The sequence below is a fragment of the Bacillus sp. LNXM65 genome, from assembly GCF_002998575.1.
Taxonomy (GTDB): Bacteria; Bacillota; Bacilli; order Bacillales; family Bacillaceae; genus Bacillus.
On the sequence record NZ_PVRB01000001.1, the window covers coordinates 518036 to 721172 of the forward strand.

Genomic DNA, 203137 nt, shown 5'->3' on the forward strand with positions numbered 1-203137 from the left:
GAAGCGATCGCATAACCGCAACGACATTCTAAAAATTGTGTCTTTACCTATTTATTATGTACCACAAAATCGTTGTTTTTAAACGCTGTCCTACTTCCTCTACAATCTTTGATCTGACAGTGCATCTTTTTTTGAGCTTGACCCAAGCTATGATAAAATATGATCAGCTAAAGAATACAGGAGGCATAATATGAGTGAAATGCGTTTTAGAGATGAAGATTTTGAGACATTTACAGTTGACGGTTTAGATGAACGAATGACCGTATTAAAAGAAAGAGTCCGTCCAAAGCTCGAGGCACTTGGTGAACACTTTGCACCACTTCTTTCTTCTATTACAGGAGACGAAATGTTTGTACATGTCGCAAAGCATGCTAGAAGATCAGTCAATCCGCCAAATGATACGTGGGTTGCTTTTGCAAACAGCAAGCGTGGGTATAAAAAACTCCCTCATTTTCAAATTGGGCTTTGGAAAACACATGTCTTTGTATGGTTTGCGCTCATTTATGAATCTCCTGTGAAAGGCGAGTATGGTCAGCTGTTCGAAAAAGAACTAGATACCATTCAGAAGAAAATACCACAAGATTTTGTTTGGTCTAAAGATCATATGAAACCAGATGTCATGCGTCACAGCGAGCTTGATGCAGAACAGCTGAAAACGCTGTTTGAACGTGTCCAAACGGTGAAAAAAGCTGAACTCCTTTGCGGCATTCAGCTGCCTAGAGAAGAAGTCGTTCAAATGAATAATGAAGAATACTTATCAAAAATCGAAGATGCCTTCCGCACGTTGACTTATCTATACCGCTTTACACAAAAAGAATCTGTATAAAAAAAACGAGCCCATGCAGGCTCGTTTCTGATTGTTGACAAAAGGCTAAAATGATCTTCATTTTAGCCTTTTGTCTTCTTTTCAGCGTGATAGAAAACCTTTGCAGTCTAGGAAGGACGAGTACCGGAGCGGAGCGAATTTGACATTCGGGAGCACCGGCACGCAGGACTGACACCGAATGCGAGGGTTTGTCTACACGCTGAAACGAGCCCATGCAGGCTCGTTTTTTCTTACATACGTATAACGGCTGTCTCTTCTGCCTCTCTTGCAGATTTCACTGTACGATAAGGAGAATACCCGCTTTCCTTTTCAAACGCTGCACAATGCGTCTTTTCCTCTGCTTTTGATGGCACAACCTCTTTAAATCGTTTATAAGTATCTAATAACTCCTGCTTCGCAATTCCTTTTTCATAGGCTTTTTCAACAGCTTGAAAAAACGAAATAACGGCAATCTTTTCCTCTGTCGTCCAGTCGACATCCATTGGATATTGATATTCCATTTACTTGTCCCTCACTTTAACACTCATTTCTTATTTGAACTTTTATTATAGCATCTGTTCGATCAGAAACCGATTGATTTTATGCTTTACATTCCGATCAGTTCATAATATAATTCTTTTGTTTTATGCAATGAAATCTGCCATTATTGGCACAATAATAGCAGGTATTTCGATGAAGGTGGGAAAGCAATTGTCACAACATGATACACCCTTATACACTGGACTAAAAAAGCATGCTGCAACCAATCCAGTCCAATTTCACATTCCAGGCCATAAAAAAGGAGCCGGGATGGACCCTGAATTCAGAGCATTCATTGGCGACAATGCATTAAGCATTGATCTCATTAATATAGAACCTCTCGATGATTTACATTCACCTCGAGGGATGATAAAAGAAGCACAGGAGCTCGCTGCTGAAGCATTCGGTGCTGACCATACATTTTTCTCTATTCAAGGAACAAGCGGCGCCATCATGACAATGGTGATGACCGTATGCGGACCTGGAGATAAAATCATCATTCCGCGCAATGTCCATAAATCGATTATGTCCGCCATTGTATTTTCTGGCGCAGTTCCTGTTTTTATTCACCCAGAAATAGACAAAGAACTTGGCATCTCTCACGGCATTACACCAGAATCAGCGAAAAAGGCGCTCACGGAGCACCCAGATGCAAAAGGTCTGCTTGTGATTAATCCGACGTATTTTGGGGTTTCAGCAGACTTAAAATCGATTGTAGACATTGCCCATTCATTTCATGTGCCTGTCCTTGTCGATGAAGCACACGGCGTGCATATTCATTTTCACGATGAGCTTCCACTATCTGCGATGCAGGCAGGTGCCGACATGGCAGCAACGAGTGTCCATAAACTCGGCGGTTCCCTTACCCAGAGCTCTATTTTAAATATGAAGGAAGGGCTTGTCTCAAAAGATCGCGTACAATCGATTTTGAGCATGCTGACGACAACGTCTACTTCTTATTTGCTCTTGGCGTCACTTGATGTCGCTCGAAAGCGATTAGCCACTGAAGGAAAGGCACTTGCAGATGAAGCCATCCGTTTGGCTGAATCAGCGAGAAACCGTTTGAACCAAATTGATGGCATTACGTGTATTGGCAAGGAAATACTCGGTTCAGCTTCTACGTACGATTATGACCCAACGAAATTAATTATCTCAATTAAAGACCTTGGGCTAAATGGCCATGATGTCGAAAAATGGCTGAGAGAAAGCTACCGGATTGAAGTGGAGCTCTCTGACCTTTACAACATTTTATGTATTGTGACCCCTGGTGATTCTGATGAAACAATCGATACGCTTATAACGGCTATGAAGGAAATTGCCGCAACCTCTACAAGTGAGAGCGGCACACAAGCGGTCACAGAAGTCCTGCTGCCTGAGATTCCATCGCTTGCCATGACGCCCCGTGACGCCTTTTACGCCACAACAGAAGTGGTTCCGTTTAAAGAAGCAGCGGGCCGCATCATCGCAGAGTTTGTTATGGTGTACCCGCCAGGCATTCCTATTTTTATACCAGGAGAAATTATCACAGAAGAAAATATCTCATATATCTTTAAAAACATTGAAATTGGTCTCCCTGTCCAAGGACCAGAAGATTCAACGCTTGAAATGATCCGCGTGATTAAAGAACAAAAACCAATTTTATAAAAAAGAAACATGCAGCCCCAAATGGAGCTGCATGCTTTTTTATTTATTCAGAGGCTTCATCACAGCAATGACAGTGACCACACGTTCCGTATAGCGTTGTCACTTTTTCATTTTCAAATTGATCAATGGTTTCATTGCAATCTTGACAAATAATTGTACCCACGTACATTCCCCTTTTCTTCATTCATAATTTGAAAGCGTTTAATCTATTTCATATCTCTATAATATGATGTCACATTTAAGTTGTCAACGGTTAATTGTATGACACATTTAAATATTTTTTATGAATATGTGCTTTTTTCTCATCATATTGAGGGAACGTTTCAATTGTATTTTGCTTCATATCAATTCTGTAACAATTGAGTAACAATCGAAAATTGTCAAAAAGGACATGATACACTAGAGTGACTAACAGGTAACCAGCTCCTAAAAATGTTGGGACAACCCCAAAGGATTTTGAGGTGAATAGATTGAATTTTATGAGGTCACTTCTCATTATATTCCCCATGCTCTTTGTACTTAGTTCATGCTCATTTGCGTATATCATACCGAATCAGACCGACCAAGTCAGTCATATTCAGAAACCAAGAATTCTCTTTTTTACAGATGCAGAAAATCTTGATAAAGAAAGTCCTTATTATGATGCAGTCCTCGATTTAAAGAATGAATATCCGAAGGAAATGTCAAAGATGATTGTGAAAGAAGATCGTAAAGGCTGGAAAAATGAAGTAGACGAATTGCCGGCTATTTTACTTGTAAATAATGAAAAAGTCATTGTGAAGATTGAAGGAAATGTCAGCAGCAAAGAGGATATTTTATCGCCCTTATGCCACGCTTTAGACCGCGTGAATACAAATTAATGGCCTACCCTTGCACTTATATATCCATATGAAAAAGCCCCTCATCTCATGAGGGGTTTTTCATATGGGAGCGCTCAAAAAAACCCTCTCCATCAAGAGAGGGTTTTAATAGGTTCATTATTTTACGATATGAATTGGGCTTCCAATTGCTACTTCAGCCGTTTCCATTGTAATTTCACCTAAAGTTGGATGAGCGTGAATTGTCATTGCGATATCTTCAGCAGTCACTCCAGCTTCGATTGCAAGGCTAAGCTCTGAAATCATATCAGAAGCGCCAACACCTGCGATTTGTGCACCGATAACAAGACCATCCTCTTTACGAGTGATCATTTTCATGAAGCCATCAGTTGCATCAAGAGAAAGTGCACGTCCGTTCGCTGCGAATGGGAATTTCGCTGCAACGATTTCGATTCCTTCTTCTTTTGCTTCTGCTTCAGTGTACCCAACAGTTGCAAGTTCTGGCTCAGAGAATACAACAGCAGGAATACCAAGGTAATCAATTTCAGCTGGCTCTCCAGCGATTGCTTCAGCTGCAATTTTACCTTCGTAAGAAGCTTTGTGTGCAAGTGGTGGTCCATCAACGATGTCACCAATTGCATAGATGTTAGATACGCTTGTACGGCATTGTTTGTCTGTTTTGACAACTCCGCGATCAGTCAATTCAACACCAACTTGCTCAAGACCAAGCTCATCCGTGTTTGGACGACGACCAACTGTAACAAGTACGTAATCAGCATCAACTGTTTTTTCTTCACCTTTTACTTCGAAAGTAACAGTGACACCATCAGATTTTTCTTCAACGCCTTTTGCAAGAGCGTTTGTATGAATTTCAACGTTTCCTTTTTTCTTCAAGTTACGTTTAACCAATGAGCTCATTTGCTTTTCGAAACCTGGAAGGATTTCGTCTCCACCTTCAAGGATGACAACTTCTGTTCCAAAGTTTGCATAAGCAGTTCCAAGCTCAGTACCGATATATCCACCACCGATAACAACTAACTTTTTAGGTACTTCTTTAAGCGCCAAAGCACCAGTTGAGTTGATCACGCGGTCTGTGTATTTAAAAGTAGGCAATTCAATTGGACGAGATCCAGTTGCAAGAATTGCATTTTTGAAAGTGTAAGTCTGTGCTGAATTTTCATCCATTACACGTACAGAGTTGCTGTCTACGAAATAAGCTTCACCTTTAACGATGTCTACTTTATTTCCTTTAAGAAGACCTTGAACTCCACCTGTTAATTTGTTAACAACAGAAGCTTTCCACTCTTGAACTTTTGTGAAATCAACTGTTACGTTTTCAGCTTTGATACCCATGTCTTCAGAATGCTTAGCATTTTCGAAACGATGGCCAGCATTGATTAATGCTTTTGAAGGAATACAGCCAACGTTTAGACATACGCCGCCAAGTGTTCCTTTTTCAACGATTGTTACTTTTTGTCCAAGCTGTGCAGCACGAATAGCAGCTACATATCCACCAGGACCTGCACCGATGACAAGAGTATCTGTTTCGATTGGGAAATCTCCTACTACCATGACATTACGCCTCCATTAAAATTAATTGTGGATCATTCAATAAACGCTTGATGTGGTTAAGGGCATTTTGCGCAGTAGCTCCGTCGATCATACGGTGGTCAAAGCTTAGGGAAAGAGCTAAGACTGGAGCTGCAACGATTTCGCCATCACGAACAACCGCTTTTTCAGCGATACGGCCAATACCAAGGATCGCTACTTCTGGGTGGTTGATGACTGGAGTAAACCATTGTCCACCAGCAGAACCGATGTTTGTGATTGTGCAAGATGCACCTTTCATTTCAGCTGGAGCCAGTTTACCATCACGTGCTTTTGTTGCAAGCTCATTGATTTCGTTAGACACTTCGAAAATTGCTTTGCGATCTGCATTTTTCACAACTGGAACGAGCAGGCCTTTTTCAGTGTCAGCTGCAATTCCGATGTTGTAGTAATGCTTTTGAACAACTTCATCTGTTTTATCATCGATAGAAGTGTTAAGTACTGGGTACTTTTTCAAAGCAGAAGTTAGAGCTTTTACAACGTAAGGCAAGTAAGTTAACTTGATTCCTTGATCAGCTGCAACTTGTTTGAATTGTTTACGATGTGCAACAAGGTTCGTTACATCAACTTCATCCATTAATGTTACGTGAGGAGCTGTATGCTTAGAGTTCACCATTGCTTTCGCGATCGCTTTGCGGATGCCGCTCATTTTCTCGCGAGTTTCTGGGAATTCTCCTTCAAGAACTGGAGCTGCTGCCGCTTTTGGAGCTGCTTCTTCTTTCGCACTTTCAGCTGCTTGAGGTGCTGCTTCTTGAGCTGCAGAACCACCATTAACGAAGCTGTCGATATCTTCTTTTAACACACGGCCGTTTTTACCAGAACCTGCAACTTTGTAAATTTCAACGCCTTTTTCGCGAGCATATTTACGTACAGATGGCATAGCGATGACGCGTTTGTTTGGATCAGCATCTACTTGCTCTTGTGCGCCTGCACCAGTTGCTGCTGCCGCTTCTTCTTGTGCCACTTCTTTCTTCTCTGGCTCGTTACCAGCTTCAGCAGTACCTTGTACTTGAGCTTCAGTTTTTGCTTCGCCTTCTTCTTCGCTGCCTTTAAATTGAAGATTTTCGTAACCAGGTGCATCAAACGTAATGATTGTTTGTCCTACAGTTGCAACTGTTCCCTCTTCAACTTTTAATTCTAATACTTTTCCTTTAACAGGTGAAGGAATTTCTACAACTGCTTTATCGTTTTGTACCTCTGCTAAAACGTCATCTTCATTAATTTCGTCGTTTGGTTTAACAAACCACTTAACGATCTCACCTTCGTGGATACCTTCTCCGATGTCCGGAAGTTTAAATTCAAATGCCACTGTTTTTCGCCTCCTAGATTTTGTTGAATCCTTGTTGTGTATGTTTACACGGTCTTGTAATTGATAAAGGGGAAGAGAAATAAATTCTTTTCCCCTCTGTCATTTAATTAAAATTCAAGAACTTTCTTAGCTGTTTCAAGCACGTCTTTATGGTTTGGAAGCCATACGCTCTCAGCTTGAGAGAAAGCAAATACAGTATCAGGTGCAGCTACACGAAGTACTGGTGCTTCTAGGCTAAGGATTGCTCTGTCATTGATTTCAGCTACTACGTTTGCAGCAATACCAGCTTGTTTTTGTGCTTCTTGAACAACGATCGCACGACCTGTTTTTTCAACAGAAGCGATGATTGTTTCAATATCAAGCGGGCTTACTGTACGAAGGTCGATCACTTCAGCAGAAACGCCTTCTTTTTCAAGTTCTTCAGCAGCTTTAAGTGATTCGTGAACCATTGCACCATAAGTGATGATTGAAAGGTCAGAACCTTCACGTTTCACGTCAGCTTTACCGATTTCAATTGTGTACTCTTCTTCAGGAACTTCCTGACGGAAAGAGCGATAAAGTTTCATATGCTCAAGAAACACAACCGGATCGTTGTCGCGGATTGCAGAAATTAATAGTCCTTTTGCATCGTAAGGTGTTGAAGGAATGACAACCTTGATACCAGGCTGTTGTGCGATAAGACCTTCTAAGCTGTCAGCATGAAGCTCAGGAGTATGAACCCCTCCACCGAATGGAGAACGGATTGTCACTGGAGAATGCCAGCGTCCGCCAGAACGGTAACGCATACGAGCCATTTGTCCAGAAACAGAATCTAATACTTCGTAAACGAATCCGAAGAATTGAATTTCCATTACTGGGCGGAATTCTTGTAGTCCAAGGCCAATTGCAAGACCGCCAATACCAGATTCAGCAAGTGGAGTATCGAATACACGATCCTCACCAAACTCTTTTTGCAATCCTTCAGTCGCACGGAATACGCCGCCGTTTTTACCAACGTCTTCTCCGAAAACGAGAACGTTTTCGTCATTTTTCAGTTCTGTGCGTAACGCATCAGTGATCGCTTGAATCATTGTCATTTGCGCCATGGCTTACTTCGACTCCTTCTGTTTGTAAATTTCAAGCTGTTCAACTAAGTTGAATGGTTTCACATCGTACATGTTTTCAATCAAGTCAGTGACTTTTTGCTTAGGCTGTTCGTCAGCTTCTTTGATCGCTTGTTTGATTTGTTCTTTTGCATCTTCGATGACTTTATTCTCTTCTTCTTCAGACCATAGGCCTTTGTTTTCCAAGAATCTGCGGTAGCGTACCAATGGATCTTTTTGCTCCCACTCATTTTCATCTTCTTTTGTACGATATCTTGTTGGATCGTCACCAGCCATTGTATGTGGACCGTAACGGAATGTAAGAGTTTCGATTAATGTTGGACCTTCGCCATTTACAGCACGCTCACGAGCTTCAGCAGTTGCTGCATATACAGCTAATGCATCCATACCGTCAACTTGTACGCCTACGATACCAGCTGCAGCTGCTTTTTGTGCAATTGTTTGTGCAGCAGATTGCTTTTCAACAGGTGTAGAGATTGCATATCTGTTGTTTTGGACAACAAAAATCGCTGGCGCTTTGTAAGCCCCTGCAAAGTTGATACCTTCGTAGAAATCACCTTGTGAAGCTCCGCCATCACCAGTGTAAGTGATTGCAACAGCATTTTTACCGCGCTTTTTCAAACCAAGAGCTACACCAGCAGCTTGAATGATTTGTGCACCGATAATGATTTGTGGAGAAAGTGCATTCACATCTTCAGGCATTTGGTTACCAACAAAGTGTCCACGAGAGAACAAGAACGCTTTTGTTAATGGAAGGCCATGCCAGATTAATTGTGGTACATCACGATATCCTGGAAGAATGAAATCTTCTTTCTCAAGTGCAAAGTGAGTTGCAAGCTGAGAAGCCTCTTGTCCAGCTGTAGGCGCATAGAAGCCAAGACGTCCTTGACGGTTCAATGAAATTGAACGTTGATCTAATACACGTGTAAACACCATACGGCGCATTAATTCTTTTAATTGGTCATCTGAGAGATCCGGCATTGCCGCTTCGTTTACGACTTCGCCTTTTTCGTTTAAAATTTGAAACGTTTCAAACTGCTTTTTGATGGCATCAAATTGCTTTTTGCTATCAACAATTGCTTTTTTTGTTTTTGCAGCCATTCTAAAGTCACCTCTTCCTTTCTTTTAACAGTCAATTTGTCGTGAATCCATTTATACATACAGATATAGGATAACCCAAAATACTCATATGACTCCTGTATTTAATAGCCACTAGGATCGTTGTCGAAACATTAGATGATCGCTCGTTTTTGAGTTCTTCTAACTGTATTAACGATAGTTCACAAAAAACTAATACAACTTCTGTTAACAAGGACTAGTTTACAACAAGAAAAATAGTCCGTCAATTGATTTAACGGCTTTATTTAAATAAATGTATTCGCTTTACTTTTTATAGTGAGCTGTATCAATCTGTTTAACAAACACCTCGAACTGTACTAGTATAGATTGTACTACTGTACTACAATAGAAAATGTTTGTTTTTGTCGAAAAATAAAAAAAGAGCTGTTTTTTCAGCTCTTTTGGGACTCTTGATCTGCCGCTTTATACAAAGCCTGTTTATGCTCATTCAATTGCTTTGTATATTGATTGAACTTCTTACCTTCTTTTCTGACTTTGCTATAAGAACGGTTCACCGTCTTCAGCTTGGATTTCAACTCTTCATATCCTAAGTCCTTCTTCTTTAAAGATTGATACAAATGCTGATCTTGTTTCAGCGCCTTTTGATATTCCTTGTAAAGCTGGTCATACGACGCATATCTTTTCTCAAGCGATTTGACCGTTTCATCTGCTTTTTCTTTTAAATCCGTATCTTTTATACGTCCGGCAGATTCCTTTACCGTTTTCAATTCTTTTTTCGATTCATCCATGCTGTCTTTTTCTGTTTTTAAATGTTCTTTTCGTTTCGCTGCAGATGCTAACGCCTGATCAGAAAGGCTTGACACTGTTTTTGTATGATCTTTTGTGGTTTGAATCATTTTTGTATAGAGCTGCTGCTCTTTTTTCTCATAGCTTTGCAGTGTACCTTGCTCTTTTTCAAAGGATGCCTCTTTTTCGCTCATTTTCGTCATCGCATCTTGCATGTCATGAAATGGACTTTGACCCCCGCATCCCGCCAGCAAAAGGGTACATATCCCCGCTAAAGCAGCACATGCTTTCATGCTTCTTCTCATCTGTCTCATCACAAGGTTCCCCCTTTACATCTCCACATACCACTATAATTTTTATAGGCGCTTGTGACAAGGAAAGAGGTCATCCTGATGAGCCGGAGAAGATTTTTTTCAAGTGATAGGCGCATGACTATACAAATAGTGCATTCATACATAGTTTATATTACACGCTTCGCCTTCACTTATGAGAGGCCGAGTGTATTTCCAAAGGAGGTCAAAAGTATGTCTAATTATAGTCATGGAAGTATGTATGGTGGATACGGCGGTCACGGGTATGGATACGGTGGTGGATATGGCGGTGGCTGTTGTTACCCAAGTTATGGCGGTGGCTACGGATACGGCGGAGGACGGACATTCGCTTTAATCGTTGTCCTTTTCATCCTATTAATCATCGTTGGCGCAGCATTCTTAGGCGGCGGCGGTGGCGGCTGCTGCTAATGGCTGTTTAAGCCTCTGACCGGTCTCATAGGACCGGTCTTCTTTATTTCATTGCATATGTTGTGTATCATTTTATATACTTTACATACAAAGGAAATAGGAGTGAAGATTTGTGATTACCATGGAAGATATCGTACGGGACGGACATCCCGTATTAAGACAAACAGCTGAAGCGGTCGAGCTCCCGCCGACAGAAGAGGAAAAACAGCAATTAGCTGACATGATTGAATTCGTCAAAAATAGTCAGGATGCTGACATGGCTGAAAAGTATGGACTCAGACCCGGCGTTGGACTAGCAGCTCCGCAAATTAATATCAGTAAACGGATGATCGCTGTTCACTGTGAGGACGAAGATGGAGAGGAATACAGCTATGCCCTTTTCAACCCGCGCATTGTCAGTCACTCGGTCAAAAGAGCTTATTTAGCAACTGGTGAAGGCTGCTTATCTGTTGATGAAGCCATTCCTGGATTTGTCCCTCGATATCAAAAGATCAGGGTGAAGGCCACAACGCTTGAAGGAGAAGACATTGATATTCGCCTAAAAGGGTTCCCGGCCATTGTTTTTCAGCATGAAATCGACCATTTAAACGGCATTATGTTTTATGATCATATTCAAAAGGATCAGCCCTTCGCTGAGCCAGACAACTCTGTTGCGATCGGCAGATCATAAAATAAAAAGAAGACCCATTAGCCTAAGGGTCTTCTTTTTTTACTCTTCAATGAGGCCTAGATGAGTCACTGCATGGAATATGCCGTCTTCATCTACTGGCTTTGTCACAAAATCAGCCAAATCTTTTAATTCATTCACAGCATTACCCATGGCAACGCCAGTTCCAGCAAATGAAATCATCTCTCGATCGTTCAGACCGTCTCCAAAGGCAACTGTATCCTTTTGATCATAAGGCAGCCTTTCGATGACTCGTTTAATGCCTTCAGCCTTCGACCCGCCTTTTGGCAGGACATCTGTTGACAGCTCGTGCCATCTGACAAGATCAATTTCTTCGCGGAACGCCTCGTATTGGACTTCCTCTTCAGCCTTACAGAATAACAGCATTTGAAAAATCTCGTTTTCTTTAAAGTAAGACAAATCATGCTCAGGATGCTCTGTTTTTAAAGTCCCAATCCCCTCATGGATAAACGGATGATTTGGCACAGAAGCCTTCATCGTTTTTTCCCCCATAAAAACAAGCGGATGATCATGACGATCCGCCGTTTCATAAATTTGATCCATCAGCTCCAGTTTCAGCGGATTGCCGTAAATGACCTCTCCCTCATACATGACATACTGACCGTTATAAGCAATAAAGGAGTCAAGCCCTAATTCCTCTAAAATAGGCTGAATCAAAAAAGGCGAACGCCCAGATGCAATAAAGAGATGATGACCTTTTTCTTTTAATAAGCGAACCGCTCGCTTCGTTGATTCAGGTATTTTTTTATCATGATCATATAAAGTACCGTCGATATCAAAGAAGATGACTTTTTTATTCATATCCCGTCTCCTGTCTCTTGTTATGTATACCCACTCCCTTTCATCATACAGAAAGATTTCCTCTTTCGAAACCACTTCCTATGAAAACGCCTATTTCCCACATATAACCATGTAACATTCAATGGAATCGTCATATAATACAAGTATAAAGAGAGAACGGAATACATGGTCTAATCTGACTTCAAACCGAAAGGAGGCGACCTGTGATGCTTCGTCGTCTGCGCAAGAAAATTAGAAGACAATGGAAGGACATGCTTCGTAAAAAATCGATCGCTTAAAAGGATCTTCCGCACATTTGCCGAAGGTCCTTTTTTCTCAGAGACTTTTCTTATGCGCGTTTTTTTAATATAATAGAATTAGCGAGTGTAACATACGGTATTTAAGGAGAGATTTGGATGATATATAAGGTATTTTTTCAGGCAAGTACTACTGAGGTACCTGTAAGAGAACACACAGATTCACTATACGTTGAAGCGGTTTCTGAAAGAGACGTACGCGATAAGTTGAAAAAACATAGCTACAACATTGAATTCATTCAGCCTGTAGACGGTGCTTTTTTAGACTATGAACGAGAAAGTGAAAATTTTAAAGTATTGGAGCTATGAGAGGAATGAAATTTGTTAAAAACGATCAGGCGGCAGTTTTTGCGCTCGGCGGTTTAGGCGAGATCGGTAAAAACACGTATGGCGTTCAATTTCAAGATGAAATCATTTTAATTGATGCTGGTATTAAGTTCCCTGAAGATGAGCTTCTTGGAATTGACTACGTCATCCCTGACTATACGTACTTAGTTAAAAACGAAGATAAAATCAAAGGTCTTTTCATCACTCACGGACATGAAGACCACATCGGCGGTATCCCTTACCTTCTCAAGCAAGTGAATATTCCAGTTTACGGCGGCAAACTCGCAATCGGCCTACTTCGTAATAAATTGGAAGAGCACGGTCTCTTGAGACAAACAAAACTTCACATTTTTGAAGAAGAAGATACCATTAAATTTAGAAAAACAGCTGTGTCTTTCTTTAGAACAACACACAGTATTCCAGATTCTTATGGAATTGTCGTGAAGACACCTCCTGGTAACATCGTACATACAGGTGATTTCAAGTTTGACTTTACGCCTGTTGGCGAGCCTGCCAACTTAACAAAAATGGCTGAAATCGGGAAAGAAGGCGTTCTATGTCTTTTATCCGATAGTACAAACAGTGAAATTCCAGAATTTACAATGTCTGAAAGACGCGTAGGCGAAAGCATTGATGACATCTTTAGAAAAGTCGACGGACGTATCATCTTTGCTACGTTTGCTTCAAACATTCACAGACTTCAGCAAGTCATTGAGTCCGCTGTTGCCAACGGCCGAAAAGTTGCTGTGTTTGGACGCAGTATGGAGTCTGCCATTGATATTGGACAAGATCTTGGCTACATTAAATGTCCGAAAAACACGTTTATTGAACATAATGAAATCAACCGTCTACCAGCAAACAAAGTGACCATTCTTTGTACTGGGAGCCAAGGTGAACCGATGGCTGCTCTTTCACGTATTGCAAACGGCACTCACCGCCAGATTTCGATTAATCCTGGAGACACTGTTGTCTTCTCATCTTCACCGATTCCGGGTAACAATATTAGCGTAAGCCGCACCATTAACCAGCTTTATCGTGCTGGCGCTGAGGTCATTCATGGCTCACTCAATAATATTCATACATCTGGTCACGGCGGACAAGAAGAACAAAAGCTGATGCTCCGTTTAATTAAACCAAAATTCTTTATGCCGATTCACGGTGAATACCGCATGCAAAAAACGCATATTAAACTTGCGAATGATTGCGGAATTCCTGAGGAAAACTGCTTTATCATGGATAACGGTGAAGTTCTTGCACTAAAAGGTGACGAAGCAAGTGTCGCTGGCAAAATTCCATCAGGTAACGTGTATATCGACGGTAGCGGAATTGGCGATATCGGGAATATCGTCTTAAGAGACCGCCGCATTCTTTCAGAAGAAGGTCTTGTCATTGTGGTCGTCAGCATGGACATGAAAGAATTCAAAATCTCTGCTGGTCCTGATCTCATCTCAAGAGGCTTTGTCTACATGAGAGAATCTGGAGACCTCATCAACGACGCACAAGATTTGATTTCAAAGCATCTTGAAAAAGTAATGGAACGTAAGACAACTCAGTGGTCGGAAATTAAGAACGAAATTACGGACACACTTGCACCTTTCCTTTATGAAAAAACAAGGCGCCGCCCAATGATCTTACCGATTATTATGGAAGTGTAATAACAAAAAGAGACACGAGCCGACTGGCTGTGTCTCTTTTTTTCATCAAGCATTGAAAAAAACCGCACATATACAAGGTATACATGCAGTTTCTCATTCTTTTATGATTGAATTGGGAGGTGCTGAAAGCTTCTGACATCAAACAAGCCCTTTGTCGTCATTTTCACATCAGGAATGACTGGAAGTGCCAAGAAGGACAGCGTCAAAAACGGATTAAAGTCTAAGGAAAAACCAGTTTCTTTTAGTGCTTCATGGAGTTCATGGAGGCTTTCATTGACGAGATGTGCCGGCTGATCTGACAATAAACCGGAGATCGGTAGTGGCAGCGTATGAAGAGACTGGCCTTCTTTGACAACGGTCAAACCGCCGCCTGCTTCTTTTAACGCCTCAATCGCTTTAATAATATCGGCATCATTTGTGCCAACTGCAATTAAGTTATGTGAATCATGTGCAACCGTTGTTGCAATCGCACCCTGTTTGATGCCGAAGCCGCTGACAATCCCTACCCCCATTTCAGATAAACCTTGATGACGTTCGACAAGCACCATTTTTAATACATCTCTGTCTGTATCACTTGTAAATTGTCCGTTCGTTTCTGAAGGAGAGACTTGTTCTAATTTTGTTTCAAGCTGATTCGGAATAATACGGATGACATTCATTTTTTGATCGTCTGTGATAGGCAGTGCAATATCTTGCTCTTGAACGTCTACTGCATGAACAGATTGTAATAATGCTGGGCTCGGTGCGATCTTTTCGACACTCGGTTTGTACTCTCCATGCTGCGCAACCAATTCTCCCGCAATAAATACGCTTGAGATGTCTACATGATGAAGGTCTGAAACGAGCATAAAATCAGCATCATAGCCTGGTGCAATGGCTCCCTTTGTATTAAGACCAAAACACTCTGCGGCATTTAAGCTTCCCATTTGATAGGCTAAAAATGGATCTAAGCCTGCTTTTATGGACATCCGTACTTGCTCATCAATACTTCCCTGCGCCATTAAATCATCTAAATGTTTATCATCTGTACAAAAGAAAAAACGTCTCGCATTCTTCTCATTCACAGCAGGTAAAACGTTTTTCACGTTTTTGGCAACAGATCCCTCTCTCAGCATGACATACATGCCCCTTTTCACACGTTCAAGGGCTTCCTCTGCTGTTGTCACCTCATGGTCTGTTTGGACATTGGCCGTCCGGTAGACGTTTATTAATCGGTCTGTTAAGCCTGCTAGATGGCCATCAATTAATTTATTCTCGTTTTGAGCATCAAGCAGCTTTTGAAGCATATCTTCTTCTGCCTGCTCCACACCGACATAGTCCATCACCTCAGCAAGACCAAGCACTTCCTTCTCTTGATAAAGGGGCTTTAAATCTTTCGCTTTTAATATAGCACCTGATCGTTCAAAACTGACTGCCGGTACACAGGATGGCAGCATGAAATAAATATGTAAGGCAGCTTTTCTCGCTTCTTCCAGCATAAAACGTATGCCTGTTATACCTGACACATTGGCAATTTCATGCGGGTCTGTTACGACAGTTGTCACACCGCGCGGAACGACAGCTTTGGAGAATTCAGCAGGGGTAACCATAGAAGACTCGATATGAACGTGGCCATCAATAAAACCAGGTACAAGCATTTGACCTGCTGCATCCAGCTCCTGTTCTCCCTCGTACTCCCCTATCCCGACTATTTGTCCATTTTCAACAGCGACATCAGCGTCTATCCATTCCTGGTTAAACACATCCATGACTTTCGCATGTTTAATCACGAGGGCTGCTTTTTTTCTCTTTGCTGCTACCTCAATTTGATGTCTGAAAAGCTCCTTATCCAACGACACTGCCTCCTCCAAGTAAACAATATAATGTTTCTTATCGTAAACGAATCTGTTTGCCCAGTCAATGACATTTAGAGAAAATCAACCATATCAAAACACTGTTTTTTATTTCTGAATAGTGATAATTGCACGAAAAATATGATGACTCATTTTTGAGGTTATACATGAACAAAGCAACCCTTTTCAGTGTCGATTTCCGTCTCAATGTCCACCTGTCATGTACACATTCATATAAAAAAACACCCCGTCATCGGAGTGTTTAATAATCGTTCTGCATTTCTCGTTTTTCAAAGCGTCCTATATCGGCTACTGCCCCTATGACAATAAGAATATCTTCTTTTTGAATCATTTCATCTGCCAGAGGGGAAACGATGACTTCTTTTCCGCGCTTAATCGCCACAATGTTGATGCCGTATCTTGCCCGAATATCAAGATCTAAAAGAGAATGCCCCGCAAGCCTGTTGTTTGCAACAATCTCAATCAGGCTGTACTCATCTGACAGCTCGAGGTAATCGAGCACGTTATTTGAAATAATTTTATGTGCAATCCGTCTGCCCATATCTCGCTCTGGATGAACGATGCGATCCGCTCCAATTTTGTTGAGCACCTTTTCATGGTAGTCATTTTGCGCTTTCACGGTGACCATTTTGACGCCAAGCTCTTTCAGCATAATCGTTGTTAAAATACTTGCCTGAATGTTTTCGCCAATTGCAACGATGACATGATCAAAATTACGAATACCAAGATTTTTTAAAACGGATTCGTCGGTCGAATCGCCAATGACCGCGTGTGAGGCAATTTTCGCGTATTCGTTCACTCGATCTTCATTCATATCCATGGCCATGACTTCAAGTCCTTCTTCGCTCAGCGCCTTGCAAATACTTCCGCCAAAGCGTCCAAGACCAATGACTGCATATTCCTTTTTCATGTTCAGACTCCTTTTATCTCACTTAACATGCATTTTACTACGGTTTGATTAATGAATCCATATGCGAACGAATTTTTTTACGGAACGCTTCACTTAAGTAAAGGTCTGCTCCTTTTTCAATTTCACTGCGATAATGAGCTGGCGGAGCGATTTCTTCGCTCTTTTGAAGCACAAGAAAGGTTAAACAGTTCTCATAAATTTGATCACCTATTTTGACATCGACAAAAGCTGGACGATATGTACCTTCATATACTCCTTCTCGTTTATACAAATAACGAATGGCATCAAAAGGAACTTCATATAAAACACCCTCTGTTTCGCCGCCGTCTTCTACCATATCAGCTCTTGATCCATCTGGCCTCACCAATGTAAATCTCGTGGTAAAACCGCTTAGTACTCCTCCGCCGATGATTTGTTTGAAGTGATGATCGACTTCTGCCAGCTTAAATCTTGCATCATCCATACAGGAGCCATAGGCAAAATAATAGAAGGATGACGGCTTCTGCTGCCACAGTCTATAAGCTTTCCAGCTCCCTCTCTTTATTGCTTTCAGCGCTGATGCCTTCTGCTCTGGCAAAGTGTATGTCATGGCTGCTACCTGACCTTGATCCATCATGACATTGATTTCCTGCTTGTCATACCCTTCCTCTAGTACGTCTATCTTATTCAACGTGTCAGCGGTCACCTCGTACAATTCCCCGTATACAGTGCCTTTTTCTGAGTGGACGCACGCTGGATATCCTTGACCTGTATCGTAGATCCTTCCACTCATCCAAGCTGATTTAGCTAATAGCCTGCTTTCCTTCATGTACGCTTCGTGGTGCTCTTCATGCTGCAATAACGTCCCATATACAAATAAAGCTTTCATCGTCATGACTTCACGTCCTCTCAACTTGCTGCTGTCTGCTTTTTTGACACACAGGCAAATAGATTTGAAAAGCTGTGCCTTTTCCAAGCTCACTGGATACGTCCATTCTTCCTTGATGATCTTTTAAAATCGTCGCACAGATGGTCAAACCAAGCCCTGTCCCTTCTTTTTTCGTTGAAAAGAAAGGATCATATATTTTTTGAATATCCTCTTCAGACATCCCATTTCCTTCATCTTGAATGGTAATCTTCCATTCATTCAATACTTTTTCTGTAGATATGTATATGCTGCCACCTTCTGGCATTGCCTCAATCGCATTTTTAATTAAATTAATGAACAGCTGCTTCATTTGGTTAGCGTCTGCTAGGATTGCACCGGCATCCTGCTTTTTAAATGGCTGTTTGAGATCAATATTTGAAAGAACGGCATTTGTTTTTAATAAGGTAATCACCTGTTCTAGGAGCTCATGAAGCTGGACTTCTTGAAAATGGACCGCTTGAGGCTTAGCCAATACAAGCAGCTCACTTAAAACAAAATCAATCCGTTTAATTTCGGAAAAGATAATGTCAAAATAATCGGTTCTTTCAGGATATTGTGTTTTCATCAGCTGCAAAAAGCCATTTACTGATGTCAGTGGATTTCTGACTTCATGCGCGATTCCAGCGGCTATTTGTCCTGCAACAGCCAGCTTTTGCGCCTGCATTTGCAATTGCTGATTGGATCTTTCAAGCTCAAGCTTTGCCTGCTTTTGTTTCGTAATATCAGCAACCGTTCCAATCCCTCCAGTAAACTGGTGATGCTCATCAAAATAGAGCTTGTAATGAACGTCTCCCCATACCTTCTTTCCCTCTTTATGGAGAAGCTGCAGTTCTACCCGCCCCGCATCCTTATGTTCCTTGATCACAGATAACAAATGCTGGACCACGCGCTCCTCTTGATCAAAGTACTGATTGTACATCGTGCCTAGACATTCCTCTATGTCATAGCCTGTCATTTGTGTCCATGCTTGATTTAAGAAAATAATTTCACCTTTTTCGTTTGTTTCAAAGACGATTTCTTGCAAGTTATCTGTGATTCGATTCAGCCGCTCTGTCAGTTCGTGTGCTTCTTTCTCTCTCGTATTTAAGTCTGACACAAGTAGGTTTAAGCGGTCTACATAGCCTGAGACAACCCAGATCCCTGTTAAAACCAAGACTGTAAAGGCTAGATCGAGCGGCCAATTAATTTGATAGCCGCCTAGATAATAAAAGAAATCCCAGCTTAAGATTAAAATAAATGCAAGAACAGATAACACGATCCGCACTTGATATGTTTTGTTCAAATGATTCCACCTGCCGCCCTGAGATTCTTTGTCAATTGTACCATTTTCCACTTATTTTTTGAGGGAGATGGGGCATTTTTAAGGAACTTTTTCAGAAAAAAAGCCTGTTCTCAGCACAAAGGAAGAGAGCAGGCTATTTTAATTACTGCTGAAGAGCTTCTTGCAGCTCTTTTAACAGTAGTTCTGCGCCTTCAGCGCTTAATGTAATTTGACCATTTCCATAATCATGGTTCTCCGATGTAATCTCACCAGTCATGAGGCAAACGCCCTCTGGCTGGTATTTTTTCAAGACGATTTTCTCCCCATCTATAAAAAATTCCATACTGTCTTTAATAGCAATATCAAGTGCTCTTCTTAATTCGATTGGCATCACAATACGCCCTAGTTCGTCTACTTTTCTTACGACTCCGATAGATTTCAATTTCGTTCCCTCTTTCTTTCATTAGCTCAAGATCAATTTGCACCAATTGATATATCGTAGACGTAAGAGATTCTCAAAAGGTTTCTCCTCTATAAAAATTTTTTTCATAAAAGAAAAAACAAAGGGAAAATTTATTGTGATTGTCAAAATGATACTTGAATTTTACAAGTTCATTTCAAGGTCATCACAAACCCCCACAAATGACATCAACCCTCTGAACTTTTAAATGTAAAATTGTTTAAAACAGCAAAAATAGAGATTGGGTGAAAACATGTTTCAAAATGCCGAAATTGGAATTGATTTAGGAACAGCTAACATATTGGTTTATAGTAAAAATAAGGGAATTATTTTAAATGAACCGTCCGTCGTGGCAGTCGATACAGAAACAAAAACTGTACTTGCCGTCGGAACAGAAGCAAAAGAAATGATTGGGAAAACACCTGGTAAAATTGTGGCGATCCGTCCGATGAAAGACGGTGTCATCGCTGATTATGATATGACAACAGATTTACTCAAACAAATCATGAAAAAAGCAGGGAAAAATATCGGGTTTACCTTCAGAAAACCAACGGTCGTGGTATGTACACCTTCTGGTTCAACAGCTGTTGAACGTCGTGCCATCAGCGATGCTGTGAAAAACTGCGGAGCAAAGCACGTGCATTTAATAGAAGAACCTGTTGCAGCCGCAATCGGCGCTGATCTCCCGGTAGATGAGCCTGTTGCAAACGTCGTGGTCGATATTGGCGGAGGAACAACGGAAGTTGCCATCATTTCGTTTGGCGGCGTTGTCTCTTGTCATTCCATTCGAATTGGCGGAGATCAGCTGGATGAAGATATCATTACGTTTGTCCGAAAGAAATATAATCTATTAATCGGCGAGCGGACAGCCGAGCAGGTTAAAATGGAAATTGGTTATGGTCTCATTGAGCATGAGCCGGAATCATTAGAAGTACGTGGACGTGATCTGGTGACAGGTCTTCCAAAAACGATCACACTTGAATCTCATGAAATTCAAGGTGCCATGCGAGAATCACTTCTTCATATTTTAGAGGCGATTCGTGCCACATTAGAGGACAGCCCTCCAGAGCTTAGTGGTGACATTGTAGACCGCGGCGTGATCTTAACTGGCGGCGGCGCTTTGTTAAATGGGATTCAAGAATGGCTCTCACAGGAGATTGTCGTTCCAGTTCATATTGCAGCAAATCCACTTGAATCTGTCGCAATCGGAACAGGTCGTTCACTAGAAGTCATTCATAAATTGCAAAAAACATTAAAATAATCTTCTTGTTCTACTTCTTTTTTTATCATTTCGATCATATCTTGAGAAATGGATAAACGTGAAGGAGGAAGAACATGTTGCTTGATTTAGGTAAACGGGTCGTTGTCACAGTCATTTTAACGGGTATTATTTTAGGAGGAATGAGCCTGTCGTTTTCACATATGCCCCCTTCTAATGCACAGCCTGTGAAACAACTGAACCGCTAAAAAAGCCGCATGAAAGCGGCTTTTTTATTTTGGCTTGAAACGTGCTCCCCATTTTCCTTTTCGGTCTTAAATCTGATATGATGAACATGACTAAAGGAGGGTTTTTTATGAGTTCATTTGAAAAACAACTAGATCAATATGCTAAGACCATCGTTGAAGTCGGTGTGAATGTTCAAAAAGGACAAGAAGTCGTCGTATCTGCATCTACTGAATCTGCAGACCTTGTTCGTCTTGTCGCGAAACATGCGTATGAGCGCGGGGCGAAAAACGTACATATCCGCTGGAGTGATGGTGTTCTTGCCCGTTTAAAATATGAACATGCACCGCAGGATGTGTTTGACCAATTCCCAGAATGGGAAGCTCAGATGATGGAAACCATCGCAAAACGCGGCGGCGCTTTTATCACGATCTTGTCAGAAAGCCCTGACCTTCTGCGAGGCATTGATTCGAAAAAAATCGCTGCACAGCAAAAGGCCGCTGGATCAGCCCTTCATACATATCGCCAATACGTTCAATCAGACAAAGTTGCTTGGACGGTCGTAGGCGCTGCATCAAAAGAATGGGCGAAAAAGATTTTCCCTGACCATACAGATGAAGAAGCTGTCGCGTTATTATGGGATCAAATCTTTAAAGTCGCTCGCGCTGATCAAGCAGATCCTGTTGAGGCTTGGAAAAAGCACGATGAGTCACTAAATGAAAAGGTCAAAATACTAAATGAGCGCCACTACCACAAGCTTCATTATGATGCTCCTGGCACAAATTTAACGATTGAGCTCCCAGAACAGCACATTTGGGTAGGTGCCGGCAGCGTGAGTGAGCGCGGCGTCTCTTTCATGGCCAACATGCCGACAGAAGAAGTATTTACCGTACCTAAAAAAGACGGTGTAAATGGGACTGTCTCAAGCACAAAACCGCTCAGTTATGCAGGAAATATCATTGATGAATTTACATTAACATTTGAAAATGGACGAATTGTCAATGTGAAAGCGAAGGAAGGCGAAGACATTTTAACTTCGCTCGTTGAAACAGATGAAGGCTCCCATTATCTAGGTGAGGTTGCTCTCGTACCAGACGATTCACCAATCTCAAACTCGAATATTCTCTATTACAATACCCTTTATGATGAAAATGCATCGAACCACCTTGCCATCGGCAGCGGGTATGCGTTCAATATCGAAGGCGGAAAAGAGATGAATCGTGAAGAATTGGATGCAGCTGGTGTGAACAACAGTATTACACACGTCGATTTCATGATTGGTTCAAAGGAAATGAATATTGACGGGATTACAAAAGACGGGAAACGCGAACCGATCTTCCGTAATGGAAACTGGGCGATTTAATCGAAAAAAAGACATCCACTTATGGATGTCTCAGATTGTTGACAAAGGGCTAAAATGATCTTCATTTTAGCCTTTTGTCTTCTTTTCAGCGTGATAGAAAACCTTTGCAGTCTAGGAAGGACGAGTACCGGAGCGGAGCGAATTTGACATTCGTGAGCACCGGCACGCAGGACTGACAACGAATGCGAGGGTTTGTCTACACGCTGAGACATCCACTTTTGGATGTCTTTGCTTATTTATGCATAAAGCTCATCGAGTCTCTTTTGAATGTCTTGATCTGATAAGAACTCATCATATGTTGTTTGTTTATCGACGATGCCATTTGGCGTCACTTCGATGATACGGTTTGCCACTGTTTCAACAAACTGATGGTCATGAGATGAGAAGAGCATAGCTCCTTTAAAGCTCATTAAACCGTTATTCAGCGCTGTAATGGATTCTAGATCCAAGTGGTTCGTCGGCTCATCCAGCAGCAGAACATTCGCTCCTGACAGCATCATTTTCGATAACATACAACGAACCTTCTCTCCTCCTGATAAGACGCTTGCTTTTTTCTTTACTTCTTCCCCAGAGAAAAGCATACGTCCTAAGAACCCGCGTAAGAAGCTTTCACTTTGATCATTAGGAGAATATTGACGAAGCCAATCCACTAGATCGACATCGTTTCCTTCAAAGTATTCACTATTGTCTTTCGGGAAAAAGGCTTGAGATGTTGTAACGCCCCATTTAAACGTCCCGCTGTCTGGCTCCATCTCACCAGCAAGAATTTTAAATAAAGTGGATACAGCAAGCTCATTACGGCTTAAGAACGCAATTTTATCCTCGCGATTCATGATAAAGCTGACGTTATCAAGTACTTTCACACCATCAATTGTTTTCGATAGACCTTCTACTTGAAGGACATCATTTCCAATTTCGCGCTCTGGCGCAAAATGAACGTACGGATATTTACGTGAAGATGGCTTAATGTCGTCTAAAGAGATTTTATCAAGCAATTTCTTTCTTGAGGTCGCTTGCTTCGATTTAGAAGCGTTCGCACTGAACCGGGCAACGAACTCTTGAAGCTGCTTAATTTGTTCTTCTTTTTTCTTATTCGCATCTTGGCTGAGCTTTAGCGCTAGCTGGCTGGACTCATACCAGAAATCATAGTTACCGACATATACTTGAATTTTTCCAAAGTCTAGGTCCGCAATATGTGTACATACTTTGTTTAAGAAATGACGGTCATGCGAAACGACAATCACGGTATTTTCAAAATTAATGAGGAACTCTTCCAGCCACTGGATTGCTTGTAAGTCCAAGTGGTTCGTTGGCTCATCAAGAAGAAGAACGTCAGGCTTACCAAATAAAGCTTGGGCTAGTAGTACTTTTACCTTTTCAGAACCACCAAGCTCAGACATTTTCTTCGATTGAAGGCTCTCTGGAATGCCAAGACCTTTTAATAAGATCGCTGCTTCACTTTCTGCTTCCCAGCCGTTTAACTCAGCGAACTCACCTTCAAGCTCTGCTGCACGAATCCCGTCTTCATCTGAGAAATCAGGTTTCATATAGATCGCATCTTTCTCCTGCATCACATCATATAGACGTTTGTGACCCATCATGACGACTTTTAATACTTCAAATTCTTCGTATTCAAAATGGTTCTGTTTTAAAATCGCTAAACGCTCACCAGGGCTCATATGAACATCGCCCGTCTGAGCTTCAATTTCACCTGAAAGAATCTTTAGAAACGTTGATTTACCAGCTCCATTGGCACCAATTAGACCGTAGCAGTTGCCAGGAGTGAATTTAATATTTACTTCTTCAAATAGTTTACGATCAGCAAAACGCAAACTAACATTATTTACTGCAATCATTTATTAATCCTCCATCACTCATTCATCATTATGAAGTATAACATGAATAACGTTTGATAGAAACGTCTCTCGCTAAGAACGAAGGCAATTTGTCCATTATGGTATAATAAATGGGAATGATTTATTGAAGGAGTTCGTGCGATTTGAGATTACTTACACTTATGGAATACTGTTTATTGATTTTCTTTATGGGTATTTATTTATCTGCAACAGGCTTTAATGCGAGGGATTTTGGCCTTTATATTGGGCTTGTGCTTATTTACACACTGGTACACATCTTTTCGAAACGCTTTTTACAAAAGCGAGGGAAAGAAAATCAAAAGGTCGGATTGTTTCGGTCCGTTTTAGCCATTACTGGGTCTGTCTTCGCTTCTGTGTTGGCGATTGTGATCATTGTTACGGTGCTCACGCCAAATTAAAACGACCCTTCTTTTAAAGGGTCGTCCATTCAAGCACTTTTCTCACACACCTGAGAAGGGTGCTTTTATTTTGTTTGCCGAATGTCGCCAAATGGGAAGAAAACAAATTCTGATGTCCCGACAACCCGATCCTTTTCAATGAGTCCAAGTCCATTTCTGCTGTCCATGGAATTGAGTCTGTTGTCCCCCATCACAAAGTAATCGTTTTTCGGTACTTTCACTGGACCAAAATCCCCTGTTAAATGCACTTCATACTCTTTCGCATGTGCCTTGTTCTCTTTTAAATAAGGCTCATCAACTTTTTTACCATTAATGTAAAGCGTATCATCCTTCATTTCAATCGTGTCTCCCGGAAGGCCGATCAATCGTTTTACATAATGAATCTTCTGGCCATCTTTTCCATTAATAATCACGATGTCACCTCGTTTGACACCACCTAGATAGTTAATGGTTTTGTTGACAAACAGCTTTTCCCCATCATGAAGAGTCGGTTCCATTGACTCTCCTTCCACCACATACGGCTCAAATATAAACGTACGGATGAGCAGGACGAGCGCAAGTGCAATTAAAATGGCTTTGATCCATTCAAACAGTGAACTTTTCTTCTCTGTTTTGTCTTGCTTTGCATCAGATTGAATATCATTTTCGTTTTGTTTGTTTTCTTCGTTCAAAATACTGCTTCCTCCTAAGACTTTCTGCTAAAAGACTTGAAACGTGAATTGAATAACTTTACTTTATCACATGTCATTTAAAAATTCACAAGACAACCATTCAATTAGATATTTTTTCCTAATTTGTTCATGATTAAACAAAAAGAAGCACCGCTCTTCACGATGCTTCTCTTCTGAATTACGCTTCTAGTTTGACTGGTTTTTTCAAAATACCCAGTAAAATCGCTGTTACAACGGCACCGATTAAGATGCTGATGATATAAAGAACCGGATGATTTGTTACCCAGAAAACGAATAGTCCGCCGTGCGGCGCAGGAAGCGTGACTCTAAAGAATTCCGTTAATCCGCCAGCCACTGCTGCTCCAATAACAGCTGAAGGAATTACGCGCAGAGGGTCAGCCGCTGCAAACGGGATCGCCCCTTCAGTGATGAAGGCAGCTCCCATGAAGTAGCATGTAATCCCTGCTTCTCGGTCACGTTTTGAGAATTTATTTCTAAAGATTGTTGTAGCAAGTGCAATACCTAATGGTGGTACCATTCCGCCTGCCATAATGGCAGCATGCGGTGCATAGTTTCCAGCAGCAATCATCGCAAGACCGAATGTGTAAGCCGCTTTGTTAATTGGGCCCCCCATATCAATCGCCATCATACCTGCCAAAATAATGCCCATTAAGACAAGGTTTCCAGTACCTAAAGTTTCAAGCCAGTGAGTTAATCCATCCATCACCATTTTTACCGGTGTGTTAACAATGTAATGCATGATGATGCCTGTGAAGAAAATACCGAACAATGGATACAGCAGAACCGGTTTAATCCCGTCGAGTGACTGCGGTACGAATGTGAATACTTTTTTAAGTAGCACAACGACATAACCTGCAAGGAAACCGGCAATTAGTCCGCCTAAGAATCCTGCACCTGCTGCCGACGCCATAAATCCACCGACCATACCTGGCGCAAAACCTGGACGATCTGCAATACTCATTGCAATAAATCCGGCTAAAACAGCAACGATTAAGGCAAGCGCATTATCTCCGCCAATTCCTTTTAATACAGCTGCAAATGAATTAAATGAAGGGTCCTTAGGATCTGCTGAGTTAATTCCCCAGAAAAATGAAATTGCAACAAGGATACCGCCCCCGACAACAAATGGAAGCATGTTGCTTACACCACTCATTAAGTGCTTGTAGAAACCACTTCTACCTTTGCCAGATGACTCATTTTCGTCTTTTGAAGAACTGCCGCCTGAGCCTTTATAAATCGGCGCATCTTGATTGACTGCTTTTTCAATTAATTCCTGAGGACGGCGGATTCCAGCTGTCACAGGTACTTCAATGACATGTTTGCCTTTAAAGCGTTCCATTTCAACTTGCTTGTCCGCTGCCACAATGATGGCTGGTGCTTCTTCGATTTCTTTTGCCGTAAGGGCGTGTTTAATACCGCCAGAGCCGTTTGTTTCGACTTTAATGTCAATGCCCATTTCTTTTGCTTTTTCTTTCAAAGCATCTGCTGCCATAAATGTATGCGCAATACCTGTTGGGCAAGCTGTTACTGCTAAAATCTTAGCTGGTTTACCTGATACAGCCGGCTCTTCTTGAACTTCCTCTTCTTCTTCATCATCGTCCTTGTCATGCGTATTGATGATATCGATGATTTCATCTTCAGTAGCCGCTTCAAGAAGCTGCTTTCGGATTTCTTCACGCATGAGAAGTGTTGATAAACGAGAAAGTGCTTCTAAGTGCGTGTTGTTTGCGCCTTCAGTTGCGGCAATCATAAAGACAAGATGACTCGGCTGCGCGTCCAGTGATTCATAATCTACACCAGCTGTCGAGCGGCCAAATGCAATGGCAGGCTCTTTTACACTTGCTGTTTTAGCGTGAGGGATAGCAATTCCTTCGCCAATACCAGTAGAGCTCTGTTTTTCACGGTTGATCACTGCTTCTTTGTAGCCCTCTTTATCATTTAGCTTGCCTGCTGTATCTAAAACAGTGACTAGTTCTTCAATGACTGCTTCTTTCTGCTGGCTGTCTAATTGAAGCTTAATTGTCTGCTTTGTGAGTAGTTCTGTAATTTTCATGATGACTCCTCCTTTAAATGCGTGTGACTTTTACTTGTGGTAATAGTGTGTCGACAAGCTCTTTTGTTCCAAGCTCCTCAGAAAATGCTGTAGCGCTGCCTGATGTGACGCCAAGCTTAAATGATTCTTCAATCGAAAGGCCTTTCGAAACGCCGGCTAAAAATCCTGCAACGACTGAATCCCCTGCACCAACTGAATTAACAAGCGTGCCCTTTGGAACATTGGACTGATAAACCCCTTCCTTACTGAATAAGAGAGCTCCATCTCCAGCCATTGATACGATGACATGTTCAGCACCTTGTTCTAACAGCTTCTTCCCATAAGGAATGGCTTCTTCCGCAGATGAGATGCTCGTCTCAAACATTTCACCTAGCTCATGATGGTTTGGCTTCATTAAGAACGGTTTCAAGCCTGCTGCTTTTTTTAGTGCTTCCCCGGAAATATCAAGGACAACTCTGACACCTTGCTTTTCGCACACCTCAGCAATACGTTCATACGTGTTATGAGGCAATGAAGAAGGAATGCTACCAGCTAAGACAACGACATCTCCTTCAGTCAATGAAGAAAATTGAGACAGAAACGACTCAAATTGCGCTTCAGTAATAGATGGGCCGAGTCCGTTGATTTCGGTTTCTTCACCTGTTTTTAGTTTCACATTAATTCGTGTATCTTCTGACACCTCGTGAAAGGCTGTTTGTAATTGTTCGTTTTGTAAAAAGTCTTGAATATATTTTCCTGTAAATCCGCCTATGAATCCAAGCGCTTTTGATTCAACACCGTGACGTTTTAAAAGCCTTGAGACATTGATCCCTTTTCCACCTGGATATTTTTTGTCATAGGTTGAACGATTCAAACCGCCGACTGCGAAATCCTCCACGTGTACGATGTAATCAACTGATGGGTTTAAAGTAACTGTATAAATCATGTTTTCACTACCTTTATAACCGTTTTTTCATGGTAATTATCGAATGAATCCTCTTTTGCGTCGTTTGTGATAATGGTGGCTTCCTGTAAACTAGCAAAGGCTGAAAACGATATTTCGCCAAACTTAGAGGCATCTGATAAGATATAGGTTTTTTTCGCCTGCTTCATGGCTCTTTTTTTCATGAGCGCTTCCTCTGGATCAGGTGTTGTAAACCCCGCCTCGGGATGAATGCCGTTCGTCCCAACAAAGCTTTTGTCAAAACGGTAATTTTCCATCGCTGTCAAAGCTGCGGCTCCCACCATGGCTCCTGTTCGATGTTTCACTGATCCGCCTATCAGGTAAAAAGAAATGCCTTTTCTCATGAGTGCTTCAATGTGCATAACACCGTTTGTCACCACAACAATATCTTGATCGGGATCGATATATTCAATCATTTGCTGTGTGGTCGTACCAGCATCTAAATAAATACAATCGCCTTGTTTTAAAAGTGAAGCAGCTGCCTCTGCAACCAATGACTTTTCTTGAAGGTTTTTGGCAGATTTCTCAAATACATCTGGTTCAAGACGGATACTTGATATCTTGGCTGCTCCCCCATGGACTCTTTTAAGAAATCCTTTTTCTTCAAGGGCTGATAGATCTCTTCTAATTGTAGATTCAGACGCATCTGTCATAATCGTTAAGTCCTGTATTTTGATGACATCATTTTCTTCTAAACAGTCGATAATGAGTTGATGTCTTTCCGGTGTCAACAAGAAAACACCCCCTTTTGAAAACGTATTCATTTTGCGCGCACCTTTATTGTAATCGCTTTTTTCAACATTATCAATACAAAACAATCAAATACATTCAATAACTATCAAAATCTTTCACCATGGTCATCTTACCTTTATATGTACCATTTGTAAACTGAAAAATATGTGACATTAAGATGAAAGTCATGATCTTAGCATTTCTATCATTTTTCATTTCATTCAATGGAACTAAAAAAAGCTTTTATGCGATGTGCATAAAAGCTTTTGATGGTGGATTACAGGCGAATTCACTCTGTTTGTATGCTTTTGTTCTTCTCCAAATTATTCATATCTAAGAGAATCAATAGGATCTAGTCTTGCTGCTTTATTCGCAGGAATTAACCCAAAAACAATCCCAATAAGCATACTAAACAGCACACCGCCACAGATGACTTGCCAAGATACTAAGGACGGCCAGCCGGCAACTAGTGATACTAGCGCGGCGCCACCTAAGCCAAGTGCGATCCCCATCAACCCGCCGATCAATGTTAAGACGACAGATTCAATTAAAAATTGAACGAGTATTTGAGCCCTTGTTGCCCCAATCGCCTTTCGGATACCGATTTCCCTTGTCCTCTCTGTCACAGAAACAAGCATGATATTCATCACACCGATACCGCCGACAAGCAAAGAAATCCCAGCTATTGAGCCAATGATTGTTGTCATAACAGATGTGATTTGACCAATGCCTTCTGCGATTTCTTCCATATTGATCATTTCATAAGCATCTTCTGTATGATGATTTTCATTTAATAATGCAGCCGCATTCTTTCCTACTTCCTTCATTTGATCAGCATGTGCGACTTGAATTGACAACTTATCATATTCATTGATCCCAAATGTGGAGGTGAGCATAGCAAACGGGACAAATATTTCGTTCATATCAAATGAAAACATCCCTTTCTGTTTTGCTAAAACACCGATGACTTCAACAGGCTGTCCGTTCATCCAAATCATTTCGCCTAATGCCTTCTGTCCATTAAATAATTCTTTTTGTAAGCCTTCAGAGATGAGAGCGGCTCTTCTGCCGCTTCTAAAGTCAATATCTCTTAAATTCTGTCCTTCTGCTATTTGTAATGAATGTACATTCGTATACCCTTCATTTATACCGTTAACTGTCGCATCCACTGTCGTATCTTGAAATCTCAGCTGCATTCCTTGTGCAGTCGAAGAGGCAACCTGATTCACCCCGTTGATTGTCTTAACGCTTTTTATGTCTTCCTCAGTAAATGTGGCGTCGAATAAAGCGTTTGGATTTGTATTTAACTCTTCGTCAGAAGGCGTATATGTCATATCAATGGTATTGTTTGGACCTGAAATCGACCCTTTTAACATTTGCTCGCCGCCTTGACCGATAGCCACGACCGCAATGACTGATCCAACACCAATAATAATCCCAAGCATCGTTAAAATAGAACGTAATTTATGAGCTAAAACAGAATTCATCGCTATTTTGATATTTTCAAAGAGTTTCATTCATAGCGTCCCCTTGTGTCAATCTATCTTCAACGAGCCGTCCATCTCTTACAACGACCGTCCGATTTGTATACGCAGCTATTTCTTCTTCATGGGTGACAAGCACAATCGTTGTCCCTTCCTCATTCAGCTTAGTAAATTGTTCCATGATTGAGAAGCTTGTTTTTGAGTCAAGAGCGCCTGTCGGTTCATCTGCTAAGATAAGCTGCGGCTTATTGACAATAGCACGGGCTATTGCCACCCTTTGCTTTTGCCCTCCCGACAACTCACTTGGCATATGTTTCATTCGGTCTGACAAACCAACCTTTTCAAGTGCCATTTCTGCGCGTTCTTTTCTTTCCTTTTGACTGATACCAGCGTAAATCATCGGAAGCTCAACATTACGCCTCGCATTTAACCTCGGCAGCAGGTGAAATTGCTGAAAGACAAATCCAATGAATTGATTTCGAATCACTGCAAGCTCTTGATCCTTTGCAGCTGACAGCTCTCTTCCTTGAAAATGATATTGTCCTGTGGTTGGCCGGTCTAAACAGCCAATGATATTCATTAACGTCGATTTTCCAGAGCCTGACGGGCCCATAATGGACATATACTCGCCTTTTTCAATGACAAGATCGATCTCACTTAATACATCAAATGCTTCTTGGGCGACCTCATAGCTTTTTATCACGTTTGAAAGCTGAATCATTCAGCATTCACTTCCATTCCGTCATACATGTCATCTGATGGATGAGCAATGATTTGATCCTCTGCCTTGACACCTTTTGTCACTTCAAGGTCATGACCTGACGTTTCCCCTAGCACCACTTTTACTTTTTTAAGTACATTCTTTTTGACAACATAAACGTATTGTCCATCATCCTCTTTTTTTACAGCTGATTCAGGAATCGTTTGGGCTTGACGCTTATCTGTTTCAATTTCCATGATCATTTTAAAACCAGGTTTCGCTTCAGGTTTTTTTCCCTTTATTTCGATTTCAACAGGATATTGTACCGTTTGATCACCTGCAGTTGTTTCGGATGCTGCCTGAGCAGGTACAGCCCCCACTTTTTTCACGACCCCTTGCCAGCTCTTTCCGCGAATGACATCAGATGTAACCTTTACTTTTTGTTTCTTTTTCACTTTTATGGCGTCATACTCAGAAATCAATCCTCGCACAATCATTTTTTTCTCATTGCCAATATGAATGATCGGCTGTCTTTCTTCCGGCTTTCCTGCCCCTTCTTCTTGCTCAATGGAAATCACTGTACCGTCAATTTTACTATGTACGGTTAAATCTTCTATTTGTGCTTTTACTTTTTCTTGGCTGATCTCTGCTTGTTTTTGTTCTAATTCAGCCGCTTTCAGCTCTAATTCGAGCTGGTCTCGCTCGTTTTTAGGATGGGCGACTGAGTCGCCTGCTTGTTTTTCATCTAATTCGCTCAGTCTATTTTGTAATTGTTCGCGTTTTAGCGTACTTGATTCAGCCGCAAGAGCTTGCTGCTGCTCTTCAAGCTCCAGCTCCCTATTTTCATATGTAAGAAGCGGCGTTCCAGCCTTTACCTTTTCTCCTTCTTTCACAGAAATCCCCTTCAAGTGTCCTTTTTCCTCTTCTGCATAAATGAATTGCTCTTCAGAGAATGAAAGTGTCCCTGGCGTCATTACCGTAGTGGTGATTTCTTTTTGTGTGGGTTTTACTGTTTTAATAGCTGCTGTCGAAGCAGGCTTTGATTGATTTTTCGCAATGTTAAAGCCAATAAATAGACCGATGACAATAATAAAAATGGATCCGATGATGATTTTCTTTCTCATAAAGACATTCTACCCCCAGCTTACTGATATGTTGATTGCGGTTCCTACATATTGAAGAATGAAAGAAATGACATAAAAGACTCCTATCATGATCCAAGATATTCTTGGAGATATATGACCGACTTTGATCAATAAAAAGCCTGTTAAAACAAGATTCCAGATCACAAAGAGATCAATATTAGCAAACACACCGAGCCATGGACCAGAAGTTTGAATGAGTGCATTTAATGAGGTGATTGTGATGTTTTTTGGCACATGGAACAGGATGACGGACAGATGAGAAATGATCGTAACTGGTGTAATAAACAGGACCGCTGAAAACAGCTGCTGAAACGATGCATCACCCTTTGCTAAAAATACGATGAACTTATATATAGCAGCATTAATCACAAGTCCGAGAATTAGACCAATTAGCGTCACCACATAAACGACCGATACCGGCAAGCTTAAATCTGCCCACATTCCTTCATTCACTAGCTCTGACAAATAAGTCACAATCACTGTTAAAAGAAGCACACAGGATAAAGGCTACCAAACCACCGGGTTTTCCCATACTCTTTTCAGGTGCTCTGAAGGTCTTGTGCTCACTCCAATGATCGTGGGCTTTTGCATATTTTCTTTCATCAAATGTCTCCTCTCTATGTCATGCAAGTATGCAAACGCACATGTTCTCTCTTGTTCTTTCTATTTTATCAAAAGATTGCCAATAAGTGATGGATGATTTGATTTTCTTATTTTCATTGAGGAAAAAATTTATCTATTATTCTATTATCACGAATGACATCCTCCAAATGACACCATGACCAGACCATATTCATATCAAAAAATAGAGGTTTTACTGACCTAAAAACATTTTATCAAAAAACCACATGTCTTTCGGAATAAATATCCTTTTCCTTTGAATTCGGATGGTCTTAGTTAGACACAACAATTTTTTGTTAAAATAATCCTAGTAATTTCGACAAATCCCGGCTTTATAGGACTATGATTGGTTTCTTTTATAGAACAAATGAGCCTTTAGTATCAATACTTTCATATTAAAAAATGAAAAATATAAGGTTTTTACTTGATCAAAAGTTATTTTTTCATATAATGTAAAATAGAGGTAGGTTAAATGATAGTGGAAATGGAGTCAAGTGAATGTTAAGAGAAAAATTGAAAACACAATTGATTTTACTTTATGAAAAGGAACAAGAAGCATGGCAATACTTTCGAAAGGAAAGAGAACTGATTTATCATGAGCTCAAATTACTTGATATGAAAGAAAGTAGACCCTCTAATGACAAAATATACTACGCTGCTAGATGCGTAGATATTATTAAAGAGAAAAAGGGAAGCATTGTGAGTACAAAAGAATTAAAAGAACAGCTTCAAGCCCAGACAGATTTCAATGTGAGACGAATTAGCGAATTGTATGATCTGATCCAGCAGCTCGACCCTCACATTTCTAAAGCACGAAGGGGATGTTTTATTTACGAAGATCACACCCAAATACCTCTACAATCTTTTCACACATAAAAAATTGGTTACAGCCGCTGGCCATAACCAAATCCTCTAATATCTATTATCCACCGCTTACAGGAGGAATGAATGCAACAGTGTCCCCGCTACGCACTTCAGCGTTTTCCCTCGTATATAGTTCGTTGACTGCAACCATCACGTTTTGTGCAGCATCAACACCATATACCTCCTGTAATTCTAATTTAATCTCATCAACCGTTGTTTGATCTTTTTGAATGATGATTTGTTGTTTACCGGCCTTCTCAGCAAGGCCGGCGAACAATAATACACTAATCAAGCTGATCACCTTCTTTCTTTGCAAGTTGAAGATCGCTAGGTTTCCCCTCTGGATATGAAACCGTTTCAAGCTGATCACCTATCCAGGCTTCCCCGTCTTCCCAATATTCTTTTTTCCAAATTGGAACGATTTCCTTAATTCGCTCAATGGCATATTCGTTCGCTTCGTATGCAGCCTTCCTATGAGGAGATGAAACGGCTATCACAACAGCAATATCCGTTATATCAAGTGTCCCGATCCGGTGCACAATGGCTGCTTCAGTTTCAGGCCACTGTTTCTTGATTTCTTGTCCAATTTGACTTAGCATGCTTTCAGCCATTGGTATGTATGCTTCATAAGTTAAACGCAATGTTTTTTTGCCGTTTGTCCACTCTCTGACCGTCCCGATAAACGTCGTAATGGCCCCTGCCTTTCGCCTTGTCACATGCTGAATCAATTCGTTTACATCAATCGGCGTTTTTGTTATTTTAAAAAATTCACTCAAGCAGAGACGCCTCCCTTCAATAAGTTAAAACCAAATGTGACTGCGCCCTTTTCAAAGGCTGAAAACACTGGAAACGAGTAATTTTCGATTAATTGAAACTCTTGAGAAAAATAAATAGCTGCTTGTATATTGGAAAGAGTTGAAAGATCAATGAGCTCCTCTTCATTCTTTACACAAACGATTTTGCGGTATGGTGCCTGTTTATACCCTTCTATCAAGACAGCGTCTAATGGAAGATGCTGACACATGTTGAGCAACTGCTCTAACGTGATGTGCTGCATTGAAAAGTGAAATTCACCCTCTCCTTCCACGCCAGCGGCAAATGCACCTGCTTGAACATATCGATCGGTGTCTTTTTCTTTCAAAAGACGATCTGGTTTACCGCCATGTCCATGGTGTTTAAAGCAGCCTAGCTTCAGCCCGTCAAGTACAGCCAGCTGACAGAGCTTTTCAATCAACATAGTCTTGCCGCTGTTTTGATAACCGACCACCTGTAATATGCTTAATGTGTCATCCAGCATGGGGAACCCTCTCCTTCGTGCTGAAACAGCAGAACATGGACCTGATCACCGGCCTTAAAACCTCTTGTTCCTCCGGGCAGCACGATGAAACAGTTAGCATCTGCAATAGAGGTCACGGCACTTGATTTATCAAGACCTGTTGGGGTCACACTGAGCTGACTGCCCGTGAATTGTAGTGCCGCTCTGACAAATCGAGTGAACGGATTGGCTTTTGGAAAATCGTGTGTCAGCTTCGCCTCAGCAAAAGCAGGAAACGGCTGCTTCTTCAAAGACCATTTATAGATCATCGGTTTCACAAATAATTCAAAGCCAACAAAACAGGCAGCGGGATTTCCTGACAGCCCAAACAGCAGTTGACCATTTGGCATTGCAGCAACCGTCGTCACACTTCCGGGTCTCATGGCCACTTTATTAAACAGCACCTCAGCTCCCAGCTTTTCATAAATCGCAGGGAGAAAGTCAAAATCACCTACTGACACACCGCCTGTTGTGATTAAAAAATCTACCTTACTTAAGGCTGCTTTGACTGCATGATAGCTTTTGTCAAAATCATCGGACACACCGCCTAAATCTAGCGGCTCTCCCCCGGCCTCAAGTATCTGGGCATAAACCATACTAAGATTACTGTTTCTAATCTTACCGTCCACCATCGCATCACTCACTTGAAGAAGCTCTGTACCTGTTGAGATGATGCCGATCACTGGCTTTTTGACAACTGGCACTACACCATATCCAAATGTCGCCAATAGGGCCGTAACGCCCGGAGTTACTTTGGTTCCTTTTTTGACCATCACATTTCCTTCAAGTACTTCTTCTCCTTGACGAGAAATATTGTCCCCTTTTTTCAGCGGTCTTTTAAGTGACATGTATGATTTGCCGTCTTTTTCGAAGGTCTTAGTCAGCTCAAGCATGATGACGACATTTGCTCCATCCGGGATTTTTGCTCCTGTCATGATACGGATGGCTTGAAAGGGACCGATGGTTTTTGCTGAGACCATTCCTGCACCAATATGGTCAATGACCTCAAATTCAACCGGATGCTCGCTTGACGCTTCTTTTGTATCTTCTGCCCGAAGTGCAAAACCATCATACGGGGAACGATCAAATGCAGGAACATCATGATCTGCTAAAATATCTTCTGCAATGAACCTTTCAAGGCTATTTTTTAAAGGCACCCATTCTGCTTCTCCATGCTTTTCATATTGATGGACTTTCTGAATGGCTTCTTCTACTGGAATTGGCTGACGTCTTTCCATCACACTTCACTCCTATATCCCTAGCAGTCTTGCTAGTAATGAATTGGCTGCTTTTTCATCATTCGTCCCATGGATTAATGCACGTCCACCTTTGAAAAAGACAATACGATAAGATTCATAGCGGACATGGATTAAGAAGTCATTCACTTCCACCTCACAAATAGATGACAGCCTCTCTTTCACATGCTGAAATGATAGATTTGCTAAATCTTTAGATACAACTTGAACTGTATCCCGTCCGCAAAGAATCGTCGTTTTTTTACGCTGCTCATGTAAATAAGGATAGGTTCTTTCTTCACCGCAGGATGGGCAGTTCTTCTGCTTAGTACGAGACAAATCCATTTTAAACGATGTCGCCTGCCAAAGATCAAATGTGACAAATTTCCGTTCGATTTGATCTTCATGTCCTGTTAAATATTTTAGCGCCTCTGTTTGCTGATAAGCAGAAACCATTTGAACTGCTGGAGAAATAATCCCCGCTGTATCACACGTCAAGCCGCCAACAGGCAGTTCTGTAAAGACACACGATAAACACGGCGTTTTATCCGGCAAAATGGTCATATACATCCCCTGACTGCTCACACAAGCGCCATATATCCACGGCGTCTTCGTTTCCTGCGATAAATCATTCATCACCATTCTCGTCTCAAAATTATCCGTCGCATCAATGACAATATCTGCGCTCTGAAATAACGGTCTTAACAGCCTCGCGCCTGCATCTTCAATCAGGGCGTGTATGATCACTTCATGATTGATCTCTTGGAGACGTTTTTTTGCCGCAGCTGCTTTTGGCACATGTGCCTTTGCATCATGTTCTGTGTACAGCTGCTGCCGATGTAAATTTGAAAACTCTACATAATCACGATCAACAATCGTCAACGTGCCGATCCCAGACCGGACAAGCCCTTCAGCGGAGGCAGTTCCAAGTGCACCGGCTCCAACGATCAGAACATGACTGTCAGCAAGCGCACGCTGACCCTTTTCCCCAACCGGAGGGAACAAGATTTGTCTTGAATATCGGTCATTCAATGCTGTTCTCTCCTCACCATTTTTATGTATCATATCATACCGTTTTCAGGTAAATCGCTTCTTTTATTGATATTTCGAAATTCATTTGGTGTTACGTTCAGTTCCTCCTCTGGAACGATGCGCACCTTAAGCCTTTGAAGTAACTCTTTGATGGCTAATTGATTCTCTTTTAAACACGCATCAATGGACGGCAGACAGCGGCGGTGATAAAGCGCAAATAAAGGCTGTAATCTGCCCTGAACAAGCGGGATGATAGCATCTACGTGCTCGCTGCAATAGGTCGATAATGCTTCGGCGGTCTCCCTCCGTATGAAGGGCATGTCACATGCCATCACCAAATACCATGCTGCTTCTTGCTTTTGCATCGCCGTATACATGCCGGCAAGCGGCCCGCATCCGCGCACCTGTTCATCATCTAACCACACACTTCGTTCACCTCTTTCTTTAAAAAAGGGCAGAAGTGATGGATGGCTGATGATGACCGTCTGTCCTTTCAAAAGCTGATTTTTCACATGCTCATATAGTGGTTTTCCTTGATACATATAACTTGCCTTTGGCTCTCCAAAACGTCTGGAAGCTCCTCCAGCTAAAATGACATTCACTACATCCATTCTCTCACCCTCCTTGGATATGGTTGTTCTAATCGCACTCATTTCGCATACTTTATTGGTAACATGAATAAGGAGGGTCTATCTATGAACAGGCGCCATGCTTCTCCCCTATTCCATGACCTATCTCAAGAGAATTTATACTTAAAAGCTGAAACAGCCAAATATCAACAAATGATCTCTGATTTACAGTCCTCATATACGTATTCTAAAAATAAGAAGTTAACTCAAGAATATCATGAGATGAAAAAGGATTACACGCTATTAAAACAACAATTGGATGAAATGACCATTGATCAAGACGATGCAGCCTCAAAAATACAGGATCTCTCCTTCAGCAAATCTGAATTATTACATAAAATAGTCCTTCTTCATGAAATGCTGCAAAAGGAAACCTTTCATAGAAGAAAAGAAACGGAAGAAAAACACCGGCTGCATTTAAAAGTGATCAAATATAAAGAAATCTCTCAACAATTAAATGAACGGATGCAAGATCAAGATCAACGGCTTGCAAAAGAGGAGAAAAAAGGAAATACTTTATCCGCTGTGATTGAGAAACTGCAGCAAACATTGGGTGATAAAAACGCAGAGCTCCATTTATTACAGGAAGGCGTCAGACACCTTCAGGAGCGTTTTTATGAAACACAAGAGAAATTACTGCAAATTGAAAAAGCAAAGGAAACGATTTTTTATGAAACGCTCACAAGCTATCAAAAGCAGTTAGCAGAAAGTGAGGAATGGATCGCATCTCATTTTGCTGATATTGACCAGTCAGCTCAAACAAATTCACAGCCATTCTCTCGAGACAGCTTCCTGCAAACAACGGAAGAAATCGAACCCATCTTGAAAAAGCTGAACGAACAAGTTCAAATACTCCAGGCACAAGTCGATGCGGTGCAGCGAAATGGAGAGGTCATGACAGTGAAGATCGATGGCTTCAAAAAACAGCGTGATCACCTGTCAAAGGAACGAAAAATTGTCTATACAGTTGACCAAAAAAAGTAATTCTCGCAATAAAAAACTGCTGGCTTTTACGTCAGCAGTTTCTTTTTATTTATTCGTCTTCTGTTTGAATGTCGCCTTCTAAAATATACTGTCCGCGATATGGCTTTTTCACTTCAGGATACATTTTAATTAAGCTTTGCATAAACGTTGTCATATTTGGAATTTCAAGACCGCTCTCTTTTTCAATCTCTTTTTGAAGCTCAGAGCTTTTAATCGCCGCATTATGACGCTTTAACGTTTTAATCGCAGCTTCACGAAGCTTAGCTGCCTTTGAACCAGGGCGGGCTGTGCCTCTTCTGCGTCTAGTAGATCCTTCAGGAATACCTACAGGTACACCGTTTAGCTGTCCTGTTCCTAAAGATGATGCAGGATTTGATTGTGATTGTGCCGGCGGCTGGTAGCTTCTCATTTCTTGTGCAGCCAGTTCAGCTAATACAGGCAGCGAATCCGTCTTTCTTTCTGTACGCACTTCTTTTTTTGTATCTGACACTAGACCTGTTCCTTGACGGTCTAATTCTCTTAATTTTGCATAAATCGCATCTCGCTCAATTTGATATTCACGGATGACCTTTACTTCTGCTTCGTTTAGTTGTTCCAATCGTAATCGTAACGCTTCCCTCTCATTAAACAATGGATTTCCCCCTCATCATATAAAAAATATTCTATAGTAAATATTAGATTAGAAAACTAATTTTATCAACTATTTTTTTATCATTTTACAGTTTGCTATCAGATAGGTATTTTCAACTAAAATTTTGCCAAAGAGGAACAATCGGCATCCATTTCATTGCCACTAAAGGCTTTTGACAAACTTTAAAATATTGTAAAAAATTTGAATAAACACTTATACTACTTGATTTACATCGTTATTTACCAAACTGAAATTTCTTTTGTGCAAAAACGTTCTGAATAGTAAAAAGTTAAAATCTTTACATTTTCATTTCAAAACAAAAAAGTAAATAGGTCTTAATGCCCTTTTGTTTCAGGAATATTTTTTAATAAACTCCCTCAATTTCTCTTTTCTTAGGAATGACACGTACATAAAAAGTCCATTCCGTGCAATAGGTCGCCTATTTTTGTCCATGAAAAAACCCCCATTTATGGGGGAAAGCCTATTCTGCAGCCTTTTCAGACTCAGAAAGCACTCGATTGACACGTTTCTCAAGCATTTTCATTCCGCTTCCGCCAGCTTGGAAGTGGCGCAGAGCACCTGTTTTATCAAATACATAATATGCTGGTACATATTCATTTTCAAAGGCTTCTGTTAAGTGATGATCACTGTCCACAAAAATTGGCTGCGTGATTTCATGCTCTTTCGCAACCTCTTTGATTTTATCTAGATCTAGGTCATCCTCTGAACGCGGCATATGAACGGCTACAACGTTTAGTTGATCCTTGTATTCATCACGGAATTGATTGACTTGAGGCATGGCCTCTTTACAAAGATGACAGCTGACTGACCAGAAATGAATCAATGTTGGTTTGTCACCAATTAAATCTTCTTTTGTTACTTCTCCATTTAACCATTCTTTTGCACCAGTTAGTTCTGGCATTGGTTGACGTAATTTCATTTTGAAGCGCCTCCATCCATTGTATGTGTCGAAACAAAAAGGTCTAACATCAGTTAGACCCTCCTGTTTCTTCAGCTATCAATTAAAGTGTTTTTTGACCAGGCTTCCAGTTAGCTGGGCAAAGTCCACCAGTTTGTAATGCTTGAAGAACACGTAATGTCTCATCTACATCACGACCGATATTGTTGTGGAATACTGTTTGATATTGAAGTTCGCCTTCTGGGTTGATAATGAATAGACCGCGAAGTGCAATACCTTCTTCTTCAATTAAAACGCCGTATTCTCTAGATACTGTGTGGTTTGTGTCAGCAGCTAGCGGATATTTCAATTCACCTAGACCATTTTCTTTACGGTCTGTGTTGATCCAAGCAAGATGCGTATGGATTGTATCAGTAGATACACCAATGATTTCTGCATCTAAATCTTCGAACTCATCATAACGATCGCTCATTGCTGTAATTTCAGTTGGGCAAACAAATGTGAAATCCATTGGATAGAAGAAAAGAACTGTCCATTTGTCATTCTTCATGTTTTCCTCTAAACTCACTTTTCCAAATTCCTTGTTAGCAAGTACTGCTTCCATTTCAAAACGTGGAGCTTGTTTTCCTACAAAACGCTCTGCCATATGTAAATCCCTCCAAAAAATAATATCTTTATACAGACTTCTAAGCTGTATATAAAATGAGAATCAAAAGTTGAAATTCTCATTTAGTTAATAACTTCACAATTACAATTATAATACTTAAGCGGTTTTTAGTCAATATTAATTAATAATAAATTTAATTAACGATTTGTCACAATCTCTTGCTCCACTTAACAAAAGTTTAACATGTCTTGCATAAGGGAACAAATGATTAGCTTCTCTATTAGAGCATACATAGAAAGGTTTTGAAGAACATGAAAGCATTTGAACAAGTAGATTGGGTTTCCATTATCCTCAATAGCAGTATGATTTTGCTAAAATTAATCGTTATTTTTGCGATTTATTTTATCATCAGAGTCATCGGAAACAAGATGATTAGGCGTGCCTATTCCACATTCTCTGAAAAGCATGACGTCTCTTTATCAAGAGCTCAGACGCTGCAAAGTCTCACGTTAAATATTTTCGCCTACATATTGATTTTTATTCTAGTGGTCATGATCCTCGACTTATTTCATTATAACCCGACCGCTTTGCTAGCTGGCGCAGGCGTTGTGGGGCTTGCGATCGGTTTTGGCGCTCAAGGACTAGTGAGTGATATTGTGACAGGATTCTTTATATTATTAGAGAAACAATTCGATGTGGGAGAATATATAACAGTTGCTGGCTTTGATGGGATCGTAGAACAAATTGGACTTAGAACCACTCAGCTTCGAAGCTTTGACGGCACCCTTCATTTTATCCCAAATCGAAGTATATTGAACGTGAGCAACCATTCAAGAGGGACGATGCAGGCACTCGTTGATATCGAGTTATCTCCAGAAGAGAATGTGGATCAAATGATCACAGCCCTTCAAGCTGCGTGTGATGAGGTTCGGGAAGAAATCCCTCAAATTATCGAAGGACCTCAAGTTGTCGGCGTGGAGACGTTCGGCTCCTCTTCCCTCGTACTGCGCATCATAGCTAAAACCGAAACAATGGAGCAATGGCGGGTAGAACGAATCTTGCGCAAAAAAATGAAAGAAGTACTCGATATAGAAAAAGAGCAAAAAGAACCGGGATTATAATCTACCGGTTCTTTTTCTTGTTTGTTTTATTGAACACGCTGTTCTACTTCTTGACAAATTTCATCAGCCGTCATACCTGACGCAGTAATCACAGATGCTTTTGTCGTTGTGTCTGAAATGCCAAGAACATTTGAATCTAGCCCTGTGACCACATAGCAGTCACACTGATCCATTTGCTGTTCATTTTGAATACGTACGACGTCATACCCTTTTTGCTTCAGTAGTTCTTCTACATCGGATAAAGATGGTTCTACACCAATTCTTGTCATAATCAAGAACACCTCCTGTTCATAAGGTGTACAGGAGGCAGCTTGATTATTCATTCACCTGCTTGCTTTTTGAAATAAGCTGTCATAACGTTTACAGCTGTTTCTATCGCTTTTTCATCAGGCATGAGTTTTGCATGATGCAGGCCATATTCTGAATCGACCCCTAACCAAAACATGAATCCAGGGTATTTTTTCAACATGTAGCCAAAGTCTTCTCCTGTCATGGCTTCTCTGCATTCAACCACATTCGCAAGCCCTTCTCCGGCAACATATGACATAAATTCCTCTGTCAGATCCTTTGAATTGTCCACTTCGTAATAAGATGAAGGGTATCGCACGGTTGCCTTGCATTCGTAGCCAATTTCAATCCCTTTTGCTAGTGCTTCAATTCGCTTTCTCACCTTATCCATAGACTCTGGTGAAAGTGTACGAATAGTGCCGTCAAGCTTTGCATGCTGGGCAATGATATTTTGAGCCGTTCCGCCGCTAATCGTGCCAATCGTAATGACCGCACTATCAAGAGGATCGACATTACGAGAAATAACCGATTGCAGTTGACCTACAAGTGCACTCGCAGCCACAACCATATCATTCGCTAAATGAGGGTAAGCAGCGTGTCCGCCTTTTCCTTCAAGATCAATCACAAGCTCACTCGTATTAGCAAATAACAGCCCTGGCTTTGTGGCTATCGTTCCGACAGGATATTCAGGTGCAATATGCAGCGCTGTAATAAAGTCTGGCGTCCACTTTTTCAGCACATCGCTTGTAAGCATCGGTTCAGCTCCGCCTGGACCTTCTTCTGCCGGCTGGAACATAAATAATAGATCTTCTTTGATTGGCTCATGAACGAAATGATCAATGATTCCAAGTGCGATGGTCATATGAAGGTCATGTCCACATGCGTGCATGTTCCCTTCATGTACTGATTGAAATGGATACCCTGTCTCCTCAGGAATAGAGAGGCCGTCCATATCTGCACGATAAGCAAAAACGCGCTCAGGATTTGTTCCCTTTACTTTAACAAAAAGTCCAGTGCGCCACGTTTCCATCTCAACTCGATCTTTTGAATAAGCACCAAGATGCTTGATGAGATACGCTTGTGTTTTGAATTCCTTAAAACCAAGCTCAGGGATTTGGTGTAAATCTCTTCGAATGGATATTAATTGCTCACGATTTAACAAGTGAACTCGCTTCCTTTCCTCTATACGAATAAGACGTGGATATATATCATCCACGTCTATGTCTTCAACTGCGAATTATGTGAATTAAAGCTGACGCAGTTCTTGTTTGATTTCCGTTTTACCTTTTGTTTTTTCATCAATGTCTTTGATTTTCTTTGCAGGTGTACCTGCTACAACTGTGTAAGGCTCCACATCGTTCACAACGATCGCACCAGCTGCTACGACTGCACCTTTACCAATTGTCACACCTTCTAGAACAACAGCGTTCGCACCGATGACAACATCATCTTCTACAACAACTGGTTTAGCAGACGGCGGCTCAATGACACCTGCAAGAACAGACCCAGCACCGATATGACAGTTCTTACCTACTGTTGCACGGCCACCAAGCACCACGTTCATGTCAATCATCGTACCTTCACCGATCACAGAACCGATATTAATAGAAGCTCCCATCATGATGACTGCATTATCACCGATTTCTACTTGGTCACGAATGATAGCACCTGGCTCAATACGTGCTTTAATGTTCTTTAAATCTAACATCGGGATTGCAGAGTTGCGGCGGTCATTTTCCACGACAACATCTTCAATTTTGTCTTTGTTCGTTTCCAGCGCTTCTTGGATTTCGCTCCACTCACCGAAAACAACTCCAGTGTTTCCTGTGATGAACGTTTTTGCATGTTCACCAAATTTAATACCTTCTAAATCACCTTTGATGTAGACTTTCACAGGTGTTGATTTTGTACTATTTTGAATAAATGAAATAATTTCATTAGCGTCCATTTGTTTCATGTATGTATGTCCTCCTCTTAATTTATACTTCATTACTGTACCAAAGGAGAGTTTTAATGACAAGTGAAAGAGTTGACTCTTCAATGGAAAATAAAACAAGCGGGACCGATTACCCCGCTTCCTGCTGGTGAAGATGAACAAATTGTTTGCCAAAAGAAATCAATTTCTCTTCTTCTTCTCCTTCTGGATTCAGCTCAATCTTGACTGATGGCAAGACAATGTCACCGCCAAGTTCCTTCACTTTTTCTTCGATTAGGTCAACAGCTCCGCAAAAATGCTCATAAGATGTATCCCCAGAACCGAATATAGCAAATGCTTTTCCCGTTAAATCAAGCTCTTCCATTTCTTCATATAAATCAATAAAATCATCAGGAAGGTCACCATCTCCCCATGTGTACGCACCTAACATAATGTGCGTGTAATCATTGAGAAGCTCTGCATCAATATCCATCGCTTCATGCCGGTCCACGCTAGCTCCCGCTTCTGTTATTCCTTTTTCAATTAAATCTGCCATCGCTTCTGTATTCCCAGACATCGTGGCATACACCAATAAAACCTTTTCTGTCACTTTTTCTTCCTCCTTATCAATGAATCAATGCCGGCTCCTCATATGGCCTCACAAACTTGCTTTCATATAAACCAGCACAGAAAAAGTTTTCATTTTGATTGGCTACACGAAAACCGTGTCCTTTGATCGTATCAAACCATTTGAGCTCTTTTTGCTCAATATCAAGCTGATACACTTTAGAAAATCCGTGTTCATCTTGTGAGGTGGTCACATATACAATTCCATTATCCTCTGACACATCCAAAAATGATTCCTCTCTAGCAAAGGCCTGTGATTGAATATCATGCAGCATATTTGTATGTAAATCTAAAATTTGAACAGACCCCTTTTTTCCTTTTTTTGATCCTAATGCGCAAACAAGAAGATGTTCCTGACAGAGCAGCATAGAAGCTGTCATCCGGTGCTCCTCTCTGTTTAGGAGGAAAACCTGCTCACTCTCCAAGTCATACATCCATATTCCTCCGTGAACCTCATGAATCTGTGTTCCAATATAAAGGTGATCACCTGCAGCACATAAAGAACGAATAACAGGCGGGTGGTTCACATGAGCAAATGGCTTCATAATTTCCCAGGAAATCCCGAAATCATTTGACACATAAATACTATGTTTTCCATGTGCACACACAAACCCGTCTTTGCGTCCTGTAATAGACCAAACGACTGCATTTGTTGGAAATGATGATAGCGCCCATGTATTGCCTTCATCTCCTGATCTAATCACTGTGCCATTTTCACCAACACCGAATAAATAAGGTCCGATATAGCTGATGGCATGAATTTTATGCTTGAGCTTAAAGAGCTGCTGCCACCCGCTCTCCACACTGTAGTGAAAAATACCTTCCCGTTTTACAGCGACAAAGTATCCACCACTTTTAGAAGCAGCAACAGCTGTCGCTCCTTTATGAAACATGATTTTCAACTCGTTTCTCAGATAACGCCGCCCACGTTAAGAAGCTCGTAGCAAATTCCTGACAGCACGCCACATCCTCATCTGTATCTGGCGCAAGCTCCATTTTCAATGTTTCAGGAAATACGGATGCACCGGTTGATTTGAGCATGTTATGAAATGTATGGACAGCCTCACAAAACTTCGGGTAGCTGTAATCTCCAGATCCGAACACAGCTGCTTTGATGTCACTTAGTTCAAGCGTAGAGACCTCTTCATAAAAATCCTCAGCTTCATAAGGTAAATCACCATCACCCCATGTATAAGAACCGATGAACACATAATCGTATGAAGAAAGGTCCTCTGCATTCGTATCATCAAATTCCATCATCTCCGTATCTATCCCTTTTCCTTCAAGTGTTTGCTTTATGATTGCTGCCATATCTTCTGTATTACCAGACATACTCGCAAATGCAATTAGTGCTTTCATCTATCGGTCACCTCATCTAAATGATAATCATTTTCAATTATTATATGTACACTTTAAATGATAATGATTTTCATTGTCAAATGATTTTATGAAAAAGCTTTGACCAATCATTACTATAACCCAATGAAAAACCCGCTCATTCCAATTGGAAGGCGGGTTTTTCATATCGAAGAGATCATCGGTTCCTCATTCGTTCAATTCATCTATTCGAATAAAATATGGACCATAATCCGTTTCGTGCGTCATCACAAATGTCCATTTTTCATTCCAATCCATCACATACATATCGTTATAATCCATATTATTAGACTCATATGGTAAATCATTGATTAAAAGAGAGCTGGCATTTTCGAAAAGATACGCCTCGTCAACAAATTGATAAAAAACAGTACACTTATCCTTTGATTGGTGAAAAAATGCGTCTATCGCTTCAGCCTTTTCAAGGCATGTAACCATTCCAAAACTGCATAAATGCCATAAAAAATCATCTATTGATATCTCGTTTTGTTCTTTAATTGAAAGATGACTAGCAAAACGTTCACGCCACCTCACGCGCAAACGATCTCCCCATTCAGGTTTGTTCATTTTGATTAATTGATTGTTTTTCATAAGATCGAAGTCTCCTCTATGATTCGCTCCATCTATCTATTGGATATGCGTGCAATAAGTAAATTTAATCAAACTGATTATTTACCTAAAAAAGCACCTTCCTCTTCCAAGAAGGTACTTACACCGCATCACTTTCAAGCATTTCTTTGACCACACCGACAAATGCTTGCACCTGTTTTAATTGAAAAGAAGCTTCATAGCCTAGCAGCCATGTGTCACGTCCGATTTGCTCTCCATTCACGTCAACAAGCGGTGTTTTATGAACACTTTTTTCGTGGTCATATAAGGTGACTGAAGGCAAAATGGCGTAGCCGATGCCGTGGTAGGCCATTTGTTTACATGTCTCAATCTGGTCCACTAGAATCGTCTGCTTTGGAGACACTTTAAATTTTTGGTGCCACCAGTGCTGGATTTCCTGATAATACGTGCTGTCACTTTTAAATTGAATAAACGGGCGTTCTGTCTCGATTAACTCGTCCACGTCTTTGATGACAGAATCGACTAAATATAAATGATCTGTCATCAAATATTCCTTTGTTCCCTTCCAATCAGGGTTTCCGCGAATAATTCCAATGTGCACGTGGTCCTCGTATAAGCTTTTGAGCATTTCACTACTCCAGCCGGTCACAAGTGATACCTTCGCATTTGGATATTTTTCGACATACCGCTTTAACACTTTCGGCAACCAGTGCTGTCCAATAATGGATGCAACCGCAAGCTTTAGTGTACCGTGAATTTCCCCTTCAAGTTCATCGATTCGTTCTCTCACTCGATCTTGCTCAACCGTCACCTCTTTTGCAAATTGAATGATCTGTTCACCTGCCGAAGTCACGGTGAGCCCTTTCTGAGAACGAAAAAAGATTTTGGTTCCCCACTCTTTTTCGATCGTCTGCAATCTTTGGGATAAAGCAGGCTGAGAGACAAAGAGCCGCTCCGAAGCCTTTCTCATATTCAATTCTTCACTAAGCACAACAAGCATATGTAACTCCTGAAGCTGCATGGGCGTCCCCTTTCTCTCTATAAGATTTTCTTATTCCATATGGTCATTATATAAATTATAGCTTATGAAGGCAAAAAAATAAGCTGGGCTTCAGCTCATTTTTTCGCGGCATGAATCACTTCATTTAAGCGCTTTAATACAACACGTCGTGTAAATATTCCTTCAAAGACTTGCTCCTCATTTTCTACACAAACAAATCCATTATTCGTCACAGCGTGAACGCCTTTTAGCACAGGGTCCGTTGTTTTAAGTCTTGGAATATCAGTCAGCATGACCTCTTCTACCTTCAGTTGGTCCAGCTTTTCGAATTCAATTCGTTCTAAACCAAAGATCTTATCCATGATCATATTCGTTCCAATTAACCCATGCAGATGATAAGAAGGATCTAAAACCGGGATGGCTGTATATCCTGTTTTTGTTAGTACCAATAAGGCATGCTCAAGGTTATTTCCAATTTGAACATGTGCCACTTTATCTGCATCAATCATATGCTCGGCTATTGTTGACTCAAGCAATTGAGTTGGTTCTATCTCTATCATGTTTCTTCGACCCCTTTTCTCTCGATCATCAATCATACATTCCCCTTTACCATTAAGCATAAACTAAAACGAAATTTGTCGAAAGATTTTTTCTGCATAAAAAAGATACTCAGCTCCCGAGTATCTAATAGAATGTTAAATCAATATTAATTCTCAAACCTTACTCTGTCATACAATGTGATCAATTGCTTATACGTATTGTCATCGACATTTTTTGTTCCACATTCTATATCATTGATCTCACTGCTTAGTAATTCGACAGCATATTCCTGATTCAGCAATACGTTTAATAATAGCTTTTTCTCTTCTTCATTAAAACGATTTTCGATGACGCTCATCCAACATCAGGCCCCCTGTTTCATATATGCTTTTATATTGATTAGCAGGCTTTTGAATGTCTGCTTCCTCTCTATACAGCTAGAATAAGGAACTAGAATCGAATCGTCAACCGCACGTTTCGACAAGGTTTGGAGAAAAATGACGGAATTTATTTTGTGTATCGATTGGCATAGCAAAATGCTGCGTATGAGTCGGGTTTTATTTTAGCTTCAATTCCCATAGCTGTGATCATTCCGGTCATTTCCTGGATCAGCTCTTTCGTACTTCCTTTTTTGCCAATATCTAGATGGGCTTCAAAACGGAGGTCTGCCCCTTCCTCAGCAAACGGAAGAAGCAAATCCATCAGTTCTGTTAAAGGTCCCTCAAGGATGTCTGCACATACCTTTTGGCTAAACGCTGTCTCTAATGAAATTTTTTCTCTAAGACTTTGCACAGGCCTGCTGATCACTTGTTGTGTGAGGCAGCCCCAAGCCCCTTTGCCAATCCGGTGGAGATGAATTGCAGTCATAAATCTTGTGACATTTTGATTGACCTGAGAGTCCGTACCAATTGATAACACATAGGCGGATCTAGGGTCTTTTCGAATAAAGTCTTTCATTCTCATGACGACATCAGAAAACGCTAAATAATCTTCAGAAAGATTGTAGTAAAAAGAATCACTCACAGAAAGGAACTCCTTTTTAATGGTCTCTTATCCGAAATATGCGCTGATTGATCATCTTCCATTTGTACACCGCCAATAATGACACATGTATATTGCCGCAAATAAACGAAGGAATCCTTAGAAAAAACATTTCATACGATTCAGCTTAGGATTGTAGAAGCTCAAAAATCTCAATCGAAATCATATCAATGTTGTCAAATGGGAAAGTATTTGGCTTATCCCCTTGTTGAAAAACAGTCAATTCAAACGTTTGATTCTTTTCGAAATACTTAACACTACAGATTTTCTCACCGTTCACTTCGAAATAGCGCTGTGCCGGTTCGTTTGCAGCTTCTGCTGTCTCTTGAAGACTTTGCAGCCTTGTAATGATACCCATTAATTGTGACATTCTAAAAAAAGACTCCTTTCAAAAAAACAACTCAAGATGAACCCGTATTGATTATACACAAGTCCTACAAAGCATCATACCATAAAGTGTTCTCAGATGATATTTTTCCTCTTGAATTCAAAAAAAGAAAAAGAATCTGTTTTTTTAGTTTGAGTCTTTTTTCTGATCTCATGCGCCATGTTTTTTATAAACCCGCAGATCTCATCAGCCGTTTGGCAATTTCGTCAAAATCCTCTTTGGAAATGCCTGGGGCAAACTCTTCCGGTAATTCTCTATAATCTGGCACAGGTGCTCCTTGAGGCGTACCCTCAATCACTGTGAGCGGCTTTCCATCAATCGGATGGTTGCCTTTCCAAATCTTATTAATGTCCTTGTAATCCGTATCACTAAATGTGTACAGCTTTGTATGGACATTTTGGTCTTCAAATTTCCTCGCTGAATCAAAGTATTTGTTGTCGAGGTTTGGGATCGGCAACATCTTTCCTAGATCTACACCCGTGGCTACCTCAAGCGCCTTTGCATATGCCACAACATGCACTCCGCCCCTGACGAGTAAATAACCGATCATCTCTCTTGCTGTAGGATGATCTGTCATTTCATATACGCGCATTTTGTGTGTACGAGCTCCGCATTCAAGGAAGAAGTTATGAAGGAGGTCAAGAATCAGGTTGCCGCTTGAGAACACATTCTCCCCGGTCCAAGGTTTTGCCATGGAATCAAACGGATAGCCTGTTTGAGCCGTTTGAATAAAATGCTGTGTATTTCGTTTATCGACAGCCGCTTTCATCGGTGTCGTATCTGGATCTCCGCCATGGGTGGTCCCTGTAATCATAAGATTCACAGCTGTGGTCACAAGTTCTACATGACCGAATTCTTCAGCCGTAATACTGGATACGAGGTCATAAAACGGTTTGAGTTTTCGTTTTCCTCTAAAGTTAAAGGATTGAAACATGTAATTATTTAATGTGGACATTTCACCGAATTTTCCGCCGAGTAATTCTTGCACAGCAGCAGCACCATTTGCATCTGGGTGATCTGGTCTTGGCAAATCAATCAGCAGCCGCTTGTCGCGTTTGATCATGACGTTCCCTCCTACCGTCTAACTATCATCACTTAAGATGTATGGAGGGATTGGGATGTCCTATGCATGAGGGGAAGATGAAAAGCACAAAAAAAACTTGGCGGGGGTAGCGCCAAGTTTTTTGGATCTTGATCTGATAGAGGGGTTGGGGAACAGAGAGTAGCTTCTCTCTATAACTAAATGATAATGATTATCAGTTTCATTGTCAACCATTTTTTATTTCTTTTTTCTATTTAAAAAAACAGCCTAAACGGCTGCTTTTAAATTAATCCATCTTGCTCATATAAATAGGCATACGGAAGGTCTATAAACAAATACATGTCTCCCTCTAACGGATAAGAAAACGTACGTATCCTCTCACCGGTTTCTAAATCGCTGTAAATATCACTGAAAAATCCTTTCCCGCTCATTCTCATTTGGAGAATATTCGCTAGGAAATAAGGGCGCCAGCTCCAGTTTTTCTCGATATATTCAGGCTGAAACAGCCATTCTTTTTCTTTTTTAAACACATTACCAGTGATTTGAAAGCCTTCTTCATTACACATATAAATCCGAAAGCTGCAATCCGTTAATTCTAATGCCAGCTTTTGTATGAGTTCATCATTTGTGCTGCATGATTTTTTTAATGTCGTGACCGCTTGATGAATTCGCTTATAAAATGTTTCAGAATGTTCGTAGACAGTTTGAAGTTTCTTTTTCTCATGGGCAATAAATTGCTGGAATTCTTCTCTCAGCTGATCTTTTCGTTTATTGCGGTCGATTAATTCCGCCACCGGCTCGTGAAGATAGAACCCTTGAAAGTATCTGCCGCCATTTCTCCAAGCATATTGCAGCTGAAAATTTGCTTCAATGTCTTCATAAATTAAAGCCGCCCCTATTTTTCTCGCAAGCAATGAAATGCTGTACAAGACATATTCATAGGAAGGAGAAGGAGCCGATGCCCTTAATGCGTGTAAATCTATTTTTAATAGATCGGGTGAGAGCAAGGCAATCCGGTCAAGATTGCTGCTTTCTTTTCCAATATTCGAGATGGCGATTTTAATACCATATGTACGAAAATACGTTATCGTATGGTAAAGCTGTTCAATATCGCCGCTAAACGTATGCTCTGTAAATTCGATAACAAACCGATTAAGCTGAATGCCTCTTGCTTCATATTCCTTCAAAAGTTCTAAAAAGCTTTCACCATGATCAAGCATCAGGATATTGGCATCATGATTAATAAAAATGAGCAAATCATCATCTGCTGTTGTGAAAAGATCGAGTGCTTGCGTCAGTACTTTATGATCTACTTCCACTTTATATTCGTCAGGAATAGATGAATCCGTAAAGAAGGAGCCTAGGCTAACTGTTTCAGACTCAAGCTTCATTCTTCCTAAAATCTCATAGCCTATCACTTTTTGCTCTTCCGCACTGAATATGGCTTGATAGTGCGGGAAAACATCTTCAATATTCGTTAAAATATCCAATGGATCGACCATTTTCATCACCTGCTTCTCTCTTTGTGTGATTATAACACATCAAAAGCAGGTCTTACATCGTCATTCAAAATGGGGATTGGTTGAGCCATTGACCCCCATCCATCGTGATACAATCTCCATTTATATATGAGGCTTGCTCAGATAATAAAAAGCTCGCAAGCTCTGCAATTTCCTCTGGTGTGCCCAGTCTGCCAAGAGGAACACTATCTAATGTTCTTTGCGCTGCCTCTTCCGATTCCCACAGTTTATCCGCACCGCCTGTTCTCTCGATTGGTCCTGGTGCGATGGCATTGACGCGAATTCGATATTGCTTTCCCCATTCCACTGCAAGCGTTCGAGTGAGAGATAAAACACCTGCCTTTGCTGCCGCTGAATGCGCCACACCTACACCAGCACCCCATGCATAGGTAGCCACCATATTGATCATACTTCCCCTTTTCTTTTGACGAATCCAGTAATTGCCCACTGCATGACTGCAAAAAAATGTTCCATTTAATACAATATCAATGACAGCCTTCCAGCCGTTAGGAGACAGTTTTTCTGTTGGAACCAAAAAGTTTCCTGCAGCATTGTTAATCAGAGCGTCCACATCACCAAATGTATCTACCGCAAACTTGACCATTTGATCGGCATCCTCTGGATTTCGCACATCCATTTGGAAGTAAGCGATCGAGCCGCCATTCTGCTTTATTTCATTTGCCGCCTTTTCTAACGTTTCTTCCGTTCTTCCAGTAATCACGACATTCCAGCCTCCGTGTGCCAAATGGGCAGCCATCGCCTTCCCCATTCCGCTTGATCCCCCTGTGACAATCACTGTTTGTTTCGTCATTTGTTCTCCCCCTCTGTGGTTTTGAATGACCATTCATTCATTATTTTCTATCATATCATGATTGACCCTAGATGCACCATATGGGAGATTCATCAAATATGATGCTATACTTAATTTTATTTATAAAGGAGTCTTATATGAAGCAACTTTCTCGGAGACAGTTTTTAAAAGGAGCAGCTGGCGCGAGCATTCTCGGTTTTTTAGCTACAACATGTGGATACGGATATGCCAGATACATCGAACCACGCATGATCGATACCGTGTCACTGACCATTCAGGATGCTCAACTTCCAGCTTCATTTGACCAGTTTAAAATCGCTCAATTTAGTGATGTTCATTTAAGTGATACATTTCCTGCGAAAGAATTAGAATCCGTCGTCCAGCAAATCAACGCTGAGTCTCCAGACCTCATTGTGTTCACAGGTGACCTCGTTGATTTTCAAGCATCGATTGAAGAGCATGAAAAAGCGAAAGCATATTTGACCAAGCTCCATGCCCCGTTTGGTAAGCTCGCGATATGCGGAAATCATGACTACGGACCATTTGGCGTTGATCTTTATGAGAAAACGATGAAAGCTTGCGGTTTTACAATATGTAAAAATGATGTGTTTCAATTAGAAAAAGAAGGGGCGCATATTCAGATTGCTACATTGGATGACCTGATGATGAGTGTGCCGGATTATGACCTGATTAAGCGGGAAGTATCCTCTGATTTATTTACGTTACTGCTCGTACATGAGCCTGATGCAGCATTGGAGTTAAATACAACTCCCATTAACTTGCAGCTTTCTGGACATACCCATGGCGGACAGGTGCAGCTTCCTTTCTATGGCCCCATTCTCACAGCACCTTACGGCCATACATATGTGGAAGGTTTATACGGAAGTTATCAGCACCGAATCTATGTCAACCGCGGACTTGGGACAACAAGACTGCCACTTCGATTTTTAGCCAAACCTGAATTAACCTTTTTCACCCTCTCCTCTCGCATTTAGACAGAAGCCAAATCGCTCCTTTTTGCATATGTATAATCAAAGATCTTTCTCATGACAAATGTTAGGAGAAACCTTCCTTCGCCTGATTCCGTCCATATATATATCTAGTGACGGACATCATGGCTTCTTTTATTTGAGTGAAAGGAGTGTCCTTTGGTGCTGCGATATACGGTGAAAAATGGAGAAACCCTTGCTTCTATAGCGCTTGATTTCCGAACAACAACAGATGCTTTAAAGGCTGCAAATCCGTCACTTCAAGGTCAAGAGCCTGTACAAAATGAGGTCATCATCATTCCTGGTCTGCCCGATCCTAGTTCGATCCCTTACCGCATCTCTGTTTCGATTTCAAGGAAACGTCTCGTATTGTTTTCTGGATCACAGCTTATTCGGTCGTATCCGATCGCAACAGGAAGAATTTTAAATATGACACCGACAGGTTCTTATTATATTGTCAACAGACAGCCAAACCCAGGAGGTCCCTTTGGCGCCTATTGGCTGAGCCTATCGAAAATTCATTACGGCATCCACGGTACGAATAACCCGTCTTCAATTGGTAAAGCTGTGTCTAGAGGGTGCATTCGTATGTATAATCAGAATGTCATCGAACTTGCTTCAATCGTTCCAAACGGAACACCTGTGACCATTAGCCAGTAGGAGAAATCAATTGTATGAATGCTTAAAATTTTATATGATATAAAGTGGGATCTTCAGGTTAAGGAGCGTATTTATGGATATTTTTAAAAACAGAAATTTTGTTCGTCTCTTTTTTGCAGCACTTGCTTCGCAAATGGGGACAACAGTAGGCAATATGGCGTTTGCCTTTTATTTGCTCGATCATTTTAGTCATCAGCCCGCCTATGCCACATTAGCAGAGCTCATGTATTCACTTCCAACGATCTTTGTCTTTTTTATGGTTGGTGTAGTAGCAGATCGTTTTGATCGTAAAAAAGTCGCAGAGAATTGCGATTGGATACGAGCTGGGCTGACGATTGTTTTATTCATTGTGATTTATTTCAATTCACTTCCACTTATTTTCTTGATCTTGTTTATACGAAGTGCCATTACGAAGTTCTTCTATCCAGCTGAAGCCTCTCTCGTTCAGGCGATTTTAAATAAAGATCAATATGCCAAAGCCGCTGGCTTAAATCAAATGCTGTTTAGTTTATTCATGGTATTTGGTGTTGGAATCGGTGCTATTATGTATAAGACAATTGGACTTCACGGTGCCATTACCATTGATTTGATCAGTTTTATTGTTTCAGGCATCCTGATTCGTTCATGTAACATTCCAATTGAAGCACGTCAGCCAAATGGACAAGCAGGCTGGAGAGGCATGACCATTAAAACGTCTCTAAAAGATTTTAAAGAAGGCATTCTTTACATTATAAAAAATAAATTATTGGCTTCTTTAATTTTTGGCTTTTTTGTTTTTGGTCTAGTCAATGGCGCATTTGCTGTACTTCCGATGTTTACAATGAAATATGGCCTTTCACCGGACCATTTTGAACTGCATACATCCTTCTTTACAATCGCGATCGGTGCCGGTCTACTTGTTGGCAGCTTAATGGGCTCTGTTCTCGCTAAAAAAGTAAAGATGCAATATCTCATGTCGCTTCCGATTTTGGTTGCAGGCATTCTGATTTTTGTACTTGGTTCCACCCATACACTATGGTTGTTTTATGTCACATCATTTGTCATTGGTACATGTATTGGACCGGTCAACATTGTCATTGGCGGCTGGCTGCCGAGAATCGTCCATCCTCGTCTGATGGGACGTGTGTCAGGATGGGTTGATCCACTTACCATGTTTGCTCAATCCATGACATTAGGTCTGATTGCGGTACTATTTCCAAAACTCATTACAAACGTTTCTTATATTTATTACGGAATGGGCGTTATTATTTTACTCGTTTTCCTTTTTTACTTCATTACACTGCCGAAGTTCAGCAGAGAAGCTGCCGACTTAGACGTGCAGCGAGAACTAAAAGGCCAGGGAGCGCAATAATTGAACAGGAAAAAGGGCTTTCTTTAAAAGGAAGTCCTTTTTTTCATAGCTGAAACGCCCTACGACGTTATTTACTCTGTTGATTGAAGCTATTTGAAGCAACATCAACCAATAGAGGAGTCAACATGCCCTTCAATCGATCCATTCTTCTTTTTTAACTTTTACCTCTTACATCCATTCTATCAATCCCTTTCATTATTTAGCCTTTATTTCTTTTTTTCAAAAAACAGGAACGTGTATAAAATTGCAAAAATTTTTATAAAATTTCTTTACATCTTTGGAAGTTTTATAGTAGGATAGTCAGGTTGGAGGTGAGGGGTATGCTAAAAAGTTATTATTTTATTCATACAAAAGATGATCAAGGACAGTATGTTGTACATACAGAAGATTGTGCATTTTTAGGTGATGCTGCAAGCCGTAAATTGATTGGTCTGCACATGAGTGGCGAGAGCGCCATTGATGAAGCTAAACAAATGACGAATGAAACTGATTTTAATGGTTGTTTCTATTGCGCTTATTCAAGTCATAAGAAATAGACCATGTTGTTAAACCATATGTTCGACATGTTGTCAGGCATATGGTAAAGTTTCAGACGCAATATGTAAAAATGAATCCAAATTGAGAAACTACCCATTTATTTAAATAGGTAGTTATCATGAACTAATAGTTCACTTCATATATATTTCATTCAGTCAATTCTTCTGCCCTTCTTGCAATGAACGTCTCTTCTCCTTTGCCCACCAATGACACCGTCAGCAATGGATTTGCCAACATTATCGAAAAGATGCTACTTCAAGATATCCCTCATGCTGGTCAGCTAAACCGCTCTGAATGATGCAGATCCTTCAATTAAAGAAGTTTATAGAAGTTACCTCCTCATTATGTGAAAGTTCAACAAAGCCTCATCCTGCTTCAAAAAACGGACTTCAATACAGAAATTGCTTACCAAAGCAGCTTCAACTATGCTTAAAAGAATGAATATACAACACCTTTAGCATATAGAAAATGAAATGCGCCGCATTCTTTCCACCTGAAACAGATAGAAGAAAAATCATAGTGAATAGATGCTGTGTCTTTGCTGATCATTCTGCCATTTTTATATTCAACCACGTTTTAGAACCCTCCTGAATGGCTATTGTAGATAAGAGGGCTATGAATCCTATCGCTTTTACAATAACTCTATTTGCAATTTACTAATAAAAACGTATAATTTATACTAAGCACAGGAAGACGAAAGACAAAGGAGAGAAAAAATGGACGATTATGCTCATACTAAAGACATAGAACCTACAGCAGAAAACATCGCAAAAGCCATTTATACCGTTAACCGCCATGCTAAAACCGCACCAAATCCCAAGTTTCTTTATCTTTTGAAAAAACGTGCGCTGCAAAAACTATTGCAAGAAGGTAAAGGAAGAAAAGTGGGCCTACATTTCTCTAACAATCCCAAATATAGTCAACAACAGTCCGACGTGCTGATTGAAATTGGAGATTATTATTTTCACCTGCCACCAACCAAAGAAGACTTCGAATTTTTGCCACACTTAGGAAATTTAAATCAATCATATCGCAATCCGAAAGCGAATATGTCATTAAACCGAGCAAAGCAACTACTTCAAACGTATGTCGGTTTAAAAGAAAAACCTACCGCCACAAAACAAAAATCACATTACACAAAGCCCGTCTTCAAACGACTCGGGGAAAGTTATTTTTAAACAAAAAAACCACTCATGCCGAGTGGTTTTTTGTTTAGATAATAAAGTGATCGACTTTTTCAATCAGCTGATGAATTTCTGGTTTACTAATTTGATCATCTGCACCGATTGTTTCCCCTTTATGGCGCAAATCTTCAGTGATTAACGAAGAGAAGATGAGAATCGGTATGGAACTCGTTAAAGGATTTTCCTTCAACAGTTTCGTTAATCGGTGACCATCCATTTTTGGCATTTCAATATCCGTAATAATCATATCAATTTCTTCTGTCACACTGATTCCTTTACTGACAAGGTCCATGACGTGGTCATATGCCTGTTTGCCATCTTCAAAGGTCACAATGTTTTTATAGCCTGCTTCGGTTAATTCATTTGTTAATAAACGCATGAGAAGCGGAGAGTCTTCAACGACATAAAGCTTCTTCCCTGTTCTTCTCTCGTCTTTCTCACCGTCAAACATATGATACGTTTCTACTCCAGAAGCGGATTCAATATCATAAATGATTTTCTCGTAATCTGGAAGGAAAATCATTTTTTCATCAAGCTTAATGATGCCCGTTAAATGACGGTCCATCCCTTGATTGAGTGCAGTTGGCTTTTCAATTTCTTCCCAGCTGACGCGGTGAATTTGTGATACCGTTCCTGTATGGAACACAAATTTCCGTTGGTTGAATTCAGTCACAATATATTTCTCTTGTTCTGACTGATCTGACTCGACATTAAAAAAGGAAAATAGATTGATGACTGGTAAAATCTCGCCTCGTAAACTAATCATCCCTTCTACATCTTGATGAGAGTGCGGTACAACCGTCACCTCAACCGGCTGAATGATTTCTCTTACTTTCATGACGTTAATGCCGAATTGATTTGAACCAATTTCAAACTTCACAATTTCCAATTCATTGGTACCAGAGTCAAGTAAAATTTCTTGTTTGTTTAAAGCCACGGAAATCCCTCTATTCTTCAATATAAGATTGTACTTTTTATATCGGCAGCATAGGTAAAAAGTTGACGTTTCTTTACGCTTTCTCTCGTACGAATTGATGAATCACAAGTCCTATCGCTGCAAGAATGAGTAAAGACCCTAGTGCAAGGCGGCTTGCGAGATTTCCGTGCTCTGCAAACAGCAGAGTGACTGAGCCATAAATGATGGGTCCAATAATTGAAGACACCTTCCCTGAGAATGCAAAGAGACCAAAGAACTGTCCTCTCTTTTCCTTAGGTGTCAGCTCAATTATCAATATTCGTGATGCCCCCCAGCTTGCGCCGAGTGAAATTCCGAATAAACTGCCGGCCACCCAGAAAACCCATTCCGTTGTGGCTGTCACAGCCAAAATCAGGGCCACGATCAAAATCACATACACGACTGTAATCGAGCGCTTTGCCCCAATCGCCTTTGTGATATATCCAAATAGAAAGGAGCCAATGATACTTGAAATGGTCGACACCAGATAAAGCAGAATAAATTGCCCAGCGGTAAAGCCAATGATGATTTTGGCATAAACAGCCATCATCGCAATCGCTGTCTGTAAGGCATCATTCATAAAAAAGAAAGCAATCATAAAGATAAAAGCCGGTTTGAATTGCTTCATCTCTTTAAACGTGCGAATAATTTCTTTATACCCGCTGAAAAATGACGCCTTTTTCTCTTGCTGCGGCAGCGGATGAGGGTCTTTTACAAAAAAGAGAAAGGGCAGGAAAAAGAGAAAGAATAAAAGCGCTGTCGGAATAAATGCTTCATGAAATTGGTCATTGCCGACAAGTAAATAAACTGAGAGACCGACAAGCGTCCCTAAATAACCAACGGCAATGCCAAACCCAGAAATAAGCGGTATTTCATCCTTTGTCCCAAGATCGGGCAGAATGGTGTCATAAAACACTAGGCTCGAGTGATAGAAAAATTTTGCGATCACAAACAAGGTGACCACTACTAATAAGGAGACAGGCAGCCCAAACCATTCGCTTGAGAAATCAATTCCAGCAAAGATCCCCATCAAAAACGTACAAGTTATACATATTAAAGTAAACACTGTGATGTAGCGCTTCTTTTTTCCTGTACGATCGATCAGAACCCCGTATAATGGTGTAAAAATGACGAGAAAAATGCTGGCTAGTGCGTTTGCATAAGAAATAAACGTACTGGCGATCTGATCCATTCTCGCACTTTCTCCAATCGTTTCCTGCAAGTAGAACGGGAAGAAAATGGTGATCATATTGGATGAAAATATCGTATTTGCAAAGTCATACAATGCCCAGGCCAAAACGGGTGCTGTCAAAAACAACCCGAAGCCTGCCCCTTTTTTCTGCATGGTCTTTTTTCCTGTTCTCAATCGTTTGTCTCCCTTCCCTGCCTGATTTTTCACTATCATTCTATTTTATGTCATGCTTCACTCTTCCATACAAGCAATCTATACAAAAAGCACCCCTTACTATTGAGCAGAGGTGCTTTTTTTCTTTATTTCTTCACAACAATCGTACTTGCAATTAAATCGTGAAGCGCTTGTTTTTTCTCTGTGAAAAAGGCAATGATGTACCCAATACATAAGATTGGAGACAAAAAGACTTTTGCAAAAAAGCGGCCAGTTGCTCGTCCGAATGTTACTTTTTCGCCTGTTACTTTTGTCACTTTGATCCCAAGAGCCATCTTACCAAGAGTTCCTTGCAGTTTTGATGCTTCCATAATAGCGTAATAAAGCCATGTCAACACGATACCGATTAAGATCGATGCTACGTAGAAAAAGATAAGTCCCATAATGACAGCCCATTCTTCATCCGTCATGACGGTTGTGGAATAGTAATAGCTGTCATCCTCTAGCATAAATGCTGCCTCTGGGCTTGAGACAAAAAAGAGTGTGAACAAAATAAACATGATGAAGGCATAAGGAACACTGATAATGACGCCGTCCAAAAGGTGGGCAAGAAAGCGGTAGCCCACGCCTGCTAGCTCAGGATGCTTCTTTTCTTGAATGTGTGGTTCTGTTATGTTTGTTTCCATCCTATTTCTCCTTTATTATGTATGTTTTCTATAAATTTCTTATAATCATTCGTTATTATATCTTATGAATATAGTAAGATCAATGGAGCTGTATACTTTTACATATATTTTAGATCAGTTTGTTCTTAATGTTTTATGTGAATAAATACTGAAAATTTGTGAAAATCATGGCACTTCTAGTTCTTTTACCTCCTGATTTTTTAACATTTTGTGATATTTTCGTCTTGTTTCCATTCTGCTGTTGACAACCGCTCTTCACATGGTACAATAGTCAAGGATTTTTTAAAGAAAGGTGTTCATGATGGGAACTGTCGTACTATTAAAGAACAACGAAATGACTGTGATTGAAGATATTTGCGAAGCTGATTTTTTGGACATGAAGCATGATTTGTCAAATGATGACGCAGCTTATATCTCTTGGTATGAAGATTACGATACTGCTTATGGATATTGATTTCATTTCATAGATGAAGCGTAAAAAAAGGCGATACAACCTAAGTTGGTTGATCGCCTTTTTTACGTTTGTGAAGTTCTTTCACTTTCAGGTTCTACATGAATAAAGATTTGTGCATGCGGAAATTCTTGCTGAATCTTCTCTTCAATTCGATCACATAATTGGTGAACATCTTCAATCGTTGTCTTACCATCTACAATTAAATGGAAATCAATATATTCCTCTGCACCGGATCGTCTTGTTCGAAAGTCATGATATTCGATGAACTCTTGACTGAATCCTTGAATGATTGCTTCTATCGATTTTTCTTCCTCGGGTGTTAGCCGGGCGTCTACAAGCGGCGGGAAGGCTTCTTTCATGAGTTTAAATGCTTCACGCATAATAAAGAGAGCGAGTATCATTCCAATGATCGGATCTAAGAAATACCAATCGGTTAATGCTACAAGCAATAAACTGAATGCGACCCCTAGTGACGTATACACATCTGTTAACAGGTGCAATGCATTCGATTTCATGGCAACAGAATGCACTCGCTCCGCCTCTTTGTTCACAACCTTCGATACGATAAAATTGATGAGCGCGCCTATCAGCATCACCACAATGCCAAGCACAGGCAGCTTGACTGGCTCTGGGTGCATTAATTTGTGAACACATTCGTATATGATCCAAATGCCAGCAACGAAAATCAGCAAGGTCTCAATCGTTCCAGAAATATTTTCGACTTTTCCATGTCCATAAGGATGTTTAGAATCTGCTGGCTTTCTTGAAATACGAACAGAGATAAATGCAATAAAAGATGCCATTAAATCGAGAAAAGAATGAATGGCTTCTGATAAAACCGCAACAGATCCAGTGAGCAGACCCACAATGATTTTTAAGATGACAACAAATGTGTTACTCATCACGGATAGAAACGCGATTTTCGATGTCTTCGCTGATTGTTCCATCTATCGTCCTCCTTTAGGAGATCGTATGTCTATGAAAGCAATTCCCATGACCTGATTCTCACGTTCTTTCAGTTTACACAGTTGTGACGTTTTCTAATCCTGTTCACCGCAGCCTGTATTTTCTCGTGAGGTTACGCTATAATAAATGTTGCTCTTTCTTCAATATATCACTCATGCTGTGATGAATAGGAGAATAGACTACAGATAATGATATCCAGTGCCTTTCGCGGGTGACATTTATGCAGTGAATGGTAAAATAGGATAAAAACATAAATTTTTAAGGTGATGAGAAATGGAGCATTTGCTGAATCCAAGAGTAAAGGATATTGAAATTTCAGGCATTCGAACATTTTCAAATCTCGTATCGTCATATGAGGATGTCGTTTCTTTGACGATAGGCCAGCCCGATTTTTATACGCCGCATCATGTCAAAACAGCTGCCAAAGCAGCCATTGACGAGAATTTCACCTCGTACACTCATAATGCTGGTTTCCTAGAGCTAAGACAAGCGATCCAGCACTACATCAAGAAGAAAGTCAATCTTGATTATGATGCAGAGTCAGAAATCATTGTGACGACAGGTGCAAGTCAAGCGATTGATGCTGCGTTTCGAACCATTTTGTCAGAGGGTGACGAGGTCATTTTACCTGGACCTGTCTACCCTGGCTATGAACCGATCATTCGAATGTGTGGCGGGAAGCCTGTACATATCGACACAACGAATGCTGGCTTTAAATTAAATGCCAAGCTGATTGAGGATGCATTAACGGAAAAGACAAAGTGTGTTGTGCTTCCTTATCCTTCGAACCCAACTGGTGTCACGCTTTCGGAAGAAGAATTGAAAGAGATTGCCCAGCTCCTTGAAGGAAAAGACATCTTTATTTTATCCGATGAAATCTATAGCGAGCTGACATTTGACCGGCCGCATCATTCAATTGCCTCTTTCTTAAAGGAACAGACCATTGTGATTAACGGACTGTCTAAATCTCATAGCATGACCGGTTGGAGAATTGGCTTTTTATTTGCTTCAGCTCCAATTGCTAAACATGTATTAAAAGTACATCAATATAACGTGTCTTGTGCCTCGGCTGTCTCACAAAAGGCGGCACTTGAAGCTGTGACAAATGGTGTGGATGATGCACTCATCATGAGAGAGCAATATAAGAAAAGACTCGATTATGTATATGATCGGCTCATTTCTATGGGGCTTCCGGTCATTAAGCCTTCTGGCGCTTTTTATATTTTTCCATCCATTGAATCGTTTGGGATGAGTTCCTTTGATTTTTGTATGGAGCTGTTAGAAAGTACAAGACTTGCTGTTGTACCAGGGTCTGCTTTCTCTCCACTCGGCGAAGGGTATGTGCGTCTGTCCTATGCTTATTCACTTGAAACACTGAAAGAAGGACTTGACCGCCTAGAACAATTCGTCCTTGAAAAACGTTCAATTCATTTAACAGACTGAAACAACGGCTCTCTTGCCGTTGTTTTTATTTTGCAGGAAACATGATGTGAAATACGGTGCCCTTTTCGGGATGACTATCCACACGGATCGTCCCGTTGTGATTTTCTAAAATATTAAATGTCACCATGAGGCCAAGTCCAGTGCCTTTTTCCTTTGTCGTTAAAAAGGGCTCTCCTATTCGCTTCATGACCGATTCAGGAATGCCGACCCCTTCATCACGAATGGTAACGAGAATCCCATCTCTTTCTGCTTTGGCCGTAATGTCAACCTTACCTCCGTCCGGCATGGATTCGACGGCATTTTTGATTAAATTGATAAACACCTGCTTGAGCTGATTTTGATCCCCGTTCATCAGGAGATCCTCTTCTATCTCACTTGTGTTCATTAAAATACCATTTAAGTTCGCTTGTGTTTCTAATAGAGCCGTGACTTCGCTGATGATTTTTTTCAAATCAAGTGTCTGCATCGATGCCGTTTGCTGCGGTTTTGCCAGCATGAGCAACTCGCTTAATATAATCTCTATCCGGCTCAGCTCAGAGAAAACAATCTCGAAATATTGATCGCGATCTTTTGTTTTCGGTTTAATGAGCTGTAAAAAGCCTTTGATAGCGGTCAATGGGTTCCTGATTTCATGTGCAATGCCAGCAGCCAATTGACCTGCGATCGATAATTTTTCAGACCGGAGCATGAGCTCTTCTGTCTGCTTACGTTCCGATATATCTCTTAAAATAATTTGAACGGCTGTTTCTCCAAAAAACGTAGTTGGGATACACACCATTTCTGTATAAATCAGCTTGTGTTTAAACGTATGACAGCTCATCGTGACAATCTCGGAATCTGATGCTCTTTCAATAATACGCGACAAGCTCTTTTTCACTTTTTGTTGGTCACAGGAATGGATCTGGTGGAAAATATCCTTTCCTATTAATTTATCGTAATGCTCGGCTTCAAATAATTTAATGCCTGATTCATTCATAAACACCCATTTATGATCATGAATGACCGCAATCGTATCAATGGAGTTTTGGATGAGCAGCTGATACCGCTCCCGGCTTTTTTGAAGAACGGTTTGGAATTTCTTACGGGATGAAATGTCCACTAACAGCAAAAGCTCTGCCCGCTGATTTTGATAGATCGTTGGTGATGACTTCACTTCGATATGAATGCTGCTCCCATCTTTCCGTTTCCAAATCTGTTCAATCATTCCGACTGGAAGACCTTGCTGCAGCCTTGTAATTCGGCTTCTCACAATGTCATGGTACTCCTCAGCAATAAAGTCAAATGCAGTTTTGCCGATCATGTCATCTCTTGTACATACCCCCATTAATTGAAGCATCGCATCATTCGCATAAACAATTTCCCCTAAAATCGTAATACATAACGGATTTGGCAGCATGGCAATCAATTGTTCAGCTTCACTGACATGTTGGAAAGCCGGCAGACTGCCTAACGACTGTTCTGACACTTCTGATGTTGTTTGAAATGCTGCTTTTTGCGGTTCAGCGTCCAGCACCCTCATTTTTAGGATCATTTCTCTACTTAATTCACTGTCTAACTCATCACAAGCGACAAAATCAATACTAGCTTCAATCCATACAGCTGTTAGGTCACTTCTAAGCAGCCTAAAGTGGCAAATCTCCAGCATGTGCTGATTGTAGAAATAACTCTCGACGAGAAATTGATCTTCGGTATGAACATAGTCTTTCAAAAAACACCCTAGTAAATCCTTTTGTTCATAGAGCAAAAGCTGCTTACAGTTAGAAGAAATGTAGAGAAAGCGGCCATTAGAAGAAAGAACGGCATGTAAATCGATATTCGAATAAAGCTGATTCGAATCTTTCATTTTTTGTTCCATCGTCGTCCGACCCTCCTTTTCATTTTTTAGGGTTGTCCTTAGATTGATGTATAAAAAAGATTCGCTAGAAAACCCGTATTTTCCTTCCGTCATCGAGGGAAACGTCCATATTTTCAACAAAAAAGAGCACATTCTCTTGCTGTGCTCTCTGCTGTTTACTGCTTTTCATATTTCTTTTGTAATTCAACGTACTTATCAATAATTTTACTTGGGATGGTTTTAATGACGGAATCTTTATCTGAGACATAAGGTGTCACGACACTAAAAGCCACCTTCGGATTGGACGACGGATAATATCCCCCAAAGGTTAAATTGTATGTGGGATTTCCCCACCAGCTGCGGTTGGCACCATAGTAAAAGGTTTGGGCCGTCCCTGTTTTTCCAGCGACATCATGCTGACCAAAGCGACCAGCGGCAGTACCGCCGGTCGATGTGACCATTTTCAGCCCCATTTTGACGCGGTCAATATCTGCTTTCGAGTTGTTAATCGTGTTCAGCACCTTCGGCTCATATTTTTTCACGACTGGGCCTACTTCATCCTTCTTTGTTGGAAGGTGAACGCTTTTCACCACTCTTGGCTGAACGCGATTTCCTCCATTGGCGATCGTCGACATGTACTGGGCAACTTGAAGCGGTGTATACGTGTCATACTGGCCAATTGCTTCATCGAGCAAAAGTCCGCCGACCGTCTTAGGATGTGTCTGCATCCCGCTTGATTCCTGCGGCAGGTCGATCCCTGTTTTTACGCCAAGACCGAATTGCGCATAATAGTTTCTCATTTTTTGCAGGTGCTCAGGTCTTGCCGGTAACGGACCATCCTTTTGATAGGTGATGCCCGCCATTCTCATCGCTACTTGGAACATGTAGACGTTGGAACTTTTTTGGAGAGCCTGAAGGTCATTGACCCATCCAAGAACTTTGTATGACCGTTTCGGCTTTCCATTACTTCCTGCAAAATAAAGCGGTGTATCCATATAGGATTGGTTGTGTGACATCCCGTCCTGATAACCGCCAAGTACTGTGGCTCCTTTGACAACAGAGCCCATTTCGTACTGGGTCGTAAATGTTCCGATGGCATAATCTGTGACGTCTCTGCCGTCCATTTTCTTGCCAGACATTGCGAGAACATCCCCAGTGTTAGGGTCCATCATCACGACAAATGCGCGGTCCATCATATAGTTTCTCGCACTAGCGGATCTAAGCTCTGATTCGACGATCTTGTCGACTTCCTTTTGCAGCTCCATATCAAATGTCAGTGCAAGATCAAGTCCTCTTCGTCCCTCTGTCCGCTTGATTTCATCGAGCAGCTTCCCGCCAACCTGAGTATATTGAACGGTCGCTTTCTCTGGGTTCAGAAAATCCTCGTATTGATACTCTAAATAGCTCTTCCCTACCCGGTCATTTCGTGAGTAGCCTCTTGCCATATAGTAATCTTCACGCTCTTTTATAATGCCTTGCTCTGGTGTGGTCACACCGCCAAGTACATTATAAAGGGTCTTTTCATACGGATATTTTCTTGTCCAATCATTGATGACATTTACACCATGCAGTTCATCCAGATGCTCTGACACAAGTGAAATCTCTTCATAGGTCAAACTCACGGATGACGTCTGCTTGGATTCTTTTGTTTCATCAAGCAAAGCCACTTTTTCGTCCCCTTTTTTCTCTTCGTTCGGGTCCATTGCTTTCACAATTTGAGGCTCAAAGGCATATCCGCCTGTAAATCTACGATAGATCGCTGCAACTGCTTTTTCCTCTGCATCGTTTTCGATCGCCTTGACTTCTTTCTTAGGCACACGCTCTACTTGAAGCGGATAGACATCCTTTGCTTTAAGATCCTTTTTCTCTGCTTTTGAAAGGAGCTTATCTGCTTTTTCCGGGTGGCTCGCCAGCCAAAAATCTCGAATGTCACGCTCTCTCAAAAAATCAGTATCCATTTTTATATAAGTCGCAAGTTTTCTTGCTACCTTAATCTTATCCTTCGCTTTCACACCGCTTTCTGATGTATAAACGATGGCAGGAACACTTACGTTATCAACGACGACTCTTCCTCTCGCGTCATACATTTTTCCTCTTGGGGACGGGTATGATGCTGTTTTGACCTCTGTTCGGTTTGCTTGCTTTTTATAATCCTCACCATTGACGATCTGCAGCACACCAAGCTTGATCACAAGTCCAGCAAATAAACTAAAGACAGCGAAGAAAAAGAGATTAATCCTCCAGGCGTTCCGGCGCTTGATTTTTTTCTGCTCGGCACCACCTTGATGCTGTTTCTCTCCCACTTATGTAGCTCCTCTCATCCTTTCAATCTTTTACAATTACCACTCATTATTGTAACACTTTTGTAATAGTTGTTACAGCGAAACAAGTGAAAAAAAGCTGTCAATCCCTATTATGCAAAAAAATATACTAACACTTTAAAATATTGGTATGTTTATGTCGTTTTCTTTAAATGGAAGAATTCCCTATCCTTTGATATGAGGCGGCTTTTTTTATGACTTTAACAAAAATGACAAACAGGCATTGTCAATGGAGGATGCTGGTACGTTTATAACAAAAAGTCCATGTTATGATTTTCTGTGAGAAAACAAAACAAAGATTTTAGGAGGAGTTACAATATGAAGAAGAAATCATTCTTTTTTTCAGCGCTAACGGCTGCTGCACTCATCACGTTCACTGGAGGACATTCAGCTGATGCGAAGGAGCTTAACCTGAAACAAGTGATACATGTACAGCATCAAACCATTGATCTTCATACATTAGCTGCAAAATTACATATCTCTTCAGATGTAAACAAGCTAAGCAAGTCGAATCAAAAAGAGATCGAAGCTCTTTTAAACAAGCTGATCAAAAGCGGTCAACCTGTTACTGGCACAAAAGTGGTGAAAGAAGTAAACAAAGCAAAAAATGAACAAAAACAAGAATCAGTGAAAAAACCAACTGCTTCTAAACCAAGTACGCCAGCTAAACAAAACACAAACAACAATAACAACACAAAAGCTGACGAAAAAGACACAACGGCAGCAAAAGCAGACAGCAGCTTGAATGCATTTGAAAAAGAAGTCGTTGAGCTTACAAACAAAGAGCGTGCAAAGCAAGGATTAAAAGCACTTTCTGTTGATTCAAAACTAAGCAAATCTGCTCGCGCAAAATCTCAAGATATGAAAGATAAAAACTATTTCTCTCATACAAGCCCAACTTATGGATCTCCATTTGATCAAATGAAGAAATTCGGTATCACTTACAAAACAGCAGGTGAAAACATTGCCCAAGGTCAAAAATCTCCTCAAGAAGTTGTGACTGCTTGGATGAACAGTGAAGGCCACAGAGCCAATATCTTAAACAAAAACTATACACATATCGGTGTTGGTTATGTGAAATCTGGCAACTACTGGACGCAGCAATTCATCGGAAAATAAGATATCTAAAAAACCTGTCCCTAAGTGGGACAGACCAGATTGTTGACAAAGGGCTAAAATGATCTTCATTTTAGCCTTTTGTCTTCTTTTCAGCGTGATAGAAAACCTTTGCAGTCTAGGAAGGACGAGTACCGGAGCGGAGCGAATTTGACATTCGTGAGCACCGGCACGCAGGACTGACACCGAATGCGAGGGTTTGTCTACACGCTGACCTGTCTCTAAGTGGGACAGGTCTTTTTATTTTACCCATAATTTATATATACTCTGTGTGCCGCTGTTTTCTTCGCCCTGTTCGCTCAGCTTTTCATAAAGTGACTTTGCAAGCGCGAGTCCTGGCATTTCTTCTCCCATCAGTTCTGCTTCCTCAAGTGCAATGCCCATATCCTTGATAAAATGCTTCACGTAGAACCCTGGCTCGAAATCACCTTTCAGCATTCTTGGTGCAAGGTTTGACAAGGACCAGCTTCCTGCCGCGCCCGTTGTAATGCTTTTGAGCACATGCTCTGGATCAAGTCCTGATTTTTCGGCATAGGCCATGGCCTCTGCAACGCCTACCATACCTGCTGCGATCGCAATTTGGTTACACATTTTGGTATGCTGACCGCTTCCTGCAGGTCCTTGATATTGAATGTTTTCGCCCATTTGCTCAAATAAGGGCAGGCACGCTTCATAGGCTGATTTTTCTCCGCCAATCATAATCGCAAGCGTTCCATTTTTTGCCCCTACGTCTCCGCCAGAAACTGGTGCATCTAATGCAAACAACCCTTTTTCTTTTGCTTTCATTTCAATTTCTTTTGCCAGCTGAGGCTTCGATGTCGTCATATCAATCAGATAGGTACCAGGCGCAGCATGTGCCACAAGCCCTTCTTCACCTAAATAGATTTCTTCTACATCTGATGGATATCCTACCATTGTGATGACAGCATCTGCATGTTCTGCAATCTCCTTCACTGCCGGCTTCCATGATGCGCCTTTTTGAATGAGTGCATCTGCTTTCGCTTTTGTTCTTGTATAAACGAGAACTTCATATCCGGCATCCATTAAATGTCCTGCCATACTGCGTCCCATTACACCGATTCCAATAAAACCAACTGTTTTGATTTGTGTCATCACTTGTTCCTCCTTAAAGAGACTTTGTCAGTCCACCATCAATGATGAGTGTTTGACCTGTCATATATGTATTGACTTCAGATAAAAGAAAAGCTGCATATGCTGCAAATTCCTCTGGCTGTCCGTAACGGCCAAGCGGAATCGCACGTTCAGCCTGTGCTTTGATTTCTTCAACTGTTTGGTGCTCTGCCTGTGCGCGGTGCTTGTCCAGCTGTTTGACGCGGTCTGTTTCAATTTTCCCTGGGGCTAACGTATTGATTAAAATGCCATCCTTTGCAAGCTCCTGAGCGGCTGTTTTTGTCCAGCCGGCAATAGCCGGTCTAAAAGTATTTGACAGCATCAAGCCTGGGATCGGTTCTTTCACTGACATAGACGCAATGTTTAAGACGCGTGCGCCGTGTTTTTTCAAATAATGCAATGCCTCTTTTAATAATCGAATATAACTGAGTAAATGAAGCTGAAATGATTCCATCCAGTCTTCATCTGTTAAGGTTTCAAGCGTCCCTGTTTTAGGCCCGCCTGTATTGTTCACAAGAATGTCTAGACACTTCTCATCACCAGCTGCCGCTTGAACTAGCGCCTTGATTTGCTGCGCGTCAGACACATCACATACTTGATAAGTCAGCTTTCCTTTTACAAGCGGAGATAATTCTTTGACTGTTTCTTTCAGCGTGTGCTCATGCCTTCCTGAAAGCATCACATCTGCTCCCTCTTTTGCTAGAGCAAAGGCAATGGCTTTTCCAATACCTTGACTGCTTGCAGCGACCAAGGCTTTTTTTCCAGATAGATTGACATTCATGTCAACACCTCCTCTGCTTTATTTTATCATACAAAAAGAACCTTGCTCACGCCGCAAGGTTCCTTTCCGCTTGATTACAGCTTAAACCGGTCAACCGCCTGACGTAATGCCTGGCTTGATTCGTTCAGCATTTCAGTCGAAGTTTTCGTTCTTTCTAAAGCTTGGACTTGTTCATCTGTAGACGCATGCACTTCCTCAGCTGAAGCCGCAGATTCTTCTGAGATCGCAGCAATGCTTTGAATGGAGTCATTCATTTTCTGCTGTTCGTCTGTCATTTCATTGATCTGTGTATGAATGCTGTCAATTGAGCCGACAAGTGCCTGCATTTCCATTGTGATGCTGCTCAGTGCCTCGCCTGTTGCATTAATGGCTTCACCTTGTTCCTCATTCATCTTACTTGCTGCCGTCATCGCTTCAGCCGCCTTTTTCGATTCATCTTGAATGAGTTTGACGGTTTCACTAATGTGTTTGGTTGATTGCGCAGATTGTTCAGCAAGCTTTCTGACTTCTTCTGCAACAACAGCAAATCCTCGTCCGCTTTCTCCGGCTCTCGCTGCTTCAATGCTTGCATTCAGTGCAAGTAAATTCGTTTGATCAGAGATTTCAGAGATGGCGGTCACAACGTTTTCAATATTTTTCGTTTTATGTTCAAGGTCAAGCAGCATTTGCTCCACTTTCTTCGATTCCTCGTTCGCTTGTGTTGATTTTTGAACGAGCATACCTAGTGCATCGAGCCCTCTATAGCCTGCATCTTCAGATGATTTTGAGTTGGCTTGCATTTGCATGGCAAGCTCACCCATATGACGTACTTTTTCATATAAATGCTCTGATTTCTCATTAATCGTTTCTGCTTCTGAAGCCTGCTTAGACGCACCTGTTGCCACCTCTTGAATGGCCGTTGCAATCTGTTCGCTCGACAGTAAGGTTTCATTTGAAATTTGCGTGACTTCATCCGTTGATGTCACTACTTGGTCTGAAGCCCCTTTTACTTTTTCAATTAACTCTCTGATCCCCTCGGTCATTTGATTAAAGCTCTTCGTGAGGAAACCAATCTCATCTTGAGATTTCGTTTCAAGTGAGCTGGTTAAATCACCTTCAGACACCTTACGCACATGCTCGATCAGACGCTTGATTGGCGTTGTGATGCTTCTTGCTAATAAGAAACTGAGAATGATCGCAAGAACAATGGCAATGACTGAAATCATGATGCTTGTCTGATTCATTTGTTCTGTGATCCAAAGCAGTTTCTTTTTCTCAAAGCTGACACCTATTGTCCAATCGGCCTCTTTGATTTTAGATATGACCGTCAGTTCTTTGTTATCATCAAGACCGGAATTGTCGATCGCTTTTTTTACAGAAGCGACTTTTGATATGTTTTTTCCTTGCTCAGTTGGATGTGCCAAAATCGTTCCTTTGCCATCAACTAAAAAAGCGTTTCCCATATAAGGAATCTTTTGTTCCTTTATATACGATTGAATGGAAGACAGCTTCAAATCAAGTCCTGCGACTCCAACAACCTTTCCATTTCGCACAATTGCCTTGGTGGCTGAGACAACCATTTCATTCGTTGCTTTATCAATATACGGATCTGTCCAGATGACTTCATCAGGCTTTTCAGTCGAATTGATAAACCAATCTCGCTTAGTTGGATCATATCCTTCACCAAAATCAGACTCTGGGAAGGCAAACATTTTACCGTCACTTGTTCCTATATAGGCAAGTGAGATGAGTTCATCCTGCTCCTGCAAGACTTTTAGTTCATCGTTTTCAAAGGCTAATGTTTGTTTTGTTTGCTTTTGTGCAAAATCTTCAGTCAGTGTACTTGTTGCCAGTTTGTTAATTGTACCCCCGTAATTATCAAGCTTTTGTGCAATAATATCTCTCATGCTTTCTGCTGTTGCCGCTGTGGTGGTTTTTGCATCCCGTTCAATGAGTGGTGTTAATACTATGTTGGAACCCACTTGAACTGCCACAACGGTTAAAATTAAAATAACTGAGATGAAAACAGCTATTCTCACTTGAAGTTTCTTAAACATCTCATCACCCCTACATCCTACTTTCGCATCTTATTTTGTATATCGGCAAAATTGGTACCGCATTCAATAGTTGTAAGAAAATTTAAATAGAAAAAACAAGCCATAAAGGCTTGCTTTAAGTAAAATATTCAATTTTTGCAGACGGAAAGTACTGATCGATATATGATTCTAACGTCTGTCTTAGTTCTTGTTCCTCATCTTTTTGGTAGATATATTTCCCAATTCCATATCTCCCCCACTTGTAACGTCTTTTTTCTTCATCCAATTCTAATTTTGATTTCGGATAGTTTTTTTGGATCACACGCTTCGCTGGTTTTGTAAAACGATGCTGAATCATTTCAAAGGTGATATCGTGCCTGACATCTTCAGTTAGGGCTGCATCGAGCTTTTCAAAAAGAACTTTATATCCTTCCTGCCAGCCTTCGTGAATGTAAATTGGGGCAATAATAAAGCCAAGAGGATAGCCTGCTTTTGCGACCTTGACAGCTGCTTCAATCCGCTGATCTAACGGTGATGTTCCGGGTTCGAAATATTTAATGACATAATCCGCATTGATACTAAAGCGGAATCTTGTTCGGCCATTATGCTTTGCATCAAGTAAATGATCGACATGATGAAATTTGGTGACAAAGCGAAGCTTACCAAGATCAGTCTGGCCGAAGTATTCAATCGCTGCCTTTAGTGTATGTGTCAAATGGTCAATTCCTACAATATCTGAAGTACAAGAAGCTTCAAATCTCGTGATTTCAGGCGCACGCTCGTTCATGTACTGCTCCGCCTGATCTAATATTTCTTCAACATTCACATATGTTCGAATGTACGGCTTACTTCCCATTGTCGTTTGCAGATAGCAATAATGGCAATGCCCCATACATCCTGTCGCAAATGGGATCGCATACTCTGCAGATGGTTTAGACGTATCAAACTTCAACGTTTTCCTCACACCAATGACAAGCGTTGATTTCGCATTACGATACTTTTGCAAGTCATTTTTACCCGGAATATTTCTTACTTGGTTATGTGAAGTCGTTTCTCTTATTTCAATACCCATACCCTCGAACTTTTCCTTCAGCTCTCGTCCTAACGGGTACTCTAACGCCCTTGGTTCAATGTAAACAAGCTGGGGCACAAAAGGTTTGATCATATTTAGCACATCCTTACCTTATAGGTTTTCATACGGTTACTTTAACCGCGCAGGATGGCTTTTATCCTTTCTAAAATCTCCCTTATTCAAACAAATCTTGATAAAGAGCTTCTGCTTCTTCATATGTTGGAAAGACCGCATCATCTGGAGCTAAAGGATGATACGTTTCAAGTAAAAATAGGGCAAGCTCCTCTTCGTTATATGGATGTGAAACAATTTCTGCTTCTTTGATTTGTGCTACGTTTGCTGCATGTGGATTTCGATAAATCACATATACTTGATCACCCGGTTTATAGTCTGAGAAAGGCAATCTGGTCACCTCCATTTTTCTTATAGGATGCCCTTCTCTCTGCCGGATATGACCCAATATGATAAAATTCGACAAAAAAACCAGACAGGGTTACTGTCTGGTTTGAATTCACTTAGTGATGTTGAAACGTTTTCTTCACGAAATCAACCACTTCTTCTGTTGTGCTAAGTGATAAAATATGCTCTTTAAATGATGCAGCTTCTTCCTTAGAAAGCTTGCTTAGCTGTGTTCTTGCTGGAAGAATAGATGTTGCACTCATTGAGAATTCATCTAATCCTAATCCAAGTAGAAGTGGGATTGCGATTTCATCTCCTGCCATCTCACCGCACATGCCAACCCATTTACCTTCTTTATGCGCTGCTTCAATAACAAGCGTAATCAAACGTAAAATCGCTGGATTGTAAGGCTGGTAAAGATAAGACACTCGTTCGTTCATTCGATCAGCAGCCATTGTGTATTGAATCAAATCATTTGTTCCAATACTGAAGAAATCAACTTCTTTTGCGAATTGGTCTGCGATGACAGCGGTTGATGGAATTTCTACCATTATACCGATTTCAATGGAATCGGATACGTCTGTACCAGCGGCAACCAATGCTTCTTTTTCTTCAAGTAAAATGGCTTTTGCTTCTCTAAATTCTGATAATGTCGCGATCATAGGGAACATGATTTTCAAGTTTCCATATGTACTTGCACGAAGTAAGGCGCGTAGCTGTGTTCTGAAAATCTCCTGTTCTTCGAGGCAAAGGCGGATCGCTCTAAAGCCAAGGAACGGGTTCATTTCTTTTGGAAGCTGCAAGTAAGGGAGTTCTTTATCGCCACCAATATCAAGTGTGCGGACAACAACCGCTTTACCTTCCATCTTCTCTAACACTGTTTTATAAGCATTGAACTGTTCTTCTTCTGTTGGAAGCTGATCTCTGCCCATGTATAAAAATTCTGTACGGTACAATCCGACTGCTTCGCCGCCATTTTCAAGTACACCTTTTACATCTTCAGGTGTTCCGATATTTGCAGCTAGCTCTACGTGAACGCCGTCTTTTGTGACCGTTGGCTGGTCCACCAGTTTCGCCCATTCCGCTTTTTGAGCTAAGTAGTCTTCATGCTTTTTTTGATACGCTTTCACTTCATCTTCAGAAGGCTGAATGATGACGTCTCCGCTAATACCATCGACAATGATCAGATCATTGTTTTTCACCGTTTTTGTTGCTTCTTTTGTTCCAACAACTGCTGGAATCTCCATAGATCTTGCCATGATCGCTGAGTGAGAAGTACGACCGCCGATATCTGTCGCAAAACCTTTGACGAATTGTCTGTTCAGCTGAGCAGTATCAGAAGGTGTTAAATCTTCAGCGATGATGATGACTTCTTCAGAAATCATGCTTGGATTTGGAATGTCAACGCCTAGCAAATGTCCAGTTACACGTTTTGTTACGTCGCGAATATCCGCTGCACGTTCCTTCATGTATTCATTGTCCATTGCTTCGAACATGGTGACAAACATTGTCGCTGTTTCTTTTAAAGCAAATTCAGCATTTACTTTATCAGAGTTGATTTTATCCTTTACTGGGTTTAGCAGCTCTGGATCACTTAACACAAGAAGGTGTGCAGAAAAGATATCTGCTTTGTCTTGGCCAAGCTCTTTTAGCGCATGTTCTTTAATTGCTTCAAGTTCTTGTTTAGAAACATGAATTGCTTCTTCAAAACGCTTCACTTCTGTCTCTGGATCATTGATGTCTTTTTGGTGAACTGTTAAATCTGGTTCTTCCAGACGATATGCTTTTGCAATCGCAACGCCTGCTGAAGCACCGATTCCTTTCAGTTGTTGCATTACTCGCCTAGGCCTTCACTTTTCATTGTGTCTTTAAGCGCAGCAAGTGCATCATTTTCATCAGAACCAGAAGCAGAGATTGTGATTGTAGCACCTTTCGCAATTCCTAGAGACATTACACCCATAATAGATTTCAGGTTCACTGTTTTACCATTATATTCTAAGTTGATATCAGCATCATATTTACTAGCAGTTTGTACAAGAACTGTTGCAGGACGTGCGTGAATTCCAGAATCTGCAGTTACTTTGAATGTTTGTTGAGCCATTTTTATCAATCTCCTTTTTATACAATTAATACATCCACAATATTATATCATACTGCCGAGCTTGTCATCTAACAAGAACGGCAGTTATGAAAATTATTTTGAAATTTTCATGATGTTTTCTTGACCAGCTTTGATTTCACCGGATTCTTGAAGGTCAATAAATTGTCCTTCACCTAAGTTGGTAAATACAATTGGTGTCATCAAAGATGGTACTTCAGACTTAATTTTATCAATATCAACCTCTAAGAGTTTTTGACCGATTTCTACTTGATCTCCCTCTTGTACAAATGCTTCAAATCCTTCTCCTTTAAGGCTGACCGTATCAATACCGAAGTGGATTAAAATTTCAAGTCCACCGTCAGATTGCAGGCCAATTGCGTGTTTCGTTGGGAATACATTTAAGATCTTCCCTTTCACTGGCGAAACCACCGTTCCATCTGTTGGCAAGATGGCGAAACCGTCACCCATCATTTTCCCTGAAAATACTTGATCTGGTACATCTGTAATCGGATGAAGCTCCCCTGTAATTGGTGAAGCAAAAATTTCTTCATCTAGCTCGTTTTGAAGCGGTTTTGCAATGACTTCTTCGACCTGCTGGCTGACTTCTTCTTTTGCAGAAGGGTCTTTCGCTGGACGAGGCGTGCGGCCTGCAATGATGTCCTGCATTTGTGTTTTTAAATTATCAGAGCGTGGTCCAAAGATGGCCTGGATGTTGTTTCCTACTTCGAGAACTCCTGAAGCACCAAGCTTTTTCAAGCGGTCCTTGTCCACTTTCTTCTGATCATTGACAGTGACACGTAAACGCGTAATACAAGCATCAAGGTGTTTAATGTTTTCTTGGTCACCCATTGCTTCAAGAATTTCATAAGGTAAGTCATTACCCTTTTCAGACTTAGCACTATCTGCACCGTCAGCTGCTTCATCCTCGCGGCCTGGCGTTTTCAGATTAAATTTGCGAATGGCGAATCTAAATCCGAAGTAATAAATAGCAGCAAGTACGAGACCAACTGGAATCACAAGCCACCAAGCGGTTCTGTTTGGCAAGATACCGAATAAGAAGAAGTCGATTAATCCCCCTGAGAAGGTCATACCGATTTTCACGTTTAGAATATCCATAATCATAAAGGATAATCCAGCAAATACACAGTGGATTGCAAATAACACTGGTGCAACAAACAAGAATGAGAATTCAAGCGGTTCAGTAATCCCTGTTAGGAAAGAAGTCAGGGCTGCTGATCCCATAATTCCAGCGACAAGCTTTTTATTCTTTGGTTTTGCTTCATGGTAAATCGCAAGTGCTGCTGCTGGCAGACCAAACATCATGAACGGATATTTCCCTGTCATGAATGTACCAGCTGTCAGCTGAACACCATCTTTTATCTGTGCCATGAAGATACGCTGATCACCACGGACAAGCTCACCTGATAAGCTCTTATAACTAAAGAACTCATACCAGAATGGCGAGTAGAAAATGTGGTGCAGACCAAACGGAATTAATGAGCGTTCAATCACACCGAATACAAAGGCAGCAAGCGGCTCATTCGCTGCGAGCAGTCCTGTTGAAAACGAGTTCAGTGCACCTTGAATTGGCGGCCAAATGACTAACATCAAAAGCCCTAAAATAAGTGCTGAAATAGATGTAACGATTGGAACAAAACGTTTACCAGCAAAGAAGCCGAGATATTGCGGGAGCTCAATTTTGTAAAATTTATTATACATATAAGCTGCTAATACCCCGACAATAATCCCGCCGAAGACGCCGGTAGACAAGGTCGGAATGCCGAGCATATTAATATACGCTGGATGGCTTTCCTTAAAGAACTTAGCCAATTTGATGGAATCGGATGGAATCGATCCATTGGCCATTAATACGGCGCTCATTGTCACGTTCATGACAAGATAACCGATAATTGCGGCAATCCCTGCCACACCGTCTCCATTAGCAAGACCGATGGCAACCCCTACAGCAAATAAGAGCGGAAGATTCGAGAAGACAATGTTCCCCGCATTTTCCATGACACTTGCAACAAGCTGAATTGTATCATTGCTTAAAAATTGAGCTACATCAATCAGCTGCGGATTTTGCATCGCATTCCCAAGTGCTAGTAAAATACCAGCAGCAGGAAGGATCGCAACTGGAAGCATAAGTGCTCGTCCAATTTTTTGCAACACACCAAAAAGTGATTTAAACACTGGTTGAACCTCCTTTTGTTTTCGCTTACAACATACATGCGGGACGCTCCCTGACGTACATTTCATAATTAACCGTTTACATTTCACCTTCAAACACAAAAAAAGGCATGGTGATATAAGGTTGCGCAAATAACAGGATCTTATCCTGTATTTACCTTAAGTCACTCATGCCTGATCGAATCAGTTACACGTTTCAAGGAAACTATGAAATTTTATTTGTCAATCTGTACAGATGAAGTGTCAGGTAGACAGCCTCCGCATCCTGTACAGGCTTTTTCAAAGCATGTTGTAATATTTTGATCATTTTCCAAGCAGTATTGTAGCATAAAGGATATTCATTTTTCAATAGATGAAGCAATTTTTCTGGCTCCTCTAATGATTCTTCCCGTTTAATGCGCTCAATCGAAAATGTAATATGGCGCAATAAGCGTAAATAATGAATACTTTCACGGTCTACTTTCATATGAAATGAATCTTCTATGACTTGGACCATCTGCGTAATAAGCTGCGAATGACGGTTCACCTCAGATAAGGGCCGATTCGTCAAAGCTGAGTGAATATGGAGCGCAATAAAACCAATCTCTCCTTCTGGCAGCTTTGTTTCGACATCTGAACGCTCGTTAATCAGCTCAACGACTTCCTTTGCGACCTCGTATTCTTTCGGATACAGCGATTTAGTCTCAAGCATAAAGGGATTGGTGATATCATATCCTTGCTGCACCCGCTTAAAACTAAAGGCAATATGGTCAGTCAGGGCAATATGAATATGCTCATTCAAACGGTGCCCCATTTTTTCTCGTATATGATAAATGACGTCATTGGCAAGCTCGATCATGTTCTCATCAATGTGGTGAAGCAGCTGTTTATATTCTGTTTGTTCTTTTGTATTTTTAAGTACAAACATTTTTTCAAATGTGTCTTGATCGAGAACATCACCCGATTTTTTCCCGAAGCCGATTCCTTTCCCAATTAGAACCACTTCGCCCCAAGAAGGGTGTCTTGCGATGATGACATTATTATTTAACGCTTTATCAACGGTGAAGGATTCCATGAACATCCCCACCTCCTTCTTATTCAATCCCTCTTATCGTACAAAACAGATGAAACGTGCGTCAACGATTGTTTTTGAAAACGGTGGTTGATCGCTCGATCAGGCGAAATGGCAGCATTCTTTTTTCTGGTGTCTCTCCCTTTACGGCCCGGTCGAACAAGTCAAACGCTTCCTGACCCATACGTTTAAGCGGAATATCAATGCTGGAAATCCCCAAAGCCTCACTCAATTGATCATTTTGAAAGCCGAGTATGGCTGGAGATTCTCCTACTTTTATATCATGACGCTGCGCCTCTAATAAAAAGCCTGCTGATACGTCGTCATTTGTGATGAATAATGCTGTGGGGCGATTCTTCATCTCCTGCCACTCTGTGAATAATTGTTTTCCATCAAAAAGTGTGAGCTTCCCTTCGATGATCCATTCTTCATCAATCTCCTGCCCGAGCGATTTCATCATATCTTGATAAGCTTGAAGTCGTGACTGGCTGTTTGCGCCTTCTATTCTGGCTAGAACAATCGCGATTCGCTGATGTCCGCATGCTGCTAAATGATGCAGCCCTTCTTTAAATGCTTGATCATGTGCAATCGACACCGTTGAGCAGTCTTCAAAAGGCGCCGGATGGCAAAAAATAATAGGCCCGGATTCCTGCCACCTTAAAATGTCTCGATCACTTAACGCATTTGAGCAAAAGATTAACCCATCCACGCGGCGCTCTTTTAAACTCATCAATGCTTCTTTTTCTTTTAAAGGATCATACCCAGTTTGAAATAAAGCAAAATGCATACCGCGCGCCTGTGCTTTCTCGGCAATCCCTGTGACAAGTCTGCTGAAATAAGAATGATCAATCGTTGGAAGAACGATGCCAAGCATATTTGAATAGCCCTTTGCTAAATGTACAGCCTGAATGTTTCTCGTATATTTGAGCTCTTTCATCGCATGTAGCACTCGTTCTCGTTTTTCTTCTTTGACATAAGGATGATCATTCAACACACGTGATACAGTTGTCACAGATACGCCCGCTCTTTTCGCAATCTCCCTTATGTTTGGCATTTTTTCTCCTACTTTCTCTTGATATGGTAAGCGTTTCATACTTTAAGATGTATGTGAGCTGAACAAATCACTGGATGGAAAGGGGAATTCAAGATGGGTATCATCATATGGATTATATTATGTATGACTGTTTTGTTTTCTGCTCGTTTTGCACTACATCCTTTAGGAAAAGAACATAAAATCAAACCGTTTGAATCAATTGATGATTTTTTTGTTGATAAGGATCGAAAAGAGTGACAAAAAATCACGATGACACTTCCAAGACATGGACGTTCATCGTGATTTTTTTATTACTTGATGATCGTCAGCTCTTTCGGATAATTGGTTAAAGTGACTGGACCATCTGCTGTGATCAGTACATCATCTTCAATTCTGACGCCGCCGACTCCTGGGACGTAGATCCCCGGTTCGATCGTATACACCATGCCTTCTTGGAGAAGATCATCATTTGCCTGGCTCATAGAAGGAAACTCATGAACAGACACCCCTAGACCATGCCCAAGGCGGTGAGGGAAATAGTCCCCATATCCAGCTTCTGTGATCAGCCCGCGTGCTTTTAAGTCCAGGTCTCCAATTCTCACGCCCGGCTTACTCATTTCAAGTGCCGCCATTTCTGCGTTCAGGACGGTTTGATAGATGTCCTTTTGCTTGTCAGAAGCTTCCTGATAGATGAATGTTCTAGTAATGTCTGAGCAATATCCATCAACAATGACACCAAGGTCAAATAACACAAAGTCGCCTTTTTTTAAGGCTGCCTGCCCTGGATTTCCGTGAGGCTCTCCTGATTTTTCGCCAAAGAGAACCATCGTCGAAAAGGACATGCCTTGAATGCCTTTTTTCTTTAGCTCATATTCAATGACAGCGAGCACTTCTGTTTCGGTGATTCCTTCTTTTAAGGCGTCCACCCCAATTTTTACACCTTCATCTGCCAATTGAGCGGCTTTTTTCAGTGTAGCAATTTCAGATTCATCTTTAATCAGTCTTAGCTGATTGAGCTCTTCTTCTGCCCGGACAAAAGTTTCTGCCCCAGTGGCAGCTTGAAGCTGCTCTGCTCTTTGAAGCGGAATCGACTCTTTTTCAATTGCAAGTCGAGTCGCTCTTACACCGCGTTTTTCTACTGCTGACTGAATGAAATCAAATGGATTCTCATGGTCTTCATAACCAATGATATCGCCTGACCATCCAGCATTTTTCGCCTGCTCGACTTCCATTTTAGGCAAAACAAAAAATGGATCTGCCTCTTGAAACACAAACAGCCCCATTACTCTTTCATGCGGCTCTGTGAAGTATCCAGATAGATAAAACACATTTTCCTTTGTATGTATAAATGCACCTTGAATGTCTTTTTCCTTTAGCCAAGAAGACAAGCTCTTCATTCGGTTCATCGTGATCCTCCTCACACGTTTTTCTACTGATCTATTGTATCAGTTTTTGCTATATTTCGCACAAAAGCGCACTGGCAGAAGCCAAGTGCGCTATGATGATTCGCTTAAGATGCCCGAAGAAGACGCAGTCCATTTAAAATGACCAAAATCGTACTTCCTTCATGCCCGATGACGCCAAAAGGCAAATCAAGCACTTGTAAGAAATTCGCACAAATTAACAAACAAATCACCGTTAATGAGAAAATAATATTTTGATTAATGATTCGATTCATCTTTCTTGAAAGACGGATCATCTTTGTTAAGTTATTTAAATTGTTCTTCATTAAGATCAGATCTGCTGTTTCTAAGGCCACGTCTGTGCCTCCGCCCATCGCAACCCCCACATCTGCTGTGGCGAGTGCCGGTGCATCATTGATTCCGTCTCCTACCATGATGATGGAATTACCTTGTTTTTTAAGTTGATTGACCTCATGTACCTTTTCATCTGGAAGGCACTCAGCGACAACCGTTTGGATGCCGGCTTCCTGCGCAATGGCTTCAGCCGTTTTTTGCTGATCTCCTGTCAGCATGACGGTTTGTATGCCTAAATCATTCAGCTCTTGAATCATTTTTTTAGCTTCAGGTCTAATTTGATCCTTAAGGCCAAGGCAGCCAACGACTTCTTGATCCTTTTGAACATACACCACTGTGTATCCTTTTTCAGAAAGATAATCTTCCTTCTCTTCGATCTCGCGGTCCATTGAAGCCTTGCCGGCAAAGTCTTTCTTCCCAATCCGCCACGTTTCTCCATTCAATTGTGCCTTTACACCAAAACCAGAGGTTTCTTCAATGGTGACATGAGCTGATCTTTCTATGTGGTGCTCTTTTGCCATATCAGAGATCGCTTTCGCTAACGGGTGGTTTGATTGACTTTCAATTTGATAAAGCGCCTGATAAAAAGCAGCTTCCTCTTGTCCTTTAGCTATCACAACTTGATCTACAGCCGGCTTTCCGCTTGTAATCGTCCCCGTTTTATCAAAAGCAATCATGCTGCTTGTGCCTAGCTTTTCTAAAAAGACGCTTCCTTTGACAAGCATTCCGTTTCTTGCGCCGTTTGATATTAGTGACAAAGCAGCTGGCATAATGGATGCAACAAGCGCACAAGGTGATGCAACAACCATAAATACCATGGCCCGGTAGAAGGTTTCACTCATGCTCCAGCCTAGTACAAAATGAGGCAGAACCATTAAAATCGCGACGGTGATCAGTACACCTTTTACATACGCACCTTCGAATTTTTCAATAAATGCCTGGCTTGGTGACACACTTTCCTGAGCCGATTCGACAAGTTTAATAATTTTATGGAAAAGCGTTTCTTCATTATGTTTGGTGACTTCTACTGTTAAGGAACCATTTAAGTTCACTGTTCCTGCAAACACGTCTTCGCCCTGCCCTTTTTCTTGTGGTACAGACTCGCCCGTGAGCGCAGATTCATCTACACTTGTTCTCCCGCTTAAAATCACACCATCTGCTGCAATACGTTCCCCAGCTTTGATCATGATACGGTCACCTGGTGTTAAAGATGAAGCAGCGATTTGAATGGTCGTGCCATCTTCTTCAATTAAAGTCGCTTCATCTGGTGCGATGCTCATTAAAGCTGTTAAATCCTTCTTGCTTTTATTTGACGTATACGTTTCAAGCGCACCACTTAGTGAGAAAATAAAAATTAAGATAGCGCCCTCTGCCCAATATCCAATGATAGCTGAGCCTATGGCTGCGAAAATCATTAAAAGTTCAACATTCAAGCTTTTAGACGAAATGGTTTCTTCAATTCCTTCCTTCGCCTTTGCAAAACCTCCAATCATAAACGCAAGGATAAATAAAGGAATACTCCACATGCTCTCATCCTTTAGAATCCATCCAATCAAAATGAGAATCCCCGAGATACCTGCTGCTATTAATTCTCCGTGCTGTGCCCATTGATGAAGGGACCATTTTTCCTTTTGATTTGTTGTTTGATAAAGTGCTGTATTCTCATTCATGATTGTTTTCTCCTCTCTAATTGATAATGGTTTTCACATCATCAATCGTTGCCCGTTTCTTTTTTCATCTATATTTTCTGCTATTTCAAGCTTTTTATAGGTCTGTCATTCATTATAACAGGTTCTGATCAATTTTCAATTAATAATTATTATAATTTCTTTTTGATAATAATTATCATTATTGATGTGGACCATTCCGTCTCTTCTGAGCACAGTTTATTCAGATGAAAAGCAATTGAACACAAAAAAGAACCAAAGGAATGAGCCTTGGTTCTTAACAATAAGGTTTCGTTCTAAAAATCCGTCCACTCTTTGATTTGTTTTTTCGTCAGTGGACCTACATGATTTTTCACTATTTCCCCTTTTTCATTTATCAAAAAGGTGGTTGGAATGGTGATGATTTGGTATTTCTTCATCATTTCTCCGTGCTCATCTAGAATGACCGGGAATGTAAACTTTCTGTCTTTCACAAATTGGGCAACCGCATGTTTACTTTGTTCAGCCCCTAGTAAATTCACGGTTAAGATATCAACATCACTCTGATTTTCTTTCACGATTTGGTCAAATAAGGGCAGCTCCATTTTACAGGACGGGCACCATGTTGTCCAAAAATGCAGGATGGTCTTTTTTCCTTTCGGCGGAATCATCTGCGTATCACCAGTTAATGTAGAAGCCTCTATCCTTGGCGCCATAACGGATTCTTTTGCTTCAGCATCGTTGCCTATGAGTAATAGAAGCAGGGTCATCATGAGAAGCCTGGCGGGTAGACATTTACGATTCATCAGGATCTTCCTTCCCAGTTTTCTTATAGCTTGCCCTCTCGATCACAATGACATTCAAGCTTTTTTCATTCTAAGAAACATGGAAACGCCGAGCTCCTTACATATTGTCGCATAATGCAGTGCAGTCAGCAGCAGCATCCCCGTATTCATCCCTAATATAACCCCCATCATATTTAAGCTTTCAATTGAACCAAGAAAATAGACCATAGAAAACGAGACGACATGCACCCATATATTATGTAGGAACACATCTTTAATGAGCCCCATACCGATTAAACACGCTTGAAATGGCATCACAAACAGATGGCATAAAAAGTACGGCCAAAGCAGCTGTAAATAGACAGCAGCTTGCGGTGAATCAAAAAAGAGATGTGTGAGCGGATAAGCAAAATAATACATCACCATCACTGCCGGCACCCCGTACCCAAACGTAATGAGTATTGCCTGCCTGACACGTTTTTTCACAAGATCATACTGACCTAATGCATAGGCTTCAGATACATTGGGAATCATCACAATCATGATGGAATGGGCGATAAACGCTGGGAAAAAACCAATCGACATCGCAACACCAGCCAGCATGCCGTAATGATCAACAGCAAGTGTGCCAGAGATGCCTGCTGCAATAAGCGCTCCTTTGATTAAAAACGGTTCAACCGCATTGGCGATCGCATGAAAAATCCGCATGCCCGTTGTCGGAATGGAGACGGCTAAGAGGCGCTTTCTCACGTCAATCCCTCTTAATTCAACAGACCTGACATTGACAGCATTTTTCGCCATGACGTATTGGGAGTATAAATAAATAAAGACGACGAGATCACTCGCGACAATGACACCGATGGCAATGAGTACCGCTGTTTCAATATCAAACGAATACCAATGAAAAAACAAAAACAAGCAGATAAGCTGGATCGTTTTCTTCAGCATATTGGCGAGAGCGATCCTGCCCATTTGCTGCTTTCCCATAAAATAGCCGCGTGCGATAGAGGTAAACGCAATAATCGGAATAAGAGACAGCACCAGCCCTTTCATGAGCGGATGATATGACTGAAATACAGGAATGAACGGCAGTACAATCGCTGCGATCCCCGTTGTTGTACATGTCACCACAAGCGTCATTTTAAACGCATGGCGGAGCATACTTTTGTGGAGCCGCTCATGCGATTCTGCAATGAATTTAGAAATGGAGACTGGCAGCTCTAAGCTGGCGATCACAAGGACAAGCATGATGATTGGAAGGATACTCATATATAGACCCATTCCATGTTCTCCAAGCTCTCTCGCTAAAATCATATTGACTAAAAACTCTATACACTCCGCAATGAAAGCTGCGACAGATAGCAGAATGACCCCTTTTACAAATCGATTCATGTAGCCTCCCCTTTGTCTAAAAGCAAATCCTTTTCACATTCTATGAGACAAGTCCTGAAAATATTTTGATAATTGAAGACAAAAAAAAGAGCGATCTGATTGATCGCTTTAGAATATTGACAAAGGGCTAAAAATGATCTTTATTTTAGCCCTTTGTCTTCCTTTCAGCGTGATAGAAAACCTTTGAAGTCTAGGAAGGACGAGCACTGGCGCGGAGCGAATTTGACATTCGTGAGCACCGGAGCGCAGACCTGACAACGAATGCGAGGGTTTGTCTACACGCTGGAGCGATCTGATTGATCGCTTCTTTTCTTTATACGGCAAATACGTGACGACCGATACGTTCTACAATTTTGCGGGAACGAATCCAGTTATCTGTTGCCGTTTTGGGATTATAAAAATAGATGGCCTTTGTTGTTCTGTCATGTTCTTTCACTACCTGTTTCACAGCTTTAACAGAATCTTGATCTGCTTTATCATGAATACTTCCATTCGATACTGGCTGGAAAGCATTTCGCTGATAAATAACACCTTTGACACTGTCAGGAAACGAGCGATGCTCCACCCTGTTTAAGACGACGCTTGCCACAGCTTTTTTACCTGCGTAAGATTCACCTTTCGCTTCAGCGTGTACCAATCGTGAGAGTAGCTCCATTTCTTCATTAGAATAGCGTTTGGCGCTTTCCTCATTCGTCGTTTCTGATTTTACTCTTTTCTTTTGCTTCGTTTTTGAAGACTTTTCTTCTGTAGACGTACTAAGCATTTTGACTTTCGGCTGACGCTTCTCCTCTGAAAATGCTGGGATGACTTGATCGTGATCATCTTGATCTATATATGAAAGCTCATGCTTAACAGGTGCTTGTGAAAGTTCGTGACTTAATGTGCCTTGCTGCTCTTGTAGGTTGTCCATCTTCATGGCTGCGACCAGCATAAGGATGACAAAAAGAGCTGTATGAATTTTCATCATTCGCCTCATTCCTCCTTTAATCAAAATAGGCGGTAAGATACTTGTCCACTCTAACAAGAGCTCCTTCTATTTTCACGCACAAAGATTTGCATGCCTGTCCAAATTCCGTCATTAAATGGAATTTATTAGTTTGATTGCATATCAACTGGCATTGTTAGCGCTTAAAAAGGTCCTGCTTCCGCCTATAATCAACCTTATGCACCTGATTATGGGTTATTACATTTTCTTTTCAGATGTATCAAGCTCGTTTGAAGTGTGACAAAAGAACTAAAATAAAAAAGCTTTCTCTCATTCATGAGAAAAAGCTTTAGCTTCTTGCTTCTGTAAGATATTCAAAAATAACATCTCCACCATGTTTCGCAATCCCGCGAAAATGCTTAAAATCATCTTGATTCACCAAGACCGAACGAAACGTTAAAAAATCATCTTTTTGGATGGTCACTTGCTTTTCCGTCCCATTTCGTAACGATTCAAGGATTGTGAGGATTTGTTCTTCAGTCAAAAAAACCGCTCCTTTACAGCCATCATCAAATATTAAATATACCATCCGTTAGGAAAGCATACAACGAAAACGAAACAAAAACGTCTTTATCCTTTACATTGGTATGAAAATATTGCAAAATACTTTTTAATAGGGAATGAAATCTGTTTTTAAAGGAGAGGGATCGGTTGAAGATTGCAAAAATTGGAAATGTGATCGAATTTAGAAATGGTTTAACAGGTGTAGTTGAAAAAGTGAATGAAAACTCTGTCATTGTGGATGTCACCATTATGGACAACTATAGAGATTTAGAACTGGATTCACTAACAGTCGTTAATCATAAAAACTATAAAATCATCAAAGACTCCGTACATTAATTTGCAATCCTCAATTCAGACTATCGTTACATACGTATATACGAAGCAAAGCTGCTCTCGTTTGACAGTTTAGCTCTCTTTGACAATCACATATGAAAAAGACTGACACTATATGAAGCGGTGTCAGTCTTTTTGCGTATGAAAGGTTTGCATTTCCGCTTTCGTCTTGTACATGTCAACTTCCTCGGGGGTGATAACGCCTTTATCAATCAAAAGTGCAATCACTCCAAGCAATGTGGAGGCACTCCATTTATATCGTTCTTTGTTTTGATGTTCGAGCATTTGAAGCTCTTCTCTTAGCTCCATCAGCAGCTTCTCTGTCTTTTCTTCTTTGTTTGCCAACTCAAACGCCTCCGTTTTCCGTTCATTGCCCCCTATTTTATCTCAAAGCAAATAGGATAAGCAAAAAACACGATTTATCTTTACAAACATACGTTCTGTCATATATAATATGTTTACGAGCTGGTAGCCCCCAGCCGTCCTAGCAAGTTCTATTCCCATTTGTATGAGAAGAGCGACATGACTCTTCTCTTTTTTTATAAGTTCAGCCTGATTGATTCATTTTAACCCCGTAAAAAAAGACATGTCATCAGGCATGTCTTTTCCTATTGATTAGCGATTATCAATCGTTTCTGGATACATATCATGGTTCATCATACGATATGATGCCATTTCTTCATATTTGGTACCAGGTTTTCCGTAGTTCGTATACGGGTCAATTGAAATACCGCCTCTTGGTGTAAATTTGCCCCACACTTCAATGTATCTTGGGTCCATCAATTCAATGAGATCGTTCATAATAATGTTCATACAATCCTCATGAAAGTCACCATGGTTACGGAAGCTGAACAAATATAATTTTAGTGATTTACTTTCGACCATGATTTCATTTGGGATATAGCTGATATAGACTGTCGCAAAATCCGGCTGACCTGTTTGCGGACAAAGTGACGTAAATTCTGGGCAGTTGAATTTCACAAAATAATCTCTATTTGTATGTTTATTCGGAAACGTTTCAAGCACTTGTGGTGCATAATCAAACAAATAATTGGTCCCTTGATTTCCTAGTAAAGTGACACCTTCTAATTCTTCTGGTTTTCTTGTCGTCATGTCTTCTCTTCCTTTCTATACGCCTCGTTTATTTCCCCACAATAATGTGTGCAGCTGCGGCAGCACTCTTACGCGATTTAAGTCTGGATCTTGCGCTACTTGATCGACAAGCGCTTCATATCTCTTTAATAAATGCGTCAATAAGTACGCATCATCACCTGTTGTCGTGTCATCATTTCCTACCTGCAGATAAAAAGGAAGCTCTGGATATTTCGCATGAACATCCTTTGCATAGGCTAGATCATGATCGTCAAAGATCACGACCTTCAGGCTTGCATGCTGCAATCTATTTCCGCTTTTCAGCTCATCTATGATTCGTGTTAGTTTCGTAAAATCTGTTTTCATATTTGAGCTTGGCGGCTTCGGAGAAATGGTTAAATCATCGATTTTCAAAAACCAGTCCTGATACATCGTCCCTTGTGTTTCAAGCGCTGTATCAATTCCTTCTTCGTGCAGCAAATCAATAAGTGATTCCATTTGTTTTAAAAGCGCAGGGTTCCCCCCTGAAATGGTGACATGAGAAAAAGCCTGTCCGCCTATTCTTTTTAATTCTTTGACAATGTCTTCTGCGTGAAGCCACTGAATGTCATGCTTCGCTGAGCCATCCCATGTAAAGGCGGAATCACACCAGCTGCAAGAGTAGTCACAGCCAGCTGTTCTGACAAACATGGTTTTTTGTCCAATGACCATCCCTTCTCCTTGAATGGTCGGACCAAAGATTTCTAATACAGGAATCGCTTTAGCCATTGTTTTCAACTCGTTTCGGCCGGTAAATGCAGTAGCTTGTTGGAGTCTCCCTCACAAAGACCTGAACACATACCGGTTTGTTCGCTAAAGTCGATAAATACGCTGCTACTTTGTCATGGACTGTCTTTGCCACAACCTCTGTAGTAGGCATCGCGTATGGATCGGTTGACGAGAACTCTTCATGATCATTAAGCAGTGTGTGATCATACTGACCATGAATGAGCTTCTTCAATGTACTGAAATTGACAAGGAAACCCGATTCATCTAGCTCGTCTCCCGCAATGGTTATATTGATGGTGTACGTATGACCATGTACGCGGCTACAAGCACCTGCATCTTCTCTTGGGATGAAATGGGCAGCCGATACATGCATATCTTTGTTCAATTCAAATGAGTATGGATGATTCGTTTGTGGATAGATTTGAGAAAGCACTTATTTTGCCTCCTTCATTTCCATATAAGTGTCATAGCCATTTTTCCGAAGCTTACACGCAGGACATTCCCCGCAGCCATCAGAAATGATGCCATTATAGCAAGTGAGCGTTTCATTTTTTACAAAATCCAGCGCATTCAGCTCATCCGCAAGCTTCCATGTTTCTGCTTTATTGAGCCACATGAGTGGTGTATGGATCACAAATGGTTTTTCCATCGCCAAATTCACTGTGACATTACAAGACTTTACAAACTCGTCACGGCAATCTGGATAGCCGCTAAAGTCTGTTTCACATACACCGGTGATAATATGTCTTGCTCCGATTTGATACGCAAGAATAGAAGCGAAGGATAAGAACACTAAGTTTCGTCCTGGTACAAATGTGGAAGGCAGCTCTCCTTCTTTTTCCTCAATGTCAATGTCATCTCTTGTTAAAGCATTTGGTGCCAGCTGATTCAAAAGAGACATATCTAATAGATGATTCTTCACACCTAACTTGTCAGCAATTCTTTTGGCGACATCAATTTCTTCTTGATGACGCTGATTATAATGAAAGGTCACGGTTTCTACCTCTTCGAATTGTTGAAGTGCCCATAATAAACATGTCGTACTGTCTTGTCCCCCGCTAAAGACAACGACTGCTTTTTCATTTTTCATTTTCTGTTCTCCTCCTTTTGCAGATCTATACAATCGTACAAAGCTGCATCTGAAAGGCTCTTGAAAACCCCTATTTTCTCAAAAGAAAAGACACCTTTACAAGTGTATGAGGTGTCCCAGCCATAAAAAATAAAAAATGCCACATCCAAGGATACGGCAAGTCCTTAGTTTTTTATAGAGGGTTTTGCTAGAACCTCTCCCGTTTTACACGGATTTTTGTTCAATTTTCACAGAGGATAGTGTACCACATATTTTTCATGCAGGCTATCCCTTCTTTACTTATCAAGAGATGCAGGCACTTTTTTTAGACAAAGAAAGAGGATAAAAAAGATGCTCACATAGCCAAAAATAGGATAAACCGTTGATATCAATGTACCGTAACCGATTTTACTAATCACATAGCAGCATAAGAGAATAAGGGATATTGTCAAGACACTGTTCATCCGAATATACGCCCTCACTTGTCTCTCGAGTCCATATAAATTGCCTATGACGGATGTAAAGACTTCGCCGAAGATCACAAATAAATAAATGAGGTGAATGGAGTTTGCTACTTGATACACTACCTGAGCCATTGGAATATCAAACGCCTCCAGCATATTTAATGAAGAAAGAGATAAAAAGCATGCCAGTAAAATAAGGGTCAGCATGACGCCCCCAAGCACAGCTCCCTTTTTAATCACCGCTTCAGAGGTCATTTCATTTGCGACGGGCACTAACACTGCTTGAGAAAGTGCTAAATTAAAAGCTCCATATGAGATAGCTGATAAAATCCACTCTCCCTCACCCATTTGAAGCGCAAGAACATAACTTTCACTACTGCTAAAAACGAATGAATCAAGAAATACGATCAATGAAAAGAAAATAAGCATTGGGACGACGAGAACATTGACACCAAATAATCCTTTTGAACCTTTCAAAAGCACAATGACGCTCAGAATGATCGTCAAAAAGATTCCATATTCCTTTGATATGCCAAGCTGCTCTTCAAAAATAGCCCCTGCGCCAGAAATCATCACTGAAGTGACGCCTAGTAAAATAAAAAACATGACGACATTAATATACCTGCTTGCAGCTGTGCCAAATAGAAACCGGTTCATATCTTGATAAGACTCTGCTTCAATTCGTTTAGAAATGAGCATCATTTTTGCACCAAGTCCAGTAAAAATAGCGCCGCTAATCAAGATTCCGAATAGTCCAATCCAGCCAAAACGAACAAAAAATTCTACGATTTCTTTTCCTGTCGCAAACCCAGCTCCAACCACTGTTCCTACATATAAAAAGGCAAGCTGAAAAGCGGATTCATTTGAACGTTTCATGTGACCCCTCCGCACCCATCACTTTCGATTGTCTTTTTTTATCCTATGAGACGAGTTCCTTGAAAAGAAGGACAAACCATGATTAAATGCAAAAAAGGATTTTCAACTGCCTTTGAGCAAAACAGTTGAAAGTCAAAATAGGTCAGAGTATACTATAGTCAAAGATGGTCAAACAACAGACCATTTTCTTTAACATTCATTGGTCAAATAAAGTCAAACTTTATTTTAAGGAGGTTATGGCAAATGCGTTGTCAACATTGTCAAGTAAATGAAGCAACTATTCGCCTGAATATGCAAGTGAATTCGTCCCAGAGCCAAATGGTTTTATGTGAAGACTGCTACACCTCTTTGATGGAGCAATCAAAAATGAAAATGGGACCTCAATTGTTCGGGGGAAGCTCATTCTTCTCTGAGCAAGCAGGACATGCACAAAGCGTAGAGCAGCCAAAGCAAAAAGGCTTACTCGATGAACTTGGCCGGAATTTAACAGATGGCGCAAATGCTGGTTTAATTGATCCAGTCATCGGCCGTGATGAAGAAGTCGCAAGAGTCATTGAAATTTTAAATAGAAGAAATAAAAATAACCCTGTTCTGATTGGCGAACCAGGTGTTGGGAAAACAGCGATCGCTGAAGGACTCGCACTGAAAATTGCAAGTGGCAATGTACCAAATAAATTAAAGAACAAACAAATCTATTTATTAGATGTCTCCTCACTTGTAGCGAATACAGGGATACGTGGTCAATTTGAGGAAAGAATGAAGCAGTTAATTAAAGAGCTGCAAAGCCGTAAAAATATTATCTTATTTGTAGATGAAATCCATCTTCTTGTAGGCGCAGGATCTGCCGAAGGGTCAATGGATGCTGGAAACATCTTAAAACCAGCCCTTGCACGAGGCGAGCTTCAGCTAGTAGGTGCGACGACATTAAAAGAATATCGTCAAATTGAAAAAGATGCCGCCCTTGAACGACGCTTCCAGCCCGTCATTGTAGATGAACCAACACAAGATGAAGCGATCGAGATTTTAAAAGGCATTCAAGATAAGTACGAAAGTTATCATGGCGTCACTTATTCAGACGAAGCTATTCAAGCGTGTGTTCAATTATCTTCCCGGTATATTCAAGACCGTCATTTGCCGGATAAAGCCATTGATTTAATGGATGAAGCAGGTTCAAAAGCGAACCTCTCCATTGATGCAGCAAGTGAAGATGAACTAACGAATCGTCTGAGAGAAATTGCTGCTGAAAAACAAGCTGCTTTAAAAGAAGAACAATACGAAAAAGCAGCGAAGCTTCGAGATGAAGAAGAAGCCATTGAAGCAAGACTTCAAAACAAAACAAATGACAAAGAACATGTCGTCACAGCAGAAGCCATTCAAGCCATTGTGGAACAAAAAACAGGCATCCCTGTCGGCAAACTGCAAGCAGACGAACAAACCAAAATGAAAGAAATTGACGTCCGCTTAAAAGCACGGGTGATTGGTCAGGAACATGCGGTTGAAAAAGTGGCGAAAGCTGTGAAAAGAAGCAGAGCCGGCTTAAAATCGAAACATAGACCAACAGGCTCCTTCCTATTCGTTGGACCAACAGGTGTCGGGAAAACCGAATTGTCAAAAACGCTAGCTGAAGAATTATTCGGTTCAAGAGATGCAATCATCCGTTTAGATATGAGTGAGTACATGGAGAAACACTCAGTATCCAAGCTCATTGGTTCTCCTCCTGGTTATGTTGGACATGATGAAGCGGGTCAGCTGACGGAAAAAGTGCGCAGAAAACCATACAGCATCATTTTGCTGGATGAAATCGAAAAAGCACATCCTGATGTGCAGCATATGTTCCTTCAAATCATGGAAGATGGCCGGTTAACAGACAGCCAAGGCAGAACCGTCAGCTTTAAAGATACGGTCATCATCATGACAAGTAACGCAGGCAGCACAGATAAAACGGTCAAAGTCGGCTTCCAGTCTGATCAGGAAGAAGCGATTGAGGAACAATCACTCATTGATTCACTCAGCGCCTATTTCAAGCCAGAATTCTTGAACCGTTTTGACAGCATCATTCAGTTTGACTCATTAGATAGAGATGATTTAGTGAAGATTGTGGATCTTCTGCTCAATGAGCTGTCAGAGCAATTAAAAGAGCAACATTTAACAGTCCATGTGACAAAAGAAGCGAAAGAAAAAATTGCAGAACTTGGATATCATCCTGCATTTGGTGCTCGTCCACTGCGAAGAACCATTCAAGAGCATGTTGAAGATCAAATGACGGAAATATTGCTTGAAGAAGAAAAGCTTTCAGGATTTACTGTAGATGTTGAAGATGACGAAATTGTAGTAAAAAAAGGATAAGTACATCCTAAGAAGGATCTACAGCTCCATCATGTTGCGGTGTCTAAGTTCCATCCGCACGCCGACGCCCCCTCCGCCTCTTTTCCTTTACGATAAAAGAAAAAGAGGTGGATCACATGATGAATTGGAGCTATGATCTTGTCAAAATTATGTATGAAGAAAAATTAAAAGAGCTGCTTTTAAATGAAACTGCTCAAAGAAATTAAAAAGAAACTCCCTTTATATCAGAGGGAGTTTCTTTTTTAAGGTAATAGAAAGCGCTTTCTTCAAAATTTCTTCACAGAAACTGCCTTAATTTTATATTCTGACTAAAACCCTTCTAGAAGACACCGATATTAACTATAGAAAAAGATAGTTAAAGGATTTGGTGAGATAATGGACAAAACATCGTTAATAGGTATTATTTTAGCATTTATTGCACTGAGTGTCGGTATGGTTTTGAAAGGTGTAAGTCTAACCGCTCTTATCAACCCAGCGGCTATATTGATCATTGTGGTTGGGACGATTGCAGCTGTTGTCATCGCATTCCCATCTAGTGAAATTAAGAAAACACCAAAATTGTTCGGCAAAATTTTCAAAGACAACCAGCTTCCAACGATTCAAGAAATGATCCCTCTTTTTTCAAACTGGGCACAAATTGCGCGTCGTGAAGGTCTTTTGGCATTAGAAGCTAGCATTGAGGAAGTAGATGACGATTTCCTTAAGAACGGCTTAAGTATGGCCGTTGACGGTCAAAGTGCAGAATTTATTCGCGACGTCTTAACAGAAGAAGTTGACGCCATGTCTGAAAGACATCAGTCAGGCGCATTAATCTTTACACAAGCCGGTACATACGCTCCGACGCTTGGTGTACTTGGCGCCGTTGTCGGACTTATTGCCGCACTTGCAAACATGGGAGATATTGAAGCACTTGGACATGCAATCAGTGCAGCCTTCGTTGCCACACTGCTTGGGATTTTTACCGGGTATGTGTTATGGCATCCATTTGCCAACAAGCTGAAGCGTAAATCAAAGGAAGAAGTAAAGCTTCGTCTGATTATGATCGAAGGAATCCTTTCTGTTCTTGAAGGTCAATCTCCAAAAGTGATTGAACAAAAACTTCTCATGTACTTACCAGCGAAAGAACGTGCAAATCTTGTCATTGAAGAAGGAGAAAAACAAAATGGCTAGGAAACGTAAAAAACATGATCACGATGACCATGTAGATGAATCTTGGCTGATCCCTTATGCCGATCTTCTGACGCTTCTACTCGCTCTCTTCATTGTGCTATTTGCATCTAGTTCGATTGATGCGGCAAAATACGAACAGATGGCAAAGTCTTTTAATGTCGTCTTTACGGGCGGTACTGGTGTCATGGATCAAACCAGCATGCAAAGCACTGAAGAAACTGAAAATAGCAACCAGACCAAGAAAGCAGCCGAAGAAGATGAAGAAGCCAAAGCGAAAGCTCGAGACCATGCCGTTCTCACAAAGGTCAAAAAGCAAGTGGACTCCTTCATTGCCAATAAGAAACTTGGAGCTAAGCTCGAAACAAAGCTCACGGACGAAGGTTTGCTCATTACGATAGAAGACAGTATCTTCTTTGATTCTGGCCGGGCGGTTATTCGCCCTCAAGATGTCCCGTTAGCAAAGGAAATCTCAAAACTACTTGTCATTAACCCCGCTCGTGACATCGTCATTAGCGGACATACTGATAATGTACCGATCAGAAATTCAGAATTTGAATCCAACTGGTATTTAAGTGCCATTCGTGCTGTAAACTTTTTGAGTATTCTTCTTGAGAACAGCAATCTAGACCAAGAGAACTTTAGTACAAAAGGTTTCGGTGAATTCAAGCCGGTTGCTTCAAACAATACAGCAGAAGGCAGAAGTAAAAACCGACGCGTAGAAGTACTCATTTTACCGATTGAGAAAAAAGCGAAATAAAAAAGGGAGCCTGCGCGGCTTCCTTTTCTAATTATTCTGTATGATCATATAAATGCTTTGCACGCAGTCCCACATGTTTGAGCATATCAATGCAGGCATCCTTCTCATCTTCGCTCAGGACACTGATCATCTCATGAATTTCTTTCGCATGATCTGGGAAGATATCATCAAGCAAAGCTCGTCCCTGCTTGGTAATATGCGCAAATGTCACCCTGCGGTCTTCTGCACAGGCCCTACGACTGAGGAGTTCTTTCTTCTCCAATTTATCGACCACATACGTGATGCTGCCGCTTGCAAGTAAAATCTTATCACCGATTTGCTGAAGAGGCTGATCCCCTTTATGATACAGTAATTCTAATACTGCAAATTCAGTCGGATTCAGCCCGTGCTTCACAATATGTTTGTTCATGTGATGATTAATTGAGCGATAGGCACGTGATAATACAATAAATAATTTCAAAGATTTCTCAACATTATGATTTTCCATTTTTTATCATCCTTTATGAAATGCAACCCACTAATGTGACATTAATAAACAATAAGTAAAATGTCAACATCTTGATCCATCTTTAGCATGAAAATGAGACCAGAACGAATCACCTAATTTTTTAAAAATCACACAAGTCATCGTAATAAAGATAGGTTCAATGCTATAATAAGACTATTAGGTAATACGTTGGAGCGATGAATGATGAGTATACTGAAAGGGTTTTGGAAGAAGATCAGGCTGTACCTTATTTTGGTCATAATTCCAACCCTAATCATTAGTTATTTTATCTACGAAAAAGAAACGGAAAAAATCGACTTAAAAAACAAACAAACTGCTACACTTATGTTAAATATTCACAAAAACCAAATGAATTATTTAATTAGTGAAACAGAAGCGAGATTAACTTCACTTGCCATGGGGTTTGACCAGCCTCTTGAGACGAAAACAGTACAAAACATCCTAGAGAAAATCTATAAACAAGAACCTCGTTTTTCAGGTCTGTATCTCCTAGACAAAAAAGGAAATGTATCAGTAAGCACCACACCGTTAAAGGAAAAAATCAACCTGTCATTTAGAGATTACTTTAAGCGCATTCAAGTGACCAAGCAGACGGTGATCACAGATAACTATGTGAGCCGAATTACAAAACAGAGGATTCTCTCCATTTGCGTGCCTGTTCTGGATGAAAATGAAGAAGTCACCAATGTGCTAGTCGCCGCCATTCAAATTGATTATTTAAGAAATATTATGAATGTATTGAACCCTGATCTTCATTTTAAGATGCTGAATCAAAATGGACATGTGGTGTTTACAAGTGGTCCGCAGCCAGCATCAGAAAATGGCAGCACCGTGTCTACATATTTAGATGAAAACAGCTGGAAGCTGGAGGTCTTTCCGCAGCGCGCGTCTACAGGTGAAGTGCTGTCTGTTATGTTGATCCCTTTATCCAGTGCTTTTATTTTATTAAATATTTTATTCACACTTGTTCAATATATCATTTTAAGGCGTCAAACCCAGCAGGAGCGTCACCAAAATGAAGCGCAAAAGCTTGAATTAATCGGAACCCTCGCAGCAAGTACGGCACACGAAATTCGCAACCCATTAACAGGGATCAGCGGATTTATACAGCTTTTGCAAAAGAAGTATCATTCAGAAGAAGATCAGCTCTATTTTTCTGTCATTGAAGAAGAAATTAAACGAATCAACCAAATCGTCAGTGAGTTTCTTGTATTAGGGAAACCAACAGCAGAAAAATGGCAGAATAACTCTGTAAAAGAAATTGTAAGTGAGATCATGCCGATCGTTTTCTCTGAGGCGAACCTTTATAATGTTGAGGTTGATTTGCAAATTAATACGATTCAAGATGTTGGGGTATATTGCACAAAGGATCACATTAAACAAGTCGTATTAAATGTAGCGAAGAACTCGTTAGAAGCGATGCCAAATGGCGGTCATTTGAAGATTTTGATTGAGGCTGAAACAGAACATGTCATCATTAAAGTGAAAGATACGGGTGAAGGCATACCAGAAGAAATGTTAAAGCATATCTTCCTTCCTTTTATTACGTCGAAGGAAAAAGGTACAGGTCTTGGGCTTGTCGTGTGTAAACGAATTATTTCGATGTATGGCGGGACAATTGATATTCAAAGCGAAGTGAATAAAGGAACAACCGTCATGATCATGCTTCCTTCTGCTCACTCAGCATAGTTGAAACATTCAGCCGGTTTTGCTTAGGCAAGACCGGTTTTTCATGTCAATAAGAAGGGCGGTTCACAGATAGAAGACTCATTTGAGATACAAGATCATGAAAGGAGGGGGCAGATTGTTTCTCATGAAAAAGGAGATACTGATACTCATTCATCAGGTTGTCTAGTTCTTGACTATATTTAATTGTCGTCTCACCAGTGTAGCCTTCCGCTTGAGCAGCTTCTACCATCTGTTTTCTCTTCTCATCAATGGACATCAGCAATTGTTCTTTCCTTACATAAATATTCATGATCTCAGCTCCCGCAATGAATTCGACTGTCTATGCTCAAAATGATCCGACACCAAAATTATACTTTATTTGTAAATTAAATTAAATATGCTTATTTTATTTAATTTTTTACAGCCTAAAGACCTCTTACCCAATCTAATTTGGGGGTAAACTTCAAATTTGGACAGGACTGACACATGGATTAAACAGAATTTTATCCTATGCAGAAGATCAAAATCAACTATTTTCTTTCTCATTTTATGCCTATTTTCCTAAAAAAAAGCTGATCATCCGCCTCATGCGGAATGATCAGCTCCTGTCATTAAACCGTTTCTTCCTCGTAAATTGGCACCCAGCCCTCAGTTGTGACAAATATGCGAACTGCGACCACTTTGCGATCCTCTTGAAGTGTAAAGTAGTGGCGAATATGTGGCGGGACAGAAATTAAATCGCCTGGATTCAGTCTCACATCAAAAAAGACGCCATCCTTACCCTGAATGGCAAAGATTCCATGCCCGCTTACAATAAAACGTACTTCGTCATCTGTATGATGATGCTCACGCTTAAAATTTTGGAGCAGCTCATCTAGATTTGGTGTGGCGTCAGATAATGAAATCACATCCTGCGCTTTGTACCCTCGTTTTTCAGATATACGCTGGATTTCCTTTTGAAAAACAGTCAAAATCTCTTCCTTTTCCTCATCTGTTAAATCATACTTTTCTGATAACCGGTTTGGCAGCTTTGCAATATCCCAATGTTCATAAATGACCCCTTGCTTTTCTAAATATGCTGCTACCTCTTGCTCGTTTTCAAGTAATGTGTTTTCTTCGTTATGAATCAAAATCGTCGCCATGTGCTTTTCCTCCTTTTTATCTGACAAGCTGCTTTTGATAAAGCGTTAATTTTAAGTGGTAGCTAAATAAAAATTCATACGCCTCTAATACTCGTTTTGCTTCAAAGGCTGTTTTTCCCCAGACAGTGATGCCGTGATTTCGAATGAGCACCGCACCTGATTCTGACTCTTCAGTGAGATGCTTTGCAAATTGTGCTGCAAGATGCGGAATATGGGCTGGATTTTCAATAATCGGTATCGACACTTCTGCATCCTCTTCCCAGTAACCAAGCGCCTTGATGATTTCGTTTCCTTTCAAACGAACCTCGCCCTTACCCCCATACAGCTCAGACATCACATTATTATCGATTGTATGGACATGGAGGCAGCAACCTGCTTTCGTCCGCTCATACACGTATGTGTGAAGCAGTGTTTCGGCTGAAGGTCTAAGCTGTTCGTTCGGATCATCAGGCTTGCCTGCTGCGTTCACTAAAACAAAATCTTCATCCGTTTCTTTTCGTTTATCTTTACCGCTTGCCGTCACCAAAAACGTGATTGGATCATCCGACACCTTGATCGATAAATTGCCGCTTGTTCCGTAAAACCAGTCTCTTTGTGCCAGTTCACGTTTGACGTCTGCTAGCTCCTGCCAGCGCTTGCTCTTTGCGTCTGCCATTCCTTCACTTCCTTTATTTGTTCAAATTGCGCTTTAAGATCAATAAATGTTTCATACTCTTTATATACAAGCCCAAGCTCCTTACATTCATTCAGCAAGTAGTCGCGCGCAAATGTGAGATCCGCATGCTTTGCCGCCTCCACATCGGTGACTGAATCTCCGATCATGATGATGAAGTCCTTCTCATGGGTCAGCTCTCGAATGATTGACGGCTTGCAGCATCCGCAGCCATTTTGACATTGCGAATCGCAGACATGCGGCCATTCAATCTGAATATGATCTTCCCCAAATGAGGCATGATTGCAATAAATATTGTCTCTGCCCACAATGCCCTCGAGTATGGGATAGACAAAAAAGTCCATCCCGCCGCTTAGCACATAGAAAGGAATATCAGCCTTTTTCACATAATCAACAAATTGCCTGAATCCTTCTCGAATCTCTGTATCTTCTAAAATAAACGACTGAATAGCTTCTTTTTGATCACTCGTCAGTAATTGAAACATCTGCCCGACGCCTTCTTGAATGGTGATCTCCTTTGTGAGAACATCATCCTTCAGCTTCGTCCATTCACTTGGTGCAAAGTGTTTCATGATGCGAATGATATTATCATTTTTTGTAATTGTTCCATCAAAATCACAACATACAATTGGTTTTTTCATTTATTCTGCTACCCTTCCCCATAGTTCAAGTGCTGCTTTTAAGTCTTGGCAAGAAGCTGCCTTCTCTTGGATCGACTCTCCATGTATCACCGCATCAATGATCGATCGAAATGCTTTCCCTCCACCGATGGCTCCACGCGGATGTCCGTGAATTCCTCCACCAGCATTAATCACATGATCGAGTCCAAAATCTTTAATCAATACTGGAACCATTCCAGGATGAATGCCTGCTGACGGGACTGGGAACGTTTTTTGAACCAAATCCTCTTTTACACAAGCTTCATAGATTCCAAAGGCATCTTTTTTCGGAAGTGCAACCGACCCATAAGGTGAGGGAAAAAGACTCAAATCAGCGCCAGCATATCGATTTAATTTACCTAAAAGAAGAGAATGCGAAAATCCATATTCAGGCGATGATGTCAAAGCGCCGCTTACTGCGGGATGGGCCATAATAGGCAATGGAATATCTGGATCCTCAGCTAAGCTTTGCATGACATCTAGTCCGTAGGCAAAGACATTGAATAAGAGTGCATCCGCTCCGAGTTCAGCTGCCTTTCTTGCTCGATCCTTCAGTTCAAAGGTTCTGCCTGTTAAATTAACGGCATATAACGTTCGGTGCCCTGTCTCTTCATATGTTTCTTTTAATATCTTTTTTCCTTCTTTGATTCGTTCTTCAAAAGGGGCTAGCGGGCTCTCAAATAAAATTTCATCGTCTTTGATAAAGTCAACGCCGCCTAATGCTTGTAAACGGAGCTGCTCTTTTAAATCCGCCATATCACGGCCAATGACACCTTTAAAAATACTCATCAACAACGGACGATCAAACACGCCTACTTTTTTGCGTATGCCATCAATTCCAAATACCGGTCCTGGCAGGCTTCTTTTAAATCTATCCGAGAATTGTATGTCGACTAGCTTCACTTTTCCATCAAGTGAAAGCTTTCCAAAGATCGTCGTCAAAACGGCCGGTATATCAGCTGAAAAGTTAGCCTCAGGATAAGCAATGGTCACCTCAGATTGATATACGCCATTTTCGGCTGAAGCAACCTTTTCTGATACTTTTTCTACCCGCCCTTTATGTTTTTGAAGCTGCTCCTTTTTGAGCTGCGGCAAATCTGTCCATGATCCCACTGTTAAACCAAGTGCGATCTGCTCCGCTTTTCGGTTCACTTGTTCATCCTCTCGATGTGTTAATACGTATGTTGCCAGTAATTCACTCACTAGGAATCCCCTTTCAATTTCGTCATGCATATGGTCAATAAAAAACCTCTTCAAGTGCTTTGTCAGCGCCTTAAAGAGGTTGTTTCGTGTCATTCATCCGAATCTTATCTCTCAGCGCTTGCTGCAAGAATTAGCACCGTGCTTCATGGAAGTCGGTTGCCGGGCTTCATTGGGCTAGTCCCTCTGCCTACTCTTGATAAGAATATTCAATTTTCTTAAATATTGTCTGAATTATCGCACCATTTTTTTATGTTGTCAATGGCTTATTTTCAAACAGATTCAAGGCAGCGATACGCCGAGCGGCTTCTTGTAACCGCTCCTCACTTGTTAAAAGCCCAACTCTCACATACCCTTCACCGTGAGTACCAAACCCATTCCCCGGAGCCACAACAACATGTGCTTTCTCTAATAATACGTCAGAAAAAGATTCAGATGTATATCCTTCTGGCACCTTTAGCCAAGCAAAAAATGACCCCTTTGGTGCTGTGACCTCCCAGCCAATCTCCTTGCAGGCAGCAATCCACACATTTCGCCTATTTTCATATCGATCATTTTGCACCTGTACGCACGTTTGGTCGCTTAATAGGGCTTCCGCTGCTGCATCTTGAGTTGCTTTAAACAGTGAAACAAACAGGTGATCCTGATAAAGCTCAATCGCTTCAATAACAGACGGATTTCCTGCTGCAAAACCTACTCTCCAGCCGGCCATATTATACGTTTTAGACAATGTATAAATTTCAATCCCCGTCTCTTTCGCTCCATCTGTTTGCAAAAAGCTGATCGGCTTTTTCCCATCAAACCCAATGCCGCCATAGGCAAAATCATGGACAACACAGAGTTTGTGATCTTTCGCAAACGTAACGGTTTCTTCAAAAAATGCACGACTTGCCGTGGCACCTGTCGGATTGTTAGGGTAATTTAAATACATCAACTTTGCTTTTTTCTTATCATTCTCAGGCAATCGATCATAGTCAGGTAAAAAATCATTTTGTTCAAGAAGCGGCATCGTCACCATCTGAGCTCCAGCAAGCACGGCACCTGACCAATAATCAGGGTAACCAGGGTCTGGGACAAGGAGTGTATCTCCAGGATTCAGCAGGCATTGCGGCAGCTCAACAAGTCCCGCTTTTCCGCCAAATAAAATCGCAATCTCCTTCATCGGATCAAGCGTGACACCATATTCTCTTTCATAAAAGGCGGCGGCAGCCTTTTTTAATTTCGCTGTTCCGCGGAATGACGAGTATTGATGATTTTCAGGTTTTAATACCGCTTCCTGCATGGCTTTTACAATATGCGAAGGGGTTGGCTGATCAGGATTTCCCTGCCCTAAATTAATGATATCTGCCCCTTCCTGCACCTTTTTCTGCACCTTTAGGACAAGAGACGCAAAAAATTGTTTCGGTAATTGTTTCAATACATCTGATTGCTGGAATTCCATTTCTTCACCTTCTATTCAAGTTACGTAACAATACAAACACTGTAATGGATTGTTTTATGAATTGTAAAGCAATTTTGAAAAAAGATTGACATGTGAAGCGCAGCTCTGATAATATCTTGAATTAAGAAATGCAAACAGGCACGAAACAATTACATATTGATTTCTCTTATCGAGAGTTGGGCGAGGGATTTGGCCTTTTGACCCCAACAGCAACCGACCGTTAATACCACTGTGAAGTGGGGCGCAGCAAGTAAGCGCCAAGACAATTGTCTTATAGGGCACGGTGCTAATTCCATCAGACGTATGTGCTGAGAGATAAGAGAGGCTTTGAGCATACACGCCATCAAGCCTCTTTCTCTCAGGAGAAAGAGGCTTTTTTATATGATTTGGAGGGATAGCAATTGGTTACACTTACGGCATCATATGAAGAATTAACAGAAAGCTCGGCAGTTGCACTCGCAATTAGACTTGGCTTGATCCAAGAAAGCAGTCATTTGACATGTACGGAAATCGGTGACGGGAATTTAAATTACGTCTTTCATATTTTTGATCACAAACAAGAAAAAGGATTGATCATCAAACAGGCCCTGCCCTATGCCAAGGTGGTCGGAGAGAGCTGGCCGCTTACATTAGACCGTGCGAGAATTGAAAGTGCTGCCCTGATCAAGCAGTCAGAATATACGCCGCACCTTGTACCTGCAGTCTATTATTCAGATACAGCTCTTGCTGTGACGGCAATGGAGGATCTATCACACCTGGAAATCGTCAGAAAAGGGCTAATTGCCGGAAAACAATATCCGCATTTATCCGATCATGTAGGAGAATTTTTAGGAAAAACACTTTTTTACACTTCTGACTTTGCCACAAATCCTAAAATCAAAAAACAATTTGTGAAGCAATTTACGAATCCGGACCTTTGTGACATTACTGAAAAACTCGTCTTCACAGATCCTTTCTTTGATAGCGGCACAAATGATTTCGAAGAAGAATTAAGAGAAGCTGCCGAAGCGCTTTGGGCAGATCTTGAAGTGCAGGCCAAAGCAGCCGAACTGAAGCGTATTTTCCTGACATCTGCTGAAACACTCATTCATGGAGATCTTCATACAGGCAGTATTTTTGCAAATGAGACGGAAACAAAAATCATTGATCCAGAATTCGCCTTTTACGGTCCCTTTGGATTCGATATTGGCCACTTTATCGCTAACCTGTTCCTCAATGCTTTGTCTCGTGAGAATGAACACGATCAGCAGCACCTTTTTGACCATGTCATCAATGTATGGACGACATTCAAAGAAGTGTTCGCAAAAGCTTGGAAAGAAGACAGCATTGAAGCATTTAGTGTATCTGACAGTTTTTTAGCAACAACCTTTGACCGTATTTTAAAAGAAGCGGCAGGCTTTGCGGGCTGTGAGCTTGTCCGCCGAACAATCGGCCTTGCTCATGCCGCTGATCTCGATGCGATTCCATCACCATCTAGAAGGATTCAGCAGAAAAAAGCAGCACTAACGCTCGGAAAAACAATGATCAAACAATATCATGCAGTGGAAGCAGCGTCTGACCTCGTCGCATTATTCCATCAATCTGTAAAGGAGTGACGGGTTTTGTCTAAAGAATTTGAAGTCCCCCGTTCTGTCGAATGGGAAGAAAACCATATTAACATTTTGAATCAGCAAAAATTACCGGCCGAAACTGAGTTTGAGCATTTATATACAAAAGAAGACGTGTATGATGCCATTGTCACGTTAAAAGTGCGGGGAGCACCTGCCATTGGCATTACAGCAGCTTTTGGACTGGCGCTCAGTGCCCAAGACATTGAGACAGAAGAAATTGATGTTTTTAAACAAGAAGTCATTCAGATAAAAGAATATTTAAACAGTGCTCGTCCAACCGCTGTGAATTTAGCCTGGGCTTTAGAGCGATTATTGCAGCGCATTGAGCGTGCAGCTTCGGTCAATGCAGCCAAAACAGACCTTGTCCATGAAGCCATTCAAATTCAAATTGAAGATGAAGAAACATGCAGACAAATCGGTCAAAATGCACTCCAGCTCTTTAAATCGGGTGATCGTATTATGACCATTTGCAATGCAGGCTCCATCGCCACAAGCCGGTACGGAACAGCCCTTGCTCCATTTTATTTAGCCAAAAAGAAAAATCTCGATCTTCACATTTATGCCTGTGAAACACGCCCTGTTCTTCAAGGGGCTAGGCTGACAACATGGGAACTCATGCAAGGCGGCGTAGATGTGACGCTCATCACAGATAACATGGCAGCCCATACGATGAAAGAAAAGAAAATTTCTGCTGTCATTGTCGGAGCTGATCGTATTGCCCGTAATGGAGATACGGCGAATAAGATTGGAACGTTAAGTCTCGCCATTTTAGCTAAGCATTTTCAAATTCCGTTTTTTATAGCTGCACCGCTTTCCACCTTTGATGTATCAACCCAAGACGGGGCAGATATTCCAATTGAAGAGCGCGATCCGCTGGAAGTAAAGGAATTAAACGGCGTCCAAATTGCACCGCCTGATGTTCAGGTATTCAATCCCGCCTTTGATGTCACTCCTCACCATCTCATTTCAGGTATCATTACAGAGAAAGGGATTATCACATCGAACTATACAGAAGAGATTGATGCTCTGTTCGCTGAAAACATCTCACTCTGATCATAAAAAAAGCGCCGTGTACTTATTATTTAAGAGCACCGCGCTTTTTTATTTCACTCGTTTTTGCTAAGATTTCTTTTTTCTGTTCTTCTGTCAAAACGTTCATTTTGACACATAGTGATGTGACGGCATACATTTTATTTTTTTTGCCCCAAAACATTCCCTAGCGCCCTCCTTTTTCCCTCAACCAACTTTTTTAGCTTAATAAAAGGATATGTCGCTTGACAAACATTTGGAACAGGTCAATCGATTTATTTTTGAACAAATGGGATACCTTCTAATTCTAGCAGGACCGCTTTCATGTCTGTTTTTGTTCCTGCATAGCCCGTCAGAGAGCGGTCTTTTCCAATCACTCTGTGACAGGGAATAAAAATAGGTAATGCATTGCGTCTGTTCGCTTGTCCAATCGCTCTTACAGCTTTTGGGTTGCCAATCGCTTCTGCAATGTCTGCATAGCTTTTTGATTCACCATATGGAATAGTCGAAAGTGCTTCCCACACCTGCTCTTGAAACGGAGATCCCTTTTGCTTGAGCGGGAGATCGAATACTTGGCGCTCTCCCTTGAAATATTCATCTAGCTGCTTTTTCGCTTCTTGTAATACAGGCGTTTCTTCTTCTTTTAGATCGGCTTTCTGCTTTTTTACTAAAAATGGCTCATCATCAAACATCACCTCGATGATGGCATCGTCTTTTTCTAGTATGTATAATGCCCCAATTGGTGCGTGATAGACGGTATAATACACGTTAGTGCTCTCCTTCTTGTTTCTTCTGCCTCAGTGGAAGCGTGAGATGGAAGACGGTTCCTACCCCTTCCTCACTTTCTACCTCAATCGTTCCTTGATGCTCTTCAATAATTTTATAACTAACCATTAAGCCAAGTCCAGTTCCTCTTTCTTTTGTCGTATAAAATGGTTCCCCTAGACGCTTGAGCTTGTCCTCTGCCATTCCGCAGCCTTCATCCCGCAGTGAAATGACAATATGCTCTTCGCCCTTCCGCTGAATGCTCACATAGACATTTCCTTTTCTCGGCATGACTTCAATTGCATTTTTTAAAATGTTAATAAAGACCTGTTTTAATTGGTTTTGTTCACAATAAATGAGCGGAATCTCATCCAACACATTGAGATGCATTTGAACGTTGCCGAGGTTCGCCTGTGCGTGCAAAAGATCCATCGTGTCTTTCATAATTTGCACCACATTTTTTTCTTCATATACGATGGCTTGCGGTTTCGCTAAAATCAAAAATTCGGTGATGATGGATTCAATTCTTTTCAGCTCAGATGTGATGACATTGAAATAGAGCGAATACTCCCCTTCTATATTCCCTTTTAACAGCTGAATGAAGCCTTTTAATGCTGTCATCGGGTTTCTAATTTCATGCGCAATTCCAGCGGCAAGCTCTCCCACCACATGAAGGGTATCTGATTTTCTCACCCGCTCTTCTAATTCCTTCCGCTCTGTCACATCTCTAAAGATCGCCAAATTCATATTATGAATAATGTTGCGTTTAAAAGAGAATTCCAATATACGCTGATCTGGATGGTTCAGCACAAACGGAACTTCATTGTCCATTTCATCTAACGACATCGCCTGAGCAGGCTGTGCCAAATGTTCAATTTGATAAGGCGCAAGGATATGGAAAAGGTTCATTTCCGTTAAATGATCGTCTTTCAATCCGAGCAGCTCGCTTGCGGATGGATTGACTTCGATAATGCGGTACTGGTTATCAAAAAGAACAATGCCGTCCATTGATCCATTAAATACTTTACGGAATTTGAGCTCACTTTCGCGCAGCTCCTCTTCCATTCTTTTTCGATCACTCACATTACGTAAAATGGTTAAGTGCTGTCCTTCTAATACCGCATGCTTTGATGTAAACTCGAGCTCTTTAAACTGACCATTTGCCATTCTGAACAACAGCTCTTCCCTTATTTCATGATTCCGAATATAACGTCTTCTAGTCGGCCTATATCTCTGATCAGATTTCACGAGAAAGTCTGTGAGTTTCTTGCCAATCAGTGAGTGCATAGGCAATTCAAAAATTCGGCAGGCTGATTCATTGGCTCTCACAATCTCTCCATCATCTGCCCATATGATGATCGCATCCATTGCATTTTCGAAAATTTCTCTAAAGCGTTCCTCACTTTTTAACAGCTTTTCTTCCATTAACCTTTTTTCTGTAATATCCCGCATGATGGACATATAAAAACCGCTCATGACATTTGATGTAATGGTGAGCTCGAATAATTTTTGCTGGCCAGATTGAAGGGTAACGGGAAGCTCTCCCTTGGCTTTCCCTGTTTCTTTAAGTGACGTTAAAAGGTGCTGCAAGGCTGGAAGATTTTCATCTTCGACAAATTCATTTAAATAACGATCGGTTAAATCGGTCTTTTGCAGCTCAAAGCTCTGACAAAAAGAGTGATTGGCGTCGATCATGCAGCCATCCTGATCAAAAATGACCATCCCGTCAATGGCTCGGTCAAACAAATCTTTGAACAGCTGCTCATTCATGGAGCGTTCTCGTTCTAGTATTTTCTTTGAGGAAATATCTCGCATGACCACGATATATTGCTGATTCACGACGTCATGCTCTGCAACAAATTCAATGTATTTTGTTTCCCCGTTTTCAAGCTGAATGGAGATTTCTCTTCTTAACTTTCCTTTTCGAAAAAATAAATCAAGGGAGCATTCAATTTTGTCTTTCGGGATGCCGTATAGGAAATCTAGAACGGATTTATTGAGGAGGTCTTCTTTCGATGTCTGTACAAGCCTGCATGTCGCTTCGTTGGCTTGGATAATATTGAGGTGCTGATCAAATATGAAAATGGCATCTAACGTCTTATTTAACAGCCTCTTTTGCTGCATCAACTCTGTTCGCAAATATTCGTTCTCTTTTTCTAATTTTCTGATATCTTCTGCGCCATCGAGCGTTTCCGTCATTCTCTTACACTCCTTTTCCAGCCTCATTCCTCTACAATATTTCTACAATATTTTCATTGTTCCTTCATTCGACTCATAAAAAAAAATAACTTTTTACACGAAGACTGTCTCATTTATTTCATTTGGATGACAGGATCGAACTGCGATTCTCTTTTCTTACGCTTCTTTTACAACCGTTCTACAATTTCACATCAAATAGCGAAATGAGCCAAAATGTATTTTAAAATGGGGCAAATACGGGAACAGTGCAATAGAACATTTATGTTTGAAATCAAGCAGGAAAGGTGATGTTATGGCATCTTCACGAGATAGTTATTTTGATAATGCGAAATTTCTTCTGATTTTTCTAGTTGTTTTTGGTCATTTGTTACGATCATTCATTCATGATAATGATTGGATGCTCTATTTATACAAGTTTATTTATACTTTTCATATGCCCGCCTTTATCTTGGTTTCCGGCTTCTTTGCAAAAGGCTTTAGAAAGCCAGGTTTTATGAAAAAAGTCGCCGTTAAGCTGATCATCCCATATTTAATTTTTCAGGTGATCTATTCAGTTTACTATTATCTCTTGCAGGATCAAAGCATGACCAATTTAAATCCAATTGATCCGCAATGGTCTTTATGGTTTTTAATTAGTTTATTTTTTTGGAATTTGCTGCTCATTCCTTTTTCTAAACTTCCGTTTCACTGGGCGATGATCGTCAGTTTGTCAATTGCGTTACTTGTCGGTTACGTGGACAGCATCAGCAATACGCTCAGCTTATCGCGTACGTTTGTGTTTTTGCCGATGTTTTTAGCTGGCTTCTATTTAAAAAAGCAGCATTTTGAATTCATCCGTACAAGCAAAGGAAAGCTGGCAGCACTTCTTGTATTAATGGCTGTATTCTTATTTTGCTATTTCTATGAATTTGATTATTCCTTCTTATTTGGATCACAGTCATATGCTTCTCTTGGAGATGAGGGATTGATTGCGGCAATGAAACGAATGGCATGGTACATGCTTGCATTTGGCGCTACATTCAGCTTCTTTGCATTAGTGCCAACACGCCGTTTCTTCTTTACAAAATGGGGCACAAGAACGTTATATGTGTATTTACTACATGGCTTTGTGATCAAGCTGCTTAGAACGACTTGGTTTGACGACTGGGCCCTGAATGCAGCAAGTGTACTGATGTTATTGCTGCTGACCATTCTGTTAACCTTTACCCTATCTAGCACCTTTGTTAAAAACGTTGCACAGCCAGTGATTGAGCTCAAAATGAACAATCTTTTGCGTACAATCACCGGCAGGCAAGGCAGTTATATCAAATAAAAAACGATCCCGCGAGGATCGTTTTTTCTATTTTTCATCCATGTGTCCATTGTGACATTCAGCATCTTTCTTAGGTTTTACAAGAGTATCAATCCATTTGCTGCTGTTGATATCTCCAAGCTCACTGCCAAATTCCTCTTCTAAGATATCTGGGTCCATTGGCCTCTTATGGTCTTTCATGTCCTTGCTCTTCACATGCTTTTTAGTCACGAGATCCTCCCCCTTGTTTCCCTTTGTGAGAATTTCGGTTTGCCTGACGATCTCTTGATTGTTCATCAAATTGGGTTTGTCCTTGATCATGTGCCATGCTTTCTGTCGGTGTCATATTATTTGTCAGTGCTTCATTTTTCGCTGCTTTTCTTTTCATCTGAAATCAGTCCTTTTTTAACATATTTAGTTCTTCTCTTAATTGGTCTAGGAGTTCCTTCATTTGTTTGACCGTCACGGGCTTTTCTTCTGGCTTTAACTCATAGCCAATTTGTCCATTGGCTTCTAGGGTGGCTTTTTTGAGACAGCTGATGTCTGTGATGCCTTGCTGCTTTAAGCGCATTTTGAATTCATCCCTTGTGAGCCTCGTTTTCTTCAGCTTGTGATCAAGCATTTCTCCATCCTGCAAAATGACCACAGATTTCCCTGAAACCAATTTTTCAAAGAAATCAGATTGGATAGACAATTTTTCCATGATGACGAGTGCAATGATAAATGTAGCAGCGGCATAAATCGTTTCAAGTAAATTGTGCTCAATAAAGGGTTGGATAATAATCGATCCGATTGAAATCATGATCACTGTTTGTTGAACAGTTAATTGACTAATGGATTTAGGCCCTGCTATTCTCAGCAGCAAGGTACCAACTAGCAGCATGACAATTGCTTTCCATATTACATCCAGCACGTCTCGTTCACCTCTTACCTATAGATTGCGAACATCTCGCGTGATTTAGCCAGTTAGATAATGGAAATAAAAAAACAGCATTCGCTCGGAATGCTGTTTAGCCAATGATGACACGCTCTTTCGGATAATGGTAATTCGCTTCGCTTTCTCTTCGGCCAATTAAGTACAAGAAGCTTGGAATGCCGATCCGTCCAATAAACATGACCATCATAATGATACACTTACCGAAAACAGAGAGCTCAGAGGTAATCCCTAGTGATAGCCCTGTTGTTCCGAATGCAGAACAGACTTCAAATAAATTTTGAAGAAGCGTATTTTGCTCGGATAAGGTTAATAAGAATGTAGCGCCAAACACCAATATAAAGGCCATCATCGTCACCATTAGAGATTTGTTTATATCCGCTTGATGCAGCTCTCTTTTGAAGATTTTAATGGACTTATTTCCCCGAGCAAAATGAAACAGTGCGAGTAAATTAAGGGCAAAGGTGGTTGTCCGAATTCCGCCCCCAACCGAGCTTGGAGATGCCCCGATAAACATGAGCAGACATAAAAATAACAGCGTCGGTTCTGTCAATTGAGTAATATCTAATGTGGAAAGTCCACCACTTCTTGTGGCGGTCGATTGGAACAATGAATAAAACAAAACTTCGTGCCAGCTCTTCCCTAAAAACGTAAACCGGGCTTCAAGGGCATAAATCCCAATAGCGCCAACAATGACTAAGCTGCCAAACGTAATCGTTGTGATTTTTGTAAACAATGAGAACGATGCGTGCTTTCGGTCCTGATTAAATAAGTAATCCTTTACTTCTACGAGGACAGGAAAGCCAATGGCTCCAAAGATGATCAGCAGCATCGTAATAAATTGGACAAAATAATCATCTTTGTAAGGGATGAGCGAGTTCCCTGTAATATCGAAGCCCCCATTGGTGGTCGCACTAATACTTGAGAAAAAGCCATGTAAGAATGCTGCCTGCACATCGTAATATTTGAGAAAATACATGCTTAAAATCAGACCGCCTACAAACTCAATGAGCAAAATTAAATATAAGACCTGCTTCATTAATTTCACAATTCCTGATAAATTGCTCTGGTTTTGATCTGCCATGATGAGCTTTCTTTCTTTAATCCCGATCCTTTTTCGCATGACAATCCACACAAAGGTACCGAGCGTCATAATGCCGATACCTCCGATTTGCAGGACAAACGCAAGGATCCACATACCTGCCACACTAAATGTTTGGGAGGTATCAACAACGGTGAGTCCTGTGACACTTACCGCACTCACTGCCGTAAATAATGCATCGATAAATGTCCACTTCACCCCATCTTGATGAGCGACTGGCAAACTTAGAAGAATAAATGAGACGGTCACAGCGAGAAAATAATAAAGGGCAATCAGCTGGAAAGCCGATAGCCGGTCAATTAGCTTTTTAATTGGGTTCATTGTCATTCCTTCTTTTAACTTTCATTTTTCAATACTTATCATTTTAATGAAAAGAGACATGATTTTAAAGGTATTTTATGCTTTATTTACTTTTTCATCAAAAAAGAAAAGACATCCTGTAACAGAATGTCTTTTCGTCTCTCTTATTTTGCTTCTAGTCTTCTGATTCTTTCGTTTAAATCAGGGTGTGTTGAGAAAAGAGAAGCTTTTCGTTTACCACTGATTTTAAGCGTAGCAACTGCTGTTTGATCATCATCTTTGATTCTTGACGTATACGCCTCAAGTGAGCGAAGCGCATGAATCATTTTATCTTTACCGGCAAGGTCAGCTCCGCCGCGGTCTGCATGGAATTCACGGTGTCTAGAATATGCAAACACGACAAGGCTTCCTAAGATAGAGAAAATGATTTGGAAAACAATCACTGCGATAAAATGAACAATCGGCACAAGCTCTTCACGCGGAACAAAGCGGCTTGCGATCCATGCCGCAATTCTTGAAAGGAAGACAACGAACGTGTTGACGATCCCTTGAAGCAGCGTCATTGTCACCATATCACCGTTCGCAACGTGAGCAACTTCGTGAGCGATTACACCTTCAACTGCTGCATCATCCATTTCATGAAGCAATCCAGTGGAAACCGCAACAAGTGATCTTCTCTTAGAAGGACCTGTCGCAAAAGCATTTACTTCAGATGATTGATAAATACCAACCTCAGGCATTTTAGAAAGGCCTGCTGCTCTTGATAATCTGTGCACGCGGTCAACAAGCTGCTGCTCATCATATGTTAATGAATCCTTTTCAGGGTTTAACACGCGCACACCCATCATCATTTTTGCCATCCAGCGAGACATTGCAAGTGACATGAACGAGCCAACAAAACCAACAACTGCACTGAATACTAGCAATGCTACAAAATTAATTCCACCATCTGCTCCTATATAAGAACCAACACCAGTTGCTGCACTAATAACCGATAGTACAATACCAATCGTAGTGATAACAAGAATGTTCGTTAATATAAACAGAAATATTCTTTTACCCATACATAACCTCCGCTGTCATATTAAGTTCATTTGAACTTATTAATAAAATTATAAAAATAAACGTCTCAAATTGCAAGGAAAAAGGAATCATTTCCTATGTTTATCATAACGGCTTAAGCCCCGTCACTTCAATATTTACGACATTTGCTACAGCTGAAAAGTGAACAAATTGTGACGCCGCTTTCTGGATTTTAGTTTATTTTGCATTTTCATCAAAAAGAGATTATGATGTTGAATTAGATCAATTATGACGTTTTTGACGTACAAACGAGGTGGAATAATGGGTGCTTTTAAATTAACGAGAATTGACATGACAAGTCTTCTCTATTCTCTAAAAGGAGAGGGAGATCTGACTCCGCTTCAGCTATTAAATTTATCTGTAAAAAAAGACAAACATCACGAACATGACGAGCTAAAAATCCCTTCTTTTTTTGAGAGGCTTGAACGGCGGAAACACAAATCAGAGCATGGACTCTCCACAAATGAAATTGTAGAATTAGGAAACCTATGCGAACTGACTTCTCTTAAATCGACAGCGATTCAAAACTGGATCAAACGTGATATTAAAGATATGATTGGCCACCCTGAGCTTGGAAAGAAGTACTCAATTGATCAGGTCGTTATTTTATTAATTGTTAGAGATTTAAAATCAGTTTTTGACTTTGATGCCATCCGTACCATCTTATCTGCCTTATTTAACACAATTACGGATCGAACTGATGATATTATTAGTCCACTGCGCTTTTATGAAGCATATGCGCATGTCCTTGATTTTATTTATCATCATACTCTTTTTCCGTTAAAAGAAACAAACTTACGGGAAATCACAGAGGAACAGACAGATAAGCTCCGTGAAGAATTTTCTGAATTGACACAGCACCAATGGCATTTGATCAAAGGCATTATCAGTTCAACCGTTTTTTCTGTCTTTACTTCACACTTGCAAAGTACGGCACAAGAAATGATGTTTCATACACTGCAGCATCAGGATACAGAAGAACCGAGGTGAATCATCACCTCGGTTTTTTGTGCAGCAATTGCCAGCATAATTGTACGCTGTTTTCTTCAAAATAAGAAGGCGCAACAAACATGAGGTGAAAGGAGGAATATGGACATGGCAAACCGAAATCAACTTCTTGTTCCTGGAGTAGAACAAGCATTAGATCAATTTAAATACGAGATCGCTCAAGAATTTGGCGTGACTCTCGGTTCAGATACAGTCGCACGTGCAAACGGTTCTGTTGGCGGTGAAATTACAAAAAGACTCGTTCAACAGGCTCAATCACAAATGGGCAATCAATCTAAATAAAAACATGGTGAAATACGCCGGAGCTATTCTGGCGTTTTTTTATTGTTCATATGTGTGCTCATCCCGGTTCTCACGATAAGGGGACGGTACACCTTTTCCTTGCTTCATATGTTCTCTTTTTCGTTCAGCGGACGGCCGTTTCTGATCCCTGTCGTTTTTTTTTGTGTGCTTTTCAGCGCCACCACGTGATGTGCCGTTTGGATTTCTTTTGTCATCAGGTTCCGTTGAGTGATTTTTTTTTTGTTCTTTATCGATAGAACGATCCTTTTCTTCCTTTATTTGATTGTCTTTGCTTTCATCATCAGGTTTTGTTTGGTGAGGCTTTTGAATAGATCCTTGCTCTTCCCTCTCTTGATCCTTCTGCTCTTTGTCTTCAGCTTCAGGAGCCTCTTGATCTGGCTTCATCTCTTCGCTATCGTCTGTCTTGACGTCTTCTTGTTTGTCTTTGTCTGTTTGATCTTCATCATCTTTGTTAGGCTCTTCTTCTTTGACAGCATCACTCTCTGCTGCGTCTTCATCCTTTTGAATGTCTTCTTGTTCTTTGTCTTGCATTTCTTGATTTCTGATATATGTGCCTGTTGAAATGCCTGCCTTTTGAGCTTTTTCTCTTGTTTCCAGGTCACTTTCTACAGTTTCTAGCTTGTAATCGCGCTTTTGATATTCACCAGAGATGGTGTTAATTTTACTTTTGACGTTGGTTTTATATGTATGGTCCTGCTTGTTTTCATAAACCGTTGAAATATAAATGCTCTTAGAGTGGTTCACGTAACCTTTTTTGTCACAGTCATCTATGATTTCCTGCACGACTTTGGTCATGTCGTTTTTTTCCAAATCCTTCATACTGGCCAGTACTTGTTTCGCATCTTTATTCAGTGGTGTGACACCGATCACTTGATAATCGTGATCAAGCTTCAGTTCAAAGCTTGGGTTAATGTCAATTGTCATATATGCATATGCTTTTTGACTTGAGAAAGATGGCATCATAGTAAAAATCACGACAATAATCGCTGCGATTGATAGGATTCCTGCATTTAACGGACGTAAACGAAGCAGGTCAAAAAAACCGGCTCTTTTTCTTTCGAGACGTGATTCATTCGGAAATGTCACTTCTTGACCGATTTCATAGTCTTGCTGTTCATATTTTGTCCGCAGAAATTGTCCATCAGGGGTCAGCAGCGTGACATATTTTTTGTTTTTCTCTACTATAATGCCTCTTCTCATGAATTAAGCACCCCTTTAAGGTAATCTTTCAAATACACATAATCACCCGTCATAATGATCGCCATCGCAATGATGTATTTTCTATTTCTCTCAATCGTTTTGCGGCTGACTTCCACTAGCTTTTCAAGCTGTTTGACTGGTAATTGTTTTTTCTGAAATAAAATGGTTCTGAGCTCATCGTGTTCAACGAGTGTGTGGGCTACTTTAATAGCATTTTGCCTGGCATCTGCATGCTTTGGTGAATGTTCAAGCAGCTCTTGAAACGTGAGACCGTATACTTTTAATCTTTCTTTAAAATGTTCTATTTCTTCTCTTCTATGTTCTTGTTCAATTAAACGTCTATATTCATTTGTAGACAGCTCTGCTTCAATCATGCTTTGAGAGTACTCGCCATTTTCACTTTCTTGCAGGTCCATTTGAACCGTTGGCGCATTTCTCGCTTCTTTTCGAATATAGTCGATCACTTTTCTTTTAATAATTAATTCCGCGAAAGCAAGGAGTGAATTTCCTTTTTCGGCGGAGTATTTTTCTATCGCTTCATTAAAGGCAATTAAGCCTATGCTGAATTCATCATCTTTTTCATCTATATATCGTTTACAAACGGATGAAACCGTCTTAGCGACAAATGGTTTGTATTGCTCTATTAATGCATTTTGCAGCTCGATATCACCTTGTTGAATACTGATAGCCGACTGCTCTAATGTTTGCTTTTTCTTTCCTTTTTTAAACAAAAGGCTAAGCAATGGTTTCACCTCAGTTCTCCCTATATTACTCATTTATGATAGCTAATTTATGAGGGAAGCGCAAAGGAAGAAATGAGGAATTCATTTCCTGTTACTCAATTATGACATGTATATCATCATCTACTTTACAATGTTTCGTCTAAAAGCAAAGAAATAAGGGGGTATCTCCCCCTTATTTGTAATATACGTGTTATGAAAATGAAATGATATTTCTTTCAAAAAACCTACTCTTCTAGGCGTCCCTCTTGTTTTTCCTTGTTTTCTTGCCCGCCTTTTCTTGATGGGCTTGATAAAAACCAGCCAAATGCTGCAATTGCGAGAAGCACTGTCCAGAAAATCACTTTCCATAATGCTGAATGAATAAAATGAGAGGACACGATACCAATGGCTGGATGTGACAATGTATAAAGCGTGAGCTTCACACCAACCCATCCGACAATGACAAAGGCTGCTGTTTCTAGGCTCGGTCTTGTTTTGAGCAGTTTCACAAAGACAGTAGCTGCAAATCGCATGATGATAAGACCGATGATACCACCTAAAAGAATGACAATAAATTGACCGCCATCGAGTCCGCCGATTTGCGGAAGACTCGTTTTCGGCAATGTCACGGCTAATGCGACGGCCGCTAAGATGGAATCTACAGCAAAAGCGATGTCGGCAAGCTCGACTTTTACGACTGTTGCCCAGAAGCCGCTTTGCTTCATGTTTGTGTCTGATTCCTTTTTCTTAAATACGTGCGATTTTAAAATATGGTGAATGGAAATATAAAGAAGATAAATTGCGCCAATGGCTTGAACTTGCCACACATCCACTAAAAACGAAATAAGAAACAGGGAACCAAATCGCATGACAAACGCACCCGCAAGTCCGTAAAACAATGCCTTTTTTCTTTGCTTTTCAGGAAGGTGTTTAACCATCACAGCCATGACCAGCGCGTTATCAGCTGCTAAAATCCCTTCTAATCCAATCAGTACGAGAAGAACCCACCCGTACTCTAAAATAATTGCTGCATCCATCATCATTCCTCCTTGTTTTTATCTATTGTCCCACAACAGACAAAGGCTTATGAATACAAAAAAGACCTTTGCCTGTAATGGCAAAGGTCTTGCTAGACATGTGATATGTAGAATCATGCCAACAAAGCCGATGGAACTTAAGTCCATGTAATGACGACTTTGTTTCCGGTAAAAACCGGACGCTACTCCCCTTTGGTGGGATTTAAGAATATTTAGATTACTTATATCATAATCAATAGACACTGGATTGTCAACAGGTGACTTTCAGTGATTAGGCCGTTGGTGTTTCTGTTTTTCTTTTTCTACGTTTCAGCCATATATAAACAACGAACAACAACACAACCCCGATCCCAATCGGTAAAAGATATGGATCTAACATAGCGCCAACCTCTTTCCAGTTCTCCCCGAGCACAAACCCAAGATACACATACACAAATGTAATGGGCGTAATCGCCAAAAACGTATACAAGCAAAAGACCCACACATTCATCTTGGCAATACCGCACGGGATGGAAATAAGCGTTCTGACCCCTGGAATAAACCGGCCGCTAAAGGCGACGAAACCACCATGCTTTTCAAAGAAAGCATCCGATTTATCAAGCGACTCAGGTTTGACAAAAAAGTACTTCCCATATTTATTTAAAAAGGGTCTGCCGCCATAACGTCCTAACCAGTACAAGGTCAAAGGGCCAGCCACGCCGCCAATGGAGCCGGCAGCCACAACACCGATGAAGGCCATGTCCCCTTCTGAGACCCAGTAACCCGCAAGAGGCAGAACCACTTCAGCAGGAACAAATTCAATGCATAATGCGAGGAAGATGCCAAAGTACGACAAGTTCTTAAAAGCATCAGCTAAAGAAATAATAAAATCTTCGATGTTTATCAATCCCTTTCACACATAATCGTTTGAATGATTCTATCTCTTTTAGAATCACACCATATATTAAACGAATAAAACCGAAGAAACGATTCACTTTTCGTCGTTTTTTTACATTAAATTTGATTTTACTATAAAAGACACGTGAAAAAAACGTTGATTGTGGTATTTAAGTGAAGGAAAAGTGAACACAGAAGCCATTCGATCCGATATATTAAGTATATGTCTGTTTTAAGATACTGGAGGTTTTCTCACATGACCCAATTAACAGGAAGCTACAACGGATGGCTTGTCTTTCTGTCAGTCGCTGTCGCCGCTGTGGCCTCCTACTCAGCTCTTCAGTTAGCCAGCCGAGTGATACAGTCAAGCGGTGCAAAGAAAAAGGTATGGCTGGTCATTGGTGCAATGATCATGGGGATGGGCATATGGTCGATGCATTTTATTGGCATGATGGCATTTCACATACAAACCGGCATCACATATGAAACTCCCTTACTGATTTTATCGATTTTGGCGTCTTTTGTCGGTTCTTTGATCGCATTCTCGATATGCATTCAAGAGCAGCTCTCCATAAGACGGCTGCTCATTAGTTCAATCACCATGGGCTCAGCTATTTGCAGCATGCATTATCTTGGAATGGAATCAATGGCCAATGTCTCAATCAGCTATGATCCAGTCCTCTTTTTTCTTTCGTTTTTCATTGCTGCGCTGGCATCTTTCTTTTCACTGCATCTCTTTTTTCGGCTCCATCGATCCGAGAAGAAAAAGGAGGATCATCTGTTAAAAATAGCTGGTGCACTCGTGATGGGTGGGGCTATTTCTGGCATGCATTATACTGGTATGGCTGCTTCTACTATGTTTTTTCATTCAGATGGACAGTCCGCTGCAGGCGGCTCTCTTGAAATGTCGCCATTCAGTCTGTCGATTTTCATCGGCTTGATGACACTGATTGTCCAAACACTGATGATCTTTGGTGCCTATATAGATCACCGAATCATGAAGCAGTCAGATCAGTTAAAGGAAAATGAACAGCGGTTTCAATCGCTCATTAAACATAATATCGATGGCATTATCGTGTTATCTGTCGATCGAAAGGTGCTTTCTGCGAACGACTCAGGTAAACAAATCTTAAAAATGTGCAATTCTTGGATTGGTGATGATGTCAGTCAATACGTGATGCCGACTGAGATGTGGGAAGAATTTATTTCCCGGTCAAAAAAAGCCATCACACGTGAAGCAGAACTGAAAGCAGCAGATCGTTTTTATTATTATCATGTCACTTACATACCTGTTCATGTCAACAATACACTTGACAGTATTTATCTTGTCTTAAAAGATTTAACGCAGCAGCGGATTGCAGAAAAAGAAATTCATGTCATGGCACATTATGATGCGTTAACTGAGCTTCCTAATCGGCGCCACGCCATCAACCATTTAAATGATGTTCTCTCCGCTCAAGAAGAGACAGGAACATCGACGGCTGTTCTGTTTCTTGACTTGAATCGTTTTAAAATTATTAATGATGCACTTGGTCATAACATAGGAGACTTACTACTTAAAGCAGCTGCAAACAGACTGACACAATGTTTACCGGACAATGGCTTTATTGCAAGACTAGGCGGGGATGAATTTTTAATGATCTTCCCTCACATGGGACATGACACACAAAAAATTGAGCAGCTTTCTCAAAATATCATTCGTCAATTTGAACGTCCTTTTTTCATCCAGAATCATCAGCTCATTACATCTATCAGCATTGGGATCGCCATCTCACCTCAAAATGGCAAAGATGGGATGGAATTGATGAGGAAAGCCGATATGGCGATGTATTTATCCAAAAAACATAAGCAAAGCCGGTATGAGTTCTTTACCGAATCAATGGAAAGATCAAGTGAAGACAGGTTAAATCGAGAGCTTGAGTTGCGGGATGCCATTCAGAGAGAACAGTTTGTGCTTCATTACCAGCCGCAAGTCAGTGCGAAAACAAGAAAGATGACTGGCGTAGAAGCTCTTCTAAGAATGAAGGCACCAGATGGTTCCTTAAAATCACCTGAGGCTTTTATTGAGCTGGCAGAGGAATCAGGGCTGATCATTGATATTGGCAGATGGGTCATTGATACCGCATGCAGGCAGGCTAAAACGTGGTATGACAACGGGCTGAAAATTCCTGTGGCTGTCAATTTATCTGCGAAACAATTCAATTCTGAAGACTTAATTGATTTGATTAAGCTGACACTGAAAAAATACAACCTGACATCGTCACTGCTCGAGCTTGAAGTGACAGAAAGTATGACAATGGACAATATCAAGCAATCAAAACAGGTGCTGACGTCGCTGAAACATCTGGGCGTTCGCATTAGTATTGATGACTTTGGTACAGGTCATAGCTCCTTAAGCTATTTAAAGGATTTGCCCATTCATCGACTGAAAATCGACAAATCCTTCATTGAAGATATTTTAAATGATTCGAAGTCTGAACAGATTACAGGTGCCATTATCGCGATGGGACATCAATTATCTCTCGAAGTCATAGCAGAAGGTGTTGAAACCTTTGCGCAGGCGCAGCTTTTATCTGCGCAAGGATGTGACGACCTGCAAGGTTTTTATTATGCAAAGCCCCTTCCAGCAACCGATATCGAAAAATTCATTGCCTACCCGGCTCATCAGCTGGACACATAAAAAAGGTGCCAATCATGGCACCTTTCAGCGTGTAGACAAACCCTCGCATTCGTTGTCAGTTCTGCGCTCCGATGCTCACGAATGTCAAATTCGCTCTGCTTCGGTGCTCGTCCTTCCTAGACTTCAAAGGTTTTCAGGTCACGCTGAAAAGAAGACAAAGGGCTAAAATAAAGATCATTTTAGCCCTTTGTCAACAATCTGAGAGGTGCCAATCATGGCACCTTTTCGTTCTATCTAAATAATAAATGTTGACTGTGAATGCCTGCTTTTTTCAATAGACTAATCAATTGTTCTTGTTCTTCACGCGAGAGGCCAGAGAACGCACGCGCAATCCGGAGAGAATGAATCGGGTAAATCTTATCAAGATAACTGCGCCCTTTATCCGTTAAATGGGCATAAACCGACCGTTTATCCTTTGGGTCCTGCTCTCTTTCAATGAAACCATTTCGTTCTAATTTGTCAATTACGTACGTCACATTCCCGCTGACAAGCAGGAGTCTTGAGCCGATTTGCTGAAGTTTTTGAGCACCTCTTGTGTACAGCAATTCAAGAACGGCAAATTCAGTTGGATTAAATCCATGCTCTTTGCTGTCTCTAATGCTGTGTTCTGAAACGCTTTTAAATGCTCTTGCAAATACCTTGTAAAGTGTCATTGAACGTTCTACTTCTTCTTCATTAAACGATAGTCTCATCACATATCTACCTCTTATAATATTTTTTTAACTTCAAGGCTTTCTTGCGGTGCAGTTGGAGCCTTTCGTAAAAAATAGAAGTACGTTTTTGAAAACCCTTTCAACCACATAAGTGACTCCATTCGTGTTATGTATAAGATTTCGATATAAACTTATAAAATCCTTCTTATTTTTCACAATCATCTCGAAAAAAAGCTTTTTTAGCAAACCATCAAGATGCGACATAGTTTAACATAATCTGTAAAGAAACTGCGTTTCCTTACACTGTATTCGTCAAATTTCTACAAAATTCAATATTGCTATAATATTAAGCACGCAAAAAAAGAACCCTTTATGTGACATACGCACATTTCAAGGGATTTTCACAAATTACGCTCTGTTTTGTTGAAAAAGAAGTGATACTCTTTTTTTAAGTCACTAATTGTCATGTTCTTGGCCGCATCAGGGCTGTAAACTCCTAATGAACAGAGCTGCTTCGTATAATAATGTCTTTCCTTTGCTAAAGCTTCTGTTAAGATACGCCGCACCGATTATCCCCTCCTATCAAGTGATCTGGACCAGGTGCTTATGAAGAGCTTTTATACAAATCATTTTGTACGGCTCTTAGAAGAGCATGTGCATTCTGACCTGCCGCCTGCATGAATCGCTCCAGTAATTCATCCCTCTTCATATCTAATGCGATGATTTCTTTTGCCATACAGATGATCTGTGTTTGCTCCATCATTTGCTCCTCCTCCTAGTTCAACTCATCATCATTATATGCACGCGCAACACTTATTTCACATTTGTTGTTATCTTTCCTTCCATGGTTTTTTCATTTTTTCGTTTTGTGTTATATTTTCTGACAAATGATAGGTTTTTTTCCTTCTCGTTCTGTATAATATGAAGAAAAGACTTGCAGGGGTGAGTATATGACGCAGGAAGATGTATCTTATAAAGATAAAAAAGTCATTTCAATCGGGATTGTCAGTGAATTAACAGGGCTATCCGTCAGGCAAATCCGATATTATGAGGAACGCAGACTCATCTACCCCCAGCGCTCAACAAGAGGCACGCGTAAATATTCTTTTTCTGATGTAGAACGTTTAATGGACATCGCCAACAAACGAGAAGACGGTGTGCAAACAGCCGAGATTTTGAAAGACATGAAGAAAAAAGAACAGGCATTAAAAAGCGGACAATATAAGAAAAAAATGCTGGAAGGCCAGATTAACGCACACTTCCGGTACAAAAATCGATAAACAAATAAAGATTCGCTTACTCTTTAAAATTAAAGACAAGTGAATGTATGATAACGTAGTAAAAAGAGACAGCGATTGCTGCCTCTTTTTCAACTAAAGCACCTGTTAAGTGCAACGATCTAGTGTTCATCCATTCGTTCAGGAATCGAAACAGTTCGTTCATTGACCACATTCCCCGTGTTTAGAGTCGTTTTGGGCTCAATTAAGAGCAAATGAACTTCTTCTTCAGCAATTGGCTGATGTTCAATTCCTTTAGGAATCACAAGAAACTCCCCTTCATTAAGAGCTATTTCTCTATCCCTAAAACGGATGACTAGATTCCCTTTACATACAAAGAACATTTCATCCTCGTCATCATGGTGATGCCAAATGAATTCACCCTTAATTTTTACCATTTTAATGTATGAGTCGTTCAACTCTCCACTTATTCTAGGATTCCAATAATCATTTATTTGCAAAAATTTCTCTTGGATATTAATCTTTGAAATCAATAGATTCCCTCCTCATTTAATTGGAAACGTCTGTTTTATCTTTTCCTAGTTAAAACTCTCTACCTTTCAATTCTCCTCCTCATGATAAATCTCTTATATCATTAAGTTTACTTATTCTATTGGATCACGTAAAATCAAAAAATAGTGTATAGTTCATCACAATTTGCGATGCAAAAAGGAGCGTTATTTTGGATATTAAATCTTTGGAAATATTTAAAGCAGTAGCTATTGAACAAAGCATTACAAAAGCTGCCGAGAAATTAAATTATGTGCAGTCGAATGTCACTGCACGAATCCAACGTCTTGAACAAGAATTAGGTGTTCCTCTTCTCTATCGATATCACAAGAAGATATCCTTAACGCCTGCAGGACGTGAACTGTTGCCATATGTAAACAAATTACTCTACGATTTTGAAGAAGCAATAGAGGCAGTAAAGCTTTCCTCTACTCCGCGGGGAACTTTACACATTGGATCTATAGAATCAACCGCTTCTACAAGATTGCCAATCATTTTTACAGAATATCATAAGACATTTCCACAAGTAGAATTGAGCATGTATATGGCACCTACTGTAGATCAGGTTAGTGCTATTCTTAACTACAAGGTAGACGGTGCATTGGTTGATGGGCCAATTCTTCATCCGGACATTATTGAGTACCCTGTATTGGAAGAATCACTTGTTCTGATTACAAGCTACTCCCGGGAGGAATTCCAGGTAGAATCAATCTTACATGAACCATTGCTTTCGTCATTCGCGCATTGCATCTATTTGGGGCGTTGGCAGCGATGGTTAGAGAGCAATGGCTACCCTCCTATGAAGGTAATGGAATATGGCACTCTAGAGGGCGTGCTTAAATGCGTTGAAAACGGGCTTGGAGTCACCGTATTACCAAAATCTATGGTTGAATCTCGGATGCAAGGCAGATTTACCTGTCATCCATTACCGGAACCACATAGAATCGTGCCCACTGTGTTTATAAGGCGCCGCGATTCGTACATGACCAGTGCCCTCTCACGATTTATGGAGTTAATGGGCATAACTCATATGTGATCAGGTCATTTGTGGTAAAAAAGAGGATAGATAGAGCGAAGTTCTTTCAGCTCTTCTATCCTTTTAAATAAAATCATTTTAGATTATACCTTGTCTTCTAATAAAATTTTTCATTGAGAGGAAGCGTCAGTTCCTTCAACGACCCCTACAAAGTCAATCCGTACACCGCCTTTTTCAGGATCTTCTATTACCCGCATGGCAAGTGCCTTTTTCTCCCCTTTTTTTTCATCTTCGTAATTCGCATGAAAGACGTGAATGCTGGCTTCTTCCAATTGAAAATCTTCATAAGAAAGCGTCTCTATGCCCCATTCCTTTTTCAGCTTTAGAATGTCATTTGGGCTTGGGACAGCACCTTCAACATAGATGTTTTCTATTTTTCGTTTATCTCCTTCGGTAATCGCTTCAATCATATACTCTGCTGCCACAAGTCTTCTGTCTTTCCCCTCGTCTTCCCTTGAACATGCACCTAGCAATACCATGCACATCAAAATGAATAAAAACTTCTTCATTTTTCTCTCCCACCTTCTCCTTAAAATGTAAAGGATGGAAGCGCTATATGCAATCTTTATTCAAAAAAGACTGTAAAACGTAACGTTTTACAGTCTTCTTGCTACATCAGTGTATGAAGGAATGCTGTTGCAATTCCAAAATAGATCAGTAAGGATAGAATATCATTCAATGTTGTGATCAGCGGGCCAGATGCAATGGCTGGGTCCACGTTTAATCTGTGTAAAATAATCGGCACGACCGTACCTGCCATTGTCCCAATAATCAGTGTTGCAAGCAGTGAGGAGCCGACAACAAAACCTAAAATCATATTGCCCTGCCACACCATTGCGACGACTGTAATAATAATGGAACAGACGATCCCAATGTAAATACTTGTTCTCAGCTCTCTAAAAATAAGACGCATAATGGTTTTTTTCGTTAATTCTTCTTTTGAAAGCCCTCTAATCACGACGGCAAGAGACTGTGTCCCTGTATTCCCTGTCATCCCGGCAATCATCGGCATGAAGAACGCTAAAGCAACGACTTGCTGAAGGGTATCTTCAAAATAATTTAAAATACTGCCTGAAATCAGCCCAATGAACAAGAGCAGAATGAGCCATGGAAGACGGCGGTATGCCGCCACAAATGCCGGCGTGTCGAACGTAATATCTTTACCAGAGGCAGCAAACTTCTCATAGTCTTCGCCTGCCTCTTGAATGACAACATCAATGATATCATCGACTGTAACGATTCCGACTAGGACATTGTTCTCTTCCACAACAGGAATGGCAAGAAAATCATACCGTTCAATCAGCTTTGCGATTTCCTCCTGATCTTGAAAGGCTCCAACGGCAATGACTCTTGTAAACATGAGATCCTGCACCTTTTCATCCGGTTCACCTAAAATGAGATCACGGTATGAGAGAACGCCTACAAGCTGTTTTTGATCATTAATCACATATAAATAGTTGATTGATTCCGCAATTTCTGCAAAGCTTTTCAGCTTCACAACGGCATCCTGCACCGTATAATGCTGAGGAATCCAAACGTACCGGTTGGTCATGATCCGTCCCGCTGTCTCAGCAGGGTAATTCATAAGAAGCTGGACGGCCTTTGATTCCTCTGCTTCCATGTTAGATAAAAGCTGATCCTTTAGCTCATCCTCCATCTCATCAAACAAGTTGGCTAGATCATCGTTATCCATTTTGTTTGTGACGAAGGTAGCTTTGTCTTTCCCTACTTTTTCAAGAACGATTTCTTGGTATTCCCGCTCCAGCTCACCCATCATTTCTGTCACGTCATCGACTGGTAAAAAGCTGAGGAAGCGGCCGCGGTGTTTTTCTGGAAGCTCTTTAAATAAGTAGGCCATATCATATGGCTGAAGTTCTTCCATGATGTTTTTAAATTCTTTGCGTTTTCCATCTCTTAGTAAAATAATGATGCGTAAAATGAGTTCATCGTACGTAATATTTTGTATCATCGCTGTTACCTCCCCAAAGTCAGGAGATACCCGAATCCCTTAGAATGTGCGGGGGTCAGGATCTCCTCTATCTGATGTCTCAATCTGATCTTTTGACATATTCTCTATGTGTCTCGAATCGGGATGATCCATCCCCACACCTCCTTTTCCCATAAAAAAGCACCTTCAACCGAATGAAGGCGCTTTGTAAGCATAACAAAATAAACACTTGCTCCTTCAATCGTAGAGCTTTAGCACTGTATGGCATAGGAAAAATCCAGCTGCATTAAAAATCACCTTATGTCGATGATTTCTGTTGACCCATTGGCGTCTTTGGACATTTTTGGGCAGCAGCGTATCTCCATACAGGAGCCTCACCTAACGAAGTCTCATATTGTTGACACACTGAGATTACAGAAAAAGCGCAGTGATGTCAATAAGCAAGATGCCAAGTTTCCTCATGTATTCGCTTACTTTTGAAAAAAAGAGCGATAGACAAAGTTGACCATCGCCCTTTCATGTCTTTTATTCCTCTTCTGGCTGATTCATATCCTCTTGGGAGAGGAGATGAAAGGAATCATGCAAAAACAAAGCATATCCTTCTCCATCAGGATGCGGAACATATTCCGCATGGTCCATTGTCTGCTCTTCTTCTTTTTTCTTCATATTCTCTCGCCTCCTTTCCCGTAGTTTGTCCCAATGAAAAAACCTTACACATGAAAGTGTAAGGTTTGGTGATGGCTTAATCATCCCATTCTTGCTTCAGGATTTTGCCTGTTTTAGCGGAAATCTCAAAATCAACTTCCTCGCCGTTTGGTGTGGTGATTTCGACTTCATACAAGTACACACCATTTTCTTTATCTAAATCAGAATCTGTGACTGTTCCTTTTACTTTTGCAAGGGCAATTTTTTCAGCCTGCTTTTTAGTGATTTTCACATTCTGTTTCTTTTCTTTGACTGGATCGTTCAGCGCTTTTCCTGTTTTCGCATCGACATATACTTTATATTCAAAGCCGCCTTTTTTAATCTCGACCTCATACACCCATTTTCCTTTTTTACGCTCAAGATCCACATCGTCCACATACCCTTTCACCACTTTTAGGGCTGCTTTTTCTGCTTGTTTCTTAGAGACAAACGAAGATTTCTTTTGCACCACTTGCTCCGCGTGTGCTGTTTGATTTGTATTTTGCGCTTGAAGTGTGAAACCACCTGCGACAAGAGTTCCTGTTAATGCTGTAGCTACTAGTACTTTTTTCATCATGTTCATGTCCTCCTCTATTTGATTTCTCCTTTATCTTAAAGAAACAAGATGATAAAGAAAGGAAAGAAACATGAGAAAATCATGAGAAAAGGATTAGTTTTCGTACGTAATACCTTCAATGTCTCCTGTATATGCGTTCACAAGCACCTCTGCCTCTCGCCCGTCAGGCAAATCCAGCTCCACCTCAAAGACGAGCATACCGCTAAATGTTTCAAGATCTGCATCATCCACTGTCCCTCCGACTTCTTTTACCGCAATTCGGATGGCTTCTTCAACCGTGATTTTCGTCAGTTTCTTTTCTTTAGAGGTTGGTTTTTTCTTTTCTGCTTCAAGCACCTTAAACGTTTGCTTGTCGACATCGACTTGATATAATTCTTTTTTTGATTGGATCGTAAAGATAAAACGATCTGACTTTTCTTTCTTTTGGATGACAGTACCGCTTACTTTTTTAACAGCCGCTTCCTCTGCCTGGAGCTCAGCATTTTTTTCATTTGGCTTTTGATAGCTTTTGATCTGTCTGATTTCTTTCATTTGACCGCTTGCAGAAGATGCAATGATTTGATAGATGCCATTTGCATTTTCCAGCGTCAATGTATAGTCCTGTTTATGATTGATTAAATCAATATTTGTAATGTTTCCATTGTAGTCTTTTGCGATGATTTTTTTGATTTCTGCTTCACTTAATATTTTTTGATCAATGGTTTGAATCATGAGCATTGCAAAGGCAGCAAGAACGACGAGACATCCTGCGAGCGCAAGCACCATTTTTGTTTTTCTAGACATGCAGCGCCTCCTTCCTATTTCCTATTTTATAAGGAGGAAATGAGAAATTGATGAGAAAAGACCTATTTTATTTCCGGAAAAGAATGGTCATGGTTGTCCCTTCGCCGATTCGGCTGTCTACCTTCAGCTCAGCTCCATGCTCTTCTGCAATTTGCTTCGCAATTGAAAGACCAAGACCCGTTCCGCCCGTCTCACTGTTTCTTGCTTCATCCACACGGAAAAAGCGGTCAAAGATTTTCGGCAAATCCTCTTCTTTTATGCCAATCCCATGGTCAACGACTGAAATAAACGGCTTCTCTCCCGCCCATCCGCATGTCACATCAACTGGCTCTGTACTATATTTGACCGCATTATCAATCAAGATGGTCAAAAGCTGTTTGATTTTCTCTTCGTCTCCTTCCGCAATAAGCGGCTGATCTGTTTGCACATGAGTTTGAATGGTTCGATTGGTGGCTACTTCAAGTGTATGGCATATCTGCTTGCACAAATGACCAAGATCGACTGGCTTCATATCCACATATAGAGGCTGACCATTTTTCGCCAGTGTCAGCAATTGATCTGTCAGCCTTTTCATTTTTTTCGCTTCATCATGAATCGCTTGGGAGGATTCTTCTATAACTTCTGGACGTGTCTGTCCCCAGCGTTTTAGTAAATTACTGTAGCTCATAATGACGGTAATCGGTGTCTTCAATTCATGAGAGGCATCATGCAAGAATTGCTGCTCTTTCTCATAATGCTTCTCGAGGATTTCTGACATTTCATTAAAGGTTTGTCCCATTTGATACAATTCATCCTTTGAATCGCCTGCTAGTTTGATTCGTTTAAACGCCTTCTCCTTCATACTTGCCTTCATGGTGCTCGTCAATCGACTAATCGGCCGGACGATTTGTTTTGTTAAAATGTGGCCTGCAAAATAAGAAAGCACTATAATTAAAACGCCAGCAGCGATTAAAATCATTCTTAATAACGCCAAATTCTCTTCCGTATTTTCGATTTCTTCATATACTTGAAGCGACACAATCTCTCCATTTGTCCAAATGACCGGAATCGCAGCGAACGCAGTCATATGCTTGTTGTATTCTTTGATTTCTGCTGTCTGCCCAGATTCATATGTGAAAGGCAGTGAACTAAACGTTGACTCCTTTGTGACAGTCAGCTTTGATTCACCCGTTTCTGTCACGACACGGATCATGCCATTTTGGGGCAAGTACGCTTTCAGAAGCTCCGAAGATGGAAGACCTTCTTCTTCTGATTTTTTTAAAGCAATGGCGATATTTTCAGCCACCTCAGACAGCCGGGACATATCTTTTTGCGTCAAGGTTATCGAAAAAATAAAATAAATGGCTGTATGAAATAAGAGCACCATTAAAAACAAAGACAACGACGTATAAAGCTGGATCTTATTTTTTAATCTCATTCTTTATCCTTTCATCACATAACCCACACCTCTCACTGTGTGAATCAGCTGTTTTTCGAATGGGTAATCGACTTTTTTTCTTAAATAACGGATATAGACATCCACCACGTTCGTATCACCAAAATAATCAAAACCCCAAACGGCTGTTAAAAGCTGATCTCTTGTGAGCACTTGCTGCTGATGCTTCAGCAAGTGGACAAGCAGATCATATTCTCTCGGTGTGAGTTCAAGCATTTGGCCTGCCCTTTGTATGTCTCTTGTTTTCTCGTTGACAGTCAAATCTGCTATGCTCAGCTCTGTCTCCATCTCTTCTTGCGCATGAATATTCAACCTTAGCTGCGCGCGAATTCGCGCTAATAATTCTTCTATGTCAAAGGGCTTTGTAATATAATCATTCGCCCCAAGATCGAGCCCGCTTACCTTATCAGGAACACTTCCTCTTGCTGTAATCAACATAATAGGTGTCGCTGTATTTGTCTTTCGAACCCTTCTCAGCACTTCAAGACCGCTTAATTCTGGAAGCATGACGTCAAGCAGCACCAAATCGAAGCTTTCTTCTTCAAGAGCCTGAAGTCCATCCATTCCAGTCTCTTTGACTGTCACCTCATATCCTTCATATTCAAGCTCTAGTGACAGCACCCTTGCAATTTTCTTTTCATCTTCGACTACGAGTATCTTCCCTTTGTTCATCTCTATCTCTCCTATCTGAAAGGCAAGCTTGTCTTTTCATTATTATATGTTGCCTTTCGCATTTGGAACAGTCACAATCTTCACGTCTATTTTTTATGAAAGAAACATTTATTTTTGAACAAAAACTTTTTATATCGCATTTAATGCTTGATTTCCTTGTTTTTTAGTTTGCCTCTTTTAGTCCTTTTCACCCATTTTCATCTGGACAGGTGCAAGCTCACTATGCAGCATATCCTCCTTTTTCATATGATATCAAGAGTTTTCCTCAAAAGCTGAGTTCTTTCGTCAAGAAGTGAGGAGAACTGCACTTTTGATAATAGATTGATTATTTGAAAAATTATTACAATTTACCCTTTCCGATCAAAAGTTTCTTTTATACAATAACATTACGCAGCCTGAATCTACTTTGAAAACAAAATAAGGAGGGCTTTCTTATGAAAGGTGAAATTCGCTTAATTCCGTATGAAGTAAAAGCCAATGTGATGGAAGCGAAAGAGACGCCGGAAAGTATTCAGGAGATTAAAGCACCCGAACTTTGGTCAAGTGGCTTCAAAGGAAAAGGCATAACCATTGCTGTCCTTGATACAGGTTGCGACACGGAGCATCCCGACTTAAAAGATCAGATTATCGGAGGCAAGAACTTTACCGATGATGACAACGGAGATGCTGAAAATGTGAAAGACTACAACGGACATGGCACCCATGTAGCAGGGACGATTGCAGCAACAGATCAAAATGGCGGAATTCTAGGGGTTGCCCCTGAAGCCAAGCTGCTGATCGTGAAAGTTCTTGGCGGTGAAAATGGCAGCGGGAAATACGAATGGATCATTAATGGCATCAACTATGCCGCTGAGCAGAAGGTGGATATTATCTCCATGTCTCTCGGTGGTCCAAGCAATGAGCCCGCCTTGCAGGAAGCCATTCAAAACGCGGTGAAAAGCGGTGTACTTGTTGTGTGCGCAGCAGGAAATGAAGGGGACGGGGACGAGCGTACAGAAGAGTTCTCCTACCCAGCAGCATACAATGAAGTCATTGCCGTCGGCTCTGCCTCTCTTGCAAGAGAATCCTCTGAATTCTCCAATGCCAATAAAGAAATCGACCTCGTCGCTCCAGGAGAAGACATTTTATCCACTCTCCCTAACCATAAATACGGCAGACTCACAGGCACCTCAATGGCCGCCCCTCACGTAAGCGGTGCACTAGCCATTATTAAAAATGCCGAGGAAGAAGCGTTCCAGCGCAAGCTGACAGAGCCTGAGGTCTATGCTCAGCTTGTCAGAAGAACCCTTCCACTGAAGCAGTCGAAAGCCCTCGTCGGAAATGGATTTTTATATTTAACTGCGCCTGATGTCCTTTTAGAAAAAACATTGGAAGCAGATCTTTTATCTCTATAGCTTGAATAGAGATCCTGAGAATAGATTGAATTTTCTTAGGATTTTTTTAATTAAAATTATTCAAAATTTACTTTGACGAAATGAAGTGGACGTTATATAATCGAACACAATAAATTCATAGTTTGAGAGTCGGTAATTCGATCACACGTCGAATTTTAATTGGGAAGGCCGGTGAAAATCCGGCGCGGTCCCGCCACTGTGAGTGAGGAGAGCTTTTCTCATGAATCCACTGTCATAAGGATGGGAAGGATGAAAAGCTTGCAGATTCACCAGCCAGGATACCAGCCGCTCTATCACATCAAACCCCCTACGGTTGATAGGAGATGTCGGAAAAAGCGTCAGTTATGCTCACGCCTTATTTCGCACACACATTTTGTCTTTTTAAACCAGACATTTGCCCTCATCAATCTTCGCCATGAGTGTAAATGTCTTTTTATATTTAGAGGAGGAATTGGAATTGACAATTGTTAAAACAAGTAATCTAGGTTTTCCGCGAATTGGTTTAAACAGAGAATGGAAAAAAGCACTTGAGTCTTATTGGAAAGGTCAAACAGACCGCGAAACCCTCTTAAGCACACTGGATGAACAATTTTTAACGGCCATTAAAACGCAAATTGATCAACAAATTGATGTTGTTCCTTCTGGAGATTTTACCTTCTACGATCACGTGCTCGATACTGCTGTCATGTTCAATTGGATTCCAGAGCGCTTCCGCAGCTTAAAAGACCCGCTAGATACATACTTTGCGATGGCAAGAGGAACAAAAGATGCTGTCTCAAGTGAAATGACAAAATGGTTTAATACAAACTATCACTACATCGTTCCAGAATACGAAAAAAGCACCGAATTCAAACTCACACATAACAAACCGCTTGAAGCTTACGAAAAGGTGAAAACGGCGTTTGGTGTTGAAACAAAACCTGTTGTACTTGGTCTTTATACATTTGTCTCACTTTCTAAAGGCTATGAACCAAATGAAGTAAAAGAGATTCAGCAGCGTCTCGTGCCGCTTTATACTCAGGTTTTAAAAGAACTTGAAGAAGCTGGCGTCAAATGGGTTCAAATTGATGAGCCAGCACTTGTCACCGCTTCATATGAAGACGTGAAAGCCGTAAAAGAAATCTATCAAACGATTAAAGAAGCCGTACCTGCCTTAAACATTCTTCTTCAAACATACTTTGATTCAGTAGATGCCTATGAAGAGCTTGTCACATATCCTGTTGAAGCCATCGGTCTTGATTTTGTCCATGATCAAGGGCGCAATCTTGATCAAGTGAAAAAGCATGGCTTTCCGAAAGATAAAATTTTAGCAGCAGGCGTCATTGATGGAAGAAATATTTGGAGATCAGATCTTGGAGAAAGATTGTCATTCATTTCTGAGGTCATTGCTGACGCTCAGCCGAAGGAAGTATGGCTGCAGCCATCAAGCAGTTTGCTGCATGTACCAGTTGCAAAACACCCAAGCGAACAGCTTGAAGAGAAACTATTAAACGGACTGTCTTATGCCACTGAAAAGCTGGATGAATTAACAACATTAAAAGAAGGCTTAACAAAAGGAGCCGCAGCGATTGAAGCCGCCATCAATGAAGCCACGCAAGCACTTCTTACTTTAAAAGAATTTGCAAAAGGAACCAATGCGGATTTCACAGCAGAACGCAACAATCTTTCATCGAAAGACTTTAAGCGTCCAGCTGCCTTTGAAGAGCGCCTTCGTATCCAAAACGAATCTCTTGAACTGCCGCTCTTGCCAACAACAACCATTGGCAGCTTCCCGCAGTCTGCTGAAGTGCGCAGTGCTCGTCAAAAATGGCGTAAAAATGAGTGGACAGATGCAGAATATGATGAATTTATTAAGAAAGAAACAAAAAGATGGATTGATATTCAGGAGGAAATCGGTCTGGACGTTCTCGTACATGGGGAATTTGAGCGGACAGATATGGTTGAATACTTCGGTGAGAAGCTAGCCGGATTTGCCTTTACGAAATTTGCTTGGGTACAATCCTACGGATCACGCTGCGTGAAGCCGCCAATCATTTATGGAGATGTCGAGTTTACAGCGCCAATGACCGTGAAAGAGACGGTTTACGCACAAAGCTTAACGGAGAAAAAGGTCAAAGGAATGCTGACAGGACCTGTCACCATTTTAAACTGGTCTTTCCCAAGAACAGATATTTCCCGGAAAGACATTGCCTTCCAAATCGCTTTCGCATTACGTAAAGAGGTAGAAGCGTTAGAAGAAGCAGGGATTCAAGTTATTCAAGTGGATGAACCTGCGCTAAGAGAAGGTCTTCCACTCAAAGAAAGTGATTGGGCAGAATATTTAAACTGGGCAGCAGAGTCGTTCCGACTATCAACATCATCTGTTCAAAATGAAACGCAAATTCATACACATATGTGCTACAGTAACTTCGAGGATATTGTCGATACGATCGAAGACCTTGATGCCGACGTAATTACGATTGAACATTCACGCAGTCATGGCGGATTCCTCGATTACTTAGAAAAGCATCCGTATTTGAAAGGACTTGGACTTGGTGTATATGACATTCATAGCCCGCGCGTTCCATCTGTCGAAGAAATGAGTCAAATCATTGATGATGCGCTGAACGTATGTCCGACAGATCGCTTCTGGGTGAATCCTGACTGTGGTCTAAAAACGAGACAAGAGCCTGAAACCATTGATACTTTGAAAAACATGGTGACGGCTGCTGAAGTCGCTCGTAAAAAGCTGGCGCAGCATGCATAATTGATTCCCTCTCCCCTGCCGAACATGGCGGGGGTTTTTATGCGCAGATTGTCCTGTTTGACCATCTACTAGGATGTTTCCTTTTCTAGCATGATTCGTTTATACTAGAGAAGTCAGTCGAACAAAGGGAGGAAGACAATGAATCACGAAGATTTTTTACAACGCGCAATTGATCTTGCAGTAGAAGGAGTCAATAGTGGTACTGGCGGCCCTTTTGGAGCAGTCATTGTCAAGGATGGACAGATTATTGCCGAGGGAAGCAACAATGTGACAACAACAAATGATCCAACCGCACATGCAGAAGTCACAGCTATTCGAAAGGCGTGCCAGACGCTACATACATACCAATTAGAAGATTGTATTTTATATACAAGCTGTGAGCCTTGCCCGATGTGCCTTGGCGCTATTTACTGGGCTAGACCAAAAGCCGTGTATTTTGCTGCTGGACATCAGGATGCAGCGACTTCTGGTTTTGATGACTCGTTTATTTATGAAGAAATCAACAAGGATTACGAATCAAGAAATATTCCATTTTACCAGCTGACACTTCAAAAAACCCTTGCACCGTTTGAAGCTTGGGAAACATACGAACAAAAGAAAGAATATTAAAAAAAGACACCTGCTTACCAGCAGGTGTTTCTGATTTTCAGCGTGATAGAAAACCTTTTTTATTCAGCCACTTCAAGCTCTACTTCGATGTTCCCTCTTGTTGCTTTTGAATATGGACAGAATTCATGCGCAGCCTCAACAAGCTCTCTCGCTTTGTCATGGTCAAGGCCTTTTGCAGACACAATCAGCTTGACACCAAGCTTAAAGCCGCCATCACTTTCATCTTTTAAAAGACTGACATGTCCCTCTACTTCTGATTCAATGTCTATCCCTTGCTTCTTCGCTACTTGTTCAAGTGCCCCTCCGAAACAAGCTGCATAGCCGGCTGCAAATAATTGCTCTGGATTCGTACCAGTTTCTCCGTCTTTCTTTGCATTAGGCATGACAATGTTATGATCGAGTACACCATCTTCTGAACGAACATGTCCAGCTCTTCCATGCTGCGCCTTTACTTTTGCTGTGAATAATGGTTTCATCTTCATCTCCTCCTTTATCTATTTATTCTTTTCACGTTCTATCCATTTCTCAAACATTTATCGCACATTAAAGAATTTTTCATTTTTGGGCTGTATTTATTTTAAAAAGGAAGAAAATCTTATACAATAATAAGTATGACAAAAAATAGTTGGTGACTGACATGACAAATGAATTCGAGCATATGAAGCTGGAAAATCAGCTTTGTTTCTTGTTATATGCAAGTTCAAGAGAGATGACGAAGCAATATAAACCGTTATTAGAAGAGTTAGACATTACGTATCCGCAATATTTGGCACTGCTTTTATTGTGGGAGCATGGGACATTAAATGTGAAAACGATGGGAGAGCTTTTATATTTAGACTCCGGTACACTCACACCTATGCTGAAACGGATGGAGCAAAACGGACTCATCATCCGCGAGCGCTCGAAAGAGGATGAACGTTCTGTGCAAATTCGTTTAACGGAATATGGCGAACAACTAAAAGAGAAGGCTACTGCGATTCCATTTCATATGCTGTCTGGGACAGGCAGATCGGAAGAAGAGTTAAAAACGCTGCGCGCCTCTTTGCATGAGCTTTTGCAAAAATTAACACAACCAAAAGGCTGAGGGAACATTCCCTCAGCCTTTTATGATGTCAATTATTGTGCGACAGCTACTAGTTCTACTTCGATATTTCCTTGAGTTGCTTTTGAATATGGGCATACGCCATGTGCTTTATGAACAAGCTCATCTAATGCTGATTGCTCGATTCCAGTTCCTTTTACTTCTAGCTTAACGCCTAGTTTGAAGCCGCCATCTGAACTATCTTTCACTAAGCTCACATGTGCTGTTACTTCACTTTCAAAACGGATACGCTCTTGTCTCGCGACCATTTGAAGGGCTGAATCAAAACATGCAGAGTAGCCTGCTGCGAATAATTGCTCTGGATTTGTTGCTTTTTCAAGTTTTTTCGCTCTTGGTGTTCCAGGCATTGCTACATCATGCTCAAGCACACCATCGGTTGAAACAACCTTTCCTTCTCTTCCTCCGACAGCTGATACCGTTGCAGTAAATAAAACATCTGACATGAATATAACCCTCTTTCTCTCTAATAATATTTTCTACAATTGAATTGTACACAATTTAAATTCAAGAGTCAATGAATAAACACTCTTTTTCTAAGATTTCCTTCTCACTTCTATTTTATGAGCATGTCACGCAGATTCATTTTTAGACAGTAAAAAAAGCCCTTGAATAAGGGCTTTCAGATTGTTGACAAGAGCTTTTAGATGATGTCATGCTGCGCATTTGGTTGTTCTAGCGTATGGTTTCTGTTATCCGGGTCGGTATTTGCTGCTGCCAGCCATAACGCCAGGATGGTGATGCTTGTACAGACGACTGCCCATTTTTTAAAATTCATATAAACAATCCCCTCTCTGAATATAGATTCGAGCATGTTCCGCTTCTCCGTAGAACATGGAAGATTTTTCATAATCTCCCATTTCATTATAATACTTTGCGGTGTCTAATGCCAGCTCCTCTATATCTGGATATGCATAGGCAGACTCTAAAAAATGAAAAATTCGTTTAATATGCTCCGCATCTTGCTTTAAATACAATGCTTCTAAAAATATCGTCTTCTGAATATGAATATCATCCTGAAGTGCTTCTGCTCGCTTCATACATTCTTCTCTGTAGTGTAAGGCTTCTTCGTGTTTACCTTGTTTGTATAATATCTGAGCGGCGGTATAAAGAGGGTCTATAGATCGACGAAGGTGATCGGATTGATTTTGGTCAAATAACGAGATGGATTCTTTCATTAGTTCGAGTGCGCGGTCAAGATCTCCCATTCGGTAATAACTGTTGCCCATATTAAACAAAGAGGAAGCAATAAAACGCACATTCTGAAAGTCTCTTGATCTCGCAAGCGCTCTCTCGAGATGTGGTAATGCCTTTTCATGCCTTCTCATATCATCATAGTTACCGGCCACAATAAATTCGCATTGGATCGTGCGAAGCGCATATAGCTCATGTTGAATATAGACATCCAGCGCCAGTTTGGCATGGTGCATCGAGATATGTGTTTGTTTCATGTGATAATATATTTCTGACATTTTAAAATGAAATTCCGCACGTTCAATATCATCTGACACAAAAGAAAGCTTGTGCTCTGCCTTTTGATAAGACGAGATGGCAGCAATATACTGCCTACGGCCAAATTCATACATGCCTCTGAAAAAATGATAGTAGTATTCAAGCATGCCTGTGACATGTGTTTGATGCTCATCTATTTCTTTCGAAAGCTCGGAAAAGTTGGCGCGAAGCTTTCCTTCCTTTAATGGCTTTAAGTAATCGAGCATGACCTCATGCCTGAATTCCATTAAAGAAAAATAGAGAAGCAAATTCTGATCTTCTTCCATTGAATCAAGAGAGGTGCGAATTTCCTGCTTTAATTGTTCTGCTTGTTCTGAATCAAATCTGCGGATTAATTCATACCACTTGTTGATTTTCACTCCAATATCCGAAGAGGGAATGATTTTCGCCATACGTTGCCTTCTCCAATCTTCTCAAAATATAAAACATTACCATATTTTATCATACTTGACCGAAGAAATACAAAAATGAAATGAAAGGAAAAAGAGAGCCTGCTGTCACAAGACTCTCTTTTGAATTCGTTATTCTCTTATTTGTCCTTGACCACGAATGACAAATTTTTCAGAGGTTAAAGCCGGCAGACCCATCGGCCCTCTTGCATGCAGTTTTTGTGTGCTAATCCCTATTTCTGCTCCGTAGCCAAATTCAAAGCCATCTGTGAACCGAGTAGAAGCATTGTGATAGACAGCGGCAGCATCGACAGCTGTTAAGAAAAGTGAAGCATGCTGATCATTTTCCGTAATGATCGCTTCAGAGTGCTTGGAGCTATACGTTTGAATATGCTGAATCGCTTCTTCTATGCTCTCTACGATTTTAATACTGACAATCGGCGCTAAAAACTCTGTTTCATAGTCCTCTTTTGTCGCTAATGAAGCACTAGGCGCAAGGGCACATACGGCTTCATCGCCCCGTATCTCTACCCCATTTGCATGCAGGGCTTCAAATAACGAAGCGCCATATGTTTTTGCCCATGTTTCATGAATGACAATGCTCTCAATCGCATTGCAAACAGATGGCCTTTGGGTTTTAGCATTCAGCACAATCTGCTCAGCCATTTCGTTTTTCGCTGTTTCATCAATATAGATATGACAGTTCCCTGCACCTGTCTCAAGCACTGGCACGGTAGACTCTCTCACGACAAGATCAATTAAATTTTTCCCGCCGCGCGGAATAAGGACATCCAGATATTCATTTAAAGTGAAAAGCGTTTTCGCCGTTTCACGGCCTGTATCTTCAATCAATTGCACACTGTCTACTGGAATATCCGTTGTCTGAAGCGCTTCATGGATCACCTTGACAATCGCTTTATTACTATGAATGGCAGAGGAGCTCCCGCGAAGAATAACAGCATTCCCAGTTTTGAGGCAAAGGGTGGCAGCATCTACTGTCACGTTTGGCCTTGCTTCATAAATCATTCCAACCGTTCCGAGAGGCACACGCACCTTTTCGATGAACAGACCGTTTTCTTTTTGAATGGTTTCTAATGTTTCACCAATTGGGTCTTTTAAGTGAATCAGCTGAAGAGTAGCGTCTGCAATGGCGTCAATTCTCTCTTCTGTGAGTGTAATCCGGTCAATAACAGAAGGCGTGAACTGATTTTCCTCAGCAGCCTGAACATCCTTTTTATTCTCCCCCAATAAATAAGCGGAAGATGCTTTAAGTGCAGTTGCGATGGCATGTAAAGCTGCATTTTTTTGCTCCGTCGTTTTTAGCAGCAGCTGATCTTTGGCTGTACTTGCTTTTTTTGCTTTTTCAAGAACTTCATTCATCGTATTCCCTCCTCAGTTTTGTACATGCTGTACCCAGTGATCTCTGTGTATAACCTCAGGCTTCTCATTTGAAAGCTCATCACTTCGCATCCCTTTAATGCCGAGAAGCTCATCGGATGCGTACAAGGTTTGTCCTTTACCTACTAGTCCGTTCGGACCGACGACTTCAACGACCTCTCCTTTAGAAAAGTCACCAGCGACATCAATGACGCCAGCTGGAAGAAGACTTCTGCCATGATGCAAAATCGCCGCTTCTGCTCCTGCATCTATCATGATTTTGCCAGAAACGGGTGAATGGAATTGAATCCATTGACGGCGGTTGTTGATCGCTGATAAGTCCTGTTCTCCGATATACGTTCCGTCTCCTTGACCCGCTAGAATATGAAGCAGCTTATCTTCACCAGTACCTGTGCCAATGAAGACTTTCACGCCTAGTGAAAGTGCCGTTTGTGCAGCAGACAGCTTTGATTTCATCCCGCCTGTTCCCACCTTTGAGCCTGTGCTCTTCGCATATGAAAACAATTCTTCTGAAATGTGTGTTAGTACATCAAAACGCTTCGCCTCAGGATGCTCATTTGGATTTGCATTATAAATTCCATTTATGTCTGTTAAGATGATCAATTGGTCTGCATGAATTAATCCACTGACAAGAGCTGACAGCATGTCATTATCCCCAAAGGTAAGCTCCTCGATCGAAACTGAATCGTTTTCATTGATAATTGGTAAAATTTTTCTTTCCAGCAGCTCCATCATCGTTGCGTAAGCATTTCGATATCTTGTTCGATCTGAAAAGTCATTACGGGTTAAAAGCATTTGTGCAGGTGTCATGTGAAACTGTGAAAATAGCTCTGTATATTTCTGCATTAACAAGCCTTGACCAACGGCAGCTGCTGCCTGTTTCCCCTTTAAGGTCACAGGTCTTGATGGATACCCTAAGCTGCCAAACCCTGCTGCAACGGCTCCTGATGAAATTAAAATGATTTCATGCCCAGCCTCTTTCAGTTTTGCTATCGCTTTCACATGATCCTGCATTTTTTGTTCATCAATGGCTCCTTTTTGCTCTGTTAATGAACTGCTGCCAATTTTGATGACGATCCTTTGCTTTTTCATTATTGATTCCCTCCGCTATACCTTTAGGCACAAAAAAATCCCTTTTTCTCCTTGTTTAAAGGACGAAAAGGGATTTTCCGTGGTACCACCTTCATTGAATAAGCATAATACATCTAGCTTATTCCACTCAACTCCTGTAACGCCAGGCACGCGCTTAGATTTTTCCTCTAAGGCTCAAAGGGCAGGTTCAGCAGCTGTCTGCGGCAAATGTTTCAGCATGTCATTTGCTCTCTTTACGCATCAGTTCCTGCTTACTATTCCTTTTCAACGCTCGTTAATTTTTTTATATTATCACCAATTGCTCAGGAAAAGTCAAGCCGTCAATTAAATACAATCGTTTTATTCTCATGCACAATTATTCGATCTTCTAGATGCCATTTGACGGCACGTGCTAGCACACTCCGCTCAATTGTTCGGCCAATATTTTTTAATGCTTCTGCATCATCCCGGTGATCTACACGCTCAATATCCTGTTCAATGATCGGTCCTTCGTCTAAATCATTGGTCACATAATGAGAAGTCGCGCCAATTAATTTGACTCCCCGTTCATATGCCCGCTTATATGGATTTGCACCAATAAACGCTGGCAGAAAAGAATGATGAATATTAATGATTTTGTTCGGGTGCTGTTCAATAAATTCAGGCGTTAAAATTTGCATGTATCTAGCAAGCACAATGGCATCAATATCATACTCTTCTAATAATGCGAGCTGCTGTTTTTCCGCTTCTTTGCGAATGTCTTTGTTCGCCTTCACAAAATGGAACGGGATTCCAAGCGATTCTACTGTATCTTTTGCCGTTTCATGATTGCTGATCACGACCGCAATTTCAGCCATGACATTTCCACTTTGCCATTCCCATAGCAGCTCATGTAAACAATGAAGCTCTTTTGACACAAAGATCGCCAGCTTTTTAAGCTCACTTGCACGCGACATGCTCCACGTCATTTGAAATGATGCTGCAATTGGCTCAAACTGATGCTTCAGCTGATCCATATTTGCCGAGATGTCTTTCCAATCAAATTCAATTCTTAAAAAGAACCGGCCGCTTTCATGATCTGTTGTGTATTGGCTGGATTCAATGATATTCGCTCCGTGCTCAAATAAAAAGGAAGAAACAGCTGATACAATTCCAGGCTGATCCGGACAGCTGACAAGCAACCTTCCTTTTTGCTCATGCTTTTGTCTGTGTAATTCAAGTTTCTCTGTTATCAAAGTTCTCATGTATCATGACCTCATTTACGTTTTCATTCTAATGAAATATTATACTGGACTGGAAAGAGAAAAAGCAATGTAGAGTCCTGTTTTTTATTGAATATTCATTCAATTCTGCACCTGGCATGATATAATGTGAATAGACCTTTTATCATAAAAGGAGTGATGGAGATGAAAAGTATGACCTTGTTTGGTAAAGTGAGCTTTTGGCTCGGCATCGTTTGTCTGATCACAGGTATTTCCCTTTTTATAGCCGGTGAAAGACTCATTCCTTTTCTCACATTTGGTGTGTGTTTTCTGCTTGCGAGCCAGCTTTACCGCAAAAATGAAAACGATTCCAATCATCATTCAATGTAACAAAAGGCTGGCATCTATCTGCCAGCCTTTTCTTATTCAATGATTTTCAATCCTACTGCCGCAGATAAAATCAGGGCGATGAAGAAAATACGTTTTGCGTCTTTCGACTCTCCGTAAAACAGCATACCGACCATGGCGCCTCCAGCAGCTCCGATTCCAGTCCAAATAGCGTACGCCGTTCCCATCGGAATCGTATTCATCGCAAGAGACAGCATCAGAAAGGACATCGAAAAGCCAGCTGCAATGAATAAAATCCATTTGACATGCCGGTCTTTTTGGAATTGATTCATCATGGTCACACAAAGCATTTCTAAGATGCCTGCTCCAATGAGTAAAAGCCAGCTCATGATTCAGCCTCTCCCTTCTTTTCACCTGTTGTCAGCTTCAGTCCTAATACACCGCACAAAAGCATGACAATCAAAAGCAGTTTGACAAGCTGAACCGGCTCACCAAGCACCATGCCTATGAGGACGGTACCTGCTGTCCCAAGCCCGGTAAAAACGGCATAAAGTGTGCCAACTGGCAGTACACTTGTTGCTTTCATGAGTAAATAAAAGCTCACGATAATACAAACGATGGTTGCGCCCCATTCTATGAGCGAGTGGGCATATTTCAGCCCCATCACCCAGCCGACCTCAAAGATGGCCGCAATAAAGACATTTCCCCATTTCATCTGATCTTCTCCTTTCTGAACGATTCCAACCAACAAAAAAAGCCTGGAAATCGATCGTTTGATCAAATCTCCCGGGCTTTTATCCCTCCGTGTCCATATGGCCTCTTCTAAGACCCTATGTGTTTTCTCTCGGACCAGACTGCACCAGCGCACGGAACCCTAGAAAACCAATTCATGATATACAGACCTGACTTAGAGCAGATTCTGTATTAAAAATCTTATCACACCCCGATATGCCGGTCTACCAGTTTGCTCTCCCTCTTCAAATATACTTGTTCATTTTTCGAAAGAAATGATATGAGACCGGCGTATACTAAATGATAGACAGAGAAATGATCACATCGCTGATATAATGAAATAAGATTGATGTGATGAACGATCCAAGATGACGCTTTGTTTACCAGCCCAAAGTACGCTGAATCACATTTTATAGGAAACCAAGAGGTGGATCGTATGATGATAACCGACGAACAGAAACATGAATTTTATCAAGCACTGGTTGACAAGAACCCGCAATATGACGGCACATTCTTTGCCGGCATTAAGACCACTGGTATCTTCTGCCATGCCACATGTACCGCTAGAAAACCAAAATATGAGAACTGTGAGTTTTTCTTTACAGCAGAAGAAGCACTGCTAGCAGGATATCGTCCGTGCAAGCGCTGCACACCATTAACATACCCTAACAGCATTCCGGAAGAAGTCAAAACACTCGTTTCTGCAGTTGAAACACATCCTGAAAAACGCTGGAAAGAAGAAGACTTTCATCAATTAGGGATTCACTCTGCAACGGCACGGCGGAAATTCAAAGAAATCTATGGTATGACCTTTGTTCAATATGCGAGATCACGCCGAATGGGACTTGCCTTTAAAGAAATTCTAAATGGAAAAAAAGTGATTGATCAGCAGGTCGCCTTGGGCTATGAATCTTCGAGTGCCTTCAATGATGCATTTACGAAAATTATGGGAAATCCCCCTAAAAAGACGCAAACCAAGATTCTCCACGCTAATTTTATTTCTACACCGATCGGGCGGATGATCAGCGTGACAGATGCGACGCATGTGTATTTACTGGAATTTGTGGACAGGCGGGGACTCGAAAAGGAAATTGAAAACATGAGAAAAAAGCATCAAGCCCGTATTTTAGTCGGGGAAACAAACGTCCATCAGCAATTAGCAAAGGAATTGACCTTATATTTTGAGAAAAAACTCACGCAGTTCTCGGTACCACTTTCCTTACATGGCACCCCTTTTCAAATGAAGGTGTGGGACCTGCTCACACGCATTCCATCAGGCGAAACAAGTTCTTACCGCGAGCTTGCTGTGATGCTGGGCGATCCGCATTTGGTCCGGGCGGTAGGGAATGCAAATGGTGCCAATCAATTGGCGATCATCATTCCATGCCACCGCGTCATTCAAACAAGTGGTGAGCTCGGCGGCTACGGCGGCGGGATAGAACGGAAGAAATATTTACTTCAGCTAGAACAGCGGATATAAAATAAAAACGGCTCTGCTTATTTTGTAAGCGAGCCGTTTTCTTCGTTGCGGGTGATGCTGTAGACATCAATGATTTGGTCCCATTTCGAAATGGTTTTTTCTTTTTTCATGCCCATTTTTAAAGCGACCTTTACCGATGCTTCATTGTCTGGGCGGATTAAGCTCACCATTCGTCTGACTTTCATTTCATCAAAGCCATAGGTGAGACAGCCTTTTGCGGCTTCAGCAGCATAGCCATTTCCCCACGCTTCTTTCTTTAGCATGTAGCCGATTTCAAGTTCGGTTTGTCCTTCAATGTTTTGCAGAACAATGCCGCTTTGTCCAAGTGGTTCATTCGTTTCTTTGTCTTCAATGATCCAGAGGGAAGTATGATACATACGGTCATTCTTTTGATTCCATGCAATCCACTCTTTCGTCTGCTGCTCATCCTTCAAAGAAGGATAATACTTCATTACTTCTTCATCTTGGAACAACATGTCATATAAAAATGGCGCATCATGTTCATTCATCGTTCTTAGCCTGAGCCGCTCTGTTTCAAGCACTGTCCGTGTTTGAAGTTTCATTTATGATCCTCCCCTCACTTACTTACTAAAAATATCTCCGAACAATCCATTTGAATCTGGGGCAAAGTAATGGATTCCCGCACCGGTTAAACTAGCTGCCAGCGCTGTCCACATCATTAAACTGACTGTCATCCACACTGCGACTTGCTTTCTTTTTGTTCCAAAGCTCATGCACATAAACGCCGCTAAATGACTGCCGATGATAAAAGGACCGACAAGTGCCAGACCTGGGAGACCATAACGTTCCCAAATTTTTCTCGCCCTCTGCTGCTTTTTTTTTCCTTTTTCATCAGTTTTGCCCTCTTTCTTCTTTAACCGCCATGCTTTAAAACGGTCTACGAAAACAATGAGAAGGAAAACGGTAAAAAAATTGCCGATGAATCCAATAACTGCTGCCGGTACAGGATGCATGCCACTTAAAATGGCCAACGGAACGACCCCTACCACTTCAAAAAAAGGCAAAGCAGCCAATACAAACACAAGTACATATCCCCATAAAATATCCAAATACAGAACCCCTTTTCATTTTTGTCCTCTTCCCATTGTAATGAAAAGTACGTTACCATTTCTACATTTTTTTAGAAAAAGAAAAGCACATCATATAGGATGTGCTCTGTTTTTTACATCGTGTTTTCATTTTTCTTATTCGTCCGGCGTAAAATAATGAGCATCAGCCCGATTAAGATCACAATAGATAATAGACTTTGCAAGAAAAGCACGCTTGGTGATGTCCAGCCAATCCACTCGAATATGAGCTGCGGTCCGAAGAAGATAACTGGTATCAATGAAACAACATTCGCCTTCATGATCGCATTAAAGACAATGATACATAGCAGCATAAGCAGGATGACGCCCCATCTTTGACCTGAAGTCAACACAAGTAATGGTGTGCCGAGCTTTTGATCCAATAGTTTGATTGTGACCATTGAAGTCAACTGAAATATTCCTAAGATCCAAAAATAAAGAAATGCCCGGCCACCTGTCTGAAAAGCAGACGCTCTAAACATCACAATGATCATAATAACATTGGCCACTAAAACGAGCGGATAGCCAATCAATGCATACCAAGAATAGGATAAGCTTTGACTGATCGCATCTGATAAAATCATATAGAAGAGTGATCCAATTAAGAAGGCACTGACGAAAGGAACCCAGTCTTTATGGTATCCTGACAGCTCTTTTGCAAGTTCATCAGCATAGCCCCGCGGATCTCCGCCAAACAAAGCCTCCCCTGTTTTACCGACTTTTTCAGCCTCAACCGCATGTGTCGTCAGTTCATCCATTAGCTCATCAATTTCGTCCTCATTTTTCCCCTTTGAGATGAGATAGAGCTTCAGCTCTAGTAGAACGTGTCTTGTTTCTTTTGATACCATAATCTCACTTCCCTTTTTGTAATAAGCGGTTTACATTTTTTGAAAGCTCACTCCAGCGGGTCATAAACTCTGTGAGCGCTTGTTCTCCAGCTTGTGTGAGCGTATAGTATTTCCTTTTCGGTCCGCTCGCTGATGTTTTTGTGACAGTAGTCACCAGCTGTTCCTTTTGCATACGCAGCAAAATCGGGTAGATACTTCCTTCACTAATTTGATCAAACCCGTAATGCGCGAGCTTCTTTGTCATTTCATATCCATAAATCTCACCCTCAGAAATAATCGACAGCAGGCAGCCTTCCAAAATTCCTTTTAACATTTGTGTGGATGTTGTCATCTATGTTCCTCCGATTCCAGTACCTTGCATCACAAGATAGCATCATCTTACCACACACTATCTTGTCATGCAAGATACTATCCTAGAAAAAAATCACCGCTGAAAGGGTGATTTTTACGCCCATGGTTTATCTGTTCCAAGTGCGTCAGCCAGTGCCTTGCTATGCTTTCGGCGGCTTTTTCTTTCTTCTGCCCGCTGCTTCGCTGTTTGATGCAGCATGATTTCTTCCTCTGTTTCCGGTACGACTTGTGGAACTCGTTTTGGCTTTCCGTTTTCATCTAGCGAGACAAAAGTCAGAAATGAAGTCGCTGCAAGTCTGCGCTCTCCAGACATCAAGTTTTCTTTCATGACTTTGACGAACACTTCCATGGAAGACGTGCCGACCCACGTCACATAGGATTCCAAGCATACTGACTCTTTTTGTCCAATCGGCTCTAAAAAGTCAACAGAATCCATCGACGCCGTGACCGTTTCACTGCGGCTGTGTCTTGCTGCCGAGATGGAGGCAATGTCATCTATATAACTCATTAATTTCCCGCCAAATAAGGTTTGGTGGTTATTCGTATCGAGAGGGAATACCCTGCTGGTTTTGACAACTTTCGATTCCTTGCAGTATTTGAAATTTTCTTCACTCATCATCATAGCTCCTTCTTGCTGTTTTCGTGAATGCGGAACGACTTTTATTAAACACTATTCTTTTAGGTTTGTCTAAACTTTTTGCTTTAGTCTCTTGTGAGAGATTTTCTTTCGGAAATGTTTCAACTATGACTAGAACGAGGAATAATAGAACTATGAACAAACAAGGAGGCCATTTGATGGATTCTATGAGAGCAGAACAAATACACAAAATGCCGCAATGCATGAGTGAATATGACGATTTACAAGAAGTCCTTTTATGCAGTCCCATCTATATGGAAATCAAACAGATCATCAACGAAACCCAAAAACATTTTGCAAGAGAAAATATTTCTCAAATGAAAGCCATTGCTCAGCATAAGCAATTGATCCAAACACTAAAAGACCATCAAGTACGCCCCATTATGCTTCCTGCAAATGACCGCTTTCCTGAGCAAGTCTTTACTCGGGATATTGGGTTTACGATTGGACATACACTCTTTGTTTCAAGCATGGCCGCTCCAGTTCGGCAAGGAGAAGAACAATTATTAAAAGAGTGGGCACAGGGAAAAGGCTGGAAAACTGTTACACTGACAAATGGAACGATTGAAGGCGGCGATGTACTTGTGGATCAAACACGCGTATTTGTCGGAACGAGCAAGAGAACAAACCCAGCCGCTATCCATGAGCTCAAAAAAGGACTGCCTGATCATGACATCATTCCCATTCATCTTCCTCCTCACATTTTGCATCTCGATTGTGTGATGAATATTCTCTCTCATGATGAGATATTGATTTATCCTGAAGCGTTCAAAAAAGAGGATCTTCACCTGCTTCAAATGCATTATCATCTAATTGAAATAAGCGAACAAGAGCAATTCACACTCGGACCAAACGTTTTATCCCTTGGACAGAAAAAAGTGATCAGTTTGCCCATCAATCAACAAACAAATGCTGCATTAACCGCTCACGGGTACACTGTCATTGAAGTGGATTTTTCAGAAATCATTAAATCTGGCGGCTCTTTTAGATGCTGCACATTGCCGATTCGGCGTTCATCCACTAAAAAAGCCAGCGTGTAGAACAGCTTGTCTACTTGCTGGCTTTTTTTCTGTCTATTTTTATGTTCGATCGTATAAATGACAGGCGACATCATGTCCTTCTTCTACTGCTTGTAATGTTGGCTTTTTTTCAGCACACACATCCATCGCTGCAGGACACCTTGTTCGAAATACACAGCCGCTTGGCGGGTTCACTGGACTTGGAATTTCTCCTTTTAAAATGAACCTTTTGCGCTTGTCCTCCACGTCAGGATCTGGAATGGGGATCGCTGACAGCAAGGCTTGTGTATATGGGTGCAGCGGTGTTTGATATAACATATCACTGCTGGTCAATTCGACGAGATGACCTAAATACATGACACCGATTCGGTCGCTGATATATTTGACCATCGACAAGTCATGCGCAATAAAGAGAAATGTCAGCCCTTCCTCCTTTTGCAGTTTCTTCAGCAAATTCACAACCTGCGCTTGAACGGAGACATCTAGTGCAGAAATTGGCTCATCTGCCACAATAAATTTCGGCGCTAAGGCGAGGGCTCTTGCAATACCGATTCTCTGCCTCTGCCCTCCGCTGAATTCATGAGGATAGCGAGTCGCAAAGTCATAGCTAAGTCCAACAGCTTCAAGTAGTTCTTTCACCCGGGCAACTCTTTTCTTTTGACTCCCGTAAAGGTTGTGAATCTCCATTGGCTCCAGCATAATATCTTTTACAGACAGCCGCGGATTTAAGGAGGAATACGGATCTTGAAACACCATTTGAATTTGCCGATTAAAATCAAATGATTCTTTTTTAGAAAGGTGATGAAGACTTTTCCCTTCATATAAGGCTTCCCCATCTGTCGGTTCATAAAGACGCATAAGCACTTTTCCAAGTGTGGATTTTCCGCAGCCAGACTCGCCAACAAGGCCAAACGTTTCGCCTTGTTTCAGCTGAAAGGAGACACCGTCTAGCGCTTTAAGCGTTCTTCCTTTCGATAGATGAAAATGTTTTTTGAGATTGTTTACTTGTAAAAGTGGTTCAACTGCCATGACCATTCCTCCTCTCGCTTGGCAAATACCGTCTTGCACCTGCCCATTCTTTTTCATATGAAGTGCCAGAAAGGGAAAGAAGTTCAATTTCTCTGCCGGTTTTAGGCGAATGAAGCATCATACCGTCACCTGCGTAGATCCCAACATGGCGGACAGCTCCCTTTCCGTTGTCATTGGCAAAAAACAATAAGTCGCCTTGTTCTAAATGGCTTGATGCGACCGGTGTTCCTTGCACTGCTTGGTCACTTGCGTCCCTCGGCAAAAGATATCCGCACGCTTTATACATGCTGTAAGCAAAGCCTGAACAGTCATAGCCAAAGCTGCTCATGCCGCCCCATAAATACGAAAGACCAATAAATTGTTTTCCCTTCTCTACAACATCTTTGCCGGTCATAGAAGAAATGGATGAAACTGACTGCACATCTACTTTATTGATTTCTCTCGTCCCTGCTGGTGTGACAACGCGAAAGCAATCACTCGTTTCTTCTACAGCTGCGAGCTCTGTTAAAAAACTAATTTTCATGTCCGCTTGCCCATTTCGATAGAGCATGGCTTTTTTCTGACAAACGATATGAGATATAGCTGGCGCACTTCCTTCTGTCACTTGCTTTAGATGGTTCGTAGGTATATAGCCAGGATAGCCTTGCGGATGTTTCCGGCTGGCCTGCTGCGGAATGACGACTTTCATCCAGCCGTCTGTCTCTTCTAATCCAATGACTCGTTCGCCGAGCAGTACTTGCGATTGGATCAGATTTTCTTCACATAAAGCCAGTTTTTCTTCATATGTTTGCTTGTCAATCCACTCTTTGATTTTGAAGGAGCCCTGAAGTACCTTTTGATCGATTTCTCTCGGTGACTGCGGCGCTGTCCATACGTTCGCAACTGCAACCTTTGATTCAAATATCATCATGAGACTCCTTTCACCCCTTGAATGCCTAACCCATGATGCGGCGGGAAAAAGATATCTTTTCCTTTGTACACGATTCCTCCGTCTACCATGTCCTCTTTTAGCATCAGCGGGGCATCAAAATCATAGCGGGTGATATTCGGCTGGCTGGCGGCGAGATGAGCGGCTGCTGTAATGCCAAGTTTTGACTCAATCATACTGCCAACCATGCACTTTACGCCGTATGCTTCTGCTAGAGCATTGATTTTTAGGGCTTCTTTTATGCCGCCTGATTTCATTAATTTTAAATTGATCAGATCACAGCTTCTCGTTTCAAGCACCTTGATCGCATCATGAAAACTGAAAATGCTTTCGTCTGCCATAATCAATGTATCTGTTGCTTCTGTCACACGGCGCAGGCCTTCGATATCTTCTTTCGGAACCGGCTGCTCTACTAGTTCGATATTCAGCGCCTCCATTTTCCGAATGGCTATGATCGCTTCCTTCCACGTCCATCCTTGGTTCGCATCGAGTCTGATCTGAATATCCGGCCCGACCTTTTCTCGAATTCGCTTGATACGCTGAATATCCGTATCTATGTCATCTTTTCCTACCTTGATCTTTAACGTCTGAAAGCCTTCAGCTGCGTATTGCTTCGCATCTTCCGCCATCTCAAGCGGACGGTTTACACTGACCGTATAATCGGTTTCAAGCTGACTGCGATATCCGCCAAGGTATTGATAAAGCGGAAGTCCTGCCTGCTTCGCTAAGCCATCATAAATGGCCATGTCAACCGCTGCCTTTGCGCTTGTGTTGCAAGCGAGCACTCGGTTCATATGAGAAAAAATTTGTTCATATTCTGACAAGGAAGCTCCAAGCAAAATCGGTCTGATCACTTCGCATATGGCATAGTCGATGCTTTCCAGCGTTTCACCTGTAATCACCGTTGTCGGGACTGCTTCTCCGTAGCTGACGTCACCTTGATCATATGTAATGATAACGATCAGAGATGCTGCGTCATACACCGTTCGTAAAGCGGTTTTGAAAGGCTTTTTTAGCGGTACACTCATTCTGCATGTACGAACATCGACGATTTTCATTTGATCGCCTCTTTCGCTGCAACGCCTGGAGAAATGTGCAGTTTTTTTCCTGTCGCATCTAATGTAGCCTGCGTGCCCATTGGAATAGCAAAGTTCGGCGAAGAATGACCGATCCGGAAGCCCCCAAGTGCAGGTTTCTTTTGCGGGACAATATAGGTGCCCCATACTTGATTCAATGTAAGGGACTGATCTTTCTTTTTTGGCTCACATTGATGAAAATCTCCAATGATGAATCCAGCCGCATCATCCAATTTCCCAGCAGATGTGAGGTGCTGCATCATTCGATCAATTTTATAGGGCTCTTCGTCAATATCTTCAATGAACAAAAGCTTTCCCTTCGTATCGATTTCAAAAGGTGTACCAAGTGTTGTCACGATGAGGGCAAGATTTCCTCCTACAATCTCACCTGAAGCGGTGCCCGGATAGAAAGTATGAAGGGGTGACAAGTGGTGCGCATACGTAAAGGCTTTCGGTGCAAACAGCTGTAAAAAGGTATCTTTCGTATAAGGATGAACCTCCTCAAGTCCCACATCAGAGGAAAGCATTGGACCATGAAAGGTCACAAGACCAGTCTGCTGCTGGATGGCCGTATGTAAAAACGTAATATCACTATAGCCCCAAAAGATTTTTGGATTCCGGCGAATCAGGTCATAGTCAATGACTTCCGCAAGTCTTCCAGTCCCGTATCCTCCGCAAGCACAAATAACCGCCTTCACTTCTGGATCTTGAAACATGCGATGAAGATCCTCCACTCTTTCATGATCATAGCCTGCTAAATACCCATACCGGCAGTCGATATACTTTCCTTTTTTCACCTTTAGCCCGAGGCTTTCTAAAAAGGCAATCCCTTTTGCTAATTTCAGCTCATCAGGCGGGCTTGCTGGTGCAATAATCCCCACCGTATCCCCTGTTTGAAGTGCCACTGGCAGCTGGCTCATGCCATATCCCCTCTTTCTCTTTGTTTCTTTCAATCTATGGGCTTCTGCTTCATAACATGAACGAATAAAGGAACAGACGCTTTTATCTAAAAGCGTCTTTTGATCCTAATATCACTCTCCATCTACCTGTGCCCATTTCAAATCGATATACCCAACGGGGTGGCGGACAATTCCCTTCACGCCTTCTTTTTGTAAATGGACTTGGTTATAAAAATGAATCGGAATGATCGGTGCTTCTTCAATGAGAAGTGCCTCTGCATCATGAAGGAAGCTGTTTCTCTTTTGTTCGTCTGCTTCCTGGCTCGCTTTTTTGATCAGCTGATCATAGGTATCATTAGACCATCCTGTCCGGTTCATGGCATTCCCTGTTTGGAAGCTCTCTAGGAAGTTGATCGGATCTGCATAGTCTGCTAAAAATGAACTTTGTGAGAATTGGAATTTCAGCGCCTTTTGATCTTCTGCAAATACATTGGCTTCCATGTTTGCAAGCTTCACATCTACACCTAACGCTTCTTTCAGCTGCTGCTGGATGGCTTCCGCTTTTTTCTTGTTCTCAGGCTTTGTACTATATGTTAATGTGACGGCTGGCAGTTTCGAATAGTTCTCTTCTTTCAGCCCTTTTTCTAATAGCTTCGCAGCTTCACTCTTATCATTCTTCACAAGATCACCGCCAGCTTCTCTGAAATCCTCACCCTTTGAATCTAGAATGCCTGGCGAGACGAAAGCGCGTGCTGGCTTCTCTTCATTTTTCGTCACATAATCCACAATATCTTGCGGGTTGATCGCCATTTGAAAAGCTTTGCGAATGTTCTTATTTTGAAATGGTTCTATGTTCACATTCAGACGATAAAAGAACAATCCAGCCTGGTCTTCAATTTGTACATCTTTATTTTTCAGCAGATTTTCACTTTGCTCTGCTGGAACAAAGGCAGTATCTAAATCTCCTGATTGATACATTTGATAGTCTGTGTTTCGATCACTGATCATCAGCCACTTCACCTGATCCAGCTTGACTGTTTTTTTGTCCCAATACGTCTCACTTTTTTCCATTGTGAAGCTCTCATCATGCTTCCACTCTGTCAGCTTGAACGGTCCATTTCCGACAAAGGTTTTGGCGTCTTTTGCCCAGTTTGGATCCTTCTTAGCTACCTGTTCATTGACTGGGGAAAAGGCAGGGTTTGCGGTCATATTTAAGAACGATTTCTGCGGATAAGCCAGTGTGACCTTAAGCGTTTTGTCATTTACAGCACTGACTTTCACGTCTTCTTTCTTGCCTTTTCCACTGTTAAATGCCTCTCCGCCTTCAATCATGTACGCTAAGAACGATGCAGAAGAGCCTGTTTTCGGATCAAGCAGCCGTTTCCACGCATATTCAAAATCACTCGCTTTCACTGGATCACCATTTGACCACTTGATGCCATCTCTTAAATGAAACGTGTACGTTTTTCCATCCTCTGATATCTCCCATTTTTCCGCCATTGCAGGAGATGGTTCGTGCTTTTCATTCAGTCTTGTTAACCCCTCCATTAAGTTATTGAGTCCTTGCCACGATACATTATTAAAACCAATCGGCGGATCAAACGACGTCGGTTCATTTTCGTTATTTAAGGTTAACACTTTCTTTTCACCTTTATTGCTTGATGATCCTTTCCCTGCTTGCTCATTGGCTGTACATCCTGCGAGCAGCATGATCGTGAACAAACATACACTGATGATCCACCCTTTTTTTCTCATCAAAAACTCCCCCTTTGTGTTGAAGATAAAACCGTTTGATTCGCTCGCTCATCTTGGAGCCAGCAATGCACTGTATGGGTAGGTGACCGCTGCGTTTCATGCGGCATGATATGATCACACACCTTCATGGCGGCCGGGCAGCGATCTGTATAAGGACAGCCCTTTGGCGGAGCAAATAGATCAGGCGGGCTTCCTTCAATTGGAATGAGTTCATCTTTCATATCAAGTCTTGGAACGGATTGTAGAAGTCCTTTTGTATAAGGATGCTGCGGACTGTAAAAAATATCTCGCCTCGTTCCGACCTCCACCATTTTCCCCCCGTACATGACCGCCACTCGGTCTGCGACTTGGGCGACGACCCCTAAATCATGTGTGATTAAAATAATGGTGACACCTGTTTTTCTCTGAATCTCTTTAAACAGCTCTAATATTTGTGCCTGTATGGTCACATCCAGCGCGGTCGTCGGTTCATCTGCGATCAGCACTTTGGGCTCGCAAATCAGTGCCATGGCAATCATGAGCCGCTGCCTCATTCCCCCGCTGAACTGGTGAGGGTATTGCTTTAACCTTTCCTTCGGCTGCGGAATGCCGACCAAATCAAGCATCCGAATGGCGGCTTCTTTCACTTCTTTTTTCGTCAGCTTTTGATGCTCCTTTGCCGCCTCCATGAGCTGGTCGCCTATTGTCAAGGTTGGGTTCAGTGCGGTCATTGGATCTTGGAAAATCATCGAGATATCGACACCTCGTATGGCGCGCATTTCTTTTTCAGATAATGACAGCAAATTGCGGTCTTCAAACCAGATTTCTCCCTGATCGACATGAGCGCTGTATGCCGGCAGCAGTCTCATAATGCTTTGTGAAGTCACACTTTTCCCGCAGCCTGATTCTCCCACAATGGCAAGGGTTTCTTTTTCATATACATCCACATTCACTCCGCGTACCGCTCGAACTGAACCGCCATATGTCCGAAAGCTGACGTGCAGATCGATGATTTGTAGAACTTTTTTCAAAGCGCCATCACCTCTTCATCTTTGGATCAAGCGCATCTTGCAAGCCATCACCTAAATTGTTAAAGCAAAACATCGTGAGTGAAATAAAAAACGCAGGGAAAAATAAACGCCACCAATGTCCGTTATCTGACAGCACTGTCGGCAGCGCATCATTGGCCATCACGCCCCAGCTTGCAAACGGTGCTTGGATGCCTAAACCAAGAAAGCTTAAGAACGCTTCAGCAAATATCGCGGTCGGCACAGTCAAGGTCATCTGAACGATAATCGGCCCCATCGTATTCGGCAGCAGGTTGCGGCGAATGATACGCAGGCTCTTTGCACCAAAGGTTTTTGAGGCAAGGACATATTCCTGGCTTTTCAGCTGAAGAACTTGACCTCTTACGATTCTTGCCATTCCAATCCATCCGGTGACAGTGAGCGCTACAATAATGGTGACAAGCCCTGGCCCCATCAGGACCATTAATAAAATGACAACGAGTAAATAAGGAAGACCGTAGAGCACCTCGACAATTCGCATCATGACATGGTCATATCTCCCGCCCTTATAACCGGCAATCCCTCCATAAATCACGCCGATGGCAAAATCAATAAGGGCTGCCATGACGCCTACGAATAACGAAATACGCGCCCCGTACCATGTACGCGTAAACACATCTCGTCCAAGCTCATCCGTTCCGAACCAGTGAGCAGCTGATGGAGGCAGATTTTGCATCGAAAGACGTTGCTCTGTCACACTATTAGGCGCAAGCAATGGGCCTAATAGCGCCATGATAAAAAGAAAAATCAGTACCGATAGACTAAACATCGCAAGCTTATTTTGCTTCAGCCGTCTCCACGTGTCTGCCCAATACGAAAGAGAGGGTCTTTTAATGGCATGGGCCTCCGTTTTCTTTTGCTCTCTCGGAGAAAACCATTCGTCTGGCACTTCATGATGCGGATTCGGTTGATCCTGCTGTAGGTGTATACTCATGCCTTTCCTCCTTTCTGATGCAGCTGAATCCTTGGATCAAGCAGGCGATACGCCACATCGACAATGAAAAGAAGTGTGATTAAAATAATGCTGTAAAAAACAGTAGTCCCCATGATGACAGGATAATCACGGTTGTTAATACTCTCGACAAAGTATTTTCCCATTCCAGGAATCGCAAATATTTTTTCAATGACAAAACTTCCTGTTAAAATGCTTGCGACAAGTGTCCCAAGAATGGTCACAACGGGCAAAAGCGCATTTCGAAGCGCATGTTTAAATACAATTTTAAAGGGAGAAAGTCCTTTTGCCTTGGCAGTGCGAATATAGTCCTGCGACAGCACTTCAATCATGCTCGATCTTGTTAACCGGGCAATAATGGCCATTGGACCGACAGCAAGAGCGATGGTTGGCAGCACCATGTGCATCGGACTTGTCCACATCGCTGTAGGAAAGAGTTTCAAATTCACAGCAAGCTGCTGAATTAATAAGGTAGCAAAGATAAAGTTTGGAATGGATATACCGAAAACAGCAATGGTCATGGCGATATAATCAATCAAGCCATTATGCCGGAGGGCAGCCATGACCCCGAGCAGGATGCCGGAGATGACAGCAATCAATATTGAGATAAGACCAAGTTCTAATGAGACTGGGAAGCCTCTTGCCAATAGATCATTGACACTTTCTGAAGGCTTTTTAATGGAAGGACCAAAATCAAAGGTAACGATGGATTTTAAATAGATGACATATTGAACATACAGTGGTTCATCTAAGTGATAGTAGCTTTCGAGGTTTCGCTGGACGGTTTCGTTTGTATTTCGTTCTTCATTGAAGGGCGATCCTGGGATGACCTTCATTAAAATAAACGTTAAAGTCGTAATCGTTAAGATCGTGGCAATCATCGCAATAAAACGCTTGAGCAAAAAGCTGGTCATCTGCCGTCTCCCCCTCGCTTAACAAAATGTTGTACGTGCGGCAAGCTCTGTCATGACAAGCATCGCTTGGTAGGCTTCTAATATATTCTCTGCTTGATACGTCACCGTTGTTGTTCCTTCTATGATGGCAGTACCCGGCATTAAATTCGCCCATTCAGCTTGTCCATAATTGGCAAACTCAATCTTCAGCAGCGGCTGATCAGGAGGCGTCAGCGGCTTGATGTGATGAATCCGTTTCATTGCGGCTTCCACTTGCTGCGAGATTTGTTGATTGACTTTGGCAGGCGTGAAACATTTCACAGCAGACCTTGATATGGTCTCTTTCACTGCTACTGTTTTCACACCAGGCATCAGCTTTTCCGCTTCAAGTGCTGCTTGATCATCTCCGCAAACAAGAATCACCGGCACACCATAGTAGCCTGCAACATACGCATTAAAGCCCATTTCACCAATTGGGTGATCATTTATGTAAAAATGTCTGACACCAAAAATCATACTGTGAGACATCACGCCTTTCATAGATGCCCTCGCATGATAGCCTAAAAAAACAGCAGCGTCATAGGTTTGATCTAATCCTTGCACCATGGAATAAGGCTTGACGTCACCAGATATAAGAGCAGCCTCTTCATGCAGCTCTTCGATCAACAGATTATTCATTTTAGAATGACTGTCATTGACCAAAATATCGGTTGCACCATGCTGAAGAAGTGCCTCTACACAGGCATTCACTTCACCTGTCATGATCTTTCTGCCCCGTTCATAATTGTGCTGACGGGCATCGACAAATGTATGATCAGCTAGACCAGTAATCCCCTCCATATCAACAGATACATAGAGTTTCATCCCCATCCCCCTTTAATTAAACTTAAAATTTGTGTATATTTTTCTAAATTTTCTAAAAAATTATATGATTACTTGATTGATTTTTCAATACAATGTCTGAAAATAAGGAAATTAGACTCAGATAATACAGGTCAAAAGGCTTTATGACAAAGGATTTTTTTAACAAATAAAACACCACTAACTATGTCTTTAGTGGTGTTTGTCAGCTTCGTTAATCTGCGATTTCAGCTGTTCATATTTCTTCATGGTTTGTGTAAATAGATCATCAAACATCTGAGGTGCCTGCTTTTGAATGACCTCAGCGCCTTCACCTGTAATGCCCCCTTTTGTCGCCACTCTATCGACGGTTTCAGCAAAGGTGAGGCCGCGTTCTACAAGGACTTGACCTGTGCCTAAGAGGGCATACGTTAAAAATTCGTACGCTTCCTCTAAGGAAAGCTCACTATTTCTCACAGCAGCTCTCGCCATTTCTTCAAAAAGAGCAGCGATAAAACCAGGAGAAGAGCTCGTCAAATTACTCGCCGCATCAAACCGGTCTTCCTCTACTTCACGGACGATGCTAAAAGCTGAAAGGAGACGGTGCAAACGCGCCTTTTCTTCCTGACCTGCGGTTTCACCATGCGCAACGAGGGATACGCCCGTTCCAACAGCTGACGTGAGCGTTGGGATGTATCTGGAAACTGGTTGAGTCGTATGCTTTGATAACTTGTCTAACGTCACAGCCGCGGCTACTGACACAATATGTACCGATTTGGCTGCTGAAGGCAGTTGATCGAGCACATCAAGTACAACAAGCGGCGGCACGCAGACAAAAAGTACATCACATGAGGCAGAAAGTTCGTCTAATGAGCAGATATTTATTTCTTGATGCTTGTCTTTGAGCTGATGCAGGCGGTCCGTTTCACTTCTTGTATGGATCATGATTTGATGGGCATTGAGTACCTCTTTTTCCAGCCATTTTTGCACCATCATATCAGCCATGCTTCCATATCCAATCATTCCAATTGTCTCCACAGTTTAATCTCCTCTATTTTGCTTAGATTCACTACTTATTTTAACAATTTCCCACAATGTTTTCATTTTTATCCCACACTTTTTTCTTAAGATATAGTCAGTATCCACCACATAAGGTAAAATCCCTCGAACCATACATGAAAAATTGAAGAAAGAGAGTGATTCGAATGACACATCACAAAAATGAAAAACACCCTTCTCATGAACTTCAAACAATTGAACAGCCACAAAAACAAAAGAAGAAGCCCAGTGGCTGGTTTAAGCCATTCGTCAGCGGCATTGTGGGTGGTACGCTAGCATTAGGTGTCTACGTCCTTACGCCATATGCCCAGCACGCATCAGACAACACAGCAAACGATTCAGCAGCAAAAACAGAAGCTGTATCGACAAATGATACGAGTGCCAATTCGTCAAAAACAACCGCCGTCCAAACATCACATTCATCGAGCAGTATCTCAAGCATGGTCGAAAATATATCACCAGCCATTGTCGGCATTACAAACTACCAAGCGCAAAGTCAAACAGACATGAGCTTTGGCGATTTCAATACGCCTTTTGATGAATCACAGCAAAACAAAAACAGTCAAGAGGAAAAAACAGGTACAGGCTCAGGGGTGATTTTCAAAAAATCCGGAAGTAAAGCCTATGTCTTAACAAACAACCACGTCATTGAAGGGGCAAATAAACTAATGGTTTCCTTGCACGATGGCAAAACTGTTGAAGGAAAACTGGTCGGAGCTGACCCCCTGACTGACCTAGCGGTTGTAGAAATTAGCAGCAGTCATGTGACAAAGGTCGCGGCATTAGGCGATTCCTCCTCGCTGCGTGCTGGGGAAACCGTCATCGCGATCGGAAACCCGCTTGGTGAAGATCTATCAAGAACGGTGACACAAGGAATTGTCAGCGGTGTCGACCGAACAGTCTCTATGAATACATCAGCTGGCGAAAGCAGCATTAATGTCATTCAAACAGATGCAGCCATTAACCCAGGTAATAGCGGCGGCCCGCTTCTTACGACAGACGGAAAGGTTGTGGGGATCACGAGTATGAAAATCTCTGAAACAGGTGTTGAAGGCATTGGATTCGCACTTCCAATCAATGATGTCAAACCAATCGCCGATCAGCTTCTCGCAAAAGGAAAGATTGAACGTCCATATATCGGCATCAGCATGCTGGATCTCGAACAAGTCCCAGATGTGTATCAGAAAGAAACACTCGGGCTCAAAAGCAGTCAGCTCGATAAAGGCGTATACGTCAAAGAAATTGCCGCAGGCTCACCTGCCGCCAAAGCTGGCTTTAAGTCAGAGGATGTCATTACCGCCATCGATGGGAAACAAATCAAAACCGGAAGTGAATTACGTCATGAGCTATACACGAATACAAAAGTAGGAGACACCGTGAGCATCACACTCATTCGAAACGGAAAAGAAGAAACAAAGAAGGTTACATTAATACAATCTGAATCTAAGCAGGTAAGTTCCTAAAGCAAAAAGCAGCTCATCATGAGCTGCCCAGATTGTTGACAAAGGGCTAAAATCATCTTGATTTTAGCCCTTTGTCTTCTTTTCAGCGTGATAGAAAACCTTTGCAGTCTAGGAAAGGCGAGCACCGGAACGGAGCGAATTGAACATTCGTGAGTACCGGAGCACAGCCCTGACAAAGAATGCGAGGGTTTGTCTACTCGCTGAGCAGCTCATGAATGAGCTGCTTTTTTTATGATGACTGAATTGGCGTTAATCTTTGTTCTATTTCTGCTCGTTTGTGCTCTAGAAATGGCGGAAGGGCTAATTGATCACCAAGCTCATCTACCCCTTCATCGACTGTAAACCCAGGGCCGTCTGTTGAAATTTCAAATAAAATACCATTCGGCTCTCTAAAGTAAAGGGCTTTAAAGTAGAAACGTTCCACAACACCTGAGTTCGTGAAGCCTGCTTTTGATATTTTGTCATACCATTTTTCCAGCTCCTCTGCATCTTCCACGCGAAAAGCTACGTGATGCACACTTCCTCTGCCGGAACGCTCAGAAGGTCCTTCAGCTTTTTCGATCACATGAATTTCTGTTCTAGCACCGCCATTTCCTGACTCAAAAATGGTCACGATCTCACCGTCATTTGATTGTTCACGCGCTCTTTCAGTGAAGCCAAGGATGTCTGTTAAAACACGGATCGTTTTGTCCGCTTCTGCAACGGTTAATTCAACTGGACCCAAACCTCTAATTGCAAACTCTGCCGGAATATCGTCATGCACTGGCGGTGAACCCGCTTCTTGTGCGTTCGGTTCTACTGTTAAAAATAGCTGCTGCCCTTCTGGATCTTGAAAACGCAAGGCAGGTCTTCCGCCTCTCAAGGAAGCCGTTTCTTGCTGCACACCTGTCTCATCAAACCGCTTTTCCCAAAATGAAAGTGCTTCCTCAGAAGAAACGAGAAGGCCTGTGCTTGTGATGGCGTTTGTTCCTTTCAAACGACGGGCAAGCATTGGAATTTCAAAGAAGGTGAGCTCCGTACCCGGTGAAGCAACCTCATCTCCATAAAACAAATGATACATAGATGGGTCATCCTGATTGACAGTTTTCTTTACAAGTTTTAAGCCAAGAATCTGGCGGTAGAAATCAACATTTTTTTGAGCATTGGCTGTTAATGCCGATACGTGGTGAATCCCATTGATTTTCATTACGTTCACTCCTATTTCAAAATATCTCGAATTCAAGATAAAATCCTTATGAATAAAATAGGTCATTTTTCAAGAAAAGTCAACCATTTGGCTGCACGTTTACTGGAAGTTCGGTTTCTGGCGATTAAATTAACATTAAATCGTAAATATTCTTTTATTGTTCGTTTTTAATGCAACATTCACCCTGATATCTCCAATAAACGAACACTTTTAAATACAAATACGAAAATCAGAAAATTTTTTTAATTCTTGTTTTCCTAAAATCGTATTACAATGAACAAAATACATGTCACAGTAACGTACGAAAGTGATGCAGGAGGTCGTGTGTAATGAACAAAGAACAACCAGCGTTAAAACAGGACATCGGCTTATTTTTTGCCCTATCTCTTGTCATCGGGACCATTATCGGGTCCGGCGTCTTTATGAAGCCAGGCAACGTCCTTTCCTATTCAGGAAGCTCAGACATCGCCTTATTTGCTTGGCTGCTAGGTGGAATTTTAACCCTTGCAGGCGGACTGACTGTTGCTGAAATTGGTACACAAATCCCTCGGACTGGCGGATTGTATGCTTATCTTGAAGAAGTGTATGGTGAATTTTGGGGCTACTTATGCGGCTGGGTGCAGATTATCATTTACGGACCTGCCATCATTGGAGCGCTCGGTCTTTATTTTGGTTCATTATTAGCCAATTTATTTTCTCTTTCTTCTTTATGGTCGACAACAATTGGCATTATCACTGTTTTATTTTTATGTTTGATCAATATTATGGGAACGAAATACGGCGGTTTTGTACAAGGGCTGACCACCATCGGAAAGCTTGTCCCGATTGCCGCTATTATTGTGTTTGGCTTATGGAAAGGAAACGAAAATATCTTTATGGCTGTCAACGAGAGCATCGCTCAAATGAACTTCGGTGCAGCGATTTTGGCTACGTTGTTTGCCTATGATGGCTGGATATTGCTTGCAGCACTTGGCGGTGAAATGAAAAACCCAGAGAAGCTGCTTCCTCGTGCAATGGCAGGCGGGATTTTAATCGTCACGGCTTGTTATCTCTTTATTAATGTCGCTCTTTTGCACGTGTTACCAGCAGATCAAATCGTCCAGCTAGGTGAAAATGCGACAAGTACTGCTGCGACAATGCTCTTTGGACCAATCGGCGGTAAGATCATAAGTATCGGAATCATCATTAGTATCTTTGGCTGTTTGAACGGAAAGGTTCTTTCATTCCCACGTGTGATTTTCGCGATGGCTGAACGAAAGCAAATTCCTTTCGCAAACGCGATTTCGCGTATTCACCCTACCTTCAAAACACCTTGGATTGCTGTATTTGTGCAAATTTTGATCGCCATTGTGTTTATGATCGTCAGTAATCCAGAAAAGCTGTCAGAGGTTTCGATCTTCATGATCTACATCTTTTATGTCATGGCCTTTTTCGCAGTCTTTAAGCTGAGAAAACAAAATAGCGGAATGGAGCGTGCTTATAGCGTACCACTTTACCCGCTCACACCGATCGTTGCGATTATCGGTTCTTTATTCGTCTTAATCAGCACCATGATCACCGACTGGAAAAGCTGTCTAATCTCCATGCTGATCGGGATTGCTGGACTGCCTATTTATTATTATATGAAAAAAGCACAAAAAAAAGCAGAGCGCTAAACAGTGCTCTGCTTTTTTTCCTTCTTCTCAGCGTGATAGAAAACCTTTGCAGCCCTAGGAAGGACGAGTACCGGAGCGGAGCGAATTTGACATTCGTGAGCACCGGCGCGCAGAACTGACAAAGAATGCGAGGGTTTATCTACACGCTGAAGCAGAGCGCTAAACAGCGCTCTGCTATTTTTTATATTGCTTGATCACTTTGTATGATTCGTTTAAATATCTCATGAGCCGGTATGGCTTACTAAGCACGCGGATTGGGAGTCTTGAGATAAATCCATTCAAATTCGCCTTATATTCCTGCGTCATCCGCTTCGGCTTTGTCGCAATTTTTTCGTATACTTCTTTGTAAAATTCCTTCATGATGTCGACTTGCACACTGATCTTCTGATGACACTCTGTACACTCAACGCTTTTCATCTGATCATTCACATAAACGATGCTGTGGAGGGTCTCTTCTTGGCACCGAGTACAATGTAGGTTTGCTTCCATTTCGGTTTTCTTCAAGATACACAGCTCCTTTCTCGTTTGATGTTGCTCTTTTTATACAATTCGATTGCTATCAGCCGTTTATTGGACGGAAGCTTCCTTTAAAATGGCTGCCGCCGTTAGTTCGTCTGTCACCAGCACTTGAATGAAGCCGCCATTTAAAGCCCCTAAAATACTTTCAGCTTTATGGGTTCCTTCTACAACAGCGATGACCGTTTTGACACTCTTTAACTGCTCCAGTGATAAACCAATGACCTTTTGGTTCAGTTCATCTTGGACAGGTTTGCCTTGACCGTCAAAGAAACGAAAGCCAATATCACCAACAGCCCCTGATTGCCTTAAACCAGATAAATCCTCTTCCTTTAAGTAACCAACTGTTTTTAACGTTGAACCTTTATGCGGGTTGCCAATACCGATGAGGGCAATATCTACATTTCTACCTTCTTCAAGCACAGCTTCTATATCCTGCATTGCCATAAGCCGCTCTTTTAATTCTTCTGTTTCTAAAATCGCCGGAGCATATAAATAGGAACACGTGCCATTCATTTTCTTTGCCAGCTCATATGCCAGCTGATTGGCATGAATGTCAACTGCCTGCCTGCCCATTCCGCCCTCTAATGGAATGACCTTCACATCGTTTCTTCGCTCAAACGGGTATTCCTTTACAAGCTCAGCCAGTGTGGTTCCCCATGAAATGCCGATTTTCTCCGCATCTTTCATGTTTTTAGATAGATAATAGGCGCCTGCTTGACCGACTGCCCGTTTCACCATCTCAGACATTGTCCCGACACTTGGGACAACGACAGCATCTGTTAATTGAAATGTTGTTTCTAGCTGCTTTTCCAGCTCCACCGTATGAATACTTTCGTCCTTAATGTACACCTCAACGATTCCCACATCTTTTGCTTTTTGTAAGAGCTTTGAAATGACTGGTCTTGAGACATTGAGCTTTTTTGCGATTTCCTGCTGCGTCCACCCGTCTGTATAATAAAGATGAGCAACTTTGACGAGCTGTCGTCTTTCTTCCCAATTCAGCATGTGACATCATCCTTTTAATATACTATGATTCCCAGTATACCAAACATTCGTTTCTAATTGGAACAATTGTTACGAAAATGACAAAAAGAGCGATTACCTCTCCGCTCTTTTTCCCTCCGTATATTTTGGCTGATACGTTCTCCCGCCGTCTAGCAGGATAATTTGTCCGTGCAAATAGCTTCCCTCGTCACTTGTGAGAAATAAAGTGAGTCCTGCGATATCCTCAGGTCTTCCTAATCTCCCAACAGGTATAAGCGATTGCAGCTGCTTTTTCTCCTCCTCAGTAGGATAAAGCGTATCAAGCATTTGAGATTCAATCACACGGGGTGCAATCACATTGATACGCACATGGTGTGCCCCTAATTCCTTTACAAGCGAACGCATCAGGCCAAAAGCACCTGCTTTTGAGGCGTAATACTGAATTCCGCCGCCTGAGCCAGTTATAGCAGATCCTGATCCAATCATGACAATGCTTCCTTCTTGCCGCTCACATATATAAGGTGCTGACGCTTTGATGCAATAATAAAGACCATACAAGTTCACAGCCAGTGTCTTTTTCCAAAGTGAAAAATCGACTTCTAAAAAAGGAAGTGATTTTGTCATCCCTGCTGAATACACAAGATGAGCAATGCCGCCGAGCTCCCTTTCAGCTGCTGAGATCATCTGCTGAACACTTTCCCACGATGAAACGTCAGCTTGAAATGTCAGCAGCTCAGAGTGCTGTTTTTTTAAAAGTGAAAGTCCTTGTTCATCTATATCGGACACAGCCACTCTGTATCCTTCTTTTAAAAAACGCTCGGCAATTTCCTTTCCAATCCCTTGGGCACCACCAACGATGAGAACTGGTTTTTGATCATTAGCCAGCACTCTCACCCCCATCAAGCATAATCGCTGCACCATCTGTAAATGCGCCATATGATGTACTTAAAAAGACCGTCATATGGGCCACAGTCTCCTTGATTTGCTCTGTGACAGGAACCAAATGGAGAGGAGGCGGCAATAGGGCGAGCACACGGATACCTTTGTCTTTAAATTCTCGCGCCAGCCCTTTTGTCATGGCATTCAGCATAGAATTCGATGTAGCATGTGAGATCCCGCCATCACCTGTAATACTGCCTGATGACGATATATTAATAATACAGCCTTGCTTCTGGTCCACCATGTGCCATACGGCGGCTTGACTGGAAAGAAAGACAGTATTCACAGCTGATTCCACTTCGTCCACCCATTTATCAGGGTGAGCGGCATCAAGCTCCGCTTCCGCTCCTTGCGCTGCTTGATTGACCAAAATATCTAGTTTCCCGCATGTATCGATCACTTGCCTCAGCATACGCGTGGCATCACGCGGTGTTTCTAGCGGGTTCATGATGATACTCGCCTGACCGCCCATTTTTTGAATGTCTTCATAAATGGATCTAGCCTTTGATTCATCATAAAATGTGTGTAAAAAAACATGTGCACCTGCCCGGGCTAAAGCCAGGCAGATGGCTTCTCCAAATCCATCTGTGCTACCTGTCACAAGTGCCGCTTTCTGATGAAGCTGGACGTGCACATGCATCTCCTCCCTATCCCTTGTTTGGCATTTATTTTCTCAGCTTACTCACGATATCAAGAGCTGCTTCATAAAAACCTTCTGAGATGGTCGGATGCGGATGAATCATTTTCGCCATCTCTTCTGCTGTTCCTTCTAAATACATAAAGGAGGAAGCTTCTGAAATCATCTCTGTGACGTGCGGACCAACCATCGTCGCGCCGATTACTTCACCATATGCTATATCGTACACCAATTTAATAAAGCCTGATTGAACACCTGCCGCTAGCGCTTTACCGCTAGCCGCTAAATCAAATCGTTCTGTTTGTACGTGAAGCCCTTTGGCTTTTGCCTCTTTCTCCGTAAGACCGACACTTGCTACCTCTGGTAATGTATAAATACATCTAGGCATAATATCAGCATTCATTTTTTCATGCTCACCACAAATATTGCTGACTGCAACGGCTGCCTCTGCCATCGCCGCATGAGCCAGCTGATAGCCGCCAGCGACATCCCCAACTGCATATACACCCTCAGCACTTGTCTGCATCTGATCATTCACCTTGATAAACGGACCATCCAGTTGAAGATCAAGCTGGCTAACAGCTGATACATTCGGTCTTCTTCCAACGCAGACAAGCAGTCTTTCCGCCGTAAAGATGTGTGTCTCCCCTTTATCATCTGTTGCATGAACCGCTTTGACTCCTTCGCTTTCCGTTACCTCTGTCACAGTGGTTTTCTTCGCGATATGGATGCTCTTTTTCTTCAATTCTCTTTCTAGCAGCTTAGATGCTTCTTCATCCTCTTGCGGAATAATGGACGGTGCTGCTTCAATAATGGTGACTTTTGATTGAAGACTCTGGAAAATACAAGCAAGTTCAAGCCCAATGACACCTCCGCCAATGATGACGACAGAAGCTGGGATATCTGAGATGTCAAAGATCGTATCACTTGTATCAAATTGAATGTCTCTAAGCCCCGGTATTGGCGGAATGGCCGGTGTAGATCCGGTGGCAATGATCAGTTCTTTCGTTTCAATCGATTGTGATCCACCTTGTTTTTCAATCTCAATCCGATGCTTTGTCACAGCTGTGCCTCTGCCATTATACACATCAATCTTTCCTTGCTTTAATAAAAAGGCGATTCCGCCTCTGAGCTTTTCAATGACGTCATCTTTGCGCTTTCTCATTTTATCGAAGGAAAGGATCATGTCACCTGTTTCGATTCCCCAGCTTTTCGCCTTCTCTATTGATTCAATGACTTCTGCATGTTTCAGCAGGGTCTTTGAAGGGATACAGCCTCGATTTAAACAAGTACCGCCTAAAAAATCCTCTTCAATCAAAGCAACCTTCCGTCCGCGCTCAGCTGCTTGAAGGGCGGCAGTATACCCGCCAGGTCCTCCGCCAATGACTGTCAGATCATACGTTTTCGTCATCCGATTCATCTCCTACATTAGCAATTCAAATGGTTGTTCAAGCACTTTTTTAAGGTCTGTTAAAAAGGCAGCCGCTGGTGCGCCATCTACGACTCGGTGATCAAACGATAAACTGACACCCATCATTGGCCGCACCTGAATCTCTCCATCTACCACAACAGGTTTATCTTGAATGCGTCCTACACCTAAAATTGCCACTTCTGGCTGATTAATAATCGGGGTAAAAGTATCAATGGCATACATGCCTAAGTTACTAATCGTAAAAGTGGACCCTTTCAGCTGGTCTGGCAGCAGTTTTTGATCACGTGCGTTTTTGCCAATTTCTTTCGCTTCTTTTGTCAGTTGTTTTAATCCTTTTTGATTCGCATGAAAAATGACTGGTACCATCAAGCCGTCTTTCACCGCAACAGCGAGACCAATGTGTACATCTTCATGGAAATGGAGCTCATTTTGTTCAAATGTCATATTGATATGCGGGTGGCGCGTGAGTACATGGCTGACCGCATGAATGATGATTTCTGTAAACGACAATCGGTAGCCTGTCTCTTTTTCAATCGCTGGCAGTAGCTGCTGACGCACTTCTTTTGCTTTCGTCATATCAATTTCACTTGTTAATGTGACGTGCGGTGCTGTAAAGGCACTTTGTGACATGCGATCAGCAATCACTTTTCTCATCCCAGCTAGTTTTTGTGTTTTCACAGGCGAAGCCTCTGCTGTTTGTGCTGCTGCTTTTACATCACTCTTCATGATTTTGCCATGAGCGCCAGATCCAGAAACTGCTGCTAAATCGATTCCTTCACGAGCAGCGACTTTTTCTGCAAGCGGTGAGACGCGCTGGTCTTTCTCGCTAGAATGAACGACTGCCTCGACGTCCCGCTTTTGGACTCTGCCTTTTGGCCCTGTGCCAGATACCTCTTGAATCGCCACATGATGATCCTTTGCCGTTTTTCTCGCTGCGGGCGTGGCACGTACTTTTTCATCAGATGTTTTTGGGGCTTCAGTAGAACTGGATGAAGCTGTGTCTGGTGAAGACGATTCGCCGCTTTCTGAGGAATCTTCATCTGCCTGTGCTGGCGGCTCACTTGGTACCTGTTCATTTGCCTCTCCGATATATCCAATGACAGCATTAACTGGAATTTGATCATCAGCTTCGTAGTATTTCTTTAGAAAAATGCCGTCATCATAGGCTTCCACCTCGATGTTGATCTTGTCTGTCATAATTTCAAAAAGAGGCTCACCGATTTCAACCGAATCTCCTTCTTCTTTAAACCATTGAAGCAAGGTTCCGATCTCCATCGTACTGCTTAGCTTCGGCATAAATATCTCTTTTGGCATGATCTTCTCCCCTTTATTTAAGAGCGTACAAGCTCTTTTGCTGCTTCAATAATATCTGGTACTTGTGGAATGACCGCTTTTTCCAGTGTCGGGTTGTATGGTATTGGGACTGCAAGACCGCCAAGTCGTTTAATCGGCGCATCTAAGTAGTCAAACGCTTCACTTTCCGCTATCATACTTGCAATCTCTCCGCCGTAGCCGCCTCGTTTGACCGCCTCATGAACCACGATACATTTACCTGTTTTCTTCACAGATTCGATTATGGTTTCTTCATCTAATGGGACGAGTGTTCTTGGATCAATGATTTCAACATCGATTCCCTCTGCTTCTAGTTCCTTCGCCGCTTCTAACGCTTTGTGTACCATAATCGCTGTTGCTACAATCGTGACGTCCTTCCCGCTTCTTTTCACATCAGCTTTCCCTAAAGGAATCGAATAAGGCTCTTCAGGCACTTCGCCGATTGTTTTATATAAAAGCTTATGCTCGTAGAAAATGACAGGGTTGTCATCATCCATTGCTGCTTTTAAAAGTCCTTTGGCATCATAAGCTGTTGAAGGCTGAACCACCTTTAGTCCCGGAATATGAGCCATCCACGCTTCTAAGCTTTGTGAATGCTGCGCTGCGGCACCCGTCCCTGATCCTGCTGGTGTTCTCACAACGAGCGGCACTTTTCCTTTTCCGCCAAACATGTATCGTGTTTTGGCCGCTTGGTTTACAAGCTGATCCATCGCGATTGTAATAAAGTCAGAGAATTGAAGTTCTAAAATCGGACGCATACCGGTCAAAGCCGCTCCGACTGCGCCTCCTGCGATGGCTGCCTCTGAGATCGGTGTATTACGTACACGCTCTGGACCGAATTCTTCAATCATGCCGCGCGTGACCCCAAAAGCGCCGCCATATACGCCGATATCCTCACCTAAAATGAATACATCTTGGTTCTCTCTCATTTCCTGACTCATAGCCTCTCGAACGGCTTCTAAATATGAAATCTCTCTCACTGTTGTTTTTGTCACGTGATTCCCCTCCTAATTAGGCGTATACATCCTCTAATAGTGTATCGATTGACGGTTCTTTACTGTTTTTGGCGAATTCAACAGACGCTTCAATTTCCTGTTTCGCTTTTTCCTGTAAAACCGCTGCCTGCTCTTCTGTCAAAACATTCAGTTCAATCAAGAGAGACTTAAAGCGTTTGATTCCGTCTTTTTGTCTCCACTCTGTTTCTTCTTCACGTGTACGGTATTTTTTCGCATCACTCTTAGAGTGACCCTTCCAGCGATACGTTTTCATTTCAATAAGTGATGGACCTTCTCCAGCTCTTGCGCGTCTGACTGCTTCATCTACTGTGTTCATAATCTCGACCATGTCATTTCCATCAATTGATTTTCCTGGTATTCCGTAGCTTTCTGCTCTTGTTGAAATGTCTTCAATGTTGATCATTTCTTTTACAGGGCCAGACATGCCGTACTGGTTGTTTTCACAAATGAACACAACAGGCAGATCCCAAATGGATGCAAGATTTAGCGCTTCGTGAAAGCTGCCTTCATTTGTGGCACCATCTCCGAAGAAACAAAGAACAACAAAGCCTTCCTGTTTCATTTTAGATGTAAGTGCCGCGCCTGTTGCCAGCGGGATACCGCCGCCAACGATTCCATTTGCGCCAAGGTTCCCTTTTTCTAAATCAGCAATATGCATCGAGCCGCCTTTTCCTTTGCAATAGCCAGTCTCACGTCCGAATAGTTCTGCCATCATTTTATTGACCTCTGCACCTTTTGCAATACAGTGACCATGTCCACGGTGTGTGCTGACGATCTTATCTTCATTCTTTAATACGGCAATCGATCCAACAGCTGACGCTTCCTGTCCGACACATAAGTGAGTGGTTCCATGGATAAGTCCTTTGGCAAAGAATTGATCGACCTTTTCATCAAAATATCTCACTAACCACATTTGTTTATATAAATCTGCTAATCTCTCATGACTAATCTGTTCAGGCAAAGTGATTTGTTTTTGCATTTCTTCTCTCCCCTTTACATTTGTTCTTATATGTTACATTTGTAATTATCATACGTTTAAGTATCATTGAAGTCAAGCAATTCTCTTTCATTTTTAAGCGTTTTCATTTTTTGTCAGAAAAAAGAGAAAGGCAAGCCCTTTTCTAAAGAACTTCTCTTTCTCTTCCAATCTCCCATGTTCTCATTCATCTGGATACATCATGATTTTGACACTTTCTCCTTCAGGGTGCCTTGCACATTCTATCGCTTGAAGCAGCTGACTTAACGGATAACGGTGCGTCACCATATTTTCTGTGTTGACTACTTTTGCCCTTAGAAGCTCAAGGGCTTCACGATAGTGATAAGGATGCGAGGAATAGGCTCCTACGACTTTCACTTCATCATGGAAAAACCGATCAGCCGGAATGGAGACGTCTCCCTTTGGAAAATGAGCAAACACTAAAATCGTTCCACCTCTCGCTACCGCTTGAAACGCTTCTTTTAAAAGTGCACTGCTCCCAACAGATATCATGACGAGGTCTGCTCCCTTTCCATTTGTTTCTCTCATGACCCGGTCTTCCACCGGCTCAGAGGCTGGATGAAAAGCAACATCTGCACCTAAATTTCTCGCTTGCAGCAGCCGGTTCTCATTCACATCCGTTATCATCACTTTTCCAGCCAAGTAATGTTTGGCGAGCTGTAGTTGGATACAGCCAATTTGCCCTGCTCCAAGGATCAGCACAGAATCTCCTGGATGAACAGGTGCTCGTTCAAACCCGTGGAGACAGCAGGCGACTGGCTCCACCATTGCCCCTTGCTCATATGAGACGTCCTTCGGGAGCTTGCCCATTGTGTGCTTGACATGCAATGCAGGTACGCGGATATACTCTGAAAACCCGCCCGGCTCTACATTAGTGGCCGCAAACTGCGGACACATTGTATAAAATCCCTTTTGACAAAAGTCACAGGTAAAGCAAGGCACATGGTGCGCAACATAAACCCTGTCTCCCGTTCGGATATTTGTCACATGCTTTCCGGTTTCAACAATATCACCAGCGATTTCGTGCCCTAGCACCGTTCCAGAGGGTACCGTCTCATGTGTTGCCTTGTAAATATCCGTGCCGCATAAGCCGCAGGCACGCATTCTTAATAGCACTTCATCATCACCAATCGCAGGCCGGTTCCGCTCCTCATACCGAATGTTCTCTGAAGAATAAAAGACAGCTGATTTCATGTAGCTGCATCCTCCTTTTCATCACCCTTCGCAAAATCCTGCAACGTTTGCACAAGCTGCTTGTACTCACTCATCTCACTGGATATCCAGTAACGTCCTCCGAATATGCGCGATGGGCCCACCCTGACATAGACTTTCCCGATATGAGGATATGGCTTGATAAAAAGCTTTCCTTTAATATCAGAGACCGCATATGTGTGCCATCTGCCAAAAGCTCCGATTTTCAGCTTATCTTCACTAATGATGACGTTTGTCGGCTGGTTCAGTCCAGTAATACTAGAAAGCATGAGGATAGGCAGCGTATAAACGCCTAACACAGCTAACGGCTCAGGTCCTGCTGACATTAACGTATAAAGAGACCAGAGGAAAAACAGACAGATGAGCACGGCTGGAAGAAAAATGGACAACACTGCAGACGTTCGGCTATAAGCATGATGCTGCATGAGACGTCCTCCTTTCAGGTAAATGGAAGGAGCCGCGAAAGCTCCTCAATGGAATGAGTGCTTACTTAATATGATCTATGATTTTTTCAATATCATCTTCAATGCCAAATCCGGTTAAAAAGGATAATGTTTGAATCACAGGCGTTCCTTTTGTGTCACTCACTGGCGTGGTCGTCACGATTAAATCGGCGCCCTCCGCTTTTTGCGGGACTTCAGATGCCTTACACTGTTCCACCACGACATCATAGCCTTTTTCCTTTAACGTCTCTTCGACCTTCTTTGCAACAACCGTCGATGTGGCAACTGCCGTTCCGCATGAAACCAATATTTTCTTTGCCATGAGAATCCCTCCAGCTCGTTTATTGTTCTTTCTGATCTAAGCCCATTTCTTTCGCATACTGCTTTTTAATATCATTTCGCACCCAGTACCATAGAAGCGCATAAGCCAGAGCACAGATGATGGCTGCAATAAAGTACGGGTTGCTCGGATCAAGAAGTCTCACCATGATCCAAGGAATGACGTGGGAACCAAGGTCAATACCTGAAATCATGTTGGCCCCTTCTGGGAAATCAAAGCCGACTGCTTTCCCCATTGTTGTCGCAAGCGGTGCGAGATTCGTTGCGATAAAGAAGACAATCATCAATGTAAAAATGCTGTTAATAAGACCGCGAATAATATTTCCACGAGCGGCTGCTACTGCCCAAACAACTGTAAATGGAAGAACCGATAAGTCTGCAAACGGGAGCATGCCATTGTAAGGCAGAACGACAGCAAGTAAAATCGTAATCGGCACCATGAGAAGGGCTACCGCCATATTCGCCGGATGACCAATCACAATCGCTGTATCTAAACCAATATAGACATTTTTCCCAGGGAAACGCTTTTGAATATAAGAACGAGCGCCCTCAGAGATTGGAATAAGACCTTCCATTAATAACGCAACCATTCTTGGCATTAGTACAAGAACTGCTGCCATTTGAATACCAAGCGTCATGACGCCTTTCGCATCATAGCCGCCTAGAAGACCAATAATGATACCAAGTATGAGACCCATCACAAGCGGTTCGCCAAAAATGCCAAAACGTTTCTTCAATGTTTCTGGATCAGCATGAATTTTGTTTAAGCCAGGGATCTTGTCAATGATACGGTTGGACGCATACATAAGCGGCGCGAAGTTGACCGTTTCAGCATGAGCCATCGATACGCCTTTTAATCCAAAATGGTGTTCGATTGTCGGTGCCGTCCAATCGGCTAATTTAAGCGTGATAGCAGAGACGATTAAACCAACAGCAAGGGCCAAGAACATATTATGATAAGCGTAGTAAGTCACGGAGGCTGCGAAAATCAAATGCCAGAAGTTCCAAATATCCACATTCAGCGTTTTCGTAAAGTTAACGGACAATAAGATGACATTTAACAAAAGCACAAGAGGAATCATCAAAGGGGCAACGGGTGTACCAAAGGATATAGCAGCTCCAATCGGCCATCCAACATCCAAAATATCGAGCTTTAGCCCAAGGGAATTAACCATGGCTTTTGCTGCTGGCCCAAGGCCGCTCACAAGCAAATTAATGACAAGGTTGACGCCGACAAATCCAATTCCGATCGTAATACCGGCTCGGAAGGATTTCTTAAAGCCTTGCCTTAAAATCATACCGAAAATCGTCATAATAATCGGAAGCATAATAGTTGGCCCAAGGTCTAATATAAAATCGACAACTTGCTTGATCATACATCCACCTCCTGGATTTCTCAAATAAAGCGCTTACATTATTTTTGTGAAAGGCTATTGGTTTAATTCTTGCTCAAGCACGGCAACCGCTTCTTCATACGATGTCATGTGAGACAGCCTCGTCATCACCTCTTCTTTTCTAAAAAGTGTCATGAGCTTCTCTAACATCACGAGCTGCTTACTAGGTTCAGAGATTGCTAGGACGAACACAATTTTGGCTAGCACAGTTTCATCAGGGCTCCCCATCTTGTGAAAGATAACAGGTTCCTTTAAAGTGGCTACACTAATCGCAGGTTTGTTCACATGCTCAGGATCTGTATGTGGAATCGCTACCCCAAAGGTCGCAAGTGGAAGGCCCGTAGGATATGTTTTTTCTCTTTCAAGTACCGCTGGTAAAAAGCTCGACTTAATATATCCTCCCGCTTCTAATCGCTCCGCTAAATATGTGGTCACCTCCTCTCTCGAAGATGCATCGTACTGCAGCTTGATCAGCTGTTCATCTAACTCAAACAAGTTGTTCAAACAACCACCCCTTTCATTTGGCATAAATATGAACACATGTAACAAAAAGAAAGAACATTTTGGAATAGAACCTTTTATAAAGCGCTTACAAATATAATTAACGAAAAATGTTCAATGTTGTTACCTTTGTAAAGATATTATAATATTCTAAATTATAAGTCAATGTTCCTAGGAAAAATTTTATAAAAAAAGATGCAGTCTTTTTTGCATCTTTCTTCAACTATGCTCTACTTCTTATTAAATGTGACTTCCTCTCTCTAAAAGCTCATGTACTTGCTCTTTGATGTCAGCAACAACCTTGTCATTCATACGCAAAAAAGGCCCTTAGCCATTGAAATACATCACAGTCCTGTACTTCAAATGGCCAAGAGCCTTCGGTTGTCTGATCAGCTATGTATGATTCAAACTATTCTCAGTTTTCTACTGTTTTCCTTATATTTAGACAAAAAAGAAACGCCATAAGAGGCGCTTCTTTTCCCGGGAAATGTTCTTATTGGGCAGAGAGCTTTAAATTGACGCCAACAGCAGTCCCGTTTCTCGAGGAGTCAGCCACTCCAGTAAAGGTTCCTGCTTTTCGATCAATGAGTAGAGCTTGAACATTTCCTATATCAATAGGCGAGTTGCCAAAACGATGCCCCATATCATTAAGCTTTGTTCTCACATCGAGAGGGACACCTACTTCATAACGATAAGAAGTTGGGCTGTTTGTATAAATCCTTGGTTCTTCAACTGCATCCTGAAGCTCCATGTCATATTCAAGCAAATTCAATATGGTTTGTGAAACAGAAGCAATGATGGTCGTTCCTCCCGGTGAACCTACTGTCATGACAGGCTCGTTATCTTTGAATATGATGGTCGGTGTCATACTGGATAATGGACGTTTATTCGGCTGAACTTCATTTGCTCCGCCAGGTCTTGCATCAAAATCTGTTAGTTCATTGTTTAAGAAAAATCCATATTCCGGGACGAGAATCCCTGTACCAAATAACTGTTCAATGGTTGTTGTGAATGACACAACATTTCCCCACTGATCGGCAACAGTAAAATGTGTGGTCTCACCAATGGTTTTATCTTCTGGCTGCGGGACAATAGGGGATGGGGTTTTTTCATCCTCATACGCCCATGGATCTCCTTCTTTCGGGTTACGATTCATTTGATCTAATTCAATAAGAGAGGCTCTTTCTGAAATGTAATCATCGTCTAATAGTCCTTTTAGTGGAACATCTACGAATTCGGGGTCGCCGGCATATGCAGCACGGTCAGCATAGGAGAGATGCATCGTTTCAGCAAGCAGCTGATATTTTTCGAATGATTTGGGGTCATATTGAGATAGGTTAAAGTGATCAAGTATTTTGAGCATTTGCAGCATAAACACCCCGCCTGAGCTTGGTGGAGGCATACTTGCAAGCTGATATCCTTTATAGTCTCCCCAGATAGGCTTGTCAGTCTTGACCTCATAACGATCAATGTCATCAGTTGTCATCGTTCCGCCAAAATCTTGGACTGTATTTGCAAGTGCCTTTGCTACTTTTCCTTCATAAAATGCTTTGCTTCCTTTTTTCGCAATGAGCTTAAATGTTTTTGCAAGACCTGGCTGAACTAGGAGGTCCCCTTCTTTGAGCGGCTGATCATCTGGAAGAAAGATTGGCGCTGCGGCCGTTTTTTTCAATTTTCCTTGATGATCATCAATGGCTTTTGCCAGGACAGAATCGATTTCAAATCCATCCTCTGCAAGCTGAATGGAAGGCTTAATCAATTCCTTCATCGAGCGGGTCCCCCACTTATCTAATGCCGCCTCAAGACCTTTTACAGTCCCTGGAACACCAACAGCATTACCGTGTGTGGATCGCTCAGCGAACGGGATGACTTCCCCCTCATCTGTTAAAAACATGTCTGGTGTTGCGCCTTGTGGTGCTCTTTCTCGACTATTGATGATGGATGTTTCTTTAGTCTTCCCATCATAAACCATCATAAATCCTCCGCCGCCAATTCCAGACATCATTGGCTCTGTCACATTCAGTGCGTACTGGATGGCAACAGCAGCGTCAACAGCGTTTCCACCTTTCTTTAATACATCTGCACCCACTTCTGATGCGAGCGGATGGGCAGTAGCCACCATGCCATCCTTCCCAACAGCTACTTTATTCCCATGAGTTTCGTTTGCAGTGACCTGACTGACAGGCAGAAAAAACGAGAAAACCAACAGACATATGGACAAAATAGTTAGAGAAATGCGTTTCATACACAACACCCCTTCCATATTCTTACTTTGACCTTACCGACTTCTTGACCAGAATACAATAGATTATTCTAAAATTTCTAAATTTTTCATTCTATCATCCTATATTCATCAAATATAAAGCGGATTTTCAAAACATATGACATACTTACTCAGTAGGGATAAAGACACTATACTTCCATGTATTTGATTTCACGGTATAATAAACACATCACAAAGGGGGAAGAATGATGAATCAGAAAAGCACCTTATTTTGGGAAACATATTGGGAAGAAAAATCAGAAAGTGCACCAATTGACGCGTCTGTTTCCGCTTGGGCATTTGGAGCAGACCCAGATCAATTGCTTGACCTTGTTCTGCAAGGGAAAAAAACAGCGACTTGTTCTGGACACCTTTTTTACGAAAAGGAACAGGAGCCGCTTCCAAAGGCAGGACAATATGCGGTCATTTTGGACAGCCATGACGAACCAAAAGCCATCATAGAGATCACGCATGTAGATGTCATGCCAATGAATGAGGTTCCAGAATCATTTGCACAAGCAGAAGGTGAAGGCGATCTTTCATATAACTATTGGTACAGAGCCCATCAAGAATTTTTTACAGAAGCACTCAAACCGTACGGATTAGAATTCAAAGAAGACATGCTCCTTGTTTGCGAGCGATTTAAACTTATTTATTCAGCTTCTTAAGCTTTAAGCGGCGCCAAAAATGGACCGCTTTTTTCATTTCTTTTCTCCTTTCTGAAAAAGGTGTGTTGAGAACACATCTTTAGGTCAGAATAAGATCAAATAGAAAAAGTGAAGAAATTTTCGACTACACCTGTTTTTTTTCGACAAAAGAATATATAATTATTTGATGTGTGCATTGTCTCATTTATACAATGGAGGGTTTTTACATGTTAAAAAGGAAAAAAGACAAGTTTTCCGTCTTGTTAACGGAAATTGCTAAAAATTTAGATGAAACTGCTGAGTATTTTGTTAGCTATAAAGTAACAAATCAAACCACTCTGAAAGAATTTTCTGACACATTGAAGGAATATGAGACAAAAGGTGATAATCATGTTCATACTATGATTAAAGAGCTGAACAAAGCCTTTATTACACCGATTGAACGTGAAGACATTCTTCAATTGACGAATAGCCTCGACGATGTTTTAGATGGAATTGAGCATTTTTCAGCGACAATGGAAATTTATTCAATGACAAGCTCTGACGAACATATCGACAAATTCAGCCACTACATCAGAGAATGTGCAAAGGAAATTTTAATTACAATCGATTTACTGGCTGAAAATCGCTTAAAAGATATTCAACCACACGCAATCAAAATCAAAGAGATCGAGCATAATTGTGACAATCTTTATCGTAAATCACTAAAGAACTTGTTTGGAAAAGAAACTGATCCAATCAAGGTCATTCAATACAAAGAAATTTACGAAACACTTGAAGAAATCGCTGATTCCTGTCAAAGTGTTGCCAACAATCTAGAAACAATCATTATGAAGAATGCGTAACGGGGTTAGTTAAACATGGACACATTACTCATCCTTACCATATTTATTGTCATTTGTGCACTTGCTTTTGATTTCATCAACGGATTTCACGATACAGCAAATGCCATTGCCACTTCGGTTTCAACAAAGGCGTTAAAGCCTAGACATGCTATTATTATGGCAGCGTTCATGAACTTCTTAGGAGCAATGACATTTACAGGTGTGGCAAAGTCCATCACAAAAGACATCGCAGATCCTTTTACACTTCAAAACGGTTCTGTTGTCATTTTGGCTGCTTTAATTGCGGCCATTACTTGGAACTTGCTTACTTGGTATTACGGGATTCCGAGTAGTTCTTCACATGCACTGATCGGATCAATCGCAGGAGCTGTTATTGCCTCTGCTGGTTTTGGCGCTTTAAACTATTCGGGATTCATTAAAATCATTCAAGCACTATTGCTTTCACCTATCCTAGCTTTCGTATTGGGATATATCGTGTATACCATTATCAAATTTGTATTCAGAAACAACAATCTCGCAAAAACAAATAAACAATTCCGACGTGTTCAAATTTTAACTGCTGCACTGCAATCGTATACCCACGGAACAAACGATGCGCAAAAAGCGATGGGAATTATTACGATGGCTTTAATTGCAGGTAATTTGCATACAACAGACGACATTCCTTTCTGGGTACAATTCTCTTGTGCGCTTGCAATGGGACTAGGTACTTCTATTGGCGGCTGGAAGATTATTAAAACAGTCGGCGGTAAAATTATGAAAATTCGTCCAGTAAACGGAGTATCTGCCGATTTAACGGGTGCAGCGATTATCTTCGGTGCGACATTTATTCACTTACCTGTTAGTACCACTCACGTGATCTCATCTTCTATTCTAGGTGTAGGTTCTGCACACAGAGTAAAAGGAGTAAACTGGGGTACGGCAAAACGCATGCTTGTCACTTGGGTGATCACATTACCGATTTCAGGAACTCTAGGGGCTCTTATATACTTTGTGTTAAATGCGATTATCTAATATCAAAGACCTGTCAGACAGGTCTTTTTTTATTTGCCCGCACACTTCAACACCTTGTTCCTACAAGGCATTTTTTCATGAAGCAGGGTTTCCAATCATATCCATAGAAATAAATAAGTATCCATCTGTCTATGGGAGAGAAGAACATGCTATTATTTTTTCAATTGACCGTGTGGTTATTGCTAGGTGCCCTTGCTGTATATGTATTTGCCGTATGGCGTTTTGAACAAAAAGTAAAAGAAAAGATGTTTGCCATTCGAAAAACGTGGTATTGGATTTATGTAGCTGGTGCTGTTGTGTACTGGACAAATGACCCTTCTTCAATCTTCACCGATTGGATGCACTACTTGATTATTGCTGTTTTTTTTGCATTAACCGATGCATTCATCTTTCTCAGCTCCTATATTAAAAAACTCGGAAATCACGAACTAGAAATCGACACCCACCAACTCCTAGAACAAAATAACGATCTACTTCATTCTTATCTCAACAAACTAAAAACGTACCAATACCTATTGAAAAACGAACCGATCCATGTATATTATGGAAGTGTAGAGGCATATATAGAGGGAATTGAACGGCTCATTTATTCTTTTGCCGACAAGATGAATATTCAAGCGGTTCTTTGTCCATACGATACGCAGGAACAAAAAGATGACCTGCTGCGGACACTTGACCAGCGAGCTCTTATTCAGGCGAAGCTTGACAGGCAGGAAGTCTATTACGATGATTTCGGCAAATTGGTGCTCATCCCGTTTTCTGTAGCAGATGATCACTTCGTCATTAAGCTTACCTCTGATGACATTGTCACTGAGTTCGACTATTTATTAATGACGTCACTTACAACAATTTATGACCTAATCTTGCCTGACGAAGAGGAAGGTGATGAAGATGGACCACGCACTTCAAGGGGATAACAACAATCGCAAGAAAAACCCTTTTAAGATTTTAAAGAAAAAGCAACATATCAGTATGGCGGATTACAAGGTAAGTCCCCATACAGAGCGTATTTTTAAAAAGAATGAACAGCTATTGGATGAGTATAAAAATAAAAGGGCTTGATTACACTAAAGGACGCGGAACAAAATCCGCGTCCTGCTTCCATTTTTACATAGACTTGCATACAATAATCTATACGTTGCAACGATTGAGGTGCCAATAAATGAAAAAGAAAATCAAACAATTGAGATATGTTCAGTTTGCTGAATATAAGTCGTCGCCTTATATGCGTCGATTAAATGAGCAAAGTGAAGCAGTCATCCAATCATACAAACAGAAACACTCACTTACTTAACAGCTTCAGAAGTTTTTCCTTCGTTTTAGGTCCGTATACCCCATCACTTGTCAGACCATTTACCAGCTGAAAACGCGCTACGGCGTTCGCCGTTTTTTCTCCGTAAACTCCGTCTATTCCTTTATTTGCAGCTGCTTTATCAGGATAAAAATAAACAGCAGCAAGCGCCTGTTGGACGAGGCGTACGTGCTCTCCCTTTGTCAATGGAGACGTCACCTTTAAAACCCCATCTGGCAGCTCATACGTGCTCTTTGCATCGTTACGATAAATTTTGAGAACCTGTCCAATTTGAATCTTATTCGGATCACTAATGTCATTCCACTTCTGTAAATCTTGAACTGTGACCCCATGAGCTTTCGCAATACTCGTTAACGTATCTCCGCTTTTCACGACATACGTGATGACCGGCTCCGGATCTTCTGCCGTTTCAATCCCTTTTTTAAATTCATCCCATGTAGAAAGAAGCTGGCGTGGACATGCTTTTCCAGACCAGTACTGATGTGTGACCACGTTTGCTAGCGGAATGTGATGTTCTTTTAATAGCTTTTGAATAAGCCATTGTGCATGTTTGACCGCTTGCTGAAAATTTCCATCTTCATTCTCACAAATTTCAATTCCGATCGACTTCCGGTTACCATTCCCATGTCCATCCCCTGCATGCCAGCCATTTTCATTTAACGGCAGATGCTGAAAGATTTCATGATCATCCACTGTAAAATGCCAGCTCACCTCTGTCGCTGGGCGTTTTACATAGGCCGCATGACTTTTCGCATCCGCTCCCTTTGACGTGTTTGCTGTGTTATGCACCGTCACATACTCTGGTGTCATCGCATATCCTGGGCGGTTTCCGTTTCCAACTGGAATAAAATCTTGATAAATTTGTACCATGTTCTGCACTCCCTTTTGCTAGATTGAATTGATCTTTCTCATCAATCGGTGGCGTTCGTAAGACAATACTTGTTTGTTTTCATGAGAAGACTATGGTAAAATTTGAATTCAATCACTCTTTTTAGTAGTGGAAAGTGCAAAAATACAGAAAAAAACAGGAATTACTTCCATTTTTCCTTGAATTTATGTTAAAATTGTTAAAAATAAGCCGATATAAAAAGTAAGTAATAGCTCAATTAGCTATTTAGTCCTATATGGGCTTTTCTTTTACGCCAAAAATAGAACATACGTTTGTATGGAGGTTTTTTAAATGACTGGTTTTTTAACCCATTTAGAAGAAGATATTAAGCGGTTATATGCTCAATTACAAATAAGCGGTCCCGCTTATAGAGAGATGCAAAGGATCGCTTCTGAATTTCATGTATGGGTCCACTACGAGGAGACTGGCAGCATGATGATCCAACATCAAGGTCTTTACAGTATTATATTAAACAGATCCCTATCACCTGAAGAACAATGGCAGGATTTTGCCCACGAGCTTTGTCATGTGCTAAAGCATACAGGCAATCATTTCAAAATGAACAAACTTTTTCGAGAACTGCAGGAGTTTCAGGCAAAACAATTCATGTATCACTTTTGTGTTCCAACCTTTATGCTGCTGCAAATGAAGCTTCCAACCCTTCGGCAGCAAGCCATTTTGCATATTGCTCAAACGTTTCACGTCACCAGAGCTTTTGCTGAAAAGCGGCTTGCCTTATTCGAACAGCGAAAAGCAGGCATTCGCTTTCAACAGGAGTTTACGTCTTATTTAATGAAAGCAGAAAAGGTCGCAGAAAAAGAAGCTGTTTATCAAACGTAAATCATCACATAAAACGATAATAGTTTATTCATAAAGGGCTAATACTTGTTTGAGTACATTTGTGTACCGATAAAATTGTTCAGTTTGTGTATCACGCCGGTAGCGACGCCTAAAGTCTTGAAAAAATGCTCTTCTTTGCGCCTGACTAATTTCAAGTTGTACACTTTTTCCCGTCAGACATTGGTTATTAATATTATCAGGATGTGTTCCAGAAAAACGATCAGATTCAGATAGAAGCAATGCGTGAAAGCCATTTAGCGTTAAACGTTTCACAGTTTCTGCCGCTCTTTCTCTGTCCGTACCTCCCACTAACGTTTGAAGCACCTCTGTTTCTCCGTAGCCATGGAGTGCAAACGTATAATGATGGTTATGCACATAAGAAAGACAAATTGGCTCATCAAAACGTGTACTTGTAATATGAAGAACATGATTGCCTTTTACTTTAAGGCCTTCAAATAGATACATAGAATAATCACTTGCTATTTCATGAATGAGCTCACTCACGCCGGATTCAATTCCTCCGGCATGCGGCGACAAAACCAGAAGCTGGTCACCTTTCCGCTCGTGAAGAATTCGATAATCAATTCCTATTCTTTCATGAGCGGAAAGCTCTTCATAACTTTGATACGTATCGATGATTTGTCTCATGTCATCTGCCCCATTTCTCTATATGAGCATAAGTCTACTGATCCCTTATTCTTTTGTAAAGAGGTTTCGAATCAAATACACCACTTGAATTCTTCCTTAAATTTTCCTTACATTTACGGCTTTCTGTTGAATTTTGAGAAAAAATGACCGATAATTGAAATGAATAGAACTTTTGGACTATATGAATCTTTTTGTATTCTCTCTCATAAATTAGAAATATTGTGATCTACATCTGGAGGAATTTTTCATGTTAAAAAAGAAAACCACCCTCATCCTTATCATCTTACTCCTTAGCTTCGCTGGCATTATTTATTGGAAATGCTTCTCTCTTCAAGGCGTGTCTCACGGAACATTCATCCGCTCGATTTCATCACCTGACGGAATGTACATCATCAACACCTATCAGCATAGCGGAGGAAAGCTAAAGGAAAACGCAGTTAGAGCAGAAATTGAAAACAAACTGACCCACCGTAAGAAGACGATTTACTGGAAATACCCTGACAAAGACCCTCTCATCAAATGGAAAAACGGACAGCTTGTTCAAATTGGACATGAGTTTTTAAATGTGGTGAAGGGCGACACGTATGATTATCGCTTTGATCAGAACAAGAGAAAATAGCGCATCAAAAAAACGAATCCCTCTTGGATTCGTTTTTTACGTTGACATCACATGCTGCATGAATTCTTTCATTTCTTTACTTACGATCGTCAATCGTTCCACAATTCCGCTAAACTCTGTTACAAGTAAAGCCTGTTCCGATGAAGAACCTTTCATGTGGTCCATACTTTCAAGTAATGTATGTATATTGGAGGAAATTCCTTGTAATGAGCTTTCGATGTTTTCTGTTGCACGTGAAGTTTCACTTGAAAGCTTTTGAACCTCACTTGCTACAACACTAAAACCAGCTCCCTCTTTTCCTGCCCTGGCCGCTTCAATTGACGCATTCAATCCTAGCAAACTCGTTTGTTTCGAGATGCCTTTAATCATTTTTGTAATATCGGCTGTTTGTTTCGAGCTTTCAAGTGTTTGCTGCGTTTGAAAGGTCATCTCCTCACTTGTAGCAGAAAGCTCCTCTGAATGTGCCGCCACCACGTGCACCTTTTCTTGAATACTTTGAATAATGTCATTTAATGATTCCATATACGCTTCAAGCTCTATTTGATTTTTGAGCGGAAATCCTAAAGCGAGGGCACCAATCACTTGCCCATTTTCATCAAAAATTGGCAATCCCATTGCATTTAATGGTACTCCATACACTGATTCAGGTACAAACATACTTGATGTCTCACCTCTCAGCGCTTTTTTCATATTCAGATCATCTGGTTTAATATGTTCACCAGCTCGAATTTGAAAATCAACATCTTTCGATGGCAAATACAGCAAAAATTTCTCTCGGTCAATGATACCCATCGTCACTTCATTTTTTAAAATCTGCATCATATAAGGTGCTGCTGTCACAATACTCTGTAGTATATCCAATTTCTCTACCCCCTTATGTTATTTATCGGTCGTCCTTCTTAAAATAATAGTTATTTTTTAAAAATAATGATGATGATTAAAGTTATTTCTCATATGTACGAGTAAAAAGAAGGAGATTCCCTCTCTATATTCAACAAAACGCAAATTTGCTATAATTTAAGCATCAACATATGATGAAATGGTCATGTAATCATTTTACTTTACATATTCATTGGAGGCGCATGTTGTGAGACAACCTATGACATATGAGCGGGCCATCGTCATTGGCGGCGGTATGACGGGAATGCTCGCTGCAAAAGTTTTATCAACGTTCTATCATCAAGTTTTCATTATCGAAAAGGACGAACTGCCAGACGCTCCTAAGAATCGTCTCGGCACTCCTCAAGCTTTTCATCCACATAGAATGCTGCCACTAGGCAAGCAAATAGTTGAACGTCTATTTCCTGGTTATACAAAAGAGTTACTGGCAATAGGCGGATTTAATACATGGCATCAAACCTCTCGATTTATCACAAAAGATGGTGAATTAACGCTTACCGATACCGAAGAAACAGCCGTCACAAGACGTGCCATGCTAGAGTGGGTGCTGATGCAAAGAATGATAAATGAGGAACGTGTACAGTTTTTAGAAAAACATGAAGCCATCTCACTTCAGTTTAAAGAGGGAACAAACCAAGTCATCGGACTGATCGTGAAAGATCGGCATGAAAAGCCAGGAAGCATTCGTGAAATGAAAGCAGACTTAGTGATCGATACATCTGGAAGAATGTCTAAATTGCCAAAATGGCTGAAGGATGCTGGAATGACCTTACCACAGACAGATGAATTAAGTGTGTCACTCGGTTACAGCACTAGATACTACCAAATACCACCAGAAGCGCCATACCAGCAATCAATGGTCGTCGTGGGTCAGCCAGACAGGCAAATTCCAACAGGACTGTTTGAACGCGTAGATCATGATTTAGTAGCTGTTCTTCTCTCTGCAGCTGGCGGATCACATTATCCAACAACGGATGCTGATCAATTTGATTCAGAAACAGCTGCACTCGCGCATCCCGCAATAGCAGATGCCATCACTCATTTAACGCCCTATACAAAACCAAAAGGGTTTAGAGTTCCTTCTTGCGTGAGACATCACTATGAGCAAATGCACGAATGGCCAAGTGGATTATTGGTGATGGGCGATGCCTTGTGTACATTAGATCCTATTCACGGGCAAGGAATGACAAAGGCCGCACTCGAAGCACAAGTTCTTGAGCGTATGCTCAAACAAGCACAAAAAAATAAGCAGCTATCTTTTGAAAAGGACACATTACAACAAATGCAGCATGCCAATGAACTTGGCTGGTGGCTTTGTGCGATTGCTGATATGGCGTGGGAAGGCGTTGAATTAAAAGGAGAAACAACCATTCCCCATTTGACGTTCGTACAAGGATTTTTAAATCGCTACGTACAATACGCTATACTAACAAAACAGCCTGAACGTCTTGAGGCGTATCACCAAATGCATTCTTTCTTAACAGAACCAAGAGACATCCTCAACTTAGAACAGCTGCATGACATGATTCAAGCCGACACTTCTGGCGAAACGGCTGAATGGTGGAGTCAGTGGAATCAAGAGGACGATGAACGCAATCGGGCTTTTTTCCATGAAGCGGTTCCTGACTTTCGTTTACAGCAACTACTGTCATTCAATTGAAACAAAAAAAGCCCCTTAATGGGGCTTTTTGATTAACGTAATAATTGAAGTACGTTTTGCGGCTGTTGGTTGGCTTGTGCTAGCATCGCTTGAGACGCTTGAGAAAGAATGTTGTTCTTTGTGAACTCACTCATTTCTTTCGCCATGTCAACGTCACGAATACGAGACTCAGCAGCTGTTAAGTTTTCAGCAGAAGCACCAAGGTTGTTGATTGTGTGCTCTAGGCGGTTTTGGACGGCACCAAGTTTAGAACGCTGGTCTGAAACTTGTTTGATCGCTCCATCAATAATTGCTAATTGATCGTTAAATCCACCTTCTTCATCTGCTGCAATTTCGGCGAAATCAGTTACTTTAATAGTAGAAACTGTTTTATCCTCAACTCCTAGTTTATCAGCAGACATTGCTTCAATATGAACTGACAATTGCTGCGCACCGTTAGCTCCAATTTGGAAAGTTAATTTCTTCGCTTCTCCGCCTTCTGGCTCAGCAGCAAAAGTACCATCAAGAAGTTTCTTTCCGTTGAATTCAGTACGGTCAGAAATACCGTTCTTATCTGTACCGTTCCCAATTTCCTGAACTAGTGCATCAATTTCTTCTTGAATCGCACCAAGATCTGTATCATCCTGAGTACCTGTGTTTCCAGCTTGTACGACTAGTTCACGTACACGTTGAAGGATTGAGTGAGTTTCAGTCAATGCACCCTCTGCCGTTTGAATAAGAGAGATACCGTCTTGAGCATTTTTCGTCGCCATTTCTAATCCGCGGATTTGTCCACGCATTTTTTCAGAGATGGCAAGACCTGCTGCGTCATCTCCTGCACGGTTGATTTTAAGACCAGAAGAAAGCTTCTCCATGTTCTTTTGTCCTGCTCCATTGTTTGCAGATAAACGGTTCAGTGTGTTAAGTGCTGCGATATTGTGGTTAATTCTCATGTTTCATGACCTCCATGTGTTTTGAACCAATTGAACATCCTTGTCCAAAAGTTCTAAATTAGAATTTTTTCGTAAGCCTTACAATCCATTTATCGAACTTTAATGGAATTTGTTTAACAAAAAAGGGATAAATAAGGTAAAAGCCTCATTCGTTATGATCATTTCGCTAGAGTATGCCAAATTTAAAGGTCATTTTTCATGATTTGTCAGAGGGATTTAAGAATCATAAGACTGGAGAAAATGCGAAAAAAACAGCATAAAAAAAAGCCCCATAAAAGGGGCTCTTCATTAACGTAGTAATTGAAGTACGTTTTGTGGTTGTTGGTTTGCTTGTGCAAGCATTGCTTGTGAAGCTTGAGAAAGAATGTTGTTCTTTGTGAACTCACTCATTTCTTTAGCCATATCAACGTCACGGATACGAGACTCAGCAGCTGTTAAGTTTTCACCAGAAGCACCAAGGTTGTTGATTGTGTGCTCTAGACGGTTTTGAACCGCACCTAGTTTAGAACGTTGATCTGAAACTTGTTTGATTGCATTATCAACGATATCTAATTGATCATTGAAACCACCTGCAGCACCTGCAGCAATAGTTGCAAAATCAGTTACTTTAAGAGCTGAAACTGTTTTAGTTGCATCAGTTGGATCTGTTCCAAGTTTATCAGCTGACATTGCTTTGATATTTACATCTAATTTCTGTGCTTTGTTTGCACCAATTTGGAAAGTTAATGTAGCTGTTTCAAAGTCACCATTTAACAATTTTTTACCGTTGAATTCAGTACGATCAGAGATACCATTTTTATCAGTACCGTTACCAATTTCTTGAACTAGATTATTGATTTCCTCTTGAATCGCACCAAGATCTGTATCGTCTTGTGTACCCGTGTTTCCAGCTTGAACCACTAGTTCACGAACACGTTGAAGGATTGAGTGAGTTTCAGTCAATGCACCCTCAGCTGTTTGGATAAGAGAGATACCGTCCTGTGCGTTTTTAGAAGCCATTTCTAATCCGCGGATTTGTCCACGCATTTTCTCAGAGATTGCAAGACCTGCTGCATCATCTCCTGCACGGTTGATTTTAAGACCAGAAGAAAGCTTCTCCATGTTCTTTTGGCTCGCACCGTTGTTTGCAGATAAGCGGTTCAATGTGTTAAGTGCTGCGATATTGTGATTAATTCTCATTTCCTATTACCTCCATGTATGCGGGACCTGACAGACATCCTTGTCTGAAAAAAGTCCTTGATTCTAGGGCTTAACAACCCTGACAATTCTTTTATCGGATTGTTTTATAGGAAGTTTAACATTTTTTAATATTTATTTATTAAATTATCAGTCTTAATTCATGATTTAGTTCTATGGAAAAGACGTATTGTGTGCTCCTTTTAAAATATTAGTTCTTCTCATCATATTATTTATTTAAAAAACAAGTGCGCACCAAGTGTGTCTCACATTGATATAATCAAGATCTGCTTTTTTCAATCATCAGTAGACATAAAAAAAGCCCCATAAAAGGGGCTCTTCATTAACGTAGTAATTGAAGTACGTTTTGTGGTTGTTGGTTTGCTTGTGCAAGCATTGCTTGTGAAGCTTGAGAAAGAATGTTGTTCTTTGTGAACTCACTCATTTCTTTAGCCATATCAACGTCACGGATACGAGACTCAGCAGCTGTTAAGTTTTCACCAGAAGCACCAAGGTTGTTGATTGTGTGCTCTAGACGGTTTTGAACTGCACCGAGTTTAGAACGTTGGTCAGATACTTGTTTGATAGCTCCATCAACGATATCTAATTGATCATCAAAAGAAAGTGCACCAGCAGCAGTCGGATCAGCAAATTGTGTTACATCGATGTCAGCTACTGCGTGGTCTGCAATAAGAGCACCAGTAGCGGGGTCAACTGCACCAAGTGCTGTAGAAGACATTGCTTCGATGTTCACATCTAATTTTTGTGCTTTATTTGCACCAATTTGGAAAGTTAATGATTTTGGTGTAGCACCAGCTGCGCTGAAAGAACCGTCAAGTAATTTCTTTCCGTTAAATTCTGTACGATCAGAGATACCGTTTTTGCCAGAACCGTCACCAATTTCTTGAACTAGGTTAGCGATTTCTTCTTGGATAGCACCAAGGTCTGTTTCATCTTGTGTACCCGTGTTTCCAGCTTGAACGACAAGCTCACGTACACGTTGAAGGATTGAGTGAGTTTCAGTCAATGCACCTTCAGCTGTTTGGATAAGTGAGATACCGTCTTGTGCGTTTTTAGTAGCCATTTCTAATCCGCGGATTTGTCCACGCATTTTCTCAGAGATTGCAAGACCTGCTGCGTCATCTCCTGCACGGTTGATTTTAAGACCAGAAGAAAGCTTCTCCATGTTCTTTTGGCTCGCACCGTTGTTTGCAGACAAACGGTTCAATGTGTTAAGTGCTGCGATATTGTGGTTAATTCTCATTTCCTATTACCTCCATGTATGCGGGACCTGACAGACGTCCTTGTCTGAAAAAAGTCCTTTATTCTAGGGCTTATCAACCCTGACAATTCTATTATCGGTCGTGGTTATAGGATGTTTAGCAGATTCTTTAAAAGATATCACATTTTTATCATGACGATGATCCTAATTTTAACAATTTTATAAAGACAAAAGCTGCTGATCTATCATCAGCAGCTTTACCATTTTATAAATATCAGTATTGCTTGATATCAAACATTAAGATATTTTGGTACACAACGTAATCTTTCTTACTAGTGAATGGTCCTTTATTGTGTTCATCATTGATTTCATAGAAGTTCATCCCAATTCCAAAGCTTCTTTCTTTGTACCAATTTAGAAAATCATTAATCTCTTTCATTGAAAGCAAATAATCCTTTTGCAGCCCGTTTATCATGGTAATTGAAAGTATACCTTTTGTTGCTTCTTCACCAGGTTTTGTTCCATCCTGATCTTTTGGTTCTTCGGTTGACCCATCACCAGGCTTTGTTCCATCCTGATCTTTTGGTTCTTCGGTTGACCCATCACCAGGCTTCGTTCCATCCTGATCTTTCGGTTCTTCTGTTGACCCATCACCAGGCTTTGTTCCATCCTGATCTTTTGGTTCTTCTGCTGAACCATCATCTGGTTTTGTTTCATCCTGATCCTTAGTGACTTTTTGCAGATCTTTTAATGGAATTGAGATAACAGATTTAAAAGTGTTTTTGACAGAATGACTACCAATTGACTCAGCATAATCTCTTCCACCAATGACATATAATTGATCATCAGCAATAACTGCTACAGATCCAACTCTGCCTTCAGGAATTTCATATAAAGAATCTTGGACTTGTCTAGTTTGTGGATCAAATATCTGAACTTGTTTTAATAACTTACTTGATCTATCTCCAATTTGCTGACCGCCAATCATAAATAATTTATGATTGTATGTCGCATAAGCAGCTTCATATGCAAAAGAATTTAACTGAACATCCTTTAACCGTTGCCACTTCCCTAGCGTCATATCATATTCTAATATATCTTTATCATTCGCTCGGCTAACGTTAGCCTCACCACCAGCAATATATAACTTTCCATTTATCTCCGAAATACTTCTACCCTGACGAGAAGCTAATTGAGAATTATCTAAACTTTCCCACTCTCCACTTATCGTATCATAGGAATAAAAATTTACTTGAGAGCTTGATAAAGATGCTACTATATAAATTTTTTCTCCAACTGTAACTGCTCTTAAGGAACCAGTTATATATGATGTATATATAAATTTTTCAGGCATCTTAATTGGTTCTTCTGTCCATTGATCTAGTTCTGTATCATAAACATCGATGGTTTTGTGAACTGTTTTAGTTGTATCAGTAAGGCCGCCAATGACATAGATTTTTTTACCTACTGTTGCGTAGGTAGCTCCTGTTTTTAATCTAGGCATACTTGTTTTTTCTGACCACAAATCAATTTTAGGATCATACATATATGTTGAATTGTTGAATTTAGACTGTTGACTTGCTCCACCGAATACATATATTTTCCCATCAACTACTCCTACACTTGCTCCGATTCGCTCTTCCGGTAAGTCTGCTCGCTTCGTTCAGCCATTTGTCTCTGCTGCATGAGCTTTTAACGGATGAATTGTGACCATCATAAAAATGGTCAAAAGCACTAAAAATAAACCTTTTTTCATCATTTTTTTCCTCCATATCTTAAATATCCCTCCTTTTATCGACATATTTGTAATAAAATTTAATTTTTATCATAATAAGCATTTCCTTCTATTTACCCTCACACATACATCACCGGTGTCGATATTTTAATAATTTTCCCGCCTCGACGATAAAATCTTGGGACGCGGCGGCTTAAGGTGGCGATGACTTCGTAGTTGATTGTATTGAGCATTTCAGCGATTTCATCGACAGAAATTTCTCCGCCCTTTTGACGGCCGTAAATGACGACTTCCTCGCCTTGCTTTGCTTTCATTTCTCCTAAACTGATCATCGTCATATCCATTGTGACTCGGCCAGCAATCGGCATTCGTTTTCCGCGGAAAAGCATAAATCCTCTATTGGATAAAGCACGTGAGTACCCATCTGCATAACCGATTGGTATGGTTGCTATAACTTCATCAGGTTTTGCTACATAGGTTGCACCATAGCTGACGGTCCTTGGCTTTGTCACCATTTCTTTCACGAACGCAATCCTTGCTTTTAAACTGAGAGCGGGCTCTAGCTTAACAGCGTCTAAACTCTCAATGTATTGCGAGGGGTACAGTCCATATAGCCCGATGCCGAGCCGAATCATATCTGCACTAAATTCAGGAAACGCGATGGCAGCTGCTGTATTGTTCATATGTACCGTAGGCAATGTAATGCCTTGTTTTTTTAAGAAACGAAGAAAATCAATAAAAATGCTGTGCTGAAGCAGTGTGAAATCAGGGTCAGGCTCATCCGCAGTGGAGAAATGCGTAAAAATCCCGTCCCATCTAAGGTTTTCACTCTTTTCAAGGGCTTCCACCACTCTTAACAGCTCTTCCTTCGTTCGTACACCTAATCGCCCCATACCTGTGTCGACATTGACATGAATCCCAAGCCGGCGCTGACTTTCTTCTTCCGCTAAGATCTCATTTGCTTGAACAATCCAGTCTTCACGAAGGCCTGAAAGGTCAATTCTCCAGGCTGCAGCCCTTTTCACACAGTCAAGCGGCGTAAATCCAAGGACCAGAATCGGTGCTTCAATTTTTGCTCTCCTCAATACAATGCCTTCTTCCAAGCTAGCAACTGCGAGCTCCGTCGCACCGCTCTCCAGTGCCTGCCGCGCTACCTCCACTGAACCGTGTCCATAAGCATTCGCCTTCACGACAGCCATGATCTTACTTTTCCTCGGAATATGCGCTTGAATGGCCCCGATATTTCTTTTAATCGCGTCAAGGTTGACTTCGATCCAAACTTCCCTACAAAGCTTTTTCATTTATTTTTCCTCCTCATCACATGAGAGTTCTTTCTATCTCCATGTTCGCTTTCGCGTCTAGTCTATCTTTATTCATTTTTGAGAAAAACATTCAACTACAATGACTGGACCTGCTTTGTCTTGTTACACATAAAAAAAGAAACCACATCAACTGTGATTTCTTCTCTATGAGCGATGATATTCAATTTCATCCGCAGATTTCATCATTGCATCAATATCATGATAAATCTCATGCAAATTTTCCCGTTCAGTTAAGTATTGAGCATTGCTCTTACGAACAGGCACATCAAATTGCAGGAAGTTGATTGTAATCGTGGATGATTCTTGGTCATTGTCATTCATTGTTAACCTTAATTCAAGCGTCGAGACCTCTTCTTTATCATCACTCTCAGCTGAATAATCAATAATCGGCACACCATCTTCTAATATCTCAACTTGTTTCAAATCTTTCAAGGAAAGCTCAGTGACTGCAAATCTATATTTTCTAGATGATCCGCCAGGTTGATGTTCAATAAAGCGCATTTTATTTAACTCATCATCAATCGCAAATCCCTTATCAACTTGCTCTGAAAAGATATATGTAGATGCCTGAAATCCATCTTCGTGAAAAAACATCATCATCTTATCTAATAATATGTTGGGATCATTCTGTTCTTTTCGTCTTTGTAATCTACCGGCTATGAATAAAATGACCAGTCCTCCGATGATGCTGAGAGCCGTTCCCAGTCCATTTCCTACTTCTACAAAAACAGTAAAACCTAAAATAGCAATCATAAAAGCAATGACAATGCCTATGATGAATATCACACAATGCTCCTCCTATCATGCCCCTTCATTTATAGTTTAGCCTTAGTATAGCATTTGAAGCAACGAGTCCTAGATGATTTAACCATAAAAACAGACCATAAATGTCTGTTTTCATTGACGTTCGATAAATTGTCTAAAAGATAGGCAGTAGGAATTCACACACCTTATCTTCGCCTTCCTCTTCTCTATATCGCTCTATAGTAGGTGCCTGACGCATGTTCAATTGATTGTTCTGAATATAGTCAGGTAATTGACTCCAAAACAAATTCACTTTTTCAGTTGTATGGCTCATTGTAAAAACAGCATACTTTCCCCCTTCAAAATGACCAGTCTGAACCATTTGATCATTAGAGAAATCTCTATTTGTCATGATCATGAGGTCATATCTGCATTTTTCAGGTAAAGTCCTTGCAGGATCATCTTGAGGAACCCCGTATATGCCATGTTTCTTTAATTCATCATTTAATTGATGTTTATTGATCCATTTTTTAAAATGCTTCATCATTTCTATATTCATTTTGCTTCCATACGGTCCTATATTCCTCATATACACCATCTTCATATTGCTTAATATTTCAATTTTGCAATTCATGATTTCCCTCCAACTCATATTGGAAGATTGGCCAATCATTCCTTACATCCAACGGTAACACCCTTTAAAATATAATGCAGTAAGTTATTAAAAATAATTGAATGTATGATGGAAAAACATAACAAGATTTCAATCTTTTAAAACAAAAAAGAACGGACATTGTCCGCCTAGTTGCTTTTTCTGAAGACTTAACATTGAGAAAAGCGACAATTAAATAAAAAAAGCCATTGAACAGGCTTTTTAAGTTTAAGCAAAATAAGCGATACTTGATGTATGTCCTCTTTGGGCTTCATTATGGATATCGTTTGATGAAACATAACTAAAAGCACCTAACACACTGACAATTATTAATACGGTTGCTACTGACTTAAATTTCATAAAGACAGTCTCCCCTTTTAATTTGGTGTTGGAAATATAGAATCTTCTCATAAAATTCGTTTGAGCGTTCTATATCTCCTGCTTTATTATAATGCTTCACTGCATCTTTCGCTAAATCTTCAAGATTTGCAAAAAAAGACTTTGATTCCAAATAAGCCATTGACTCTTTTATACGATTTTCATTGTTATCAATATAAAGTGATCTCATTATAACGAATGTATTGATAAAAATATCATCCTTTAATTTTTCAGCTAATTCAAGTCCATAGTTTAATGCATATAAACCTAAAGCTCTCTGATCATTTTTAAAATATGATTTTGTCAACATGACCAGCGGATCAAGAATTTTATTTAAATGCTCATATCCCTGTTCTTTAAACGAATGAATAGATTCATTAAAATATTTAATTGCAGTTGAAAGATCATTGTTATGAAAATAACTCAACCCTAAATTATAAAGTGCTGATCCTTTTAATCGTTTTGTTGAGTTGTCGGCGGCTTTTTCTAGTGCGTGTTGAAAATGAGGTATTGCTTTTTCGGGGCAGCCCATATCTATATAGTTTAACCCAATGACAAAAGAACATTGGATTTCTCTTACTGTGTATGTATCTTTTTCTCGATAACATTCTATTGCCTGTGCGATATGGTGCATCGACATATGGGTTTGTTTCATGTGGTAATAGATTTCTGCCATCTTGTAATTGAACTCGGCACGTTCAATATCGTCGCTGACAAGAGACAGCTTTTTTTCTGCCCGCTTATAGAAGGTAATCGCATTGAGGTATTCGTAGTTTTCAAATTCGTACATGCCGTAGAAAAAATTGAAGTAATACTCGAGCAATCCTGTTAATTTCTTTTGATCTTCATTGCGAGTTCCCTAAAGTTCGCCCGCTCTTTCCCATTTTCTAAAGGATTCAAGTAATCAAGCATTAATTTATGTCTGAACTCCATAAGTGAGAAATACAATAATAAATCCTGATTCTCTTCCATATGATCAAGCATTGATTTGATTTCTTCTTTATATGCTTCGGCGTCCGGTACGTTAAATCTTTGAATATGATAATACCATTCATTGATTTTCAAGCCCACGTGAGAAGAAAGCACTTTCTCCATCAGTCCTTACCCCTTCCTCTATTTTCCCTATAATGACATATATTATCATTTTGTGAATCGTCCGACACCGAAAAGAAACCGCAAAAATAAGAAAAAAGCTCCTGTAAAGAAGCCATGTGAGTGATCGTAATTTTGATAAGGAGGAATAACTGGGCTCGAATCAGCGCCCCCTGTTCTCTCTGAAATAAGATGATACAATCAGGTTTAGTTCTAACGAAATATGTACATCTAGTATATCCTTCACGTCATACTTGTTTTAATCGTTTCCATTTACGAATTTGAGTACGGAAATTTTTAAAAGGGGCAACGGTATTCACATGAATAAATTTATAAACTGGCCAAACAGCCTTTGCTGTAGCGTCATCCGCCCATTTTCGTTGATGAGGTTCAAACAATTCCTCTTCACTCATACGATCCAACATATCACAAATAGTTAAAACATTCTGTTTGAGCTGAGCTCTTAATGAGACTAGTGATTGGCAGGCATACTTCTCATTAAAAAGAGAATATAATATGCCAAGCTGATTCCATTTATAACCTTCTGCTGGCGTATGGACAACCTTTCCTTCAGTTTCGTCTTGCTCCCATTGAAGCAGCAGGGTTGTCCAACCAACTTGATAGGCCAAATTTTCTGCAGGAGTTCGGCTTACATCCTCTATTCGATCATCTTTCATTTCTTCTGGAATCATATCGAATTCTTCATCGTATTGATTGTACGTCTTCATGATTGCTTGCTTTAAAATATCCTTCGACTCATAGGTTGTCATATTATTCACCTCTAGTTCTTTTTGTGCAAATTTTTCTCGGAACATATCTTGCAAAAGTACAAAAAATAACTTGAGCTCATGATACTGAATTATTCTATCGCCTTCTGTTTTACAGTCTCTATTATAATCAAACTCTTAATCGAGCAAAAAAGCAATAGCATTTCTGGTTAAATGAAAGTATCACTCGTGTTTACTCCTAAAACAACAAAAGAGAGACAATACTTGTCTCCTTTAGGTGACTCTATTATTTTGTGAAATATTCCATTATTGCGCAAACTCAATAAAGAAAAGCTATAAAAGCGGCTGCGAAAAATGAAGACATTCCTTACGTTCCATCATAAACAAGCACCCAGTATCTCTCCCCAGGCTCCCCTTCTTAAGCAATAAAACCTCCCCGTTTTGATTGAAATGTGAATCAGCATGATTTAACTCGACACTTCTTCCTCTTTTCTACCTAATTTCATTGATAACTGAACGCCAATCATCAATGAGACAATGACGAGCATTGCGACAATGGAAGCTTGAAAATGTCCGCTTAGATCGAAAACCAAGCCAATGAAAAACGGACCAAACCCGCCCATGATGTATCCGCCCATCTGCGACATAGCGGACCATGTACCAGCTTCCTCCGGTGTACGCGTCTCAATAATGGGCAGCATAAGTGCTAAGGGAAATAATCCACCTGCCCCAATCCCTAGAAAAATGACGGCTGGCAAAATAGGCATTGGAAGTAGAAGGAAAATAAGGCCGATCAGCTCTGACACGCTGCATAAGATCAGAAATAATTTCGGTTTTCCTAAGCGAGTGACGACTCCTGGAACGAGTAGTGCCACCGGAATCTGAATCAGTGTAAATATCGTTAGCAGCATGGCGGCATACTGTGGACTATTTCCAAAACTAAGGGCGATGGGTGAAATCCATGCTGTTAACGAATAGAACATGCTGGACATAAAGCCAAAAAACAAGGTGAATTGAATGGCTTTTTTGTTTCGTAACGGTAGCCTTAGCGGCATGGCCGCATGATCAGCCTGTTGTTTTTTCCGAGCCAGCCCTAGCCATAAGATTAATGCGATCATCCCTAAAACCGCCCAGCAAGACAAGGCGAACGGAAGGTTATGCTCACTGCGAAGATAAATCGGAATGGTGAATCCGGAAGCAAGTGCTGCCCCAATCGTCATCGAAATAGAATAGACACTCACAATCCCCGGGCTTTTCGGAAAATACTTTTTGATAAAACTAGACAATAAAGGTCCTGCAAAGCTAATTCCAACTCCTCCTGCAAATGCAGTGATGAGAAGGATGGCAACCGTTTGACTCGTCCCACGTAATCCAGTAGCGATCGTGATGAGAAGAATCGAGAAAAAGAGGGTTCTCTCTAAACCAAAACGGCGGCTTAGTTTAGTTGCTACAGGTGCAAAGACCCCCATGCACAAGACCGGTAAAGTAGTTAGAAGACTTGCTGTCAGTGCACTGACACCAAGGTCTGTTTGGATCATGCTCATCATAGAAGCCACGGACGTAATAATTGGGCGCAAGTTTAGTGCAGCTAAAAATAAAGCGGCTAAATAAAATATTTTTTTCATCAATGCTCTTCTTCCTCTCTCATCTTGTTGAAGTTACTTTGAGTATAAATCTGCCGCAATCATTGATCAATACAATAATTCATATTATGATGATAGTAAAAAACTATTATTCATGAAAGGATGACAAATGGATACTCGTCATATTACATATTTCATGGCTGTATTCGATCATTTACATTTCACAAAAGCTGCTGAGCAATTAGGGATATCACAGCCTACATTAAGCCAACAGATCCGTCTGCTTGAAGCTGAAGTTGGGATGCCGCTCTTTGATCGAATCGGTAAAAAAGTCGTTGCAACCGAAGCTGGTTCTCTGCTTTATCAATATGGTATGAAAATGCTTCAAGCTGAAAGAGATGCGAAAAATGCGATGAAAGAACTGTTATCTGAAAAACGAGGAACCGTACGACTTGCAGTACTCCCCTCCGATCTTGACTTTCAGCTTGTTCCGCTATTTGTAGAATTTAAAACACTTTATCCCGAAACCAATCTGAAAGCATATTCAAATATCTTCGTGCGTGAAGAAGTCCTTTCACATAAAGTGGATCTCGGCATCGGGCTGCGAGGGCCTACGGATAAGCGCCTCGTTCAAATTCCACTTGGAAGTGAGCCCTACGAATTATTTGTTCATTCAGAAAGTGATCTAGCCCAAAAGAGTGAAGTGACATTGGAAGAGCTGACGCAGCATGCCTTGGTCATGTATCCGAAGGGATATCTAGGAAGGGATTTAGTAGATGACGTATGTAAAGAACAGGGTGTTGAACTGGACACCGTCATGGAAGTTGGGTCCGCATCTTCATTATTGCAGCTGGTTGAAGCCGGCATCGGTGCAACCATTCAGCCGCGAGGATTGCTGCAACATCATTCGACGTGGCCAAATATTGTTTCGATTCCTATTGCTGATCCGGCACCTGTTCGTCACTTAGAATTAACTTATTATGCAGATCGATTTGTCAGTAAAGCACAACAGCAACTATCTGAATGGCTGATAGACTTTTTCAAATCAAAAACAAACTAAAAAATGAGGGTAAAACATGAAGAATGCAAACAGCATATTTACAAGGACAAACCGGGTAGTTATTCGCCAATTTGATCTGCAAGATATTGAAGCATTCTAGCAGTATCGAGCAAATCCCTCTATTGCAACATATCAATCTTGAGAAAACTATACGTACGAAGAAGCTGAATCATTTGTTAAACATCAAATGACGCAAAAACCTAATCAACCGGGGACATGGTTTCAATACGCTATTGCCTTACCTGAATCCAATCAACTGATAGGAGATTGCGCCATTCACACACTTGCCAGTGAGCCTAGAAACGTTGAAATCGGATTTACTCTCCCACCTGAATATCAAGGAATGGGACTATCGTTTCTTCCTCATCATTGCGTTAGAAATGAGTTAGAGCAAGGACCATTAAAACAAATTTCGATAGATCCATCCATCAATTTCAACATCAATATCGAGTTCATTTATAAAAAAGGAAAATCCAAATCAGTTTTCATTGATCAACTCAAACAGTTTTTTCAAGAATTAGATCAAGCTACTTAAAAAAAGCCCTTTTTAGGGCTTTTTTTTCACTGGATGAATGTCTTCTCCCAAAAAGACGGTACGAGGCTCTCCACTATTCTCTAGAAACTCAGCAATTTCTTGCAGCTCTTGATTGATACGGTCATTCCTTGGCATATCTGGATTTAACAAAAGGATGGAGTGAATCGTTGTGGCTGCTTCATACAAGACATTTTGATCTTTTATCTGTATAATGCATTTTTTCATACGATCAAAAAACCATTCGATCTCTTCCATTTCTTCCATCGGATAATGTGCCATTTTGAAGAGATTCTGCTGACAAAGGTCTTGCCTCTCAAATATGAGATCAAGCTCTTCTTTACTGACATACAAATCCGAAGCTTCCTCCTCAATCTCAACTACCTCGACCATTGCATCTTCAGCTATATATAACTTCTCAATAAAATCATCGAAAGTAGCTGCCAGCTTAAAATCTACTTCCAGCTCTAAATCAAAATAGTGAATAGGAGGACGTTCCTTCGTTTCTCGGTAGTCCATTGCGATCCATGTATCTTCTTCTCCGCTGATGATAATAAGTCCCTCAGGCAGTTCCAATTCATCACTTAACTGGGGACTATTCATGATGCCATCATCTTTGGCGATTCCTCTTAGATGGTCAAATTGAACATGATCCTCAGCCCATGAATTCGGCTGTTCAGTTGGAAAAGCATTACGAACTGTAAAGCCGCCATTCCATTCTAAAATGAGCTTTTGTATGTATCAGGTAAAGTGACTCCAAGTGTTCCCTCTGCTTCACGAATTTGTTCCTCATCTATGTTTTTTATCGTAAAAGGACTCTCTTCTTCTTTTTCCCAGAATGATTTCAAAGTGGGTGCCTCCTCGTATCTATTGAGATAAGTATAACATTGACCAACGATTCATTTGCTCATTTTATACACTTACTGTCACTTTGAAATTGATATAATAAAAAGAAAGATCACAGGTCCATTTAACAGTGGACTCTCTATCATTATGTTAAAAACGAATCTAAGGAGCGACAAATGATGAAAAAGGTGTTTTTTCTTCTATTAGATGAGTATGCTGATTGGGAAGGTGCTTATTTAGCCTCTTCATTAAATCAAAAGGAAGATTGGTCAGTTTATACTATTTCTTTAGAGCAAATTGTTCGTTCAATAGGTGGTTTTAAAACAACTGTCGATTACATCATAGGATCAGAACCTGACCATTTTGATTTGCTCGTGATGATTGGTGGGAACTCCTGGGGTGATGACAGTAAAAAGCTTTTACATTTTGTTGAAAATACATTTCGTCAAAACATTCCGGTAGCGGCGATATGCGGAGCAGTGGATTATTTGGCGAAAAATGGATTGTTGAATCATCATAGCCATACGGGGAATTCTGCTGATTTATGGAGAGATGACGAACATTATGAACCGACCTGTGAGTTCATAGAGAAACAGGCGGTAAGAGATAAACAATTGGTCACCGCAAATGGAACTGCCCCGATTGAATTTACTAGTTTAACTTTAGAAATGATAGAATTTGATACTCCTGAGAACATTGAAAAAATAATATTTATGAATCGTTATGGTTTTTATGAATATTGTCATAAGTATGGAAATCCTTATGCTTAATAAAGGTAGAAGATATCTGTGAAGGTTTTATTATAGGCCTTGTTGTTTTAACATGTTTCCCAAAAAGAAAACAGACCTTCTTAAGGTCTGTCAGGCTGTCGAGAAAATCTCGACAGCTTTATTTTTTCCTTAAACTTTCCATCTCCTCATTTTATAATAGAGAAAAACCCACTTAAGGAAGGTGTTTTTCTCATGTTCCACACTAGAAATTCTTCTC

At 41.2% G+C, this 203137-nt stretch carries 210 protein-coding genes, 4 pseudogenes, 7 riboswitches and 1 other annotated feature; of the genes and pseudogenes, 56 read left to right on the plus strand and 158 right to left on the minus strand.

Annotation, left to right across the window (positions count from 1 at the left end; genetic code table 11):
* Positions 1-190 precede the first annotated feature (190 nt).
* Positions 191-826 carry a DUF1054 domain-containing protein gene (locus tag C6Y03_RS02560; RefSeq protein WP_060596167.1) on the plus strand — a complete coding sequence of 212 codons (636 nt, stop codon included), beginning with the start codon at positions 191-193 and terminating at the stop codon, positions 824-826.
* A 230-nt stretch (positions 827-1056) separates the two neighbouring features.
* Here the strand turns inward: C6Y03_RS02560 and C6Y03_RS02565 are convergent, their stop codons facing one another.
* Positions 1057-1326 (minus strand): UPF0223 family protein, encoded by a 270-nt coding sequence (locus C6Y03_RS02565; RefSeq protein ID WP_060596166.1) that lies wholly within the window; start codon positions 1324-1326, stop codon positions 1057-1059.
* A gap of 190 nt (positions 1327-1516) precedes the next feature.
* On the opposite strand from C6Y03_RS02565, the gene C6Y03_RS02570 reads away from it, so the two are divergent.
* On the plus strand, positions 1517-2989 hold the full coding sequence (locus tag C6Y03_RS02570; RefSeq protein WP_106036756.1) for an aminotransferase class I/II-fold pyridoxal phosphate-dependent enzyme: 1473 nt from the start codon (positions 1517-1519) through the stop codon (positions 2987-2989).
* Positions 2990-3032: 43 nt separating this feature from the next.
* Here the strand turns inward: C6Y03_RS02570 and C6Y03_RS02575 are convergent, their stop codons facing one another.
* Positions 3033-3152 carry a GapA-binding peptide SR1P gene (locus C6Y03_RS02575; RefSeq protein WP_003212464.1) on the minus strand — a complete coding sequence of 40 codons (120 nt, stop codon included), beginning with the start codon at positions 3150-3152 and terminating at the stop codon, positions 3033-3035.
* Between the two features lie 316 nt (positions 3153-3468).
* On the opposite strand from C6Y03_RS02575, the gene C6Y03_RS02585 reads away from it, so the two are divergent.
* Positions 3469-3849 (plus strand): hypothetical protein, encoded by a 381-nt coding sequence (locus C6Y03_RS02585; RefSeq protein ID WP_223250460.1) that lies wholly within the window; start codon positions 3469-3471, stop codon positions 3847-3849.
* 117 nt (positions 3850-3966) lie between these two features.
* Here the strand turns inward: C6Y03_RS02585 and lpdA (C6Y03_RS02590) are convergent, their stop codons facing one another.
* From lpdA (C6Y03_RS02590) to C6Y03_RS02610, 5 genes are all read right to left on the minus strand, one after another.
* Complete coding sequence (gene lpdA / locus C6Y03_RS02590) at positions 3967-5379, minus strand: dihydrolipoyl dehydrogenase (RefSeq protein ID WP_034662665.1); 1413 nt, start codon at positions 5377-5379, stop codon at positions 3967-3969.
* 4 nt (positions 5380-5383) lie between these two features.
* Positions 5384-6724 carry a dihydrolipoamide acetyltransferase family protein gene (locus C6Y03_RS02595; protein WP_024426891.1) on the minus strand — a complete coding sequence of 447 codons (1341 nt, stop codon included), beginning with the start codon at positions 6722-6724 and terminating at the stop codon, positions 5384-5386.
* Between the two features lie 107 nt (positions 6725-6831).
* Positions 6832-7809, minus strand: coding sequence for a pyruvate dehydrogenase complex E1 component subunit beta (gene pdhB, locus C6Y03_RS02600; RefSeq protein WP_012009824.1), 978 nt, complete (start codon positions 7807-7809; stop codon positions 6832-6834).
* 3 nt (positions 7810-7812) lie between these two features.
* The gene (gene pdhA, locus C6Y03_RS02605) at positions 7813-8928 is read right to left on the minus strand and encodes a pyruvate dehydrogenase (acetyl-transferring) E1 component subunit alpha (RefSeq protein WP_060596162.1); all 1116 of its coding nucleotides are present in this window, start codon (positions 8926-8928) and stop codon (positions 7813-7815) included.
* A gap of 410 nt (positions 8929-9338) precedes the next feature.
* On the minus strand, positions 9339-10007 hold the full coding sequence (locus tag C6Y03_RS02610; RefSeq protein WP_106038780.1) for a YkyA family protein: 669 nt from the start codon (positions 10005-10007) through the stop codon (positions 9339-9341).
* A 234-nt stretch (positions 10008-10241) separates the two neighbouring features.
* On the opposite strand from C6Y03_RS02610, the gene C6Y03_RS02615 reads away from it, so the two are divergent.
* Together C6Y03_RS02615 and def are read left to right on the plus strand one after the other, a co-directional pair.
* The gene (locus C6Y03_RS02615) at positions 10242-10433 is read left to right on the plus strand and encodes a YjcZ family sporulation protein (protein ID WP_106030973.1); all 192 of its coding nucleotides are present in this window, start codon (positions 10242-10244) and stop codon (positions 10431-10433) included.
* 112 nt (positions 10434-10545) lie between these two features.
* Positions 10546-11103 carry a peptide deformylase gene (gene def / locus C6Y03_RS02620; RefSeq protein WP_034662672.1) on the plus strand — a complete coding sequence of 186 codons (558 nt, stop codon included), beginning with the start codon at positions 10546-10548 and terminating at the stop codon, positions 11101-11103.
* Positions 11104-11142: 39 nt separating this feature from the next.
* On the opposite strand, the gene C6Y03_RS02625 is transcribed toward def, so the two are convergent.
* Positions 11143-11922 carry a Cof-type HAD-IIB family hydrolase gene (locus tag C6Y03_RS02625; RefSeq protein WP_106038781.1) on the minus strand — a complete coding sequence of 260 codons (780 nt, stop codon included), beginning with the start codon at positions 11920-11922 and terminating at the stop codon, positions 11143-11145.
* Positions 11923-12317: 395 nt separating this feature from the next.
* On the opposite strand from C6Y03_RS02625, the gene C6Y03_RS02630 reads away from it, so the two are divergent.
* The gene (locus C6Y03_RS02630) at positions 12318-12527 is read left to right on the plus strand and encodes a DNA-dependent RNA polymerase subunit epsilon (protein ID WP_003211882.1); all 210 of its coding nucleotides are present in this window, start codon (positions 12318-12320) and stop codon (positions 12525-12527) included.
* 5 nt (positions 12528-12532) lie between these two features.
* Positions 12533-14200 (plus strand): ribonuclease J1, encoded by a 1668-nt coding sequence (gene rnjA, locus C6Y03_RS02635; RefSeq protein WP_012009818.1) that lies wholly within the window; start codon positions 12533-12535, stop codon positions 14198-14200.
* Positions 14201-14301: 101 nt separating this feature from the next.
* Here rnjA and ade read toward each other — a convergent pair whose 3' ends face one another.
* The 5 genes from ade to abhA form a co-directional block, all read right to left on the minus strand.
* Positions 14302-16032, minus strand: coding sequence for an adenine deaminase (gene ade / locus C6Y03_RS02640; RefSeq protein ID WP_106038782.1), 1731 nt, complete (start codon positions 16030-16032; stop codon positions 14302-14304).
* 262 nt (positions 16033-16294) lie between these two features.
* Complete coding sequence (locus tag C6Y03_RS02645) at positions 16295-16963, minus strand: potassium channel family protein (protein WP_034662681.1); 669 nt, start codon at positions 16961-16963, stop codon at positions 16295-16297.
* A 37-nt stretch (positions 16964-17000) separates the two neighbouring features.
* Positions 17001-17837 carry a gamma-glutamylcyclotransferase family protein gene (locus C6Y03_RS02650; RefSeq protein WP_106038783.1) on the minus strand — a complete coding sequence of 279 codons (837 nt, stop codon included), beginning with the start codon at positions 17835-17837 and terminating at the stop codon, positions 17001-17003.
* 4 nt (positions 17838-17841) lie between these two features.
* The gene (locus C6Y03_RS02655) at positions 17842-19152 is read right to left on the minus strand and encodes an ATP-binding protein (RefSeq protein ID WP_106030784.1); all 1311 of its coding nucleotides are present in this window, start codon (positions 19150-19152) and stop codon (positions 17842-17844) included.
* A 142-nt stretch (positions 19153-19294) separates the two neighbouring features.
* Complete coding sequence (gene abhA / locus C6Y03_RS02660) at positions 19295-19573, minus strand: transcriptional regulator AbhA (RefSeq protein ID WP_034662686.1); 279 nt, start codon at positions 19571-19573, stop codon at positions 19295-19297.
* 271 nt (positions 19574-19844) lie between these two features.
* Between abhA and mreBH the strand changes: the two genes are divergently transcribed.
* The 3 genes from mreBH to C6Y03_RS02670 all read left to right on the plus strand — a co-directional run bounded on the left by mreBH (position 19845) and on the right by C6Y03_RS02670 (position 22398).
* The gene (gene mreBH, locus C6Y03_RS02665) at positions 19845-20852 is read left to right on the plus strand and encodes a rod-share determining protein MreBH (RefSeq protein WP_012009812.1); all 1008 of its coding nucleotides are present in this window, start codon (positions 19845-19847) and stop codon (positions 20850-20852) included.
* Between the two features lie 74 nt (positions 20853-20926).
* Positions 20927-21058, plus strand: a complete 132-nt coding sequence (locus C6Y03_RS19080; RefSeq protein ID WP_003210922.1) for a protein YkpC — start codon at positions 20927-20929, stop codon at positions 21056-21058.
* Positions 21059-21165: 107 nt separating this feature from the next.
* Positions 21166-22398 carry an aminopeptidase gene (locus C6Y03_RS02670; RefSeq protein WP_106038784.1) on the plus strand — a complete coding sequence of 411 codons (1233 nt, stop codon included), beginning with the start codon at positions 21166-21168 and terminating at the stop codon, positions 22396-22398.
* A gap of 236 nt (positions 22399-22634) precedes the next feature.
* Here the strand turns inward: C6Y03_RS02670 and C6Y03_RS02675 are convergent, their stop codons facing one another.
* Positions 22635-24254: an ABC-F family ATP-binding cassette domain-containing protein gene (locus tag C6Y03_RS02675; RefSeq protein ID WP_034662692.1), complete on the minus strand. Its 1620-nt coding sequence runs from the start codon at positions 24252-24254 to the stop codon at positions 22635-22637.
* A gap of 143 nt (positions 24255-24397) precedes the next feature.
* Here C6Y03_RS02675 and C6Y03_RS02680 point away from each other — a divergent pair, with 143 nt between their 5' ends.
* Positions 24398-24673 (plus strand): hypothetical protein, encoded by a 276-nt coding sequence (locus C6Y03_RS02680; RefSeq protein WP_060596158.1) that lies wholly within the window; start codon positions 24398-24400, stop codon positions 24671-24673.
* 65 nt (positions 24674-24738) lie between these two features.
* Here C6Y03_RS02680 and lepB read toward each other — a convergent pair whose 3' ends face one another.
* The 8 genes from lepB to C6Y03_RS02720 form a co-directional block, all read right to left on the minus strand.
* On the minus strand, positions 24739-25311 hold the full coding sequence (lepB, locus tag C6Y03_RS02685; RefSeq protein ID WP_034663870.1) for a signal peptidase I: 573 nt from the start codon (positions 25309-25311) through the stop codon (positions 24739-24741).
* A 211-nt stretch (positions 25312-25522) separates the two neighbouring features.
* The gene (locus C6Y03_RS02690) at positions 25523-27418 is read right to left on the minus strand and encodes a PTS fructose transporter subunit IIABC (RefSeq protein ID WP_095285096.1); all 1896 of its coding nucleotides are present in this window, start codon (positions 27416-27418) and stop codon (positions 25523-25525) included.
* Between the two features lie 13 nt (positions 27419-27431).
* The gene (pfkB, locus tag C6Y03_RS02695) at positions 27432-28343 is read right to left on the minus strand and encodes a 1-phosphofructokinase (protein WP_060596156.1); all 912 of its coding nucleotides are present in this window, start codon (positions 28341-28343) and stop codon (positions 27432-27434) included.
* The gene (locus C6Y03_RS02700) at positions 28340-29095 is read right to left on the minus strand and encodes a DeoR/GlpR family DNA-binding transcription regulator (protein ID WP_034662703.1); all 756 of its coding nucleotides are present in this window, start codon (positions 29093-29095) and stop codon (positions 28340-28342) included. The genes pfkB and C6Y03_RS02700 overlap by 4 nt, the downstream gene beginning before the upstream one ends.
* 321 nt (positions 29096-29416) lie before the next feature.
* Complete coding sequence (locus tag C6Y03_RS02705; RefSeq protein WP_106038785.1) at positions 29417-30610, minus strand: ABC transporter permease; 1194 nt, start codon at positions 30608-30610, stop codon at positions 29417-29419.
* A complete protein-coding gene (locus C6Y03_RS02710) occupies positions 30597-31298 on the minus strand; it encodes an ABC transporter ATP-binding protein (RefSeq protein WP_106038786.1) in 702 nt (233 codons plus the stop codon). The genes C6Y03_RS02705 and C6Y03_RS02710 overlap by 14 nt, the downstream gene beginning before the upstream one ends.
* Positions 31295-32401, minus strand: a complete 1107-nt coding sequence (locus C6Y03_RS02715) for an efflux RND transporter periplasmic adaptor subunit (RefSeq protein ID WP_066030961.1) — start codon at positions 32399-32401, stop codon at positions 31295-31297. The genes C6Y03_RS02710 and C6Y03_RS02715 overlap by 4 nt, the downstream gene beginning before the upstream one ends.
* A 9-nt stretch (positions 32402-32410) precedes the next feature.
* Positions 32411-32917, minus strand: a complete 507-nt coding sequence (locus C6Y03_RS02720; RefSeq protein ID WP_223260712.1) for a YIP1 family protein — start codon at positions 32915-32917, stop codon at positions 32411-32413.
* Positions 32918-33541: 624 nt separating this feature from the next.
* On the opposite strand from C6Y03_RS02720, the gene C6Y03_RS02725 reads away from it, so the two are divergent.
* Positions 33542-33919, plus strand: a complete 378-nt coding sequence (locus C6Y03_RS02725; protein ID WP_003211488.1) for a Rok-like winged helix domain-containing protein — start codon at positions 33542-33544, stop codon at positions 33917-33919.
* A 46-nt stretch (positions 33920-33965) separates the two neighbouring features.
* On the opposite strand, the gene moaD is transcribed toward C6Y03_RS02725, so the two are convergent.
* Genes moaD through C6Y03_RS02755 form a run of 6 tightly spaced genes read right to left on the minus strand, consistent with a single transcriptional unit; the run spans position 33966 to position 38100 of the window.
* The gene (moaD, locus tag C6Y03_RS02730) at positions 33966-34199 is read right to left on the minus strand and encodes a molybdopterin converting factor subunit 1 (RefSeq protein WP_060596152.1); all 234 of its coding nucleotides are present in this window, start codon (positions 34197-34199) and stop codon (positions 33966-33968) included.
* Positions 34192-34683 carry a molybdenum cofactor biosynthesis protein MoaE gene (locus tag C6Y03_RS02735; protein WP_060596151.1) on the minus strand — a complete coding sequence of 164 codons (492 nt, stop codon included), beginning with the start codon at positions 34681-34683 and terminating at the stop codon, positions 34192-34194. The genes moaD and C6Y03_RS02735 overlap by 8 nt, the downstream gene beginning before the upstream one ends.
* Complete coding sequence (gene mobB, locus C6Y03_RS02740; protein WP_034662725.1) at positions 34680-35204, minus strand: molybdopterin-guanine dinucleotide biosynthesis protein B; 525 nt, start codon at positions 35202-35204, stop codon at positions 34680-34682. The genes C6Y03_RS02735 and mobB overlap by 4 nt, the downstream gene beginning before the upstream one ends.
* Positions 35186-36463 (minus strand): molybdopterin molybdotransferase MoeA, encoded by a 1278-nt coding sequence (locus tag C6Y03_RS02745; protein WP_060596150.1) that lies wholly within the window; start codon positions 36461-36463, stop codon positions 35186-35188. Before C6Y03_RS02745 ends, mobB begins: the two co-directional genes overlap by 19 nt.
* Positions 36464-36472: 9 nt before the next feature.
* Positions 36473-37489 (minus strand): thiazole biosynthesis adenylyltransferase ThiF, encoded by a 1017-nt coding sequence (locus C6Y03_RS02750; protein WP_106038787.1) that lies wholly within the window; start codon positions 37487-37489, stop codon positions 36473-36475.
* A gap of 29 nt (positions 37490-37518) precedes the next feature.
* Positions 37519-38100, minus strand: coding sequence for a molybdenum cofactor guanylyltransferase (locus tag C6Y03_RS02755; protein ID WP_106038788.1), 582 nt, complete (start codon positions 38098-38100; stop codon positions 37519-37521).
* Positions 38101-38184: 84 nt separating this feature from the next.
* Between C6Y03_RS02755 and C6Y03_RS02760 the strand changes: the two genes are divergently transcribed.
* Entirely contained in the window at positions 38185-39102 is a 918-nt protein-coding gene (locus C6Y03_RS02760) for a coiled-coil domain-containing protein (protein ID WP_106038789.1), read from the plus strand.
* A 49-nt stretch (positions 39103-39151) separates the two neighbouring features.
* Here the strand turns inward: C6Y03_RS02760 and C6Y03_RS02765 are convergent, their stop codons facing one another.
* The 3 genes from C6Y03_RS02765 to ahpA form a co-directional block, all read right to left on the minus strand.
* Positions 39152-39733, minus strand: a complete 582-nt coding sequence (locus C6Y03_RS02765) for a Rok-like winged helix domain-containing protein (RefSeq protein WP_034662739.1) — start codon at positions 39731-39733, stop codon at positions 39152-39154.
* A 481-nt stretch (positions 39734-40214) separates the two neighbouring features.
* On the minus strand, positions 40215-40673 hold the full coding sequence (locus C6Y03_RS02770; RefSeq protein ID WP_034662741.1) for a TlpA family protein disulfide reductase: 459 nt from the start codon (positions 40671-40673) through the stop codon (positions 40215-40217).
* Between the two features lie 82 nt (positions 40674-40755).
* Complete coding sequence (ahpA, locus tag C6Y03_RS02775) at positions 40756-41298, minus strand: biofilm-specific peroxidase AhpA (RefSeq protein ID WP_034662744.1); 543 nt, start codon at positions 41296-41298, stop codon at positions 40756-40758.
* Positions 41299-41570: 272 nt separating this feature from the next.
* Between ahpA and C6Y03_RS02780 the strand changes: the two genes are divergently transcribed.
* Positions 41571-42380 (plus strand): mechanosensitive ion channel family protein, encoded by an 810-nt coding sequence (locus tag C6Y03_RS02780; RefSeq protein ID WP_106038790.1) that lies wholly within the window; start codon positions 41571-41573, stop codon positions 42378-42380.
* Between the two features lie 26 nt (positions 42381-42406).
* On the opposite strand, the gene C6Y03_RS02785 is transcribed toward C6Y03_RS02780, so the two are convergent.
* The 15 genes from C6Y03_RS02785 to fadH all read right to left on the minus strand — a co-directional run bounded on the left by C6Y03_RS02785 (position 42407) and on the right by fadH (position 53499).
* Positions 42407-42649, minus strand: coding sequence for a YkuS family protein (locus tag C6Y03_RS02785; protein ID WP_003211408.1), 243 nt, complete (start codon positions 42647-42649; stop codon positions 42407-42409).
* Between the two features lie 50 nt (positions 42650-42699).
* On the minus strand, positions 42700-43830 hold the full coding sequence (locus C6Y03_RS02790; protein WP_106036747.1) for an N-acetyldiaminopimelate deacetylase: 1131 nt from the start codon (positions 43828-43830) through the stop codon (positions 42700-42702).
* Between the two features lie 84 nt (positions 43831-43914).
* Positions 43915-44625, minus strand: coding sequence for a 2,3,4,5-tetrahydropyridine-2,6-dicarboxylate N-acetyltransferase (dapD, locus tag C6Y03_RS02795; RefSeq protein WP_034662753.1), 711 nt, complete (start codon positions 44623-44625; stop codon positions 43915-43917).
* 109 nt (positions 44626-44734) lie between these two features.
* Positions 44735-45193 carry a flavodoxin gene (locus C6Y03_RS02800; protein WP_081311417.1) on the minus strand — a complete coding sequence of 153 codons (459 nt, stop codon included), beginning with the start codon at positions 45191-45193 and terminating at the stop codon, positions 44735-44737.
* A gap of 16 nt (positions 45194-45209) precedes the next feature.
* A complete protein-coding gene (locus tag C6Y03_RS02805) occupies positions 45210-46103 on the minus strand; it encodes a WD40/YVTN/BNR-like repeat-containing protein (protein ID WP_060596393.1) in 894 nt (297 codons plus the stop codon).
* Positions 46093-46569, minus strand: a complete 477-nt coding sequence (locus C6Y03_RS02810) for a flavodoxin (protein WP_060596144.1) — start codon at positions 46567-46569, stop codon at positions 46093-46095. The genes C6Y03_RS02805 and C6Y03_RS02810 overlap by 11 nt, the downstream gene beginning before the upstream one ends.
* A gap of 186 nt (positions 46570-46755) precedes the next feature.
* Complete coding sequence (locus C6Y03_RS02815; RefSeq protein ID WP_060596143.1) at positions 46756-47178, minus strand: DUF4275 family protein; 423 nt, start codon at positions 47176-47178, stop codon at positions 46756-46758.
* Positions 47179-47296: 118 nt separating this feature from the next.
* On the minus strand, positions 47297-48178 hold the full coding sequence (gene ccpC, locus C6Y03_RS02820) for a transcriptional regulator CcpC (RefSeq protein ID WP_003211236.1): 882 nt from the start codon (positions 48176-48178) through the stop codon (positions 47297-47299).
* A 95-nt stretch (positions 48179-48273) separates the two neighbouring features.
* Positions 48274-48717: a cyclic-di-AMP-binding protein CbpB gene (gene cbpB / locus C6Y03_RS02825; protein ID WP_034663872.1), complete on the minus strand. Its 444-nt coding sequence runs from the start codon at positions 48715-48717 to the stop codon at positions 48274-48276.
* A 146-nt stretch (positions 48718-48863) separates the two neighbouring features.
* Positions 48864-49055 carry an antirepressor AbbA gene (abbA, locus tag C6Y03_RS02830; RefSeq protein ID WP_003210802.1) on the minus strand — a complete coding sequence of 64 codons (192 nt, stop codon included), beginning with the start codon at positions 49053-49055 and terminating at the stop codon, positions 48864-48866.
* 149 nt (positions 49056-49204) lie between these two features.
* On the minus strand, positions 49205-49720 hold the full coding sequence (locus C6Y03_RS02835) for a ribonuclease H-like YkuK family protein (protein ID WP_034662766.1): 516 nt from the start codon (positions 49718-49720) through the stop codon (positions 49205-49207).
* 145 nt (positions 49721-49865) lie between these two features.
* Positions 49866-50108, minus strand: a complete 243-nt coding sequence (locus C6Y03_RS02840) for a YkuJ family protein (protein ID WP_003212254.1) — start codon at positions 50106-50108, stop codon at positions 49866-49868.
* Between the two features lie 184 nt (positions 50109-50292).
* Complete coding sequence (locus C6Y03_RS02845; protein ID WP_060596142.1) at positions 50293-51189, minus strand: manganese catalase family protein; 897 nt, start codon at positions 51187-51189, stop codon at positions 50293-50295.
* A gap of 260 nt (positions 51190-51449) precedes the next feature.
* On the minus strand, positions 51450-52670 hold the full coding sequence (locus tag C6Y03_RS02850; RefSeq protein WP_060596391.1) for an EAL domain-containing protein: 1221 nt from the start codon (positions 52668-52670) through the stop codon (positions 51450-51452).
* A 64-nt stretch (positions 52671-52734) separates the two neighbouring features.
* Positions 52735-53499: a 2,4-dienoyl-CoA reductase gene (fadH, locus tag C6Y03_RS02855; protein WP_106038791.1), complete on the minus strand. Its 765-nt coding sequence runs from the start codon at positions 53497-53499 to the stop codon at positions 52735-52737.
* 137 nt (positions 53500-53636) lie between these two features.
* Here fadH and C6Y03_RS02860 point away from each other — a divergent pair, with 137 nt between their 5' ends.
* The 5 genes from C6Y03_RS02860 (at position 53637) to C6Y03_RS02885 (ending at position 58214) form a co-directional block, all read left to right on the plus strand.
* Positions 53637-54494: a metallophosphoesterase gene (locus C6Y03_RS02860; protein WP_060596141.1), complete on the plus strand. Its 858-nt coding sequence runs from the start codon at positions 53637-53639 to the stop codon at positions 54492-54494.
* A 156-nt stretch (positions 54495-54650) separates the two neighbouring features.
* Positions 54651-55148, plus strand: coding sequence for a L,D-transpeptidase family protein (locus tag C6Y03_RS02865; RefSeq protein ID WP_060596140.1), 498 nt, complete (start codon positions 54651-54653; stop codon positions 55146-55148).
* A gap of 73 nt (positions 55149-55221) precedes the next feature.
* Positions 55222-56499 carry an MFS transporter gene (locus C6Y03_RS02870; protein ID WP_034662784.1) on the plus strand — a complete coding sequence of 426 codons (1278 nt, stop codon included), beginning with the start codon at positions 55222-55224 and terminating at the stop codon, positions 56497-56499.
* 320 nt (positions 56500-56819) lie between these two features.
* A complete protein-coding gene (locus C6Y03_RS02875) occupies positions 56820-57035 on the plus strand; it encodes a hypothetical protein (protein WP_003211341.1) in 216 nt (71 codons plus the stop codon).
* A gap of 717 nt (positions 57036-57752) precedes the next feature.
* On the plus strand, positions 57753-58214 hold the full coding sequence (locus C6Y03_RS02885) for a YkyB family protein (protein WP_012009774.1): 462 nt from the start codon (positions 57753-57755) through the stop codon (positions 58212-58214).
* 34 nt (positions 58215-58248) lie between these two features.
* On the opposite strand, the gene C6Y03_RS02890 is transcribed toward C6Y03_RS02885, so the two are convergent.
* From C6Y03_RS02890 to C6Y03_RS02900, 3 genes are all read right to left on the minus strand, one after another.
* Positions 58249-59157 carry a chemotaxis protein gene (locus C6Y03_RS02890; protein WP_034662787.1) on the minus strand — a complete coding sequence of 303 codons (909 nt, stop codon included), beginning with the start codon at positions 59155-59157 and terminating at the stop codon, positions 58249-58251.
* A 73-nt stretch (positions 59158-59230) separates the two neighbouring features.
* Positions 59231-60541, minus strand: a complete 1311-nt coding sequence (locus tag C6Y03_RS02895) for an MFS transporter (protein WP_181185446.1) — start codon at positions 60539-60541, stop codon at positions 59231-59233.
* A 125-nt stretch (positions 60542-60666) separates the two neighbouring features.
* Positions 60667-61206 (minus strand): RDD family protein, encoded by a 540-nt coding sequence (locus tag C6Y03_RS02900; protein WP_060596139.1) that lies wholly within the window; start codon positions 61204-61206, stop codon positions 60667-60669.
* A gap of 301 nt (positions 61207-61507) precedes the next feature.
* Here C6Y03_RS02900 and C6Y03_RS19085 point away from each other — a divergent pair, with 301 nt between their 5' ends.
* On the plus strand, positions 61508-61660 hold the full coding sequence (locus tag C6Y03_RS19085; RefSeq protein ID WP_162839369.1) for a hypothetical protein: 153 nt from the start codon (positions 61508-61510) through the stop codon (positions 61658-61660).
* Positions 61661-61722: 62 nt separating this feature from the next.
* Here the strand turns inward: C6Y03_RS19085 and C6Y03_RS02905 are convergent, their stop codons facing one another.
* Positions 61723-62607, minus strand: coding sequence for a cation diffusion facilitator family transporter (locus tag C6Y03_RS02905; protein ID WP_060596138.1), 885 nt, complete (start codon positions 62605-62607; stop codon positions 61723-61725).
* A 292-nt stretch (positions 62608-62899) separates the two neighbouring features.
* Between C6Y03_RS02905 and C6Y03_RS02910 the strand changes: the two genes are divergently transcribed.
* Positions 62900-64069, plus strand: a complete 1170-nt coding sequence (locus C6Y03_RS02910; protein WP_003210942.1) for an aminotransferase A — start codon at positions 62900-62902, stop codon at positions 64067-64069.
* Between the two features lie 25 nt (positions 64070-64094).
* On the opposite strand, the gene C6Y03_RS02915 is transcribed toward C6Y03_RS02910, so the two are convergent.
* Both C6Y03_RS02915 and C6Y03_RS02920 read right to left on the minus strand, forming a co-directional pair.
* Entirely contained in the window at positions 64095-65924 is a 1830-nt protein-coding gene (locus C6Y03_RS02915; RefSeq protein WP_106038792.1) for a PAS domain-containing sensor histidine kinase, read from the minus strand.
* A gap of 155 nt (positions 65925-66079) precedes the next feature.
* Complete coding sequence (locus C6Y03_RS02920; RefSeq protein WP_106038793.1) at positions 66080-68206, minus strand: peptidoglycan D,D-transpeptidase FtsI family protein; 2127 nt, start codon at positions 68204-68206, stop codon at positions 66080-66082.
* A gap of 336 nt (positions 68207-68542) precedes the next feature.
* Here C6Y03_RS02920 and C6Y03_RS02925 point away from each other — a divergent pair, with 336 nt between their 5' ends.
* On the plus strand, positions 68543-69343 hold the full coding sequence (locus tag C6Y03_RS02925; RefSeq protein WP_106038794.1) for a CAP domain-containing protein: 801 nt from the start codon (positions 68543-68545) through the stop codon (positions 69341-69343).
* A gap of 237 nt (positions 69344-69580) precedes the next feature.
* Here the strand turns inward: C6Y03_RS02925 and C6Y03_RS02930 are convergent, their stop codons facing one another.
* The 10 genes from C6Y03_RS02930 to C6Y03_RS02975 all read right to left on the minus strand — a co-directional run bounded on the left by C6Y03_RS02930 (position 69581) and on the right by C6Y03_RS02975 (position 81134).
* Complete coding sequence (locus tag C6Y03_RS02930; RefSeq protein ID WP_106038795.1) at positions 69581-70453, minus strand: NAD(P)-dependent oxidoreductase; 873 nt, start codon at positions 70451-70453, stop codon at positions 69581-69583.
* Between the two features lie 13 nt (positions 70454-70466).
* Positions 70467-71252, minus strand: coding sequence for an SDR family oxidoreductase (locus C6Y03_RS02935; protein ID WP_106038796.1), 786 nt, complete (start codon positions 71250-71252; stop codon positions 70467-70469).
* A gap of 74 nt (positions 71253-71326) precedes the next feature.
* Positions 71327-73288 (minus strand): methyl-accepting chemotaxis protein, encoded by a 1962-nt coding sequence (locus tag C6Y03_RS19695; RefSeq protein ID WP_106038797.1) that lies wholly within the window; start codon positions 73286-73288, stop codon positions 71327-71329.
* A gap of 115 nt (positions 73289-73403) precedes the next feature.
* Positions 73404-74432, minus strand: coding sequence for a spore photoproduct lyase (splB, locus tag C6Y03_RS02945; protein ID WP_060596131.1), 1029 nt, complete (start codon positions 74430-74432; stop codon positions 73404-73406).
* 82 nt (positions 74433-74514) lie between these two features.
* The gene (locus C6Y03_RS02950) at positions 74515-74742 is read right to left on the minus strand and encodes a transcriptional regulator SplA domain-containing protein (RefSeq protein ID WP_003211490.1); all 228 of its coding nucleotides are present in this window, start codon (positions 74740-74742) and stop codon (positions 74515-74517) included.
* A gap of 112 nt (positions 74743-74854) precedes the next feature.
* The gene (gene ptsP, locus C6Y03_RS02955; RefSeq protein WP_106038798.1) at positions 74855-76573 is read right to left on the minus strand and encodes a phosphoenolpyruvate--protein phosphotransferase; all 1719 of its coding nucleotides are present in this window, start codon (positions 76571-76573) and stop codon (positions 74855-74857) included.
* Complete coding sequence (locus C6Y03_RS02960; RefSeq protein WP_003211078.1) at positions 76573-76839, minus strand: phosphocarrier protein HPr; 267 nt, start codon at positions 76837-76839, stop codon at positions 76573-76575. The genes ptsP and C6Y03_RS02960 overlap by 1 nt, the downstream gene beginning before the upstream one ends.
* Positions 76840-76932: 93 nt before the next feature.
* Positions 76933-79032, minus strand: coding sequence for a glucose-specific PTS transporter subunit IIBC (gene ptsG / locus C6Y03_RS02965; RefSeq protein WP_106038799.1), 2100 nt, complete (start codon positions 79030-79032; stop codon positions 76933-76935).
* 202 nt (positions 79033-79234) lie between these two features.
* Entirely contained in the window at positions 79235-80089 is an 855-nt protein-coding gene (gene glcT, locus C6Y03_RS02970) for a glucose PTS transporter transcription antiterminator GlcT (RefSeq protein WP_034662832.1), read from the minus strand.
* Between the two features lie 55 nt (positions 80090-80144).
* Positions 80145-81134, minus strand: coding sequence for a LacI family DNA-binding transcriptional regulator (locus tag C6Y03_RS02975; protein WP_066030971.1), 990 nt, complete (start codon positions 81132-81134; stop codon positions 80145-80147).
* A 93-nt stretch (positions 81135-81227) separates the two neighbouring features.
* Between C6Y03_RS02975 and C6Y03_RS19090 the strand changes: the two genes are divergently transcribed.
* The gene (locus C6Y03_RS19090) at positions 81228-81371 is read left to right on the plus strand and encodes a hypothetical protein (protein WP_162839370.1); all 144 of its coding nucleotides are present in this window, start codon (positions 81228-81230) and stop codon (positions 81369-81371) included.
* Positions 81372-81424: 53 nt separating this feature from the next.
* Here C6Y03_RS19090 and C6Y03_RS02980 read toward each other — a convergent pair whose 3' ends face one another.
* The 6 genes from C6Y03_RS02980 to C6Y03_RS03005 form a co-directional block, all read right to left on the minus strand.
* Positions 81425-82519, minus strand: coding sequence for a M24 family metallopeptidase (locus tag C6Y03_RS02980; protein WP_106038800.1), 1095 nt, complete (start codon positions 82517-82519; stop codon positions 81425-81427).
* A gap of 104 nt (positions 82520-82623) precedes the next feature.
* On the minus strand, positions 82624-84540 hold the full coding sequence (locus tag C6Y03_RS02985; protein ID WP_106038801.1) for a heavy metal translocating P-type ATPase: 1917 nt from the start codon (positions 84538-84540) through the stop codon (positions 82624-82626).
* 293 nt (positions 84541-84833) lie between these two features.
* On the minus strand, positions 84834-85322 hold the full coding sequence (gene stoA, locus C6Y03_RS02990) for an endospore biogenesis thiol-disulfide oxidoreductase StoA (RefSeq protein ID WP_106030765.1): 489 nt from the start codon (positions 85320-85322) through the stop codon (positions 84834-84836).
* Positions 85323-85376: 54 nt separating this feature from the next.
* On the minus strand, positions 85377-86693 hold the full coding sequence (locus C6Y03_RS02995) for a polysaccharide biosynthesis protein (protein WP_034662848.1): 1317 nt from the start codon (positions 86691-86693) through the stop codon (positions 85377-85379).
* Positions 86694-87006: 313 nt separating this feature from the next.
* Positions 87007-87660 carry a cell wall hydrolase gene (locus tag C6Y03_RS03000; RefSeq protein ID WP_095285075.1) on the minus strand — a complete coding sequence of 218 codons (654 nt, stop codon included), beginning with the start codon at positions 87658-87660 and terminating at the stop codon, positions 87007-87009.
* Between the two features lie 307 nt (positions 87661-87967).
* Positions 87968-88162, minus strand: a complete 195-nt coding sequence (locus C6Y03_RS03005; RefSeq protein WP_024424688.1) for a hypothetical protein — start codon at positions 88160-88162, stop codon at positions 87968-87970.
* Positions 88163-88329: 167 nt separating this feature from the next.
* Here C6Y03_RS03005 and C6Y03_RS03010 point away from each other — a divergent pair, with 167 nt between their 5' ends.
* Positions 88330-88518 carry a YkvS family protein gene (locus C6Y03_RS03010; RefSeq protein ID WP_003211747.1) on the plus strand — a complete coding sequence of 63 codons (189 nt, stop codon included), beginning with the start codon at positions 88330-88332 and terminating at the stop codon, positions 88516-88518.
* A 123-nt stretch (positions 88519-88641) separates the two neighbouring features.
* Here C6Y03_RS03010 and C6Y03_RS03015 read toward each other — a convergent pair whose 3' ends face one another.
* The 6 genes from C6Y03_RS03015 to C6Y03_RS03045 form a co-directional block, all read right to left on the minus strand.
* Entirely contained in the window at positions 88642-88860 is a 219-nt protein-coding gene (locus C6Y03_RS03015) for a hypothetical protein (protein WP_034662856.1), read from the minus strand.
* 270 nt (positions 88861-89130) lie between these two features.
* Positions 89131-89628, minus strand: a complete 498-nt coding sequence (gene queF / locus C6Y03_RS03025; protein WP_003211403.1) for a preQ(1) synthase — start codon at positions 89626-89628, stop codon at positions 89131-89133.
* A 15-nt stretch (positions 89629-89643) separates the two neighbouring features.
* Positions 89644-90375 carry a 7-carboxy-7-deazaguanine synthase QueE gene (queE, locus tag C6Y03_RS03030; RefSeq protein WP_034662862.1) on the minus strand — a complete coding sequence of 244 codons (732 nt, stop codon included), beginning with the start codon at positions 90373-90375 and terminating at the stop codon, positions 89644-89646.
* Entirely contained in the window at positions 90368-90808 is a 441-nt protein-coding gene (gene queD, locus C6Y03_RS03035; RefSeq protein WP_060596123.1) for a 6-carboxytetrahydropterin synthase QueD, read from the minus strand. Before queD ends, queE begins: the two co-directional genes overlap by 8 nt.
* Complete coding sequence (gene queC / locus C6Y03_RS03040; protein ID WP_024424683.1) at positions 90809-91465, minus strand: 7-cyano-7-deazaguanine synthase QueC; 657 nt, start codon at positions 91463-91465, stop codon at positions 90809-90811.
* A gap of 158 nt (positions 91466-91623) precedes the next feature.
* Positions 91624-91668, minus strand: a riboswitch (PreQ1 riboswitch).
* Between the two features lie 72 nt (positions 91669-91740).
* A complete protein-coding gene (locus C6Y03_RS03045) occupies positions 91741-92784 on the minus strand; it encodes a YkvI family membrane protein (protein WP_106036740.1) in 1044 nt (347 codons plus the stop codon).
* 243 nt (positions 92785-93027) lie between these two features.
* Here C6Y03_RS03045 and C6Y03_RS03050 point away from each other — a divergent pair, with 243 nt between their 5' ends.
* From C6Y03_RS03050 to motB, 3 genes are all read left to right on the plus strand, one after another.
* Entirely contained in the window at positions 93028-95130 is a 2103-nt protein-coding gene (locus C6Y03_RS03050) for an ATP-dependent Clp protease ATP-binding subunit (protein ID WP_106038802.1), read from the plus strand.
* Positions 95131-95505: 375 nt separating this feature from the next.
* Positions 95506-96300 (plus strand): flagellar motor stator protein MotA, encoded by a 795-nt coding sequence (gene motA / locus C6Y03_RS03055; RefSeq protein WP_034662877.1) that lies wholly within the window; start codon positions 95506-95508, stop codon positions 96298-96300.
* Positions 96293-97057, plus strand: coding sequence for a flagellar motor protein MotB (gene motB, locus C6Y03_RS03060; protein WP_106038803.1), 765 nt, complete (start codon positions 96293-96295; stop codon positions 97055-97057). The genes motA and motB overlap by 8 nt, the downstream gene beginning before the upstream one ends.
* A 31-nt stretch (positions 97058-97088) precedes the next feature.
* Here the strand turns inward: motB and mhqR are convergent, their stop codons facing one another.
* Complete coding sequence (gene mhqR, locus C6Y03_RS03065) at positions 97089-97544, minus strand: MarR family transcriptional regulator MhqR (RefSeq protein ID WP_106038804.1); 456 nt, start codon at positions 97542-97544, stop codon at positions 97089-97091.
* Between the two features lie 204 nt (positions 97545-97748).
* Here mhqR and kinD point away from each other — a divergent pair, with 204 nt between their 5' ends.
* Positions 97749-99254 (plus strand): sporulation kinase KinD, encoded by a 1506-nt coding sequence (gene kinD, locus C6Y03_RS03070; RefSeq protein ID WP_106038805.1) that lies wholly within the window; start codon positions 97749-97751, stop codon positions 99252-99254.
* Between the two features lie 46 nt (positions 99255-99300).
* On the opposite strand, the gene C6Y03_RS03075 is transcribed toward kinD, so the two are convergent.
* From C6Y03_RS03075 to C6Y03_RS03100, 6 genes are all read right to left on the minus strand, one after another.
* Positions 99301-99543: an aspartyl-phosphate phosphatase Spo0E family protein gene (locus C6Y03_RS03075; RefSeq protein WP_034662891.1), complete on the minus strand. Its 243-nt coding sequence runs from the start codon at positions 99541-99543 to the stop codon at positions 99301-99303.
* A gap of 301 nt (positions 99544-99844) precedes the next feature.
* Positions 99845-100375, minus strand: a complete 531-nt coding sequence (locus C6Y03_RS03080; protein WP_060596118.1) for a 1,2-dihydroxy-3-keto-5-methylthiopentene dioxygenase — start codon at positions 100373-100375, stop codon at positions 99845-99847.
* Between the two features lie 16 nt (positions 100376-100391).
* Positions 100392-101030: a methylthioribulose 1-phosphate dehydratase gene (locus C6Y03_RS03085; RefSeq protein WP_060596117.1), complete on the minus strand. Its 639-nt coding sequence runs from the start codon at positions 101028-101030 to the stop codon at positions 100392-100394.
* Positions 100994-101689: a 2-hydroxy-3-keto-5-methylthiopentenyl-1-phosphate phosphatase gene (locus C6Y03_RS03090; protein ID WP_060596116.1), complete on the minus strand. Its 696-nt coding sequence runs from the start codon at positions 101687-101689 to the stop codon at positions 100994-100996. The genes C6Y03_RS03085 and C6Y03_RS03090 overlap by 37 nt, the downstream gene beginning before the upstream one ends.
* Positions 101690-102940 (minus strand): 2,3-diketo-5-methylthiopentyl-1-phosphate enolase, encoded by a 1251-nt coding sequence (gene mtnW / locus C6Y03_RS03095; protein WP_066030980.1) that lies wholly within the window; start codon positions 102938-102940, stop codon positions 101690-101692.
* Between the two features lie 71 nt (positions 102941-103011).
* Positions 103012-103113, minus strand: a riboswitch (SAM riboswitch).
* A 44-nt stretch (positions 103114-103157) separates the two neighbouring features.
* Positions 103158-104348 carry a pyridoxal phosphate-dependent aminotransferase gene (locus C6Y03_RS03100; protein ID WP_106030761.1) on the minus strand — a complete coding sequence of 397 codons (1191 nt, stop codon included), beginning with the start codon at positions 104346-104348 and terminating at the stop codon, positions 103158-103160.
* 163 nt (positions 104349-104511) lie between these two features.
* Positions 104512-104670, plus strand: a riboswitch (SAM riboswitch).
* Between the two features lie 79 nt (positions 104671-104749).
* Between C6Y03_RS03100 and mtnK the strand changes: the two genes are divergently transcribed.
* Positions 104750-105943 (plus strand): S-methyl-5-thioribose kinase, encoded by a 1194-nt coding sequence (gene mtnK / locus C6Y03_RS03105; protein WP_106038806.1) that lies wholly within the window; start codon positions 104750-104752, stop codon positions 105941-105943.
* Between the two features lie 6 nt (positions 105944-105949).
* Positions 105950-107011 (plus strand): S-methyl-5-thioribose-1-phosphate isomerase, encoded by a 1062-nt coding sequence (gene mtnA / locus C6Y03_RS03110; protein ID WP_106038807.1) that lies wholly within the window; start codon positions 105950-105952, stop codon positions 107009-107011.
* Positions 107012-107036: 25 nt separating this feature from the next.
* Here the strand turns inward: mtnA and C6Y03_RS19465 are convergent, their stop codons facing one another.
* The 3 genes from C6Y03_RS19465 to C6Y03_RS03120 all read right to left on the minus strand — a co-directional run bounded on the left by C6Y03_RS19465 (position 107037) and on the right by C6Y03_RS03120 (position 109951).
* The gene (locus C6Y03_RS19465; protein WP_258182057.1) at positions 107037-107171 is read right to left on the minus strand and encodes a hypothetical protein; all 135 of its coding nucleotides are present in this window, start codon (positions 107169-107171) and stop codon (positions 107037-107039) included.
* Positions 107172-107262: 91 nt separating this feature from the next.
* Positions 107263-107754, minus strand: a complete 492-nt coding sequence (locus C6Y03_RS03115; RefSeq protein ID WP_066030983.1) for a methylated-DNA--[protein]-cysteine S-methyltransferase — start codon at positions 107752-107754, stop codon at positions 107263-107265.
* 1 nt (position 107755) lies between these two features.
* Positions 107756-109951: a PAS domain-containing sensor histidine kinase gene (locus tag C6Y03_RS03120; RefSeq protein ID WP_060596110.1), complete on the minus strand. Its 2196-nt coding sequence runs from the start codon at positions 109949-109951 to the stop codon at positions 107756-107758.
* 292 nt (positions 109952-110243) lie between these two features.
* Here C6Y03_RS03120 and C6Y03_RS03125 point away from each other — a divergent pair, with 292 nt between their 5' ends.
* Entirely contained in the window at positions 110244-111263 is a 1020-nt protein-coding gene (locus C6Y03_RS03125) for an acyltransferase family protein (protein ID WP_106038808.1), read from the plus strand.
* A 27-nt stretch (positions 111264-111290) separates the two neighbouring features.
* On the opposite strand, the gene C6Y03_RS03130 is transcribed toward C6Y03_RS03125, so the two are convergent.
* The 5 genes from C6Y03_RS03130 to htpX form a co-directional block, all read right to left on the minus strand.
* The gene (locus tag C6Y03_RS03130) at positions 111291-111473 is read right to left on the minus strand and encodes a hypothetical protein (RefSeq protein ID WP_034662925.1); all 183 of its coding nucleotides are present in this window, start codon (positions 111471-111473) and stop codon (positions 111291-111293) included.
* Complete coding sequence (locus C6Y03_RS19095) at positions 111466-111630, minus strand: hypothetical protein (RefSeq protein WP_012009727.1); 165 nt, start codon at positions 111628-111630, stop codon at positions 111466-111468. The genes C6Y03_RS03130 and C6Y03_RS19095 overlap by 8 nt, the downstream gene beginning before the upstream one ends.
* Positions 111631-111636: 6 nt before the next feature.
* Entirely contained in the window at positions 111637-112155 is a 519-nt protein-coding gene (locus C6Y03_RS03135) for a DUF421 domain-containing protein (protein ID WP_034662926.1), read from the minus strand.
* A 97-nt stretch (positions 112156-112252) separates the two neighbouring features.
* Entirely contained in the window at positions 112253-113599 is a 1347-nt protein-coding gene (locus C6Y03_RS03140; RefSeq protein WP_081311421.1) for a TrkH family potassium uptake protein, read from the minus strand.
* A 143-nt stretch (positions 113600-113742) separates the two neighbouring features.
* Complete coding sequence (gene htpX, locus C6Y03_RS03145) at positions 113743-114642, minus strand: protease HtpX (RefSeq protein WP_034662931.1); 900 nt, start codon at positions 114640-114642, stop codon at positions 113743-113745.
* Positions 114643-114922: 280 nt separating this feature from the next.
* Between htpX and C6Y03_RS03150 the strand changes: the two genes are divergently transcribed.
* Positions 114923-115651 carry a DUF1836 domain-containing protein gene (locus tag C6Y03_RS03150; protein WP_034662934.1) on the plus strand — a complete coding sequence of 243 codons (729 nt, stop codon included), beginning with the start codon at positions 114923-114925 and terminating at the stop codon, positions 115649-115651.
* A 105-nt stretch (positions 115652-115756) separates the two neighbouring features.
* Positions 115757-115951 (plus strand): alpha/beta-type small acid-soluble spore protein, encoded by a 195-nt coding sequence (locus C6Y03_RS03155; RefSeq protein WP_003211343.1) that lies wholly within the window; start codon positions 115757-115759, stop codon positions 115949-115951.
* A gap of 39 nt (positions 115952-115990) precedes the next feature.
* Here C6Y03_RS03155 and C6Y03_RS03160 read toward each other — a convergent pair whose 3' ends face one another.
* From C6Y03_RS03160 to C6Y03_RS03175, 4 genes are all read right to left on the minus strand, one after another.
* Positions 115991-117172: an anti-sigma-I factor RsgI family protein gene (locus C6Y03_RS03160; protein ID WP_106030758.1), complete on the minus strand. Its 1182-nt coding sequence runs from the start codon at positions 117170-117172 to the stop codon at positions 115991-115993.
* Positions 117169-117924 carry an RNA polymerase sigma factor SigI gene (gene sigI, locus C6Y03_RS03165; protein WP_034662939.1) on the minus strand — a complete coding sequence of 252 codons (756 nt, stop codon included), beginning with the start codon at positions 117922-117924 and terminating at the stop codon, positions 117169-117171. Before sigI ends, C6Y03_RS03160 begins: the two co-directional genes overlap by 4 nt.
* A 215-nt stretch (positions 117925-118139) precedes the next feature.
* Complete coding sequence (locus C6Y03_RS03170) at positions 118140-118931, minus strand: TerC family protein (RefSeq protein WP_106038809.1); 792 nt, start codon at positions 118929-118931, stop codon at positions 118140-118142.
* A 31-nt stretch (positions 118932-118962) separates the two neighbouring features.
* A riboswitch (yybP-ykoY riboswitch) is annotated at positions 118963-119134 on the minus strand.
* A gap of 68 nt (positions 119135-119202) precedes the next feature.
* The gene (locus C6Y03_RS03175; RefSeq protein ID WP_034662945.1) at positions 119203-119817 is read right to left on the minus strand and encodes a DedA family protein; all 615 of its coding nucleotides are present in this window, start codon (positions 119815-119817) and stop codon (positions 119203-119205) included.
* A 246-nt stretch (positions 119818-120063) separates the two neighbouring features.
* Here C6Y03_RS03175 and C6Y03_RS03180 point away from each other — a divergent pair, with 246 nt between their 5' ends.
* Positions 120064-122487, plus strand: coding sequence for a bifunctional diguanylate cyclase/phosphodiesterase (locus tag C6Y03_RS03180; protein WP_106038810.1), 2424 nt, complete (start codon positions 120064-120066; stop codon positions 122485-122487).
* A 230-nt stretch (positions 122488-122717) separates the two neighbouring features.
* Here C6Y03_RS03180 and C6Y03_RS03190 read toward each other — a convergent pair whose 3' ends face one another.
* From C6Y03_RS03190 to C6Y03_RS19100, 3 genes are all read right to left on the minus strand, one after another.
* Positions 122718-123182 carry a MarR family winged helix-turn-helix transcriptional regulator gene (locus tag C6Y03_RS03190; protein WP_088004396.1) on the minus strand — a complete coding sequence of 155 codons (465 nt, stop codon included), beginning with the start codon at positions 123180-123182 and terminating at the stop codon, positions 122718-122720.
* Between the two features lie 359 nt (positions 123183-123541).
* On the minus strand, positions 123542-123706 hold the full coding sequence (locus C6Y03_RS03195) for a hypothetical protein (RefSeq protein WP_034662950.1): 165 nt from the start codon (positions 123704-123706) through the stop codon (positions 123542-123544).
* 38 nt (positions 123707-123744) lie between these two features.
* Positions 123745-123900, minus strand: coding sequence for a hypothetical protein (locus tag C6Y03_RS19100; protein WP_162839372.1), 156 nt, complete (start codon positions 123898-123900; stop codon positions 123745-123747).
* Positions 123901-124090: 190 nt separating this feature from the next.
* Here C6Y03_RS19100 and C6Y03_RS03200 point away from each other — a divergent pair, with 190 nt between their 5' ends.
* Entirely contained in the window at positions 124091-124420 is a 330-nt protein-coding gene (locus tag C6Y03_RS03200; protein ID WP_012009715.1) for a MerR family transcriptional regulator, read from the plus strand.
* 119 nt (positions 124421-124539) lie between these two features.
* On the opposite strand, the gene C6Y03_RS03205 is transcribed toward C6Y03_RS03200, so the two are convergent.
* Positions 124540-124911, minus strand: coding sequence for a cupin domain-containing protein (locus tag C6Y03_RS03205; protein ID WP_080869519.1), 372 nt, complete (start codon positions 124909-124911; stop codon positions 124540-124542).
* Between the two features lie 188 nt (positions 124912-125099).
* On the opposite strand from C6Y03_RS03205, the gene C6Y03_RS03210 reads away from it, so the two are divergent.
* Positions 125100-125963, plus strand: coding sequence for a LysR family transcriptional regulator (locus C6Y03_RS03210; RefSeq protein WP_066030989.1), 864 nt, complete (start codon positions 125100-125102; stop codon positions 125961-125963).
* Between the two features lie 110 nt (positions 125964-126073).
* Here the strand turns inward: C6Y03_RS03210 and C6Y03_RS03215 are convergent, their stop codons facing one another.
* The 7 genes from C6Y03_RS03215 to C6Y03_RS03245 all read right to left on the minus strand — a co-directional run bounded on the left by C6Y03_RS03215 (position 126074) and on the right by C6Y03_RS03245 (position 132062).
* Positions 126074-126472 (minus strand): hypothetical protein, encoded by a 399-nt coding sequence (locus C6Y03_RS03215; RefSeq protein WP_106038811.1) that lies wholly within the window; start codon positions 126470-126472, stop codon positions 126074-126076.
* 101 nt (positions 126473-126573) lie between these two features.
* Positions 126574-127932, minus strand: coding sequence for a magnesium transporter (gene mgtE / locus C6Y03_RS03220; RefSeq protein ID WP_034662959.1), 1359 nt, complete (start codon positions 127930-127932; stop codon positions 126574-126576).
* Positions 127933-128140: 208 nt separating this feature from the next.
* Positions 128141-128304, minus strand: a riboswitch (M-box (ykoK) riboswitch).
* A gap of 132 nt (positions 128305-128436) precedes the next feature.
* On the minus strand, positions 128437-128577 hold the full coding sequence (locus tag C6Y03_RS19105; RefSeq protein ID WP_003212346.1) for a hypothetical protein: 141 nt from the start codon (positions 128575-128577) through the stop codon (positions 128437-128439).
* A 76-nt stretch (positions 128578-128653) separates the two neighbouring features.
* Positions 128654-129172 carry a PepSY domain-containing protein gene (locus tag C6Y03_RS03230; RefSeq protein ID WP_034662966.1) on the minus strand — a complete coding sequence of 173 codons (519 nt, stop codon included), beginning with the start codon at positions 129170-129172 and terminating at the stop codon, positions 128654-128656.
* Positions 129173-129265: 93 nt separating this feature from the next.
* Positions 129266-129955, minus strand: coding sequence for a PepSY domain-containing protein (locus tag C6Y03_RS03235; protein WP_106038812.1), 690 nt, complete (start codon positions 129953-129955; stop codon positions 129266-129268).
* A 67-nt stretch (positions 129956-130022) separates the two neighbouring features.
* A complete protein-coding gene (locus tag C6Y03_RS03240) occupies positions 130023-131372 on the minus strand; it encodes a HAMP domain-containing sensor histidine kinase (RefSeq protein WP_106038813.1) in 1350 nt (449 codons plus the stop codon).
* Positions 131373-131375: 3 nt separating this feature from the next.
* Positions 131376-132062, minus strand: a complete 687-nt coding sequence (locus tag C6Y03_RS03245; protein WP_060596098.1) for a response regulator transcription factor — start codon at positions 132060-132062, stop codon at positions 131376-131378.
* A gap of 434 nt (positions 132063-132496) precedes the next feature.
* On the opposite strand from C6Y03_RS03245, the gene C6Y03_RS03250 reads away from it, so the two are divergent.
* The 3 genes from C6Y03_RS03250 (at position 132497) to guaD (ending at position 136811) form a co-directional block, all read left to right on the plus strand.
* Positions 132497-133456 carry a S8 family peptidase gene (locus tag C6Y03_RS03250; RefSeq protein ID WP_060596097.1) on the plus strand — a complete coding sequence of 320 codons (960 nt, stop codon included), beginning with the start codon at positions 132497-132499 and terminating at the stop codon, positions 133454-133456.
* Positions 133457-133568: 112 nt separating this feature from the next.
* Positions 133569-133760, plus strand: a riboswitch (cobalamin riboswitch).
* Between the two features lie 153 nt (positions 133761-133913).
* On the plus strand, positions 133914-136202 hold the full coding sequence (gene metE / locus C6Y03_RS03255) for a 5-methyltetrahydropteroyltriglutamate--homocysteine S-methyltransferase (protein ID WP_106038814.1): 2289 nt from the start codon (positions 133914-133916) through the stop codon (positions 136200-136202).
* 138 nt (positions 136203-136340) lie between these two features.
* Positions 136341-136811 carry a guanine deaminase gene (gene guaD / locus C6Y03_RS03260; protein ID WP_034662982.1) on the plus strand — a complete coding sequence of 157 codons (471 nt, stop codon included), beginning with the start codon at positions 136341-136343 and terminating at the stop codon, positions 136809-136811.
* Positions 136812-136870: 59 nt separating this feature from the next.
* On the opposite strand, the gene ohrB is transcribed toward guaD, so the two are convergent.
* The gene (gene ohrB / locus C6Y03_RS03265; protein ID WP_034662985.1) at positions 136871-137287 is read right to left on the minus strand and encodes an organic hydroperoxide resistance protein OhrB; all 417 of its coding nucleotides are present in this window, start codon (positions 137285-137287) and stop codon (positions 136871-136873) included.
* A 161-nt stretch (positions 137288-137448) separates the two neighbouring features.
* Between ohrB and C6Y03_RS03270 the strand changes: the two genes are divergently transcribed.
* Positions 137449-137895, plus strand: a complete 447-nt coding sequence (locus C6Y03_RS03270; protein WP_034662988.1) for a MarR family winged helix-turn-helix transcriptional regulator — start codon at positions 137449-137451, stop codon at positions 137893-137895.
* A 32-nt stretch (positions 137896-137927) separates the two neighbouring features.
* Here C6Y03_RS03270 and C6Y03_RS03275 read toward each other — a convergent pair whose 3' ends face one another.
* From C6Y03_RS03275 to purU, 6 genes are all read right to left on the minus strand, one after another.
* Complete coding sequence (locus C6Y03_RS03275; RefSeq protein ID WP_060596095.1) at positions 137928-138356, minus strand: organic hydroperoxide resistance protein; 429 nt, start codon at positions 138354-138356, stop codon at positions 137928-137930.
* Positions 138357-138553: 197 nt separating this feature from the next.
* Entirely contained in the window at positions 138554-138688 is a 135-nt protein-coding gene (locus C6Y03_RS03280; RefSeq protein ID WP_066030994.1) for a phosphatase, read from the minus strand.
* Positions 138678-139814: a Rap family tetratricopeptide repeat protein gene (locus C6Y03_RS03285; RefSeq protein WP_060596094.1), complete on the minus strand. Its 1137-nt coding sequence runs from the start codon at positions 139812-139814 to the stop codon at positions 138678-138680. The genes C6Y03_RS03280 and C6Y03_RS03285 overlap by 11 nt, the downstream gene beginning before the upstream one ends.
* A 129-nt stretch (positions 139815-139943) precedes the next feature.
* Positions 139944-141191, minus strand: coding sequence for a glutamate-5-semialdehyde dehydrogenase (locus C6Y03_RS03290; RefSeq protein ID WP_106036731.1), 1248 nt, complete (start codon positions 141189-141191; stop codon positions 139944-139946).
* Between the two features lie 12 nt (positions 141192-141203).
* Positions 141204-142301 carry a glutamate 5-kinase gene (gene proB / locus C6Y03_RS03295; RefSeq protein ID WP_106030749.1) on the minus strand — a complete coding sequence of 366 codons (1098 nt, stop codon included), beginning with the start codon at positions 142299-142301 and terminating at the stop codon, positions 141204-141206.
* Positions 142302-142356: 55 nt separating this feature from the next.
* Positions 142357-142578 (minus strand) — a binding site (T-box leader).
* Between the two features lie 43 nt (positions 142579-142621).
* Positions 142622-143524: a formyltetrahydrofolate deformylase gene (gene purU / locus C6Y03_RS03300; RefSeq protein WP_034663009.1), complete on the minus strand. Its 903-nt coding sequence runs from the start codon at positions 143522-143524 to the stop codon at positions 142622-142624.
* 162 nt (positions 143525-143686) lie between these two features.
* On the opposite strand from purU, the gene C6Y03_RS03305 reads away from it, so the two are divergent.
* Positions 143687-143872, plus strand: coding sequence for a hypothetical protein (locus C6Y03_RS03305; RefSeq protein WP_060596091.1), 186 nt, complete (start codon positions 143687-143689; stop codon positions 143870-143872).
* A 32-nt stretch (positions 143873-143904) separates the two neighbouring features.
* Here C6Y03_RS03305 and C6Y03_RS03310 read toward each other — a convergent pair whose 3' ends face one another.
* On the minus strand, positions 143905-144219 hold the full coding sequence (locus tag C6Y03_RS03310; RefSeq protein ID WP_034663013.1) for a DMT family transporter: 315 nt from the start codon (positions 144217-144219) through the stop codon (positions 143905-143907).
* Positions 144216-144545, minus strand: a complete 330-nt coding sequence (locus tag C6Y03_RS03315; protein WP_034663015.1) for a DMT family transporter — start codon at positions 144543-144545, stop codon at positions 144216-144218. The genes C6Y03_RS03310 and C6Y03_RS03315 overlap by 4 nt, the downstream gene beginning before the upstream one ends.
* Before the next feature lie 66 nt (positions 144546-144611).
* Positions 144612-144719: riboswitch (guanidine-I (ykkC/yxkD leader) on the minus strand.
* A gap of 279 nt (positions 144720-144998) precedes the next feature.
* Between C6Y03_RS03315 and C6Y03_RS03320 the strand changes: the two genes are divergently transcribed.
* Complete coding sequence (locus C6Y03_RS03320; protein WP_060596089.1) at positions 144999-146042, plus strand: bifunctional transcriptional activator/DNA repair enzyme AdaA; 1044 nt, start codon at positions 144999-145001, stop codon at positions 146040-146042.
* Positions 146043-146059: 17 nt separating this feature from the next.
* Here C6Y03_RS03320 and C6Y03_RS03325 read toward each other — a convergent pair whose 3' ends face one another.
* The 5 genes from C6Y03_RS03325 to C6Y03_RS03345 form a co-directional block, all read right to left on the minus strand.
* Positions 146060-146605 carry a GNAT family N-acetyltransferase gene (locus tag C6Y03_RS03325; RefSeq protein WP_060596088.1) on the minus strand — a complete coding sequence of 182 codons (546 nt, stop codon included), beginning with the start codon at positions 146603-146605 and terminating at the stop codon, positions 146060-146062.
* An 18-nt stretch (positions 146606-146623) separates the two neighbouring features.
* Positions 146624-147112: a small multi-drug export protein gene (locus tag C6Y03_RS03330; protein WP_106038815.1), complete on the minus strand. Its 489-nt coding sequence runs from the start codon at positions 147110-147112 to the stop codon at positions 146624-146626.
* 113 nt (positions 147113-147225) lie between these two features.
* Positions 147226-147978 (minus strand): HAAS domain-containing protein, encoded by a 753-nt coding sequence (locus tag C6Y03_RS03335; protein ID WP_106038816.1) that lies wholly within the window; start codon positions 147976-147978, stop codon positions 147226-147228.
* Positions 147979-147982: 4 nt separating this feature from the next.
* Positions 147983-148309, minus strand: a complete 327-nt coding sequence (locus C6Y03_RS03340; protein WP_060596085.1) for a PadR family transcriptional regulator — start codon at positions 148307-148309, stop codon at positions 147983-147985.
* A gap of 114 nt (positions 148310-148423) precedes the next feature.
* Positions 148424-148945 carry an acyl-CoA thioesterase gene (locus tag C6Y03_RS03345; RefSeq protein ID WP_060596084.1) on the minus strand — a complete coding sequence of 174 codons (522 nt, stop codon included), beginning with the start codon at positions 148943-148945 and terminating at the stop codon, positions 148424-148426.
* Between the two features lie 179 nt (positions 148946-149124).
* Here C6Y03_RS03345 and C6Y03_RS03350 point away from each other — a divergent pair, with 179 nt between their 5' ends.
* The gene (locus C6Y03_RS03350; RefSeq protein ID WP_060596083.1) at positions 149125-150006 is read left to right on the plus strand and encodes a dimethylarginine dimethylaminohydrolase family protein; all 882 of its coding nucleotides are present in this window, start codon (positions 149125-149127) and stop codon (positions 150004-150006) included.
* Positions 150007-150045: 39 nt separating this feature from the next.
* Here C6Y03_RS03350 and C6Y03_RS03355 read toward each other — a convergent pair whose 3' ends face one another.
* The 10 genes from C6Y03_RS03355 to proG form a co-directional block, all read right to left on the minus strand.
* Entirely contained in the window at positions 150046-151014 is a 969-nt protein-coding gene (locus tag C6Y03_RS03355) for an ABC transporter ATP-binding protein (protein WP_060596082.1), read from the minus strand.
* Positions 151004-151921: a C40 family peptidase gene (locus tag C6Y03_RS03360; RefSeq protein WP_060596081.1), complete on the minus strand. Its 918-nt coding sequence runs from the start codon at positions 151919-151921 to the stop codon at positions 151004-151006. The genes C6Y03_RS03355 and C6Y03_RS03360 overlap by 11 nt, the downstream gene beginning before the upstream one ends.
* Positions 151921-153000 carry a mandelate racemase/muconate lactonizing enzyme family protein gene (locus C6Y03_RS03365; RefSeq protein WP_034663034.1) on the minus strand — a complete coding sequence of 360 codons (1080 nt, stop codon included), beginning with the start codon at positions 152998-153000 and terminating at the stop codon, positions 151921-151923. Before C6Y03_RS03365 ends, C6Y03_RS03360 begins: the two co-directional genes overlap by 1 nt.
* Complete coding sequence (locus C6Y03_RS03370) at positions 152997-153938, minus strand: S66 peptidase family protein (RefSeq protein WP_060596080.1); 942 nt, start codon at positions 153936-153938, stop codon at positions 152997-152999. The genes C6Y03_RS03365 and C6Y03_RS03370 overlap by 4 nt, the downstream gene beginning before the upstream one ends.
* A 111-nt stretch (positions 153939-154049) precedes the next feature.
* Positions 154050-155672: a peptide ABC transporter substrate-binding protein gene (locus tag C6Y03_RS03375; RefSeq protein ID WP_106038817.1), complete on the minus strand. Its 1623-nt coding sequence runs from the start codon at positions 155670-155672 to the stop codon at positions 154050-154052.
* Positions 155672-156682, minus strand: coding sequence for an ABC transporter ATP-binding protein (locus C6Y03_RS03380; protein ID WP_034663040.1), 1011 nt, complete (start codon positions 156680-156682; stop codon positions 155672-155674). The genes C6Y03_RS03375 and C6Y03_RS03380 overlap by 1 nt, the downstream gene beginning before the upstream one ends.
* A 7-nt stretch (positions 156683-156689) precedes the next feature.
* On the minus strand, positions 156690-157652 hold the full coding sequence (locus C6Y03_RS03385; protein WP_044138912.1) for an ABC transporter permease: 963 nt from the start codon (positions 157650-157652) through the stop codon (positions 156690-156692).
* A complete protein-coding gene (locus C6Y03_RS03390; RefSeq protein WP_034663045.1) occupies positions 157649-158584 on the minus strand; it encodes an ABC transporter permease in 936 nt (311 codons plus the stop codon). The genes C6Y03_RS03385 and C6Y03_RS03390 overlap by 4 nt, the downstream gene beginning before the upstream one ends.
* An 18-nt stretch (positions 158585-158602) precedes the next feature.
* Positions 158603-159427: a M55 family metallopeptidase gene (locus C6Y03_RS03395; protein ID WP_106038818.1), complete on the minus strand. Its 825-nt coding sequence runs from the start codon at positions 159425-159427 to the stop codon at positions 158603-158605.
* 189 nt (positions 159428-159616) lie between these two features.
* Complete coding sequence (proG, locus tag C6Y03_RS03400) at positions 159617-160441, minus strand: pyrroline-5-carboxylate reductase ProG (RefSeq protein ID WP_106038819.1); 825 nt, start codon at positions 160439-160441, stop codon at positions 159617-159619.
* A gap of 167 nt (positions 160442-160608) precedes the next feature.
* Between proG and C6Y03_RS03405 the strand changes: the two genes are divergently transcribed.
* Positions 160609-161925 (plus strand): S1C family serine protease, encoded by a 1317-nt coding sequence (locus C6Y03_RS03405; RefSeq protein WP_066030999.1) that lies wholly within the window; start codon positions 160609-160611, stop codon positions 161923-161925.
* Between the two features lie 229 nt (positions 161926-162154).
* On the opposite strand, the gene C6Y03_RS03415 is transcribed toward C6Y03_RS03405, so the two are convergent.
* Entirely contained in the window at positions 162155-163111 is a 957-nt protein-coding gene (locus tag C6Y03_RS03415; RefSeq protein ID WP_106038820.1) for a ring-cleaving dioxygenase, read from the minus strand.
* A 329-nt stretch (positions 163112-163440) separates the two neighbouring features.
* Here C6Y03_RS03415 and C6Y03_RS03420 point away from each other — a divergent pair, with 329 nt between their 5' ends.
* Positions 163441-164766, plus strand: a complete 1326-nt coding sequence (locus C6Y03_RS03420; RefSeq protein WP_034663056.1) for an APC family permease — start codon at positions 163441-163443, stop codon at positions 164764-164766.
* 174 nt (positions 164767-164940) lie between these two features.
* On the opposite strand, the gene C6Y03_RS03425 is transcribed toward C6Y03_RS03420, so the two are convergent.
* The 14 genes from C6Y03_RS03425 to ggt all read right to left on the minus strand — a co-directional run bounded on the left by C6Y03_RS03425 (position 164941) and on the right by ggt (position 178756).
* Positions 164941-165270 carry a hypothetical protein gene (locus C6Y03_RS03425; RefSeq protein WP_008358910.1) on the minus strand — a complete coding sequence of 110 codons (330 nt, stop codon included), beginning with the start codon at positions 165268-165270 and terminating at the stop codon, positions 164941-164943.
* Between the two features lie 63 nt (positions 165271-165333).
* Positions 165334-166290: a sugar-binding transcriptional regulator gene (locus tag C6Y03_RS03430; protein ID WP_034663059.1), complete on the minus strand. Its 957-nt coding sequence runs from the start codon at positions 166288-166290 to the stop codon at positions 165334-165336.
* 93 nt (positions 166291-166383) lie between these two features.
* Entirely contained in the window at positions 166384-167169 is a 786-nt protein-coding gene (locus C6Y03_RS03435; RefSeq protein WP_106038821.1) for an SDR family NAD(P)-dependent oxidoreductase, read from the minus strand.
* Positions 167147-167848 (minus strand): SDR family NAD(P)-dependent oxidoreductase, encoded by a 702-nt coding sequence (locus tag C6Y03_RS03440; protein WP_223260714.1) that lies wholly within the window; start codon positions 167846-167848, stop codon positions 167147-167149. Before C6Y03_RS03440 ends, C6Y03_RS03435 begins: the two co-directional genes overlap by 23 nt.
* A gap of 25 nt (positions 167849-167873) precedes the next feature.
* On the minus strand, positions 167874-169256 hold the full coding sequence (gene lpdA / locus C6Y03_RS03445; protein ID WP_106038823.1) for a dihydrolipoyl dehydrogenase: 1383 nt from the start codon (positions 169254-169256) through the stop codon (positions 167874-167876).
* Positions 169257-169268: 12 nt separating this feature from the next.
* A complete protein-coding gene (locus C6Y03_RS03450) occupies positions 169269-170591 on the minus strand; it encodes a dihydrolipoamide acetyltransferase family protein (protein ID WP_106038824.1) in 1323 nt (440 codons plus the stop codon).
* A 17-nt stretch (positions 170592-170608) separates the two neighbouring features.
* A complete protein-coding gene (locus C6Y03_RS03455; protein ID WP_034620051.1) occupies positions 170609-171589 on the minus strand; it encodes an alpha-ketoacid dehydrogenase subunit beta in 981 nt (326 codons plus the stop codon).
* Positions 171590-171620: 31 nt separating this feature from the next.
* Positions 171621-172604, minus strand: coding sequence for a thiamine pyrophosphate-dependent dehydrogenase E1 component subunit alpha (locus C6Y03_RS03460; RefSeq protein WP_106036720.1), 984 nt, complete (start codon positions 172602-172604; stop codon positions 171621-171623).
* A gap of 180 nt (positions 172605-172784) precedes the next feature.
* On the minus strand, positions 172785-173816 hold the full coding sequence (locus tag C6Y03_RS03465; RefSeq protein WP_106031538.1) for an alcohol dehydrogenase catalytic domain-containing protein: 1032 nt from the start codon (positions 173814-173816) through the stop codon (positions 172785-172787).
* Entirely contained in the window at positions 173813-174259 is a 447-nt protein-coding gene (locus C6Y03_RS03470; RefSeq protein ID WP_003211419.1) for a hypothetical protein, read from the minus strand. Before C6Y03_RS03470 ends, C6Y03_RS03465 begins: the two co-directional genes overlap by 4 nt.
* A 61-nt stretch (positions 174260-174320) precedes the next feature.
* Positions 174321-174599 carry a PTS sugar transporter subunit IIB gene (locus tag C6Y03_RS03475; RefSeq protein ID WP_003212259.1) on the minus strand — a complete coding sequence of 93 codons (279 nt, stop codon included), beginning with the start codon at positions 174597-174599 and terminating at the stop codon, positions 174321-174323.
* A gap of 19 nt (positions 174600-174618) precedes the next feature.
* The gene (locus C6Y03_RS03480) at positions 174619-175992 is read right to left on the minus strand and encodes a PTS galactitol transporter subunit IIC (protein WP_060596069.1); all 1374 of its coding nucleotides are present in this window, start codon (positions 175990-175992) and stop codon (positions 174619-174621) included.
* A gap of 54 nt (positions 175993-176046) precedes the next feature.
* Positions 176047-176514 carry a PTS sugar transporter subunit IIA gene (locus C6Y03_RS03485; RefSeq protein WP_060596068.1) on the minus strand — a complete coding sequence of 156 codons (468 nt, stop codon included), beginning with the start codon at positions 176512-176514 and terminating at the stop codon, positions 176047-176049.
* Between the two features lie 490 nt (positions 176515-177004).
* Complete coding sequence (ggt, locus tag C6Y03_RS03490; RefSeq protein WP_106036719.1) at positions 177005-178756, minus strand: gamma-glutamyltransferase; 1752 nt, start codon at positions 178754-178756, stop codon at positions 177005-177007.
* A gap of 227 nt (positions 178757-178983) precedes the next feature.
* Here ggt and C6Y03_RS03495 point away from each other — a divergent pair, with 227 nt between their 5' ends.
* The 5 genes from C6Y03_RS03495 (at position 178984) to C6Y03_RS03515 (ending at position 182342) form a co-directional block, all read left to right on the plus strand.
* Positions 178984-179442, plus strand: a complete 459-nt coding sequence (locus C6Y03_RS03495; protein WP_106031535.1) for an ASCH domain-containing protein — start codon at positions 178984-178986, stop codon at positions 179440-179442.
* A gap of 206 nt (positions 179443-179648) precedes the next feature.
* Positions 179649-180266 (plus strand): DUF47 domain-containing protein, encoded by a 618-nt coding sequence (locus C6Y03_RS03500; RefSeq protein WP_003212390.1) that lies wholly within the window; start codon positions 179649-179651, stop codon positions 180264-180266.
* A 15-nt stretch (positions 180267-180281) separates the two neighbouring features.
* Positions 180282-181280: an inorganic phosphate transporter gene (locus C6Y03_RS03505; protein WP_034663089.1), complete on the plus strand. Its 999-nt coding sequence runs from the start codon at positions 180282-180284 to the stop codon at positions 181278-181280.
* Between the two features lie 146 nt (positions 181281-181426).
* Complete coding sequence (locus C6Y03_RS03510; protein WP_106031534.1) at positions 181427-182197, plus strand: type II toxin-antitoxin system SpoIISA family toxin; 771 nt, start codon at positions 181427-181429, stop codon at positions 182195-182197.
* Positions 182172-182342, plus strand: a complete 171-nt coding sequence (locus C6Y03_RS03515; RefSeq protein ID WP_012009650.1) for a type II toxin-antitoxin system SpoIISB family antitoxin — start codon at positions 182172-182174, stop codon at positions 182340-182342. The genes C6Y03_RS03510 and C6Y03_RS03515 overlap by 26 nt, the downstream gene beginning before the upstream one ends.
* Positions 182343-182562: 220 nt before the next feature.
* Here the strand turns inward: C6Y03_RS03515 and C6Y03_RS03520 are convergent, their stop codons facing one another.
* The gene (locus C6Y03_RS03520; protein ID WP_060596066.1) at positions 182563-183462 is read right to left on the minus strand and encodes an N-acetylmuramoyl-L-alanine amidase; all 900 of its coding nucleotides are present in this window, start codon (positions 183460-183462) and stop codon (positions 182563-182565) included.
* Between the two features lie 310 nt (positions 183463-183772).
* Here C6Y03_RS03520 and C6Y03_RS03525 point away from each other — a divergent pair, with 310 nt between their 5' ends.
* Positions 183773-184321, plus strand: a complete 549-nt coding sequence (locus C6Y03_RS03525; protein WP_060596065.1) for an ImmA/IrrE family metallo-endopeptidase — start codon at positions 183773-183775, stop codon at positions 184319-184321.
* 24 nt (positions 184322-184345) lie between these two features.
* On the opposite strand, the gene C6Y03_RS03530 is transcribed toward C6Y03_RS03525, so the two are convergent.
* Positions 184346-184969: a poly-gamma-glutamate hydrolase family protein gene (locus tag C6Y03_RS03530; protein ID WP_106038825.1), complete on the minus strand. Its 624-nt coding sequence runs from the start codon at positions 184967-184969 to the stop codon at positions 184346-184348.
* 247 nt (positions 184970-185216) lie between these two features.
* Between C6Y03_RS03530 and C6Y03_RS03535 the strand changes: the two genes are divergently transcribed.
* Positions 185217-185588: a DUF5412 domain-containing protein gene (locus tag C6Y03_RS03535; RefSeq protein ID WP_106038826.1), complete on the plus strand. Its 372-nt coding sequence runs from the start codon at positions 185217-185219 to the stop codon at positions 185586-185588.
* A gap of 36 nt (positions 185589-185624) precedes the next feature.
* Here the strand turns inward: C6Y03_RS03535 and C6Y03_RS03540 are convergent, their stop codons facing one another.
* Positions 185625-186449 (minus strand): methyl-accepting chemotaxis protein, encoded by an 825-nt coding sequence (locus tag C6Y03_RS03540; RefSeq protein WP_106038827.1) that lies wholly within the window; start codon positions 186447-186449, stop codon positions 185625-185627.
* Between the two features lie 226 nt (positions 186450-186675).
* On the opposite strand from C6Y03_RS03540, the gene C6Y03_RS03545 reads away from it, so the two are divergent.
* Entirely contained in the window at positions 186676-188148 is a 1473-nt protein-coding gene (locus tag C6Y03_RS03545; RefSeq protein WP_106038828.1) for an FAD-dependent oxidoreductase, read from the plus strand.
* Between the two features lie 32 nt (positions 188149-188180).
* On the opposite strand, the gene hag (C6Y03_RS03550) is transcribed toward C6Y03_RS03545, so the two are convergent.
* From hag (C6Y03_RS03550) to C6Y03_RS03595, 11 genes and pseudogenes are all read right to left on the minus strand, one after another.
* Positions 188181-189080: a flagellin Hag gene (gene hag / locus C6Y03_RS03550; protein WP_034623420.1), complete on the minus strand. Its 900-nt coding sequence runs from the start codon at positions 189078-189080 to the stop codon at positions 188181-188183.
* 288 nt (positions 189081-189368) lie between these two features.
* Positions 189369-190259, minus strand: coding sequence for a flagellin Hag (hag, locus tag C6Y03_RS03555; RefSeq protein ID WP_106038829.1), 891 nt, complete (start codon positions 190257-190259; stop codon positions 189369-189371).
* A 340-nt stretch (positions 190260-190599) separates the two neighbouring features.
* On the minus strand, positions 190600-191520 hold the full coding sequence (gene hag, locus C6Y03_RS03560; RefSeq protein WP_106038830.1) for a flagellin Hag: 921 nt from the start codon (positions 191518-191520) through the stop codon (positions 190600-190602).
* A 232-nt stretch (positions 191521-191752) separates the two neighbouring features.
* A pseudogene (locus tag C6Y03_RS03565) lies at positions 191753-193234 on the minus strand (Kelch repeat-containing protein).
* 98 nt (positions 193235-193332) lie between these two features.
* Positions 193333-194514, minus strand: a complete 1182-nt coding sequence (gene alr / locus C6Y03_RS03570; protein WP_106036714.1) for an alanine racemase — start codon at positions 194512-194514, stop codon at positions 193333-193335.
* A gap of 165 nt (positions 194515-194679) precedes the next feature.
* A complete protein-coding gene (locus C6Y03_RS03575; protein WP_106036713.1) occupies positions 194680-195321 on the minus strand; it encodes a hypothetical protein in 642 nt (213 codons plus the stop codon).
* A gap of 133 nt (positions 195322-195454) precedes the next feature.
* Positions 195455-195913 carry an AraC family transcriptional regulator gene (locus C6Y03_RS03580; RefSeq protein ID WP_106038831.1) on the minus strand — a complete coding sequence of 153 codons (459 nt, stop codon included), beginning with the start codon at positions 195911-195913 and terminating at the stop codon, positions 195455-195457.
* 246 nt (positions 195914-196159) lie between these two features.
* Positions 196160-196291 carry a hypothetical protein gene (locus C6Y03_RS19475; protein WP_262982390.1) on the minus strand — a complete coding sequence of 44 codons (132 nt, stop codon included), beginning with the start codon at positions 196289-196291 and terminating at the stop codon, positions 196160-196162.
* Positions 196281-197404 (minus strand): annotated as a pseudogene (locus C6Y03_RS03585) (response regulator aspartate phosphatase). Before C6Y03_RS03585 ends, C6Y03_RS19475 begins: the two are co-directional and overlap by 11 nt.
* Before the next feature lie 245 nt (positions 197405-197649).
* Entirely contained in the window at positions 197650-198171 is a 522-nt protein-coding gene (locus C6Y03_RS03590; RefSeq protein WP_034663133.1) for a ClbS/DfsB family four-helix bundle protein, read from the minus strand.
* Between the two features lie 425 nt (positions 198172-198596).
* The gene (locus C6Y03_RS03595) at positions 198597-199754 is read right to left on the minus strand and encodes an MFS transporter (protein ID WP_106038832.1); all 1158 of its coding nucleotides are present in this window, start codon (positions 199752-199754) and stop codon (positions 198597-198599) included.
* Between the two features lie 127 nt (positions 199755-199881).
* On the opposite strand from C6Y03_RS03595, the gene C6Y03_RS03600 reads away from it, so the two are divergent.
* On the plus strand, positions 199882-200772 hold the full coding sequence (locus C6Y03_RS03600; RefSeq protein WP_106038833.1) for a LysR family transcriptional regulator: 891 nt from the start codon (positions 199882-199884) through the stop codon (positions 200770-200772).
* A gap of 16 nt (positions 200773-200788) precedes the next feature.
* Positions 200789-201121: pseudogene (locus C6Y03_RS19575) on the plus strand (GNAT family N-acetyltransferase); the annotation flags it as partial.
* A gap of 198 nt (positions 201122-201319) precedes the next feature.
* On the opposite strand, the pseudogene C6Y03_RS03610 reads toward C6Y03_RS19575, so the two are convergent.
* Positions 201320-202152, minus strand: a pseudogene (locus C6Y03_RS03610) (SMI1/KNR4 family protein).
* 177 nt (positions 202153-202329) lie between these two features.
* On the opposite strand from C6Y03_RS03610, the gene C6Y03_RS03615 reads away from it, so the two are divergent.
* Positions 202330-202920: a type 1 glutamine amidotransferase family protein gene (locus C6Y03_RS03615; RefSeq protein WP_106038834.1), complete on the plus strand. Its 591-nt coding sequence runs from the start codon at positions 202330-202332 to the stop codon at positions 202918-202920.
* Positions 202921-203137: the final 217 nt, after the last annotated feature.

Coding starts and splice junctions, on each gene's coding strand:
- C6Y03_RS02560 (WP_060596167.1), top strand. CDS start 191: ATGAGTGAAATGCGTTTTAGAGATGAAGATTTTGAGACATTTACAGTT.
- C6Y03_RS02565 (WP_060596166.1), bottom strand. CDS start 1,326: ATGGAATATCAATATCCAATGGATGTCGACTGGACGACAGAGGAAAAG.
- C6Y03_RS02585 (WP_223250460.1), top strand. CDS start 3,469: ATGAGGTCACTTCTCATTATATTCCCCATGCTCTTTGTACTTAGTTCA.
- lpdA (WP_034662665.1), bottom strand. CDS start 5,379: ATGGTAGTAGGAGATTTCCCAATCGAAACAGATACTCTTGTCATCGGT.
- pdhB (WP_012009824.1), bottom strand. CDS start 7,809: ATGGCGCAAATGACAATGATTCAAGCGATCACTGATGCGTTACGCACA.
- pdhA (WP_060596162.1), bottom strand. CDS start 8,928: ATGGCTGCAAAAACAAAAAAAGCAATTGTTGATAGCAAAAAGCAATTT.
- C6Y03_RS02610 (WP_106038780.1), bottom strand. CDS start 10,007: ATGAGACAGATGAGAAGAAGCATGAAAGCATGTGCTGCTTTAGCGGGG.
- C6Y03_RS02615 (WP_106030973.1), top strand. CDS start 10,242: ATGTATGGTGGATACGGCGGTCACGGGTATGGATACGGTGGTGGATAT.
- C6Y03_RS02625 (WP_106038781.1), bottom strand. CDS start 11,922: ATGAATAAAAAAGTCATCTTCTTTGATATCGACGGTACTTTATATGAT.
- C6Y03_RS02630 (WP_003211882.1), top strand. CDS start 12,318: ATGATATATAAGGTATTTTTTCAGGCAAGTACTACTGAGGTACCTGTA.
- rnjA (WP_012009818.1), top strand. CDS start 12,533: ATGAAATTTGTTAAAAACGATCAGGCGGCAGTTTTTGCGCTCGGCGGT.
- C6Y03_RS02645 (WP_034662681.1), bottom strand. CDS start 16,963: ATGAAAAAGGAATATGCAGTCATTGGTCTTGGACGCTTTGGCGGAAGT.
- C6Y03_RS02650 (WP_106038783.1), bottom strand. CDS start 17,837: ATGACGATGAAAGCTTTATTTGTATATGGGACGTTATTGCAGCATGAA.
- mreBH (WP_012009812.1), top strand. CDS start 19,845: ATGTTTCAAAATGCCGAAATTGGAATTGATTTAGGAACAGCTAACATA.
- C6Y03_RS19080 (WP_003210922.1), top strand. CDS start 20,927: ATGTTGCTTGATTTAGGTAAACGGGTCGTTGTCACAGTCATTTTAACG.
- C6Y03_RS02670 (WP_106038784.1), top strand. CDS start 21,166: ATGAGTTCATTTGAAAAACAACTAGATCAATATGCTAAGACCATCGTT.
- C6Y03_RS02675 (WP_034662692.1), bottom strand. CDS start 24,254: ATGATTGCAGTAAATAATGTTAGTTTGCGTTTTGCTGATCGTAAACTA.
- C6Y03_RS02690 (WP_095285096.1), bottom strand. CDS start 27,418: ATGAAAATTACAGAACTACTCACAAAGCAGACAATTAAGCTTCAATTA.
- pfkB (WP_060596156.1), bottom strand. CDS start 28,343: ATGATTTATACAGTTACTTTAAACCCATCAGTTGATTACATCGTACAC.
- C6Y03_RS02705 (WP_106038785.1), bottom strand. CDS start 30,610: ATGAAACTCTTTGAAAATATCAAAATAGCGATGAATTCTGTTTTAGCT.
- C6Y03_RS02710 (WP_106038786.1), bottom strand. CDS start 31,298: ATGATTCAGCTTTCAAACGTGATAAAAAGCTATGAGGTCGCCCAAGAA.
- C6Y03_RS02715 (WP_066030961.1), bottom strand. CDS start 32,401: ATGAGAAAGAAAATCATCATCGGATCCATTTTTATTATTGTCATCGGT.
- C6Y03_RS02725 (WP_003211488.1), top strand. CDS start 33,542: ATGTTAAGAGAAAAATTGAAAACACAATTGATTTTACTTTATGAAAAG.
- mobB (WP_034662725.1), bottom strand. CDS start 35,204: ATGCTGGATGACACATTAAGCATATTACAGGTGGTCGGTTATCAAAAC.
- C6Y03_RS02755 (WP_106038788.1), bottom strand. CDS start 38,100: ATGGATGTAGTGAATGTCATTTTAGCTGGAGGAGCTTCCAGACGTTTT.
- C6Y03_RS02760 (WP_106038789.1), top strand. CDS start 38,185: ATGAACAGGCGCCATGCTTCTCCCCTATTCCATGACCTATCTCAAGAG.
- C6Y03_RS02770 (WP_034662741.1), bottom strand. CDS start 40,673: ATGAAATTACGTCAACCAATGCCAGAACTAACTGGTGCAAAAGAATGG.
- ahpA (WP_034662744.1), bottom strand. CDS start 41,298: ATGGCAGAGCGTTTTGTAGGAAAACAAGCTCCACGTTTTGAAATGGAA.
- C6Y03_RS02780 (WP_106038790.1), top strand. CDS start 41,571: ATGAAAGCATTTGAACAAGTAGATTGGGTTTCCATTATCCTCAATAGC.
- C6Y03_RS02785 (WP_003211408.1), bottom strand. CDS start 42,649: ATGACAAGAATTGGTGTAGAACCATCTTTATCCGATGTAGAAGAACTA.
- dapD (WP_034662753.1), bottom strand. CDS start 44,625: ATGAAACAAATGGACGCTAATGAAATTATTTCATTTATTCAAAATAGT.
- C6Y03_RS02805 (WP_060596393.1), bottom strand. CDS start 46,103: ATGTTTCATAAAGGAGCGACAGCTGTTGCTGCTTCTAAAAGTGGTGGA.
- C6Y03_RS02810 (WP_060596144.1), bottom strand. CDS start 46,569: ATGAAAGCACTAATTGCATTTGCGAGTATGTCTGGTAATACAGAAGAT.
- C6Y03_RS02815 (WP_060596143.1), bottom strand. CDS start 47,178: ATGAAAAACAATCAATTAATCAAAATGAACAAACCTGAATGGGGAGAT.
- ccpC (WP_003211236.1), bottom strand. CDS start 48,178: ATGCAGCTTCAGGAGTTACATATGCTTGTTGTGCTTAGTGAAGAATTG.
- cbpB (WP_034663872.1), bottom strand. CDS start 48,717: ATGATAGAGATAGAACCAACTCAATTGCTTGAGTCAACAATAGCCGAG.
- abbA (WP_003210802.1), bottom strand. CDS start 49,055: ATGAGCGTCATCGAAAATCGTTTTAATGAAGAAGAGAAAAAGCTATTA.
- C6Y03_RS02840 (WP_003212254.1), bottom strand. CDS start 50,108: ATGTCACAATTAATGGGTATCATTACAAGGCTGCAAAGTCTTCAAGAG.
- C6Y03_RS02845 (WP_060596142.1), bottom strand. CDS start 51,189: ATGATCAAACGCGACAAGCGGCTGCTGATTGATTTGCCAAGACCAGAT.
- C6Y03_RS02850 (WP_060596391.1), bottom strand. CDS start 52,670: ATGGTCGATCCATTGGATATTTTAACGAATATTGAAGATGTTTTCCCG.
- fadH (WP_106038791.1), bottom strand. CDS start 53,499: ATGACGAAACAAACAGTGATTGTCACAGGGGGATCAAGCGGAATGGGG.
- C6Y03_RS02860 (WP_060596141.1), top strand. CDS start 53,637: ATGAAGCAACTTTCTCGGAGACAGTTTTTAAAAGGAGCAGCTGGCGCG.
- C6Y03_RS02870 (WP_034662784.1), top strand. CDS start 55,222: ATGGATATTTTTAAAAACAGAAATTTTGTTCGTCTCTTTTTTGCAGCA.
- C6Y03_RS02875 (WP_003211341.1), top strand. CDS start 56,820: ATGCTAAAAAGTTATTATTTTATTCATACAAAAGATGATCAAGGACAG.
- C6Y03_RS02885 (WP_012009774.1), top strand. CDS start 57,753: ATGGACGATTATGCTCATACTAAAGACATAGAACCTACAGCAGAAAAC.
- C6Y03_RS02900 (WP_060596139.1), bottom strand. CDS start 61,206: ATGGAAACAAACATAACAGAACCACACATTCAAGAAAAGAAGCATCCT.
- C6Y03_RS19085 (WP_162839369.1), top strand. CDS start 61,508: ATGGGAACTGTCGTACTATTAAAGAACAACGAAATGACTGTGATTGAA.
- C6Y03_RS02905 (WP_060596138.1), bottom strand. CDS start 62,607: ATGGAACAATCAGCGAAGACATCGAAAATCGCGTTTCTATCCGTGATG.
- C6Y03_RS02910 (WP_003210942.1), top strand. CDS start 62,900: ATGGAGCATTTGCTGAATCCAAGAGTAAAGGATATTGAAATTTCAGGC.
- C6Y03_RS02915 (WP_106038792.1), bottom strand. CDS start 65,924: ATGGAACAAAAAATGAAAGATTCGAATCAGCTTTATTCGAATATCGAT.
- C6Y03_RS02925 (WP_106038794.1), top strand. CDS start 68,543: ATGAAGAAGAAATCATTCTTTTTTTCAGCGCTAACGGCTGCTGCACTC.
- C6Y03_RS02930 (WP_106038795.1), bottom strand. CDS start 70,453: ATGACACAAATCAAAACAGTTGGTTTTATTGGAATCGGTGTAATGGGA.
- C6Y03_RS02935 (WP_106038796.1), bottom strand. CDS start 71,252: ATGAATGTCAATCTATCTGGAAAAAAAGCCTTGGTCGCTGCAAGCAGT.
- C6Y03_RS19695 (WP_106038797.1), bottom strand. CDS start 73,288: ATGTTTAAGAAACTTCAAGTGAGAATAGCTGTTTTCATCTCAGTTATT.
- splB (WP_060596131.1), bottom strand. CDS start 74,432: ATGATCAAACCTTTTGTGCCCCAGCTTGTTTACATTGAACCAAGGGCG.
- ptsP (WP_106038798.1), bottom strand. CDS start 76,573: ATGCAACAACTGAAAGGAATCGGTGCTTCAGCAGGCGTTGCGATTGCA.
- C6Y03_RS02960 (WP_003211078.1), bottom strand. CDS start 76,839: ATGGCTCAACAAACATTCAAAGTAACTGCAGATTCTGGAATTCACGCA.
- glcT (WP_034662832.1), bottom strand. CDS start 80,089: ATGTTCATGGAATCCTTCACCGTTGATAAAGCGTTAAATAATAATGTC.
- C6Y03_RS02975 (WP_066030971.1), bottom strand. CDS start 81,134: ATGCCAAACATAAGGGAGATTGCGAAAAGAGCGGGCGTATCTGTGACA.
- C6Y03_RS19090 (WP_162839370.1), top strand. CDS start 81,228: ATGGGTATCATCATATGGATTATATTATGTATGACTGTTTTGTTTTCT.
- C6Y03_RS02980 (WP_106038800.1), bottom strand. CDS start 82,519: ATGAACCGAATGAAGAGCTTGTCTTCTTGGCTAAAGGAAAAAGACATT.
- C6Y03_RS02985 (WP_106038801.1), bottom strand. CDS start 84,540: ATGAATGAGAATACAGCACTTTATCAAACAACAAATCAAAAGGAAAAA.
- stoA (WP_106030765.1), bottom strand. CDS start 85,322: ATGAATCGTAAATGTCTACCCGCCAGGCTTCTCATGATGACCCTGCTT.
- C6Y03_RS02995 (WP_034662848.1), bottom strand. CDS start 86,693: ATGAATCGATTTGTAAAAGGGGTCATTCTGCTATCTGTCGCAGCTTTC.
- C6Y03_RS03000 (WP_095285075.1), bottom strand. CDS start 87,660: ATGATGAAAATTCATACAGCTCTTTTTGTCATCCTTATGCTGGTCGCA.
- queF (WP_003211403.1), bottom strand. CDS start 89,628: ATGACGACAAGAAAACCAGAAGAATTAGAAGGTGTCACTTTACTAGGA.
- queE (WP_034662862.1), bottom strand. CDS start 90,375: ATGGCTAAAGCGATTCCTGTATTAGAAATCTTTGGTCCGACCATTCAA.
- queC (WP_024424683.1), bottom strand. CDS start 91,465: ATGAAAAATGAAAAAGCAGTCGTTGTCTTTAGCGGGGGACAAGACAGT.
- C6Y03_RS03045 (WP_106036740.1), bottom strand. CDS start 92,784: ATGAAACGTTCAAATGAATCCGCTTTTCAGCTTGCCTTTTTATATGTA.
- C6Y03_RS03050 (WP_106038802.1), top strand. CDS start 93,028: ATGCGTTGTCAACATTGTCAAGTAAATGAAGCAACTATTCGCCTGAAT.
- motA (WP_034662877.1), top strand. CDS start 95,506: ATGGACAAAACATCGTTAATAGGTATTATTTTAGCATTTATTGCACTG.
- motB (WP_106038803.1), top strand. CDS start 96,293: ATGGCTAGGAAACGTAAAAAACATGATCACGATGACCATGTAGATGAA.
- mhqR (WP_106038804.1), bottom strand. CDS start 97,544: ATGGAAAATCATAATGTTGAGAAATCTTTGAAATTATTTATTGTATTA.
- kinD (WP_106038805.1), top strand. CDS start 97,749: ATGAGTATACTGAAAGGGTTTTGGAAGAAGATCAGGCTGTACCTTATT.
- C6Y03_RS03075 (WP_034662891.1), bottom strand. CDS start 99,543: ATGAATATTTATGTAAGGAAAGAACAATTGCTGATGTCCATTGATGAG.
- C6Y03_RS03080 (WP_060596118.1), bottom strand. CDS start 100,375: ATGGCGACGATTTTGATTCATAACGAAGAAAACACATTACTTGAAAAC.
- C6Y03_RS03085 (WP_060596117.1), bottom strand. CDS start 101,030: ATGGCAGACGCAAAGAGCAAGCGCTGGCAGGAGCTAGCAGACGTCAAA.
- C6Y03_RS03090 (WP_060596116.1), bottom strand. CDS start 101,689: ATGAAAAAACCAATTGTATGTTGTGATTTTGATGGAACAATTACAAAA.
- mtnW (WP_066030980.1), bottom strand. CDS start 102,940: ATGCATGACGAAATTGAAAGGGGATTCCTAGTGAGTGAATTACTGGCA.
- C6Y03_RS03100 (WP_106030761.1), bottom strand. CDS start 104,348: ATGGAATTCCAGCAATCAGATGTATTGAAACAATTACCGAAACAATTT.
- C6Y03_RS19465 (WP_258182057.1), bottom strand. CDS start 107,171: ATGTTTTGGGGCAAAAAAAATAAAATGTATGCCGTCACATCACTATGT.
- C6Y03_RS03120 (WP_060596110.1), bottom strand. CDS start 109,951: ATGACGGAAACGCTCGATGGCGCAGAAGATATCAGAAAATTAGAAAAA.
- C6Y03_RS03125 (WP_106038808.1), top strand. CDS start 110,244: ATGGCATCTTCACGAGATAGTTATTTTGATAATGCGAAATTTCTTCTG.
- C6Y03_RS19095 (WP_012009727.1), bottom strand. CDS start 111,630: ATGAAAAGAAAAGCAGCGAAAAATGAAGCACTGACAAATAATATGACA.
- C6Y03_RS03140 (WP_081311421.1), bottom strand. CDS start 113,599: ATGAACCCAATTAAAAAGCTAATTGACCGGCTATCGGCTTTCCAGCTG.
- htpX (WP_034662931.1), bottom strand. CDS start 114,642: ATGGGTAAAAGAATATTTCTGTTTATATTAACGAACATTCTTGTTATC.
- C6Y03_RS03150 (WP_034662934.1), top strand. CDS start 114,923: ATGGGTGCTTTTAAATTAACGAGAATTGACATGACAAGTCTTCTCTAT.
- C6Y03_RS03155 (WP_003211343.1), top strand. CDS start 115,757: ATGGCAAACCGAAATCAACTTCTTGTTCCTGGAGTAGAACAAGCATTA.
- C6Y03_RS03160 (WP_106030758.1), bottom strand. CDS start 117,172: ATGAGAAGAGGCATTATAGTAGAGAAAAACAAAAAATATGTCACGCTG.
- C6Y03_RS03170 (WP_106038809.1), bottom strand. CDS start 118,931: ATGGATGCAGCAATTATTTTAGAGTACGGGTGGGTTCTTCTCGTACTG.
- C6Y03_RS03180 (WP_106038810.1), top strand. CDS start 120,064: ATGACCCAATTAACAGGAAGCTACAACGGATGGCTTGTCTTTCTGTCA.
- C6Y03_RS19100 (WP_162839372.1), bottom strand. CDS start 123,900: ATGGAGCAAACACAGATCATCTGTATGGCAAAAGAAATCATCGCATTA.
- C6Y03_RS03200 (WP_012009715.1), top strand. CDS start 124,091: ATGACGCAGGAAGATGTATCTTATAAAGATAAAAAAGTCATTTCAATC.
- C6Y03_RS03215 (WP_106038811.1), bottom strand. CDS start 126,472: ATGAAGAAGTTTTTATTCATTTTGATGTGCATGGTATTGCTAGGTGCA.
- mgtE (WP_034662959.1), bottom strand. CDS start 127,932: ATGATACAAAATATTACGTACGATGAACTCATTTTACGCATCATTATT.
- C6Y03_RS19105 (WP_003212346.1), bottom strand. CDS start 128,577: ATGAAGAAAAAAGAAGAAGAGCAGACAATGGACCATGCGGAATATGTT.
- C6Y03_RS03230 (WP_034662966.1), bottom strand. CDS start 129,172: ATGATGAAAAAAGTACTAGTAGCTACAGCATTAACAGGAACTCTTGTC.
- C6Y03_RS03235 (WP_106038812.1), bottom strand. CDS start 129,955: ATGTCTAGAAAAACAAAAATGGTGCTTGCGCTCGCAGGATGTCTCGTC.
- C6Y03_RS03240 (WP_106038813.1), bottom strand. CDS start 131,372: ATGAGATTAAAAAATAAGATCCAGCTTTATACGTCGTTGTCTTTGTTT.
- C6Y03_RS03245 (WP_060596098.1), bottom strand. CDS start 132,062: ATGAACAAAGGGAAGATACTCGTAGTCGAAGATGAAAAGAAAATTGCA.
- C6Y03_RS03250 (WP_060596097.1), top strand. CDS start 132,497: ATGAAAGGTGAAATTCGCTTAATTCCGTATGAAGTAAAAGCCAATGTG.
- guaD (WP_034662982.1), top strand. CDS start 136,341: ATGAATCACGAAGATTTTTTACAACGCGCAATTGATCTTGCAGTAGAA.
- ohrB (WP_034662985.1), bottom strand. CDS start 137,287: ATGAAACCATTATTCACAGCAAAAGTAAAGGCGCAGCATGGAAGAGCT.
- C6Y03_RS03270 (WP_034662988.1), top strand. CDS start 137,449: ATGACAAATGAATTCGAGCATATGAAGCTGGAAAATCAGCTTTGTTTC.
- C6Y03_RS03275 (WP_060596095.1), bottom strand. CDS start 138,356: ATGTCAGATGTTTTATTTACTGCAACGGTATCAGCTGTCGGAGGAAGA.
- C6Y03_RS03280 (WP_066030994.1), bottom strand. CDS start 138,688: ATGAATTTTAAAAAATGGGCAGTCGTCTGTACAAGCATCACCATCCTG.
- C6Y03_RS03285 (WP_060596094.1), bottom strand. CDS start 139,814: ATGGCGAAAATCATTCCCTCTTCGGATATTGGAGTGAAAATCAACAAG.
- C6Y03_RS03290 (WP_106036731.1), bottom strand. CDS start 141,191: ATGAATGAAGTTCTTGAAAAAGCAAAAAAAGCAAGTACAGCCAAAGAT.
- proB (WP_106030749.1), bottom strand. CDS start 142,301: ATGAAAAAGCAAAGGATCGTCATCAAAATTGGCAGCAGTTCATTAACA.
- purU (WP_034663009.1), bottom strand. CDS start 143,524: ATGAGAACTTTGATAACAGAGAAACTTGAATTACACAGACAAAAGCAT.
- C6Y03_RS03305 (WP_060596091.1), top strand. CDS start 143,687: ATGAAAAGTATGACCTTGTTTGGTAAAGTGAGCTTTTGGCTCGGCATC.
- C6Y03_RS03310 (WP_034663013.1), bottom strand. CDS start 144,219: ATGAGCTGGCTTTTACTCATTGGAGCAGGCATCTTAGAAATGCTTTGT.
- C6Y03_RS03315 (WP_034663015.1), bottom strand. CDS start 144,545: ATGAAATGGGGAAATGTCTTTATTGCGGCCATCTTTGAGGTCGGCTGG.
- C6Y03_RS03320 (WP_060596089.1), top strand. CDS start 144,999: ATGATGATAACCGACGAACAGAAACATGAATTTTATCAAGCACTGGTT.
- C6Y03_RS03325 (WP_060596088.1), bottom strand. CDS start 146,605: ATGAAACTTCAAACACGGACAGTGCTTGAAACAGAGCGGCTCAGGCTA.
- C6Y03_RS03335 (WP_106038816.1), bottom strand. CDS start 147,978: ATGGTATCAAAAGAAACAAGACACGTTCTACTAGAGCTGAAGCTCTAT.
- C6Y03_RS03340 (WP_060596085.1), bottom strand. CDS start 148,309: ATGACAACATCCACACAAATGTTAAAAGGAATTTTGGAAGGCTGCCTG.
- C6Y03_RS03345 (WP_060596084.1), bottom strand. CDS start 148,945: ATGAGTGAAGAAAATTTCAAATACTGCAAGGAATCGAAAGTTGTCAAA.
- C6Y03_RS03350 (WP_060596083.1), top strand. CDS start 149,125: ATGGATTCTATGAGAGCAGAACAAATACACAAAATGCCGCAATGCATG.
- C6Y03_RS03355 (WP_060596082.1), bottom strand. CDS start 151,014: ATGGCAGTTGAACCACTTTTACAAGTAAACAATCTCAAAAAACATTTT.
- C6Y03_RS03360 (WP_060596081.1), bottom strand. CDS start 151,921: ATGATATTTGAATCAAAGGTTGCAGTTGCGAACGTATGGACAGCGCCG.
- C6Y03_RS03365 (WP_034663034.1), bottom strand. CDS start 153,000: ATGAAAATCGTCGATGTTCGTACATGCAGAATGAGTGTACCGCTAAAA.
- C6Y03_RS03370 (WP_060596080.1), bottom strand. CDS start 153,938: ATGAGCCAGCTGCCAGTGGCACTTCAAACAGGGGATACGGTGGGGATT.
- C6Y03_RS03375 (WP_106038817.1), bottom strand. CDS start 155,672: ATGAGAAAAAAAGGGTGGATCATCAGTGTATGTTTGTTCACGATCATG.
- C6Y03_RS03385 (WP_044138912.1), bottom strand. CDS start 157,652: ATGAGTATACACCTACAGCAGGATCAACCGAATCCGCATCATGAAGTG.
- C6Y03_RS03390 (WP_034663045.1), bottom strand. CDS start 158,584: ATGACCAGCTTTTTGCTCAAGCGTTTTATTGCGATGATTGCCACGATC.
- C6Y03_RS03395 (WP_106038818.1), bottom strand. CDS start 159,427: ATGAAACTCTATGTATCTGTTGATATGGAGGGGATTACTGGTCTAGCT.
- C6Y03_RS03405 (WP_066030999.1), top strand. CDS start 160,609: ATGACACATCACAAAAATGAAAAACACCCTTCTCATGAACTTCAAACA.
- C6Y03_RS03415 (WP_106038820.1), bottom strand. CDS start 163,111: ATGAAAATCAATGGGATTCACCACGTATCGGCATTAACAGCCAATGCT.
- C6Y03_RS03420 (WP_034663056.1), top strand. CDS start 163,441: ATGAACAAAGAACAACCAGCGTTAAAACAGGACATCGGCTTATTTTTT.
- C6Y03_RS03430 (WP_034663059.1), bottom strand. CDS start 166,290: ATGCTGAATTGGGAAGAAAGACGACAGCTCGTCAAAGTTGCTCATCTT.
- C6Y03_RS03435 (WP_106038821.1), bottom strand. CDS start 167,169: ATGGGGGTGAGAGTGCTGGCTAATGATCAAAAACCAGTTCTCATCGTT.
- C6Y03_RS03440 (WP_223260714.1), bottom strand. CDS start 167,848: ATGCATGTGCACGTCCAGCTTCATCAGAAAGCGGCACTTGTGACAGGT.
- lpdA (WP_106038823.1), bottom strand. CDS start 169,256: ATGACGAAAACGTATGATCTGACAGTCATTGGCGGAGGACCTGGCGGG.
- C6Y03_RS03450 (WP_106038824.1), bottom strand. CDS start 170,591: ATGCCAAAAGAGATATTTATGCCGAAGCTAAGCAGTACGATGGAGATC.
- C6Y03_RS03460 (WP_106036720.1), bottom strand. CDS start 172,604: ATGCAAAAACAAATCACTTTGCCTGAACAGATTAGTCATGAGAGATTA.
- C6Y03_RS03465 (WP_106031538.1), bottom strand. CDS start 173,816: ATGAAATCAGCTGTCTTTTATTCTTCAGAGAACATTCGGTATGAGGAG.
- C6Y03_RS03470 (WP_003211419.1), bottom strand. CDS start 174,259: ATGCAGCATCATGCTTATAGCCGAACGTCTGCAGTGTTGTCCATTTTT.
- C6Y03_RS03475 (WP_003212259.1), bottom strand. CDS start 174,599: ATGGCAAAGAAAATATTGGTTTCATGCGGAACGGCAGTTGCCACATCG.
- C6Y03_RS03480 (WP_060596069.1), bottom strand. CDS start 175,992: ATGATCAAGCAAGTTGTCGATTTTATATTAGACCTTGGGCCAACTATT.
- ggt (WP_106036719.1), bottom strand. CDS start 178,756: ATGAAACGCATTTCTCTAACTATTTTGTCCATATGTCTGTTGGTTTTC.
- C6Y03_RS03495 (WP_106031535.1), top strand. CDS start 178,984: ATGAATCAGAAAAGCACCTTATTTTGGGAAACATATTGGGAAGAAAAA.
- C6Y03_RS03500 (WP_003212390.1), top strand. CDS start 179,649: ATGTTAAAAAGGAAAAAAGACAAGTTTTCCGTCTTGTTAACGGAAATT.
- C6Y03_RS03505 (WP_034663089.1), top strand. CDS start 180,282: ATGGACACATTACTCATCCTTACCATATTTATTGTCATTTGTGCACTT.
- C6Y03_RS03510 (WP_106031534.1), top strand. CDS start 181,427: ATGCTATTATTTTTTCAATTGACCGTGTGGTTATTGCTAGGTGCCCTT.
- C6Y03_RS03515 (WP_012009650.1), top strand. CDS start 182,172: ATGGACCACGCACTTCAAGGGGATAACAACAATCGCAAGAAAAACCCT.
- C6Y03_RS03520 (WP_060596066.1), bottom strand. CDS start 183,462: ATGGTACAAATTTATCAAGATTTTATTCCAGTTGGAAACGGAAACCGC.
- C6Y03_RS03525 (WP_060596065.1), top strand. CDS start 183,773: ATGACTGGTTTTTTAACCCATTTAGAAGAAGATATTAAGCGGTTATAT.
- C6Y03_RS03530 (WP_106038825.1), bottom strand. CDS start 184,969: ATGAGACAAATCATCGATACGTATCAAAGTTATGAAGAGCTTTCCGCT.
- C6Y03_RS03535 (WP_106038826.1), top strand. CDS start 185,217: ATGTTAAAAAAGAAAACCACCCTCATCCTTATCATCTTACTCCTTAGC.
- hag (WP_034623420.1), bottom strand. CDS start 189,080: ATGAGAATTAACCACAATATCGCAGCACTTAACACACTGAACCGTTTA.
- hag (WP_106038829.1), bottom strand. CDS start 190,259: ATGAGAATTAATCACAATATCGCAGCACTTAACACATTGAACCGCTTA.
- hag (WP_106038830.1), bottom strand. CDS start 191,520: ATGAGAATTAACCACAATATCGCAGCACTTAACACATTGAACCGTTTG.
- alr (WP_106036714.1), bottom strand. CDS start 194,514: ATGAAAAAGCTTTGTAGGGAAGTTTGGATCGAAGTCAACCTTGACGCG.
- C6Y03_RS03580 (WP_106038831.1), bottom strand. CDS start 195,913: ATGAATTGCAAAATTGAAATATTAAGCAATATGAAGATGGTGTATATG.
- C6Y03_RS19475 (WP_262982390.1), bottom strand. CDS start 196,291: ATGAAATTTAAGTCAGTAGCAACCGTATTAATAATTGTCAGTGTGTTA.
- C6Y03_RS03590 (WP_034663133.1), bottom strand. CDS start 198,171: ATGACAACCTATGAGTCGAAGGATATTTTAAAGCAAGCAATCATGAAG.
- C6Y03_RS03595 (WP_106038832.1), bottom strand. CDS start 199,754: ATGAAAAAAATATTTTATTTAGCCGCTTTATTTTTAGCTGCACTAAAC.
- C6Y03_RS03600 (WP_106038833.1), top strand. CDS start 199,882: ATGGATACTCGTCATATTACATATTTCATGGCTGTATTCGATCATTTA.
- C6Y03_RS03615 (WP_106038834.1), top strand. CDS start 202,330: ATGAAAAAGGTGTTTTTTCTTCTATTAGATGAGTATGCTGATTGGGAA.